Raw genomic sequence first — 221,917 nt, forward strand, 5'->3', positions numbered from 1 at the left:
CTCGACAAGGTCAAGGAGCGCATCGTCGAGTATCTCGCCGTGCAAAGCCGCCAGAAGAAGCTGAAGGGGCCGATCCTGTGCCTCGTCGGCCCTCCCGGTGTCGGCAAGACCTCGCTCGGCAAGTCGATCGCCAAGGCGACTGGACGCGAGTTCATCCGCATGGCGCTGGGCGGCGTGCGTGACGAGGCCGAGATCCGTGGCCACCGGCGCACCTATATCGGCTCGATGCCCGGCAAGGTCATCCAGTCGATGAAGAAGGCCAAGAAGTCCAACCCGCTCTTCCTGCTCGACGAGATCGACAAGATGGGCCAGGACTTCCGTGGCGATCCGTCATCGGCGTTGCTCGAGGTCCTCGATCCGGAACAGAACTCGACGTTCATGGACCACTACCTCGAGGTCGAATACGATCTGTCGAGCGTCATGTTCGTGACGACGGCGAACACGCTGAACATCCCGGCGCCCTTGATGGACCGCATGGAGATCATCCGTATCGCCGGCTACACCGAGGACGAGAAGATCGAGATCGCCAAGCGGCACCTGATGCCTAAGGTGATCCGCGATCACGCGCTGCAGCCGAAGGAGTTTTCCGTCGGTGAGGACGCGATCCGCGCCATCGTCCAGACCTACACCCGTGAAGCGGGCGTCAGAAGCCTCGAGCGCGAGCTGATGAAGCTCGGGCGCAAGGCGGTGACCGAGATCCTGAAGACGAAGAAGAAGACGGTGAACATCACGGCGGCGAACCTCGCCGATTACCTCGGTGTTGAACGCTTCCGCTTCGGTCAGGTCGAGGCTGACGATCAGGTCGGTGTCGTTACCGGACTCGCCTGGACGGAAGTCGGCGGCGAGCTGCTGACGGTCGAAGGCGTCATGATGCCCGGCAAGGGCCGCATGACGGTGACCGGCAATTTGCGCGACGTGATGAAGGAATCGATTTCGGCGGCGGCCTCCTATGTCCGCTCGCGCGCCGTCGATTTCGGCATCGAGCCGCCGCTGTTCGACAAGCGCGACATCCACGTGCACTTGCCGGAAGGCGCCACGCCGAAGGACGGCCCGTCTGCAGGTGCTGCCATGGCGACAGCCATTGTATCGGTACTGACGGGTATTCCGGTCCGGGCGGATGTGGCGATGACCGGCGAGATAACGCTTCGCGGCCGCATCCTGCCGATCGGCGGGCTCAAGGAGAAGCTGCTCGCCGCACTGCGCGGCGGCATCAAGAAGGTGCTGATCCCGGAAGACAATGCCAAGGACCTGGCGGAGATTCCGGACAATGTGAAGAACGGCATGGAGATCATTCCGGTCTCACGTGTCGGCGAGGTGTTGCGCCACGCGCTGGTGCGTATGCCGGAGCCGATCGAATGGGTCGAGCCGGTCAATCCGCCGGCTGCGACAGACAGTGCCGACGACGCTGGAAAGTCCCTGGCGCATTAGAGCGCCGGGCGTCCATCTGGACGCACAAAGGACGCTCTAACGCTTAGACTTGCGCATGGTCCTTGCCGCAAACCGGCTACGGTTTTCGGGGCCATGCGTTGGTTTTCGTCAAGGTTGCAGCGCACAAACGGAGAGCCGGGCCTGGCGCCCGGCTTTTTCATGTGAAAAACCCCGGAATTCCGGGCTTTTTCCGCTTTTTTCCTGCCTTTTCGACTTGGTTGCGGGAGCGCTTCTTTCTAAAGTCCGTTTCCTGCCGGATGAGTCGATAGTTCCGGTGTTCTCATGGAAGGGAATTTTTATGAACAAGAACGAACTGGTGTCCGCTGTCGCCGACGCCGCGAGCATTTCGAAGGGTGACGCGCAGTCGGCGGTCGATGCGGTATTTTCCGTGATCACCGGCGAACTGAAGAAGGGCGGCGATGTCCGGCTTGTCGGCTTTGGCAATTTCACCGTGTCAAAGCGTGCCGCCTCGACCGGCCGCAATCCTCAGACTGGCGCAGAAGTGAAGATCCCGGCGCGTACCGTGCCGAAGTTCTCGGCCGGCAAAGGCCTCAAGGACGCAGTCAACTAAGCGTTTTTTCTTTTCAGAGACCTCAGAAAAGCCGGGCTTGCCCGGCTTTTCATTTTGGTGCCCTACGTTGGTTCATGCGACCAGAAAAGCCGGGCTTGCCCGGCTTTTCATTTTGGTGCCCGACGCTGACGCGATGGCGGCCGGCTTATGCGGTCGGCGCATCAGTGCGCATAAGACCTTCCTCCTTGAGATCCGCCCAAAGTGCTGCGGGCAGTTTCGCATCGAGCAGCGAGCGATTGCTCTCGACCTCGCTCGGCCGTTGGCCACCGGGGATCACCGAAACGACTGAAGGATGCAGCAGCGGGAATTGCAGGGCGGCCTCGATCAGCCTGACACCATGACGCTTGCAGACGTTCTCGATCCCGGCGACCCGGTCGAGTATGTCCTTCGGCGCTTCGGAGTAGTTGTAGTAGGCTCCGGGCTTCGGCCCTGTTGCGAGGATGCCGGAGTTGTAGGGTCCGCCGAGAACGATGCCGATGCCGCGTGCCTGGCAGAGCGGCAGGAAGGACGTCAGCGCCTCCTGTTCCAAGAGCGTATAGCGCCCGGCCAGCAGGAACAGATCGAAGTCGCCGCGCTCAGCCAGCGTCTGCGCGACCTGCCACTCATTGATGCCGCCGCCGAACGCCTTGATCACGCCCTGGTCGCGCAGCGACAGCAGGCCGTAATAGCCCGAGCGCATGAACTCCTCGATGCGCCGGTCGGAGGCTTCCTTGCTGCCATGCGTGAAGATGTCGACATCGTGCACGAAGAGTATGTCGATCCGATCGACGCCGAGGCGCTCAAGCGAGGCTTCGAACGAGCGCATGACACCGTCATAGCTGTAGTCGTACACCTCGCGGCGTGATGGCGTGTCGAAGAACTTGCCGATGCCGGTGCGCTCTTCGGGCGGGCAGGCACGCATGATGCGGCCGACCTTGCTCGACAGCACATAGTCAGCGCGCTTCTTGCCGCGCAGGAACGGGTTGAGCCGCGTTTCCGAGAGGCCGAGCCCATAGAGCGGCGCGGTGTCGTAGTAGCGGCAGCCGGTCGCCCAGGCGGCCTCCAGCGTGGCGTTGGCGTCCTCGTCGGAGACGGCACGGTAGAGATTGCCGAGCGGCGCCGCGCCGAAGCCGAGCTCGGTGAAACTGATGCCGCCATTGCCGATGCGGTCGAAATGCCGTGTCTTCATATCCTGCCGTTTGCCTCGCTTGATTTGTCTGACATGACACTATCACGCCTGTGATCAGGCAAAAGCATAGCTGCGCGTTGGACACGCATTTTCACGGTTGCTAGCATAACGAAATCAAGCTGTTCGTGGCAGCAAGAGCGGCAAATACCAGGGTGATTTTTCAATGGCGGGTTTGCGGTGAGCGACAAGAGCAAAAGCCTGTTCGAGACCGCGCTTGAGGAGCTGGGTGGCGTGCTGGCACGCATCGACGAAAGCCGGATCGACGCCGCCTGCAAAACGCTAGCCGGCGCGCGACAGATCGTCGTCTATGGCTGCGGCCGCGAGGCCTTGCAGGTCAAGGGTTTTGCCATGCGGCTCTACCATTTGGGCCTGCCGGTTTCCGTGGTCGGCGACATGAACACGCCGCCTCTGGGGCAGGGCGATGTCTTCCTGGTCAGTTCCGGGCCGGGAGAAACCTCGACCGTGCTGACCCTGATGCAGGTCGCGCGCCAAGCAGGTGCAACCAATCTCCTGCTGACCGCCCAGGCCGAAGGCAGCGCGGCAAGGCTTGCCGACTTCACGCTGCTCATTCCCGCGCAGACCATGGCCAACGATCAGGGGGCGCAAAAAACATCGGTCCTGCCGATGGGCTCGGTGTTCGAAGGCGCGCTGTTCCTGCTGTTTGAGGTGATGGTGCTGAAGCTTAGGGAATTGACCGGCGTGTCGCCCGAAGCCATGCGCGCCCGCCACACCAACATGGAATAGATCATGCGCTATGAACTGATGCTGCCACACCAGATCAGCAGGGCGATCGCCGAGAATTGGCCGGTCGCTCTGCCGCTCGGCGTGCTGGAATACCATGGCGAGCACATGGCCGTCGGCATGGACACGCTGGCCGTCATCAAGACGCTGGAGCTGTTCGAAAAGGAGAAGGACGTCGTCATCCTGCCGCCCTTCTACTACGGTGCGGCAAGCTATGCGGTGGCGCCGCCGGAAGGCAGCGGCTCGGTGCAGGTCGGCGGCAATGCGCTGGCGCCGTTCGGCGAGGACTTCTACAGCCTGCTGCGCATCGGCTTCCGCAACATCCACGCCATTATCCACCACCAGACCGAGAACTTTGTCGCCGGCATGCCGACCGATCTGGCGTTCAAGGCCGCCGGCCGCCAGGCGATCTTCCGCTTCCTCGAAAAGGAGCGCGGCGAGGGCTGGTGGGGGTCGCAGGCGATGGCGGACTATTATTCAGGACACGCGGCGGGTGAAAATTTCTTCAACTGGGTGCAGGTGCATCCGCTGATGTCGGCTGACATGAACGGCAAGTACCCGTTCGACCATGCCGGCATCGGCGAGACCTCGCTGATGCTGGCGCTATGCCCGGAGGCTGTCGATGCCAATCACTTCGCCGACAATACCGGCTGGTATACGGCGAGTGCCAAGGACGCCTCGGCCGAGCTCGGGCAGAAGGGCGTGGCCATGATCATGGATCATCTGCGGATGATTCTAAGGCCCTAGCGCGGTTCTTCCTTCTCCCAAGGTAAGAGGGCGCCATGCTACTTCACCGCGCCCGCGGTCATGCCCATGATCAGATAGCGCTCCAACGCGATGCCAATGACGGCGAGCGGCGCGATGGCCGCCGTCGCTAGTGCCGCCATCGACCACCAGTTGATGCCTTGCGAGCCGGTCTGGCTCGCCACCATGACGGGAATTGTCTTGGCGTCGGTCGAGGTCAAAAGGGCGGCGAAGAAATACTCGTTCCAGCACAGCACCATCGCCAGGATGAAGGCGGCGACCATGCCCGGCAGCGCGATCGGCATGACGATGCGGAAGAACGCGCCCCAGATCGACAGCCCGTCGACAAGGGCGGCTTCCTCGAGCTCGACCGGGATCGAGTTGAACTGGTCGCGCATGATCCAGATGACGATCGGCAGCACCATCAGCGTGTAGAGCAGGATCAGCCCGATGCGCGTGTCGAGCAGGCCGACCTCGCGGTAGAGCACCAGGAAGGGCAGCGCCAGCACCACCGGCGGCAGGATCAGCTGCGACAGGAAGAAGAACGAGATGTCCTCGTTCTTGAACCAGGCGAAATGGTAGCGATAGCGGGTGAGCCCGTAGGCGGCGAGGCTGCCGATGATGATGGCGAGGCTCGACGCGCCGACCGAGGTGATCACCGAATTCATGAAGCGCTTGAGGAACTCCTCGCGCACGGTCGAGGTCTGGAAGATCGAGTCCGGCGACAGGCCGAGCGAACGCCAGCCCTTCCAGTCCGGCTGGAAGTCGACGAAGGGGATGAGATGGCCTTGCGTGACGTCGACTGCGGTCTTGAACGAGGTCGTGATCGTCCAATAGATCGGGAACAGGCAGATGAACGCCCAGAAGGCCAGCGCGCCATAGATGAAGACGCGGCTGGCGAGGAAGCTCGCCGGCGAGCGGATCTCCGAGGCGACATATTCGGTGGTCTGAACGCTCATCGGGCTCAATTCACCCCCATCTTGCTTTAATTGACATTGCGGACAAAACGGTTGGCAAATTTCAACAACCACGTGACGAACACGACGATGATCACCAGATAGGCCATCGCCAGCATGGTTCCGTAGCCGACATTCGAGCGGTCGCGGTATTCGCGGTAGATGAAGCTCGACACGGAATCGGTGGCGCCGCCGGGGCCGCCGGACGTCACGGTGATGATGATGTCGGCAAGCTTCAGCTTGAAGATGATGCGCAGGACCACCGCCGTCACCGACACCGGCAGCATCAGCGGGAAGGTGACCTGCCAGAAGGTCTGCCACGCATTGGCGCCGTCGACGCGTGCGGCTTCGAGCACCTCGCGCGACATCGCCTGCAGCCCGGCCAGCAGCATGATCATCATGAACGGAATGAAGGTCCAGGCATCCAGTATCATGATCGATATGCGCGCGATGATCGGATCGGAGAAGAAGGCGGGATTTTCCCAGCCGAGATGGCGCGCCAGCGTTGCGGCCGGTCCGAACCTGTATTCCATCAGCGATTTTCCGATCATCCACGACACCGCGACCGGCGACAGCATCAGCGGCATCAGGAAGACGACGCGGAAGAATTTTCGCGCCCGGATCTGGGCATTGAGGAGCAGCGCCAAGCCGAAGGCAATGACATATTCGACCGCCACCGCCAGCACGTAGAGCACCATGTTGAACAGCGCGTTGCGGTAGTAGGGATCGCCCAGCATCTGCCAGAAATTGTCGAGCCCGTTGAACCGGCGGCCGCTGAAGGAACTGAGGTTCCAGTCGGTGAGCGCGATGTAGAAACCGAACAGCGTCGGGAAGATCACCATGGCGATGGTGAACAGCAGCGCCGGCAGCAGAAACAGGGCACGCTGGCCGTCTTCGCCGCGCGTCAGCACCTGGCCGACACCGATCGCCACGCCCCACAGCACATAGGCATAGACGACGGGGCGCCAGGTCTCGAAGCCGATCGTATCGGGGCTGCCCTTGTAGAGGATCTCCAGCACGATCGTCGCCAGCAGGCCAAGCGTCGCAACGGCCATCAGCGCCCAGCCAAGGCGTTTACGGCCTGGAGAGATCAGATCGGAAGTGCCGGCATCTGCCGGCCACGGGTTCGCGGTCGATGTCTGGTCAGCCACAAATCTCGCCCGTTTGAAGGCTCTCGAGGAGCCGGAGCCTGTCTAAAGTGGTCCGGCGTTGCCGCCGGACCACGGTTCATAGGCCAGCCTACATGCCGAGCGAAGCTTTGTAGAGCTTGATCTGGTTGTCGCGGCCGATCTGGTCGGTCAGCTTCTCCCATGCCGCCGCGATGGCGTCGGCGCCTTCCTGCGCCTTCATCTTGCCCGCGAAAGTGTTGGCCAGGATGTCCTCGGCGGCGCTGTAGTACTGGAAGATGCCGGGGATGCGTGGCTCGATCGCCGCGTTCGGATGGTTGTAGCTGTCGGATTCCGATTTGAGGTAGGAGGTGATGAAGGCCTCGTCGTAGCCGGCCGCCACCCATTCGGGAATGTCGAAATGCGAGTTGCGGTAAGGCTGGAAGCCCGACGGATACATCGCCGTCCAGATCGACAGGTCCTTGCCGCCGAGATGGGCTGCAGCGGACCATGCCGCCTTCTTCTTCTTTTCGTCGGCATCGACGCGGGCCATGACATAGACGCCCCAACCGAGATAGGCGCAGTTGGGCGCATAGTTCGGGCCGCTGGCGAGCTTGTCCCAGGCGCCGGTCTTCGCATTGTAGACATCGTCCGAGCCCGGCAGGATCGAGAAGCCGGTGACGTCGCCGACGACGGAAGAGTCGTTGGTCTTGACGTTGGAGCCGACGTCGCCCCACCAGGTGACCATCGAGCCGGTGCCGGCCAGGAACTGCTGGAAGGCGGTCGTGTTCGGATCGGCGTTGATCTGGTCGGCGGGTTCGGAGGGCAGCGCGTCGATGACGTCCTGGATGGCGCGCACCCAGGCCGGATTGTTGACGCGCGGCTTCATCGTGTCGGCGTCGAACAGCCAGGCCTTGTCGTCGGGGTGCTTGGCATAGGCGGTGGCGCGGCTGCCAAGGAAATAGAAGCCGAAGCCGCCCCAGGGCTTCGGCGCGTCGAGATAGCCATAGACGTCCTGGTCCTTGAGCTTCTTGCCCTTCAGGAACTTGGTCACCGCCTGAACCTGCTGCCAGGTCTTCGGCACGCCCCATTCACCTTCGCCGCCGCCGTCCTTCCAGGCCTTGGCGAGGTCGGCATCGGCGAACACGTCGGTGCGGTAGTTGAAGTTGTGCGCGTCGCCGTCGACGGTCACGCGGTATTGCTTGCCGTCCCAGGTGCCGACCGGCGGCTTCAGATAGCTGACCAGATCGTCGAAATCGATCTGGGTCTTGACCCAGTCGGGCATTTCCGACGTCAGGCCCTTGCCGCAGACATCGCCTTCGAACGGCGCGCCCATTTCGATGATGTCGAAGTCGACGGTCCCGGTCGCGATCGACTGCTGCAGTCGGGCGTTGTAGTCGGCCTGCGCCAGGTCGATCCAGTTGATCTTGGCGCCGGTATAGGTCTCCCATGGCTTCAGGAAGCCGCGGAACAGCACATTGTGCAGGTTCTGGTTGTTGAGACCCATGAAGGTCAGCTCGACGCCGGCGAATTCGCCTTCCTTGACATTGGCCTTGGTGGCTTCGAGGCAGAGTTCACCGACCTTCTGGAAATCGGCGTCCGTCGGCTGGCCTTTGCCGACGCCGGGGATCTGCAGGATTTTTGTGCGCAATTCACTTGCCGCGGAGGCCGGGCGCGTCAAGGCGCCAAGTCCGGCGCCGGATGCGGCTGCGATCGCGGCCATGCTTGCCGCACCCTTCAATATGTCGCGCCTTGTGGCGCCGGCTCGAACCAGTTTGTCGTAAAGACCCGTTCTCATCGCCTATTCCTCCCAGAACATCAGTGTGAATAAATCGGCCAACTGTCGGACGCCGGAGCGCCAACGATGCTCCCGTTTCGGAAACGAATTAGGCAGGACCCCACCCTGCGTCGATTGAAGTTCCGATTGCGGATCGGGCACCGACATTTTGACCAGCGCCTGCCACTATTCTCACAACCCAACGCCGTGTCAACGAGAGCGGGTTTTTATCTATAAGGGACCGACTTGCCCTGGCAGGTCGCGTTGGTTAGCTTCTGCGCCTACGGCTAATGGAGCCGATGGGGGAGACATGGCGCAAGTCGCGATCAGCAAGGTGGCCAAGGCCTTTGGAACGGTCAAGGTTCTGCACGAAGTCAGCGTCGATATCGCAGACGGACAGTTCGTGGTGCTGGTTGGCCCTTCGGGTTGCGGCAAGTCCACGCTGCTCAGGATGGTGGCCGGGCTGGAGACCGTCTCCGCCGGCACGATCGCCATCGGCGACCGCGTCGTCAATCATCTGCCGCCGGCCAAGCGCGACATCGCCATGGTGTTCCAGAACTATGCGCTCTATCCGCACAAGACGGTCGAGCAGAACATGGCCTTCGCGCTCAAGCTCAGGAAAACCGATCCGGCCGTGGTCGCCGAGCGGGTCAAGCGCGCCGCCGACATCCTCGACCTCAACCCCTATCTGAAGCGCTATCCCCGCCAGCTTTCCGGCGGGCAGCGCCAGCGCGTGGCCATGGGCCGCGCCATCGTGCGCAATCCGCAGGTGTTCCTGTTCGACGAGCCGCTGTCCAATCTCGACGCCAAGCTGCGCGTGCAGATGCGCACCGAGATCAAGGAACTGCACCAGAGGCTGAAGACCACCACCATCTACGTCACCCACGACCAGATCGAAGCCATGACCATGGCCGACAAGATCGTCGTCATGCGCGACGGCCGCATCGAGCAGGTCGGCGCGCCGCTGGAACTGTTCGACCGCCCGGCCAACCTGTTTGTCGCCGGCTTCATCGGCTCGCCTTCGATGAACCTGCTCAAGGGCACCATGCGCAAGGGCGACAAGCCAGGGGTCGACATCGCAGGCACGCTGTTCCCGATCGGATCGGGCAATGCCGCGCAGGACGGTCAAGCGGTCGTCTATGGCGTGCGACCGGAGCACCTCGAGATCCATCCCGACGGGGTGCCGGCGAAGATTTCGGTGGTCGAGCCGACCGGCTCGGAAACGCTGGTGTTCCTGCGCTTCGGCGAAGGCGAGATGGTGGCGCTGTTTCGCGAGCGCCACGACTTCAAGCCGGGCGATACGCTGAAGCTGAAGCCAAGGCTCGACCAGATCCATCTTTTCGACGCAGAGACCGGCAAGCGTCTCTGATCTCAACTCACGAGGAATACCATGCTCAAAGGCATCAACCCGCTGCTCAATGCCGACGTGCTGCAGGCATTGCGGGCAATGGGGCATGGCGATGATCTGATCATCGCCGACACCAATTTTCCGTCCGATTCGGTGGCGCGCCAGACGGCGCTCGGCCGCGTGCTGCGCATCGATGCCTCGGCCGCGCAAGTGGTCAAGGCGGTGCTGTCGCTCTACCCGCTCGACACGTTCGTCGACGATTCGGCCGCGCGCATGGAAATCGTCGGCAAGCCGGACGAGATTCCTGCAGTGCAGAAGGAAGTGCAGAAGGAAGTCGATAAGGCCGAGGGCAAGTCGTGGCCGATGATCGCGGTCGAGCGCTACGCCTTCTACGAGCGCGCCAAACAAGCCTATTGTGTCATCCAGACCGGCGAACGCCGCTTCTATGGCTGCTTCGCCTTCCGCAAGGGCGTCGTGCCGCCGGATGCGGAGTAGCGGCATGGCTTCGGGCAAGCCGGTCGTCATATTGGGTGTGTTCGTCGCCGACACCGCCTACAGGGCGCAGCGGCAGCCGCGCATGGGCGAAACGATCCTCGGCACATCCTTCGCGCTGGGTCCCGGCGGCAAGGGCTCGAACCAGGCGGTGGCCGCCGGCAAGCTCGGCGCCGACGTCACCTTCCTCACCCGCCTCGGCGTCGATCCCTTCGCCGACATGGCCAGGCAGACCTGGGCGCAGGCGGGCGTCAAGGATGCCGTCATCGATACGCCGGAAAGCTACACCGGCGCGGCCTACATCTTCGTCGAGGAGACGACCGGCAACAACGCCATCATCGTCAGCCCCGGTGCTGCCATGCTGATCTCTCCAGCCGATATCGAAGCCAATGCCGCATTGATCAGCAATGCCGGTGTCTTTGTCACGCAGCTCGAACAGCCGATCGAAGCAGCCATGCGGGCGTTGGAGATCGCGCGTGGGGCAGGGGTGACGACGATCCTCAACCCAGCCCCTGCGGCAAAGCTTCCCGACCGCATCTACACGCTCTGCGACTACCTCACGCCCAACGAGACCGAGACGGAGGAACTGACCGGGATGAAGGTGTCCTCGGTCGACGAGGCGCGAGCCGCCGCCGACAGTCTGCTCAAAAAGGGGGTCGGCACAGTCATCGTCACGCTCGGCGACAAGGGCGCGCTTTTGCACTCGAAAGATCGCTCCGACCACGTTCCAGCCGTCAGCGCCGGCCCGGTGGTCGAAACCACGGGGGCAGGCGATGCTTTCAATGGCGGGCTTGCGGCAGCACTTTCGAGGGGCGTGGAACCGCTGCAGGCGGTGCGCTTCGCTTGCGCCGTCGCCGGAATCTCAGTGACCCGGCCAGGGACTGCGCCATCCATGCCGACGCTGCAGGAGGTCGAGGCGCTGCTGGCGAGAGGATGATCTTGCGGGGCCAGACCTAGGCGCGGGCCAAAAGAACCTGAGTTACCTCAGGTCTCTTGCAAGACAACATTTTTGACAATCAATGTCGACATTTCTCCAAAGCCAAGGGCTTGATACCCTTGAGAGAAATGGCGCGAGTGACGGGGCTCGAACCCGCGACCTCCGGCGTGACAGGCCGGCACTCTAACCAACTGAGCTACACCCGCGCATGGCGAACACGTGTCAGCCGTGTTCGTCGTTGGGGCGCTGGATAAGGGGTTCGCCACCGGGTGTCAAGCGCACCAAACCATCATAACAGCAAACAGGAGAAGGTTTTTTGACAGCCGGCGTTTTGTTGGCAGAACCGGCATCCAACCAGGGCGTCCTGCGCTCATTTGGCCTTGCGAAGCGGACCCTGACCGCTTAAAGGTCCGGCCCGGAGCGGGCGATTAGCTCAGTTGGTAGAGCGCTTCGTTTACACCGAAGATGTCGGCGGTTCGAGCCCGTCATCGCCCACCATTCACACGATCTCCGGTGCGCACGATCTCCGGTGCGGTTGTCAGCCGTTTGGCGACATAGATGCTGTGGTCCGGCAATCCCGGCTCCCGCAACACTGCGAATCCGATGGCCCTGTAGAAGCGCAGCGCGTTGTGATTGTCCGGCATCACTTCGAGGCAAAGCCCGCGAGATCCGAGCGCGGCGAGCCTTTGCTCGAGAAAAGCCATCGCTCGCCGGCCGATGCCTTTTCCACGCGCTTGCGGCAACAGGTCGATATGACCGTGCGAAGGGTAGGCAGCCAGAGCCGGCGGAATGGTGAAGTCGCGATGATGGATCTGGTGGCGAGCCCAGTCGCTGCCGCTCCAGCGCGTGCGGTCGGGTCCGGGATCGGTCACCTGCGCGCGAAGGCGCGGATACCACCTTGCTGCCAGGCCTGCATTGAAAGCCTTTGTGTCTTTTGCACCCAGCAGATAGCCCGCGGCGCCCGTTGGCCCATCGACGATGAAAGCGAGGTCGGGCTCCAGCACCTGGTAGGGGATGGTGTAGATTTGGCCCAACAGATCCGGAGCGTCTTCGCGACCGGTTGCATCCTGGCCGGCATCACCGGTCTTGAGGCAGATCATGGCAAGTGCTGGATGGTCGGCCTCGGTCGCCTGGCGCAGGAAGAAGCCATCGCCGAAATCGATGATCATGGCGGAACGAGCCGGAAATCGCTGCCTTCGGGCAGCAACTGCCCACCATCGACGACGATGGTCGTGCCGGTGATGTAACTGGCATCGTCCGAGGCGAGGAACAGGAAGGCATTGGCGACGTCGCGCGGGCTGCCGAGGCGGCCAAGCGGGATGGAATCCTCCATGTTCTTGATGAACGCCTCGCCGCGATGCAGCTCGATCGCTTCGGTCAGGATGTTGCCGGGCTCGACGCCGTTGACGGTGATGCCGTAGCCGGAGAATTCCAGTGCCGCGGCGCGGATGAAGCCGTTGATGCCGGCCTTGCTGGCCGAATAGTGGCCATGGCCCGGGCTGGTGACATGCGGACCGGTGATGGAGGAGGTGTAGAGCATGCGGCCGAAGCGTTGCGCCTTCATCGGCACCAGGGCCGCGCGGCTGGCATTGAAGGTGCCGCGCAGATTGACCGCCATGACTCGGTCCCAGTCGTCGGCGCTGGTGTTCTCGATCAGCTGCCAGGGATAGATGCCCGCATTCTGCACGATGATGTCGAGACGGCCATGCTGCTTCAGCGCCAGCGCCACGGCGGCCTTGGCGTCGCTCATTTGCGAGATGTCGGTGCGGATGAAGGGGACGCCCAACTCGCCAGCGGTCGCTTGCCCGGCTTCGACTTCGGTGTCGGCGAGCACCAGCTGCGCTCCCTCTTCGGCAAAGCGGAGCGCAATGCCCTTGCCGATGCCGCGGGCGGCGCCGACGATGAGCGCCACCTTGTCTTTTAGCCGTCCTGTCATGCGAGCCGTCCTGTCATGCGAGTCTTTGGCGAATGGTTTGCTTGAAGGCGTCGAGCAGCACCGCGGCCAGCACCAGCAGGCCATGAATCACCTGGGTGAAATTGGCCGGCAGGCCCATCAAATTGATCGCCGTGTTGATGGCCGAGAGCAAAAGCACGCCGGCATAGACGCCGGGGAGGGTGCCGACGCCGCCTTTGAGGCTGACGCCGCCGATGACGACCGCGGCGAAGGCGTTGAACAGCAAGCCGACGCCGAGATTGGCGGTGGCGCCCGACGTGCGGATCGCCAGCAGCCAGCCAGCGAGGCCGGCGATGGCGCCGGCGAGCACGAAGGCGATGATGAGATTGCGGTTCACCCGGATGCCGGCGCGGAAGGTCGCCGTCTCGTTGCCGCCGATCATCACCAGATGCCGGCCGAACGGCGTCTTGGCCATGATCAGCGAAAAGACCACGAAACAGCCAACCGCGATCCAGGCGGTGAGCGGCAGGCCGACAAGGCGCTGGATGCCGAACCAGCGGATGGCCGGCGCCAGGTCCTGCGCCGAGCGGCCGCCCGACACGACCAACACGAGGCCGCGCACCCAGATGTAGGACGCCAGCGTGATGATGAAGGCGCTCATCTTCACCTTGACCACCAGATAGCCGTTGAAGGCGCCGATGAGACCCCCGACTGCCAGCGCCAGCAGCAGCGAAACCGGAACCATCAGCCACTCGGGATGCAGCTGCACGCCCATGCCGATGCCCGACGAGCAAAACAGGATGCCGACCGCCATGGCGCTGAGCGCTGCGACGGATTCGACCGACAGATCCATGTGACCGGCGATGATCACCAGCGCCAGGCCGATCGACATGACGCCGAGCACGCTCGAAGCCTCGATGATGTTGGCGAAGATACCGAGCTGAAAGTAGTTCGGGACGAAGATGGAGAAGACCACCAGCACGAACAGCAGCATGAACCAGACGAGGTTGTCGAGTACGAACTCCAGGGCTTTGCGTGTGCGCGGGTTCATGGGCTGATCCGGTTGGCGCCCCCGCGAAATCAACTCGATTCCGTCGGGTTCAGGCGCGGATTCAAATTCGCCACGGCATCCTTTCGGACGCGGCGTTGTGAAAAAGCAGGCTCCGGGCCGCTACGGCCCGGAGCGCTTCAGATGACTATTCCACCGACTTGACGGTGTCCGTCGGCGGCTTCTGGTTGCCCCAGAAGGCCGGATTATCGACGTTTTCCTTGGTGATCGCGGCACCGGGGATCTTGATGTTCGGACCCCAGGATTCCTTGGTCACGGTCGATTTCAGGCCGAGCACGTCGTATTCGCCGGGCTTGATTTCCTGCTTCTTGACGATCTTGTCCATGAACATGGCGACAGCCGCGGCCTGCGCGTAAAGCGGCTGCTCGATTTCGGCGTTGAGCCAGCCCTTGCGGATCAGGTCGAGGCCGACCGGAGCGCCGTTCGAGCTCATCAGCATGACGTCGCCCGGCTTCTTGCCGGCCGCCTCGAGCGAGGCGACGGCGGCGACCGATAGGTGCGCGGCATGGCTGAAGATCAGGTCGATGTCGGGATTGGCCAGCATCTGGTCGGCAACGATTGTGCCGGCATTGCTGGCTTCCCATTGCATGGCCGGAAGCGAGATGATCTTGACGTCCGGAAAAGCCTTCATCTTCTCCTCAAAACCCTTCTGGATGTCGAGCGTGTAGGGATCGCCGGGGTCGCCGAGCACCTGCAGAACCTTGCCCTTCACCGAGCCGTTCTTGGCTTTCAGCAGCTTCTCGGCCTGATCCGCGGCGACGTAGCCGATCTCGACCGTTCCGGCGACAGAGGTGAAGTCGGACGGGGTCGAGGTGATCTGGCGGTCGAACTCGACCACCGGGATGCCGGCGGCGCGTGCGGCTTCGATGGACGGTTTCAGCGCATTGAAGTCGACTGCAGCCAGGATGATGGCCGCCGGCTTCAGCGCGATGACATCGTTCATCTGCGATTGCTGGGCGTCGGTCTTGTTGTCGGCGTTCAGCGTCTTCATCTCGTAGCCGGTCTGCTTCAGGAACAGTTCCAGCGCGCTCACCGAGCCGGTCTGGAACTCGTCCAGCAGGGTCGGCACCATATAGTAGACGATACCCTTGGACTGGGCGAATGCCGGCGTGAGCGTGGCAAAGGCCAGTGCAAGGATACCGAAGACAGCAAGAAGTATTCGCTTCATGTCGTTCGCTCCTCTTAAGCCGGACCCCTCTTTTGTCCCTCAGCCTGTCGGTCCGGCGCCGGCAAGCGTCTCACCGGTGATCATGTTGATCACCGCGTCGGGACTTGTTTTATTGCGTGCGACATCGCCGGCCACGACGCCTTGGCGGATCACCACGATCCGGTCGGCGACCTGAAAAGCCTGCTGCATGATATGGGTGATGATGACGACGCCGATGCCCTGGTTCGCCACCTGGCGGATCATGTCGAGACCGCGCCGCGTCTGTTCGACACCGAGGGCGGCGAATGGTTCGTCGAGCAGCACCAGCTTGCCGCCCCAGTGCACGAAGCGGTTGAGTTCGATGGCTTGCCGCTGGCCGCCCGAAAGATGCTCGACATTGGCGCGCAGCGAGGGAATGCGGGTGCCGGCATTGGCCAGCGCCTTTCCGACGACGGCTTCCATGGCGCGCTCGTCGAGCACGGGAATGCCGAGAAACTTGCGGGTGATCTCGCGGCCCATGAAGAAATTGGCGACCACGTCGACATTGGTGCACAGCGAGAGATCCTGGTAGACGGTCTCGATGCCGGCCGCCTTGGCCTCGGCCGGTGATTTGGCGAGGAATTCCTTGCCCTCGAACAGCATGCGGCCCGATGTCGGCTCCAGTCCGCCTGATATGATCTTCACCAGTGTCGATTTGCCGGCGCCGTTGTCGCCCAGCAGCGCCACGACCTCGCCCTTGCCGATCGAGAAGCTGATCCCCTTGAGCGCTTCGATCGCGCCATAGTTCTTGGTGACGTTGTCGAGCACCAGCAGGGGTTCACTCATGCCGCAATCTCCCTGCCTTTGAGAAGGTCGCGCTCGCGTTCGCGTTCGGCCGCGAACATCTGCCCGAAGCGAGGTGACAGAACCCCGGAAACCGCCAGGGCGGCGGCGCCGCGCAGCACGGAATGCTGTCCGCCGCGCGCGACCACGACCCTGGGCGTCGTGCGGTCCTTGCGGGCCGAGACGGAGTTGTGCAGGCCCGCGGCCGAACCAGCCAGCATTTCGAGCAGGTCGGTGGACGCCAGCCCGCCGAGGATGACCGTCTCCGGGTCGAACAGGTTCTCGATGACGGCGACGGCGTTGTGAAAGATCGGTGCGACTTCGGCCACCCAGTCCGCCTCGCTGCCGTTCCAGCGCCGGAGCGCCTCGAGCGACAAATATCTTTCGAGGCAGCCGCTGTTGCCGCAAGGGCAGGCTTCGCCGCCGGGAATGACGGGAATGTGTCCGATCTCGCCGGCATTTCCCCAGGCGCCGCGCAAGGCGCTGCCGTCATGAACCATGACGCCGCCAAGGCCGACGCCGAAATAGAGATAGTAGTATTCGGAAAACTGGGCGCCGAGGCCATAGAGGCGCTCGCCCATGGCGGCCGCGGCCATATCGGTTTCAAAGAAGGCCGGCAATCCGGTGGAGGCCGCCAGCCGTTCGCGCAGCGCCACATCCTTCCAGCCGGTCATGGTGGTCGGCCCCACGAAACTCATGGACTCCACGTCGAAGGGGCCGGGCAGGGCCATGCCGACGCCCAGCACCCGTCCGCCAGCCCGCAGTCTGGTCAATTCCACCACCATCGCCCCGATCAACTCGAAGGCGCGGTCCGGCGTCGCGTTCGGCGCTTCGCGGTAGATGCTCTCGATCACGTCGCCGCTCAGATTGATTAAGGCGGCGCTGATACCAAGCGGAGTGATGTGGATACCCACGGCATAGCCGCCCTCGGGGTTGATCCGGAGCGTCGCCGGCGGCAGGCCGCGCCCCCTCGGCTCTTCGCGCAGCGACAGGATGTAGTCCTGATCTTCCAGTTCGCGAACGATGGTCGATACCGTCTGGACGGTGAGGCCGACGCGCCGGGCGATCTCGCCGCGCGCGATCGGCCCGTGCAGGCGGATGGACTCAAGCACGATGCGCCGGTTGTATGGCCGCCCGAACTCCTGATTGGTCCCCCGCAGTGCCATGCCTTGCGCCCCTTAGGAGAGGATAGCTTGGCACCGCTTATTTATTCAGTCAAATGGAATTCAAAAATAAATGATAGTGAAACACAAATCTTGGGAAGGCCGGGTATGGACGTACCCGGTTCAGGACCTGCCCACACGCCGCCCTGGCCGATTGCCGCCATGGCGGAACCTCTTCAATGGTGAGCGAACCCGCGACCGTTGATGACAAAGCATGGAGCAAAGATGATCGAATTGCCGTTTGCCCGCGACGAGTACCGACAGCGGCTTCGCAAGATCCGCACCGAGATGGCCAAGCGCGGTCTCGAGCTTCTTGTCGTCAACGACGTTGCCAACCAGCATTACATCACCGGCTATGACGGCTGGTCGTTCTACACGCCGCAAATGGTGCTGGTTCCAATCGAGGAGGTCGAGCCGGTCTGGATCGGGCGCGCCATGGATGCGGCCGGCGGTCTTCTGACAGCCTGGATGAAACCGGAAAACGTGGTCGGCTTTCCGGAAGACCATGTCCAGCGAGGCGATCGCCATCCCATGGACTGGATTGCGAACTGGATTGTCGCCAAGAGCTGGGGGAGTCGCCGTATCGGCATCGAACTCGAAGCCTATTATTTCTCCCCCAAGGCGCACGCCCGGCTTGTCGCCGGACTTCCCAATGCAAAATGGCACGATGCCGACCTGCTGGTGAACTGGATCCGGGCGGTCAAATCGGCGCCGGAGATCGCCTATTTGCGCAAGGCATCGACGCTCGCCGAAGCTGCCGTCACGCGAGCCTTCGAGGTGATCGCGCCGGGCGTTCGCGAATGCGACGCCATCGCCGCCATCCAGGCGGCGCAGATCGCGGGCAGCCCGGATTTTGCCGGCGACATCACAGCGCTTCCGCCGACAATCCTCGGTGGCGAGAATGCCTCGGCGCCGCACATCATGTGGAGCGACAGGCGGTTCGGAGAAAACGAGACGATTGCGCTGGAACTTGCCGGCGTTTGCCGCCGCTATGCCGCCGGCCTCGCCAGGACCATGCAGCTTGGCAAGACGCCGACAAATGTCTCGGATACCGCCAAAGCGGTGATCGAGGGCATGGACGCGGTGCTCAACGCGGTCAGGCCGGGAACGACTGCCGAAGCGGTCGAAGCTGCCTGGCGCAAGGTCATCCAGCGTTATGGACTGAAGAAGGAATCGCGCATCGGCTACTCCATCGGCGTCGCCTATCCGCCGGATTGGGGCGAACACACGATCAGCCTCAGACCGGGCGACAAGACGGTGCTTGAACCGGGCAACGTCGTTCATTCCATCCTTGGCATGTGGATGGACGGCTGGGGCATCGAGGTCAGCGAGACCATCCTGGTCACCGAAACCGGCCACGAGACCCTGACGAAGTTCCCGCGAGAGATCCATGTCAAATCCTGAGGGTTCGGCCACGGCGGGTGGTGTTGTGAAAACCGTGACGACCGATATCGACGCCGGAATTCTCGACCGGATGATCGAGGTCCGTCGCCATCTGCACCGCAATCCCGAGCTTTCGAACCAGGAGGCCGGCACGCAGCGTTACCTCAGGCAGATGCTGGTGGATCAGGGAATCGTCGACATTCGCGACGTCGCCGGCTTTGGCCTTGCGGTCGATATTGTCGGCGCCGGCAGGCCGTCAAATCGAAAGATCGCCATTCGTGCCGACATCGATGCCTTGCCGATCGAGGAGGAGTCCGGTGTCGATTATGCATCGACGAATCCAGGTGTGATGCATGCCTGCGGTCACGACGCCCATGCATCGATGGCTTTCGCGGTGGCCGCGCATCTTCACCAGTCGCGGGACAGTTTTGGCGGTACCGTTCGCCTGATCTTCCAGCCGGCGGAGGAGGACGAACCGTCGGGCGGCAAGCGGGTGGTGGAAGAGGGGCTTCTCGACGACATCGACGCCGCCATCTGCGTCCACGTCGATCCGTACACACCGACCGGCAAGATCGCCGTCGGCTCCGGTCCCTACACTCTGGCCTGTGACACGTTCGATGTGGCCGTCATCGGCTCGGCGGCACACGCGGCAAAACCGCATGAAGGTGTCGATGCGTTGGCCGTGGCTTGCTCCCTGGTGAGCGAATTGCAGAAGATCGTTTCACGCGAGACCGATCCGTACGATCCGCTGGTGATTTCCGTCACGGCCATCAATGGCGGCAACGCATATAATGTCACCGCCGGCAGGGTCATGTTGAAAGGCACCATCCGCAGCGGCAGCGATGCAACCCGCGAGCGGGCCTGGCACCGCGTTCGTACGATAGCCGCGGGTATGGCGACGAGCCACGGCGCGCGTGTCGAGGTCGACATCCACAAGGGCGAACCCGGCGTCGTCAACGATGTCGAGATGACAGAGCTGATTGCCGCCAGCGCCAAGGCCTGCATCGGTGCCGACAGCGTCCTCAACACGCCCGGATGGACGATCGCGGACGACTTTGGCTACTACAGCGAGAAACGTCCTTCGGTCTATTTTCGGCTGGGAATCCGGAACGAGGAGATCGGATCGGTCTTTCCGCTCCATCACGCCCGGTTTCGTGTCGACGAGGCCGCGTTGAAGGTCGGCGCGACCACCTTGGTTGCGGCAGCGACGGCGTTTCTGTCGACGGGAGCGCCTGAGCAGCCATCATGACGATCATCGGCGCATGGGGCAGGAGCCTGGGATCGCTTACAGATACTGGGCGACCTTCTTGCCGACCGTGAGGAAGCGCAAGGGATCGATCGCTTCGCCATTGTGGCGGACTTCGTAGTGCAGATGCGGGCCGGTCGAGCGGCCGCTGCTACCGGTCTTGCCGATGACGGCGCCGGCGTCCAGTTTCTCGCCGACGGTCACGTCGATCTCGCTGAGATGCCCGTAACGTGTCGCAAAACCATTGCCGTGGTCGACTTCAACCATGCGGCCATAGCCGCCGTTCCAGCCGGCCTTGGTGACGGTGCCAGGCGCCGTGACTTTTGCGGCCATGCCGATCGGCGCCCTGAAATCCATGCCGGAATGCAGGGCGGCGGTGCCAAGGAGAGGGTCGGTGCGCACGCCGAACGGGCTGGTGACGGAGTGACCCGGAGCCGGATTGGTCAGCGGCAGCTGGCGCGCTTCTTTCTTGAGATGGTCGAGCGCGTCCAGCGCTTCGTCCAGCTCCTTGACCTTGCTGTCGAACATCATCGAACTGTCGAGCGGGATCAGCGGTCCGCCGACGTCGCTGTCGCCCTTGCCGAAGTCGCTGTCGACGGGCAGTCCGGCCGCCTCGAGCGCCTGGGTGATGGCATCGGCGCTCTTATAGGCATTGTCGGCAAGCGTGCTGATGCGGGTCAGTTGATCGCTCTCGATGGATTTCAACGACTGGTTGATCGAGACGAAGAGCTTGTCGGCACGATCGGCGGCTGAATCATTGGGCAGCGGATCGGAGCGGGTTGACCACAGCGAGAACGGCCTTGTGTCGCCGGCGCCGAGATCGGCGCTCAGGCTGGCGACCGCATAATTCCGCGCGGGCTCCTTGATGCTGCCGGTCGCTTCGGCGCGTTTGTCCGGCTTCGCAGCCGCTGCCGGATCTTCGGCCGGCGCTGCGCCGACTTCGCTCTCGGCGCGTTCGAGCAGCGGACCAAGGCGGCCATGACGCTGGCTCAACTGGCTCTGGCGTTCAAGCAGTTCGCTGACCTTGGTTTCCATCAGCTGCTGGTCGAGCAACTGGCGGCTGGTGATGCGGTCGACCTGGGCGCGAAGCGCCGAAATGCGATCTTCATAGGCTTGCTGCATGCGCGCCTGACGCGCCGTTGTGGCGCCGATCAAATCGTCGCGCAGCACGAGATAGGAGGTGGCCATGAGGTAGCCGACGGCAATGGCGGCCAGCGCCGAGCCGATAAAGGCCGCCAGCCACGGTCGGATCGTAAAATGCCTGATCTCGTTGCCCCGGGCGATGATGACCGTATGGGGCTCCTTACGCTTGCCGAAGACTGCGGACTGACCGGTTGCGTTCACGGGACCAAGCTTTCGTTTACGACACCACGACAGCTTGATTACACATTATTAGGGTTAACAAAGGCTTGCAGCGATAGCTTGCTCACAGCGATTGCCCGCCAGGCGTGCGTAAGGTTGCAAGGGAACCTGGGCCAGCCTCGCCGGCAAACCTCAAAGCGCTCGAACGGCCTCGAGTACCTCTTCGGCATGGCCTTTGACGCGGACCTTGCGCCAAATCCTGGCGATCCGTCCGTCGCGGCCGATCAGGAAGGTCGCGCGCTCGACGCCCATATACTTGCGGCCATACATCGATTTCTCGACCCACAGATGGTAAGCCTCGATCACTTTGCGCTCCTCGTCGGCGGCGAGGTCGATGGTGAGATTGTATTTCGACTTGAACTTGTCGTGCTTCTTGACGGGGTCGGGCGACAGGCCGATCACCACGGCGCCGGCCTTCTCGAACTCTGGCTTCAACTGCGAGAAGCTGATCGCCTCCTGCGTGCAGCTTGTTGTGTCGTCCTGCGGATAGAAATAGAGCACGATGGGCTTGCCGGACGATGCGGCAAGGCTGACCGATCCGCCGCCGTCCCGCGGCAGGTCAAATTGCGGCGCGAGATCGCCTACGTCGAGGTCAGCCATACCGATGCCCTTGTTTGAGGTTACGCGCGAAGCCACACCGATATAGTGTCGGACGGGGATTCGTCCACGATCGAGTTCGTACAACGGAAAATTGCGTGGATCAGGAGCGACCGCAGCACGAGAAGATCCGGTTCAGGCGTGATGAGATCACCGACCTGGGGACCTTTCCGTCCGCCTGCCGTGTGCCGCCGCTTGGTCAGGCGTCGATCGGACGCGGTTTTCGCATCCTGTCGCGACTGTTCGCCGGTCTGGTCGCTTTCGTGCTGCTGGCCGCCGTGCTCGTTTATCTGGTTGGCGCCTCCGGCATCGGAGCCGACCGGCTTCGCGCCGAGGCGGAAACGGCGCTTGAGAAACTGGCGGGCGTCGATGTCAATGTCGCGGTCGGGCCTGCCCGCATCACGCTCGACGGTTCGAGTTTCATCGCGCTTCAGGTCAGCGACGTCAGCTTGAAGACATCAGACGGCAAGCCGATGGCCGATGCCGGCCGCGTGCGCTTCGGCGTGCGTCTGTTCCCGCTGCTGTGGGGAGATGTGCGGCTGACCAGCGCCAGGATCTCGGATGCCCGCATCGTCGTGGCGGCGATGCCGTCAGGCGGCGACTGGACCGCCGGCCTGCGCAATGCGGACGGCCTCATCGACCCGGAGAAGCTGTCCGCCGCGGTGTTCGGAAACATCAACCACGCACTCGATGCCGTGCGGGAGGATTCGCTGCGACGCATCGATCTTCGCAATGTCGAATTCGTGCTGCCCGAAACCGGAGCGATCAAGCTCGTCAAGATCACCGACGCCACCGTCGTGCAGTCGGGACCGGGCGGCATGCAGTTTTCCTCGAAGGCAGACATCGACGGCAGGACGCTTACGGTTGCCGCTACCGCCACCCGTGATATCGCGGCGCACCGGGTCACGGCGCTGGATGCGAGCGTCGATCTGGCCGACACCGGCGCGGCCGCTGCCGGCAAGTTGGGACCCGTCGCGTTGAAGCTGACGGGATCGGAAGGGTTCGGCGTGAACGCATCGCGGCTGACGGCCGCTTTGTCATCGACGGGCTCTGTCCTCGATCTCGGCACGCGAGGATTGCTGGCGGCGGACGTCGATATCAATGCGACGCTGGTTGCTGGCAGCAACAAGGTCCAGGTCGACAGATTGCTGCTGAAGACCGGCCGCTCGACATTCGATTTCGCCGGTTCGATCGGGCCGAAGCCGGCAAGCGGAGCGGTGGGTGAAGAGCCCTCCTATCGCTACGACCTGACCAGCGACGGATCGTCGCTTGCGCCTTCGGAGTCGCCCGAGCCGGCGCTCACCTTCCTCGCCCGGATCGCCGGTGTCTACAACACGGTGAGCCACAAACTGGTCGCAGAGCAGATCGCGCTTCGGTCCGCCGGCTCCGGCGAGGTGCTTGGCACCGCCGCCGTGGCGTTCGTCGACGGCAAAGTGCCGGGGATCAATCTGGCGTTCAACATCCACGACATGCAGGTCTCTCACGTCAAGCAGCTATGGCCGTGGTTTTCGGCGCGCAATGCCCGGCTCTGGGTGCTGGCCAATCTGTTCGGCGGCCGTGTCGTCGACGCCAACCTTCAGTTCCAGGTGGTGCCGGGCCGGCTCGGCAACGGCGTGCCGCTTTCGGCCGATGAGGTGTTCGGCCGCTTCCAGATCGAGGGATCGCGATTCGACACCGCCGGCCGCATCCCGCCGATACGCGACGCGGTCGGCGTCGTCGGTTTCCACGGCAACGATGTCGATATCTCGCTCTCCTCGGGCACCGTCTACATGCCCAGCGGCCGCACCGTGGCGGCCAGCAACGGCACGCTGACGGTCAAGGCGGCGAACCGCCCGCCGGTCGTCGGCGCGCTCGACATCGATGTCGACGGCGACGCATCCGCCGTTGCCGAACTCGCATCCTACGAGCCGATCAACGCCATGCGCCATGTCGGCATTCTGCCGGAGGACCTGTCGGGCAGCGTCACCGGTCACGTCAAGGCGGATATTCCGCTGCAGTCCGGCGTCGACTCCTCGAAGCTCGATTGGCTGGTGTCGCTCGACTACACCGGCATGTCCCTGGCCAAGCCCTTCGAAGGACAGGTCGTGACGGATGCCGACGGTTCGATCACGGTCGACCCCGAGAAGGCGGTGATCTCCGCCAAGGCGTTGCTGAACGGCATTCCGGCCGAACTCGATCTGATCGAGCCGCTCAGGGATGAGGGGCCGGCGCGCAGCCGCAAGGTGGCCCTGGTGCTCGACGACAAGATCCGCGCCGCCGCCATGCCCGGCCTGAAGCCGCTGCTTGCCGGAACTGTGAAGGTGGCGATCGACAAGAACGGCAGCGGCGACCAGAACGTCTCGGCCGACCTGACCAACGCCAGGCTGGACATTCCCTGGGCGGGCTGGAGCAAGGGGGCGGGGGTGCCCGCCAACGTCACCTTCGTCATGACCAAGTCCGGCGACACCACGACGCTGTCCGATTTCAATCTCGACGGAAAGACGTTCTCCGTCGACGGCAGCATCGTGCTGGTCAATGGCGCCTTGTCGTCGGCGCGGTTCAGCAAGGTCACCTTGAACAGGGGCGACGACGTTGCCGTATCGGTGAAGCGGTCCGGCAAGGGCTATGCGGTCGACATATCGGGCAACGCGCTCGACGCCCGCTCGCTCATCAAGCAGTTCACCTCCGACGTCGACACGGCTACCAAGACCACCGGTTCCGATGCCATTTCCGTCAGCGCCGATGTCGACCGGCTGACCGGTTTCCACGACGAGCAATTGTCCAATCTGAAGCTCGACTACAGCGCGGCCGGCTCGCGGGTGAACGGGCTGAAGGTCAGCGCCACGGCCAGTTCAGGTGCGGCCATATCGATCAGCAACACGACCGGCGCCGGCCGGCGCACGCTCAACATGCAGTCCGCGGACGCCGGCGCCATCCTGAGATTCCTCAACATCTACGAACATATGGAAGGCGGCGTGATCACGCTCGCACTGGCCGGGCCGAGCGACGGATCGCTCAAGGGCAAGGTCGACACCAGCAATTTTTTCGTCGTCAACGAACCGAAGCTCGCCTCCATCGTCTCGACCACGCCGGCCGGCGACAACCGCAGCCTCAACCAGGCGGTCAAGGGCAAGCTGGACACGTCGCGGGTGAAGTTCGAACGCGGCTACGCCGAGATCGACAAGGGCAGCGGCTATCTGAAACTGGCCAATGGCGTGCTGCGCGGACCGCGCATCGGCACCACGTTCCAGGGGACGCTCTACGACCAGAACAACAACATGGACATGACCGGCACGTTCATGCCGGTCTATGGCCTCAATCGCATCTTCGGCGAATTGCCCATCGTTGGCGCGCTGCTCGGCAATGGCCGCGACCGTGGCCTGATCGGCGTCACCTACCGGCTCAAAGGCAACGCCAACAAGCCGTTGCTGGACATCAATCCGCTGTCGGTGATCGCGCCCGGAATATTCAGGTCGATTTTTGAGTATCGGTGACCGAGTTCAAATCGGCCGTATCAGAATGTGTTTTTTCTTTCCCAAGGAAAGCTTTACGACGTTCTCCGGACTCAAATCCTGAGGGGTCACCAGCCGGCGCTCGTCGCTCACCGGCTCGTCGTTCAGGCGCACGGCGCCGCCCTGCACATGCCGCCGCGCTTCGCCGTTCGACGCCGCCAGTCCGGCGGTGACCAGCAGCGACAGGATGCCGACGCCGGTTTCGAGCGCTGTCCTGTCGACCTCGACGGTCGGCAGCGACTCCGCGAGCGCGCCTTCCTCGAACGTCTTGCGCGCCGTATCGCTGGCTTGCTCGGCGGCCGCGCGGCCGTGCAGCAGGGCGGTGATCTCGGTGGCGAGGATCTTCTTGGCCTCATTGATCTCGGATCCGCCGAGCCGCTCGAGCCGCGCCACTTCGTCCAGCGGCAGCGTCGTGTAGAGCTTCAGGAAGCGGGCGACGTCGGCATCCTCGGTGTTGCGCCAGTACTGCCAGAATTCGTAGGGGCTCAGCATCTCCGCGTCGAGCCAGACCGCGCCCGAAGCCGACTTGCCCATCTTGGCGCCCGACGAGGTGGTGAGCAGCGGCGTGGTCAGTGCATAGAGCTGCGCGTCCTCCATGCGGCGGCCGAGATCGATGCCGTTGATGATGTTGCCCCACTGGTCGGAGCCGCCCATCTGCAGGCGGCAGCCGAGACGCTTGTAGAGCTCGACGAAATCATAGGCCTGCAGGATCATGTAGTTGAATTCGAGGAACGACAGCGACTGCTCGCGATCGAGCCGCAGCTTGACGGAATCGAACGCCAGCATGCGGTTGACGGAAAAGTGACGACCGACATCGCGCAGGAAATTGACGTAGTTGATCTCCATCAGCCAATCGGCGTTGTTGACCATGATGGCGTCGTTGGGACCGCTGCCGAATTTGAGGTAGGGCATGAAGTTGCGGCGGATACCGGCAAGATTGTCTTCGATGTCCTGCGGGGTCAAAAGCTTGCGCGCCTCATCCTTGAACGACGGGTCGCCGATCATCGAGGTGCCGCCGCCCATCAGCGCGATCGGCCGATGACCGGTCTGCTGCAGCCAGTGCAGCATCATGATCTGGATCAGCGAGCCGGCGTGCAGGCTCTTGGCGGTCGCGTCGAAGCCGATATAGGCTGTCACCGTCTCCTTGGCGAAGATATTGTCGAGACCGGCATCATCCGAAGTCTGGTGGATGAAACCGCGCTCGCTCATCGTGCGCAGGAAATCCGATTTGAAGGCAGGCATTTTTTCTATTCCCGAAAGCGTCCGGCCGCTGTGGCTCAGGCGTGCATGAACGCGGGCGTTTAGCATCCAAGCGCGATCAGCAAAAGTGGTTTCCGGTTTTGCGACTGATCGCGCGCCAGACAAAGGTCCAGCGATCAGCAAAAGTGGTTTCCGGTTTTGCGACTGATCGCGCCAGACAAAGGTCCAGCATCAGCAAAAGTGCTTTCCGGTTTTGCAGCCCGCGCGGATGGCGTTTGCGAATCCTTGCTTCGTCGTTTGGGCTGGCGTATTGAGGCGCCGCGCAGGGCAGGGCCTGAGGCGCCGCGACGGGGCCATCCCGCAGATCAGATCCGGAAAGCTCCGCGATGAACAGGAACTATCTCTTTCTCTTTCTGTTCAGCGTGCTGATGACGTTCAGCGGACTGGCGAGCCTTCCACCCATCGACCGCGACGAATCCCGTTTTGTCCAGGCCACCAAGCAGATGGTCGAAACCTCCGACTATGTCGACATCCGTTTTCAGGATGCCTCGCGCTACAAGAAGCCGATCGGCATCTACTGGCTGCAATCGGCGGCCGTGGCGCTGAGCGGCGAGGGGGCGGCGGCGCCGATCTGGGTCTACCGCCTCGTCTCCATGCTTGGCATTGCCTTGGCCGTCGTCGGCATCGCCTGGACGGGCACCAAGCTGTTCGGGGCCAATGCCGGTCTCGCCGCCGGTCTGATGATGGCGGCGATCTTCGCCACCGCCTTCGAGGGCCGTGACGCCAAGACCGACGCCATGCTGCTGGCCTGCTGCGTGGCGGCGCAAGGCGCGCTCGCCCAGATTTATCTGGCAGCGCGCCGCAACGAACCGGTAGCCGCCCATCTGCCGTGGATTTTCTGGGCCGCTCAAGGACTTGGAATCCTTATCAAGGGGCCGGTGGCTCCGCTGTTGTCGGTGCTCACGGTCGCCGCCCTGTTTGCCTTCGAGCGCGACTGGCGCTGGCTCCTGAAGCTGAAGCTCGTGCGCGGTGTCGCTCTGGTGGTGCTCATCGTGTTGCCCTGGGTCGCCCTCATCACCTGGAAGAGCGGCGGCGCCTTTCTCAACGATGCCGTCGGCAAGGACATGATGGCCAAGGTGGCCTCGGGCGAGGAATCGCACGGCCTGCCGCCCGGTTTCTACATGCTGACCTATTCCTTGTTCATGTGGCCGTTCGGCCTGATCGCGGTCGGCGCCGGGCTGCAGGCCCTCAACCGTCTGCGCGACGATCCCCGGCTGCGTTTCTGCCTCGCCTGGTACATTCCGTTCTGGCTGGTGTTCGAGCTGATCCCGACCAAGCTGCCGCACTATGTCCTGCCGGCCTATCCCGGCATGGCGCTGCTGATCGGCTGGCTGCTGACATTGTCGCCGCAGGAGGCCAATGCGCCGCTCAGGCGCTGGCAGGACTGGTTGTGGTGGTCGACCGCATTCGGTCTTGCCGTGGTCAGCCTTGGCCTGGCGGCGGTCTGCGTCGGAGCGCCGATCTATCTCACCGGCTCCTTTTCCTGGTGGAGCATCCCCGCCGCCGCGGCGGCGCTGGCGGCAGGGTATTTCGCTTTTTCGCGACAGCTGCAAGTGCCGCTCTCCCGCATCGGCGCCATCGCGGTCTGCGCCGGCATCACCTATGGGCTGTTGTTCGGCGTCATCGCGCCTTCGCTGAAGCCGATCTGGCTGAGCCCGGCGATCGAGGCGGCAGTCCAGGCCAACAGGCCTTGCGACACCACGGTGCTCGCCTCAGCGGAATATCACGAGCCGAGCCTGGTGTTCCTGGTCGGCACCAAGACGGTCCTGACCGATGTCGATGGCGTCGCCAAGCATCTGCTCGGCGATCCGGCCTGCGCGCTGGCGCTGGCACAAATCGGCGACGAGCAGAAGCTGAATGGCCTGTTGGAGGCGCAAGGCAAGTCGGCGAGCCGCGTTGCCGAGGTCGACGGCCTCAACTATTCGTCGGGAGACAAACTGTCGCTCGGCCTCTATCGTGTAACCCAGTGACGGCTCGCCGATGCCCATGACGGCAACAATGGGGTCGAATTTCCTATGCTGGTGAAATCACGCCCGCCCGTTTCGAGCCTGCTCCTTGGCATAGGGCGCCGGTCGCTCGACAACTTTCGCGATACGATGCAGATCGCCAAAAGCCGCCTTGCCACCCGGCCGGCCAGATACCCGAATATTTTGTGGTCGGTCTGGGTGCTGGTCTGGGTCTTGCTGACCGCGGCGGCATTTGTTCGTCTCGACACTCCGGCCGGAATGCTTCACGGCAAGTGGTCGGCGGGATTTGCCCGGACTGCCGACTTTTTCACCCAGTTCGGCCTGGGAGGCTGGTATATCATTCCCTCAGTGCTTCTGCTTGTCGCCGCGAACCTGACGGATTGGCGAAGCCTGTCGCGGCGCTCGCTGATGCTGCTCTACAACTGGACCTGCCTGGCTTTTCTGGTGCTGTGCGCCACCGGCCTGTCGGGGATCGCCGTCAATGTGCTGAAATATGCCATTGGCCGGGCTCGCCCGCTGTATTACGAGGACTTTGGCGTGCTGACCCTGCACCCCTTCGCTTTCGATGCGCGCTTCGCCGGCTTTCCGTCCGGCCATGGTACGACAATGGGCGCGGTTTTCGGGGTCGCTTTGCTGTTGTTTCCGCGGCGATGGTACATCGCCCTGGCGATCACCGCCTGCATCGCCTCGACCCGTATCTTCGTTGGCGCGCACTATCCCAGCGACACCGTCGCCGGCTTCGGCCTTGGCTGCGGTTTCGCGCTTGCCTGCGGGCTGGTCTTTGCCCGGCTCGGCTTCATCTTCCGGCCGACGCCGTCGGGACTGCCGGTCCGCAAGAGAACGTTTCGGCTGATCGGACCGACAAGGAAGGCTGCCTGAGCATTCGAAGTTCAGTTGCCGTCCAGTCCGCCATAGGATCTGACCAGGTCGGCCATGCCGGGCGATTGGTGGTCTTCGCTTTCGAGCCCCTGTGCAACGCCGACGCGATCGGCGACCGGCCGGTTCTGGCTGACCTTCCACTTGCCGTGGATTTCGCTGATCTCGATTTCCAGCCCGATAATGCCCTTGATCTGCGACTGGATGAAGGGCTCCGGCGCATCGGTCACCGCCCAGGGCGCGGCGCGGGCGCCTTCCTGGGAGACGGTCAGATCGGCGATCTGCTGCGCCAGCCAGTCCTGATCATCCATCACCTTGACGGTGCCGCGAACCTGCACGATGGCATAATTCCAGGTCGGCACCACCTTGCCGGTCTCGCGCTTGGTCTCGTACCAGGACGGCGTCACATAGGCATCGCTGCCCTGGAAGACGATCAGTACGGTTGACGCCGGATTGTCGGCCAACAGGCGCCATTGCGGGTTGGCCCGCGCCAGATGGGCGCGCAGCCTGCCGTTCGGCCCGATTTCCGCGTCGAGCAGGAACGGGATGGCGTTGGCGACCGGCCCATCGGGCCCGTTGGAAATCAACAGGCCCAGCGGATGCGTCCGGATCAGCCCGTGCAGGATTTCCGGCCGCGTTTCCCTGAAATGAGGAGGTTCGTACATCGCCGTCCCTGCTTTCTTTGCTTATCTCAGCCGCTTCGGCCGCGGATCCGACAATTCGCCGGCCAGCCGGCGGTCGAGATAGTCGGCGCATTCCTCGAGCAGCAGGTCGGCATCGTTGGAGAAGAAATGGTTGGCGCCGGGCAACGTCTTTTGGGTGATGGTGATGCCCTTCTGCGTGTGCAGCTTGTCGACCAGGCCCTGCACATCCTTCGGCGGCGCCACCTTGTCGGCATCGCCATGGATGATCAGGCCCGATGACGGGCAGGGCGCCAGGAACGAGAAATCATAGGTGTTGGGCTGCGGCGCGATCGAGATGAAGCCTTCGATCTCGGGCCGGCGCATCAGAAGCTGCATGCCGATCCAGGATCCGAACGAGTAGCCGGCGACCCAGCAGCTCTTGGAATCGGGATGCAGCGACTGCACCCAATCCAGCGCCGCAGCGGCATCCGACAACTCGCCGGTGCCGTGGTCGAATTCGCCCTGACTGCGGCCGATGCCGCGGAAATTGAAGCGAAGCGTGGTGAAATCCCGCTTCTGGAACATGTAGAAGAGGTCGTAGACGATCTTGTTGTTCATCGTGCCGCCGAATTGCGGGTGCGGGTGCAGGACGATGGCAATCGGCGCGCTCTTTTCCTTGGAAGGCTGGTAGCGACCTTCCAGGCGGCCGGCAGGACCGGTGAAAATGACCTCAGGCATAAAATACTCCACTAGGTAATACGAATGCGCGGTGCCTGGAACGTTTCCTCTGGCCTTGACGCAGGGCGAGCGTCTTCTTAGAAGCTAGTTTAGAATTGTTCAAAACTGAGTGGCAAGACATCGAGCCCGGCCACCCGCGCCGCAAGCCGCGTAAATAGGACGGCTCGCCTTGGAATTTCAAGGAAATAACGCCATACGACGGCGGAATGGCTTCTGACGGGACTTGACGGACGAAAATGGCCGCAAAACGCGCCTATCTCGACTACAATGCCAGTGCGCCGCTGCTTGCCGCGGCCCGCGAAGCTATGGTCGCGGCGCTCGATGTCGCCGCCAATCCGTCATCGGTTCACGCCGAGGGGCGGGCGGCCCGCCGTCTGATCGAGACCGCAAGGCGTGACGTGGCGGCGCTCGTCAACGCCAAGCCCGAGCACGTCGTGTTCACCTCCGGTGCCACGGAAGCAGCCTCGACGCTGCTGTCACCCGACTGGCAGATGGGGCGCGGCACGGTGCGCATGAGCCGGCTTTACGTGTCGGAGGCCGATCATCCCTGCCTGTTGAACGGCGGACATTTCCCGTCAGCGCAGGTAAACCGGATCGGCGTCGACGCCAACGGTATCGCCGATCTCGACGCTTTGGCGGCAGCGCTCAGTGGTCATGACAAGAGCGAAGGCCTGCCGCTGGTTGCCATCCACGCCGCCAACAACGAGACCGGCGTCATCCAGCCGATCGATCGCATCGCCGGGATCGTCAAGGCGGCGGGCGGCATCCTCATGGTCGACGCCGTGCAGGCCGCCGGGCGTGTTTCGATCGATATGTCAGCGGGTTACGCCGATTACCTGATTCTGTCCTCGCATAAGATCGGCGGCCCCAAGGGCGTTGGCGCCATCGTCGCCGCTTCCGACCTGATGATGCCGAAGCCTCTGATCAATGGCGGTGGCCAGGAAAAGGGCCATCGCGGCGGCACCGAAAACCTCGCGGCCATTGCCGGCTTTGGCGCCGCCGCACGCGAAGCCCTGGCCGGGTTGCCGGCCATAGATGCGGTGCGCCGGCGCCGCGACGAGATCGAGGCCATCGTGAAAACGCTGGTGCCGGACGCGGAAATCTTCGGAACCGGTGCGCCAAGGCTTGCCAATACGGCATTCTTCGCTATTGCGGGCGTCAAAGCCGAAACCGCGCAGATCGCCTTCGACCTGGCCGGTGTAGCGCTGTCGGCCGGCTCTGCCTGTTCGTCGGGCAAGGTCGGACCGAGCCATGTGCTGAAAGCCATGGGATACGGTGACAGCCTTGGCGCCTTGCGCGTGTCGATCGGTCCGGCGACGGGCGCGGAAGACATCGAGTTGTTTCGCGTTGCGCTGACGGGAATCGCCGCGCGTCGGGCGGATAGAGAAAAAGCCGCGTGAGCGGTTGGGGCATCGGACCGAAAAGCACGTAGCGATTTTCGGGAAAATCCGATGCTTGACGAAAATGATTTGGGCCATTCGGCCTGGTAGAGCCGTGCGTTTCATGCTGGCCGGGTGAATTTCCGGTCGAAGCGCACTATATGAAACTTACGCTGCCGCAAGCGCCTTTTTGGGGTTCGTTTTGGCGGTGCCATAGTTTGAAAACTGTCGGGCCTTGACCCCGGCGTGGATGGAGAACGCATATGCCTGCTGTGCAGGACACGATCGATCGGGTCCGAAAGATCGACGTCGACCAATACAAATATGGATTCCAGACCGAAATCGCGATGGATAAGGCCCCCAAAGGCCTCAGCGAAGACATTATCCGTTTCATTTCGGCCAAGAAGGACGAACCGTCCTGGATGCTGGAATGGCGTCTGGAAGCCTATCGCCGTTGGCTGACGCTTGACGAGCCGACCTGGGCGCGCGTCCACTATCCCAAGATCGATTTCCAGGACATCTACTTCTACGCGGCGCCCAAGAGCACGCCCGGCCCGACCTCGCTCAGCGATGTCGATCCCGAACTCTTGAAGGTCTACGAGAAGCTGGGTATTCCGCTGCGCGAGCAGGAAATCCTCGCCGGCGTGCAGAAGACCGACGCCTCGGAACTCGAGGAAGTCAGCGACAATGTCTACAAATCGGGCCGCGTCGCCGTCGACGCCGTGTTCGATTCCGTTTCCGTCGTCACCACCTTCAAGAAGGAGCTGGCGCAGGCCGGCGTCATCTTCTGCTCGATCTCGGAAGCCATCCGCGAGCATCCCGAACTGGTGAAGAAGTATCTCGGCTCGGTTGTGCCGACCTCCGATAATTATTACGCCACGCTGAATTCGGCCGTGTTCACCGACGGCTCGTTCGTCTTCGTGCCCAAGGGCGTGCGCTGCCCGATGGAGCTGTCGACCTATTTCCGCATGAACGAGAAGAACACCGGCCAGTTCGAGCGCACGCTGATCATCGCCGAGGAGGGGGCTTACGTCTCCTATCTCGAAGGCTGCACGGCGCCGCAGCGCGATGAGAACCAGCTGCATGCTGCCGTCGTCGAACTGGTGGCGCTCGACGATGCCGAGATCAAATATTCGACGGTGCAGAACTGGTATCCCGGCGACGCCGAGGGCAAGGGCGGTATCTACAATTTCGTCACCAAGCGCGGCGACTGCCGTGGCGATCGCTCGAAGATCTCGTGGACGCAGGTCGAGACCGGCTCGGCGATCACCTGGAAATATCCGAGCTGCATCCTGCGCGGCGACGATTCCTCGGGCGAGTTCTATTCGATCGCTGTCTCGAACGGTTATCAGCAGGTCGACAGCGGCACCAAGATGATCCACCTCGGCAAGAACACGTCGAGCCGCATCATCTCCAAGGGCATCGCCGCCGGCTTCTCGCAGAACACCTATCGCGGCCAGGTCTCGGCGCACCGCAAGGCGACCAACGCCCGCAACTTCACCAACTGCGATTCCCTGCTGATCGGCGACCAGTGCGGCGCGCACACCGTGCCCTACATGGAAGCCAAGAATTCGACGGCGCAGTTCGAGCACGAAGCGACCACGTCGAAGATTTCCGAGGACCAGAAGTTCTACGTCATGCAGCGCGGTATCCCTGAAGAGGAAGCGATCGCGCTGATCGTCAACGGCTTCGTCAAGGACGTCATCCAGCAACTGCCGATGGAATTCGCCGTCGAGGCGCAGAAGCTGATCGGTATCTCGCTTGAGGGCTCGGTCGGCTGACCGGACAGATATTCAGGAAACGAAAAAATGCTTGAAATCAGAAACCTGCACGCCCGCATCGTCGATGACGGCACCGAAATCATCCGCGGTCTGAACCTGACGGTGAAAGCCGGCGAGGTCGCCGCGATCATGGGGCCGAACGGCTCGGGCAAATCGACGCTGTCCTACATCCTCGCCGGCCGCGAGGACTATGAGGTGACCGAAGGCGACATCCTCTACAACGGCCAGTCGATCCTCGAAATGGATCCGGCCGAGCGCGCCACGTCAGGCATTTTCCTCGCCTTCCAGTATCCGATGGAGATACCGGGCGTCGCCACCATGGAATTCCTGAAGGTGGCGATGAACGAGCAACGCAAGGCGCGTGGCGAGGAGCCGCTGAAGATCCCGGAATTTTTGAAGCGCGTGAAGGAAGCCGCCGCCTCGCTCAGCATGGACATGGCGATGCTCAAGCGGCCGCTCAATGTCGGCTTCTCCGGTGGCGAGAAGAAGCGGGCAGAGATCCTGCAGATGAAGCTGCTGGAGCCGAAATTGTGCGTGCTCGACGAAACCGATTCCGGGCTCGACATCGATGCGCTGAAGATCGTTTCCGATGGCGTCAACGCGCTGCGCGCGCCGGACCGGGCGTTCCTGGTCATCACCCATTACCAGCGCCTGCTTGAGCACATCGTGCCCGACACCGTGCATGTGCTCTACAAGGGGCAGGTCATCAAGTCGGGCGACAAGTCGCTGGCGCTCGACCTGGAAGCCAACGGCTACGCCGGCGTGATCGGCGAAGCAGCGTGAGATGCCAGAGGGCAGTTTGATGAACATGCACGCACAACCGCAGCGGACACCGGCCGAGACAGCGTTGATCGACGCGTTCGGCGACCGGCTGTCGCTGCTGCCGGGTGACGGCGCGGTGATGCTGAAGCGCGACGACGCCATCGAGACGATCAAGCACGGCCTGCCGACGCGGCGCGTCGAATCCTGGCACTATACCGACCTGCGCCGGTTGCTGAATACCGTGCCGGACTTCGACCCGGCCGCCTTGGCCAAAGTCATTGCGCCGATCGTCGACGGTTCCACCGTGGTGTCGATCCTGAACGGCAAGTCCGACGCCAAAGCGCCGGTTCTTGAAGGCGTCTCTTTCCAGCGCCTGTCGGAAAAGCTGGTCGACGGCAGCGCAGCACCTGGGCTCGACCCCTATGGCAGCGACGACGCCATCGGCGCGCTGAACACGGCTTTCGTCGCCGACGGATATTTTGTCGACATCGCCGATGGCGTGGAACTCGAAAAGCCGGTCGAGCTGCAGAACCTGCAGGCCGGCGGCCAGACCCATGTGCGCCTGCCAGTGCGTGTCGGCGCCGGCGCCAAGGCCGTCATCGTCGAACGGCAGACGGGTGACGGCGCTGCCCTGGGCAGCTCGGTCAGCCAGCTCGTGCTCGGCGAAGGCGCCGAGGTAACGTGGCTGATTGTCCAGGAACAGCCGGAAACGGCGACGCATCTGGCCCAGTTCAAGGCCCATATCGGCAAGAATGCCAAGCTGACGTTGTTCGTCATGAACGCCGGCGGCAAGCTCGTGCGCCAGGAGATCATGGTCAGGACGACTGGCGAAGGCGCCGATTTCAAGCTGCGCGGCATCAACCTCTTGGCCGGCGACACCCATACCGACGTGACCATGGTTCTCGACCACGCCGTGCCGCACACGACCTCGACGGAGATCATCCGCAACGTGGTGACGGGCAAGGCGCGCGGCGTGTTTCAGGGCCGCATCAACGTCCATCAATATGCGCAGAAGACCAACGCCAAGATGGCATGCAACACGCTGTTGCTGTCGGACGATGGCGAGTTCTCGACCAAGCCGGAGCTTGAAATCTTCGCCGACGACGTGATTTGCGGCCATGGCGCGACGGTCACCGAGATCGACCACGATCATCTGTTCTACCTGATGGCGCGCGGCGTCGACGAGAAAAGCGCGCGGGGGCTGCTCGTGAAGGCCTTCGTCGCCGAGGTGATAGAGGAACTGGACGACGAGGCGATCGTCGAAGCGCTGGAAGCGCGGCTCGACGGCTGGTTCGTGACGCACGGCTAATTGGATGGGGTCCGGCAAAGCCACCCCTCATCCGTCTTGGCGCTACGCGCCAATCCACCTTCTCCCACAAGGGGAGAAGGTAAAGCGCTAGACCTTCTCCCCTTGTGGGAGAAGGTGGCCGAGCGAAGCTCGGTCGGATGAGGGGTGTTGGAAGGATCTCGGCCTTGGCCGGCAAGGACTTTGAAATGGACCAGAAACTCGAAAACATTCCCTACGACGTCGAAGCGATCCGCCGCGATTTCCCGATCCTGTCGCGGGAAGTCTATGGCAAGAAGCTGGTCTATCTCGACAATGGCGCCTCGGCACAGAAGCCGCAGGTGGTGCTCGACGCTGTCCAGCACGCCTACAGCCAGGAATATGCCAACGTCCATCGTGGCCTGCATTTCCTGTCCAATGCCGCGACCGACGCCTACGAAAAAGCGCGCGAAACGGTACGCCGTTTCCTCAACGCGCCAAGCACCGACAACATCATCTTCACCTCGAACACGACCTCGGCCATCAACACCGTGGCCTATGGCTATGGCATGCCCAACATCGGCGAGGGCGACGAGATCGTGCTGTCGATCATGGAGCACCACTCCAACATCGTTCCCTGGCATTTTATCCGCGAGCGGCAGGGCGCCAAGCTGGTCTGGGTGCCGGTCGACGATCTCGGCGTCTTCCACATCGAGGAATTCGAAAAACGGCTGACCGACCGCACCAAACTGGTCGCCGTCACGCAGATGTCGAATGCGCTGGGCACGGTGACGCCGATCAAGGAAATCGTGCGCATCGCGCATGCGCGTGGAATTCCCGTCCTCGTCGACGGCAGCCAGAGCGCCGTGCATATGCCGATCGATGTGCAGGATCTCGACTGCGACTTCTTCGTCTTAACCGGGCACAAGGTTTATGGCCCTTCGGGCATCGGCGTGCTCTACGGCAAGAAGGACATTCTCCAGGGCATGCGCCCCTTCATGGGCGGTGGCGAGATGATCGAGGAGGTGACGGAAGACATCGTCACCTACAACGAGCCGCCGCATCGTTTCGAAGCCGGCACGCCGCCGATCGTGCAGGCGATCGGACTGGGTGCCGCGCTCGACTATATGGAAACGATCGGCCGCGAGCGCATCGCCGCGCATGAGGAAGACCTCAAGACTTATGCGCATGAGCGGCTGCGCGCCATCAATTCGCTGCGCATCTTCGGCGATGCGCCCGGCAAGGGCGCCATCATCTCGTTCGAACTGCAAGGCATTCATGCGCACGACGTGTCGATGGTGATAGACAGGCAGGGCGTTGCAGTCCGCGCGGGCACCCATTGCGCCCAGCCGCTGTTGAAACGTTTCGGCGTAACCTCCACATGCAGGGCATCGTTCGGCATGTATAATACCAGGGCCGAAGTCGACGCTTTGGCCGAGGCGCTTGAAAAAGCGCGCAAATTCTTCGGATGACGATTTTTTTGGGTGACGACCATGGATGATGCAAGCATCGCTGCCGAGACCACTCCGGAAACCGCGCCCAATGCGCTGGTTTCGGGATCGGCCATCCCAGCCGACGAACTGGCGCGGTTGACCGACGACATCGTATCGGCGCTGAAGACGGTCTACGATCCGGAAATCCCGGCCGATATCTACGAGCTCGGCCTCATCTACAAGATCGACATCGAGGACAATCGCTCGGTCAAGATCGACATGACGCTGACCGCTCCCGGCTGCCCTGTCGCCGGCGAAATGCCCGGCTGGGTCGAAAATGCCGTCGGCGCCGTCGAAGGCGTGTCCGGCGTCGAGGTCAACATGACCTTCGACCCGCCCTGGTCTGCCGACCGCATGTCGGAAGAGGCGCAGGTGGCGGTGGGTTGGTACTAGCGTCAAGCCTGGAACACTTGCGCCAGGGATAAAACTTCACCATTTTAGGTGAGGAATCATTCGGCAGGCCTTGAACCTGCATGGAATGGAAGGAAAAAGAATGGGACGCTTCGCCGTCATCACCATGACCGAAAAGGCCGCCGACCGGGTGCGCGAGATCGTCGCCACCCGCGACAACGCGCATGGCATCCGCCTCGGCATCAAGAAGGGCGGCTGCGCCGGCATGGAATATACGGTCGATCTGGTGAGCGAGCCCAACACCAAGGACGACCATATCGAGCGCGACGGCGCGCATGTCTATGTCGCGCCCGAGGCCGCGCTATTCCTGTTCGGCACCGAGATGGATTTCGAGCAGACGACGCTGCGCACCGGCTTCACCTTCCACAACCCGAACCAGAGCTCGGCCTGCGGCTGCGGCGAATCCGTCGAACTGAAGCCGGCCGACCTGAAGGCACTGGCAGAGGCACGCGCTTCGGCCTGATTTTTTCCTTCGCCCCGTTTACGCGGAGAAAGTGTCACGAAGTGACGGATGAGGGGCAGCGCCAGCCTCTCCAGAGTTAGCTCCGCCCAGCTTGCCGGCGTACGTCGTTAGAAAATCCAAGCAATTGGCTTTTCGTTCGCTGCGCGGATCACTCCTCACCTCCCCGTAAACGGGGCGAAGAAACTCACTCCACCCACATGCCCGTCCGCTTGTGCCAATCGGCGATCGATTCCTCGGGATAGACGTCGAAGACCTTGTCGTGCTTGCCAACCACCGGCTCCACCCAGTTCGCTTTGTATTTCAGCATCAGGTGCACTCGGCTCGGCGGAATGGGTAAATCGCTGTCGATCGCTGAGGCGAAGGGGTGCACCAGTTCCGGCCAGGTTGGATCGTAGAGCCAAAGGGCTGAGCCGCATTTCTTGCAGAAATTGCGCTCGCCGGTTGAGATTTCGCAATGCGGATGCTCGTCGTCCTCGATCTCCGCCCGAAAGACGCCGAGGCTGCGCTTGCCCCTGATGTTCAGTGTCTCGTTGTCGGCACCGAGATTGATGGCAAACCCGCCGCCGCCCTGCTGCTTGCGGCAGATCGAGCAGTAGCACAGCATGAATGGCGCCGGCGTGTGGCTCTCCACCTCGAAACGCACGGCATTGCAGCGGCAGGACCCTTTCAGCAGGACGGGCATGGCGGGAAAACTCCGATACCTCTCTCAACCTGTCAGCATGATTTTGGTTGCGGCGATGACAAGGCCAGATGCCGGTGACATGATCTCGGCATGGACAATGAACGCATCGCCGAACTGTTCGAGGGCCTAGGCCCGGTCAGCATCCGCAAACTGTTCGGCGGCAAGGGCATCTATTTCGACGGCGTCATCGTCGCCATCGTGCTGCGCAGCGAATTGCTGTTGAAGGCCGACGAGCAAAGCGCCCCCGAGTTCGAGGCCGCCGGCTGCACGCAATGGACCTATACCGGCTCGCGCCACGGCAAGCTGGTCGCCATGCCCTACTGGAGCGTTCCCGACAGCGCGTTCGATGATCCCGAGGAGATGGCGGCCTGGGCACGCCGGGCGTATGAGGCGGGGCGGCGGGCGGGGAAGTGACGCCAGCCTTCTTGGCACAGCGGAGGGACAGCACCCCCCTCTGTCCCGCCGACCTTGGAGGCCGTGCCCTACAATGCCCTGGCTATCCTCGCCGCCAGCCGTGCATTGTTTTCCACCAGCGCGATGTTGGTCTTGAGGCTCCTGCCGCCGGTCAGTTCGAGGATTTTTCCCAGCAGGAACGGCGTCACCGCCTTGCCGGTCACGTTGAGCGCTTCGGCGGCCTTCTGCGCGGCGTCGATATAGCCCGCCATCTCCGCAGCCGGGATTTCCTGGTTTTCCGGCACAGGATTGGCAATCAGCATGCCGCCAGCAAGCCCAAGTGCTGCCCTCGTCTGGTAGAAATGCGCGATCTCTTCCGGCTCGTGCAAGGTCAGCGGCGCGCGGAACGGCGATTGCCTGGACCAGAAGGCCGGCATCGTCTCGCAGCCATGGCCGATCACCGGCACGCCGCGCGTTTCCAGCACCTCCAGCGTCTTTTCGATGTCGAGGATGGCCTTGGCACCAGCTGAGACGACAATCACCGGGGTGCGCGCCAGCTCGTCGAGATCGGCGGAAATGTCAAAGCTCTTTTCGGCGCCCTTGTGCACACCGCCGATGCCGCCGGTGGCGAACACTTTTATGCCGACAATATGCGCCGCGATCATGGTGGCGGCGACCGTGGTGCCGCCGGTGCGCCCTTGCGCCACCGCAAAACCGAGATCGGCGCGCGACAGTTTCATGGCGTCGCCCGTCATCGCCAGCGATTCGCGCTCGCCGTCCGAAAGCCCGATCTTGATGCGGCCGCCAACCACGGCGATCGTCGCCGGCACGGCGCCGCCATCGCTGATGATCTTTTCGACATCGGCCGCCATGGCGCCATTGTCGGGGTAGGGCATGCCATGGGTGATGATGGTGCTTTCCAGCGCCACCACCGGCCGGCCGTCGGCCAGGGCCTGCGCCACCGGCGCGTGGATGTCGATGAAGGGGCGGGCGGTCTCAGGGGTCATGAAGGTCTCCTATCCGGAATGCGGCGCGTCCGTCGGACGCTCGGCAACATCGCGGCACTATGAATTCGCCGGTCTCATGCCACTTCCCTGGCATCCGGCACAAGAGCCAACGCTTCCGCGAAGCTCGCCGCGGTGAACTCCGGAACGGCGGCGGCGCTTTCGATGGCAAGCGTCGCCCCGGCAATGCCTTCGCGCAGAGCTGCCCGCAGCGGCAGTCCGCGCAGCAAGGCAGCGACCGTTGCGCCCGCCAGCGCATCGCCGGCGCCGGTGACGTCGGCGACCTTTCTTGGTGGCGGCGGCAGGATAGAGAAGGCGCCGGCTTCATCGAAGCCCAGCATGGGCCCGCCGCCTGCCGTCACCACGCCGCTGACGAGGCCGCTGCATCGCAACCCGTCGACCACCTCGCGCTCCGTGGCATTCGCGGCGACGCCGGCCAGCGCCATGGCCTCGCGCCGGTTCATGAAGACCAGCGAAAGCTCCTTCAGCACCGGTAGCAACCGCACCACCTTGGCCGGCGAAATGGCAATCGCGAAAACCGGCTTGCCCGCGGCGAGCGCGACCAGCCGTTCCAGCGCCGTCGTCGGCAGATTGGCGTCGCAGAAGACGGCATCTGCGGCAGCGATCACCTCCCGCACCCTGGAGCGCCTGATCTGCTTGGGAAACGCCAGGTCGTAGAGCGCCATGTCGGCAAAGCCGACGATCAGTTCGCCTTCGCTGTCGATCAGCGCCGTGTAGCTCGGCGTCGTGCGGTCGAGGAAAACCGCCGACAGGTCGGCAATGCCTGCCCCGGCGATGGCTCGCGAAACGGTGTCGGCAGCGGCATCGCCGCCGCGAACCGACATCAGCGACGCGGAGACGCCGCGCCGCACGGCACTGCGCAAGGCGTTGAAGACGCCGCCGCCGACATCCTCGCGCATCGTGCCCGGATTGGAGGCGGCGGGCACGTAGGCGCCGGACACCTGGCCGCGCCGGTCGATATGGGCGCCGCCTACGGCCAGTATTTTCGCGGATTTCAGCATGCCGGCGATATGACCTTTGTTATTCCAGCCGCACAAGCGCTAGGCTGTGCGACCGAGCTTCGCATGCAAGGCGGCGATTCGGCAGGTCGAAACAACCGAGCCGTCTGGCCCAACGTGCGGTGCATTCCCGATCGAATCCTTGGACAAAAAAAGAACAAATCCGGATATTGCTTGTTTTTCAGTTATTTGGTCCCTCTTGCCAAATGAGAACAAAAAAGGTACAAATAGGCAGGGATTACGGATTGTCCGGCCTTCATTGACGACCAAGGGGTGATGTATCATGGCTCAGAATTCTTTGCGGCTGGTAGAGGACAAGGCAGTGGACAAATCAAAGGCTCTGGATGCGGCGCTGTCGCAGATCGAGCGGGCTTTCGGCAAGGGCTCGATCATGCGGCTCGGCGCCAACGAGCAGGTCGTCGAGATCGAAACGGTGCCGACCGGCTCGCTTGGCCTCGACATCGCGCTTGGCGTCGGTGGCCTGCCGCGCGGCCGCATCATCGAGATCTACGGGCCGGAAAGCTCGGGCAAGACGACGCTGGCCCTGCACACCGTGGCCGAAGCCCAGAAGAAGGGCGGCATCTGCGCTTTCGTCGATGCCGAGCACGCGCTTGACCCGGTCTATGCCCGCAAGCTTGGCGTCGATCTCGAAAACCTGCTGATTTCGCAGCCCGACACCGGTGAGCAGGCGCTGGAAATCTGCGACACGCTGGTGCGCTCCGGCGCCATCGACGTGCTGGTGGTCGATTCGGTCGCGGCGCTGACGCCACGTGCCGAAATCGAAGGCGAGATGGGTGATTCGCTGCCCGGCCTGCAGGCCCGCCTGATGAGCCAGGCGCTGCGCAAGCTGACCGCCTCGATCTCGCGCTCCAACACCATGGTCATCTTCATCAACCAGATCCGCATGAAGATCGGCGTCATGTTCGGTTCGCCCGAGACGACGACCGGCGGCAACGCGCTGAAATTCTACGCATCGGTGCGCCTCGACATCCGCCGCATCGGCTCGGTCAAGGACCGCGACGAAGTCGTCGGCAACCAGACCCGCGTCAAGGTGGTCAAGAACAAGCTGGCGCCGCCCTTCAAGGTGGTCGAGTTCGACATCATGTATGGTGAAGGCGTGTCCAAGACCGGCGAACTGGTCGATCTCGGCGTCAAGGCCGGCGTGGTCGAGAAGTCGGGCGCCTGGTTCTCCTACAATTCGCAGCGTCTCGGCCAAGGCCGCGAGAATGCCAAACTGTTCCTGCGCGACAATCCCGACACCGCACGCGAGATCGAGCTGGCGCTCCGACAGAATGCCGGGCTGATCGCCGAAAAGTTCCTTGAGAATGGCGGCTCCGAAGGTGGCGACGACGGGTTCGAGGAGGAATCCGGCGCGATGTGACAACTCGCGAGGTCGGCCGGAGTTCGGCCATAATCGCATTCTATTATCTCGGGCTTAAGTAATCGAGTTCCGCGTTAATGCGTTTTGAAACCGCCGGCCCAGTGCCGGCGGTTTTGCGTTTCGGCGGCGAAAACAGGCCGGTTCGAACGGCCGGCAAAGGCCGTGGATTGGACCAATTCCGTGTTTCTGGACAGGGTGAAGCGCGGCGGCTAAAAGGCCAAGTCCTAATCTTCTAAAACGCAGAGCCCATTTCCGCCGGTTTGCCGGCGGCCCTTCCGAAAAGGCAGCATTCATGAGTGGCGTGAACGAAATCCGGTCGACATTTCTCGACTACTTCCGCAAGGAGGGGCACGAGATCGTCGCGTCGAGTCCGCTGGTGCCGCGCAACGACCCGACGCTGATGTTCACCAACGCCGGCATGGTACAGTTCAAGAACGTCTTCACCGGCCTGGAGAAGCGGCCCTATTCGCGCGCCTCGACCGCCCAGAAGAGCGTTCGCGCCGGCGGCAAGCACAACGATCTCGACAATGTCGGCTACACCGCGCGTCATCTGACGTTCTTCGAGATGCTCGGCAACTTCTCCTTCGGCGACTATTTCAAGGAGCGCGCCATCGAGCTTGCCTGGAACCTGATCACCAGGGAATTCGGGCTGAGCAAGGACAAGCTGCTGGTCACCGTCTATCACACGGACGACGAGGCGGCCGGCTTCTGGAAGAAGATCGCCGGTTTTTCCGACGACCGCATCATTCGCATCGCGACCTCGGACAATTTCTGGGCGATGGGCGACACCGGACCCTGCGGGCCGTGCTCGGAGATCTTCATCGACCGCGGTGAGCACATCTGGGGCGGCCCTCCCGGCAGCCCGGAGGAAGATGGCGACCGTTTCCTGGAATTCTGGAACCTGGTGTTCATGCAGTATGAACAGGTGACGAAGGAGGAGCGCATCGACCTGCCGCGCCCCTCGATCGACACCGGCATGGGCCTGGAGCGCATGGCCTCCATCCTGCAAGGGGTGGAAAGCGTCTTCGAGACCGATCTGTTCCGTCACCTGATCGACGCGGCCTCGTCCGCGATCGGGCATGGTCCCGACAAGGAGACGGTCGCCTCCTACCGGGTCATTGCCGATCATCTGCGCTCGTCCTCCTTCCTGGTCGCCGATGGCGTGCTGCCCTCGAACGAAGGCAGGGGCTACGTCCTGCGCCGCATCATGCGCCGCGCCATGCGTCATGCGCAGTTGCTCGGTGCCAACGAACCGCTGATGTGGAAGCTGGTGCCGGCGCTGGTGCGCGAAATGGGCCAGGCCTATCCGGAACTGCTGCGCGGCGAACAATTGATCACCGAGACGCTGAAGCTCGAGGAGACCAGGTTTCGCAAGACGCTGGTGCGCGGCCTCGGCCTGCTTTCCGAGGCGACCGAAACGCTGCATGCCGGCGACATGCTGGATGGCGAGACGGCCTTCAAGCTCTACGACACCTATGGCTTCCCGCTCGACCTGACGCAGGACGCACTGCGCCAGCGCAGCATCTCGGTCGATATTGCCGGCTTCACCAACGCGATGGAGCAGCAGAAGGCCGAGGCGCGCAAGCATTGGGCCGGGTCCGGCGACGCCGCCACCGAGACCATCTGGTTCTCGGTGCGCGAGAAGGCCGGCGCCACCGAGTTCCTCGGCTATGAGACTGAAGCTGCGGAAGGCATCATCCAGGCGCTTGTCCGGGACGGCAAGGCTGTCGACGGCGCCGGCAAGGGCGACGCGGTGGCGATCGTCGTCAACCAGACGCCGTTCTATGCCGAGTCCGGCGGCCAGATGGGCGACACCGGCGTCATCTCCGGCGAGGGGTTCTCGATCGAGGTTTCGGATACGCAGAAGAAGGCCGACGGGCTGTTCGTGCATATCGGCAAGGTGGCCAGCGGCACCGTCAAGACGGGCGCGGCTGTCGAGCTGAAGGTCGATCATGCAAGGCGCTCGAGGCTGCGCGCCAACCATTCCGCGACGCATCTGATCCATGAGGCGCTGCGCGAAGTGCTGGGCAGCCATGTCGCACAGAAGGGCTCGCTGGTCGCGCCCGAGCGCCTGCGCTTTGACATCTCGCACAACAAGCCGATTTCGGCCGAAGACCTCGAAGAGGTCGAGCGCATGGCCAACGAGATCGTCGTCCAGAACGGCCCGGTGACCACGCGCCTGATGTCGGTCGACGATGCCATCGCCGAGGGCGCCATGGCGCTGTTTGGCGAAAAGTACGGCGACGAAGTGCGCGTCGTGTCGATGGGCACCGGCCTGCACGGCGCCAAGGCGAACCGGCCCTATTCGGTCGAGCTCTGCGGTGGCACCCATGTCCGGGCGACCGGCGATATCGGCCTCGTGCGTGTCGTATCGGACAGCGCGGTCGCCGCCGGCGTGCGCCGCATCGAGGCATTGACGGGCGAAGCCGCGCGCAAACATCTCGACGAGCAGGACAGGCGTTTGAAGGCGACGGCAGCCGTATTGAAGATTTCGCCGGCCGATGTACCGGCGCGCGTCGAGACGCTGCTCGAAGAGCGCAAGAAGCTCGAAAAAGAACTGACCGAAGCGCGCAAGAAGCTGGCATTGGGAGGCGGATCGTCTGCCGATGCTCCAGCCGCCAATGAGACGGTCGCCGGTGTCGGCTTCCTCGGCAAGACAGTCTCAGGTGTCTCACCGAAGGACCTGAAGCCGCTGGCCGATGCCGGCAAGAGTTCGCTCGGCTCCGGCGTCGTCGTCTTCGTCGGCGCCGGCGAAGACAACAAGGCAAGCGTCGTCGTCGCCGTCACCGACGACCTCGTCGGCCGCTTCAGCGCCGTCGACCTTGTCCGAGTGGCCTCGGCGGCGCTCGGCGGGCAGGGCGGCGGCGGACGGCCCGACATGGCCCAGGCCGGCGGCCCCGACGCTTCCAAGGCCGATGATGCGATTGCTGCGGTAAGGGCGGCACTCGAAGCGGCGTAGGCGTGGACTGAATTTAAAGCAACGGTTGGAGGGACAGCGGACGTCTCTTATCAGCCGATTTTTTCAGTCCGCACGAAGCTCGGCCGAGCCGCAATGCGCGCATACCAGTCCCGGATATCAGGGAACTCGGCCAGCAGATTTCGCCCCTCGGCGACCTTGACGAAATAGCCGATGATCGGTGCGGCATGCAGGTCGCCCAGTGTCAGCTGGTCGCCCAGCAGCCACGGTCCCGGCGCTTTCAGCGCGGACAGCGTCCGAAGCGCTTTGCTCGCCTGAGCAAGGCCGCCGGCGATCAACGCCTCATCCGGCGCTTCCTTCTCCAGCCGCTCGACGGCGACATCCCAGACCATCGACCTATAGGCGTAGGCATCGAGCAAGCCGATGATCAGGTTCATGGTTGCGCGGGTGCGCGGATCCGATGGCTGTAGGGCAGGCCCGTCGAACGCCTCGTCGACATATCTGGCAATAGCGCTCGTCTCGAAGAGCCGAAACGCGTCATGCTCGAAGGCCGGGATGCGGCCGAACGGATGATGCTCGAAATACCAGGCGGGAACGCCCTCGGCGGCAAAGACATCGACCGGCACAAGCTCGTAGTCGATGCCTTTTTCCGCGAATACGAGGCGGACGATGCGTACATAGACGCTGTAATCCGCCCCGTAGACGATGGGCTTGCCCATCTTGCTTACTTATCAGGCCATCGCCTTCTGCAGGTTCTCGTCGATCTTGTCGAGGAAACCGGTGGTCGACAGCCAAGGCTGGTCGGGGCCGATCAGCAGCGACAGGTCCTTGGTCATGAAGCCGGACTCGACCGTCTGGATGCAGACTTTTTCCAGCGTCTCGGCAAAGCGCTTCAACTCGGCATTGTCGTCGAGCTTGGCGCGATGGGTGAGGCCACGCGTCCAGGCGAAGATCGAGGCGATCGAATTGGTCGAGGTTTCCTCGCCCTTTTGATGCTGGCGGTAGTGACGGGTGACGGTCCCGTGCGCGGCTTCCGCTTCCACGGTCTTGCCGTCCGGCGTCATCAGCACCGAGGTCATCAGACCGAGTGAGCCGAAACCTTGCGCGACCGTGTCGGACTGCACGTCGCCGTCATAGTTCTTGCAGGCCCAGACATAGCCGCCCGACCATTTCAGGGCGGAGGCTACCATGTCGTCGATCAGGCGGTGCTCGTACCACAGCTTCTTCGACTTGAACTCGGTCTCGAATTCAGCCTCGTAGACCTCCTGGAAGATGTCCTTGAAGCGGCCGTCATAGGCCTTCAGGATGGTGTTCTTGGTCGACAGATAGACCGGGTAGTTGCGCAGCAAGCCGTAGTTCAGCGAGGCGCGGGCGAACTCGCGGATCGACTCATCGAGATTGTACATGGCCATGGCGACACCGGCGCCGGGCGCGTCGTACACATCGTGCTCGATCACCTGGCCGTCCTCGCCGACGAACTTGATGGTCAGCTTGCCCTTGCCGGGGAAGCGGAAATCGGTGGCGCGGTACTGGTCGCCGAAAGCATGACGGCCGACGATGATTGGCTTGGTCCAGCCGGGCACCAGGCGCGGCACGTTCTTCATGATGATCGGCTCGCGGAAGATGGTGCCGCCGAGGATGTTGCGGATGGTGCCGTTCGGCGACTTCCACATCTTCTTCAGCTTGAACTCCTCGACGCGCTGCTCGTCAGGCGTGATCGTCGCGCATTTCACGCCGACGCCGTATTTCTTGATGGCGTTGGCCGAATCGATGGTCACCTGGTCGTTGGTGGCGTCGCGATGCTCGATGCCGAGGTCGTAATATTCCAGCTTGAGGTCGAGATAAGGGTGGATCAGCTTGTCCTTGATGAACTGCCAGATGATGCGGGTCATCTCGTCGCCGTCGAGTTCGACGACCGGGTTCGCCACCTTGATCTTCGCCATGGAAAGAATGCCTCGTTGCTGGGATGTGGGACGGCCTTGCCCGCGTGGCGTTGGGCCGGGAGATGTCGCCCGTATATCAAAGCGCTTTTGGCCACGCAAACGGCGATCGGTCACGAATTGGAGGCCAGAGCCGTCGTCATTTGCGAATGCTTCATTTTCCCGGCCGAATATGGCAGGGGACGCTGAAATGCCGCAAACAGCAGTTCATTGACAATCATGCCCGTCACCAAAGATCCTGATAGCATTGCAGTCGCCGGCCCGGCGATCATCCTCGTCGAGCCTCAGCTTGGCGAGAACATCGGCATGGTCGCGCGCGCCATGGCCAATTTCGGTCTGTCGGAGCTGCGCCTCGTCAATCCGCGTGACGGTTGGCCGAGCGAGAAGGCACGTGCGGCGGCCAGCCGCGCCGATCATGTCATCGACGCCGTCACCGTCTTTGACGATCTGGCCTCGGCGCTCGCTGACCTGAACTTCGTCTTCGCCACCACGGCCAGGCAGCGCGACGGCTTCAAATCCGTGCGCGGGCCGGTGGAGGCGGGCAGATTGCTGCGGGCGCGCCACGTGATGGGCCAGCGCACCGGCATCCTGTTCGGCCGCGAGCGCTTCGGCCTCTACAATGACGAGGTCGGCCTTGCCGACGAGATCGTCACGTTCCCGGTCGATCCCGATTTCTCGTCGCTCAACATCGCCCAGGCCGCGCTTCTGATGTCCTACGAATGGATGAAGTCCGGCCTGGAAGACGAGACCAAGACCAATTTTTCCGGCCCGGACAGGAAGCCGGCAAGCAAGGAGGAATTGCACGGCCTGTTCGCCTATCTCGAAGGCGCACTGGAAGCACGCGGCTATTTCCGGCCGGCACCGAAGAAGCCGAAAATGATCGACAATCTGCGTGCGGTGCTGACGCGCGCCGGTTTTGCCGAACCGGAGCTGAAGGTGCTGCGCGGCATCATCTCGTCGCTCGACAGGTTTTCGCCGGCGATGCCGCGCGGCGACGGGTCCCCTGGCGATGATCCACGACGCTTGCCCGCGGCCGCCGCGCGGGCCCGCAAGGCGGAAGCGGCGCGCCTTGCCGGCGCCGGCAAGGACGATGACATACCGCCGCTTGGCGGAAAAGGAACCGACAATGACTGAGCGGCCGATCCTGATGTTCGATTCGGGCATCGGCGGGCTCACCGTACTGCGCGAGGCGCGCGTGCTGATGCCCGACCGCCGCTTCATCTATGTCGCCGACGACGCTGCGTTTCCCTATGGCGCCTGGGAAGAGCCGGCGCTGAGGGTGCATATCCTCGAATTGTTCGGCAAACTGCTTGAGCGGTTTGCGCCGGCCATTTCGGTCATCGCCTGCAACACCGCCTCGACGTTGGTGATCGACGCGCTGCGCGACAGATTTCCCGAGCATCCTTTTGTCGGCATGGTGCCTGCGATCAAGCCGGCGGCGGAACGCACGCGCTCAGGGCTGGTTTCGGTGCTGGCGACGCCTGGCACCGTCAAGCGCCAGTACACGCGCGACCTGATCAGCAAATGGGCGCAGAAATGCCATGTCCGCCTGGTCGGCAGCGACAGGCTGGCGGGACTGGCTGAGATCTACATGCGTGAGGGCTTCGTCGATGAGGAGGCCGTGCGCGCCGAGATCACGCCATGCTTCGTCGAACGTGATGCGCTGCGTACGGATATCGTCGTGCTCGCCTGCACACACTACCCCTTTCTGGCCAATCGTATGCGCAAGACGGCGCCTTGGCCGGTCGACTGGCTCGACCCCGCCGAAGCGATCGCGCGCCGGGCGCTGTCGCTTCTCGCCGACATCGATCCGAGCGGTCGTGGCGAGATGTTGCCTGAAGGGCCCGACCTTGCCGTCTTCACATCGAAAAGAGCCGATTTCCCCACCCGCCGCCTGATGCAGGGGTTCGGGTTGGCGATGTCGTGATTGCGAAGCGGAACATCACGGCAGTCGTTGCGTTTTTCTCCTGATGCCAACGGGAGAAAGAGCCATGCCAGCCACCTCGAAAGCCCAGCAGAAAGCCGCCGGCGCGGCTCTGTCGGCCAAGCGCGGCGAGACCAAGAAGAGCGAACTCCAGGGCGCTTCCAAGGGAATGTACGAATCGATGAGCGAAAAGCAGCTCGAGGAATTCGCCGAGACGAAGCGCAAGGGCCTGCCGGAGAAGAAGTCGAAAGGCTAGAGTGCGGTCCGCCGTTCAAGGGAAACGCCGAAGAACACGAGCCGGAATCGAAAGCCCGCGGCCAAACCGCGGGCTTTGAAGTGATGTCGGCCGCCTGAGACCGGATTGGAGCCTACCAGCGCCCTCTGCACTGCTTGATCTTGTAGCGGATGACCTTCTTGTGGCCGTGCCGCCAGATGATTTTCTTCTTGATCACGATGCGGCAAGCCTGGTGGTGCCGGTGCCCTTGCCAATGCCTGGCCTCAGCCGGCTCCGGTGTCATGACCGCCATGGATCCCACCAACACAGCGGCTCCTGTCAGGGTAAGGAAGAATTTCTTCATGCGAATGTAGCTCCTCTGCTCCGGTCCCTTCCTGATGCCGCTGGCGCAACCTCCCGCCACATCCGGCACTGTACTCAACCCAGAGACGCTATATCGTCGCCATGGCCTACGCCAGCCACAAGCTTGACACCGGTTAAATCTCCGTTTAATCAGCGCGCCAACACCGGGCCGCAATGCCCGGTGGTTTTCTTTATGTGCGCAAGATGCGTGGAAATCCAATTCTACTATCTTGTTTGAACTGACGTGTCCCGTGGGTTTTCCGCCGCGTTGCGTGGGAAAACCCTGTCAGGTCTCGAAAACGGAGGCCAGAGGAGGGCGCGTTTCCTTCACCCGGACCATGAGGTTCCGGGTGTGTTGTTTTGAAAAGGGAATGCGATGAGCAAGCGCGAATCCGCGAAGTACAAGATCGACCGCCGTCTCGGCGAAAACATCTGGGGCCGCCCGAAGTCCCCGGTCAACAAGCGTGAATACGGCCCCGGCCAGCATGGCCAGCGCCGCAAGGGCAAGCTTTCCGATTTCGGCCTGCAGCTGCGCGCCAAGCAGAAGCTGAAGGGGCACTATGGCGACGTTTCGGAAAAGCAGTTCCGCAAGGTCTATGAAGAGGCTGACCGCCGCAAGGGCGACACCTCGGAGAACTTGATCGGCCTGCTCGAGTCGCGTCTCGACGCGGTCGTCTACCGCGCCAAGTTCGTGCCGACCATTTTCGCCGCCCGTCAGTTCGTCAACCACGGCCACGTCAACGTCAACGGCAAGCGCGTCAACATCGGCTCGTACCGCTGCAAGCCGGGCGATGTCGTCGAAATCCGCGAAAAGTCCAAGCAGCTGGTCATCGTTCTGGAAGCGGTCGGTCTCGCCGAGCGCGACGTGCCGGACTACATCGAAGCCGATCACAACAAGATGGTCGCGACCTTCTCGCGCATCCCCGGCCTGGCGGATGTTCCGTTCGCCGTGCAGATGGAACCGAACCTGGTCGTCGAATTCTATTCGCGCTAAACGAGCGCGTTCTGCGACATCCTGCGAAGGCCGCCCGTCGAGGCGGCCTTTTCTTTGTCGGTCATGTCCGCTAATCCGGCGCTCTGGGCCATTGAAAGCGACATGCCATGAACATGCTTCCAGACATTGAAACGCTCGAACCGGTCGCCGACAGCGAAGGCGGTTTCCATCCGCTGTTCGCCGACGTGCCGTCCTCGGTCGAGTTCAACAAACTGCGCAAGCGGCTGCTGCGGCTGACCCGGCAGGCGATCGAGGATTTCTCGATGGTCAAGCCCGGCCAGCGCTGGCTCGTAGCGCTATCGGGCGGCAAGGATTCCTACGGCCTGCTCGCGGTGCTGCTCGACCTAAAATGGCGCGGGCTCTTGCCGGTCGATCTTCTGGCCTGCAATCTCGACCAGGGCCAGCCGAATTTCCCCAAACATATCCTGCCGGACTATCTCGACAGCAACGGCATTGCGCACCGGATCGAATATCAGGACACCTATTCCGTCGTCACCGACAAGCTGCCGGCGGGCAGCACCTATTGCTCGCTCTGCTCGCGTCTCAGGCGCGGCCATCTCTACCGCATTGCACGCGAGGAGGGGTGCTCGGCGCTGGTGCTCGGCCACCATCGCGAGGACATTCTCGAAACCTTCTTCATGAACCTCTTCCATGGCGGGCGTCTCGCCGCCATGCCGCCAAAACTGCTCAATGACGAAGGCGACGTCATGGTGCTGCGGCCCTTGAGCTATTGCGCCGAGGTCGATCTGGAAAAATTCGCTGCCGCCATGCGATTCCCGATCATTCCCTGCGATCTCTGCGGCAGCCAGGAAGGTCTTCAGCGCAATGCCATGAAGGCGATGCTCGAGGACCTGGAAAAGCGCATGCCGGGCCGCAAGGATACGATGCTGCGCGCGCTGTCGAACAGCAGGCCATCGCATCTGCTCGACAGAAAGCTGTTCGATTTCGCTGCCCTCAACGAGACCCTCACCACAAGGCAAGCCGATGACATTTGACGACACCGCGATCGACTGGCTGGCCGGCATTCTGGCCGAGGCGGCACTTGCCGAGATCATGCCGCGCTTTCGCCGGTTGGGCGATGGCGATGTCAGGCAGAAGACGTCGGCCGCCGACCTGGTGACCGAAGCCGACGTCAATGCCGAGCGGCTGATCACCGCGCGGCTGCGCGAGCGGTATCCCTCAGCGATGGTCGTCGGCGAGGAGGCCTGTTCCGACAATCCAGCGCTTTTAAACGGGTTGGGCGATGCCGATCTGGCCTTCGTCATCGACCCGGTCGACGGTACTTTCAATTTCGCCTCCGGCGTGCCGCTGTTCGGCGTCATGCTGGCGGTCGTGGTCAAGGGCGAGACCGTCGCCGGCATCATCCACGATCCCGTCGGCAAGGACTGGCTGATTGGCGCCAGGGGTGCCGGCAGCCATATCCGGCATGCGCATGGCAGCATCGAGAAGGTGCATGTAGCGGTACCCGCGCCGATCTCGGAGATGACCGGCTCTGTCTCCTGGCAATATATGGCCGAGCCGGAACGGACACGGCTGGCGCGCAACCAGACCAAGATCCTGTCGCAGTTCGCCTATCGCTGCGCCGCGCACGAATATCGCCTGCTGGCGAGCGGCCATGCCCACTTCGTCGTCTACAACAAGCTGATGCCGTGGGACCACCTGGCCGGCGTGCTGATCCATGCCGAGGCCGGCGGCCATGCGGCGCGCTTCGACGGCAGCGCCTATCTGCCCTCGCATCTCGGCGGCGGCCTGCTTGTCGCGCCAGACAAGGAAAGCTGGCACGAATTGCGCCGCGAGCTCTGGGCGCAGTAGGATCGATTGCTGCGTTAGCCGAAAGCAGTACAATCTCGCGCAAATCCGGAGGCTCTCGAATGAAACCTCGGTTTGCATTTGTCGCGGTGGCTCTTGCCGCCGGTCTGTTCGCCAGTTCCCTGGAAGCAAGGTCGCAAGAGCGCAGCTGTCGCAGTACCGATCCCGTCGACACGATAAAGGAGATGTCGGACGCGATCTATGCCTGCTGGAAGCCGCCACCCGGAACCGCGGGCATGTCCCTCACGCTGCGGTTCTCGCTTCGCCGCAACGGCACGCTGATCGGCAAACCTCGCGCCACATATTCCGATCTGGGAACCGATGCCCAGCGCAGCCGGGCCTTCGTGGCATCCATCCTCAGGGCACTCGATGACGCTCTGCCATTGCACTTTTCGGACAGCATGGGCGAAGCAATTGCGGGGCGCATGCTTGCCCCTCGGTTCACGGCAGCCCTTGAAGGTGCGTCCTAATGCAAGTCGGTGATGTGCCCTGAAACGGGCGGGTTCTGTGGCTGGAACATCTTGCCGCGCTCGGCGATGAAGATCATCAGCAGCGCGGCGACCGAGACGCTGCAGAAGCCGGCGGCCAGCGGCGTCACCGTGCCGTTGAAGGCCTGGCCGATCAGCGTGCCGAGAATGCCGCCGAGAAACGTCTGCATGAAACCGAGGATCGACGAAGCCGTGCCGGCCAGTTGGCCGAGCGGCTCCATGGCCAGCGCGTTGAAGTTCGCGCCGAGCGCACCGAATGGAAGCATGGCGCAGGCAAAGAAGGTGATGAACAGCCAGAGCGGCATCTTCATCTCCAGCGAAATCACCAGCCAGGCAAGGCTGATGACCAGGAACAGCAGCAACGCACTCTGCGACAGGCGGCGCATGCCGATGCGGCCGACAAGGCGCGAGTTCAGAAAGTTGGAGAAGGCGAGCACGCCCGCAACCCCGGCAAAGATGACCGGGAACATCTCGGCGACTTTGAAAATGTCGACATAGATCTGCTGCGCCGAAGCGATGAAGCCGAACATGGCGCCGAAAATGAAGGTGCTGGCGAAGGCATAACAGATCGCAATGCGGTTGGTGAGAACGATACGAAACCCGCCGACAATGGAGTTGAGCGTCAGCGGCCGGCGATGTTCGGGATGCAGCGTTTCAGGAAGGCGCAGCAGCGACCAGGCCGAGACGAGCAGCGCACCGACGGCCATGGTGACGAAGATCCAATGCCAGGTCGCAAACAGCATGATAAATTGGCCGATGCCGGGAGCAATGACCGGTATCGCCATGAACACCATGAAGATCAGCGACATCACCTCGGCCATGCGCCGGCCGTCGAACGTATCGCGCACGATCGAGACCGCGATGACGCGGGTGGCGGCTGCACCGATGCCTTGCACGGCCCGGCACAGCAGAAGTGTTTCAAAGCTTGGTGCAACGGCGGCGGCCGCAGCCGCGGCGACATAAATCACCAGCCCGGCGACCAGTGGTGCGCGACGTCCGAAGCGATCCGAGATCGGCCCGAAGAACAGCTGCCCGCCACCGAAGCCCAGAATGTAGGCCGTTATGACGTACTGCCGGTGGTTTTCATTTTCGACGCCGAGCGAGGCGCCGATCTGCTGCAGAGCCGGCAGCATGATATCGATGGCCAGCGAGTTCAGCGCCATCAGTGCCGCGCACAGAGCGATGAACTCCCAGCGCGGAATGGGCAGTTTGCTTGCCGATTGCGGCGCTGGTCTTGGCTGGTCCACGGCAAGTCCGATCTTTCAAACGAAAATGCGCCGGCGGGCCGGCGCATTGGCTCGTCCTGGTCCTGGGGTCAGGACATGAAAATTGCCGAGGTGAGGTTGCCCCGGTGCCTGGTGCTCGATGCCCGAAAATCAACGTCGATTTCGGGCATGCACAAAACAGAAATCAGGCGGCGCCTTTGACGCTGACGCCCTTCTCGACGAGGAACGTCTGCAACTCGCCCGCCTGGAACATCTCGCGCACGATGTCGCAACCGCCGACGAATTCTCCCTTGACGTAGAGTTGAGGGATCGTCGGCCAGTTGGAGTATTCCTTGATGCCCTGGCGCAGTTCAGCCGAGTCCAGGACGTTCACGCCTTTGTAGTCGGCGCCGATATAGTCGAGGATCTGGACGACCTGGCCGGAAAATCCGCATTGCGGGAAACCAGGTGTGCCCTTCATGAAAAGGACGACGTCGTTGCCCTTCACTTCATTGTCGATGTAGTCGTTGATGCCGCTCATGGAATATCCTTTCCCGCCTGTGGGAGTCAGGCTCGAAACATACCCTTCAAATAAACCCAACGATTGCTCGAAACAAGACGTTAGCCGCGCCGTGGCTGAAATGGCGCAAAGGATGAGCCGTGTTGGGCCAAGCGCTAAGGTCAGTCGGGAACGCTGGTCTGCAGCGCCAGTGCGTGCAACACGCCGCCCATATTGCCCTTCAGCGCGTCATAGACCATCTGGTGCTGCTGGACGCGGCTCTTGCCGCGAAAGCTCTCGGCCACCACCTCGGCCGCATAGTGGTCGCCGTCGCCGGCGAGATCGCGAATCGTCACCTTGGCGTCCGGAATGCCGTCCTTGATCAGTTTTTCGATGTCGTGGGCATCCATTGCCATGGCAAAATCCTGTTTCGAGCGGCCGGTAGCCGGCCATAAGATGAGAGTCGGGTGAGCCTAAAGCCTTTCCGGTCCGGATTGAAGCCGTTCTGTCCCGCCAACGGCCACACGGCTTCAGAGAAAGACTAGGCCGGTGGGCTTGCTTCATCCTCGGCAACGTCCTCGCGTGTCGAGAAAGCGCGGCCAAGGCTGAAGGCAAGCACATAGAGCGGCGCGTTGAGCAGCAGGCTGACAATGGGGAGATAGCTCGTCATTTGCCAAGCCGGCGAGAAGAACCCTTGGCCATGGCCGTCGCAGATGAGCGACGAGCCGTACTCCCACAACGCGCCCACGACCACCGTGCCGGCGAAAAGCTTGACGCAGGTGACGATGTGCCTTGCCCGTGCCGGATCCGGGAAAAGGCGGCCCCAGAGCACCAGGCAGATGATCGGGACCGCGTAGAGGAGGTTCTGCAGCGCCAGCATCGGGACGGCGCCGTTCGCCGCGGCAAGGAACTCCGCACGTGTTTCCAGCCGCATACAAACCTCGCTCGAGGTTGTCGACAGCAGGAAAAAGACGAACGTTCCCAGGAACCAGAAGAAGAACAGCGACGGCCAGAAAACCACTGCAAGCAGCGCCCGGGCAGCCAGTGTGGTCAACTAGCCTGATCCATGAAGCGCGGGAACCAGCCTTCGTGAGCCGAGGAGAGTTCGCTGACCGGGATTGCCCTGGCGTCGCCAAGCTTCAGCGCGCTGCCGCCTGTGGAGCCGATCCACGGCGCGAAGATGCCAAGCTCGCCCTGCTGCTTGCGAATGGCGTCCCATTCGTCACCATGCGGGTCGATCGACAGCGTCAGCAGATAACGGCCCTGATCCTCGCCGAACCAGACCGGGATCGGGTCGGTGCCGACAAGGCCGGGAACGGTGGCGCCGATGCCGGACGCCATCACCATTTCGGCTAAAGCCACCGCGATACCGCCATCGGAAACGTCATGCGCCGCCGTGACGATGCCGGAGGCGATGAGCGCGCGCACATGGTCGCCGACGCGCTTTTCATGCTCGAGGTCGACCGGCGGCGGCGGTCCATCCGTGCGGCCGTGTATGTCCCTGAAATAGACCGATTGCCCGAGATGCGTTCCCCAGGACGCCGGCGCGCCGACCAGCAGGATCATTTGGCCCTCGGCCGCAAAGCCGGCCCGCACCATCTTCGACCAATCGGCGATCAGGCCGACGCCGCCGATGGTCGGGGTTGGCAGGATGCCCTGGCCGTTGGTCTCGTTGTAGAGCGAGACATTGCCGGAGACGATCGGGAATTCGAGCGCACGACAGGCGTCGCCGATGCCCTTCACGGCACCGACCAGCTGGCCCATGATCTCGGGCCGTTCCGGGTTGCCGAAATTGAGGTTGTCGGTTGCGGCCAGCGGCAGAGCGCCGGTGGCGGTCAAGTTGCGCCAGCATTCGGCCACCGCCTGCTTGCCGCCCTCGTAAGGGTCGGCCTCGCAATAGCGCGGCGTCACGTCGGACGAGAAGGCGAGCGCCTTGGTCGCATGGCCTTCGACCCGCACCACGCCGGCATCGCCGCCTGGAAGCTGCAGCGAATTGCCCTGGATCAGCGTGTCATACTGCTCCCACACCCAGCGGCGCGAAGACAGGTCGGGACCGCCGAGCAGCTTCAGCAGCGCGTCTGCAACATCGGCTTGCGGAACGTCATTGGCGGCCAGCGGCGCCGGCTTCTTCGGTTCGATCCACGGCCGGTCATATTCCGGAGCCTTGTCGCCAAGATCCTTGATCGGCAGGTTGGCAACCTCGTCGCCCTGGTGCAGCACGCGGAAGCGCAGATCGTCGGTGGTCTTGCCGACGATGGCGAAGTCGAGCCCCCATTTGTGGAAGATCGCCTCGGCTTCCTTTTCCTTTTCCGGACGCAGCACCATCAGCATGCGCTCCTGGCTTTCCGAAAGCATCATTTCGTAGGCGCTCATGCGCTCTTCGCGCACCGGCACCTTGTCGAGATCGAGCTCGATGCCGAGGTCGCCCTTGGCGCCCATTTCGACCGCCGAGCAGGTGAGGCCGGCCGCACCCATGTCCTGGATGGCGATGACGGCGCCCGAGGCCATCAGTTCGAGGCTGGCTTCCAGCAGGCACTTTTCGGTGAAGGGATCGCCGACCTGCACTGTCGGACGCTTCTCATCGATCTTGTCGTCGAATTCGGCCGAAGCCATGGTGGCGCCGCCGACGCCGTCGCGGCCGGTCTTGGCGCCGAGATAGACGACCGGCAGGCCGACTCCCTTGGCTTCGGACAGGAAGATCGCATCGGTCTTGGCAAGGCCCGCTGCAAAGGCGTTGACCAGGATGTTGCCATTGTAGCGGGCATCGAAATTGACCTCGCCGCCGACCGTCGGCACGCCGAACGCGTTGCCATAGCCGCCGACGCCGGAAACCACGCCTGAAACGAGGTGCCTGGTCTTGGGATGGTCGGGCGCACCAAAACGCAGCGCATTCATCGCCGCGATCGGCCGCGCGCCCATGGTGAAGACGTCGCGCAATATGCCGCCGACGCCGGTCGCCGCACCCTGGTAGGGCTCGATGTAGGATGGGTGGTTGTGACTCTCCATCTTGAAGACGACGCAGTCGCCATCGCCGATGTCGACCACGCCAGCATTCTCGCCCGGCCCCTGGATGACCTGAGGTCCGGTGGTCGGCAGCGTGCGCAGCCATTTCTTCGAGGATTTGTAGGAGCAGTGCTCATTCCACATCGCCGAGAAGATGCCGAGTTCGGTGAAGCTCGGCTCGCGCCCGACGAGGTCGAGAATGCGCTGGTACTCGTCGGGCTTGAGCCCGTGTGAGGCAATGAGCTCGGGGGTGATCGGCACGGAATTGGAAATGGTCATGGGCGGCGATTTTTATCCGGGACGTTGGGATTTTGAGTCCCGTCTTATCGCAAGCCTTGCGGCCGATACACCCATGGATTGACGAAAAACGACGGAAAACCGGACAAAGCCACGCAGTGTCAGGAGAAGCTGTCGTAGCCGGCGCGGCCTTCATCGAGAAGTCGCCGGATCACCGCAACGCCTTCAGCGATATCCCCGCGCTGTCTCGGCTGCGAAACGCCGAAGCGGACGCCATGGAAAACCTGCTCGGAACGGCCGGCCTTGAATTCGTCCTCGTCGTCGATCAGCACGCCGTGCTCCAGGCAAGCGTTCTTGAAGGTGCCGGAAAGCCAGGGGTCGGGCAGGGTCAGCCAGACAAAGGGCACCCTGTCATGCGACTTGAAGGCGAAGCCGGCCAAAGTCTCGCGCACGATGGCGATGCGGGCGCTGATTTCGGCGATGCTGCGCTTTCGTATCTCATCCGCCTGACCGGACAGCACCAGCCTTGTATTCACCTCCGCCAGCAGGAAGGGCATGCCGCCGGTCATCATCTTGTGGGCGACGCGGATGCGGTGGCGGTAGGCGGGCGGGCAGGAAAGCCAGCCGCCGCGCACACCGGCTGCGACCGACTTCGACAGGCCGCCCGCGACAATGGTCCTCTCAGGAGCATATTCGGCCAGCAACGGCGTCGGATCATCGGTCAGATTGCCATAGAGGTCGTCCTCGATGAGGACGACATTGTATTCGCGTGCGACATGGGCGATCGCTTCGCGGCGCGCCGCCGACAAGGTGGCCAGCGTCGGATTCTGCGCCGTCGGCATCAGGAAGATCATTTTGGGATGCTTTTGCGCGCAGACGCGCTCAAAATCCTGCGGATCGATGCCTTCATCGTCCGATGCCACCAACGCGGTGCGCCTGCCGATCAAGCCGGCACTGCGGGAAACCTGCGAGTAGGTGAGGTGCTCGAAGGCAACATAGTCGCCAGGCATGGTGAGCGCCGCGATCGCCGCCATCACCGCCGCATGGGTGCCGAGCGTGGGAACGATGGTGTCGGCATCCGGGCGAAAGGAATTGCGCGCCAACCAGCGGGCGCCGGCTTCGTACCATCGTTCGGGGAAATCCCTGGTGTAGCTCGAAATCTCATGCGGATGGTCCTGCGCCGTGCGCGACAGGACACCGGCGACAATGTCGCCCTGGCCGATATCAGGTGCTGCGGTGCTGTCGAAACGCAGCTTGCCTTTAGGCGCATCGATATAGCGCGTGCCTTCGCCGCCGACGTCCGGAGCCGGAAAATCCGGCTTCGCGCGCTGGCCGAGCACATAGGTTCCACGCCCGACCTCGCCGCTCACCAGCCCACGCTCGCGCAGCAATTGATAGGCCCGGCCGACCGTGCCGACGGTGGTGCCGATGTCGTAGGCGAGGTCGCGCTGCGGCGGCAACTTTGCGCCGGCATCGATCACGCCCCGATCGATGTCCGTCTCGATGGAATCCGCCAGCCGCTGATACAGCGGGCCGGAGCCGGCAGTGAGATCTGGAAGCCAATTTGTCATGGTGACAATTTTCTATATTGCACCGATAGATGAGTCAATACATATCGATCGCGTGCCAAAAGGGTACAATTTAGGACTTTGGCAGAAAGAAAATGAATACAATCGCGACAATACGTCATTCGAGCGCTGCATTATCGGCCCAATCGACACGCCCGTCGGCTCAGCGCGGCTTTGTCAGCCGCCTTGTGCGCGTGCTGAGGTCGCTGGCAAGATGGATCGACAACCTGCTGGATCGCCGCCGCAGCCGGTTGGCTCTGCTGGAGATGACCGACGACCAGCTCAAGGATATCGGCGTCACGCGCTGCGACGCCCACCGCGAGGGCATCAGGCCGTTCTGGGACTGACCGTGATCCCAAAAGTGGGAACCGGTTTGGGAAAGATGATGGTCCCGGGAAATCCGGACAGAAGGTCCGCACAGTTCTAACGGACCCTCGACGCCCTTGTGCGTGCAACGGCATGGTCCGCAAGGACGGCGACCACGCACAGCACGAGGAAAAGTCCGGTGATGGCTGCAGCTGAGATGACGACGCTGGTCGCGCCGTTCTTGGCGATGTTCAGGAAAGGGTAGGGCACCTCGCCGGCAAGCGGCGCCCGCACCAGCGCATAGACCAGATAAGCGATGGGATAGATCACCCACCACGAAATGTCGCTCCAGCGTGTCCGGCCGTCGGCGCCCGATATCAGCCACCACAGCACGAACAGCACCGGCGTGACGTAGTGCAGGAGAACATCGCAGAGCAGGAACAGTCCCTGCGGCTGCCAGAGTCGTGCCAGAACCGTTGCGTAGATGATGAAGACCAGTGCGATCGAAACCGCAACGCCGGTGCGCATCCGCGCCCCTGCAAAGGCCGGCAGCCAGGCATAGAAGGTGGGTGACAGCAGCGACGTGTACACCAGCACCGCGCCGATGTTGGTCAGGATGGTGAAGAAGCTGAAGACGAAAATGACGGAGCCAAGCAGGCTGCGGCCTGCTTCCATCGATGCAGGAATGCTGATGCAGAACTGCAGGATGAGCCCGGCCAGACCGATGACCAGCCCCACAATCTGCAGGAACCGGCCCATGGGCTAGGCCGTCGCGGCGCAGGCCGGATTGCCGGCCTGCCAGCGGGAAATATCGGAGCCGATGCGGGCGCCGAGCGGATCGTTCATCAGCGGTCCGAAGACGTCGACACGGCTAGAATTGCCTTGCGCCTGCACGACCAGCAAAGGTTTGCCGCCATAGTGCTTGGCCGGAACCAGCAGGAAACGCGGCGTGCCGCTGAACGAATTCAGCTCATTGGCCATCTGATACGGTTTGAAGGCCGGGTCCTTGCTGGCGATCCAGCATTTGTGGGCGGCGATCGCCACTTGTTCCATGGCCAGCAGCGCAGCACTTTTGCCCGAGGGAACAGGCGTGCTCTTTGGCGTCGACTGGCAGGATGCCAGCACAAAGCCCGCCGCGGCGACCAGCGCGATCGTCCTCGACTTGATCAAGCGGCACCCATCTCAAGCTCGGACAGGAAGATTTTCAAGCCGTCGGTCATCTCGCCCCACACACGCGACAATGCCGGGTGTTGCGAGGCGATCTGCTGGTAGGCGTCGAATTTGGGATAGGCGTCGAGCAGGTCGTGGCGTCCTGTCATGGCGCGGAAATTGTTGAAGATGAACCGCGTCGGCGTCAGCCAGGCATCGGCGAAGCTGATGTCGTCGCCGAGTGCGAAGGGCCCTTGCGCCATACGGGCCTCGATTGCCGCCAGTCCATGATGCAGGCGGGCGAACTGAGCGTCGATCTCGGCATTGTTGCGCTTCGGCACGGAATGAAGCTCGAAAAGCTTCATCAACGGGGTCAGCACATCGAGATCGGTGATGCGGGCGAACATGCGCACCAGCGCACGGTCCTTGGAATCGGGCGGCAGCAGCGCCGGTTCCGGAAACCGTTCCTCGAGATATTCGGCGATGACCACCGATTCGACGATCGTCTCGCCCGAGCCGGTGATCAGCACCGGAATCCGGTTCATCGGCGAGATGGCGCGAAACTCTTCCGGGATGGGAAAACCGGGCGGCGGCGCGATGATCTTGAGTGGTACGTCCTTGATGTAGGCCAATGCCCGCACGATCGACGAGTAGGGCGACAACGGCCGCGAATAGAGTTTCATGACCGTCTCTCTCCCCAATGAACCAGACTTGCTCCAAAGAGACAGGAATGTCCGGCTGTTTTCAAGCTGTTCGCTTCGATATCGTCAGGCAGCGATGCCGAGGGCGCTCTCGAACAGTCCGCGGCCGTCGGTACCGCCATGGGCTGCTTCGATCAGGTTTTCCGGATGCGGCATCAGCCCGAGCACATTGCCTTGGCTGTTGACGATGCCGGCAATGTCGTTGATCGAGCCGTTGGGGTTGGTGCCCTCGGCATAGCGGAACACCACCTGGCCTTCGCCTTCGAGACGGGCAAGCGTGTCGGCGTCGGCGAAATAATTGCCGTCATGATGCGCGACCGGCGAGCGGATGATCTGGCCCGGCTGATAGCGGCGGGTGAACATGGTGTTGGCATTGGTGATCTCGAGCTTCACCTGCCGGCAGACGAATTTCAGCGAGGTGTTGCGCATCAAGGCACCCGGCAACAAGCCGGCCTCGACCAGGATCTGGAAACCGTTGCAGACGCCGATGACCGTCACGCCCGCGGCCGCTTTTTCGGCCACTGCCCGCATGACCGGCATGCGCGCGGCGATCGCGCCACAGCGCAGATAGTCGCCGAAGGAAAAACCGCCCGGAATGGCGATCAGATCGACATCGGGGATTTCGGTGTCGGTTTGCCAGACGGTGACCGGCGGTGTTCCCGAAATCTTGGTCAGCGCCGCGATCATGTCGCGGTCGCGATTGAGGCCAGGCAGGAGGACGACGGCTGATTTCATTTCGGTTCGTAAGGCCTTTGTGCTTCGGCGAGTTCGCGCAACTCGAGGCGCTGCTCAATCCGTTCAAGATGTTGATCGATACGGCCTGCTATCGCGTAGATATTGTTGACGTCCGTTGCGTGCTCAACGCCTGCAAGCCTGATCGCTACAATCTCGAGAAGCTCGTACATCAGTTCATTCGTGACTTCAGGCATCCGTGCCTCCGGCACAGCCTTAGGTAAGCGTCACACTATAATTCTCGATCACCGTATTCGCCAGCAGCTTGTCGCACATGGCCTTGAGGTCGGCTTCGGCCTTGGCCTTGTCGCTTTCCGCCAGCTCGACATCGAACACCTTGCCCTGCCGCACCGTGCCGACGCCGCCGAAGCCCAGGCCGGACAATGCGTGTTCGATCGCCTTGCCCTGCGGGTCGAGCACGCCGTTCTTGAGGGTGACGGTAATGCGGGCCTTGATCACGCTGGACATGCTCCTGTTCTGACTATCGGGTCGCAAACCGCGATCAGTGCGGCTTGCCTTTGAGGCCGTCGGTCGAGGCGACGAGCACCGGGCCGGTCGGGCGCGGCGGCTCGTTCTCGTTCATGATGCCGAGGCGGCGGGCAACTTCCTGGTAGGCCTCTACGAGGCCGCCCATGTCGCGGCGGAAACGGTCCTTGTCGAGCTTGTCCTGCGTCGCCACGTCCCACAGGCGGCAGGAGTCCGGCGAGATCTCGTCGGCGACGACGATGCGCATCATGTCGCCTTCGAACAGGCGGCCGCATTCGATCTTGAAGTCGACGAGCTGGATGCCGACGCCCATGAACAGGCCGGAGAGGAAGTCGTTGACGCGGATCGCCAGCGCCATCACGTCGTCGATCTCCTGCGGGCTCGCCCAGCCGAACGCGGTGATGTGCTCTTCCGACACCATCGGGTCCTCGAGCGCGTCGGCCTTGTAATAGAATTCGATGATCGAGCGCGGCAGAACGGTGCCTTCCTCGATGCCGAGCCGCTTGGACAGCGAGCCGGCGGCGACATTGCGCACCACCACTTCGAGCGGAATGATCTCGACTTCCTTGATCAGCTGCTCGCGCATGTTCAGACGGCGGATGAAATGGGTCGGAATGCCCATGCGGTTCAAATGGTTGAAAATATACTCGGAAATGCGGTTGTTGAGGACGCCCTTGCCGTCGATGACCTCGTGCTTCTTCTTGTTGAACGCGGTCGCATCATCCTTGAAGAACTGGATAAGCGTGCCCGGTTCGGGTCCCTCATAGAGGATCTTGGCCTTGCCTTCATAAATGCGGCGGCGATTTTTCATCTGATTTTTCTCTGGGGTTCCGGACAGGCGGTATCAGACCATTTCCTGTCCGTCTGCCTGAAATAGTGCGGCTACGGTAGGGTTCAATGCCGGGTCTATCCCAATCACATCGTTTGCTCAATCGGCAAATCCTTCCAATCAACCGCTTTCGGGACTGAAATGCCGCAGCGCAGCATGCGATGAAGCGTATTGACCGGCCCGCGACCTTTTGGTTTGTGCTTTGGCAACGCACATATTCACTGCCAACGAATCGAATTTGACCCGGAGGGACGCCATGAGCAGCATGAAAGACCGCGAAGAGGGCTTTGAGCGTAAATTCGCATTCGACGAGGAGCTTCGGTTCAAGGCCTCGGCGCGCCGCAACAAGGCGCTCGGCCTGTGGGCCGCCGAAAAGCTCGGGAAGTCCGGCGCTGATGCCGACGCCTATGCCAAGGAAGTGGTTATCTCCGACATCGAGGAGGCCGGCGACCATGACGTGTTCCGCAAGATCCGTGGGGATTTCGACGCGGCCGGCGTCGAGCAGTCGGACCACCAGATCCGCCGCACCATGGACGAACTGATGGCGCAGGCGATCGAGCAGATCAAGAACACCTGATCCGGGCCATGCGCTGATCCGGCGGCCATACGCTGGACCAATCGACCGCCCGGCCTACCCGGGCGGTTTTTCTTTGCCTTTGCCGCGGTTTCCGGCTGAAACTGCGGTCGCTAACAAGGAAAGAGTTCATGTCCCTGAAGTCCCGCCTCGCGGCCGATGAAACGTTGTTCACGGCATGGTCCGGTGTCCCGGATGCCTTGACGGTCGAGATCGTCGCCAAGCAGGGTTTCGATGCCGTCACGCTCGACATGCAGCATGGCGGCCATCACGAAGACAGCGTGCTGCGTGGCCTGGTGCCGGTGCTCGCAGCCGGCAAGCCGGCGCTGGTGCGCATTCCCGTTGGCCGTTTCGACATGGCAAGCCGCGCGCTCGATTTCGGCGCCGAGGCAGTCATCGCGCCGATGGTGAACTCGGTTGCCGACGCAAAACTGTTCGCCGCCGCCATGAAATACCCGCCGCTCGGCGAGCGCTCCTGGGGCCCGACCTACGCTTTTCCGCGCCACGGCCAAGGCGACCAGGCCGACTGGCTGCGCGACACCAACCAGCGCACCATGGCCTTCGCCATGGTCGAGACGCGTGCGGCCCTCGATGCGCTCGATGGCATTCTCGACACGCCCGGCATCGACGGCATCTTCCTCGGCCCGTCGGATTTCTCGATCGCCTGGAGCAATGGCGCCACGGTCAATTCAACGCTGGAAAGCATGATGGAGACGGTGGCATCGGTGGCCGATCGCACCCGCAAGGCGGGCAAACATGCGGCGATCTATGTTGTCGAGCCGGCAATTGCCGGCCGCGTCGTGTCGATGGGCTACCGCCTGCTGGCCATGGGCTCCGAGCATTCGCTGATCGGGCTTGGCGCAAAAACGCTGATCAAGAGCGTCCGCGATTCGATCGGCTCCTGAAGACGCTCAGGGTTTCAAATCCGTCAGGAACTTGGCGAAGGTCATCGAGCCTTCGGGCCACGGTCCGAAGCCCGAATCCGCGTTGAGATGACCAGTCTCGCCGGCATCGATGAACAGCGAACCCCAGGCGCCGGCGATATCCTCCGCGACTTCGAAAGCGCAGAACGGATCGTTGCGGCTGGCGATCACGATCGATGGAAAGGGCAGCGGCTCGCGCGGGTAGGGGCCGAAGGTCATCAGGTGCCTGGGCCTGATCTCGGGATTGGCGACATCGGGCGGCGCCACGAAGAAGGCCCCGGCGACCGGCTTGCGGAATTGCGGAATGGCTTGCACCGCCGCGGCGACGCCGAGCGAGTGCGCGACCAGGACGACCGGCCGCTCGGCCTCGTCCACTGCCTTGGCAACGCTCGCCGTCCAATCCTCGCGCACCGGCTTCGACCACTCCGCCTGTTCGACGCGGCGCGCCGTCGACAGCTTCGACTGCCAGCGGCTCTGCCAATGGTCGGGGCCGGAATTGGTGTAGCCTGGTACGATGAGAATATCTGCGTCTCTGACCTTCATGGCGCTGAGATAGCGAGCGGCATCGCTTCGTGCAACCGGCAGGAACGCCACTTTTGATCACAATAGTGAACACCATGTTCGCTTCTTCGCGTCTTGTGTGAACGATGCGGATGGACGATCTGTGGTCAGGAAAAGAAACAGCCGTGCGCGGGAACCCTGACTTTGGAACTGACACGACGTACAATGATCGGCGGAGTGGGGTTTCTCGCTTTGGGAGCTTCGTCGCAGGCCGGTCGAACGGAGCATTTGATGAGCGAGTTGCCTTTTGCCGCCACCACCCCGGTCAGCGTTGCCCGCGTCGGGCTGAAGGCGCGCGACGCGGAAAGCCTTGCCGCATATTATCGCAGCATCGTCGGTCTGCAGGAACTGAGCCGCGCCGATGGGGCGATCACGCTGGGCGCCGCCAACCGTCCGTTGCTGGTCATCGAGGCCGATCCTTCGGCCAAGCCGGATGATCCTCGCAGCGCAGGCCTGTTCCATACGGCCTTCCTGCTGCCCAGCCGTGCCGATCTCGGCCGCTGGATCAACCACGCCATATCAAACAAGATCGCCATCGAGGGCGCTTCCGACCATCTGGTCAGCGAAGCACTGTACCTGACCGATCCCGAAGGCAACGGCATCGAGATCTATGCCGACCGCCGTCCGCAGGACTGGAAGTGGAATGGCGACAAGGTGGCGATGGCGACCGAGCGGATGAACATTCCGTCCGTCGTTGCCGAAGTGCCTGCGGGTGACGCCGGCTGGCAGGGCGCGCCGGAAAACAGCGTCGTCGGCCATGTCCACCTGCGCGTCGGCAGGCCGGAAGACGCCGAAGCCTGGTGGAACCAGGAATTCGGCTTCGACACGGTGGCCAAATATGGCGGCCAGGCGGTGTTCCTGTCGTCAGGCGGCTATCACCACCACATCGGCGCCAACGCCTGGCAGAGTTCGGGCGCAGGCTGGCGCGATTCCACCCGGTCGGGCCTGGCCTGGGTCGAGATGCGTTCGGACAATGTGACCAGCCCGGTAACTCGGGAAGACCCGTGGGGCACGGTCATCAGGACTGTTCCAGGCAAGGCCTGATCCGCTTACGGGAACATCAAGGCCGGCGGAGGCGCCGGCCCGAGCTTATGCGACCGACTTTACGACAGAAACGGCGACCGTATGAATTCCGCGACGCGGTAGACGCGGTACTGGCGCGGAGTTAGTTGGCGCTTGGCCAGATGATGTCTCCAAGATCGAACAGGCTTGTCGCCCGATCTTCCCAGCCGTCGATGTCGACCTTGCGTAGATCACTTTCCGCATGGAGAAGCGTCAACGTCAGAAGGCGCCGTCTCATCGCGCCGTCGCACTCGCCATCAACCACGCCGTATCCTCTCAGAAGTGACTGGGTACGGCCGTGCAACCCCGCGCACATGAATGCGGTAGGTGCAAGAAGGTCATATTCTCCCCAACCCGTCATCACATCGCCGAAATCGATGATCCCCGCGAGTTTCCATACGCCGCGATCTTCCGAAAGGAGGATGTTCTGGGGAATCCAATCTCCTGTCAGGATGACCGGTGGTGCATCGAGCGGAATGACTGACGTTGCATCCGCGAGAAGCATGCGCAGATCAGACAGAAAGCCCGGTGACATCCCCAACTGCCGGTGATGCTCGAAGCAATTGTCGATCTGTCCTTTCATGAAGTCCCGCCATGAGGGCCTGCATGTACCCAGGTCTGCCGGAGGAAGTGCCTGCATGCTGGAGATGGCACCTCCTATCTGCTCAAGTAGACGCTCCTTCTCCTCCTCTGGCAGCAGCGGCCAAACCATCGACCCTGCGGTGCCGTCAAGCTTGGTGATGATAAGCCAGTTCCAGCCGTTGCCCTCACCTTCTGCTTTGATCGAAGGGATCGGAACGTCCATTTTTCCAGCCAGATACCGAAGCGCATTGCGCTCGCTGACGAACTGCGTCCGGTAAATCGGCGGAAAGAGCTTCAGTATCAGTTTGTCGTCGAGATCAACGACAAGGTTTGTGCTGTTCCCGAATTGCGAGAGGACGGTGGGATTGATGCCTTCTTCGCGGGCAATGTGGTGCACGAGCGGCAACCACTGATTTGGACGGGACCGCCACCCCTCAAAGTCGGCTCCATCAGCGATGTCAGGCAGTTCGGCCATGCAGATTGCTTGCTCGGTGTTCGGTTTATCTCGCGACCTTCTTCGGACCGTTGGAGGCGATTCCGGAACACTCACGCTGCAAGCGGAGCCGGCCCCAAGCTGCTTGGTTTCCACATTTCGGTTAGCGCTGGGCCGAGACGGGCCTTTGTTCCGGACGGCTCTCAGGTTTCCCCGAACACCCGCTTGAAGATCGTGTCGACATGCTTGGTGTGATAGCCCAGGTCGAATTTCTCGCGGATCTCGGCTTCCGGTAGCGCTGCGGTCACTTCCTTGTCGGCCAAAAGTTCCTCAAGAAAATCAGCGCCTTGCTCCCACACTCTCATGGCGTTGCGCTGCACCAGCCGGTAGGAGTCTTCGCGCGACAGGCCCGCTTGCGTCAGCGCCAGCATGACGCGCTGCGAATGCACGAGGCCGCGGAACTTGTTCATGTTCTTCAGCATGTTGTCGGGATAGACGAGCAGCTTGTCGATGACGCCGGTCAGCCGTGACAGTGCGAAATCGAGCGTCACCGTGGCGTCGGGGCCGATCATGCGCTCGACCGAGGAGTGCGAAATGTCGCGCTCGTGCCAGAGCGCCACATTCTCCATTGCCGGCAGCGCCATGGAACGCACCATGCGGGCAAGGCCGGTGAGATTTTCGGTCAGCACCGGGTTGCGCTTGTGCGGCATGGCCGACGAGCCTTTCTGGCCCGGCGAAAAATACTCTTCCGCCTCCAGCACTTCGGTGCGCTGCAAATGCCGGATCTCGATCGACAGCCGCTCGACCGACGAGGCGATGACGCCGAGCGTGGCGAAGAACATGGCGTGGCGGTCGCGCGGGATCACCTGCGTCGACACCGGCTCGGGCTTAAGGCCGAGCTTCGCCGCCACGTGCTCCTCGACATAGGGGTCGATGTTGGCGAAGGTGCCGACCGCGCCCGAAATGGCGCAGGTGGCAATGTCCTCCCGCGCGTGCACCAACCGCTCGCGGCAGCGCGAGAACTCGGCATAGGCCTGCGCCAGCTTGACGCCGAAGGTCGTCGGCTCGGCATGGATGCCGTGGCTGCGGCCAATGGTGACGGTGTTCTTGTGCTCGAAGGCGCGGCGCTTGAGCGCTGCAAGCAGACCATCGATATCGGCGAGCAGGATGTCGCTGGCGCGGGTCAGCTGTACGGCGAAGCAGGTGTCGAGAACGTCGGACGAGGTCATGCCCTGGTGGATGAAGCGGGCGTCCGGCCCGACGAATTCGGCAAGATGGGTCAGGAAGGCGATGACGTCATGCTTGGTGACGCGTTCGATCTCGTCGATCGCCTCGACGTCGAATTTTGCGGCACTGCCCTTTTCCCAGATGGTTTTTGCCGCTTCCCTGGGGATGACGCCGAGTTCGGCCAGCGCATCGCAGGCATAGGCTTCGATCTCGAACCAGATGCGGAACCGGGTTTCTGGCGACCAGATGGCGACCATTTCCGGCCGGGAATAGCGAGGGATCATCGGTCAGTCCTGACATATCGAGAAGTTTGCCCGCGTCCTAACAGAGGCGAGCAAAATGCTCAACGCCGCTGGCGCGCAAACCAGACGCCCGCGGCAAACAGAGCGATGAAACCAACTGGAAAATAGAGCCGGATGCCCAGCACCACGAATTGATAGAGCGCAATCAACGTCGTGAAGACGAACTGGAGGACCCAGGTGCGGGTGAAAGCAGGCGCATGCCACTCGGCGTAGTAGGAGCGGTACTGCAGGGCAAACAGCCCGCCGGTCAGGCCGATCGTCGCCGCTGCTAGGCACACGAAGGCCGCGGCGAAAGCGACTTCCCAGCGTCTTCCCTGCGAGACCAGCCGCGCCGCGAACAGGCCGATCGGGAAGGCCAGCGCAGCTCCCGCCGCAAACAGCATGGTGACAATGCGGATTTTCGCCGGCGTCTCCCAGTCGCCCAAAAACAAGGTGAGGAGCGCGCTGGCGCCCATTGTCACAGCCCACAACAAGGCGCCGACAAGTGCTGTGCGCGGCGTCGGTATCGCGCGGCGAAGGCGGTTCAGCGCACGATCGCGCGCGGCGGGTTGAGCAGGGGGTGTCACAGGCGGCCGGTCACCGCGATCCAGCGAAAGTCCGGGCCTTCAAAGCCGTATTGGCGCACCGCGATCAGCACGGCATAGGCGCTGAGGCTGTCCATGGAAAAGGTCTGCACGGCGCCGATGCGATAGCCGTTCGGGCAACCCCGGCTTTTCGGTATCGCCTTGTCCTCGTGCAGCAGCTTGGTCGTGCCGCCATCCTGCGCCTCGATGCGCAGCAGCCGGAAGCCGTTGATTTCGCCCTGGCTCTCGCAGCCATCGGCGTTGTTCATGCCCAACTCGTCGAGCCGGAACTCGAGCGGTGGGTCGACCGGAGTGAAGATCGGGCGCGGATTGACCGCCATCCGGTGCGGATCCGCCGAAAGCTCGGTCACCGGGTTGAAACCTGCGGTGATGCCCCGGTTGGCGTCCAACTCGGCCTGGCTGGCAATGGATTCGCCTTTTTGCCGGGCCTGAAGGCGCACCGCATCCAGTTTGGCATTCTCGTCCTCAAGCCGGACCCGGATCGGCGTGCCCTTCAGAAAGCTGTCGGTGCTGGTGTCGATGTAGTAGCGGTTGGCATAGGGAAAGCCCGATCCATCCTGCACGCCATATTCCTCGAAAGCGAAGACGCTGCCGTCCTTGGTGAAGCCGAGGATCTCAAGTTCAGCGACATCGCCGGCATGAGCCGTGATCGAGGTCGCAAGCTGTGCAAGCAGGCCAACGGCAAACAGAAAGAGCATTCGCATCGGTCTTCACCCCCGTGATCGTTTCAATCCCCTAGCACGACGGAATCAAAACGTCGTGCGGTGCGAAAGCCGATGCATCCAATCGGCCCGTCATTTGTTATTGTCGGCAGTCCCAATGGAGAACCACCATGACCGACACCAGCAAAATTCGTGAGCATATGGAAGTCGTCGGCGCCGATGGCGTGCATGTCGGCACTGTCGACAAGGTCGATGGCCAGCGCATCAAGCTAACCAAGGCCGATAGCGGCGAGGGCGCCCACAAGGGCCATCACCACTACATTCCCCTGAGCCTGATTGCCGAAGTCGACGGCAAGAAGGTCTGGCTGTCGGCGAATTCTGATGTCGCGGTGACGTTCGAGGAAGAAAAGTCCGATCCGGTCTGATTGATCGCTTCACTTCATGCGTGACGACCAGGCCGGAAACAGATCGTTTTCGGCAGGCGTCGCGGCATAGACGCCTCGGCTGATGGCGCGCGCCATGGTGGCGCCGGCGGCGGCGTAGAGATCGATTGCTGCATCGGCGGAGAGTTCGATACCGCTCGTGCCGGTCGCCAGCGCGAACACAAGGTCGCCATCGGCCGGCGTGTGCGTCGGCCAGATGGCGCGCACGAATCCATCATGCGCCGACATCGCCAGGCGCTTGGCGGCAGCCTTTGTGAGCACCGCATCGGTGGCAATGACGGCGATGGTGGTGTTGCCGCCGGTCTCCGTCTGCCGGCCAAAATGTTTGTCGCGGTACTTCAAAAGAATCCGTTTCGCCTCGTCAGGCATCGGCGAGGGATAGCCAAGCCCACCGAATTCGTCGCCGATTTCGAACGGTGCCGCCCAGAAATGGCGGGTTCGGCCTGTGGTCACCGAACCGGTCGGATTGACGGCGGCCAGCGCGCCGATGGTGACGCCATTGTCGAGCAGCGTCGAGGCGGAGCCGAGGCCTCCTTTCAGCCCCGAAGTGAGCGCGCCGGTGCCGGCGCCGATAGTGCCGAGTTGGAAATCGGCGGTGGCGGTTTGCGCGGCTTCATAGCCAAGCTCGCGGTAGGGCGGATAACGGCCCCAATCCTTGTCGCCGCCATTGCGCAGGTCGAACAGAATCGCCGACGGCACGATCGGAACGCAAAAACCGCCGACCTCGAGGCCGATGCCGCGTTCACGCAACGCCGCCTGCACGCCGGAAGCTGCGTCGAGGCCGAAAGCCGAGCCGCCCGAAAGCACCACGGCGTGCACCACATCGACGGAATTGTGCGGTTCGAGCAGGTCGGTCTCGCGGGTGCCCGGCGCACCGCCCAGGATCTGAACGCCGGCCACTGTGGACGCATCGCAAAGCACGGTCGTTACCCCGGATTTCAGCCTGGCGTCGGACGCATTGCCGACGCGCAGGCCGGCAACGTCGGTGATCAGGTTGCGTGGGCCGGTGCGAAACATCAGTTGCTTTCCAAGGGCGCAAAGCGCGTGCCATCGAAGCGGAAGACGCGGTAGGGGCTCCGGCTGAGATCGCCTTTCGCATCAAACCGGATCGGCCCGATCGCCGTGGTGAAATCCTGTCCGGTCAGAGCTTCGGTCAGTGGTTTGCCCGAGCTTTCTGACAAGCCCGACGCTGCCTTGGCGATTTCGACCGCCGCAAAGGCCGGCAGCGTATAGCCGTCGGGCACGACCTTTTGCGCGGCAAAGGCCGCCAGCACTTTTGGATCGGCGACATCGGCCCATTCCGGCGGTGCGATCATCAGTGTGCCCAAGGAATAGGGCACGTCGCCGGGCGGCGTGCGCAGATTCTCGCCGCCGGCAAAGACGATGCCCGCCTGAAGCTGTGCGGCATCGCGGCCCATGATGGCGATGTCGTCGCCATCGCCGCCGGCAAAGACATGCGTCGCGCCGGCCTTCTTCAGCCGACCGATCATGCCGATCTGATTGTCGAGCTGGGGCCGGAACGTGTCGACGAACACAGGTTTCAGCGCTGCCTGTTCGGCCGCTGCCCGCAACGTCTCGGCGATTTCACGGCCGTAGATGGTGCCGTCGTCGATAATGGCGAACAATTCGTTTTGCCACAGGCGGGTGAGGGCTGACGCGACCGCATTGCGCTCATCGTCGCCGCGTGGTCCGAGGCGATAGACCGGCCAGCCGGTCTTGGCGCGGCGGTCGGTCAGGCTTTCGGTTCGCACGCCAATGGTGATGACCGGAATGTTGGCGTCCTTCAGGATCGGCATCGCCGCCTCGATCGCCTCGGTGCAGAGAAAGCCGACCACGATATTGACCTTGACGGCTGCGAATTCCCTGGCCGCGGCAGCGCCGCCATCGGCGGTGCAGGCGTCATCCACGGTCTTGAGTTCGATGCCGTCCGCTTCGGCGGCCATACCGGTACCGGCCTCGATCTGCTTGCCGAGAATGGCCGATGGTCCCGACAGGGGCGCCGAGACGCCGACCAGCAGCGTCCGGGCATCCGCACCACTGGCCAGGAACAGCCAGAACAGCGCCGCTATTGTTCTTGTCTTGGGTCGCATTCGAGCGATGGGATCCTCCGGGCCGGTCCTATGCTCCCGGCACTGTTGCCGCCAAGACCTAAAGGCTGCCCGGCCTTGGTGCAACACGCGAATTTCGGGATATGGCTCAGGCACTTCGCTTGTGGCGGGCTATGTCTGGCCATATATGTCGATAGGATCCTGACAATGGAAAAAATACGGTGCTGAAGAAGAACGACATTGGGCCGCAGGCCTATCGCGACGCGATGAGCCACTTTGCCGGCCACGTCCATGTGGTCACCACCGACGGGCCGGCCGGCAAGCGCGGCGCGACGGTGATCGCGGCCTGCTCGGTTTCGGACACCCCGCCGACCATTCTGGTCTGTCTCAATCGCGAAAATCCCAAGAACGAACCGTTCGTGAAAAACGGCAGGTTTGCCTTGAACACCCTGGCTTCCCACCAGGAGCCGCTGTCAGTCGGCTTTTCCGGAATCACCGGCTTGCCGGTCGAGGAGCGCTTCGCGCTCGGCGAATGGGACGTGATCTCCACCGGCGCGCCGACGCTGAAGGGTGCGCTCGCCGTGTTCGACTGCGAATTGATCGATACCAAGGACCTGGCCACCCATCGTGTGCTTTTTGGCAAGGTGACAGGCCTGCGGATGGGCGATAATTTGCGGCCGCTGATCTATCACGCCCGCGGCTACCACGTACTGGAAAGCGGAGCGGCGGCGTTCACGGAGAAAGAATGACCGAGCTGAAACCGCGCGCCGCGCCACGGACGATCGACGAGACGCTCGATCTCCTGACCGGTGCGGACTATGTGGCGGACCGGTCGCTGGCGACCGTACTGTTCCTGTCGTTGCGTATGAAGCGGCCGCTTTTCCTTGAGGGCGAGGCCGGCGTCGGCAAGACCGAGATCGCCAAGGTGTTGGCACAGGCGCTCGGCCGCCGGCTGATCCGCCTGCAATGCTATGAAGGCCTTGACGTCTCGTCCGCCGTCTACGAGTGGAACTACGCCGCGCAGATGATCGAGATCCGCATGGAGGAGGCGGCCGGCAAGGTCGAGCGCTCCGCCATGGAGCGCAACGTCTTCTCCGAAAAATACCTGATCCGCCGCCCGGTGCTCGATGCGCTGACCGGCAAGGCGGGGGCTGCCCCGGTTTTCCTGATCGATGAGCTCGACCGCACCGACGAGGCGTTCGAGGCCTTCCTGCTCGAAATCCTGTCCGACTTCCAGGTGACGGTGCCCGAGCTCGGCACCATCAAGGCGGAAGAGCCGCCGATCGTCATCATCACCACCAACCGCACCCGTGAGATCCACGACGCGCTGAAGCGGCGCTGCCTCTATCACTGGGTCGACTATCCCAATGCCGAGCGCGAGTTGGAGATCGTGCGCCGCAAGGTGCCGCAGGCCAACCAGCGCCTTTCGGCCGAAGTGGTCTCCTTCATCCAGAAGCTGCGCCAGATCGAGCTGTTCAAGGTGCCGGGTGTCGCCGAAACCATCGACTGGGCCGGCGCGCTGACCGAGCTCGACAAGGTGGCGCTCGATCCGGAAACCGTCTCCGATACGATCGGCGTGCTGTTGAAATACCAGGACGACATTGCCCGCATCGAGCAGGGCGAAGGCCAGCGCATCCTCAACGAGGTGAAGGCCGAGCTTTCGGCGGCGGAGTAGGCGATGCCGCGCCCCGAGCCAAAAGAGGCCATGCCGCACGGGCGGATCGCCGACAACATCGTCTATTTTGCCCGCACCTTGCGCAAGGCGGGCATGCGGGTCGGGCCGGCCTCGGTCAAGGACGCCATCGAGGCGGTGCTCGCCGCGGGCATCGGTTCGCGCGACGATTTCTACTGGACGCTGCACGCCGTGCTGGTGTCGCGGCATGAGGATCACGCCATTTTCGACGAGGCCTTCCGGCTGTTCTGGAAGTCGCGCGAACTGATCGAAAAGATGCTGGCGATGTTTTCGCCGGTGGCGCCCGACACCAGGGAAAAGCAGAAGCCACGCGCCGCTGAAAACCGGGTCAGCCAGGCGATGTTCGAGGGACACCAGAAGAACCAGCCGCCACAGGAAATTCCCGAGATCGAGGTCGACGCCCGCTTCACCTTTTCCGGCAACGAGGTGCTGCGGGCCAAGGATTTTGCCCAGATGAACGCCGCCGAGATGGCCGACGCCAAGAAGGCGATCGCGCAGTTGCGGTTGCCTTTCGACATGGTGCGGACGCGGCGCTTCAAGGCCGATGCGCATGGCCGCCGCATCGATCCGCGCGCCATGATGCGTTCGGCCGCGCGCACCGGCGGCGAACTGATCCTGCCGAAATTCCGCTCAGCCCGCGAGGTTCATCCGCCGCTGGTCGTGTTGGCCGACATTTCCGGCTCGATGAGCCAGTACACGCGGATTTTCCTGCATTTCCTGCATGCGCTGACGGAAAAAAGGCGTCGCGTGCACACCTTCGTCTTCGGTACCCGGCTGACCAATCTGACGCGGCAGATGCGCCATCGCGACCCGGATGCAGCCCTTGCCGACTGTTCGGCAGCGGTCATGGACTGGTCGGGTGGCACCCGCATCGGCGACACGCTGGCCGAGTTCAACCTGATATGGTCGCGCCGCGTGCTGGGGCAGGGGGCGGTCGTGCTTCTGATCACAGATGGGCTGGAGCGCGACGATGTCGCCGGCCTGTCGGAGGAGATGGAGCGCCTGCACAAATCCTGCCGGCGGCTGATCTGGCTGAACCCGTTGCTGCGCTTCGACGGCTTCCAGGCGCGCGCCCGTGGCGTCAAGGCGATGCTGCCGCATGTCGACGAGTTCCGCTCGGTGCACAATCTCGATGCGCTCGCCGATCTCTGCGCGTCATTGGACAAGAAGTCGGCACAATCCGTCGATCCGCGCCGATGGCTGGAAGCTGGCGCGAGGCGCGCCGCATAACCATATCCTTCCCATCCGGAAAACAGATCCCGAGAAAAACAGACTTCTGGAGAAACGGTCATGGAAAACAGCATTTATCTGGATGAGGCCCGCGACCCGCTGATCATTGCGGAGGGCTGGATGAAGGACGGCAAGGACGTGGCCATCGCGACAGTGGTCGAGACCTGGGGTTCGGCGCCCCGACCTGTAGGCAGCCATCTGGTCATCGACGCAGACGGCAATTTCCACGGCTCCGTCTCGGGCGGCTGCGTCGAAGGCGCCGTGGTCAGCGAGGCCATCGACGTCATCGACAGCGGCAAGGCCAGGATGCTGGAGTTCGGTGTTGCCGATGAAACCGCATGGCAAGTGGGCTTGTCCTGTGGCGGCCGCATCAAGGTGTACGTGGAAAGACTGGGCTAGAGCATGATCCCAAAAAGTGGGACCCGGTTTTTGGACAAGATGATGCTCGGACAAGAGATTTCCTGATGGATCCCTACGCCTTAAAAACTTTGAACGCCGAACGACGCGCCCGCCGTGCGGCGATCCTTGTCACCGATCTCGGTGACGGCCGCGACCGGATCGTGCGCGAGGGCGATCACGTCGCCGGCGATCTCGGAACCGCGATCGCCAGGGCGTTTCGCACCGGTAATTCCGGTTCGGTCGAAGCCGAGGGGCGGACTTTCTTTCTCAACGCGCATCTGCCGCAGCCGCGTCTGGTCGTGATTGGCGCTGTCCATATCAGCCAGGCGCTGGCGCCGATGGCGAAGATCGCCGGCTATCCCGTGGAGATCATCGACCCCCGCACCGCTTTCGCCACGCCGGACCGCTTTCCCGATGTGGCACTTCATGCCGAATGGCCGGAGGATGTGCTGAAGCGTCAGCCGCTCGACAGCTACACCGCACTTGCCGCCGTCACCCATGATCCGAAGGTCGATGATTTCGCCCTGAAGGCAGCACTAGACGCCAACTGCTTCTATGTCGGCGCGCTCGGCAGCAGGAAGACGCATGCCAAGCGTGTCGAACGTTTGCTGGCGCTGGGCGCGAGCGCCGACCAGATCGCCCGTATTCATGCGCCGATCGGGCTCGATATTGGTGCTGCCAGCCCGGGAGAGATTGCTGTTGCGGTGTTGGCCCAGGCGATCCATGCCTTCCGCTCGCGCGGGCTGGACGCAAAAGGTGCGGCGGCGTGAAATTCGGACCGATCCCGATCGAGACGGCGGAGGGCGCGGTGCTGGCACACTCCACCACCGCTGGTGAACGCCGCTTCCGCAAGGCGCATAGGCTGAGCGCCGAAGATGTGGCGCTGCTACGGACTGCCGGTGTTTCCGAGGTCGTTGCGGCTGTTTTGGCTGAGGACGACCTCGGCGAGGATGCGGCCGCGCAAACGATTGCCGGGAGCATGGCCTTTCGCGGCATCGAAGCCAAGCCTGCCGCGACCGGGCGGGTCAACCTCCATGCCAAGGCGCCGGGCATCTTCACGGTCGATGCCGCTGCCATCGACGCCATCAATGCCATCGATCCCGCCATCACCATCGCCACGCTGGCGCAGCATGCGCCGGTCGAAAAAGGCCAGATGGTCGCGACGGTGAAGATCATTCCCTTCGCGGTCGGTTCAGCGCTGGTCGACGCTGCGACAGAAATCTGCGCCGCAGGCGAGATCTTTGCCGTCAATGCCTACCGGCCCGTGCGTGTCGGCGTCATCCAGACGGTTCTGCCGGGCATCAAGCCTTCCGTGCTCGACAAGACGCTGCGGGTCACCGAAGCACGGCTGGCGCGCACCGGCGGCAGGCTGACGGCCGAGCGCCGCACGGCGCATGAGATCGCGCCGGTGGCGGAGGCCACGGCTTCCCTGGTGCGCGACAATGACGTGGTGGTGATCTTCGGCGCCTCGGCGATGAGCGATTTCGCCGATGTCATTCCCGCGGCGATCGAGAAAGCGGGCGGTACCGTCGTCCGCGCCGGTATGCCGGTCGATCCCGGCAATCTGCTGGTGCTCGGTACGCTCGGCGGCAAGCACGTCATCGGCGCGCCCGGCTGCGCCCGCAGTCCCAAGGAGAACGGGTTCGATTGGGTGCTGGACCGATTGATCGCCGGTCTCGACGTGACCGCCAGGGATATTGCCGGCATGGGGGTCGGCGGGCTGTTGATGGAAATCCCCACACGGCCGCAGCCCCGCGAACCGCTGCCGGCCAAATCTCAACTGAAGGTCGGCATCGTGCTGCTGGCGGCCGGCCGGTCGAGCCGCATGGGTGGACCCAACAAGCTGCTGGCGCTGTTCGACGGCAAGCCGCTGGTGTACCGCACCGCCGAGCGGGCGCTTGGCTCGAAGGCGTCCAGAACTGTCGTCGTCACCGGCCACCAGCGCGAGCGGGTGCGCGCTGCGCTGGCGGGCCTCGACGTGACCTTCGCGCACAATCCTGATTTTACCGACGGCTTGTCCACGTCGCTGAAGGCCGGCATTGCCTATCTGCCGGAGGACTCCGCCGGTGTGATGATCGCGCTCGGCGACATGCCCGATATCACGTCCGACGATCTCGACAGCTTGATCGATGCGTTCCGCAAGGGCGGCGGCAATGCGGTGGTCCGCGCTTCGCATGACGGCAAGCGCGGCAATCCGGTGCTGTTGCCGCGTTCGCTGTTTCCGGCGATCGCCCATCTGGAGGGCGACACCGGTGCACGCCATCTGGTCGAGACCGAAGGGCTCGATGTCATCGATGTCGAGATCGGCGCGGCGGCGTCTGTCGATGTCGACACGCGCGAGGCGCTGGAAGGCGCCGGCGGCGTGCTGCAGGATTGACAAACCCAAGCCGAATTACGCATGCCTTGGGTATGTCTTTTCGCCGCCAAATTTTCTGTGCCTTTGCAGTCACGACCGCGTTGCTGTCTTCGGCCGCGCAAAGTCAGACGCTGTCCCTAAAACCCTTCAAGGACGATCTCTTCGCCTATCCGCCCACGCTGTCGTCCGACAGCAACGGCGCCTACACGGTCATCGACTACCGCGAGATGCGCGACATCAACCAGCGTGACCAGGTGCCCGAGCGGCGGGTGAACGCCCAATATACCGACGCCAGCGTGCGCAAGGTGCAGCAGGATCTGTTGCTGAAAACCGACGCCGGCGATATCAGGCATGTCGCCGTCGGCAAGACCGAGGGCGCCGGCATCATCGTGCTTTACCTGCACGGGCAGGGCGGCAGCCGCAAGCAAGGTGTCGACGACTTCACCTTCGGCGGCAATTTCAACCGGCTCAAGAACCTGATGGCCAGCAATGGCGGCCTCTACCTTAGCCCGGATTTTACCGATTTCGGCGACAAGGGAGCAGCGCAGGTGGCAGCGCTGATCGGTCACTATGCCGACCGGTCGCCAGGCGCGAAGATCTTCGTTGCCTGCGGATCGATGGGTGGTGCGCTGTGCTGGAAGCTTGCCGCGCGCAAGGACATGGGCGGCCGCATCAACGGCCTGCTGCTGCTCGGCTCACTCTGGGACGACAGCTTTTTCGCGAGCCCAGCATTCAAGCGCCGTGTGCCGGTCTTTTTCGGCCAGGGCAGTCACGACGTGGTCTTCCCAGTGGCAAATCAGGAGGCATTCTTTCGCTCGATCCTGGCCAAATCGAAGACTTACCCGACCCGTTTCGTTCGTTTCGAGACCGGCACCCATGGCACCCCGATCCGCATGACCGACTGGCGCGGCACGCTCAACTGGATGCTGTCGAAGGCGCCCTGATCGACACAGCCTACAAGCTCGTGTGATGCTCAAGGCGCAGTGTTGTAGTCGACGACAGTCTCGGGATTTTGCTCGCCGTCATAGGATGCATCGACGTCGTACTGGACCAGCGAGAAATTGCCGTTGCGGAACAGATACGTGCCGGCGTCGGAAGCATCGCCGACCCCGCGCCACTTGTTGAACGTGGTGATCGTCTGGGTGGCCTCGTCGTAGTCGGAATTGACCGCCCAGCCGGACGTCTGGAAACCGACGATGCTCATGCCCAGCAATTTGCCGTTGCTGTCATTGTTCTCGTAGCGGATGTCCATCTTGGGTTCGGCGAATTGCAATTGCTGCACGGCCGATGTCTCGTCGGTCATATAATAGACCGAGCTTTCATTGTAGGCGGCGGCCGAGCAGGAAAAATGGAACAGCCGCGTCTCCTTGTTGGGGTCGCCGGGCTGCGCATCCTTGTCCTTGTATTTGATTGAAAAGACCGTCGGCTCGTCGGCCAGGAACTGCTTGTCGCACTGGTCGCCATAGGTTGCCAGAAACGCCTTCTTTGCCTGCTCCAGCGCAGTGTCCTTCTTCGGTGGCGGCGGCCCGTCGCCGCAGCTTGGCGGCAGCGCCTCCTCGAAATCGGCGGTGGAGGGTTTCAGTGCCCCCTTCTCGATGTGGATCGGATCGAAGGGTGGCTCCGCCTGGATCTGGGCATTCACCTGGCGCAGCGTGTAGCAGCCGGCAAAAACCTTTTCGCCGCCGCTCTTGTCGGTGGCGCGGATGGCGACGGGCACGTTGTAGAAAATGCTGCCGGCCGCACCTTCGTCGGAAACCGCCCCGGTCAAGACCTCGACCTTGTCGGTGCCGTCATAGCCTTTGACGAAACTGTCGAAATCCTTTGCCGGTTTTGTATCGCCGAAATACCCCCAGGCGCGGGCGAATTCGTGCCGGCTGATGGCGCTGTAGAGCGAACGCACAACAGCATCGGCGCTCGACCGGTCGTCGACATAGGGCGTTTCGCGGGCATCTTCGGCTGCCAAGGTCGTTTGACCGATCGGGGCAAGGGAGAGAAAGGCAGTCGCTGCGAAAAGGGCGCATCTCATCGGGAACCTCCGCTCGATAAGAGGATTCTACGACGGCGATTGCGGCAACGTGGTGACGCGGCGTCGGCGGCCTTGAAAAATCCTGCACGAAGGCGCTACGTCGCGTCCGCCGGCGCTGGGCCGGGCAGGAGATTTGACGTGACGATATCGATGTATGAGGCATCCGTGCCGGTGTTTTCGGCCAGGCTGAAAGCGCTTTCCAATGTGCTTGCGACCGCCGAACAGAATGCGCTGGACCGCAAGATAGACCCGCAGGTTTTTCTGACGGCGCGGCTGGCGCCGGACATGTTCGCCTTGACCAGGCAGGTGCAGATCGCCACCGATCATGCCAAGGGCGCGCCGTCACGGCTCGCCGGCCGCGAAGTGCCGAAATACGAGGACAATGAGGCGAGTTTTGCCGATGTCCAGGCTCGCATCACGAAGACGCTCGACCTTCTCGCGACATTTTCGGCTGCCGAATTCGACGGCTCCGATGACAAGATCATCGAGCTGAAGCTTGGTGGACGCGAAAGCTCGATGCCCGGCCTGCAGTATCTGCTGCATGTGGCCATGCCCAACTTCTATTTCCATCTCACCACGGCTTACGACATCCTTCGCCACAATGGCGTACCGTTGGGCAAGGCGACATTCCTGGGATCGCGCTAAGGAATTGAGTTTGTTGGAGGTGTCCCGGACCGATCCGGGACATCCTGAACACCGGATGCAGCTAGCGAACGGACATTTCGCGGGCGATGCGGGGGAAGTCGGCCGGCTTGATCCCGATGTCGGCGCGGTCGGCATTGCTCATCGAATGAAGCAGCGCGAGCGCCGAGCGGTATCTCAGATGTTCCTGTGGCCGAGGCCGGGCGAACATTTCAGTGAAGAAACCCATGATTCAAGCCCCAAAATTGGTCCTCCACGGCTGCCAATATAGGTGAATCGTGACAATTGTGCAGTGCAGCATTTGCATACCTGCCATGTCTTGGCGATTTTTTTCGCCATTTTCCGCAACCGGGTGAAACTTTTGCTGACGCGCATCGTAGCCTCGAATGCTGGCTGCATGGCTGCCACGAGGCGACGGCTAAATTCATTGAGATCGGTGCCATGCATTTTTAACGAGCCGGTTCTATGCTTCGATACCCGAATGGTCGGGCGAGGGGGAGGCTGACATCGCTACTGGCGCTAAGCGGGATTTCGCTTCGTTGCTCGACGACCTCTTCATCGCCCCCGACAAGAATGGCGAGGACGTAGAGGCCGGCGCTCGTCCATCCATCCCGTTCGACTATCTTTCGGTGGCCGATGAGCTCCATTCCGGTCGCATCAAGGTTTCCGCTGCCGAATATCGCGAGGCAGGCGCGGATCTGGCGACCGAATTCGCCGCTTTGCTCGATCATGCCAAGCTGGCTCTCGCCGGCGAAGAGCCAAAGCCCGAGGAAAAACTGCCGCCGATCGATCCCGAAGCCATCGCCGTCGAACTCGGCCTCAATCAGCCCAAGCAGGTCGCCGATTTCGGCCGTATGCGCCGCAGCTTTGCCTTTGCCAACCATCCCGACCGCGTCGCCCCGCATCTGCGCCAGCGCGCCATGATCCGCATGCAAGTGGCCAACATGCTGATCGACGAGGCCAAGCGTCGTGCACTGGCCGGTGCTCGCCGCTAACCCGGCTGGTTCACGCAAAAGTCGGCCTGGCGAGGCTTGGAGAGCGGCTCTGCTTTGCCTATAGATGCGGCTCCTCCGCGCAGTCGCGCCAGCCTTCCTCCGGAGCCGAATTCCATGCACAAACGCCGTCTCGGTCGGACTGATCTTCTTGTTACCCAGATCTGCCTGGGCTCCATGACCTGGGGTCAGCAGAACACCGAGGCCGAAGGCCACGCCCAGATGGACCTGGCTTTCTCGCGCGGCGTCAATTTCATCGACACCGCCGAGCTCTATCCGATCCCGCCCAAGGCGGAGACGCAGGGGCGGACCGAAAAAATCATCGGCAGCTGGATGAAGGCCAAGGGCAACCGCGACAAGGTGATCTTGGCCTCGAAGGTCGTCGGCCGCACGGCCAACAGCTGGTTTCGCGGCGACAGGCCGTCGCAACTGGTGCGCGCCGATATCTTTGACGCCATCGACAAGTCGCTGGCCAAGCTCGGCACCGACTACATCGACCTCTATCAGATCCACTGGCCGGAGCGGGATATCCCCTGGGGCGCCAACCCGACGCGCGTCGGCGCCGTGTCGCCGCGCGCCGATTCCGTCGGCGCACCGGCCGGCGAAACGCCGATCGCCGAGACGCTTGCCGTGTTTGACGAATTGGCGAAGGCAGGAAAGATCCGGCATTTCGGCCTGTCGAACGAGAGTTCCTGGGGCGTGATGCGGTTCCTTGCCGAAGCCGACAAGGGTATCGGCCCGCGCGTCGCGTCGATCCAGAACGCCTACAATCTCGTCAACCGCACCTTCGAGGTGAATCTCGCCGAGGTCTGCGAGCGCGAGCAGGTGTCGCTGCTGCCCTATTCGCCGCTGGCGCAGGGCTATCTCACCGGCAAGTACGACCACGGCGCGCGGCCTCAGGGCTCGCGCACGCAGCTGTTCAATCGCGGCCAGCGCTACGAGACGCCAGGTGCCGCCGAGGCACAACTCGAATACAATGAGCTGGCGCGCTCCTTTGGCCTGGAGCCGGCACTGTTTGCCAACGCCTTTGTCTCGAGCCGGCCGTTCGTGACCTCGAACATCGTCGGCGCGACGACCGTTGCGCAGCTCGATATGGCGCTGTCTTCCGTCGACGTCGTCTGGACCGACGAAATGCAGAAGGCGGTGGATGCGATCCACCAGCGGGTCGGCAATCCCTGTCCTTGAACGGGGATTGCTGGCCGAATATCCAACGATTACAATGGGAGAAGGGCGGCAATGAATTTTCCGATCGAGGCTATCCGGGGGAAATTTCCCGCTCTCTCTCTGGCCGACAAGGGCCGCCGCCGCATCTATCTCGACAACCCTGCCGGCACGCAGGTGCCACAGGCAGTGGCGGATGCGGTATCGCGCTGTCTCTTGACCACCAATGCGAACCTTGGCGGCTACTTCGAAACGACGATTGCCGCGCAGGCCGTCGTCGATGAGGCACATGAGGCCATGGCCGATTTCCTCGGCGCCGCAAGCCCTGAGGAAATCGTCATCGGCGCCAACATGACGACGCTGACCTACCACATCTCGCGCACGCTCGGCCGCACGATGCAGCCCGGTGACGAGATCATTCTCACCCGCATGGACCATGAGGGCAACGTCTCGCCCTGGCTGCAACTGGCCGAGGATCACGGCCTCGTCGTGCGCTGGCTGCCGTTCGACGAAACCAGCTGGCAGGTCGAGGAGGCGACGCTGGCTGGCTTGCTTTCGGAGAAGACACGGCTGGTCGCGTTGAACTACGCCAGCAATTTGACCGGTTCGATCAACCGGGTGAAGGCGCTGACTGCGATAGCCAGGAATGCCGGTGCGCTGGTCTATGTCGATGCCGTCCAATTCGCGCCGCACGGGCTGATCGACGTGCAGGAGCTCGGCTGCGATTTCCTGATCTGCTCGGCCTACAAATTCTTCGGCCCGCATATGGGCATATTGTGGGGCCGCCGTGATGTCATCGAGACGCTGGAGCCCTACAAATGCCGCTGCTCTTCCAACGGTCTGCCGGAGCGGTTCGAACTCGGCACGCCGCAGATCGAGCTGATGGCCGGCCTCACCGCCGCGGTCGACTACTTTGCCGACCTTGGCGCGGCGGCGGGCGAGGGCGGTTCAAGAAGGCAGAAGATCGCCAAGGCGTTCGCGGCTTCGATCGCGTACGAAAACCCGCTGGCGCAACAACTGATCGACGGCCTGTCCGATATCGAGGGCCTGACCGTCCACGGCATCACCGATCCGAAGCGGCTCGGCGATCGCGTGCCGACGGTTTCCTTCACCGTCGATGGCATCGTGCCCGAGACGATCGTACGGCTGATGAACGCCGAAAAAATCTTCCTGTGGTCCGGTCACAACTACGCCTGGGAGATCGTCCACCAGCTCGGCATTCCAGCCGAGCATGGCGTCGTGCGCATCGGCATTGCTCACTACAACACGGCAGCCGAAATCGACGAAACGCTGGAAAGTGTGCATCGGGTCATCGCCATGCTCAGGCAGCAGCGCTCCTGACGCTGGCTTGAGCATTCACCGCATCTTGCCGCCGAAACCAGTGAGGAAGGCGGTGAGATTGTCGCCGAGTTCGTCGCAGAGGTAGCCGCCCTCCTGGACGATGACCGTCGGTAGGCCGAGCTTTGCGATGGCCTCGCCGATGCGCGAGAAGCCAGGCGTCGTCACCGAAAGTCCGCCGAACGGATCGCCCTCGAACGCGTCGAGGCCGAGCGCCACAACGAGCGCGTCGGGCGAAAAGGCACGGATACGCTGGAAGGCCACCTCGAGCGCTTCGAGAAACGCCGCGTCGGCGGATTTGCGCGACAGCGGCAGGTTGAAATTGTAGCCGAGGCCGGGCCCTTCGCCGCGCTCGTCGGCATGGCCCCAGAAGAACGGATAGAAGCGCACCGGATCGGCATGCAGCGAGACGGTCAGGACATCAGGCCGTGCATAGAAGATGCCTTGCGTGCCGTTGCCGTGATGCAGGTCGACATCGAGGATCGCCACCCGTGCGGCCTGTTTACGCAGAACCTGCGCGGCGACGGCCGAATTGTTGATGAAACAGAAGCCGCCGGCGACATCGGCAAAGGCATGGTGGCCGGGAGGGCGGCACAGCGCGTAGGCGGCCGGTGCGCCTGATATCACCGCCTCGGCCGCATCGACCGCGCTCCAGGCGCTCCATAGCGCGCTCTGCCATGTCTCGCCCGAGATCGGGCAGGCGGTGTCGGCCATGTGATAGCCGGCCTGGCCGACCGCCGAGGCCGGATAGGAGCCATTGCGCGCAATCGGATGGATGTTGGGGATCACTTCGGCCGAAGCGCCCTCGATGCGCTGCCAGCGCGCGTAGATATGCTCGAGGAAATCCAGATATTCCGGCGTGTGCACCGCCGCGGCCGGGCCGAGCCCATGATCCCGAGGTCGCTCGATCGTGCAACCCGCAGATAGTGCGCCGACTAACAATCTCTCGATGCGCTCCGGCTTTTCCGGATTGGGCTGTGCCGCGCCGCTCGAAAGAAAGGCCCTGGGGTCGTGGCGCTTCTGTTCCTCGGCATAGAAGGCTTTCATTCCTGATCCCCGTTTTCCGGCGCGTCGGCGAAAGCAAAGAAGGCCTCGCCGATGATTTTTTGGGTCTGTTCGTAGCTCGACCAGGCGATGCCCAGCCTCTCGTAGAAGGCCTTGGCCCCTTCATTGTCGGTGTCGACGGACAGCCGGAGATAGACGCCGCCTTCCTTCCGGCACTGCGCCGCAACACGCCGCAGCAGCCGCTCGCCGATCTTGCGGCCGCGAAAACGATCCTCGACATAGAGGTCCTGCACATAGACGCCAGGCCGCCCCATCCATGTCGAAAAGATCGGGAAATGCAGGCAAAGGCCGGCAAACTCGCCGCCCACTTCGGCGATCAGGGTGGAGAAAGCGGGCTTTTCACCAAAGCCGTAGGTGCGCAAATCATCTGCTGTCGAAATGATCTCCTCGGGCGCACCGATATGCGTGCCGAGTTTCAGGATCGCGGCGTGGATGGTTTCGACGTCTTCCACTCGGCCGGGGCGGAGGCGGATTTTGGGCGAGGCAATCATTTCAGGTTCATCTCAGATCAGCATCTCAAAACGCCACCCGGTCGCCGCCCTTGAGCGCCAGCATGTCGCGCGCTTCGGTGGGCGTTGCAACCTCCAGCGACAGCCCGTCGAGAATGCCACGGATACGGCGCACCTGATCGGCATTGGATTTCGCCAGCTGGCGGCCGTCATAGAGACTGTCCTCCAGCCCGACACGGACATTGCCGCCCATGGCTGCTGCAATTGAGATCAGCGGCATCTGCTGGCGGCCGGCGGCGAGCACCGAGAACTGGTAGCTGTCGCCGAACAATTTGTCGGCGATCCGCTTCATGTGGACGAGATTGTCCGGGTCGGCGCCGATGCCGCCCAATATGCCAAGGACGAATTGGATGAACAGCGGTCCCGACACCAACCCCCGATCGCGAAAATGCGCCAGCGAATAGAGATGGCCGACATCATAGCATTCGAATTCGAAGCGCGTGCCGCAGCCCTTTCCCAGTCTTTCCAGCACCGCTTCCATATCGGCGAAGGTGTTCTTGAAGATCGTGTCGCGGGTGGCTTCCAGCAGCTTGGGTTCCCATTCGTGCTGCCATTCCCTCGGCTTGTCGAGCATCGGGAACAGCGCGAAATTCATCGAACCCATGTTGAGCGAGCACATTTCGGGTTCGGCCCGCAAAGGGGCTGCCAGCCGCTGGTCCAGCGTCATCAGCGACGAGCCGCCGGTGGTGATGTTGATCACCGCATCGGTCGCCTGCTTGATGCGCGGCAGGAACTGCATGTAGACGTCCGGATCGGCGGTCGGGCGGCCATCTCTGGGGTCGCGGGCGTGCAGATGCAGGATCGAGGCGCCGGCTTCCGCCGCCGCGATCGCGTCTGCGGCGATCTGGTCCGGCGTCACCGGCAGATAGGGCGACATGGACGGCGTGTGCACCGAGCCGGTGACGGCGCAGGTGATGATGACTTTTCGCGGTGCCATTTCTTACCCCTGGCCTCCGACCGGCAGGTCGAGCTCGGCGGCCAGAACCTCCAGCGAGTCACCGATGATGGAGATGATCTCGCCGACCTGCTCGGCCGTGACGATCATCGGTGGCGCGACCATGAAATTGTCGCCGTCGACGCCGCCCTTGACCCTGCGGCCATAGATGATCAGCCCGCGTTCATAGGCGAGGTCGAGCAGCCGCTGCGTGGCTTTCTTGTTCTGGTCGATCGGTTTTAGGGTCTCGGGATCGGCGACCATCTGGGCGCCGGTGAGCAGGCCCTTGCCACGCACGTCGGCAAGGAACGGAAACCGCTTCGCCAGGCCTTTAAGCCCGTCCATCAGCACATCGCCCATGGCTGCCGCATTGGCGATCAGGTCGAGCCGGTCCATTTCGCCGAGCACAGCCAGGCCGGCGGCACAGGCCAGCGGATTGCCGGCATAGGTGTGGCCGTGCTGGAAGCCGCCGGAGGCGAGCAACGGCTGCACCAGCCGCATCGGTGCGGCGAGTGCGCCAAGCGGCGCATATCCGGAGCCCAGCCCCTTCGACAAGGCGACGATGTCTGGCTTGCAGTTCCAGTGATCGCCGCCGAGGAATTTGCCGGTGCGGCCGGCACCGCTCATGACTTCGTCGTGGATGAGCAGGATGCCGTAGCGGTCGCAGATCTCGCGGATGCGTGGATAATAACTGTCCGGCGCCACCAGCGCCGCGGTCGCCGCACCGCCGATCGGCTCCATGATGAAGGCAACCACGCTGTCTGGACCTTCCGCAAGAATCTTCTCCTCCAGCATGTCGGCATAGCGGATGCCGCGCTGCTCAATCGAGAGATTGTCGCGGTCGCGCCAGGCATTCGGCGCCGGCACGGTTGGCATCACCCGCATCATCGGCTCGAACGTTTCGGCCAGCGCATCGTCGCCGGTGATCGAGAGCGAACCCAGCGTGCCGCCATGATAGGAGGGGAAGCGCGTGATCACCTTCCAGCGGCCGGCCTGGCCGGTGGCGACCGCCCATTGCCGCGCCAGCTTGATGCAGGATTCCGTCGCCTCCGAGCCACCGGAGACGAAGAAGATGCGGTCCATGCCCTCCGGCAGCTTGCCGGCCAACTCCCGCGCCAACTCCTCCGCCGGCTCGTTCTCGAAATGCAGCCGATAGGCGAAGGTGGCGCGGTCCATCTGCCGCTTCATGGCGTCGAGCACATTGCGATTGGAATGGCCGATATTGGCCACCATCGGGCCGCTCGAGCCATCGATGAAGCGGCGGCCGTCCTGCGTCCACATGTAGATGCCTTCGGCGCGGTCGATCAGCGGCCGGCGCAGGCTGGACAGATAGAACAGATGCGAGTCTCGCCGGGCTTCGGTTTCTTGAACGGCGGATTGGACTTTCGACATGTCAGGACTTTCCGAGGTAACGATCGAGGACATTTTTCGTGACGCGTTCGACCATCGGGTCCTGTCTTAGCAGGCCGGCGACCCATTCGCAGCTTCCGGCATGGAACACCTCGCCCTTGCCGCGCGGGAAATTGACGATCATGCCGTTGCCGCGTTTGACCTTTTCCAGATTGGCGTCGCTCGCCTCGCCAAACAGCGTTTCGGCGGTGAAGCGGCCGTCTTCGTCGGTGAGGAACTGGTCCTCGATCGGGACATCGGCGCTTTCCTCGTCCTGGGAGGCCATGCCGACGGCGAGAACCTGCAGGCCATCTGGCGCGCCGCTGGTCGCAGTCGGGTAGGGCAGGCCGCCGCGTATCTCGAAGTCGAGCCCGTCGACCTCATAGCCATAGACATGGCTGTCGGCGCCCAGCAGGTCGCCATAGTAGATGCCGGTGCCGGCGAAGGCCCAATGCTCGGGCCGGTAGACCGGGAAACCACGCACGCCGCGCGGTGCACAGCCGCCCCAGCCGGCATAGACACCGCGCGTCGCGTTGAGCCCGAAGGTCGCCGAACCCGGCCGGCCAATTTCCGGCGCCTCCCAGGAATTGGTGGCACGGGTGACGTCGCCGTCTGGGAGATAGGCCGGATCTTCGGCACGCGAGCGATATTTGTAGCAGACCTGCCGGCGGCCCTCGTCTTCGAACCGCGTCTGCCACATGAAATTGCCGGCAAAGCGCGCCGCATGGCCGCCGCGGGTCACATAGGCGTCGACGGCATCGCGCATTTCCCAGGTCCAGTATTCGTCATGACCGACGAACACGGCGCAGTCATAGCCGTCGAGAATTTCCGGCGAAAAATGCAGATCATGCTGGCTGGCGAGATCGACTTGATAGCCGGCCCGCTCGGCGAAGCGGAAAAAATGGCTGTCGTAGCTGGCCCAGCCGGACGAAGCGTATTTCTTCGAATGGCCGGTGGCGAGCGCCCACTCCATGTGCGGATAGCGCGGCACGGTCTTCGGCGGCACAGCGACCTCCAGCGGCACACGCGGCGCATCCTTGGGCAGCACGACGAAGCCACGGCACCAGGGGCGCTGCGTCGAGACGATGGGCGAATACTGGTTGCGATCCGGCCCGGTGATGCCCTGATAGTGGTTGGAGCCGCCCCAGGTGTTGTAGGCCAGCCATGTGCCTGTCGCCGCCACCTGGAGCACGCGGCCAGGTTTGCGGCCCGGCTGCGGGCAGACGATGAAAATATGGTGGCATTGGATCGGCTTGCCGTCGAGCCCGTCGGCGGTCAGCGTGACCCGATAGGCGCCGGACGGCCAGTCGTTCTCTACACGGAATTCAAACGAGGCTTCCCAACCGCAGCCTTCAGCCGAACACTGGTCGGGTGTGTCCTGCCAGCGTGCCGCGATGCCCGATTTCTCGAATACTTTGTTTTCGCTGCCGCCATCTCGGGTGATTGTGATGCCGAACGTCGCAGCTGTCGAACTGACATGCAAAGCCACCGTTTCGCCGGCGCGATAGGAAAACCGGTCGCTGTAGCACCAGATCTCGCCGCGCTCGCCATCCATGCCAGGCCATTCGTAGTAATGGCCGCGCACCGCGTGGCGGCGCTGCTCCGGCGTCAGTCCGAAATCGGGGAATTCCGTGTTTGGGCTGTTCATGGTCATCCTCAGGCGGAAAGATATTTCTTGAGGAAGCTGCGCGTGCGGTCCTTCTGCGGCGCGCGGAACATGTCGCCGGGCGGGCCTTCCTCGACGATCACGCCGCCATCCATGAACAGCACCCTGTCGGCCACTTCGCCGGCAAAGCGCATCTCATGCGTTACGATGAGCATGGTCATGTGTTCGGCGGCAAGCTGTTTCATCACCGCATTGACCTCGTCGACCAGTTCCGGATCGAGCGCCGAGGTGGCTTCGTCGAACAGCATCACCTTGGGCTGCATCGCCAGCGCACGGGCAATGGCCACACGCTGCTTCTGGCCGCCCGAGAGCCGCGAGGGGTAGGCGTCGATCTTGTCGGCGAGTCCGACCTTGGACAAGAGGCTATGCGCCAGCGCATGCGCGTCACTTTTGGTCATGCCTTTGAGGATGATCGGTCCCATGGAAATGTTCTCGATCACGGTCAGATGCGGGAACAGATTGAAGTGCTGAAACACCATGCCCATCTGCTGGCGCACCTTGTTGATGTGCCGCTCGAAGGCATGGCCGTGCAGCTTCTGGTTGACCTGCACGCCGTCGAGCCAGACTTCACCGGAGTCCAGGGATTCCAAATGGTTGATGGAGCGCAGCAGCGTGCTCTTGCCGGAGCCACTCGGGCCGATGATGGCGACGATCTGCCCGCGATCGACCGACAGGCCTATGCCTTTGAGAACCTCGACGGCGCCAAACGATTTGCGCGCGCCGCGAACCTCGACCATTGGCCGCTGCGGGCTCATCGGGAAACCTCCACATGTCTTTCAAACCGACGCAAAGCCGCCTCGAGCACAAGATTGAGAATGTAATAAAGCGCCGCTGCGGTGATGTAGAACTCGAACGGGCGGAACGTTTCGCTGATCGCCAGCTGGGCCGAATGGACCAACTCGGCGATGCCGATGACCGAGACGATCGAGGATTCCTTCAACAGCGCGATCAGATTGCCGCCGATCGGTGGTGCCGTGTTGCGGATGGCTTGCGGTATCACGACATGGCGCAGCGTCTGCCACTTGCCGAAGCCGATGCTGCGCGCACCCTCCGTCTGGCCGACATCGACGGCGACGATGCCGGCGCGGATGATGTCGGCATTGTAGACGGCAAAGTGCAGGCCGAGCCCAACAATGCCGGCGGCAAGGGCGGGAATGTCGATGCCGATCTGCACCAGGCCGAAATAGATCAGGAACAGCTGCAACAGCAGCGGCGTGCCCATGAACACCCACATGAGGGCGCGCACGGGATAGGCAACGATCTTAGGGGCGTAGAGCACGATGACCGCGAACAGGATGCCGCCGACGAAGCTGAGTGCGCCCGCCGAGACCGTCAGCACCGCCGTCCACCAGGCACCAATCAACAGAAGGTCCCAGTAGGGCGCGACGACGGTGAAATCCAAACCTTGCATCGTGCTCTCCGGTCAGACGATGGCGAAGCGTTTGTCGAGCAGGTCGACGACCCGCGCAACCGCGTAGACCATGATCATGTAGAGCAGGGCTGCAACGCCGAATATCTCGAACGGCTTGTAGGTGGAGCCGATGAAGCGCTGGGCGGTGTAGGTCAGTTCGACGACTGAAATGGTCGACACAAGTGCTGATCCCTTCAACAAAGCAACCGTATTGACCCCGAGCGGCCGGATCATCAGCCGTGCGGCCTGCGGCAGCACGACCTTGCGCAAGGTCTGGAAACGGCTGAAGCCTATTGTGCGGGCGGCCTCCGTCTGGCCCCTGTCGACCGCGACCAGCGCACCACGGATCGATTCCGCCATATAGGCGCCGATGTTTAGACCGAGGCCGATAACGCCGGCGGCGAACGGCTCCAGATTGATGCCGATCTGCGGGCCGCCGAAATAGAGCACGAAGAGCTGGATCAGGCACGGCGTGCCGCGAAACAGGCTGACATAGAGCGTGCCGATGGTCCGCAGGATTGCCGATTTCGACATCTTGGCGGCCGCGGCCAATGAAGCAGCCGCGAGGCCCAGGATCAGGGCCAACACCGTGATCTCGATCGTCACCAAGGCGGCCTCCACGAAGAACGGGAAGACGCGCTGCATCAAGGAGAAATCCATGAAAGGGTCCAGCAGGAGTAACGCTCGGCTTCAGGCGGCTTTGGTCGCCTGAAGCCAGGAGAGATCAGCGGATGTCGCTGCCGACCCACTTCATCGAGATCTTTTCGTAGCTGCCGTCCGCCAGCATGTCGTCCAGCGCCTTCTGCATCGCAGCCTTGAGCTCCGGATTGTCCTTGCGGATGGCGATGCCGATGGCAACAGCGCCGCCTTCGATATCGGGCGTGTTGAGCTTGCGGACCTTCTCGCCCGTCTCCTTGACGGCAACCATGACCGGAATGTTGTCGACGACTATCGCGTCGACGCGGCCGGCCCTCAGTTCCAGCAGCAGTTCCGGCAGGCCCTTGTAGGTACGGATATCCCAGCCGCCCTTTTCGCGCGCCCATTTCTCATGCGTCTCGCCCAGCGTCACGCCAATGGTCTTGCCCTTGAGCTCGTCGAGGCTCTGCACTTTCGACTGCTCGCTGACGAAAACGGCGCGGCCGGCGTGGTAGTAAGGCCCGACGAAATCGACCACCTTTTCACGCTCAGGCGTGATCGTCATCGAGCCAACGACGGTGTCGTATTTGTTGGCGAGCAGGCCGGCAATGATGCCGTCCCAGGCCGTGGTGATGATGGTGCCCTTGACACCGATGCGCTCGGCGATGGCCTTGCCGATATCGGCGTCGAAACCGACGACTTCATTCTGGTCGTTGACGAAGTTGAAGGGCGGATACTGACCGCTCATGGAAATCTTCAGCTCGCCCGCCGCCTTGATCTTTTCGAGGTCGTCGGCCCTGGCCGAAACGGCAGTGAAGGTCGACGCAAGCAGCAGGGCCGCAACGGCGATGCCGGAAAATACTCTGTTCATCTGATTTCCTCTCCTCTGGATGGCGCGCAAGGTTTGTTCTTGGGAGGCGTGCAGACGCTTTCCTGTCATCAATGATTGCCTTTGCGGTATCATTGCGCAAATAGATAATGCGAATAGAGAGCATAGATATCAGGAATGGTACTTCCACGCCCCGAACGGCTGGTCTGGGATCTCGACTGGAACCTTCTGAGGACATTCGTCGTCATCGCGGAGGTGAAGGGCATCACGCGAGCTGCGGAGCGACTGAACCTCAAGCAACCCAGCGTCAGCAATGCTCTGCGGCGGCTGGAGGACCGGGTGGGCCGGCGTCTGGTCGAGCGCGACGCGACGCGCTTCGAACTGACCGAGGTCGGGCGGCTTCTCTACGAGCAGAGCGTCGAGGTGTTCGGCACCATATCGCAGTTGCCGCTGCTGATGCGCGGCATCAGCGACGATGTTACCGGCCATGTGATGATCGCGACGGCAAGCCATGTCGTCTCGCCGCTCTTTGATCAGGCGCTGTCCGAGTTCCACAGCAACTACCCGCACGCCAGCATCACCATTTCAGTCGCAGCAAGCACCGAAGTCGCCAAGCAGGTGAGGGACCGGCGTGCTTCCTTCGGCATCTGCCTGGTCAGCCAGCGCGATCCGGCGCTGGAATATGCGATGGTCTACCGCGAGTTCTTCGGCTTCTTCTGTGGGCCGCAGCACAGGCTTTACGGGCAAACCGGGCTGACGCTGACCGATCTCCGGGGCGAGCCCTCGGTATCGTTCCAGACCGACCATATCTCGGATGCGTTGCGGCCGGTCGCGCTGTTGCGCAGCGAGGCCCGGCTCAACGCCGATGTCGTCGGCGTGTCCTCGAGCCTGGAAGAGGTGCGGCGCATGATCGTCGCCGGGTTGGGCATTGGGCCGCTGCCGCTGCACGTCGCGCGGCGGGACGTGGCGGATGGAATGCTGTGGCGGCTGCCGCCCTATGACGCGCCGCCGGCCATCGACATCTTCCTGCTGGTCAATCCGGACAAGGTGATGAACCGCGCCGAGAAGGCGCTGCTGTCAGGGCTGCAGATGCTGATTGCCGACACGCCCCTCGAGGACCGCATCTACATAGGCTGACGGGCGGAGACAGGCTTATTCGATCAGGAAGGCCGAAGAGCGGTCGCGCATCGGCTCGTCCAGAGCGACCGAGGCGCGCGCGGCAAGGTCGAAGCGCACGCTTGTCGTCCGGCTCGATGCGCGGACAATGCCGTCGAGCGAGCCCAACATCACCTGTTCGAAGGTGATGGAGGTGCGGCCGATCTTCACGACATGCGAGTGGATGGTGATGAGCGCACCGGCTTTCGTTTCATGCCGATAGTCGATTTCGGTGCGCACGTCGGCCCATCCGATCTGCGACGCCTGGTTGTCGTCCTGTCCGGCGATATGGCCGAGAAGCTGGAAGCTGGCATCATCGAACATCGCCGCGTAGTGACGCACATTCACGTGCCCCATCACGTCGCACATCCAGGGATGAGCGACGCCGACAAAGGTGACGAGAGATTTGCTCATGGGGATTTGCTCCGTGGCCCTCGACGATCGCGCAGACGCAATATCGAAACGCGCGACGACAGGCAAACGATCTGCTGTCCCTGGCATCTTCGAACCGAGAATGGCCTTCGGACTTCGTATTCGTTAGCCGCACCCTTGGCCGCCTCCATCAAACGGACTATCTCAGGGTTGGCGGCGTTTCCGCCACGGGGGTCGGCATGCTCAGAGTGCAAAAGGTCAAGGTCGACGAGATCTACGTGCCGACGGCGCGCAAGAAGACGCTGCATCCCGAGACCGTCCGCCATCTCGCCGAGGACATTCTGGAAAACGGCACGAAGACGCCGATCCAGGTCCGCCATGACGGCAAGCGCCACATCCTCGTCGAAGGCCTGCACCGGCTGGAAGCGGCAAAGTGGCTCGGCGAGACCGAGATCGAGGCCTATCTGGTGCAAGCCAAGCGCCACTGAGGCTTTGGCCCATCCATCACTTTGTCATCCTCGGGTCTCCGCGACGGAGCTGCGTTCCTGCTCCGCCCGTGGATGACGAAGGTGAGTGACGCCTCGGGTCAATCGAAACGGTGTCGCAAAATTTTCGCTGGCCGATGTCGGCTTGCGGTTCATCGGCTCGTCCTTGGGACGGAAGCCAGATCAAACGCAGGACGCCATCATGACCACCAAGCTCGACATCGCCCCCACCAACGACCGCGAACTGGTTCTCGCCCGCATCATCGATGCGCCGCGCGAGAACGTCTATCGCTGCTGGACCGATCCGAAACTGATCACGCGCTGGTTCTCTCCAAAACCGTGGACGACGCCGCGCGCGGAGATGGATGTGCGCGCCGGTGGCTCGAGCCTTGTCGTCATGGCCAGCCCGGACGGCAACGAGTTCCCCAACCCAGGTGTCTTCCTCGAAGTCGTTGCCGGCAGGAAGATCGTCCTCACCGACGCCTACACTGAGGCTTGGCAGCCTTCGGAAAAGCCGTTCATGACCGTCGCGCTGACCTTCGAGGACGAGGGCAACGGCAAGACCCGCTACATCGCTCGGGTCAGGCACTGGAGCGTCGCCGACCGCGAACAGCATGAGAAGATGGGGTTCCACGAGGGCTGGGGACAGTGCGCCGACCAGCTCGAAGAACTCGCCAAAACGCTTTGATCCGCATAACGCCTTGATATCGACAGGAGAGGAGATCGATATGTTCAAAACCCTGTTTTTCGCCATTTTTGCTTCGGCCGCAGCACTGCTTGCCTGCCCGGGCATCACCAATGCAGAGGAGACAAAACCTGCCATGACGACTGAAACGAATGCACTGCCGAAGCCGGAAAAGTCCGGCCTTCTGACGATCAACGGCCTGAACTACTACTATGCGATCTATGGCAAGGGCGAGCCGCTGCTTCTGCTGCATGGTGGTCTTGGCACCACGGATATGTTCGCGCCGATCCTGCCGAAACTTGCCGAAAACCGCACCGTCATCGGCGTCGACCTGCAGGGTCACGGCCGCACCGCGCTGGGTGACCGACCATTCACCGTGGAGGCGATGGGCGACGACATGGCCGCCATCGTCAAGGCGCTCGGTTACAGCCAGGTCGATGTCATGGGCTATTCGCTAGGCGGCGGCGTCGCCTTCCGCATGGCCGTCCAGCATCCCGAAGCGGTGCACCGCCTCGTCCTGGTATCGACCGGCTACGCCACGGACGGCTTCTATGACGAGATGCGTCCGCAGCAGGCACAGGTGAGCGCAGCCGCGGCTGAGTTCATGAAGGACACGCCGATGTACAAATCCTACGTCGCGGTGGCGCCGCATCCGGAGGAGTTCCCGAAGCTCCTCGATGCGCTGGGCGGCTTCATGCGTCAGAACCGCGATTACTCGGCCGATGTCGCCAAGCTGAAGATGCCTGTCATGCTGGTCTATGGCGACAGCGATATGTATAAGCCCGAACACGAGATCAAGTTCTATCAGATGCTCGGCGGCGGACTGAAGGACGCCGGCTGGATGCGCGAGAACCTGTCGCAGAACCGCCTGGTGATCCTGCCCAACCGCACCCACTACGATGTCTTCTTCGCCCCGGAGCTGACGGCCGCCGCGCTGCCGTTCCTAAACGGCCAGACCAAGGTCAAGACCTGGGACGAGGTCGTCGGCGAAATGGAGTGAACGCCAAAACCGCCGGCTGTTGGCGGGCAGCCGGCATTCCGTGGCTCCATGACGGCTTTCGGCGTCATGGCTTCATCCCAACTCGCATCAGCACAAGCGATGACATTGCATCAAAGCTTTTCAATTGACCCAATCGGCCCCGCCGATACGTTGCGCGCCTATTCTCTCCCACCAGTGGATCCAGACAATGGCAAGATATGAGGGCGGATGCCTGTGCAAGGCGGTGCGCTACCGCGCGGACGCGGCTCCCATCAACGAACGCGTCTGCCACTGCCGGCTTTGCCAGAAGGCGATCGGCGCCGCCTTCAACGCACGCGTGCTGTTTCGCATCGAGGACGTGACGATCGATGGGCCGCTGGCGACTATAGGCTCTTCACCGGATCTCAAGCGCGGCTTTTGCCCGAGCTGCGGCACAACGCTGTTCTCCCGACGTGATTCCGCAGGCATTATCGGCATCACCACCGGTTCGCTCGACGATCCCACGGTTTTCAAGCCGCAAATGCATATTTTCACGGCCTCGAAGCAGCCTTGGCTGGTGCTTGATGACGGCCTGCCGAAATACGAAGGCGCCCCTCCGCCAGGCTAATTTTTCCCTTCTCCCCTTGTTGTGGAAGAAGGTGGATCGACGCGCAGCGCCAGGGGAAGGGAAGAGCGCAAGCATGGCCAAAATTTAATCCAAATCGACACGAGATAGCCGGCAAAGCGTCATTGGCGAGCCATCTTTGTCGTCCTATTTAAGGGTCGCGGGTACGGCATTCGAGGAGACGACGGATGAACGACAGCATCAGCACCCTGGACGAGCTTTTGAGAGATCCGATGGTCCTGCTTGTGATGGAGCGCGATCGTGTGCGTCCCGAACAGGTGCGCATGCTGCTCGAACGGGCTCGCCGGCCTTCGACCGATGAGCCCGAAGTGCCGCCGGCGCATGTGATCGCCAGGACATGCCAGAAACTCTGGCTCTGCCCGTAGTCGCTTTGCGATTTTCCCTGTGTGCCTCAAGCCGGCCCCAAGGTGGGCCGGTTTTCGAACGGCGTGCACCTCGGCGTGCCAGCTTACAAATCCGTAAATTGATTATCCGGCCCATGACGATAAGGCTTGCCCGGGATTGACCGATGGTCGGTCCACGCAACTCCGATCTCTCATGCACGGAATTCGATTTTGGCCGATATCTGCACCCAAGGCCTCGACACGGGCTTCGTCGGCCTGGGGTTCGCCAAGGTGGCGTTCCTCGGCGTGGTGCAAGGCATCACGGAACTGCTGCCAATTTCCTCGACTGCCCATATGCGCATCGTGCCGGCCGTGCTCGGCTGGCAGGATCCTGGCTCCGCCTTCTCCGCCGCCATGCAGCTTGCGGCCCTTGCCGCGGTGGTCAGCTATTTCTGGAGCGACGTCAGGGATATCCTGTTTGGATCGCTCGACGCTCTGGCGCGACGCGATTTCGCCGACCGGCATTTCAAGCTGGCGCTCTGGATCGTGCTGGCGACGATCCCCATCGTCATCGCCGGCGTTGCGCTGTCGGGCCTGCTCAACGCCTGCAATTCGCCGCTGCGTAGCCTGACGGTGATCGGCTGGGCCTGCATCGCCATGGCGATCCTGCTGGCGCTGGCCGAGATCTTTGCCCGTCACCGGCGCAGCATGGGCGATGCGTCGCTGACCGATGCGCTGCTCGTCGGTATCGCCCAGATCGGCGCGCTTGTCCCCGGCGTCTCGCGCTCGGGCTCGACCCTGACAGCGGCACTGGGGCTCGGCTTCAAACGGGCCGAAGCGGCGCGCTTCTCGTTCCTGCTCGGGCTGCCTGCCATCGCGCTCGCCGGCCTCAAGGAACTCTGGGAACTGCACAAGGTCCATCTCGACGCCCATGGCTGGTCGGTGCTTGCTGTCGGGCTGGTCGTCGCGTCGATCTCCGCCTTCTTCGCCATATGGGGGCTGATGCGCGTGCTGGAGCGTTTCTCGGCTTGGCCGTTCGTCATCTATCGCGGCCTGCTCGGCATCGTCTTGTTGTCGAGCGTCGCCATGGGATGGCTCGTCTAAGGCAGTTCCACAGTATCGCTTGAAACGGGCTATATCCGTACCGGACCTCGAACTTCGATTCCGGTACGCACATGGATTTTTTGACCCTCCTGCAATCGGTGCCACTGTTGCTGGCGATGGCCAAGGGGGCGCTGCCGTCGGTGGCGGCGCTTGGCGCGTCGTTCGGCCAGTGGGTTGTCTCGCTGCCACCATGCCGGGACTTCACCTTCGAGGCGACCAGCTATCTCGTTTGCGAGGTCGATCCGAAACGATATCAGCTCGAGCTGTTCTGGAAGGATGCGGCGGGCAAGCCGTTTCAGTCGCTGCACAATCTGCATGCCGCGCAACAGGCGATCGGGCGCACGATGCTGTTCGGCATCAATGCCGGCATGTATCACCCGAACCTCGCGCCGGTCGGTCTCTATGTCGAGCGCGGCCAGGAGATGGCGTCGGTGAAAACGGGTTCGGGAAGCGGCAACTTTTCCCTGCAGCCAAACGGCATTTTCTACATACGCGACGGCAGGGCCGCGGTCCGCGCCACCAGGGACTTCGTGAAGAGGCGCCCGACCGTCGACTATGCGACGCAATCGGGGCCGATGCTGGTGATCGACGGCAAGCTGCATCCGAAATTCCAGGCCGACGGCACTTCGCGGAAAACCCGCGACGGTGTCGGGGTGCGAAAGGATGGCGTCGCGGTCTTTGCGATTTCGAATGGCACGGTGACCTTCCATGCCTTCGCCCGGCTTTTCCGCGACGCGCTCGGTTGCGATAACGCGCTGTTCCTCGACGGCACGATATCCAGCCTGTTTGCGCCTGCCATCGGCCGCAAAGACGACTACTGGAATCTCGGGCCGATGATCGGCGTCTTCAGGAAATCCTGAGCCAGTTTCCACCGCGCTTACCCGCATGCGGTATGGCGAAAAAAACTTGATTCAAACTTTATTGGTAATTTCTCATTCATAACTGATCCGGTTTGTCCGTCGGCTGTCGTTTCGCCCTCGGTCTGTTGTGTTTTGAGTACAGGTCCAGATGCGGATTCCGGGCGTCGTCAGTTTTTTGATAGCATCGCTATGCCTTGCCGGCTGCTCGTCAACGGCCGGCGTCGATGCGCTGGATTTGCAGAAACCCTCCAACGAGACCACCAGTTCCGTGATCCGGCCGCCGGCACCGATCGCCGCTGCTCCGGCGGCAAGGGGCAACAGGGCGGCAAGGGCCGGACTGGCTCCCATGTCTGAAAACGGTCCGGGGGAAAAAACGCGCCCGTTCGGCTTGGCGGAGGAGGAAGAGACGGGGGTGTTTGCCGCACCTGATGCGCCTGATCCCCAAGTGCCTGATGTCGGCGGGCTGCCGGTCGAGCCGGCAGCCTTGGTGTCGCCGCCCAAGCTGTTGACGCGCGCGGCACCGGCCATGCTTGCCGGGCCGCTCACCCGTTACGGTTTTCGCGACGCCAAGCCGATCAATTTCGGCAAGGGTTCGCCTCGCCGCCTTGCAGTGCACGGCGTCGACGTCTCGCGTTGGCAAGGCAACGTCAACTGGGACAAGCTGCGGGCGCAGGGCGCCAACTTCGCCTACATCAAGGCGACCGACGGTGGCGACCACCTCGATCCGATGTTCATGAAAAACTGGCGCAACGCCGACGCCGCCGGCTTGAAGCGCGGCGCCTACCATTTCTTCTACTGGTGCCGCACGGCGGGCGAGCAGGCGGACTGGTTCATCCGCAACGTGCCCAGGGTCGAAGGCGCGCTGCCGCCGGTGATCGACGTCGAGTGGAACGGCGAGTCCAGCTGCAAGCGGCGGCCGTCGCGCGAAAAGGTGCTGGAAAAGATGCAGGTGTTCATGGACAAGCTGGAGCGCTATTACGGCCAGCGGCCCATCATCTACACCGCGCCCGATTTCTACCGCGACAATCTCAGGGGCGAATTCCTCGACTATCCGTTTTGGCTGCGTGCGGTCGCCCAGCATCCGTCAAAGGTCTATCCCGGCCGCAAATGGCTGTTCTGGCAGTATTCCGGCTCCGGCCTGTCGCACGGCGTCACTGGCCGCATAGACCTCAATGTCTTCCATGGCGACGAACGGCAATGGCGCGCCTGGGCCGGCGGCCGGCAGACGGTAGCCGACGCCAACTGAGACAAGCTATCAGGCTTGGCGTCGTTCGCTTTCTCGGGTGTCCGCCGATCCTCGACCTCTTCGCCGCTCCCTTCAGGACCCGCTCACGCGGCCTGCTTGACCAGCGTGCGCTGTCGGACCATTTCAAGCGCGATATCGGACTGCTCGATGGACACGCTTCCGCTGGCAGCATTCGCTGAGGAAAGTGTCTGGCTCTTTGACCAACAAGGACGCATGGGAGGAAAAGATGGGTGTGTCATCGGAGGCTCTGGCACAGAGCCGTCAAACGATCAGCGCTTACGAGGATTATGCGGAACAATATGATGCCATCGTGCGCCATGTTCCCAACGAGAGGGAGCAGGCATCGCTCAAGCGCCTGGTGGCAATCGCCGGCACAGGTGGCCGGATTTTGGAAGTCGGGTCCGGAGCCGGATACGATGCGGATTTTCTGGAAAATTTGGGCGTCAAGGTTCGGCGCACCGACGCGACCAAGCGGTTTCTCGAGCTGCAGGCCGCGCGTGGTAAGCATGGCGAGTTGCTCGATCTCATCACCGATGATCTCGGCGGCCCCTACGACGCGGTCCTTGCCCTATGCGTCCTGATCCACGTGCCTCGCGACCAGACCGACCAGGTGCTTGCCAAGATAGCCGGGTCGCTGCGCCCGGGCGGCGCCTTCCTCGTCTCGATGCGCAATGGCGATGGCGAGACATCAGGCGAATATCACATGGTCTACTGGCGCAGGGACGACTTCGCCGCCCGTCTCGAAGGCGCCGGGCTGGTCCTCATCAGGGACGATTTCAACGTCGGCCGCAATAGCGAAGAATGGAACACGTTCCTGGCCGTGAAGCCTGCATAACGCGGCGTGGGCTGTTGCCGTTTGCGCTGCTCAGCCTTTTCAGATTTGCGAAAATACAAGACATTGCCGCCGCCATGCTGTCTATGTGCGGGTTCCTGCACTCCTGGGGGGAGACGAGTTGGAACTCAAGATCATGCTTGTCGGCTTTGCCTGCGTGGTCGCGGGCGCGCTGTCGTTCATCACCTTCATGAAATGGCGAGAGGTGAAGGCACTCAGCCGCTGGCTGCCGACGCCGGGAAAGATCATCTCGTCGCGCGTCGAGGCACACGAGGTCAGAAGCTCGGGCGTTGGTTCGGACAGCACTGATACCACCGAAATGCGCAATTTTCCGGCGATCACCTTCGAATACAAGGTCGGCGGCAAGAAATTTCAAAGCTCGCGCTACAGCGTGAAGGAGAATTTGGGGAATTTCGAAGTCACCGAAACCCTTGCCCAGTTTCCCCGCGGCGCGGAGGTGACTGTCTTCTACAATCCGGCCGATCCGAGCAAAGCCGTGATCGAGCGCACCATGCCCGAAGGCGCCTTCAAGTTCATGATCCAGCTCTCGGCCGGGCTGGTGGTCGGCGCGCTGGTTCTGGTGTTTTCCGTCGGCGGCGTCCTGGAGGCGATCAGGCCGCATTTGCCCAAGCCGCAGAACCTCGGCGCGGCGGCGCTGCTGCTGTTCATGGGCCTGTTTGCCTTGCGCATGGGCTTCGTCCAGAAATCGATGGCCGAGCAGGCGGCAAAATGGCCGGTCACTGCCGGCCGCATCGATGCCTCGGGCCTGCAGGCGCTCCGAAACCATTCTGGCTATGGTCGCTGGCGCACCGTCTTCAAATCCCGCATCGTCTACTCCTATGACGTCGCCGGCCAGCGCTACAGCGCCGATCGTGTGACCTTCGGCGGAACCGTGACGGCTTCGTTGCCCGGCCTCGTCGGCGGCCAGGCACGGCAGTATGTCGAAGGCAGCAAGGTCGACGTCCACTATGACCCCGCCAACCCCGGCTCGGCGGTGCTGGAATGCCGGGTACGGGGGCTCTGGCTGTTATGGATCTGCTCGGCAGGCTTTCTCGGTGGCGCCGCCTTTCTGGTCGGCCTGGTCTGAGGCGCCGGACGCCTTCAACAGCGGACGAGCGGTCCGCTGTCGAAGCCAGGCCAGGTGAACCGCAGCGTGGCCCCATGCCTGACGATATGGATGACACGCGCGAACGGCTCCTCGATCGACGGGTCGGAACCGTAGCATTGGCTGGCATGCACCACCCAGCCGGTCGAGCTTTTGCGAAATGTCGCCTGCTCGCAGCCGAGATCGGGGAACGACAGCGACGCCTGGTCCACTGTGAACACAGTCTCGCGTTGGATGTCGGGAGCCGCGTGGCAGTTCAGCCTGTCGGTAGACCATGTCCCAACATAAGGCGGCGCCGCCAGCGCGGAGCCACCGGCGAATGCGGATATTGCCGTCGTCATCACCAAACGCCGCATCACCACTCCTTCGATCAGTGCGCTCGACCATACAGGCTGGTGGGATTTTGCGTGGACAAGTTTTGTCCAGGAGCGGACAAACGCCGCCGTTCCGGATTTTGCTATGCTTTTGCGTGAATGATGCGACTGTGCGGGCCGACTCAACGCTTTCCCAGAGACATCGGATGATCACCCGCATACTGGCCTTTTTCCTCCTGGGCCTGCTCGGCCCGATGCAGGCGGCCTTGGCAAAAGAATGCCTCCTGAGTCACGCCACCTATCAGGAGCCGCGCTCGGGTGCCGTCGTGCAATTCCGGCCGCTCGCCAACGACCCGGCGGCGCTGACGGCCGAAGTGTTTTCGCTGGCCGTGCCCAAAACCGGCACGAGCCTGCCCGCCGACATCACCTGGACCAACGGCAAGAATTCTTTCCCGCTCGGCACCATTCGCCACGCCTGCACCGACGACGACCGGGAAGGCGGCCTGCAGGACGGTAGCGGATTGTGCAGGCTATGGGAGGGCCAGGTCTATGCCTTGACCGGCGGCGGCGCCGAGCAGTTGAATTCACGCGAAGCGACACCGGCGCCGAGAGGGCTGCTCTTGCCCGGTTTCGGCGTGGCTTTCACCGAAGGAGCCGATTTCGCCAATGCCAATCCAGGCGGTTCGGCCTGGGACGCCTTCATTTTAACAGGATGCAGCGATGAATAGCGTGCGATCGACCATCTGGGCCAGTGCCCTGCTTGCATCCGCGACGATACCAGCCATGGCGGACGAGCCGGCGCCGTCGCGCCCGCCCATCGACAAATGCGCCTGGGAAAAATTGTCTGACAAAACTGTCGGGCTGGCCGCCTGGACGCAGCGCTGCGATTTCGGCTTCCGCCAGATCCATTTCGAATTCGCCGGCAAAGCGCTCGCCATCAAATACAGCGACGGCGGCGCGGCTGACCCTCTTGTCGAGGTCTTTGACATCAAGCCTGGCGAAACCGCCGAGGCTGCGTTGCAGCGCCTGTTCCTGGAAAAGACCGACAAGGCCGTCAGCGCCCGCTGTGTGCTGGCGCCTTACACCGAGGGCACGGTACCCGCCGGCGTCAAACGCTACACATTCAGCCCCGACGCCGCCTATGCGAAAGAGCTGAAAGCACTTGCCAGCTCCGACGAGATTCCCGAACCGCCCTGCGGCGACTGGGGTGAAATGCCTGACGGCATGCAGTATTTCGAGGTGCCCGCGGGTGAGGGGCACAGCCTGCTTTTTGTGCGCATCGGCCAGGACGAGCCATTGTTTGACGAGCAGACGCTACGCGTCTTGCCGAGGGGGTGAGAAGCGCTTTCTCGCCAGGTCAGGCGGATTCGGTCACCGCACCGATCCGCCGGTAGACGAATGCTTCTTCTCTCGAAGGAACTGTGGCAATGCGCCTGGCTTCGTCGATCAGCATTGCCATGCGAGCATGGATCGGCGATTTCGCGCAAGCCGGGTCCGTTGCAGCGGCATCGCCGGCGATCGCCATCGCCTGGCAGCGGCAGCCGCCCCAGTCGATCTCGCGCCGCTCACAGCCGCGGCATGGCTCCTGCATCCAGTCCGTACCGCGAAAGGCATTGAACGCCGGGGAATCGGCCCAGATCGAGGACAGCCTGCGTGGTTCGAAACGCTCGAAGCTGAGCGACGGGATCGTCTGTGCGGCATGGCAGGGCAGTACGGTGCCGTCAGGCGTCACCATGAAGGCGTCCCGCGCCCAGCCGCCCATGCACGGCTTGGGATAGATCGCGAAATAGTCCGGCGTCACAAAATCGATGTTGATGATGCCGGCCAACCGCTCCTGTGCCTCCGCGACGATCTCCGCCTGCCTATCGACCGCTTCACGCTCCGGCATCAGTTGATCGCGATTGGTTAACGCCCAGCCGGCATATTGCACATTGGCGATCTCGAGCCTCTCCGCGCCCAACGAAAGGGCGAGATCGATGAATTCCGGCACCTCCTCGATGTTATGGCGATGGATCGGCGCGTTGATGGTTAGAGGCAGACCGGCCGCGCGCGCGCGGCGTGCCGTCTCCAGCTTCTTTTCGTGGGCACCCTTGTGGTTGCCGATGCGATCCGTGGTCGCCGGCCGCGCGCCCTGAAAGCTCAGTTGCAGATGGTCTAGACCGGCTTCGGCAAATGCCTCGATACGGCCCTCGACGATGCCAACGCCTGCGGTAATCAGATTGGTGTAGACGCCGCGCCCCGCAAGCCCGGCGATCAATTGCTCGAGGTCGCGGCGCAGTGTCGGCTCGCCACCGGACAGATGCACCTGGAGCACGCCGAGATCGGCGGCCTCCGAGAACAGGGCGAGCCAGGTCTCTGTGTCGAGTTCGCGATTGGCCTTGAGCAGTTCGAGCGGATTGGAGCAATAAGGGCATTGCAGCGGGCAGCGATGCGTCAGTTCCGCCAGCATGCCGATTGGAGGGAGGAGGGGCGTGCTCATAGCCTCACCAGCAGCTTGTCCGACCATTCCTGCAGGAAGGCGATGACGTCGGTCGCCACGGCCTCCTGTTCGGCCTCATAATCGGCGGCAAGGCCGGCAATGATGTCGCCGACCGTGGACCGTCCATCGCAGCGTCGCAATATGTCGAGACTGACATCGTTCGGCCAGAATATCTTTTCCGGTGAAAGCACGGCGAATGCCTGCCGCAAGGGATCGTATTGTATGCGCACGTGCTTCGGCAGCGAAGGTACCGATCGCAACGACACCACAGCTCTTTCGCGCAGCGCCATCATAGGGCTGCCTCGGGCTGGAAGGCGCCGGGCGGTATGTTTCCCCGCTCGCCATAGGCGTGTTGAAGCGCGTCAAGCATGGCCCAGAGTATATCGCATTTGAACACCAGTGCATCGATTGCCTGCTGCTGGCGCTCCGCCGTATCGGCGTGGCTGAGCACGTAGGCAAGGGCGAAGTCGGCGTCACGCGAGGCCTGTTCGGGCCGTTGCTTGAAATAGGCAAGCGTATCCTCGGTGATGTAGTCATATTTGGCCAGCATTGCCGGCACCCGCTGGCCGATGATGAGTGGCGAGAACATCTCGGTCAGCGAGGACGCGACCGCCTCGAACAGCGTCCGGTTTGTGCAAAAGGAAAGGTAAGCGCCCACCGCGAAGCGTGTCGCCGGCAGTGCCAGCCTTTCGCTCTTCACGGCCTCGGCGTCCAGGCCGAGCGAAGTTACCAGATGCAGCCAGCGCGCGATGCCGCCGCTCCAGCCGTCCTCGCCGTCATGATCCTCGATCCGCTTGCGCCACGCGGCACGAAACGCTGGATCCTCGGCATGTACGAGTATCATGGCATCCTTGCGTGGGATGACCGCCTGATAGCAATAGCGGTTCAGCGCCCAGGCCTTCATCTCGGCCTTCGACAACGCGCCGCTGGTCATCCTGTGGTGAAAGGGATGGCGATTGTGATAGCGCTCGGCGCCAACCTGCCTCAGCACGGCTTCGAGAGCGCTCGTGGAGAGTCCGCCTTTGGCTGCATCGCGGAAGTCGCTCAAAATTCCATCTCCATACCGTCGTTTGCGATTTCCCAGCCTGCCGCCTTGACCGCCGCGTGTTCGGCGGAACTCTCGTCAAGGATGGGGTTGGTGTTGTTGATGTGGACGAAGACGCGACGGCCGACCTTCACATTGGCCAAGCCTGCAATCGAACCCAATTCTCCCGAGATCGCCAGATGCCCCATGCGCGCGCCGGTTTTCTGACCGACGCCGGCGACGATCATCTCGTCGTCGGTGTAGACCGTGCCGTCGAACAAAAGACAGGCGGCATCGGTGAGACGCGCGCGTAGCCGCGCATCGATGCGCGCGCAGCCTGGGATATAGAAGACGGAGCCGCGGCTGCCGATGCCGGCAATTCGGACTCCGATCGTGTCACCTGCGTCGGAGCTGAAATTGGCATCTGGATGGTCTCTATCCTCCAGATAGAGTGCTATCTTCCCGGGCACGGCAAAGGGCTCGATCATTACGCCGGTATCGCGGCCTTCTGCGTCGCAGATGGCCAACTCTTTCGCCGGCGGCAGGATGCGCCGCGGCACAAGCGCTGGATCGAGAACGTTGAAAATCGAATTCGCCTCCAGCGTCGCCAGAACCTGCGCCGTTGCATAGATGGCGAAAGGCTGCCGCTCGCGCAGGCTGAGCAGTCCGGCGATATGATCGACGTCGGCATTGGTCAGCACCACAGCGCGAATAGGTGTCGAGCGCAGCGGCGCATCGCCCGCAGGTTGCAATTCAGGTGTTGCAGCGATTTGCTGGCGAATGTCGGGCGAGGCATTGAAAAGAACCCAGCCCAACCCGTCCGCCGAGGCGGCGACACTTGACTGGGTTCGTGGATGCACGCTTGCCATGCCGTTGCGAGCCGCACGACTGAGACGGTAGTTGCAGTTCCATTGCGGAAAGCCGCCGCCCGCCGCCGATCCGATGATCCTCAAATGCATGAAAATGCCCGCGCGCCGGCTTCTCTGACCTGCAGGCAATTTGCAGTCACAAACAACACTCCGCGCGCTTTGCGTGCGTCAAAATCGTTCACGAAAATACCATGCGGGGAGGGGATGCGCGCCCCTGTCGCCAGGGACGCGCACCTCTGCGGCCTACTTCTTGGGAGTAATTTCAGCAGGCAGATACCGTGAAATTTCGAAGCCAGCGGCAACCTGACACATGGTCGGTTTTTTCCAGTTCTTCTTCATGACATTTCTCCTCTTATACCAGCCCGAAGGGACCGATCCTGTCGTTAGCCAACCATTGCAGGGCACCGACGCAATGGCTCGTCCATCAAGTTTCAAAATGGACAAATGAAACAATAGGTTTTGAAAAATTGAAAACAAACTATCGAGAATAATTGCAGTCCTTATTTCAATTGTTCGTTGCGTAGGGTTTCTTCTCCTCCAGTGGAAGGTTTGCATCTTCCCACCCATCGGCGCCGAGCGGATACCAGATTACTGAACTGTAGCCCCACTGGACGGCCCGTTTCGCCGCATTCCACGACATCCAGCAATTCGTCATGCAGTAGAACAGAATCGCGCGCGACTTGTCCGTCCCGGCCTTGGCCGCGAGGCCTTGGCGAAAATAGCTGGCGGTCTCCTGCGAAATAGCGCCGTATCCCACATTGGCCAGCCATATGCTGCCTGGAATGTCCTTTCTGACCTTGTCTCTCCATATCGTCCCTGCCGGCAAATTGGCCGGTTTGGGCGTGTCCGGCATCACGTCGAAGAAGATCGCCTTTTTCGTTCGCCACAGCGCTTCCGCTTCCACCGTCGTCACCACCCTCGCGCCTTGCAGCGTCCGCGGTACCGGCGCCCGATAGTCGTCCATCCGGAAACCGCTGGGTTCGGCGATGTCGCCAGCCCATGTCGGCTCGGCCAGACCCAGAAGGCTCGCGGCGACCAGCACGAAAATAGTCTCCCTTCCATTCATTGGGTAATCAGGTTGTCGTGTTCGTCGATCAGCGGGACGTTGTAGCTCAGCAGGATCCTGGTGATCTCCGCCTGGTTTTCCCTGATCACCCGGTTGAGCGTCCGCTTCCATTCCTGGTCCGATGGACGTACGCCCATGGTGATGCGGTAAGACATGCGCGAGCCGGTTTTTTCCTTCACCAGTGGAACGATCGTCACATCAGCTCCGAGTTCCTTGGCGTAGTAACCTGCCATCGGTCCCCACAGCACCGCCGCATCGATCTTGTGTGCCAGCATGTCCTTGATCATGACCTCCCCCATTGATGGGGTGACGCGCGTATCCACCGCAAGCGGATAGATCTTGGCGGTCCGCAGAAGCTTGTTGGCGGCCATGTTGGCGGTTGGCGGCGTGCTTTCAACGACGCCGATCGTTTTGCCTGTGAGTCTGGGATCCTCGATCGTTTCCACGCCTTCCATATCGTGGCTTTTCGGATGCACCAGCACATAGGCGGAGCGATAGTAGGCGTTGGTGTTCTGCACCAGCTCATCGCCTTGAGCATAGCCCATGATGATGTCGCATCGGTTGGCCCCCAACGTATTGCGCACGAAGCCGGTGATCGTGGGAAACCAGGTGTAGGAGACGGACTTGCGCCCGGTTTTCGCGGCAACCAGTTCGGCCAGCTTGTTTTCGAAGCCTTCGCCGCTCTTGTCGGTGAAGGGCATATTCGAGGGATCGGCGCAGACGCGCAGAATGTCAGGGTCGACCAGTTCTCCCGCCGCGCCAAGGCCGGCGCTTTGCGCATGCGCGTTCGACGGCAGCAAGGCGAGTGTGCCGAGGATCGGCAGAACGACGCGCAGCTTCAATGCATCGCGGCCGATCATGTCATCCACCCATGCAGGATGCTTCGGCATCCTTCGCCGCCTGGGCCTTGTCTTCGTGCTTGGGCGGCCTTCCGCGGGGCGCCGCGCCATCCGCGCGCGCGCGCAGATAGACGTAGAGATCGTCCAGGTAGCAATAGACGTTCTTGTTGTCGCCAAAGGCAGGCATGACGTTTTCCTTGCCGCCGCCGACATTCTTGCGGCCTTCGGCGACGATCGAGAGGAATGTCGCGTAATCCATGGTTTTCAGGCTGTTGACCAAAGCCGGCGCATAGCTCGAACCTGTCGCGTCCTGTCCGTGGCAGACATGGCAATCGGAATGATACCGGCGGTAGCCGCTGAACGTGTACCAATCGACGGTTCCGTTTTCGATCTTGTAGGTCGGATTTCCATCCGCATCCAAATACTTGCCGCCTTCTTCCTTTACCGCCTTGGCTTTTTCCATGCTGTCGTCGGCCCGGGCGAGGCTCGAGCTTGCCAGAGGCAGCAGAGCCAGGACGAAAGCCGAAATTACAATGCGAACGGACATTCAAACGCTTCCTTCATTTGCCAATGGACACGGTTTTGCTGTCGCGACCGGCATTGATCGGTGTTTTTGGGTGCGTAACCGAATCGAGAGCCCGGCCATGGCTTCCGGATGTCCGGGCTCTCGTTCTTCAAGCCTTTGGTCTCACAAGACCTGAGGCATGCTCAAGGTTCCCAGCGCATCAATCCGGGAGACCGAAGACGGTGAGCTGACCGCCCAGCGTCGTGTAGTCGGCAAGTGCCGCGTAGCCGCCGACGGCACCCAGGCCAGCTGTACCAACGACAGCGGCTTGGTCGCCTTGCGCGCGGCCCTGATCGACGGCGCCATGCCAGGCAGCGGCGTTGTCAGGCGAAAGCAGGCCGCCTGCCAGGCCGATACCAGCCCATCCACCGACGCCCGACAGAACGGCGATATACTGCTTGCCGCCCTGCTCGTAGGTCGTGATGTTGCCGATGATGCCGGACGGGGTCTTGAACTTGTAGAGTTCCTTACCGTCCTTATCGACCGCCTTGATGTAGCCTTCGAGTGTACCATAGAAGACGACGTCGCCATCTGTCGCCAACGCGCCCGACCACACCGAGAACTGCTCGGGCTTCGACCAGACGATCTCGCCCTTGGCCGCATCCCAGGCAATGAAGTTGCCCATGTTGCCGTCGCCGCCAGGTGCGGGATACATCGACACGGTGGCGCCAACATAAGGCTGACCGGCGGTGTAGCTCACCTTGTAAGGCTCATAGTCCATGCAGACATGGTTGGTCGGGACATAGAACAGCCCGGTCTTCGGCGAATAGGCCGCAGGCTGCTGGTCCTTCGTTCCAAGCGCCGCCGGGCAGATGCCCGTCGAGTTGGTGTCTTCGCCGTTCTGCTGGGTCGAATATTTCGCCACGACCTGCGGGCGACCATACTGTTCGCTCTTGGGGTCCATGACGACTTCGGTCGCCCAGTTCACGGCCGGATCGTATTTCTTGGCGACGAGAAGATCGCCGGTGGCGCGATCCATGGTGTAGGCAAAACCATTGCGATCGAAATGCACCAGCACGTCGTGCTTGGCGCCGTTGACCTCCATGCCATCGACGAGGATCATCTCGTTGATGCCGTCATAGTCCCATTCGTCATGCGGGGTCATCTGGTAGAGCCATTTGGCAACACCAGTATCCGCATCGCGGGCCATGATCGTCATCGACCAGCGATTGTCGCCGGGGCGTTGGACCGGGTTCCACGTCGAGGGATTGCCGGTGCCATAGTAGACCAGGTTCAGCTTGGGATCATAGGAATACCATCCCCATGTCGTGCCGCCGCCGGTCTTCCACTGCTCGCCTTCCCAGGTGTTCGTGCCGGAATCCTTGCCAACCGGCTTGCCGAGTTGCGTAGTCTTCTCGGGATCGATCAGGGTGTCTGCGTCCGGACCTTCCGAATAGGCTTTCCAGGCGAGTTTGCCATCTTTCAGATTGTAGGCGGCCAGCCAGCCGCGAACGCCGAATTCGGCGCCGGAGACGCCGATGAGCACCTTGTCCTTGACGACGACGGGGGCAGCCGTACCGGATTCGCCTTTGCCGCCATCGGTCTGGTCGCCGTTCTTGACCGACCAGACGACCTTGCCAGTCTTCGCGTCCAGGGCGACGACCGTGGTGTCGGCCTGATTGAGAATGATCTTGCCGTCACCATAGGCAACGCCACGATTGACCGTATCGCAACACATGATCGGAATGACGTTGGGATCCTGCTTGGGTTCGTACTTCCAAAGGATCTTCCCGTCATTCTTGAGATCGAGCGCAAAGACATTGTTCGGGAAAGGCGTGTGGACATACATCACATCGCCGATGATAAGCGGTCCACCCTCGTGGCCTCGTAGCACGCCGGTGGAAAAGGTCCACTTGACCTGCAGGTTCTTCACATTGTCCGCAGTAATCTGGTTGAGTTTGGAATAGCGGGTGTTGGCGTAGTCACCCGTCTGCATTGCCCAGTTCTTCGAATCCGAAGCCAGCTTTGCAAGGTCCTCATTAGCCGACGCCGTATAGGCCGCGCCGAGCGACAGAAACGCCGCAGTGGTTAGAATATAGGTAGCTTTCGTAAGTACACGCATCCGAATTCCTCCCGAGGTTCATAGTGATGAATCATTTGCTGAGCCCACAAGGGCTTGCCCAAGCGATTCACGGGGGGGAAATATTTCCGGCAGCGTGTCACGACCTAAGCCAGATGTGCAGAGGGCACCGTTACTGCCCACCTCACCTTGGCCTACGAAAGACTGTCGCCGCTCCCTAATGACGGTGACGCCCTTGAAGCCGGAAACAGGGTGAGGCTATGTCATCGTAAAAGGCTAGGCAAGCAAAAAAGCCTGCTGGTGTTTTTGCACCGCAATATCGTAAATGATGCGGTGCAATATAAGAAAATAAGCAGGACGGTATTTGTTAGATAAAGTATTTATGACCGCGAAATAACGATGGGGCGCATAAAATTTAGTTATTTTTTGATTTTTACATTTCGCCTAAGCGTTGATTTTATTTGGAGGTATTCGCTTCGATGTCTCGGCATGGTCATGCGCGTGCTCCATTGGGAATCGATAGTGGGCCAAGCATGAGATGATCGTTGGAGTCGGGGCGTGGAGCAGGCCACGGAGCCGCCATGCGGAACCACGGTCGACAAGCCCCGCATTCCTCCTTTGGTCGCATACGGAAGCCATGGGCGCTTGACTGACTCTGCTGCACGTTGCCAACTGCCACGGTGATCCCGACTGGGCGCATCGCGCTTAGGCTAACCGGAGGTTTTCCCGTGATCAGATATGTTGGATTTTCGACTTTGCCGCTGCTCCTTGCCGCGCCGCTGGCCTTCGCAAACCCCGCGGGCGCCGCGGGTGATTACCCGACAGCAACGATCGCCGACTACGTGCTCGGCTGCATGCAGACGAACGGCCAGACACGTCAGGCGCTGGAAAGCTGTTCTTGCTCGATCGACGTCATCGCCTCGATCCTTCCCTACGACCACTATGAGAGAGCCGAGACTTTCAAGAGCATGTCTTTGACCACAGGCGAAAGCGCGGGGCTGTTTCGCGAAAGCGCACCGGCGAAGGCAGCCCGTACCGAATTGAAGCGCGCGCAGTCGGAAGCCGACGTGCGCTGCTTTTAGAGCCTGCTCCATCCGGAAACCGGATGGAGCTCCGTCCTCTGCCTGGGCATGATCTTCCCGAACGAGCTCCATTTTCGGGATCAAGTGGCAAGCACCCGGCAGTCCAGCGCAAGATATCGAGACTTCAGAGTCCCGCTGTCTCGAGCGGCCACTGATTGCGAAATGTTTTGCCGTCCGTATCGATCGCTTCAACCTGGATTTCGCCGTTGCCGTGCACGGTGAAATCGAATCGGAAGTTGGGGTCTTCCGAAATCGATATTCCACCTTCCATGGAGAGGATCGGCCGGCCGGCTTGGGAGATCGACAGTTTCTGGACAAAATGCGCCGGTATAAAATATTGGGTCAGCGGATCCCGCTGCAGCCCCGAATTGTTAGGGTGCCGGATCATCAACTGCAGTTCCTCGGTCTTGGTCATCGTCTCTTTGGGCGGGAACTGGCGCAGCTTCATCTGACCCATTGTCGCGTTGGCCTCGTCCTGGTTCTTGACCGCAGGGGCGGAGCAGCCACCTGACGCCTTGACGAAGGTCTGTACCATATGGAGTTGACCACCCTGCGTCTCAGCGATGGCACGCAGATAGGAATAGTCGTTGACGCGCACGCGCGTCGACAGATGCGTCACGCCGGCATCCTTGCCGAGCTGGAACGTTGCCGCCACCGGTGCAGGGTTCGCGTCGATGATCAAGGTAACGGATTTGATGCCGTCTGGCGCCTTGGCTGGATCGAGATAGATGTCGACGGGCACGATGGCGGCATCCTGCGCCCGCTTCGGTGCTTCGATCCTGACGACGCCGGTATCGACCAGAATTGCCCGATCGCCGAACACGTCGCCCTTCAAGTCATGCCAGATTCTATCCGAAGACGCGGTTGTTTGCTGTGCGTTGGCGGCTCCCGAGGAGCCGAGCAACGTGCCGATGGTCAAGATGATCGCGGCGAAAACGGATGCGAGCGGCAAGGCGAGCTGCCGGCTCGAGTAAGCTTGATTTTGCATTTCGATGCCTCCACCAATGCAAGAGAGGTGGTGCCCAGGCTGGCGTTGAGGATAAGCCTTTGGCGACGCCTTGGCAAATCGCCGTGCTTTGCGGCCGCCTAGCGCATGTCGGCGTCGTCTATTCCCATTCGAGTTCGGCAAATGCGGCCGTTGCGTTGCGCTCGTTGTAATCGTCGAACAGGTGCCAATTGTCCCGTTCGCTTCCGCCTGCGGTTTTGACTGCTTCGCGCAGCGGCGTTCCGTCGGCGATCGCCTTGCGGATATCGCGCGCCAGAACCTCGAAATAGCGTCGCTCCCCCGCCAGTGCCTGTGGCCAGTCGGCCGTTACAGGACCATGACCTGGAACGACGCGCGCGGCGTCGATCGCGGTGAGTGCATCCATCTGGCGGAGCCATCCAAGCAGTGATCCGTCGAGCGTCGGCAAGGAGCCCATGAACACCAGATCGCCGGCAAAGAGCGTTCTGGTCGTGGTATCGAATACGGTCAGGTCGTTGTCGGTGTGCGCCGCCTTCCATGCCCGCAGTTCGATCGTGCGCCCGCCGAGGTCGAGTTGCAGGTGATCGTCGACCAGCCTGGTCGGCGACACGATCTCGACCCCCTCCATCAGCGCCTCGCCAAGCTGTTCGCGATAGTTGTGCAGATAGAACGCGCCACGCGCGTCGAGGGCGCGCGGCAGATTGCGGTGACCGACGATGGTCGCGCCGATCTCCCGGAATGCCGCATTGCCGAAGATGTGGTCGGGGTGCATGTGGGTGTTGACCAGGAAGCGAATCGGCTTTGCGGTTACCTTTCCGATCGCGGCGAGAAAGGCGTGCGCCTCGATCAGGCTGCCACCGCTGTCGATGACGGCAACCGCATCGGTACCGATGACGGCGCCCAGATTGCAGATCGCACCGTCGTTGGCGGCGGTCATCAATTCATCCGTGCCCTGGAAGGCGAAGACGCCGTCGGAGATCTGCCTGAGCGAGAATCCCAGGTTGCCAGCCGCGGCTCGTCCGAGGCAGCACGGCATCAAGGCGGCGCTGGCGGCGGTACAGGCGAAGCCACGCACAAGCCTGCGTCTTAGCCGATCGATCGACATGAAGGCCTCCGATATGCATTTCACCTGCAGGCGATCAGGTGACGTCCGGAAATCTATGATGGAACGACCGCAGAAGGTCGCTCATCACCTGCGAATTGCGATGTTGCCGTGGCAACCGTACGTCGAACACGCCGAGCACATGGGTTGGCCGCGGCGCGAGCACGATGATGCGGTCCGAGAGCATCAGTGCCTCGCGTAGATTGTGGGTCACCATCAAGGCGGTCGTGGGCCGTGCCGACCACACGGTCAAAAGCAGATGCCGAAGCCGCTCGGCGGTCTGTTCGTCGAGCGAGACAAAGGGTTCGTCCAGGAAAAGCACCGCCGGCTCCGTGGCGAAAGCCCTGGCAAGTGCTGCCCTGCGCGCAAGGCCGAGCGACAGTTCGGCAGGATAGAGCGAGCGCATGGCCGCGAGGCCGAGCGTGTCGAACAGCCCGTCGAGATTTTTCGCCCTCAAGCTTTTCGGCAACGCCAGCCTGACATTCTGCTCCACCGTTCGCCACGGCAGCAGGGTCGGTTCCTGGAATACTGCGGCGATGCGGTTCGAACCTCCTTGCGGCAACTGGAAGGAGCCGGAAAAGTCTTTGTCCAAGCCAAGCAGGATACGCAGCGTCGTGGTCTTGCCGCAGCCCGACGGTCCAAGCAAGCAGGCGAATTCGCCTTGCCGGACCTCGAAGGAAAGGTCCTGAAGCGCCGTGATCGAGACGCCTCGCGCGGACCTGAAGGTCTTTTCGGCGATGTCGACCTTAAGCGGGACGACGGCGCCAACGGGTTGCATGTCGTTCAACGGGCTGCACCAGGAGAAGTTCAATGACAAGCATCACCGCCACGAAAGCCAGCGTGTAGGCAAGAATGGCGGCGACATCGAAAAGCTGGAAATAGAGATGGATCTGGAAGCCGACACCGTTCGAGCGGCCGAGCAGTTCGACGACCAGGACGATCTTCCAGATGAGGGCGATGCCGGATCGCGACGCAGCGGCAAGATAGGGCTGCAATTGCGGCAGCAGGATATGGCGGATGCGATCAAGGCGGCCGAAGCGATAGACGGTGGCCATCTCGGCATAACTTGGATCAAGCGTCCTGGCGCCTTCACGCATCGTCACCACGACATTCGGGATCTTGTTCACCGCCACCGCGCCGATCGCCGCCGCCTCGTTGAGGCCGAACCAGATGTAGCCGAGGACGATGACCACCAGCGCCGGGATGTTGAGGAACAGAATCACCCACGGGTTGAAAAAACGATCGACGCGACGATAGCTGCCGAGCAAAACGCCGATGACGGATCCGATGATCATTGCGACGATATATGCTGCGGCGACCCGGCCGAGGGTCACGCCGAGATGGTAAAAGAGGTCGCCGCTCGCAGCCTCCCTGAGAAGCACCTGCCAGACCTGCCCAGGTCTTGGAAAGGCACGGCTTGGCCAGACGCCTGCCGCAAGGTTCCACAGCAGGCAAAGCCCGAGCAGGGAAACCGCTACGGTCAGCGCGGGCGCCAGTGCCGTCGCCAGGCTGCGTCGGCCGGACATGCTCGGCGGGGCATCACGCGTGCCGTCGGTTTCCGATGCGGTCATTTCCAGGGTTCCTGCCAGAATGTGCCGGGCGCCATCTCCGGCGCGCTGCCGACCAGCTTCGCGCCGCCGATCGCCGCCAGCACATGGTATAGCCTGCCGGCGTCAGCCGCTTCCTCGGCGACCGACCGTCTGGGAATGCCCTGACGATAGCGATCGCGCAGTTTTTCCAGTTCCTTGCCTTCCGCGCGAATGATCGGCGCCAGGCGCAGCCATTCGTCATCGGATCTGGCCAGCAAGTCCTTGGCTTGCGCGGACGCCCTCACGAACCCCCTGACGGCATCGGGGTTCTCGTTCGCCCATTGCTCATGGAAGACGTAACCGAGCGCCGACACGGGTCCCAGAGCCCCAAGCGTCTTTGCCGCGTCATTCACGCCGATCAATCGACGGAAGCCATTGGCCTCGAGACGGGCGCAAAAATGCCAGAAATTCAGCACTGCATCGAGTTCGTCCTGTATCGCCTTTTCCGAAATCAGCGGCGGCGCGCCAAAGACGATGTCGCTGGTTGCCGACAGGTCGACGCCGAGATCGCGTCTGGTCAGCGCTTGTATCAGCAGCCAACTCTTGTCGAGCGGGCCGCCGGCGACGCCGATCTTCTTGTCCTTGAGATCGGCGACCGTCCGGATCGGTGAACCCTCCTTCACCATGATCGCGCCCACGGCGGTGGAATAGGGGAACAATGTGAGGTCGCCGCCTTCGGAGCGCTGGCGCGAGACCCACAGCCAGTCGGAGACGATCATGTCGATCGCGCCAGCCTGCATCGCGACGTTGGTTGCATCCTCGCCGGCGAAGTCGATGATCTCCAGATCGATCCCGTTCGCGGCATCGAACTTGTGCTGCCGTAGCGTATCGAGTTCCCAACTCACGGTTCCAAACTTCAGCACACCGAGGCGAATCCTGGCTGCCGCAACGGCTGGCCTGGTAGCAAGAACAGCGGCTGTCCCGAGAACCGCCAGACGCAACGTCATGCGCCGTGAAACCTTCATGACACCTCCTCCCCAGGGTTCCGCGCTGCCAAATCAGATGGCTCGTTCCTTGCTCGGAAATGCGCATTTCCAGCGCATGACCTTGAGGGTCGGGTGTTCTTGAGACCATTTCGCGATTTCGCTGGGGGCAAGGAACATGCATTGGAACAGGGTGCCGCGGCTCTCGAAATAGAGATGTTCGTCTCGGCAATTGCTCGGATTAGCGCTGAGGCAAACCGTCAATATGAGATCGACCATGTCCATTCAGCACCTCTTGCGCGTTCCCAAACGCCCATCTCGGCGAGTCCAGCCCAACCAGGAGCCAGGACAAAACCGCCACTTGCCGGATTTCTCAAGGTGCCAATGGAGAAACCGGAATGAGGTCAAGCTACGCGCTCGCCCAATAGCCGTCAACAAAGACGAATGGACAGGATCCTTGAGCACCCAGGCCTCTAAACCTTTGTACGATTGACTTTCACAACATGCCGATTAGCTTCCAGGTGACGCGGCGCGGCTCCACGGGAGAAGCGGAATTTCCACGCCACCGCGTAAGGCGCATGCCGACGGATCAAAGGATCGGCATGCGCAAATCGTCCAGGGCACCCAGACGATCAATGAGGAAATACCATGCGCGCAATCGCATTTTTCGCAGTCATGTCCGTTGTGCCCTTCATCGCGAGCCAATCCCAGGCACAGGACGCGGCGGCGGGTGAGAAGGTCTTCGCCAAATGCAAGGTCTGCCATGTCGCCGACCAGGACAAGAACAAGGTCGGCCCGTCGTTGAACGGCGTCATCGGCCGAACAGCCGGCACGCATCCGGGGTTCAGCTATTCTCAGGCGATGGTCGCGGCAGGCAAGTCCGGCGTCAAATGGGATGAACCCACGCTGAAGACTTACCTTCACGATCCCAAGGCCATGGTCAAAGGAACAAAGATGGCGTTTGTCGGCCTCAAACAGGACGAAGACATCGCCAATGTCATCGCCTATCTGAAGCAATTCTCGAAATAGCGCGCCGCCGGCCGTTCGAACTTGCGTTCGGCCGGCGTTCGCCTACGCATCGGCTTGCAGCCCCTGCATTGCCGAAGGCAGATCGAAAAGGCTGTCGCAAACAAGATCGGCGCCAAGCTCTTCCACCGGAATGTGGCTGTAGCCGCCACGCAGCAGGATGACGGGCATGCCGGCGGCGCGTGCGGCGCCCAGGTCAGCGCCACTGTCTCCGACCAGCAGCGCGTCACCCGGGTCGACGCCTAGCTGTGCCAACGCCAGCAGCAGGGCATCGGGCGCCGGTTTCAGGTATGTCACCGCGTCTCCGCCGACGATCGCACCGAAATATTCCGTCAATCCGAAATGAAGCAGGATTTCGCGGGTCGCCAACTGCGGTTTGTTGGTTGCCACCCCCATGCTTACTCCGCCCAAATGAAAGTGGGTGAGGGCCTCCCTGACGCCAGGCATCAGCCTTGTCAGGCCGGTCAGATGCCGGCGGTAGATAGGCGCCATGACGCGGTTTGCCTCATCGAGAGCGTTGCCGAGCAGTGGCGCTCCCGATGCCGCGAAGGCTCGCTCGATCAGTTTCCTGACACCGCCGCCGATCATGGCCTTGACCCGGTCCAGGCGCAGCGGCGGCAGATCGCGGCTGGCCAGCAATTCGTTGACGGCGGCCGCTATGTCCGGTGCCGAGTCGACCAGCGTGCCGTCGAGGTCGAACAGGATCGCCTTCGGCGATCGAAGCGGCCTACCTGCGCCGACGTTCATGCGTCATCCTTCCACTTGATCGAGCAGCCGATCGAGGCGACCTGGTTCAGCGGCCCGTCGCCGGTTCGGGCAACCTGCTTCATCGCCTCGAACAGATCGCGTCTCAGCCCGGGCGCTCCGGCTTCTCGTCGCGAGGCGTCCAGCCGACCGCGATATTGCAATCCCAACTCGCTGTTGAACCCGAAGAAATCGGGAGTGCACACCGCCACGTAATCGCGCGCTACAGTTTGGCGCTGGTCGTGCAGGTAAGGGAAGCTGAAGCCGTTCGTCGTGGCGAAGAGCTTCATTTGGTCGAAGGAATCCTCCGGGTAGGTGTCGGCATCGTTCGAGTTGATTGCGACAAAGCCGATACCTTCGGCCTTGAGGTCGTTGGCATCGCGCACGATACGTGAAATCACCGCCTTCACATAAGGGCAGTGATTGCAGATGAAGGCCACGACCAGGCCGTTCGGGCCGGCCTGGCTGAGGATCGAATGCGACCTGCCGTCGACGCCGGGCAAAACGGCATCGATCGCGCGCCAGCCGAAATCGCAGACAGGGGGAACGGCCGCCATGCTTGCCTCCGATGAAATGGTTTACGCGGCTTTCCGGATCGCACCGTCGGCCGCCTGTCGGATGGTTCCAATGTTGGCGCGGTAGGCCGCCTCGGCGCCTCCCTTGAACACGGCCGACCCGGCGACCAGCACATTGGCGCCGGCCGCGGCGACCAGCGGGGCGGTTTCGGCCGTGACGCCGCCATCGATTTCGATGTCAATCGGGCGGTGGCCAACCAATGCCTTGATTCGCCTGATCTTCTCGATGACCGCGGAAATGAAGGCCTGGCCGCCGAAGCCTGGATTGACCGTCATCAGAAGCACCAGATCGAGCCTGTCGAGCACATACTCGATGACGCTCTCCGGCGTCGAAGGATTCAGCGATACGCCGGCCTTCTTGCCGAGATTTTTGATCGCCTGCAGGGAACGATCGAGATGCGGCCCGGCCTCTGCATGCACCGTGATGATGTCGCAACCGGCGTCGGCGAACGCGGCCAGATAGGGGTCGGCCGGCGCGATCATCAGATGGCAGTCGAAGATTTTGTCCGTTCGGTCGCGGATCGCCTTGATCACCGGCGGACCGAAGGTGATGTTGGGCACGAAGTGGCCGTCCATCACGTCGAGATGGATCCAGTCGGCACCCGCCCGCACGACAGCTTCGACCTCGTCCCCGAGCCGCGAGAAATCCGCGGAAAGCACGGAGGGTGCGATGATTGTCCCGGTGACCATGGTCGTCGTCTCCAATTCTGTCTGCGGTGTTGGTCGCTGCGCCGGCCGCTTCGTCCTGTCAGCGCATCTTCGTCTCCGGTTCGCCTTCCAGTTTCCCTTCCGCGAACACGCGGCTGCCGCGAATGTCGGATTCCTCGATGGTGATAAGATCGGCCTTGGTCAACACCCGGCTGCGCGATGCGAAAAGCCGGTTAGCCTGCCGCAGCCGCGCCCGGTCAAGCCCATTGCGAACCGAACGCGCGTTGGAGAAATGCGGCAGCCTCATGCGGATCGGAAGATACTCTTCGAGCGCCTGGGACGCCGCCTCGCTGAGGCGATAATTCTGCTCCGCGAGCATAATCTCGGCGATCGATTTCAGTTCGCTGACGCCATAGTCGGGGAAGTCGAGGTGGTGGGCGATGCGCGAACGCATGCCGGGATTGCTGTCGAAGAAGCGGTCCATCTTGTTCTTGTAGCCGGCAAGGATCACAACCAGATCGTCACGGTTGTTCTCCATGCACTGCAGCAGGATTTCGATCGATTCCTGGCCGTAGTCGCGTTCGTTCTCTGGCTTGTAGAGATAGTAGGCCTCGTCGATGAAAAGCACGCCGCCCATGGCACGCTTGATCACCTCGCGGGTCTTGGGCGCGGTGTGGCCCACATACTGGCCGACGAGATCGTCGCGAGTCACGGCGACCATGTGGCCTTCGCGGACATAACCCAGACGATGCAGGATTTCGGCCATCCTCAGCGCCACCGTGGTCTTTCCGGTGCCAGGATTTCCCGTGAAATTCATGTGCAGCGTCGGCGCGCCCGATGTCAGTCCGAACCTGCGGCGAAGCCGGTCGACCAGGAGGAGGGCGGCGATCTCGCGGATGCGGGTCTTGACCGGCTTCAGGCCAACGAGTTCTCGGTCGAGCTTGTCCATCACCTCGTCGATGTTGGACGCCTCGAACTCGGCCTGCAGATCGACCGTCGCGTCCTGTGCGGCAGCGTCCTTTGTCATCGCGTTCAGCATGGTTCGGCTAGCTCCGCTCGCCCTCGGGCCTGTCGGTCGCATAAGGCACGATCGAATAACCCTGGCTGCGGCCGTCACGCTCCTGGCGCAGCAGCCGGAACCCGGGTTCGCTGGGCGGCCGGTTGACAATGAACGACATGCGCGGCGCTTCCCAGCCCTTGGTCGAATCGAAGGCGGTTACCCGCACATACATGTTCGGACAGGCTTTCCGGCAAGCATTGACCTCGAGCAGTATGCCCGCCGGATCTTTCAAGTCGAACATCGGGTTGCCGTACATTTCCCAATAGGTATTTCGCGGATGCGGATCGTCCGTGTACTCGACGCTGACCGCCCAATGGTTCTTCAGCGCGTATTTGATCTGCGCCGAAATCTGCTCGTCGGTCAGGTCGGGCAGGAACGAGAACTGCCCCTGTGTGACCTTGTTTCCCGGATTGGTCATCATGACGACGGTTCCTTTCGTCTAGAAGCTGGGCGTTGCGGTTGGCACGAAGTCGGCCGTGTCGGTCGATTCGTAGTTGAAGGTGACGTCCTTCCAGGTCTCCAGGGCAGCCTTCAGCGGCGTGCACCATCTGGCCGCCTGTTCGAGGATCTTGGTCCCTTCGCGCAAATAATCGCGCCCCTCGTTGCGGGCCAGGATCATCGCTTCCAAGGCGACGCGATTGGCCGTCGCGCCTGCTTGGATACCGTCCGGATGGCCGATCGTGCCGCCGCCGAACTGCAGGATGACGTCCTCGCCGAGATAGTGGATCAACTGGTGCATCTGGCCGGCATGGATGCCGCCCGAGGCAACGGGCATCACCTTGTTGAGCGAGGCCCATTCCTGATCGAAGAACAGCCCGGTTTCGAGGTTCTGCGGCGTGCGCTCCTCGCGCAGCGTGTCATAAAATCCCTTGATCATGAGCGGGTCGCCTTCCAGCTTGCCGACCACCGTGCCGGCATGGATGTGGTCGACGCCGGCCATGCGCATCCATTTGCAGATGACGCGGAAATTCATGCCGTGGTTCTTCTGGCGCGAATAGGTCGAGTTGCCGGCACGGTGCAGGTGCAGGATCATGTCGTTGCGGCGTGCCCACTTGGCCATCGACTGGATCGCCGTGTAGCCGATGACCAGATCGATCATCACAATGCAGGAGCCAAGTTGCTTGGCGAATTCGGCGCGCTCGTACATCTCCTCCATCGTGCCGGCGGTGACGTTGAGATAATGGCCCTTGACCTCGCCGGTGGCGGCCGACGCCTTGTTCACGGCCTCCATGCAGTAGAGGAAGCGGTCGCGCCAATGCATGAAGGGCTGCGAGTTGATGTTCTCGTCGTCCTTGACGAAGTCGAGGCCGCCCTTCAGCGCTTCATAAACGACGCGCCCGTAATTGCGTCCCGACAGGCCGAGCTTCGGCTTCGTCGTTGCGCCGAGCAGCGGCCGGCCGAACTTGTCGAGCCGCTCACGCTCCACCACGATGCCGGTCGCCGGCCCCTGGAAGGTTTTGAGATACGCCACCGGGATACGCATGTCTTCCAGCCGCAACGCCTTGACTGCCTTGAAGCCGAACACATTGCCGATGATCGATGCGGTCAGGTTGGCGATCGAGCCCGGCTCGAACAGGTCGAGGTCGTAGGCGATGTAGGCGAAGTACTGTTGCTCGGTCTTGGTTCCGGGACCGGTGTTCGGCACCGGCTCGGATCTGAACGCCTTGGCGCGATAGAGCTCGCAAGCTGTCAGCCGGTCGGTCCACACCACGGTCCACGTCGCGGTGGAGGATTCACCGGCGATGGCGGCTGCCGCCTCCTCGTGGTCGACACCGGGTTGCGGCGTGATCCGGAACATGGCGATCAGATCGGTTTCCTTGGGCCTGTAGTCAGGCTCCCAGTAGCCCATCTTCTTGTAGGGGATGACCCCTGACTTGTAGCGCTCCTTGCCTTCCTTGAGCGTCCCCGCTGGCAGTATGTCGATCTTGTTCATGACAGGTCTCCTGTTTGTTGCTCAGGCGGCTTTCGCGGTTGCGATTTGGGGGTCGAGTTTTCCCGCGGCGTAACGTTTCGCCATCTCGTCCATGGCGATGACCTTGATCTTCGAGGCGTTGGACGCCGTGCCGAAACGCTCGAAGCGGTCCCGGCAAAGGTCGCGCAAGGCATCCATGGCGGGCTTCAGGAATTTGCGGGGATCGAACTCGCGCGGGTCTTCCGTCGCGACGCGGCGGAACTGCCCGGCCATGGCCATGCGGCAATCGGTGTCGATATTGACCTTGCGCACGCCGTAGCGGATGCCGCGCTCGATCTCCTCGACCGGGACGCCAAAAGTCTGGGGCATCTCGCCGCCGTATCTGTTGATGATGTCCTGCAACTCCTGCGGCACAGAGGAAGAGCCGTGCATGACCAGATGCGTGTTGGGCAGCTTCTCGTGGATCGCCTCGATCACCTGCATGGCCAGGATGTCGCCGTCCGGCTTGCGGGTGAATTTGTAGGCACCGTGCGAGGTGCCGCAGGCAATCGCCAGCGCGTCGACTTGGGTTGCGGTCACGAAGTCGACCGCCTGATCGGGATCGGTCAGGAGCTGGTCGTGGGAGAGCGCGCCCTCGGCGCCGTGGCCATCCTCGGCCTCGCCTTGGCCGGTTTCCAGCGAGCCGAGCACGCCCAGTTCGCCTTCGACGGAAGCGCCGACCCAATGCGCCATACGTGCGACGCGTTCGGTTATGGCGACGTTGTAGTCGTAGCTTGCCGGCGTCTTGGCGTCCGCCATCAAGGATCCGTCCATCATCACCGAGGTGAAGCCGTGGCGGATCGCGGAAAGGCAGGTGGCCTCGCTGTTGCCGTGGTCTTGATGGATGCATAGCGGGATGGTTGGGTGGATTTCGGTCAGCGCCTCCATCATCTTGGCCAGCATGATGTCGTTGGCATAGGACCGGGCGCCACGCGAAGCCTGGATGATGACAGGCGCGTCGCAGGCCTTGGCCGCTTCCATGATGGCGAGGCCCTGTTCCATGTTGTTGATGTTGAATGCCGGTACGCCGTAGCCGTGCTCGGCGGCATGGTCGAGAAGCTGGCGAAGGGTGATGCGAGCCATTGTGAATCCTCCTAGATGATGAGCTTCAGCGCCGCTGCAGCAACCGCTTCGGACGTTATGTTGAAATGCCGGTAGAGGTCGGGGGCAGGGGCGCTGGCGCCGAAGCCGGTCATGCCGACGAAAGCGCCGGTCTCGCCGATCCAGCGGTCCCAGCCCAGCCGGGCTGCCGCTTCGACCGCGACGCGCGGCGCCGAGCCGAGGACGGCCTTGCGGGTGGCGCTTTCCTGCTCCTCGAAAAGCTCCCAGCACGGCATCGACACGACGGCGGCGGCGACACCATGCTCGGTCTCCAGCCTTTCGGCGGCAGCAACCGCGATCTCGACCTCCGAGCCGGTGGCGATCAGGGTGACGGCACGGTGCTCGGCTGGTTCGCGCAGGACGTAGGCACCTTGGCGGGAGCGGTTCTCGTCACTGTGCGACCGACGCAGCATCGGCAGGTTCTGGCGCGACAGCACCAGGACGCTCGGCCGATCCTTGCTCTTCAGCGCGAGTTCCCAGCACTCCGCCGTTTCGATGACATCCGCCGGACGGAAGACGTTGAGATTAGGCGTCGCACGCAGCATCGCAAGGTGCTCGACCGGCTGGTGCGTCGGGCCGTCCTCGCCGAGGCCGATGGAATCGTGTGTCATCACATAGATGACGCGCTGGCCCATGAGCGCCGAGAGCCGCATCGCGCCGCGCGCATAATCGGCGAAGCACAGGAACGTACCGCCATAGGGCACGAAACCTCCATGCAGCGCGATGCCGTTCATGGCGGCCGCCATGCCGTGCTCACGAATGCCGTAGTGAATGTAGCGGCCGGCATAGTCACTCGGCGCAATGCGGTTCATGCCCTTGGTGATCGTCAGATTCGAGTGCGTCAGATCGGCCGAGCCGCCGACGGTCAATTCCGTTGCGCCGTTGATGGCCTCCAGCGCCATTTCGGAGGCTTTTCGCGTCGCCACCTTGGTTGCCTTCTCGACATGTTCGCGACGAAAGGCTTCGAGCGCGTCGAAGACCGTGTCGGCCAGTTCGGCGGCGACGGCGTTTTCAAAAGCCTCGCGTCGCGGCGAGGCGGCAAGCCGCTGCTCCCAGGCGCGCCGCATCGCTTCGCCGCGACCGGCAATCTCGCGCCAGGCGAAAAGGATATCATCCGGCACCTCGAACGGCGCGTGGGCCCAGCCGATGTTTTCGCGTGTCGCGGCGATCTCTGCTTCACCCAGCGGTGCGCCGTGCGTCTTTTCCGAACCGCCGAGATTGGGGGCACCCATGCCGATCACTGTGCGGCAGGCAATCAGCGATGGCCGATCCGACCGCCGCGCCGCCTCGATTGCCGCGGCGACTGCTGCCATGTCGTGCCCGGCGACACTTTGGACATCCCAGCCGGCGGCCTTGAAGCGCGCCGGCTGGTCCATCGACGTGGAGAGGGAGGTCGGCCCGTCAATGGAAATCGCATTGTCGTCCCAGAAGACGATCAGGCGGGAAAGCTTCAGGTGACCAGCGAGGTCTATCGCCTCGTGACTGATTCCCTCCTGAAGGCAGCCGTCGCCCGCAATCACATAGGTATGATGATCGACCAGATCGGCACCGTAGCGGGCGGCAAGCATGCGTTCCGCCAGCGCCATGCCGACCGCCGTGGAAATGCCCTGTCCAAGCGGTCCGGTGGTGGTCTCCACGCCAAGCGCATGGCCGTATTCCGGATGTCCGGCGGTGCGGCTGCCCAGCTGCCGAAATCGCTGCAATTCCTCGACCTGCATGTCTTCGTAGCCGAGCAGATGATGCAGCGCGTATTGCAGCATCGAGCCGTGGCCGGCTGAAAGCACGAAACGGTCACGGTCGGGCCAGTCCGGTCTCGACGGATCGATATTAATGAAGCGGTTGAACAGCACCGTTGCGACATCGGCCATGCCCATCGGCATGCCAGGGTGACCCGAATTCGCCTTTTGGACGCTGTCCATCGCCAGCGCGCGAATGGCGTTCGCCATGTCGCGCTCCGAGACGGGAGCGGTTGTGGTGACGGGCTTCAGTGCTGTTTGGCTGGTCATTGCATCCTCCTCACGACACACGGCTCTTGCGTTCAACCAATTGCAGGATGAGCGGCGTCAGGATCAGCTGCATGGCAAGATCGAGCTTGTTGCCTGGCACCACGATGGAATTTGGCCGCGACATGAACGAGTCGTGGATCATCGACAGCAGATACGGAAAATCGATGCCGCGCGGATTGGCGAAGCGGATAACCAGCATCGATTCGTCGGGTGTCGGAATCCAGCGCGCGATGAACGGGTTGGACGTATCGACGATCGGCACGCGCTGGAAGTTGATGGCGGTCTGCGAGAATTGCGGGACAATGTAGCGGACATAGTCGGGCATCCGGCGCAGGATCACGTCCATCACCGCCTCGGTGGAATAGCCGCGTGTCGAACGGTCGCGATGGATCTTCTGGATCCATTCGAGATTGATGACCGGCACGACGCCGATCTTGAGATCCGCATGCTTGGCCAGATTGATCGTGTCGGTGACGACACAGCCGTGCAGCCCCTCGTAGAAGAGCAGGTCGCTGGGAGCGAATTCGCGCCATTCGGTAAAGGTTCCCGGTGGCGTGCCGTGCTGCTTTTCCTCTTCCTCATCATGAATGTAGGTGCGGGTCTTGCCGGTTCCGCGGCGGCCATATTCCGCGAACACCTCTTCGAGAATTCCGAGTTCGTTGGCCGCGGCATTGAAATGGGTGAAGTTCGGGTTGCCGGCCTTTTCCTCCTCGGCCACCTTTGCCTTCATCGCCGCGCGGTCGTAGCGGTGAAATGCGTCGCCTTCGATGAAAGCGGCCTCGATGTTCTCGCGCCGGAAAATCAGCTCGAAGATGCGCTTGACCGAGGTCGTGCCGGCGCCCGACGACCCGGTGATGGTGATGATGGGGTGCTTGGCTGACATGGTGCTGCTCAGGCTCTGAACAGGCCGCGGCGGCTGAACAGCGGCGCACGCTCACCGATGTTGCTCGGCTCTGTGTGGTAGCGCGTGATGCGCGCGACTTCCCGCGCCGACCCGAAGATCATCGGCACGCGCTGATGCAGGCTCTCGGGCTCGATTTCCAGGATGCGGGTGATCGCGTCGGTGGCGGCACCGCCAGCCTGCTCTATGAGATAGGCGATCGGGTTGGCCTCGTAGACGAGGCGCAGCCGTCCCTGACCATAGCCCTTGCGCCGATCGCCGGGGTAGAGAAAAACGCCGCCGCGCATCAATATGCGGTAACAGTCGGCGACCAGAGAGGCGATCCAGCGCATGTTGAAATCCTTCTCGCGCGGTCCTTCGGTGCCCTCCAGGCAGTCGTCGACATAGAGCCGCACAGCCTCGTCCCAGTGCCGGTAGTTGGCGGCGTTGATGGCGAACTCCTGAGTGCGTTGCGGAATGATCCGGCTTTCATAGGCCTGGACGAAGGTGCCGAGCCTTGTCGAGAAGACGAAGACATGCGTGCCGCTGCCGAGCGACAGGACGAGTGCCAGCTGCGGCCCATAAATGAAGAAACCGGCGCCTAGCTGGTTCACGCCCGCCTGCAAGAAAGAGGCGGCCGGATCAGCGTCCGGCGCGCCAGTTGCGGTCAGGAGCGAGAAGATCGTTCCGATCGACACGTTGGTGTCGATGTTGGAAGAGCCGTCGAGCGGGTCGATCGCAATGGCGAGTGGCGCTTGCCTGTCGAGCAGGACTGGCTGCTCCAGCTCCTCGGAGGCGTAAAGCGCCACCGGCGCACGGCGCATGGCGTCGAGGAAGATGTCGTCGGAGAAGACGTCGAGATCCTTCTGGACGTCGCCGTCGGCATTGGCGCCACGGGTCTCGGCAAAGGCGGCGCCGAGCACCCCTTGGTTGATGGTGTTGCGGACCTTGATGGCGGCCTGTGTCAACTGACGAACGGTCGTCACAACGGCCGAGCGGAATTCGTCTGGCTGGCCGAGATAGGAGTTCAGAAAAGCGTCGAGCGTTGCCGCTGGCATCGTAACCTCCCCTCCGGCCGCATCTCCTCGGAGCGGCTGGACTGGAGGAATGGAAACAAACGTCGCACGATAAGTAAAATTCAATAACTTTACCTGGCCAGTAAAAATAACTTAGTATGCGACATGAGAAACCTCACGCTCAAGCATTTCAAGACCGTCCAAGCAATCATCAAGTGCGGCAAAATTGTCAGCGCAGCCAAGATGTTAGGCCTGTCTCCTCCAGCGCTGACAATCCAACTGCGACAAGTGGAGGAGGAATTCCAGCTGGCTCTGTTCGACCGAACGTCGGACGGCATGCGTCCCACTGCCGCAGGTCTGGCTTTCGTCGAGACAGCGCAGGCTATCGAGGAGCATCTCGGTTTGCTCGAAGACAAGATGGATGCCATCAAGGGCGTACGCACCGGCAGCTTGAGGCTCGGCGTCGTTTCCACAGCCAAATATTTCGCGCCGCGGCTGATGGCTGCGTTCATGAAGGACCATCCCGACATCGACATGCGGCTTGCCATCGGCAATCGTGCCCAGACGATCGACAACCTCAGGAACCACGACATCGATATCGCGCTGATGGGGCGTCCGGCGAAAGAGGTTCCGGTGCGTGCTTCGGTCTTCGGTGATCATCCGCTGGTCATCATCGCGCCGCCCGACCATCCCTTGGTGGCGGCGCGCGATATCTCCAAGGAGCGGATTGCCGAGGAGCATTTCCTTATTCGCGAGCCCGGCTCCGGAACCCGTATCTCGTTGGAAATATTCCTGAGCGACGTGCCTGGGCGCATCGACGACCTCGGTGTCGAGATGGCCTCGAACGAAACGATCAAGCAGGCGGTGATGGCTGGTCTGGGCATCGCCTTCATCTCTGCTCACACCATCGCTGCGGAAACCGAGGCAGGCCGGCTTGTCATCCTCGACGTTGTCGGCATGCCGATCCGCCGACAATGGTTCTCGGTGATGCGAACCGATCACGCAATCTCGCCGGCGATGGCCACATTCAACGATTTCCTGATGCGCAAGGGCGCAATGTACCTGCCCCTTTTCGGAAAGCTGTATCCAGACAAGGCTGGATGACACTGCACGAGCGCAACGGATGAAAGTCCGGTGGAGAACGCCCGCGCTCGTTGGTATTATATAAGCGATATGTTATGTTGCAGTGCGAAAGAGCGGGGGCCACGTCCTTTCACACCGTAAGCGATCTGTATGTGTAACCCCTGCAGACTGTTCGGAACTCTCCCAGGGATGGGTTCGGGAATTCGATGGGGAAAAGGGGTAATGCTTTACACACTCGTTATGATGGTCTGCCTGACGGATGGACCGCGGACCTGCGAACAACGCGAGGAAATGGTAGACGGTCTGGCGATGAATCCCGGGACTGCCTTCATGCAGGCGCAGCCGCTGGTGGCAAGGTGGATCGAGACGCATCCCGGTTATTTCGTGCAGCGCTGGCGTGTGCTGCCTGGCAGAGAGTCGTGAGACAGGCGGCCAAGGTCTATTTCTTCACCGCGAGCGTTTCCGAGACAGTCTTCGACAACTGGTAAAGCCGCTGCTCGATTATCGTCGGCACATCGCAGACATAAGTCAGCGACTGGACGCGTTCGTTGAAAATTCGCGTCGCGAAATTCAGTTGGTCGGTTCGCCGTTCTACTTCGTCCGGATCCGCATCGGCCTTGGCGCGCAGCGCGTCCACTTCGGATGCTTCCTTGCGCAACTGTGCCGCCATTTCCAGCTGTTTGTGGGCATAGCGGGAGATGCCGGAGATCACGTGCGAACGCTCGGCGTCCATGTGATCGAACATTCCCTGCACCAGCATCGTCATTTTGGTTGCGACCTGCTCGGGCGGCAGAGAAGCCGCGAAATCCTTGATCTCTTTCTGGGCTTCGGCAACCGGCATCCGCCGGGCCGCCACCGCCTCAACCAGCGCGGAGACGCCGGGATCCTTCGCCCAATCCTTCGCCGTCGCCGGAAGCTCCGGCCCATTCCAGATCTGGCCAAGCGAGAGCTGTGGCACCTTACGCTGCATGCAGGGCCAGTCGGGATCGGTGTTTGCCGCGCCGGCGCCCCCCATCGACGCAAGCGTGGTGACCAGAACCAGAGTGTGAACAAGTCTCATTCGCGCCATCAGGCGTTTCCTCCCATGTCCTGTTTGCGGATCACCAAACCGCGCGAAGGGTCGTATGCGATGATGGCGCCGCCCAGGAACAGCAGCGTGCAGCCGGCGACGACGCCCAGCGACAGCCATTCGATCTGCCCGTAGAAGGCAAAACGGATCAGTTCGACGGCATAGGTGAACGGGTTGCAGAGGCAGATCTTGTAGAGCAGGGGGCTCGCCTCCTGGATGCGCCACAAGGGATACAGCGCCGGAGACGCGAAATAGCCGGGAAAGATGACGAAGTTCATGATGCCGGCGAAGTTTTCAAGCTGCTTGATCAGCGAAGACAAGAGCATGCCGAGCGCGCAAAGCATCATGCCCGACAGGAACAGTGCCGGCAGAACATAGAGGTAGCCGAGTGGCGGCGCTTTGACGCCCCACAACCAGGCAACGATCAGGAACGCGTAGACCTGCACGATCGATACGGCCACACCGGCCAGCATCTTCGACACCAGCAGGAACCAGCGTGGAAACGGGCTGACCAGCAGGATGCGCATGTTGCCCATCTCGCGGTCGTAGACCATCGACAGCGAAGACTGCATGCCGGAAAACAGCAGGATCATGCCGCAAAGGCCCGGCGTGATATAGACCTCGTAGAGCACATAGGTCTTGTAGGGCGGGATGATCGACACGCCAAGCACCTGGCGAAAGCCGGCCGCGAAGATGAACAGCCAGACGAGCGGCCGGACCAGCGAGGAAATGAAGCGTTCGCGCTGGTGCAAGAAGCGCAGGCACTCGCGCAGGACGACGCCTTTCAGGCAAATGAGATAGTGGCGCAGGCCGAATGGCTCAGACCGCAACGGCATGATGCCGGCGACCTTTCCGGGCATCGCAGGAGCGCTCATGGCGACGTCTCCGTCATGCCCGCCGCATCGACGCGGCTGAGCTTCGAAAAGGTTTCGCGAATCGAACTTCCGCCGTTCGCACGGATCACATCCGACACCTTGCCGCTGGCGACCAGGTCACCCCGCCGCAGTATGACGACATGGTCGGCGTCTTCGACTTCGTCGATCAGATGCGTGGCCCAGAGCACGCCGATGCCCTCTGCTTGGACGAGCTTGCGGATGGTGGCGAGGATGCCCGCACGAGATTCGATATCCAGGCCGACGGTCGCCTCGTCAAGCAGGAGCAGGGAAGGTCGGTGCAGCAGCGCCCTGGCGATTTCGATGCGCCGCATCTGACCGCCGGAGAGGCTGCGTGCCTTGTCATGCTGGCGGCCCTGCATGTCGACCGTTTCCAGCAGCGCGGCAATGCGCTGGCGAGCTTCGCGTCCGCCAATGCCATGCAGCGAGGCATGGTAGGAGAGATTCTGGTAGACGCTGAGGTCGAGATCGAGCGTGCGTGCCTGGAACACGATGCCGACCCGCCTGAGTGCTTCGCCGGACGCGCGGCGAATGTCATGGCTGAAGATGCGGATCGATCCGTGACGCGTGTCGTAGAGGTGGCTTATCAGTGAGAACAGCGTCGTCTTGCCGGCCCCGTTGAGGCCGAGCAGAACGGTGAAAGTCGCCGGCGCGATCGAGAAGGAGACGTCGTTGAGCGCCCGCTTCTGGCCATAGGAATGGCTGACGGCTCGGACATCGAGCGCCGCCACCTCGTCTCCCGGTCCGCTTGTCCTCATATGCTGCATGCCGGATCGCTCCTTCAGGACGCGTTGGCCTATTGGCGCCCCTGATCGCCTTTTGTCTTACTTGATCGTAATCTTGCCCTTCAGTCCCTTGTCGGCAAGGTCGGGAACCGACCAGGTATATTCGCCCGGGCGAACGGTATGGAACTGCACCTGGATCGTTCCCGCGTCGTCGAATTCCAGCCAGGCCGGTCCGCCGTCCATATGCACTTCCAAATCGTTGATGACGATCTGGTCCATCCAGACATTGCGGAAGAGATCGGTCACGAACTTGTACTCGAAACCGCCCTTGGACGTGATCTTCCAGCGATAGCCCTGGCCGGCGATCAGCTCGAAGTCCTTCTGATTGACCGCATAGGTGGAATCGGCCGAACCGATAATCAATTCCGGCAGGTTCTTGCTGGCACGCGACGGTTTTGACGTCGCATCGTCGGCGTTTGCTACGATCGGAGCAAGGACAAATCCGGCGAGCGCGGCGAAGAAAAACCTACGGCAAAGTTTCATGTCTTGAGCCTCCCGATGATCAATGTCTGCTATTTGGGCGAAATGACCACACCCCAGGGCTGCTGGCCCACAGTGAGCGATTGGACCGGCTCGTCGGTGGCCGTGTCGATGAAGGTGATATCGTTGGAATTGCCATTCGTGGTGATCAGCGTTTTCTGGTCGGGCGTGAAGGCCAGATGCCAGACGCGCTGGCCGACGAGGATGTATTTTTCCACCTCATAAGTGTCGGTATTGATCACCGCGACATGGTTCGCCGGGCCGAGCGCGACATAGGCTTTCTTGCCATCGGCGCTGATGGCGATGCCTACCGGCTGGATGGTTTCGGCCCGCAGTCCCTGAATCGCGAACTGGATCTTCTTCACCACTTCGCGTTTGGCGTTGTCGATGACGCTGACGGTGCCGCCGACCTCGGCGCTGACCCAGACCTGCGAGCCGTCGGGCTTGAATTCGGCGAAGCGCGGGCGCGTGTCGACCAGCACATTGTCGGTCACCTCATGCGTGCCGGTGTCGATGAAATGCGCCATGCTGGTGGTTTCCGAGGTGTTGACCATGGTCTTGCCGTCGGGGCTGACACCCATGCCTTCCGGCTCCACGCCGACTGGTATCTCGGCCAGGACCTGCTTGCTTTCGACGTCGATGGCGGTGACGAGATTGTCGTCCTCATTGGCGGCATAAAGCGTCTTGCCGTCGGGCGAGAGGACGAACAATTCGGGATCGGGGCCGGATGGCAGCGTACCGACGATTTCAAGTGTCGCGGTGTCGATGATTTGGATCGTGTCGTCATCGCTGGCGCATAGATAGACGAATTTGCCGTCATGCGAGATGGTGATGCCGCGAGGTCTCTGGCCGACTTCGACGGTCTTCACCACCTGCATCGTCGCCGTGTCGACGACGGTCATCGTGTTGTCCTTCTCGTTGGACACGTAAGCCGTATAGGCCGATGCCGGGCTGGCCGTGAAGCCGGCCGCGAGAATAGCGAATGCGCAAGCTCGTTTCTGCACGCAAATTCCTCCCGATTGACTCTACTTGAGAGCGCATTTCGTTTCCGGCTGATCGACACCGAGAGTGTCGAGTTCGGAGACCTGGTGAAGATAGCCCTCCTGTGGCGATGTCGAGACGACCGACTTGGTATCGCCAAGCAAGATCGGCTGGCGAAGCTGGAGGTTCCATTTGCGGAAGGTCAGCTTCTGCCCCTTGAAAGCAGCAACCGAAAAATCGTCAGAGCGTATATAGTCGCTGATCCTTTTCGCATCGTCGCCCTTGGTGCGCGTGGTGGCCTCGCCGACCGCACGCACCGCGGTCCAGGCCGACATGTCTTTGGAGAGCATCCGCCGGCTCGTCGTCTTCAGGAAGCGGCTCTGCATCTGGATGCCGCCCCATTGTTCGCTGGCGGGATGCCATGACGATGCAACCAGACCGGCCGTGCCGGCGACCAGCCGCGGCGTCCAGGTGCGGTAGGGCACGTAGGTGCCGAAAACCTCGCTTTCGTCGGCGACAAGCACCACGTCATGCTCCGGCAGGTCTTGCGTAAACACTGAAATCTGCTGCTGTATCTGCGTGGCGCCGGTGTCGGTGCGCCTGGCTGTGCCGGTATCCTTGAATTCCTTCTCGGCGACGATCTGGCCGCCGAAGCGGGTTGCCGCGCGGCGCAGCGCATCGGCGTAGAGATGATCCTGCTCATGCGATCCATAGAGCAGCACCCAATTCGGCCACTTCTTCACCATGAGATACTGCGCCAGCGCGTCGGCCAGCATGCTGCGCGTCGGCGCGATATGGAAAACGTTGATGCGGCAGTCCTCCTCGCGAAGGCTGTCGTCGGTGGCGCCGACGTTGAAGATCAGCACGCCTTTGTCGCGGGCGATGTCGGCGATCGACAGCAATTGTTTGGCTGAAAGATCGGCGACCACATAGCGGTCGCCCTTGGCGATCATGCCTTCGAATGCCTGAACCGCGTCGCCGTCGGGCTTGACCTCGGTCACGTCGAGGCTGAATTTCTGGTTGGTGAACTTTCCCGTCGTGTTGTTGTCGCCGATCGCCACCTCGGCACCGGCGACACCTTCGTCACGTGGCGGCAGGTCGAGCATGGAAAGCGTCAATTGCGGTGCGTAGGCCCGCAAATAGCCTATCTTGATTTCAGTTATCTTTTTTTCCGGCTTCGCCACCGTTTCCTGGCCTGTCGCGTCGGAAACGTTGACGGTCAGGGAAAAAAAGCACAAAAAGGCAGCGAGAGTGCCTGGCACCGCGCTCGTCATCGATAGTAATTACCCATTCTTGCGCAGAGGTTCGACGGTTGCCGGACCCGCGCCAAGTCAAGGTGCCCATGATCAACTTAGCCGACCCGCAAAATTTATCAAACCCTGTAGGACGACTTTTCGCGCCTGCCAGAACGGTGCGGAAGGTCGCCAGCGTCGATTCGCATGGCAACACCGGCGAGACGTGGCGCAGGGGGATCGACCGCCTCTATAAAAGCGTCTTGTCCTCCAAACTGGAGAAACTGTTCAAATGACCAGAATGCTGGCAAGCGTCACCGGCATCGAAGAGGCGGAGATCGCTCTTTCTGGAGGCGTCGATATCGTCGACCTGAAGGACCCGAAGGCGGGAGCCCTGGGCGCGGTGTCCATGGAAACCATGCTCCGAACGATCTCTTTCATCGCGGGTCGGGCTCCGGTCAGCGCTGTCTGCGGCGACCTGCCGATGGAACCCGAAACGATCCGCATCAAGGCCGAAGAGATCGCGGCGACCGGCGTCGACTATGTGAAGATCGGATTTTTTCCTTCGGCAAGTATCTCTGCCTGCGCACAGGCGCTTGAACCGCTCGCCGCACGAACGAAGCTGATTGCCGTACTGTTTGCCGATCTGGCGCCGGACTTCGAGCTTCTGCCGATGTTCGCCAGGCATCGCTTCCACGGCGTGATGGTTGATACCGCGCAAAAGGGGAAGGGCCGGCTGCTCGATCATCTGCCGCCGGAGCGTATTCCGGGATTCGTCGATCGAACGAAATCGCTCGGTCTGATGGTCGGCCTGAGTGGATCGCTGGAAGCTCCGGATATTCCGCGCCTATTGCCTTTCGCTCCCGATTTTCTCGGCTTTCGGGGGGCGCTGTGTGGCCATTCCGGTCGCACGAGTTCGATCAGCGCCGAGGCGGTCTCGCAGATTCGCGAGTTGATTCCAGCGGAATCCGGGACCGGCGATCAATCGAGTATCGACTATCGCCTGTTGGCAGCGAGAGGCTATTCGCCGGACACCGACCCGACACTGGGCACGGACAGGATTTTTGTGCGGGATTTTGTTCTGCCGGTCCAGATCGGTGCCTACAGCTTCGAGCATGGCCATACTCAAAAAGTGCGCTTTGATGTGATCGCCGACGTGCTGCAAATCACCGACCATCCCGAGGACATGCGCCATGTGTTCTCCTACGACATCATCATGGACGGCATTCGCACCATCATCGCGCGGGGCCATATCCAGCTCAGCGAGGCTTTGGCCGAGCAGGTGGCAGCGCACGTGCTGGAGAACCAGCGTGTCGTGCGCGTCACGGTTAGGGTGGAAAAGCTCGAGCTCGGCCCTGGCGGCGTCGGCGTTGAGATCGAACGCAAGCGCCAATCGGCGGGACGCGGTGCTGCCTCCGGCATTGCTGGCCGAAAAGACCGAAGCGTTGTTTTCCGGCCGCGCCAGGAGCGCCCCGAAATGCTTCGACGGGCCATCGTCAAGCTTGGCGGCAGCACGGCCCATGCGGCGGAGATGAAGAGCTGGATCGCAGCGCTGGCGGGTTCCAGGCTGCCGATCGTCATCGTGCCCGGCGGCGGGCTCTTTGCCGATCATGTGCGCGAGACGCAGACCAGCATGGATTTTTCCGACACCGCCGCTCATGCCATGGCGATCCTGGCCATGGAGCAGTTCGGCCATGTCATCCTCGACCGGGACGAAAGGCTGGCGCCGGCACGGTCGCTGGACGAGATCGGGCGAGTGTTGGAGGCGGGGAAGGTTCCGGTGTGGCTGCCGTCGTCACTGGCACTGGCGGCGCTGGATGTTCCGGCCTCCTGGGACATTACCTCCGATTCTCTGGCTGCCTGGCTTGCCGGCAAGCTTGGCGCAAACGCGCTGTTGCTTGTCAAGCAGACCGGTGCATTCTTCGACAGCGATACCGCTGACAGCCTGAGGGCCCGAGGCATTGTCGACCCAGGCTTTGCCGCCATGCTGCCCGACGGCATCGATTTCCATCTCGCCGGTCCGAAGGATGCTGCCGGGGCCGGCGCGATGCTCGCGTCGGGCAAGCTGCCCGGCATCCGGATAGTGGCTTCAACAGGGTCGTCGGCAAAGAAGGCGGGATAGCCGATGGTGAAGCTGCATGTGCCGCGCTGGGCGTGGGTTTTGACGGGTTCCGGGCATTTTTTTACGGAGAGCTTCGCACTTGTTCGCCAGCTCGAACATTGCGATGTCTTCGTGTCTAAGGCCGCCAACGAAGTGCTGCGCATGTACAAGCTTAAACTTGATTTCCCGGAGACGACGCGCGTGCTGCACGACAAGACCGCAAGCGCGATCCCGGTCGGCGAATTCTACCACGGTGTCTATCACACGGTCGTGGTGGCGCCGGCCACGTCCAACACGGTCGCCAAATGCGTGCATGGCATTTCCGACACGCTCGCCACCAATGTCTTTGCCCAAGCGGGAAAGTGCCGTGTGCCAGCCATCGTCTTTGCTTGCGACACTGCGCCGGAACTCGAAACCCAGGCACCGCACGGACTGGTCAAGGTCTATCCGCGCAGGATCGACCTGGAAAATACCAAACAGTTGAAGAGTTTCGAGCGGACCCTGGTGGTCGAGTCGCTCGCTGATCTGGAAGCCTCGCTCACACGGCGCCAGGCCGAACTCGCAAGCGATGGCTGAGCGGCTGGTTTTTCTTACCGGCCATCTGGCCAAGGCGCGGCTGGAACGGCTGCTGACCGGGCTGGGCAGAACCGAATTCGCGTGGGAAATCGTCGACGTCGGCGTCAAGGTCGCCGCGCTGATGAGCGAGGACATCGTGAAGCGTCGGCTCACTCTGACAGGAGACGTCGACCGCGTCATCCTGCCCGGACGCTATCGGGGAAACATCGAACACCTGTCGGAGCATTTCGGCGTGCCCTTTGTGCGCGGCCCCGACGAGATCGCCGACCTTCCGGCCTTCCTTGGCCGGGCGGGCAAACCGCCGGATCTGACGCGTCACGATATGCGCATCTTCGCCGAGATCGTCGATGCGCCGATGCTGTCGGTCGAGGCCCTGATGGCGAGGGCCTCGATGCTGGCTGCGGCCGGCGCGGATGTCATCGATCTGGGCTGCCTGCCGGAGACGCCGTTTCCGTTGCTGGCTGAGGCAGTGCGGGCACTCAAGGCACAGGGGTTTGTGGTCAGCGTCGATTCGGCCAGCGCAGACGAACTGTCGATCGGTGCGCACGCCGGCGCGGACTATCTTCTCAGCCTCGATGAGAACACGCTGCCGTTGATCTTCGACCATCGGGCTACGGCAGTGTTGATACCCTCCATCCCCGGCGATCTGGATTCGCTCGGCCGGGCGATTACCGCAGCACAAAAGGCCGGCGTCGCCTTCATTGCCGATCCCGTGCTCGACCCGATCCATTTCGGCTTCGCCGTTTCACTCGGGCGCTTCATCGAGGCGCGGCGCCGTTGGCCGGACGTCGAATTGCTGATGGGCACCGGCAATCTCACCGAATTGACCGACGCCGACAGTTCCGGCGTTACAGCCGTTCTAGCGGGGCTCTGCTCGGAACTCCGGATCCGGAACGTGCTGGCGGTGCATGTCAGCCCACACACGGTGCGGACGATCGAGGAGCACGATATCGCCCGCCGCGTCATGTTGGCTGCTTGCACGGACGGCGCGTTGCCGCGCGGCTATCACCCAGGCCTGTTGCAGATCCACGATCGCAAGCCTTTCACAGCCTCAACCGACGATATCGAGGCATTGGCGGCCCAGGTGCGCGACGCCAACTTCCGGATCGCGGTAGCCGAGGACGGCATCCATGTTTTCAATAGCAAAGGGCATGCGGTTGCCACGGATGCGTTCGAACTTTTTGCCGGGCTGGACGTCAACGCCGATGGCGCACACGCTTTTTACCTCGGCGCGGAACTGATGAAGGCGGAGATCGCGTGGCGCCTCGGCAAGCGTTATGTGCAGGACGAGCCGCTCGCATGGGGCGTTGCCGCGCCGGCACCCGAAACCGACCGTACCCGTCTTGCCGAGCCGGGCAAGACGCTCCGCGCAAGGAAAGAGCACTAGGACCATGCCCTATATTCGCGAATCGATCATCACGACGGTCAACAAGGCAGGCAACGTCCACATCGCGCCGATCGGCATCATTGCCGAGAATGACGGTTGGGTTATCGCGCCGTTCCGGCCGTCGGTCACGCTCGACAATCTCGCCGAAGTGCCGTTCGCCATCGCCAATTATACTGACGACGTGCGTGTCTTTGCCGGCTGCCTGACAGGCCGCAAGCATTGGCCAACCGTTCCGGTTGACGGGTTCCCGGTGCCGAGGCTCGAGGCGGCGCTGGCGTATTCGGGCCTCGAAGTCCAGGCGGTCGATGACAATGGTGTGCGCCCCCGCCATTTCTGCCGCGTGGTGCGGGAGGAAACGCTCGCGCCGTTCACCGGCCTCAACCGAGCCAAGGCGGCGGTGCTTGAGCTGGCCATCCTGGTCAGCCGGCTCGGCATGCTGCCGCGCAACAAGATCGAGGCGGAAATTGCCTACCTTTCAATTGCCATCGAAAAGACCGCAGGCGAGGGCGAAAAGGAAGCCTGGGGCTGGCTGATGCAGCGTGTCAGCGATCACTTGACCGCCAAAGGTTCGGGTAGCGAGGACCCGCGAGCATAGGCGCGAGCGCCGCAACCTGCTTACGAAGGATATCCCGCCAAAAGCGCTACCGCAGACGCGGGTGCCGCGCTGCTCGCTTGCCCGCGAACAGTGTCATCGGCGGGGATGATGTCGGCGAAATCGACGTAACTGCGTTCCATGCGTTCGGCCAGCCGCCTGATCTGCCAGCGACCGCTTCCGGCGCCGACGATCGGGACATCCCGAGACAGGGTTCCGGCAACCAGCGCCGCTGCATCGTGCACTTTGCGCAGTTGCTGCTCGCTGAACCAGCGCGCGACTTCACCCCATTCCGGCGGGGTGAGGTCGGTGGCGTCGCGCCCCACCATGCGCGCCAGCCGCGCGATCGAGCCGTCCACAGTCTTTTCCTTGCCGTCGGCGGGAGGGTGCCTGTCGTCGTCCTCGTCGAGCACGCCCAGGATGCGGTGAGCGTCGGCGATCGAGGCGAAATATTCGTTCATCAGCGGCGTTAGCCTGCCATGGACGGGAGCCGACGAGGCTACGCCGAACAGGAATGTCCTGGTAAAGCCGGTATAGACCAATTCGCCGGTTAGAAGCCGTCCGGCATCGGTGTAGCCGTCATTGGCCACGGCGCCGTTCTTGATGGCAATAATATCGGTGGTGGTGGAGCCCATGTCGACGAACAGGGCATCGCCGGCGAGTTTTGCCACCAACAAGGCTGTCGCGTGCCAATTGGCGGAAGCCACATCGGCGGTCAGCTGCGCTGCCCGCTCGACTCCGACGAAACCGGACGGTCCGGCATAGACCAGCTTTTTGTCTGCGGGGAAATGGGTGGAAATCTGACCCAGCAGAGCCGCCACGCCGGCATCGCGGGACGGAAAGATGTCCGACAGTTCGCCCGTCATGGTGAATGCGTTGAGATCCGCACCCGCGTAGATCGGAGCCGTTTCGTCGAGGGCTGAAGCCAGCTTGTCCAGCCCTTGCCAGAGCGGCGTTGCGATCGTTACCGCCTCGACGATGCGACCGTCTTGTGCGCGGGTCACCTTCAGATGCGCGCCGCCAATGTCGAAACCGGCAATGATGCCCTTTCTTTTTTCCACGCTTCAAGCTTTCATGACGGGGGCAATTGGTCGGTGAAAAAGCGTTGCGTATCATTCCGGTTCTCGACCTGAAAGACGGCGTGGTGGTTCGCGCCCAGCAGGGAAAACGCGATCGCTACAGGCCGATCGTTACGCCGCTCAGCCGAAGCCCTGATGTGGTCGCGGTCGCTGAAGGACTGCGTGGGCTTTATCCTTTTTCCACCTTCTACATCGCAGATCTGGACGCTATCGAAGGCGGAGCGCCAAACAGCGACGCACTCGCCCGGCTGAGGACGATGGCGGAGCCGCCGAAACTTTGGGTCGATGCCGGCGTGGCCGACGAAAAGACACTTTTGGCGGCGCTTGCCGAACGCTCGCTGTCTCCTGTTCTGGGCTCTGAATCGCAGCGAGACGACATGTTGCTGCGGCGTTTTCGCGATCATCCCGATCTCATCCTGTCCCTTGATTTCGTCGGCGATAGTTTTTGCGGGCCGCGTTCTCTTCTCGATGAGCCCGAGCTTTGGCCGCAAAAGGTGATTGTCATGACGCTGGCCAAGGTCGGTGCGGCCGCCGGTCCCGACTTCGGGCGGTTGCAGGAGGTCAAGGCCAAGGCCGGAAATCGCGCTGTCATTGCGGCCGGCGGTGTCCGCGACGAGAACGACATCAGGGCCTTGTCCGCCATGGGCGTCGCCGCGGCACTGGTCGCAACCTCATTGCACAACGCTACGCTCACGCCCGGCCGCCTCGCGTCACTCGGCGCCTGATCATCGTTGCTCGTCAGCTCCCGAAGGGCGTGCGCCCTTCGGGAGCTGACGTTTCAAAAGCCCAGAACCTTTTTCAGCCGGCGCAACAGACCATCCGTCTCAGAAGAGGGTTTTTCCTGTGCGGGGCTGTCTCTTGTCTAGGCTGCGAACGGATGCTTGACCTTGTCGCGCTGGGCCGTTGCTTCGGCGGCGGTCGGGGTTCCTGCAACGGCGCGCTGGATAGCTTCCTTTGTCGCCTCGTAATTGTATTTCTGGATCTTGGCGTCGTCCGCCGCGTCCCAATGGATGAATACCCCGACGCAGATGAACACGTCGTCTGCTTCGTTGGCCGGAATGGTCCCGTCCGCAACGCTGTCCTGCACGGCCTTTGCCACGGCGTGCTGCGCCGGGCCGAACATCTGGACCGCCTGTTTGGCACCCTTGATCGTGACCTTGTTGAACATCACGGTGTTGGGTTTGCATTGAAGATTGGGCGCGATCACCGCCAAAAGCGAAGTAAACCCGTCCTTGTTGTTGGTAAGCGCGTTGCAAAATGCCGTTTCGACCGCGCTCCCCCGCGGGCCGATGAGCAGGTCGACATGCGCGACTTCGTTGCCGTCTCCCACCAGCGATTCACCGACCATAACCTTTGAGATTTTTGCCATGCCAATTTCCTCCAAGACACAATTATGATGTCCACGGACGCTGCAACCGAGCAGGCGCTCGATGGACAGCTATCCTTGTTGGCAGCGTCCGGATTTGCCCGGACCGGTTGGCTAGATAGCCGCGGAAGCACAGCTTCCGCTTTTGGAAGTCAAGCACCAACGCCGCGATTATGCAAGGTGAGGGCGAGGGTGTGGACTAAAAGAGTAGCCACGGTGAGGTCGGCCGAGGTGCCGGGGTTGATGTTGTCGGCCTTCAGCCGGCGGTCGAACTCCATGAGCAGACGAATGCGCGACGGTTCGTCGCCCTCGGCATGGAGCGCCGCCTGAACGGCAACGGCTTCCTGCCGCGCCTGATTTGCGACGTGAACGCCGTGCTTGCGCATCACATGGCTGTCGGGGAAGCCGGCGAGAAACGCCATGTAGACGAACACCGTCGGCCACATGCCGTCTTCTTCACGTGCCAACGCTCCATCCAGCGCGGCGTGCCCGACCCCGAACACGTCGCCGAAACAGTTGCTGTACTGGCGAGCGATCATGTCGCGGTCGGCAGCCTCCCTCATCGCGTCCAGCAAATGGACCTTCGGCTCCTGCCGCACATCGTTGGCGGCTTCTCCGAGGCCGCCTGGCGCGGCCGTGACGATCGCCTCGAATACCGCCTTGGTATCCTGCACGCTCAAAGCCCGAAGCAGCGAATCGAGATTGTCGCGCAGTCTGTCACCGCCCATTTCGGCGGCGCATATCAGAGGCCCTGCCAGAAGGATGATTCCGAGATTGGTATTGGTTGCGACCGCCAGTCGTGTCGCGCGCACCGCCTCCAGCATCCGCTGCCCGACCGGCAGACGAGGATCGGTCAGCGGCCCGGAGGAAACCTCCGCACTTGTCATGAACTGGGCGGCGGACATGCCGTGTCCGTCGGCGAACAGATGGACGTTGCCCGGCTTTAGGGCTTCGATCTCCATCCTGCAGGCATTCTTATAGCTGGCCCGGAGGCGTTCACGCGAAAGCGCCAACTTGCCCGCCCTCACGAATTCGCAGGCGCGGCAAAACGGTAGGGCCGCGGTGCGGCGGCCGCCTCGGCGCGATCGGCCAGAAGTTTCAGCAAGGCATCGGCGATTGCTTCGGCGATGTTCACGGCGACCACCGACTGCAATCCCGACCATGCGGGCATGCTGTTCACTTCGAGTATGAACAGATTGCCGTCGTCAGCCCGCACGATGTCCACGCCGGCAAAATCCGCGCCGACCGCGGCTGACGCAGCGACGGCCAGCGATGCCAGTTCCGCCTTGCCATGTTCGGAAACCTGTTCCGGCACGCCACCCCGGTTGACGTTCGTGATCCAGTCGTCGCTGATGCGGCTCATCATCGCCACGGTCTCTCCGGCGCAGACAAACACGCGGAAATCCCGGAAAGGCGGACCGGCACGCGACACATATTGCTGAAGGTAGTAGACGCTGTTCACCTCTTCTGCGGCCGGCAGGTCCGAGAGCGTGCGGATCAGCTTTATGCCGCGGCCTTGCGCCCCGAACAATGGTTTCAGCACCAGCGGGCCCCGCGGAAGCTCTTGCGCCGCGACCTCCTCGGCGACGGCAAGTCCTTCTACGGCAAAGGTGCGTGGCGTAGGCAGGCCGGCATTTTTCAGGAGGAATGTCGTCATCGACTTGTCGACGCAGCGCTCGATCGCCTGCGCGGAATTCCATACGGGAACCGATAGTCTGCTTAACGCGTGCAGCACGCCGAGGCGCCGGGTTACCGCTTCGAACGATCCGGCGGCGATCGAACGGACAAGCACGGCGTCGGGCAGCGTGCCGCCGAAGCCGGGGATCGCAAGTCCGCTCGGGCTGCTGGTATCGAATGCGATCGCCGCCAGCGGCACGGCTGTAACGGCGGCGCCCCCCCGACCAAGTCCTGCCGCCAGGCCGTTGGAGCCGGTGTCCACTTTGTCGCTGACGATCAGGATGCGAGGGAGCATGTGGCCTCTCGGGTGCGGGAATGTCGGCGGCGCGAGCGATTCCACGCCCTCATGGCCGCGTCCGCGGCAGGGCTGCACGAACGGCAGTCGCCGGGCGGGCGAATGACAGACGAATCCCTTTGCACCGCCATGCCCTAGCCGAGACTCCGTTCGAGCATCTTCAGATCACGCCGACCGGCGCGAAACGTATCGCCGGTTTCGATCGCTGTCACGATCACTTCAGCCGGGCTGAACAGCAGCGGGTCGATGGCATAGAAATCGCCCTTGAACCGCGTGAAGATCTCGGCGAAGGGTTGGCCGTAGTCCCGTGAGGCGCTGCTGGGGAGTTTTTCCGCGAGTTTGCCAGCCTCCTTCGCCGATCCTTTGACGAAGAGCTGGACGCTGCCGCCATAGATGATGGCATCGTTGGTTCGGCCCATAGCGGTCAGGAAATCCGGATGGGGGGCGGGGATCGGCGCCGTTCCGATGCCGTCGACAACGTTCTCCAGCGGGAATTTGAGATCGTTGATCTTGTGCAGGGCAACCTCGAGCGCGCGCGCCACGATCTGCACGCCGCCGGCAAGGCTTTGTGTCGGCGCGTAGAGGAAGGTGAGCTTTTCCGTCGCCAGTCCAGTTGCCTTGCCCACTTTCTCAACGATCGCGCGGGGAGGCGGTTCGGCCGTCTCAAGGATAAGCACCGCGGAAGATGCGATGTCGCGATAGGAAAGTGTCTCGAACAGCGGTTCGACCCGGGCGAGGGCCCGCGCCGGCCCAGATCCCATCGCGAAATAGTCCTGGCCAGACAGGTTCCAGCCCGCATACTGGCTGCCCAGGCAGGCCAGCACCGGCTGCGAAGATCGCGCTTCGACGGTGAACGGCCATTGCTGTGACGCGCGATCCATGAATACCGAAACGCTGCCGAGACCGCCCATCGCAGCCTCAGCCATGCGCATCCCGGCCTCGACGCTGCCGACGGTCTTGGCGCCGGCATCGATCAGGCGCTCGCCCAATGGTCCCTTGGAAACGACGATACGCAGGCGTTCGGCGTCGCCGATCATGCCGTCAACGATGCGCTGTGCATTGTCGTTCAGGAATGCCGAACCGTCTTTCATGTCCGGTCTCCTTCCCATTGGAGTTGCAATTGGCTGGCTTGTCCCTTGATGAGCCGCTTGGTCGATTGGGCGCTCGGACCGCGCGCGAAGACCGTGCAGACAGGGTCGCCGGCAATCAGACGGGTGCCAGCCGACTGTTGGTCCGCTGTCCATTCAGGCCAGGCAATCGACGGAAAGTGAGTGATTGGCGTCGCGGCGTAGGTCACCATCGACGCCATCGAATCGACGAAGCGCGGCAAGCGGAAGACCTGACCCGTCGCGGCGCGCAGATGCGCTTCGATCAATGGCGCGTCAACATCGTCGAAAATGTCGAGGGTGGCGCCCGGCCTCGGATTGATCTCGATGAACGTGTAGCCATCCGGTCCGCGGATCAGATCGGCGCTGCACAATCCAAGCAGGCCGGCGCGCCGCGTCAGACTTGAGAGCCAGCCGCCGATGACCGCCGCCTGTCTGCGATCGAATCGTCTCAACCGTACGGCGCCGCCGTAGCGATAGGGCGCTGTGGGGGCGGGAGACGTCCATTGTTGGCTGAAACCCACGAGGTGCGCGGTTTGACCATTGCCGACGAACAGGGCCGAGATGCTGCGACCGGCAACGAAGCGCTGGAAGTAGCGGCCGGCGGTCGGGCTTTCTCCGGCTGCTCGTCTGACGTGTCCGCCGCCGGCGCCGCCCGCGGTCTTGACCACCCAGTTCTCCGGGTCAGGCGGCTGGTCCCATCGCAGTTGCGGATGCGGGATGCCGAGTTCGGCACAATCATCGGCCAGCAACTGCGGATCCTTGATCCTGCGGATCGCGGCGCCGCCATTGCCGGCGAGCCGAAAGTGTCGCGCGATTTTGTCCACGGTCTCAGGCATCCGCTCAAACCCTGAGCCCAGGACAATGGCGGCCGGCAGGTCGTCGCCAGCCAATCGCCGAAGCGTGTCGATGATGCGCTCGCCGTCGATGCCTCCTTGCAGGTCGCCTGGCAGCATTGTCGCGCGTTCTGCGAGCGCGACGGTGTCCGTATCGCAAAAGAAATCGGCGACCAGCGGACGATAGCCGGCGCGACGCGCGGCGGCGGCCAGCGCCCGGCCTGAAATTGCCGCGATCAAGAGAGATCCGGCGTTACTTGGCAATCTCGCGTGCAAGGGAAAACGCTTCCTGAAAACCGAGCGTGATCGTCTTTTCGGATTCGATCATTCTTTTGAAGAGACCGAATTCGACCTTATATTTGACATTGCCGATGGCAAGCGGACCAATGCCGACAGCTTTTGCCGCATCGAGTGGATCACCATTGGCATTGACGGCCAATCCTTCGATGCCGGCCGGGGGAACGGCATTGACGTCGGCCGCAATAAGCAGGTCATTGCCTTTCAATTGGGCTTTGGAGACCACCTGGACGCCAGCTTTGGCGCAAGCCAGGATAATTTCGTTGGCTTCGACCAGCTTTGTCTTGCGGGCGTCGCTCGATCCGTCAGCCGCATCGACGGTGAGGTGGAACCTGCTTTCGATCTCGGCCGCGATCTGCTTGACCCGTTCGATGCCGTCATGGCCGACAAGTGTGACCCGGGCACCTTCCCCTGCCGCGATGACGGCGGTGCAGAAGCCGACGACGCCGGTGGCGCCGAAAACAGCCACCCTCGTATCCCTGAGCGCACGCTGGAATTTCTTCTCCAGCGCCTTCTCGACCTTGGCCACCATCGCCGCGGCCGTGGTGAACGAGCCGGCTGGATCGGCAAATACCGAAACCTGGAAAGGCGGCACCATCGCCTTCTTCGCGGCGTCGAACATGTCGAGCGCCAACGAGGCATCCTTCCCGGCGATGAAGATGCCGGTGTCGACACCCGCATCCGGCGGGCGCGAAAAGATCGCGTCCTGGACCAGTCCTGTCACTTCGGCCAGGCCCACATCGACATAGGGGACGACGGCGTCGAAACCTGCGTCGAGCGCCATGTTCACGTCGAAGGGGCTCATCTGCTTCAACGGTGTCAGCATGTGCAGGATGTGTTTGCGGGCCATTTCTTGCCTTTCTGCCTGAAACTGAAGCGTCAGCTGCCGACGAGATCCAGCCTGGTTGAACTGATCTTCGCGCCGGAGTTCCTGCCCTTGACGATCTTGACCTCAAGGCCGCCCTCAACTGTCGTCTTCCGAACCGCGTCGACGAACTTGAGTGCGGCGTCCTGCGATGGCGCGAAGGCAAAGCCTGTCGGCCCCCAGGAACTCTGGCCGATGCCGACGGCGCCTGCTTCATTGAGACAGTGGGCCACCATCTCGACCCGCTTCGAGGTGAACACGCCGCCCTGGGCCGGGGCGAAATGGCTGCCGATCAGCATCTGTATCGCGGTGACGGCGGCGCCGAATGCCGGAAGGTCCCGCTCGACCAAAGCCGGCATTATGCCCATCAGCACCCTCCGGCAGATCTCCCCACTGCCTGCCGTTGGGAATGGCGGCAGCGAGCGAAACGCCGTAACCTCGGCTGCTCCATGCAGTCCATGCCCGGAATGGTCGAGGATGAGGAGGACGCGCCACTCTTCCGGAAACGGCAGCCGCGCGACGACCGGAGGCGTTCCGCCGCGGTCGTTCTTGCCGGCGTCGACTATGACGCCGCCGTCTTCGAAACTTGCGATGCCGATGCCGGATCGGCCGCCCCGCTCGAGCAGGTTAGCGTCGCCGGCGATGTCCAGAGGCAGATTGTGGAGCGTGCGCAACGCCGAGGCGACGGCAAGGGCGATCTGCGTGCCGGAGCCCAGACCCGCATGACTGGGGATCGACTGCTCGACCACCAGATGGTGCTGGCCGCGAATGCCGAGATGCTTGCAGAGCGTCGACAGATGCTCGCTGGCGCGGGTGCTCTCGGAGCCTTCGACGATGGTCTCGCTGGACCGCGACAGGGTGACGACGGTTTCGGGTTCGCTCAATGGAAGCCCGACGCTGCCGAACCGCCGTCCAGCATCGCCATTGAGATCAAGGAAGCCAAGGTGCAGGCGAGCGGGCACTCGTATGGTAACAGAATTCGACATCTGCCCCCCGATGGGTGCATCATGGATGCATCATGGAAGTTTAGGTGCCCGGTACCATGATAACTGTTTTCGTCGATGGGGCAAGCCAAAGAGAACGCATACGTGTTTGCCGGCTCCGGCGTGTGACAGACCGAGCAATTCGCGGAGGTCGAGATGAACGAGACAGTCAAGGAAAAGGTCTATTCGGAAGCCGAGATCGCCGACCGGCTTGAGAAGGAGCTGCCGAAATGGCGTTATGAAAACGGCTGGATCCGGCGCAAATACAAGACCCACAGCTGGAAATCGACGCTCATGGTCATCAACACGGTTGGTCATCTCGCCGAGGCGGCGTGGCACCATCCTGATATCACCGCCTCCTATGCCTGGGTCGAGGTGCGCCTGACGAATCACGCGGCGAAAGGCATTACCGACAAGGATTTCGAGTTGGCGAAAAAGATCGAGGATGTTGTCCAGTGGCAGCCGGCCAAGGAAGGCGGGGCACTGGAGGGCACTCCACTGACCGATCAACGCTTCGCTTACGTCAAATATGACTAAGCAGGGTCGGAATTTGTTGACGCGTATGAAAACATTCGCTGATCCGCTGCAGGGTGGGGTTCACGGCCAATCCAGTTTCGTCTAGGATCGAGCCGGCACCAGAAAGTAGTTTAGCGAATGGCGGTTGCTTGGATCGGCAACCGGGAAGCGCTGATTGAGCACGCGGCTGCGCATGCCGCGTCGCTATTGTCGTCAAGTCGGTGCCCGGTTTTCAGCTTTGATACGGATATAGATGGCACGAGGGCGGCGATCGCGCTGGCTGAGCGGGCTGGCGCGGCATACGACCATGCCGATGGTGCGGCACTTGCCCGAGAGACCGCGCTTTTTACCGACAAGGGGGCAATGACCGTCGCCCCCGGAGAGACGCGCCGGCGTGCCGATGTCGTGGTGATCGTGGGCGAGCTCCCGCGGATCCATCATGGTCTTGTTGGCGAACTTGCCGGGACGGTTCCCGACCTCTCGACCGGCAACCAGCGCGCGTTCTTCGTGGTAGGCCCAAACGGGATGTCTGTGCCGCCGCTGAACGGCGGACGCAAGGCAACGCAACTTTCCTGTGGCCAAGCTAGCCTCACCGCCACGCTGGCGGCACTGAGGGCACAGTACAAAGGGCGGCGTACATCGCAACCGGTGTCGAATTTCAATGATTTTGCCAAAGCTCTGGCGGCCGCGCATTTTCCCGTGTTCCTGTTTTCAGGCCACGCCGCCGAAGGCTTGGCATTGGAGATGCTGCAAGGACTGATCGCCGATCTCAATCGCAAATCGCGCGCATCCGGCCTTTATCTGCCGGCGAGCGAAAACGGGTGGGGAAGCGCGCTCGCCTCGGCCTGGATGACAGGTTTTCCGCTGCGCACCGGCTTTGCGCGCGGCCTCCCTGAATTCGATCCCTGGCGCTGCGATGTGGAGCGCATGATCGCTGCCGGCGAAGCTGACCTGCACCTGCGGATCTCCGCCGCAACGGCCCAACTACAGAAAAAAAGGGCACGCATGGCGCTGATTGTGCTGACGAAAACGGAAAAGCCGGTTGCCGGCGCCGCAGTCACCATGGCCATCGGCGAGGCTGGGGTCGATCACGATGCGGTTGTCTACTCCAGCCGCACGGGCTCGCTCAGGTCGATCGATGCGCAAGCGGCCTCGCAATTGCCCTCCGCCGCGACGATCATCCGCCTGATCGCTACCCACGCCTTCGCCGAGCCACTGCCATGCTGACGAAAATCGCCGGCGGCGACATCATCGATCCCGTCAACGGCCGTCTCGGCAAAGGCGACCTCTGGATCAAGGACGACAAGATCGTTCCGGCGCCGGCGGGAGGGGCGGCCGACCGGACCATCGAAGCCAGCGGCTGCATCGTGATGGCTGGCGCCATCGACATCCACTCCCACATCGGTGGCGGCAATGTGAACACCGCGCGGCTGCTCTTGCCCGAACAGCATGCCGCCCATCAGCTGCGGCCAGCAATGACGCCGCTCTCCAATGCCGGCTGGTCGACGTTCCAGACCGGCTGCCTCTACGCAAAAATGGGCTTTACAACGGTCGTCGAGCCGGCGATGTCGCCGGGAGCGGCGCTGCACACGCATCTCGAACTGGCTGACATCCCGATTATCGACAAAGCGACCCTTGCCATTCTCGGCAACGACGATTTCCTGTTGTCGATGATCCGCGACGACGCCCCCCGGACGATGATCGAGGACTATGTCGCCTGGACGGTCGCTTCGACGCGAGCGCTTGGGGTCAAGGTGATCAACGCCGGTGCGGCGGCCGCCTTCAAGGAGAACGTCCGCACCTTCTCGCTGGATGATGTCGTGCCTTCCTATGGCGTCAGTTCGCGCAAGATCGTCAAGACGCTGCAGGCCGCCGTCGACAGTCTTGGCTTGCCGCATCCCTTGCATGTCCATTGCAACAATCTGGGCAGCCCCGGATCGGCGGATACGGCGGCTGCGACGATTGCAGCGGCGGATGGACTGCCGCTTCATCTCGCCCACCTCCAGTTCTATGGCTATGGCACGGAAGGAAAACGCGGGTTTTCCTCTGCCGCCGCACGGCTTGCCGAACTGGTCAACGCGACGCCGGAAGTCACCATCGATATCGGCCAGGTGATGTTCGGCCAGACGGTCACGGTCTCCTCCGACGTCATGCGGCAGTTTTCGGCGCGTGGCAGCGCACACCCGAAAAAGACCGTCATTCATGACGGTGACGGCAATGGCGGCGGCATCGTGCCCTACAGCTATGGCAAGGACTTCTACGGCACGATGCAGTGGGCGATCGGGCTCGAGCTTTTTCTCCTGATCGACGATCCCTGGCGTGTGTTCTTCACCACCGATCATCCCAACGGTGCACCTTTTACCGCCTATCCGGCGCTGTTCGAACTGCTGATGAGCCGGGAAGCGCGCACCGAAATGGCCGCCGGACTTTCCCTATCCGCCCTGGCGCTCTCTACCCTGGCCGCAATCGACCGCGAATACACGTTCGAGGAAATCGCCATCATGACGCGCGCGGCGCCGGCCAAGCTGCTCGGCTTGACGGATCGAGGCCATCTCGGCGCCGGCGCAACAGCCGACGTCGCTGTCTATCGCAGGGACCGCAGTATCGCCAAAATGCTCGGAGAGGCGGCGTATGTTTTCAAGGATGGCGATCTCGTCGTGCAAGACGGGGAAATCATCCATTACCGCTGGGGCAAGGCATTGAGGCTCAAGCCGCCTGTCGACAAGGCAATGGTGCGACGGCTCGAGGACTATCACCAGCAGCGCTACGGCCTGTCGCTGGACTGGTTCAATTTCCCGGATTCCGCAATTGCGCGCGAACAGCCATTCGGCGAGGTGCCATGCCGAACATGAGCATCAATGGCGTAACGATCGACGATACCTTCGCGGAAGCCTTCGGCATGCGCGCAACCGCCATCGTCATCACCGCGCCGAGCCGGAAATGGGCTCGCCAGGCGGCGATCACAATGACCGGCTTCGCCACCTCCGTGATCGGTTGCGGCTGCGAAGCGGCAATCGATCTCGACCTGCCGCCATCGGCCACACCGGATGGCCGGCCGGGCTGCCGCGTCATGATTTTCGCGATGGGAACGGACGAATTGCAGAAACAACTGCTCAATCGTGTCGGCCAGTGCGTTTTGACCTCGCCGGGTTCCGCCTGCTTTGCCGGGCTGCAGGGCAGCGCCGAGCTCAAGCTCGGTTCGGCACTGCGTTATTTCGGCGACGGCTGGCAAATCTCCAAGAAGATCGGCGACAGGCATTTCTGGCGTATTCCCGTCATGGATGGCGAGTTCCTGTGCGAAGCAACGACCGGACTGACGAAGGAAGCTGTCGGTGGCGGCAATTTCTTTGTCATGGCGCAAAGCAGCGCCAACGCTTTGGCCGCTGCCGAGGCCGCCGTCGGTGCGATCGGCATGGTGCCTGGCGCCATCGTGCCGTTTCCGGGCGGCATTGCCCGTTCGGGTTCCAAGATTGGTGGCAAATACAAAGGCATGATCGCCTCGGCCAACGAAGCCTACGCGCCGACACTGCGCGGCGTCGTCGCGAGTGAACTCGGTCCCGACATCAACGCCGTCCTGGAAATCGTCATCGATGGTGAGACCAATGATGCAGTTGCCGCCGCGATGAAGGCCGGCATTAAGGCTGTCATAGAGCTCGGCCCGAAAAGAGGCGCGGTTCGGATCAGCGCCGGCAATTACGGCGGCAAGCTCGGAAAATTCATCTACTCGCTGAAGGATATGCTGCCATGAAGGCGCTGACCTTCACCCTGGTTGCCGAGCCGCCGGAGCGCCTTGACCTGTCGCCGCTGACGCCGGAGCGGCTGGCCGGGATCGACAGGCGCGACGTTGAAAGAATCCAGATCGGCATGACGAAGCACGGCTCGAAGGTGGGCGACATTTTTCGCGTCGCCGGCAGCGATCCGACAAACATCGTGTTCGAGGGCGGAAGCACGCGCCTCGACCTTGTGGCGCAAGGCATGCGGGGTGGGTCGGTTCGCCTCGTTGGCAATGCCGGCGCCCAGGCCGGGCGCGCTATGCGCGGTGGCAAGCTCACGATCGAAGGCAATGCGGGTCCACACGCCGGCTCCGGCATGCGCGGCGGCAGGCTTGAGATAACGGGCAATGCCGGCGACCACCTCGGTGCGCCGCTCGTCGGGGAACTGGCCGGCATGAACGGCGGTGTTTTGATCGTCAGGGGCAAAGCGGGCGCCTTCGCCGCGGACCGCATGCGGCGCGGCCTGATCGCGGTGCTGAAAGGCTCCGGTGACCATGCAGGCAGCCGTATGATCGCCGGCACCCTGGTGGTGGCCGGTGGCACCGGTGAGATGCCCGGCTATCTGATGCGTCGCGGTTCGATCCTTCTCGATCGCGCGCCGGCACGCATGTCGCCGAGCTTCGTCGAATGCGGCGCACCCGAAAGCGTCTTCGCCGCCATCATCGATCGTTATCTGATCGCCGAGGGCATTTTGAAACGGCCGCTTCTGGGGAGCGCACCGCGCAAATATGGCGGGGATAACGCAGTGCTCGGAATGGGCGAGGTTCTTTTTCCGCGCTGAGATCCGTCGACACAGGAACCATACGATGGCAGGACGCAAGTGCTTGCCGCTGGGGTAGTGGTGGGCCGACCGTCATTCGACCTGCAACGTGGAGAACACATGAAAATCATCTCTCAAACGAAAGCCCATGGCGGCGTGCAGGGCGTCTATTCCCATTTGTCGACGAGTTGCCGTTGCGACATGACTTTTGCCGTTTTCATACCTCCGCAGGCGCGGGAGGCGCCTTGTCCCGTTGTGTGGTATCTCTCAGGCCTGACGTGTACCCACGCCAATGTAATGGACAAGGGCGAGTACAGGCGCATGGCCGCCGAGCTCGGCCTGATCGTCGTTTGTCCCGACACCAGCCCGCGCGGGGCCGACATTCCGGATGAAAAAGACAACCGGCAGTTCGGCTCCGGCGCCGGCTTCTATCTCGATGCGACGCAAGAGCCTTATGCGAAGAACTATCGTATGTATTCCTATGTCGCCGAGGAGTTGCCGGCCCTCATCGCGGCTGAATTTCCAGCCGATATGGCACGCCAGGCAATCTTTGGCCATTCGATGGGCGGGCATGGCGCGCTGACGATTGCCTTGAAGAATCCGCAGCGGTTCAAGAGCTGCTCGGCGTTCGCCCCGATCGCCCAGCCAAGCACCGCCGGCTGGTCGAGACCGGCTTTTGAGAAGTATCTCGGCAAGGATGAGGCCTCGTGGCGAAGCTGCGACGCGACGTCGCTCATCGACGACGGATACCGTTTCCCCGAATTTTTGGTGGATCAGGGAACGTCGGACGGATTTCTTGACGACGGGCTGAGGCCTTGGCTGCTTGAAGCGGCCTGCGCCAAAGCAGGTATTCCGCTAAAGCTGCGGATGCAGGATGGATACGATCACTCGTATCTTTTCATCTCCAGCTTCATGGACGACCATCTGAGATGGCATGCTGAGAGGCTTTGATCTGGGCAGGCCGAAGGCATGGCCAGATGCAAACAAGTTATTGCGACGCCTTACACTGAGAGCGCCGCGCTTGCCGCCGTCAAACGCTACACATCCCTGGATTGCGAAAATACTGAAAGCACTGGCCAGCCCCGATGAGGTTCCCGACCCACCCTGCGGCTGCTGGGGCGAAATGCCTGATGGCATCCAGTATTTCGAAGTGCCCTTGGGCGAGGGTCGGAAGCTGCTGTTCGTCCGCATCGGCCAGGACGAGCCGCTGTTTGACAAGCAGACGCTAAGGGTGTTGCCGGCGAGTTAGACGCCCGGACCAGAGCCTGATCCGGATCGAGTGGAGGCCTGCCTCTATGCCTCTACGTATTCCGCGAGGCTGACACCCTTGGGCACATCCAGCCCATCGGCTCGCAAACCTTCGATGTGAAAGCGTATTGCATCGCGAATCTCGGTTTCCACTTCAGCCACAGTGGCACCTGTCGCGATGCAGCCGGGTAGGTCCGGCACATAGGCGGAGAAATTATTTCCTGCTTTTTCAATCACCACCGCGTAACGCATGTCATCATTCCTTCAAACCTGACTGCTTGAGGATGCTGTTCAGTGTTCCTGGCGCAACCTCTTCAGACGGCTTGCCAGCCACGGTGACGCGGCCGGCTTTGACTTCATGCTTATATTGGCGATGGCTGCCCTTGGTTGCAACCAGATACCAGCCATCGGCCTCCAGCAGGCGAATGATCTCGCGAACTGTAAGCCGAGGTGGCACTAGATCTCAGCTGCACCCGCTCGTCGAGCCGCACGTGTCGCACTTCTCGCAGGTCCCGTTCCGCACCATGGTAAAATTCTGGCACTCGGAGCAGGAATTGCCAGTGTAGCCCTGGAGCAGCGATTTGGCGCGGCGGTCGTTGGCGAGTTTTTTTGCTTCGGCCGCCTCGACGGCCGCCGCGTCGGTGAACAATCCTGCCGTGGCGTCGGAGGCAGCACCCGCCGCTTCCTCGAAGGCGATGTCCTCGGCCAATTCCTTTGCCCGCTCCTCATAGTCGCGCTTGTAGGCGACCGCTTCGTCGCTGGCGGGTTTCAGCGCCAGCACGTTGGAGCCGGAGAAGGCGGTCGGTGCCGAGCGGGCAGGGGCGCCCGAGGGGGCCGCAAAGCCTTTCGGATCGTTGCCGCTGACGCGCGACACCAGCTTCACCGGCGAGGCGCCACGGGTCAGGCCCTTGGAGACCGCATCGGTCTTGCCTTCGCTGATGCCACGGCCAAGTGCGGTGTTGGAAAAGTCCGACTGGTCGACATGGGCGAGATCGTTGCGGCCGAGGTAGGAGATCGCCAGCTCGCGGAACACGTAGTCGAGGATCGACGTCGCGCTCTTGATGGCGTCATTGCCCTGCACCATGCCGGCCGGCTCGAACTTGGTGAAGGTGAAGGCGTGCACATATTCGTCGAGTGGCACGCCATATTGCAGGCCCAGCGAGATGGCGATGGCGAAGTTGTTGAGAAGGCCACGCAAGGTAGCGCCTTCCTTGTTCATGTCGATGAAGATCTCGCCGAGACGGCCATCGTCATATTCGCCGGTGCGCAGGAAGATGGTGTTGCCACCGATCTTGGCTTTCTGCGTGTAACCCTTGCGGCGGCCGGGCAGCTTTTCCTGCTCGCGCGACACGCGCTCGATGATGCGCTCGACGATCCGCTCGGTGATCTGTGCGGCACGCGCTGCCGCAGGTGCGGCGAGCAGCTGCTCGACGGCTTCATCCTCGTCGTCCTCGCCATCGGCGAGCAGCGAGGAATTGAGCGGCTGCGACAGTTTCGAGCCGTCGCGGTAGAGCGCGTTGGCCTTCAGCGCCAGCTTCCACGACAGCATGTAGGCGCCCTTGGCATCTTCCACCGTCGCATCGTTGGGCATGTTGATGGTCTTCGAGATGGCGCCGGAAATGAAGGGCTGTGCAGCCGCCATCATCTGAATGTGGCTGTTGATCGAAAGCGAGCGCTTGCCGATCTTGCCGCACGGGCTGGCGCAATCGAACACGGCGAGGTGTTCGGCCTTGAGGAAGGGCGCGCCTTCCAGCGTCATCGCACCGCAGACATGGATGTTGGCGGCCTCGATGTCCTTGCGGGAGAAGCCGAGCGCCGGCAGCATCTCGAACGAGAAATCGTTGAGCTGCTCGTCGGTGAAGCCGAACGTCTCCTTCACCCAGTCGGCGCCGAGCGTCCACTGGTTGAAGACGAACTTGATGTCGAAGGCCGACTTCAAGGCTGCGTTGAGCGCCGCGATCTTCTCGTCGGTGAAGCCCTTGGCCTTGAGCGCGCCGGGGTTGATGGCCGGCGCCTGGTTGAGGTTGCCGTGGCCGACCGCATAGGCTTCCATTTCGGCGATCTGGGCTTCGGAATAGCCGAGCGTGCGCAGCGCTTCCGGCACGGCGCGATTGATGATCTTGAAATAGCCGCCGCCGGCCAGCTTCTTGAACTTCACCAGCGCGAAGTCGGGCTCGATGCCGGTGGTGTCGCAATCCATGACCAGGCCGATCGTGCCGGTCGGCGCGATGACGGTCGCCTGCGCGTTGCGGTAGCCATGCTCCTCGCCGAGCTCGATGGCGCGGTCCCAGGCGGCCTTGGCGTGGGTTGCAAGGTCCTGCTGCTTCAGGTCGGAAGCGACGAGCGGCACCGGGTTGACGGCGAGCTTCTCGTAGCCCTGCTTCTCGCCATAGGCGGCACGGCGATGGTTGCGCATGACGCGCAGCATGTTCTGGGCATTGCGGTCGTAGTCGGCGAAGGCGCCGAGTTCGCCGGCCATCTCGGCCGAGGTGGCATAGGCCATGCCGGTCATGATCGCGGTGAGTGCGGCGCAGATCGCGCGGCCTTCGTCGGAGTCGTAGGGAATGCCCGACGTCATCAGCAGGCCGCCGATATTGGCATAGCCGAGGCCGAGCGTGCGGTATTCGTAGGACTGCTTGGCGATCTCCTTCGACGGGAACTGCGCCATCATGACCGAGATTTCGAGCACGATGGTCCACAGCCGCACCGTGTGCTCGTAGGCTGCGATGTCGATCGTGCCGTCGGCGTTGCGGTAGGGCAGCAGATTGATCGAGGCGAGATTGCAGGCCGTGTCGTCGAGGAACATGTATTCGGAGCACGGGTTGGACGCCCGGATCGCACCGGCCGAAGCGCAGGTGTGCCAGTCGTTCATCGTCGTGTTGAAATGCAGGCCGGGATCCGCGGACGCCCAGGCGGCGTAACCGATCTTTTCCCAGAGATCCCTGGCCTTCAGCGTCTTCAGCACCTTGCCGTCCTTGCGGGCGGTCAGGTGCCAGTCGGCATCGTCCTCGACGGCGCGCAGGAAATTGTCCTTCAGCGACACCGAATTGTTGGAATTCTGGCCCGAAACCGTCAGGTAGGCGTCCGAATCCCAGTCGGTATCGTAGGTCTTGAACGACATCGAGCTATAGCCCTGCTTGGCGAACTGGATGACGCGGTAGATGTAGTTCTCCGGCACGGCCGACTTCTTGGCCGCCTTGATCTCGCGCTTCAGCGCGGAGTTGATCGACGGATCGAAGCAGTCGTCGCCATTGCCTTCGCAGTTGACGCAGGCCTTCATGATCGCTTCGAGATGCTTCTTGACGATCTTGGAGCCGGTCACCAGCGAGGCGACCTTCTGCTCTTCATTGACCTTCCAGTCGATGAATTCCTCGATATCGGGATGGTCGGCGTCGACAATGACCATTTTGGCGGCGCGGCGCGTCGTGCCGCCCGACTTGATGGCGCCCGCCGCGCGGTCGCCGATCTTGAGGAAGCTCATCAGGCCCGACGAGCGGCCGCCACCGGACAGTTTTTCGCCTTCGCCGCGCAGCAGCGAGAAGTTGGAGCCGGTACCGGAGCCGTATTTGAACAGGCGCGCTTCACGCACCCACAGATCCATGATGCCGCCCTCGTTGACGAGGTCGTCCTGTACGCCCTGGATGAAGCAGGCATGCGGCTGCGGATGCTCGTAGGAGGATTTCGACTTGGTCAGCTTGCCGGTGAAGGGGTCGACATAGAAGTGGCCCTGGCTCGGCCCGTCGATGCCATAGGCCCAGTGCAGGCCGGTGTTGAACCATTGCGGCGAGTTCGGCGCGACGCGCTGGGTGGCCAGCATGTAGGCAAGCTCGTCACGGAAGGCGCGTGCGTCTTCTTCCGACGCCTTGAAGTAGCCGCCCTTCCAGCCCCAATAGGTCCAGGTGCCGGCAAGGCGGTCGAAGACCTGGCGGGCGTCGATCTCGGAACCGTAGCGCTCGGCTTCCGGCAGCTTGGCGAGTTCCGCCTCATCGGCGACGGAGCGCCACAGGAAGGAGGGGACGTCGTTCTCTTCGATCTTCTTCAGGCGTGCCGGAACACCGGCCTTGCGGAAATATTTCTGTGCCAGGATATCGGCTGCGACCTGGGAGAACTGCGCCGGCACGTCGATATTGTCCAAGCGGAACACCACCGAGCCATCCGGATTCTTGATCTCCGAAAGCGCCTTGCGGAATTCGATCTCCGCATAGGCGGACTGTCCTGGCTTGGTGAAACGACGCTCGATGCGCATTGGTCCGGTCCCTTTTGTCTACATGTAGCGCTTTTCCCCAGGGATTTCTGCCCCCGATGCGAAACGCGCATGTCCGCCGTCTGCCGGCGTTCGAAAACGGCCGGCTCTCCATTTCGCAGCCTCCGCCGGCCCTGCTGGTCAAACTCCTTGCGAAGTGCCTGTCCAACGCGCCGACGAACCCACGGGTCCCTCAAAACTGATTTTTTTCCGATTCCCTCGGTCGAGGGAAATTCACACTATCTAGCGTCGAACCTACCTGCAAACACTAAATATAGTATTAACAGACAATTTATTCAAGCCCGACAATTGTCCCTATCGACCCCAACCGCCCCACAATTCCAACGCTTCCGCCGGCCTCGTAACCAGGCGGAAATGCGAGCAAAACGCACATAATCCGGGAAAAAGACCGGGCTCAGAACTTTCCGGTCGCACTCTCAACAGGAGCGCATGGCCTATAAAAGGCGACTCGTTTTGCGCCGTCAAGGATTCGTTTGCGTAGCTTTTGTGACCCCAACATCTTGTGTGTCACATATGTGGATAACGGGGATAGAATGCGGTGCGGCGATCGCAATTTTGCCGTCACCAGGCAATCCGGACGCGGCAACGATCCAAAGCGTCGTGCCTCAATGGATCAGCCGTAGTGCAGCCTGGGTTTTGGCTCGGTGCCGGTGAACTGCACCCCGATACGGTCATTGCGACGCCAGCGGACCTCACACCGATAGGCAATGCCGTCGAGCGGCACATAGAGAAGGAAGCGATCGGGAACCCGGGCTTCCAGCGGTATCTTCAGTTCGGCTCCGCCTTCGTGTTGATTGCGCAGCGTGCAGCCGACTTCCGAATTCGAAATTCCGGTGATGATCGACCCGCCCTTAAGCACGCGCGGACGATGCTCGCGCTCAGGCTCGTCGGACTCGTTTGGAATTGGATTTGCGGGATTCGCCATCGATCAAAAAATACCAGAGCTGCCGAATCCTACCTTTGATTCCTTAGCAAAGCATTCATGTCGATGCGCGGCAACGCGTGTCCAGCCTTTGCAAGCCAGTCCCGTTTGCAAAGAGCGCGGTGTGGCCGCCCGTCAGGAGAAGCTGTGCGGGTCGGCGCAGAAATAGGCGATGATCTGGCAAAGGTCGGGTTCGTTGACCATGCGCACCGCTTCGCTTGCACGGACCCATTTGCGGGTGCGTGAGCGTTTTTCCTTCCAGCGGTCCGCGACTTTGTCGACATGCAGCGGAAACACCAGGACCTCGCACGGGACTTCTTCGCCGGAAGCCAGCGCCTTGGCGTAGAAGTAACGGCCGGCTTCAAGATGAGAGACACGGCCGCGCAGCCCGGCCTCCTCGCCGGCTTCGCGCGCCGCGGCCTCGCAGAGCGGCTCCCTGGCCTCTGGCCAACCCTTGGGCAAAACCCAACGGCCGGTATCGCGGCTGGTGATCAGCATGATTTCGACGCCGTCTCCCGTGTCGCGCCAGGGCAGGGCGGCAACCTGCAGGCGGCACGGCGCGGTGCCGAAGAGCCGTCGGACCCTTTCGGCCAGATGATTGTGTGTCGTTGGCCTCGTCAACATCGAAGAAGCTAGCCCCAGCCTCCGGAATCGTTTGCCGTCTCACGAATCTTACGGCTAATTGTCGGCAATAAAAGTAAAAAATTTCATTCGCCTGGCCAATTTCCGCCAATAGACGTCGATTTCGCGAAATATCCGGCTCTGCCGGACGTGTTTGCGAAAGCAAATCCATCCCCGGTGCAAGCTGCTGGTCTGTAACAGGCAGGTAGTTGCGAATCAGCCGGCGTGGTCGTCGGCGATCGGCTTCTGGTAGGTGAAGCCCATATCCCACGGGAAATAGATCCAGGTGTCCTGGCTGACTTCGGTGACGAAAGTATCGACCAGCGGCCTGCCTTTCGGCTTGGCATAGACAGTGGCGAAATGCGCCCTGGGCATCATCGCGCGCACGATGCCCGCCGTCTTGCCGGTGTCGGTCAGGTCGTCGATGATCAGCACGCCGGCGCCGTCTTCGGCGAGCAGGGCAGGGGTGATCTCCTTGAGGACCTGCAGCTGCCCCTGGCTGGTATAATCGTGATAGGAGGCGACGCAGACGGTTTCGATGACGCGGATGCCAAGTTCACGCGAGATGATCGCCGCCGGCACCAACCCGCCTCGCGTGATGCAGACGATCGCTTTCCATTGCCCCTTGTTGGCGCCGGCAAGCCGCCAGGCGAGTGCGCGAGCGTCGCGATGGAACTGGTCCCAGGAGACCGGAAAGGCTTTTTCGGGAAGGGACATGTCGCGCACTCCACAGCACGCGGGGATCGCGCGCAAGAAAACAGGGGAATGCGCGCGGAATTAGCTGGAAAGCCCCCATCTTGGCAAGAGCAGGGGCCTTGGCAAGGCAAGGGCCAGCGATCGCTGTGGGCTTACCGCGAGAGGAAGGCTGCCACCGGCGCGGTGCGCAGCACGCTGCGCGTCACGCCGCCGAACAGAAGCTGGCGCAGCCATGAATGGCTGTAGGCGCCGAGCACCAGCAGATCGGCGCCGGTTTCCGCGATTCTGGTCTGGATGATGTCATCGACCGAACTGCCGCCCGACTGCTGCACCGAGACGCTGACGGTGGCGCCGTGGCGCGACAGCGCCGCCGCGATTTCGGCGCCGGCGGCCTCCGGGCTGTCGTCGAGCGTTTCAGGAGGGTCGATAACCAATATGTCGGTCTTCTCGGCTTCGATGATGAAGGGCAGCGCGTCGAAGGCGGCGCGCGCCGCTTCCTTGCTGCCGTTCCAGGCGAGCAAGACGCGTTTGAAGGTGGTGATCAGCGGACCCTCGTGCGGCACCACCAATACCGGCCGGCCGGCATCGTAGACCAGCGTGTCTACGTCCGCGCTGGAATCGCCGCCCGTTTCGCGCTGCGCTGCTATGATCAGGTCGGCGGCCCGCACGCTCGAAATCCCGGTCAGCGCGCTGTCACCCGAAAAGCTCTCCAGGCTTCGCCATTCGAGGAAAGACCGGAATCCTCGATATGCCTGAGAAACAGCGTCCTCAATTTCTCGGCCCGTTCCCGGTTCATGTCTGCCGAAACCTGCAGGAATTCGGTGTCGGGAAAGCCTGTGGCAGAGGTGTAGGGCACGGGAAGCGTTTCGGCGTGGATGCCGACCAGATGGCTCTGGAACCGGTTGGCGAGCGGAATGGCGCAGTCGAGCACGCGCTCGGCGTCCTGCTCGTTCTGCAGAATGGCGACGATGGTTTTGAATCGCATGACAATCCCTCAGTTCACGAGCTGGCGAACTCGTGCCGGGGAAACGTTGCAGCGTCGTGCTTTGTTCCGGTCTGGACCAGATCAGCCGGGATTGCTGGCGAAGCCGGCGACCATCGCCTCGACATCGGCGCGGGCAGCGTCCAGCGCCTCCTGGCTGCGGGCACGCACGACCAGTTCGGTCCAGAACTTGCCATCGCCATATTTCGGATAGGAGCCGATGATCGTATCGGGATGCGCTTTCTGGATATCACCCAGCGGCCCCCCGATGAGGCCTTCGCCGAACGGGCAGGGCACGGTCGCCGACAGCATCTTTGTGCCGGCCTTCAGCGTCGGCACGACATTGTCGAGCATGGCCTGGAAAATCGACGGCACGCCAGCCATGACGTGGACGTTGCCGATGCGGAAGCCAGGCGCGACCGACACCGGATTGTCGATGAGATCGGCGCCGCGCGGCATCCGTGCCATGCGCTTGCGGGCCTCGGTATATTCGATGCCGCGCGCGGCATAGCTTGCTTCCAGCATCGCATAGGCCCGGGCATCGTATTCGCAAGGCACGCCAAAGGCCTTGGAGATGGAATCGGCCGTGATGTCGTCATGCGTCGGCCCGATGCCGCCGGTAGTGAACACATAAGTGTAGCGCGCGCGCACGGCGTTCACCGCCGCGATGATCTCGTCTTCCTCGTCCGGGACGATGCGCACTTCCTTCAGGTCGATGCCGATCGCCGTCATGACGTCGGCGAGATGGCCGATGTTCTTGTCCTTGGTGCGGCCGGACAGAATCTCATCGCCGATGACGAGCATGGCGGCGGTCACGATTTCAGGCATGGGAAGCTCCGGCAAGCGAGTGGCCCGGGAAGGCGAGTGGTCTGAGATAGCGCGGCGCAGCGGTGGCCGCAATGTCATCTCCGCGGCGCCGGCTTCCCTGCCCGACTACATGACCGCCGGAGGTGGATGGCTCGGTCGAAGCCAACTCGTTTCCACACCATGTTCTGCGATGACGTGGCGGTCGAGCAAGATCTCGGTCACATCGACGGGTGCTATGACAAGGGGCACTTGCCGGAATTCATGGCCCCGGAGCAAACCGCCGCATCCATCGAGCGCATCGCCGGCCGGGCTGATCGGGGCCTCACCTCAGCTTCACGACAATTTCAAGGAACCATTCGGCTGACTACCGGGTTTTATGAGTGTCGCACCAAGGCGGCTAAGATACGGAGTGATTCAATGGTTACAAAACTTCTCGCAGCATCCGTCCTGACGATTGGTCTCGCCACATCGGCGATGGCGCAGTCACTGGACGACAGGTACTCAAACAATCATGACTGGTGGCTGTTCGGTAACAACGACCAGACAACTGTCGACCCCTACACCACGGGAAGCATCAGTGACGGCTCCGGGTTGAACACCCAAGGCAACACCGGCGCTATTGGCCCATGTGCCCACAACACACCAGGCCCGGACGCTAACGCAGGGCAAAATGTCAACGATCAGTATTGCGGCAAATAGCCAGAACGTGATTTCCGAAAAGCGCACGCCGATTTTCTGGAAATCCATGTTCGAGGGCTAGTCCGCAAGGACAGCCGCTGGCCGCTGGCGCGTCCCCTCTCCGGACGGCGCTGCGGTCGGCGCTCCGCCGAACCGCTCCACATCAATCCGAGACTTCTGTCTGCGGCCGGTCGCGGCCGTCGGCCAGTTCCTCATGCCATTTTCCCTCGGCGTCCTCATACTGGATGCCGTCCGTCGCTCCGGCGACCTGCTGCTCGGCCGAGGCGATTTCGGCGGCGCGCAACGCGTCCTGATGCGTCGGAAACGTCTCGGAAAAGGTCGCTCCGACCTTGTAGGCCCAGCCGCCGTCATGTTCGACGATCTTGTAAGTCAGCTTCGCCATGAAAAACCTCCGGTTGAAAGGTCCGTCTGCTCAATGCAGTCGGTCGTCGGGCAGTCTGTCGTCGGGCACCAGCACTTCCGATTCCTTGGCGGCTTCAATCAGCGCCCGGCGCGCATCTGCTGTCGAACGATAACCTTCCAGCACTTTGAGGCAAGTGTCGAGGGCATCACGATGGCGCGGGCCGCGATTGAGCGGCCACACCGTCATCAGGCACTCCGCGGCTTCCTGGGCGCTGCGGATGTGGCGATATTTGCCGACGTGGCCAAGTTCGACGACGACCGGCACTTCAAAAGGTTTGTTGTCCATCATGGCCGCAACGCAAAGCAGCCAATTTGGTTGCAACCATGGCCGTCAGCCTGCGCCCAAACGTCTCAGAGGCTGTTTGAAGGCTCTACAGCGCCGTGTCGGGAGCGCGAACCGTTCAGCCCGCCGCCTTCATCCAATGCTGCATCGTGGTCACCGAACGGGCAAGTTGTGGCGCCGGGTGGATTGTCTCGCTGAATGTCGCCGCCGCACGCCACCCCCAGCGCGGATCAGCCAGGAAGGCCCGCGCCAGCGCCACCATGTCGGCGCGGCCCTCGGTGACGATCGCTTCGGCCTGTTTGGGGTCGTCGATCAGGCCGACGGCGCGGGTCGGAATATCAGCGCCCTTGCGCACCGCCTCCGCCAGATGCACCTGATAGCCGGGGCCGGTGGGCAATTTCTGCAACGGCGAATTGCCGCCGCTCGAACAGCAGAGATAGGCAACGCCCTCGTCCTTCAGCGCTTTGGCCACTTCGATCGCGTCCGCCACGTCGAAGCCGCCGTCGACCCAATCCTTCACGGACAGCCTTGCGCCGAGCATCAGCTTTGGCACCGCCTTGCGCACCGCCTTGGTGATTTCGACGGCAAAACGCATGCGGTTTTCCAGCGAGCCACCCCAGCGGTCCGTGCGCTGGTTGGACAAGGGCGACAGGAACTGGAAGATCAAATAGCCATGCGCGGCGTGCAGTTCGAGGAAATCGAAGCCGGCGCGTTCGGCTCGCCTTGCCGCCTCGGCGAAGCGCTCGATCAGCTGTAGGATCTCCTCGTCCTCCAGAGCGTGCGGCACGTTCCAGCCGGTGTCGTAGGGGATGGCCGAGGCGGAGACGGTCTGCCAGGGATCCTCGTTTGGCTGCAGTGGTCCGCCGCCCTCCCACGGCTTGCGGTTCGAAGCCTTGCGGCCGGCATGGGCGAGTTGGGAGCCGAATTTCGTGCCGGGTGCGGCGACGCGTCGTGCAGCGTCCAGCGCGCGGCGGGCGGCCGCTTCATTGTCTTCGGAGTAAAGGCCGAGGCAGCCATGGGTGATACGCCCGCGCCGCTCGACATCGGTCATCTCGACCGTGACCATGCCGGCGCCGGACATTGCGAGGTTCATCCAGTGATGGAGATGCCAGTCGCTGGCCGAGCCGTCCTCGGCGGAATACTGGCACATCGGCGCGACGGCGATGCGGTTGGGGAAGGTGAGGCCGTCGAGAGTGATCGACTGGAAAAGCGACGCTGTCATGAGAAACTCCGGGAGGGTTCGCAGCTATTTAGGCGACCGATGGCGCCTGCGCCAGACACGAGGCGGTGAAAGGGCTTCTGGACCAATCACGGGCGGGATTGCCGAAATGCCGGTTCGCGGCTACGCCTCGGCCAGGCATGTCTCCCAAAAGTGGCTCCGGTTTTGGGAGAACGACAGGCATAAACAGGAGCATGAAGTGCGACGCGCTTTAGCATGGAGACCGGGATGGAAGATCGTATTCGCGTCCGTTCGGAGGAAATCCTCTCCGACGACTGGGCCATCCTGAAGAAGACCGTCCTCGACTACCGCCGGCGCGACGGTCAGTGGGAGACGCAAATCCGCCAGACCTATGATCGCGGCGATGGTGCGGTGATCCTGCCTTACGACCCCTTGCGTTCGACCGTGCTTCTGGTGCGCCAGTTCCGCTATCCCGCTTACGTCACCGGCCACCGCGAGCCGCTGATCGAGGCCTGTGCCGGCCTGTTGGACGAAAACGATCCGGAGACCGCCATCCGCAAGGAAGCCGAGGAAGAGCTGGGTTATCGCTTGAAGGATATCGAGCGGCTGTTTTCGCCCTATATGAGCCCCGGCAGCGTCACCGAACGGCTCTGGTTTTTCATCGGCCGCTATTCACCCGCCGACCGCATCTCGGCCGGCGGCGGCGCGCAAGAAGAGGGCGAGGACATCGAGGTTCTGGAAATGCCGCTCGACGAGGCGCTGGCCGGCATCGCCGATGGCCGTATCGTCGACGCCAAGACCATCATCCTGATCCAGCATCTGAAGCTCAATCCGATGCCTGCCTGAACGGCGCCGGTCCTCCTTCGCCAGGGCTTTCGGGTGGCCCGCCACCCGAAGCTCGAAGGGTGGTGCGGATGAAGGGACTCGAACCCCCACGCCTTTCGGCACTGGAACCTAAATCCAGGGCGTCTACCAGTTCCGCCACATCCGCATGGACCGGCAATCCCATGTGGCCATCATTCTGTCAATGTCAGAGACAAGATGTGGCCCAGCGACAAGATGTGGGGCAGGCCCCGAATGCTGGTTATTCGCTGGGATGCGAAGACTGTTGAAAATTGGCCTCGCCTGTGACAAAAGGCGTGTCAAATGTGACGGGACGCGACGATCCGCTTCTGCAGAATGTGATAAGAAGTAGGAAAAACAAGAACTTATTCACATTTTGGAACGCAGTTTGGGAGAGTTTGAGCCGGGTTTTCGGTCAAATCGCCAGGTTCCGTACCAAAAGCCATTCCCGGCAAGAATATACCGGCAGGCTGTGAACGGCAGAGGCCGTGGCAGTCTCATTGGTGAAAACAAAGGTTTTACGATGCAGGTCACCGAAACGCTCAACTCCGGTCTCAAGCGAGAGATCAAGATCACCGTGCCGGCCGGTGACATGGAAGCCAAGCTGATGGCGCGGCTTTCGGATGCCCGCAACAAGGTCCGCATCAACGGCTTCCGTCCTGGCAAGGTGCCGGTGCAGCACCTGCGCAAGGTCTACGGCAAGTCGTTCATGGCCGAAGTGGTCAACGAAATCCTCAACGATTCGACCCGTTCGATCATTACCGGGCGTGGTGAAAAGGCTGCCATGCAGCCCGAAGTCATCATGACCGAGGACGAGAAGGAAGCCGAGAAGATCCTGGCCGGTGGCGCCGACTTCGAATTCCGCCTCAACTACGAGATCATCCCGGCGATCGAGATCAAGGACTTTTCCGACATCAAGGTGACGCGCCAGGTGTTCGACGTGCCTGATGCCGAGATCGACGAGCAGGTCCAGCGCGTTGCCGAATCGGCGCGCAGCTACGAGCCGAAGACCGGCAAGGCCGCCAATGGCGACCGTGTCACCATCGACTATGTCGGCAAGATCGACGGCGAGGCCTTCAATGGCGGCGCCGGCACCGATCAGCCGCTGGTGCTAGGCTCGAAGGAATTCATCCCCGGCTTCGAGGATCAGCTTGTCGGCGCCAAGGCCGGTGACGAAAAGCAGGTCACCGTGACTTTCCCGGAAAACTACCAGGCGGCGCATCTGGCCGGCAAGGAAGCGACCTTCGATGTCACCGTCAAGGAAGTGTCCCAGCCCGGCGCGCTGGAAATCAACGACGAGACCGCCAAGAACCTCGGCCTGGAGTCGCTGGAGCGCCTGCGCGACGTCGTGCGCGGCCAGATCGAGAACCAGTTCGGCGCCATGACGCGCCAGAAGGTCAAGCGCCAGCTGCTCGACCAGCTCGACGCGGCTTATTCGTTCGAGGCGCCGTCGAAGCTCGTCGACGCCGAGTTCAACAACATCTGGGCGCAGGTCAATCGTGATCTGGAAGCAGCCGGACGCACCTTCGCCGACGAAGAGACGACGGAAGAAGAGGCGCGCGCCGAGTATCTGCGGCTTGCCGAGCGCCGCGTGCGCCTCGGGCTGGTGCTGGCTGAAATCGGCGAGAAGGCCGGCGTGACCGTATCGGACGAAGAGCTGCAGCGCGGCCTGTTCGAGCAGGTGCGGCGCTATCCAGGAAACCAGCAGCAGGAAGTCTTCGAATTCTACCGCAACAACCCGGAAGCGTTGAACACGCTGCGGGCGCCGATGTTCGAGGAAAAGGTGGTCGACCATCTGCTCGGTCAGATTTCGGTCACCGACGTCAAGGTCAGCAAGGAAGAGCTGATGGCCGATGACGAAGAGGACGAGACCGCCGTCAAGGCGAAGCCGGCGAAGAAAGCCGCCGCCAAGAAGGCCGACGCCAAGACGGCCGACGACGCGGAAGAGCCCAAGAAGAAGGCCGCGCCGAAGAAGAAGGCCGCCGAATAACACCAGCGCTCCGCTGAAACAGGAAGGCCGCCCTCGAGGCGGCCTTTTTCGTTGCCAAACTGCAACAGCCGCCATGCTTCGCGAGCGACGGCCTGTGGCGACCAAGCTTTGATCATTATCTGCGCTTCTATTGCAAGCCGCTTGGTTGTTGGAGGGCGTGTTGAGACTGTTCGTCGAATTGGGACACGCTTCGGCAATCGCGCTGATCCTTATCTCGGTCTGCGGCATTGCCCAGGCCGGCACGGTGCCTGACAACTGGCGCTTCGGCACGAGTGAAGACGGCCTCGTGACGGCCTCGCTCTACGCCACCAACAAACTGATCACCGGCGGCGGTGCCTTGAGCTACAGCCCGATCCTGACGATTGCCTGCCGGGCAAACGGCGAGCCGCATTGGACTGAATGGCTGCAACTGAACGACGCTGTTTCGGCCAGCCGCAAGATCACCATGTCGATTACGGTCGATCAGGAGAGCAAGTTCGACGAAAGCTGGTCGGTCGGGCCGCGCGGCCGGATGCTGGTGCGCGATGGCGCCGATGGCATCAGGCGCCTTGTCGCCGCGAACCGGCTCCAGCTTTCGTGGCGGTTCGGGCTGCTGGCGGGGCGCGGCGAGGCCGATTTCGACCTCGCCGGGTTCGGCGAAGCGGTCAGCCAGGTTGCCGGAAACTGCAACACCGATCCGCCGTGAACGACCGTGAGGCGAAGGCGGCAACGGCCGAGCTCGCGGTTCCCGGTGATGCTGATCGGCTTCAAACCTTTGTTCTCATACATGTCGTTGCCCCAAAAACGCACTTTGGGGCGACATCTTCAAACGGCGTTGCTGACCCAGCGGAGCACGTTGGTCCAAAGCCGTGCATAGCCGGGCCATTCGACAAAACTGTTCGGCAGCCAGTGCGGTCCGATGTCCGACGTCCAGACCAGCGTGCGCCCTTCGCCGTGACGCCCGGTGACCAGCAGGGGATGGCCGCCCTGGTCCTGCGGCAGCCGCGCCAGAACCTCGACATCGTCGCGATCGCGGGCGACGACCTCGTTGGCACCGAGCAGCAGCGGCCATTCGCCCTCAATGCCGGCAAAAAGCGGATGGTCTCTTGAGCCAGTGATCTCGGGACGAAAGCCCTCCGGAATTTCGAGACGGTCATCATTGGGAAGGCAGGTCACCGGCAGCGCCTCCTCGACCGCCGTGCGATGCCAGCGCGCCTTGCCGTCAATGCCTTGGAAGCTGAAGTAACCGCCGATCATGATCAGGCCGCCGCCGGCCAGCGTCCAGTCGCGCAGGAGCTTGAGCCGGTTCGGCACTGTCTTGCCGTGCAGCCAGACATCGGGATGAAGCAGCAGCGAGTTTGCGCCAATGTCGGACAGGATGATCGTCCTGTATTGCGACAGCCCTTCCATGGTGAAAGGCAGCTTCTCGACGGCCTCATGAGCGGGCATGTAGTCGAGATCGAATTCGCTGTCCTTCAAGGCGTCGACCAGGGGCGTTGCCCCGAGATGGAAGGTGACGCTGCCGAATTGGTCGAACCCCTTGTAGTGGGTCGCCGAACTCACCCAGCTTTCGCCGACAAGAAGGACTTTTGTATTCGCCATGATCATACTCTCCTGATTCCGCCAGTCGCTTGTTCCAGCCGGCTTCGCCCGCCCCGATCTCTGGGATCGCGTGGTCGGGGTCGGCCGGCGTTGGCGCCGGCCCTGCCATCTCAGATCAGCAGCAGGCCCTTCATGCTGGCATATCCCTTCCGCCCGATGATGATGTGGTCGTGCACCGCGATGCCCAGCCGCTTGCCCGCGTCGATGATCTCCTTCGTCATCTCGATGTCGGCGCGCGATGGCGTCGGGTCGCCTGACGGGTGATTGTGGACCAGGATAATGGCAGTCGCCGAGAGTTCGAGCGCCCGCTTGATCACTTCTCGCGGGTAGACAGGCGTGTGGTCGACAGTACCCGTCTGCTGCACCTCGTCGGCGATCAGCGCGTTCTTTTTGTCGAGGAACAGGATGCGGAACTGCTCGCGCGCCTCGAAGGCCATTGCTGAGCGGCAATAGTCGAGGAGCTGCTGCCAGGACGAGAGGATCTCGCGGCCGTGGACCTCGCCGCGGGCCATGCGCTGCGCCGTTGCGGCGACGATTTTCAGGTCGAGTGCTACCGCAGGGCCGATGCCCTTGACCTCCTGCAGCAGGCCCACCGGGGCGCCAATCACTTCGGCCAGCGTGCCGAAGCGTGCCAGCAGCGCCTTGGCCGCCGGTTTGGTGTCGGCACGAGGGATCAGGCGAAAGAGCAGAAGTTCCAGAAGTTCGTAATCGGGCAGGGCATCTGGACCCGCCAGGGCAAAGCGCTCGCGCAAGCGGTCGCGATGGCCGAGGTAATGCGGCTTTTCGTCGAGCGTCGCCTTGGCTTTCGCAGCAGGCCGCATCGGCGCTTCGGAGAAGAAACTCCGCTCGTCATCGTCGCTTGTGTTCCCCATACCCCGCCCACATTGCTCCGGCACAGACATTAGAGCTGTTCTGGCCTGGATTGAAACAGTTCCGTTCTCCGATCGCGAGACGATCCACGGCAGATCGTGGCAACCCGCTGTCAGCCTATGGCCTCCCTATACGGCAAGATGAAACCACGATTGCGCAACAAAACTTAACATCACTTAACGCATGCGGCCACTTTCACCTGACATGGTGACGCCATCGGAGGCTCTTTGCCTCGCTATACTGGAGCACGCATGTTCGCCAAAATTGACTCTGGACTATTTGCCGGCCGGGCATCTCTTGCGGTCATGGCAATCCTGCTTTCAGCCCATTCGGACGGCGCGCTGGCGGCAGACGCCATTGCGGTGAATTCCGATGATTTTACCCTGCCGCCCGAGCCTTCCCGTTTCGGGCGCTTCGAACAGAAACTGTCCGACTGGCACGTCGTGCTCGGCGGCGGCGCCATCATCGTCCCCAAATACGAGGGCAGCAATGAATTCAAGATCATGCCGGTGCCTTTCGTCACGGCGACATTCCTCGACACGGTGACGATCGATCCGACTGGTGCCAACATCGCCGTTTATGAACAAGGACCGTTCGCCTTCAGCGCGCGGCTTGGCTATGAGATGGGCCGCAAGGAAGACGACTCCGACCATCTGCGCGGCTTGGGGGATGTCGACATGGGCGCGACGGTCGGCGTGAAGGCAGCGGCGAAGTTCGGTCCGGTCGAAATATCCGCGCAGCTGGACAAGACCATCGGCGGCAGCGATGGCCTGGAGGGCAGGGTGGGGATCGAGGTGACCCGGCCTCTGTCTCAATCGTTGATGATCGGCGCCAGCGCGTCCGCCGTGTTCGCCGACGAAAATTACATGCAGGCCTATTTTGGTGTCACGCCCGAGCAATCGGCTCGCTCGGGGCTGGCGCGCTATGATGCCGGCGCCGGTTTGAAGCGCGCCGATTTTTCGGTTTCCGCCACATATATGCTCGACGAGAACTGGATGGTGCGCGGCGAAGCGGGGGTCGGCGTTCTCTTGGGTGACGCTGCCGACAGCCCCGTCGTCGTCGAAAAGATCCAGCCTTCAGGGATGCTTCTCGTCGGATATCGGTTCTGACGCCTACCCAGGGCACCAAATGCAAGCTGGACAAGCTCCGGAATGGCACAGCAACGGCACCAAAGCGATTTGAGCGCCGAATCCACGTCGGCAAGGCAAGGTTCGCGCATCCTCATTGTCGAAGACGATCTGGAGATCGCACGCATGCTGGGCGACACGCTCACCGACAACGGCATGACTGTGGAAATTGCCGAGAGCGGCGTCCAGATGAATGCCGCGCTTCGCACCCAGAAATTCGATCTCATCGTGCTCGATGTCATGTTGCCGGGCGAAAACGGTCTCAACATCTGCCGCCGTCTTCGTGCCGCAACCAACATTCCGATCCTGATGCTGACCGCGCTCGGCGAGGAAATCGACCGCATCTTCGGGCTGGAAATCGGCGCGGACGACTATGTGACGAAACCGTTCAGCGCGCGTGAACTGACGGCCAGGATACGGGCGCTGCTGCGCCGTACATCCTATGATCCCGACGAGCGGGACTGGTCGAAGGTGCTTCGTTTCAACGGCTGGCGCCTTGATCCCATACGCCGGCAATTGCATGACCCCAACAATGCGCGGGTGACGACCACGACGCATGAATTCGACCTGTTGCTTGCGTTTTGTCGCAACGCAGGCCGGGTTCTCTCCCGTGAGGAACTTCTGGGCGTAACCCATGCCGGGCTCGCGGGGCCGATCGAGCGTAGCGTCGATGTCCATATCAGTCGAATCCGCAGGAAGATCGAAAAGGATGCGCGCGATCCGGTGCTTTTGAGGACCGTTCGGTTGGGTGGCTACATCTTCACCGCGACGGTGGAGGAAGCATGAGGGATTTCATCCGCCGTTTCTTGCCACAGTCCGTGCGTGGGCAGTTTGTGGCAATCATTTTCATCGCGGTGATCGTGATCATGTTCGTCGGTTCGGTCGTCGAGAGTTTCATAGAGAACGCCGATCTTCCCGCCGCGGAAGATAACGCCGGGCGTGCGGCCGTTGTTGCTGCCTTGTTGCAAGAAACCCCGGCGCAGGCGCGTGGCGCAATTCTGGCGACAGCAAAGCGGGCCGGCTTTGATTTCGAGATATTGCCCAAGGACCAGATACGCGGCATTGCCCAATCCTATCTGCAATGGCGAAGTGTCGAATGGCTTTTGCGTATCGACAGGGGGACGGTTGAGGGACGCTGGATAAGGGTCGGCGGCCGATACGCGTTTGTCATCGACCTCGACCAGCAGGACGTCCTGGCCCATTTCGGCATGCCCGATTCCTGGCTGACATCGGGCCTCGTCCGTGCCTCGTTCTACAGGTTCATGGCTTTCGTCGCCTTGCCCGTGCTGATCTGGCTGTTTGCGGTTTGGGCCGTGACGGATCCGTTGAAGCGCATCTCGGCGGCAGTCGGTTCGGCCGAGATCGAGAATGGCGACCAGCTCTTCGTCGAACACGGCTCCATTGAAATGGTGGGGTTGGCGCGCGCCCTGAACAGGATGAGGACGCGTATCCGCACGATGATCGAAAACCGCACGCGCATGTTGCGCAGCGTCAGTCATGATCTGCGCACGCCTTTGACGCGGCTGCGGCTTCGCGCCGAGCGCATGGATGATGGCCCAATCCGAACCGCAATCCTGTCCGATGTCCAGCACATCGAAATCTTGATCGACGAGACCCTTACCTACCTGCGCAACGATGTTTCGACGGAGAAGCTGCAGCGCGCCGATATTGCCAGCGTTCTGCAAACCGTCTGCGCCGAATTCTCCGATGTCGGATTTCCTGTCTCATATTCCGGGCCGGACCGGCTTCTGGGCTGGTGCAAGCCCAATGCATTGGCGCGTGCGATCGCCAATCTTTGCGACAACGGGGTCAAATTCGCCGGCAATGTCACGGTCGCCTTGACGGCGACCGGCACGGCGGCGCGCATCACGGTAGGGGACGACGGGCCGGGTATTCCGATGACGGCACGTGCCCGTGTTTTCGAACCATTCTTCAAGGAAGATGCGTCGCGCGGCATTGCGTCGAAGCATGGCTTCGGTCTGGGCCTCTCGATCGTTGCCGACATCGTCCAGGGGCACGGCGGCAGGATCGAATTGGAGGACAACCAGCCCAGCGGACTGGTCGTTACCATCGACCTGCCGAATGCCGCGGATGTGCAGTCGGCATAGACGGCCTCCCGCCGGGTAAGGTGCGCTCTAAGCCGGCAGGCCGGGGCGATCGAGCTTTTTGGGCGACAGCGTGAAAATCTCGCACCCTGTGTCGGTCACGCCGATCGTGTGCTCGTACTGCGCCGACAGCGAGCGGTCGCGCGTTACCGCGGTCCAGCCATCCGACAGAACCTTCACGTGCGGCCTGCCCAGATTGATCATCGGCTCGATGGTGAAGATCATGCCTGGCCGCATCTCGACGCCTTCATTGGCGCTGCCGTAATGCAGGATGTTCGGCGCGTCATGGAACAACTGGCCGACGCCGTGGCCGCAGAAGTCGCGCACCACCGAGCAGCGCTCGCCTTCGGCAAAGGTCTGGATGGCGGCGCCGATGGCGCCGGTGCGGGCGCCCGGCCTGACCGCCGCAATGCCGCGCATCAGGCATTCATGCGTGACTTCGAGCAGCCGCTCGGCGGCGCGCTTGATCGTGCCGACCGGATACATGCGCGAAGAATCGCCGTGCCAGCCGTCGAGGATGTAGGTGACGTCGATGTTGACGATGTCGCCATCCTTGAGCGGCTTGTTGTCGGGAATGCCATGGCAGACGACATGGTTGATCGAGGTGCAGGATGATTTCGTGTAGCCGCGATAGTTGAGCGTCGCCGGCAGCGCGCCGTGGTCCATGCCGAATTCGAAGACGAAGCGGTCTATTGCTTCGGTGGTGACCCCGGGCTGGACCATCGGCACCAGCTCGTCGAGGCAGCGCGCGGTGAGATCGCATGCCTTGCGCATGCCGGCAAAGCCGTCCTCGCCATAGAGGCGGATCTGGCCGGTATTTCTGAGCGGGGCCGTGGCAGCGTCGAGATAGGTGACCATTTTGTCCGTGTAGCGGGTAGGGCCCTGCAAGAGAGCCGACGTGAAGATCTCCCCAGATTTGGCACTTGAGGGCAAAAGGTTCAAGGAAGAACTGCCCGATGCACCCGCACAGTTCGAGATATTCGCCTTGCATGGGCGGTTCAGCGACCCAAGTGACGACACATTTCTGGGCCAAAAGCCGGTCAAAGCAACTTTTGACGACGAACGGCGTTGCTGCGGTGGCGCCAGTTCGGGAGACAGGAAATGGACAGACTGCAATTCGAGGTGCCGGTGCGCATAGCGCCCGCGCCCGGCCTGCCGGTCGAGGAGATCTACGGCGTCGAACAGGCGCTCGATTTTCTCCAGGACTGGCCTGCGCGCCGTCAGGGCCCGATCTACCAGAAAGCCTTCAACGCCTGCTTTGGGGCCACGGTAGACGTGGTCAAGACCGAGGATGCTTGCCGGGCGTTCATGGCGTTTTGCCGGGCCAGCGGACTGATGGCCAGGGATATGATGACGCCGCGCAAGCGCGGCGGTGAGGCGAGGGCGCTCCAGGCCTAAGGGCCGCCGCCGTTTCGCCTGCCCCCCACTGCAACCAATGAAGCGCGTTTGACGCACAGGCGATGTCGCGAGCGTATCGTTGCGTCCCCGCACCCACGTCAGCGCCGTTAAGCTTCCGTTTCCACCTTCCCGGCTACGCCATTGCTTGTTGGCAATGGTTGATTCGTTGCGTCAGTCTCATGGTTCGGAAGATGTCCCCAGAAAAAATCCGTGCATTCCCGATCGACCGTCAGGTATTCTTGGTCAGAGAGGTTGCTGCCAAGCTCGGCAACCTGCATGGCGAGACCGCCACCTCGTTCTGGAGGGCCAAGGCGTCGGAGTTGCTCGATCTTGTGGTCGGCTCCGGCAGGGACAGAACAGCAGCCAGCGATGAAGTGCGCAGGTTTTTCCAAGCCGTGCAAAGAGAGATGTCGGCCGGGGTGGTTGCGGAGCCGATGCCGATTCTTTCCGCTTGAAGAAAATCCTGCACAGCTTTGGCTTCCCACTGCATTCTCCAACAGTGCGAGCAGCAACACATCGGTGTTTGCTGCCTTCGACGGCAAGTTCGCTGATCGGGTGCGAACCCATGGCTGCCTATCGCAGGCGGATGCTCTAGGACATCGATGCTCTCTCTCGCCGCCTCCCGCTGGCCCTAGCCCTTCTCGCTTGCCAGGAAGTGCGCTCGCGCGTTGATCAGCCAGCGAAGCACTTCTTTTTTGAAGCCAATGGACCACTGCTCAAAAATGCACCGAACTTTTTAGCCATTCGTTCATTTATGCGTGCTTTCTAATCTAAGCCATGGCCTTGAATAGCTTCACCCGTGTTCGGCTTGTAATGGACGCCATGCGCCGGAGCACGGGCGCAAATGTCGCCACCATTTTTGCCCTCACCTTGCCGGTCGTTGTCGGCGCTGCGGGCTTCGGCGTCGAGACCTCCTATTGGTACTACAACAGCCTGAGATTGCAGGCGACGGCCGATGCAGCCGCCTATGCCGGAGCGCTCGAACAGATTTCGGGTTCCGACAAGCCGACGATCGTCGCGGCTGCGACCCAGTCCGCGGCGTCGAACGGGCTGGGCTCGGGCACGATCGTCGTCAATACGCCGCCCGCGTCCGGACCGAATACGGCGAAAAAAGCGGTCGAGGTGATCGTCGGCCAGAAGCTCGACCGGATGTTCACCCTGATCTTCACACAGGAAAAGGTTCCCGAACAGGCGAGGGCGGTGGCCGTCATTACCGATGCCTCGAGTGCTTGCATGCTCGCGCTCGATCCGTCCGCGTCGCAGGCGGTGCTGTTTTCCGGCAGCACCAGCGTTAAGCTCACCGGCTGCTCGGTCATGTCCAATTCCATCGCCTCCGACGCCATCAAGCTTCAGGGCGCGGCCGGTCTGCAGGCCGATTGCCTGATATCGGCGGGCGGTGTCTCTCTCAGCAATCCCGTCACCACCGTCTGCGCGGCCCCGATCACCCAGGCACTGCCCGCCGGCGATCCCTTTGTCGACCTGCCGGCCCCGGTGGCCGCGACCCCCTGCCTGAACGACAACAAGGCGACGCTCGGTCCAGGCACCTATTGCAGCGGCATGAACCTGAAGGGCAATGTCACGCTTTCGCCCGGCGTTTATGTCGTTCAGGGCAATCTCAAGATAAACGCCAACGCGGCCATCACCGGCGCCGGGGTGACCATCTTCATGTCGGGCAGCTCGACCGTCAGCATGAATGGCAATGCGTCCGTGAAGCTCAGCGCGGCGACTTCGGGCACCTACTCAGGCGTTCTGTTCTACGGCGACAGGACCGGCATGAGTGCATCCAGCACATTCAACGGCACAGCGGACTCGCTTTTGACCGGGGCCATCTATTTCCCCAAGCAGCAAGTGAGCTATCTTGGCAACTTCTCGGGCAATGGCGGCTGCACCAGGGTCGTCGCAGATACGATTCAATGGTCCGGTAACTCAACCATCAATCAGGATTGCTCGAGCCTCGGAGTGCCCAACATTCCAGCCGCGCGGTCCGTGGCACTGTCCGAGTAGCTCCGTGGGGCGCCGGTCGATGCCGATCCTTGGCGATGATTCGGGCGTTGCGGCGGTCGAGTTCGCGATGGTGCTGCCCATTCTGTGCCTGGTGCTGCTTGGTATTCTGGACGGCTGGTCCTACATAACGAGTTCACTGTCGATGCGCGCCGGTGTGAAGACGGCCGCGAACCTGGTCATGAGCGGATCGACCGATGATGCGGCGACCCAGGCCATTGCCATTGCGAGCTGGGAAAATCGGCCGGAAGACGGCCAGGTCACTCTAAGCCACATCCGTATGTGCGGGACGACCGTGGTCGACGCTTCCACCATGTGCAGTGGGCCCAAGGTGCCGTCGATCTATGTCCAGATACAGGCATCGGGCACCTGGGTGCCGCCAATTGCCTTCGGCGCCTTTGCCGCTCCCACCGTCATCGGTCACCAGGAGGTGATCCGTGTCCGCTAGGGTAAGCGCGTTGCGGCGGGATCGATCGGGCGGGGCCGGGCTGGAGTTCGCGCTGATCGCCCCCTTCCTTGTCATGCTGCTGTTCGGAATATTCGCCTTTGGCTGGTCGATGCACTCGGTCTCCAGTGTTCGCTATACGCTGGAGACGTCAGCGCGCTCGCTGCAGCTTAAGAACACGCTGACCCAAGCCGACATTCAATCGATCGCCACGCAGAAATTGCAGGCCTTGGGGTTCAAGGACGTGAACGTCACGATCGCCATCGACCCGGTGAGCGGCGGCTTCCGCATGGCGCATCTGACCGCCGCCTATGCCTTCGTCATCGACTTCCCCTACTTCAGTTCCTTCCCGATCAACTACGCGACAACCGTTACCGTGCCGCTGCTTGGCAGCGGCTAGGCTGTGGCCTGATAACCTCGCGCGCCGGGGCTCTGCCAATGCACCGGTTTGGCGGTCGTGGCGCAAGCTTGGCACTCGGCCTGCTTTTTATGGCACGGGGCTAGCTAATATATTCGTTAGTGCTAATATTAAGATTACGTTACGTCATGTCCGACCATCTGTCGGGTGCAATGTGGGGGTTCCAATGAGAGTGGCTGTATTGTGCGCGGCTGTTGTTTTCGCTGCGACCGGTGTCGCTGTTGCCAAGGAAAAGAAGGCGGCGGTCAGTGACGCTGCCGCCTTGTGTTCCACAAAACCGTCGACCAAGAAGCCCGTTGCAAATCTGGACTGCGGTTTCACCGGAACCGCCAAATCGGAAGATAGCGGGGCAAAGGCAGAGCCGCGTCTCGGATACGACTCCAATCCGTGGATCATAACAGGCTTTTGACTTTGCACTGTCGGATGCCGGTTGAAGCGCTGAAGAGGGTCGTCTTGAGCGGCGCGCGACCCGTTCTCATGTAGGCTCCCGCACGCAAACCAGGCAAATAAATACGGACTTGCCACTCGGGGCTTCGCCCCGTTGTCGCAATGCCGTGAAAGCCCAACTCGACCGTGCAATAAAAAGCCCGCCACGGGGGCGACCTGCGGCGGGCTCTTGGAGCGGCTACATCCCTTAGGAATCGACCACTTTGTAGCAGGATTATGACCCGTGTGGCCGCGTTGGCCTATGGTGTGATCGCGGAAGACTGCGCGTCAGTTGAAGAGAGCAGCAGAGAGCCAAGCGAAATTGCCGACATTGGGAGGGAGGTTTGCGCCAAACGCAAATTTTTCTGGTACGCCCAAGGGGAATCGAACCCCTGTTACCGCCGTGAAAGGGCGGTGTCCTAACCGCTAGACGATGGGCGCGCTCAGACGAAGCGGCTTATACTGGCGTTGTGCGCAACCGGCAACCCGTCAGGTACCACCTTGGACAACTTTTTTCCAGGCCTGCCAAATCAACGGTTTGCCGAGGGTTGGCAGGCTTGACGATTAGCGGCGACACCCATCGTTTCGTCATCCACGGGCGGAGCAAGGAGCGCTCCGTCGCGAAGACCCGAGGATGACGAAGTTGGGGACGCTTCGGCCTATCTCGAATGTTCAGGAGGCTGGAACGATATTGCCGGAACGGCCTTGGCGGCTGACAGGCGTAGGCCGTCAAATAGCGCTGCTAGCCGTCACCGCCGCTGCGCCGGCGGCAGCGCCAGTTCCAGTCGCGCTCGGGGCCGACGTCGACGTGAACCGATTCTGTGTGGCAGTATGTGCCGACACCGCCGCGACCGGGCATGCTTCTGATGTAGCTCGCCAGTTCCCATTTCGAAACGCCGGGAACCTGGATGTCTGCGGCGGCGCAATACATGTGCAGCGAATTCTTGGCGCCGTTGGCGCGCCGGTTGCGGGCCGGGTCGCGATAGCCTGACGTCACCGTCATCTTGCGGCCGTAGTGGCCTTCGATCGTCTTCAGCACGCGCACCAGCGACGGTTTCAGGCAGGCCACATCGACGCTCTCGTTCTGCTTGAGCAGCCCGTTGGGCGCCAGCCGGGCCATGCCGGCGGCGGACGCAACCTGATAGGAGCCGCCCACTGGCCCCTCATCCTCGTTGAGGTCGACGTCGCTTTCGTCATCGAGGCCGGACTTGCGCTTGATCTCGAACAGGGCCGTCTGGCGCACGCCGGGCAGGGCATCGCTGCCGGTGATGTGACCGCTATCGCCACCGAGCGAAGCCAGCTGTACCGGCTTGGCCGTGGAATTGGCCGAGGCAAGCGTGATGATCGGCTTTGCCGCTGCTGGTGTCGCTTTTGCCTGCGCCGGGGGCTGCTCGCCCGTCCGGGCGTTGCTGATGAGGGGGGCTGGTGTCGCCGAGGCTGGCGTTGCGCCAAACATCGAGGCGAGGAAGCCTTTCTTCTTTGGTGCTTCGGCCTGCGGCATCTCGCCAGCCGTCACATAGACCGGGTTGTTCATGGCCGGAGCGGCAGTGGGCTTCGGCGCCGCCACGTCGCCGTCGGCCGCGGCGATCTGCTGGGCGACCGCATCGGTCTGCTGCGCGGTCTGTGCCTGCTGCGTCAGCGACTGCGGCGTGTTTCCAACGATGGTTTCGGCGCCCGCCGGCATGGTCAGCGGAAAGGCAGCTCCCGGTTTGGACACAGGCACATAGGCGACCTTTTCAGGCAGCGCCGTGTCGCTTGCCGTCATCACGGTCGTCTGCTCCGTCGTGACATCAGACGAATCGGAGGCGGCGATCGCCTTGCCGCTGGAGGCCGCGTTTACATCCGATGCGGTGGCATTGTAGCCGGGCATTCCGACCGACATTGCCGGGTCGCCAGCCGAAGTGCAGGAGGCCAGAAGCAAGGAGCAGAGCGCTGCCACAATGGCGCGGCGTTCTCCCTTTGCGAGGCTCCATCCTGCTGATTTCAAAGTCAAATTCCCCCTCGATGTCCGGTCGGCATATCTTGGCGCGGCATGCATGCGTCGCTGCCAAGGTGACCTTTGTCTCCGATCCGGAAACGAGACCTGTGTCAAATCCGCAAGCCTGGAAGTATTTTTGCAGTGATTGCCGAATTACGGCCGCTTGATGGTTGACGACACCATTTCGCCCGCTTTTGGCGGCCCGTCAACTCACCACACATTACAGTCCGTTACACACGGACCTTCACATAGGTGCCCGGAGCATCACCCAAGGTTTTCATATGCTTGCCCGGTTTGCGGGCAGGCACACGGGTGTTGTCCTTGGCCTCTATCCAGCCTTGCCAGTGCGGCCACCAGGATCCTGGATGGTCGGTGGCATTGGCTATCCACTGGCTGAAGTCGCCCGTCGGCGTACCCCCGGTCCAATACTGGTATTTGTTGGATGCCGGCGGATTGACGACACCGGCGATATGGCCCGACCCCGCCATCACATACTCGACCGTGCCGCCGAAATATTTCGAGCCGAGGAACACCGAAAGCGCCGGCGCGATGTGATCTTCCTTGGAGGCAAGGTTGTAGACCGGGATCGTGATGTCGCCGAGCGAGACCGTGCGGCCCGCCAGTTCCATCGTGCCTTGCGAAAGGTTGTTCTCGAGATAGCAGTTGCGCAGGTAGAAAGAGTGGTTGGCTGCGGCCATGCGGGTGGAATCGGCATTCCAGTAGAGCAGGTCGAAGGGCAGGGGATCCTTGCCGCGCATGTAGTTGTTGACGACATAGGGCCAGATCAGGTCGCCTGAGCGCAGCATGTTGAAGGCGGTCGCCATCTTGGTGCCGTCGAGATAGCCCTTTTCGCTCATCGACTTTTCCACTGCCGCGACCTGTTCTTCGTCGACGAATACCTTCAGGTCGCCGGCATAGGTGAAGTCGACCTGCGTGGTGAAGAAGGTCGCCGACTTGATGCGGTCGTCGCCCTCTTGCGCCATCAGCGCCAGTGCCGCCGCCAAAAGCGTGCCGCCGACGCAATAGCCGATCGCGTTGACGTCGCGTTCGCCGGTGGCCTTCTCGACCGTGTCGAGGCCGTATTGCAGACCCTCGCGGATATAGGCTTCCCAGCTCTTGGTGCCGTGGCGCTCGTCCGGATTGACCCAGGAGATGACGAACACGGTGTGGCCCTGTTCAACCGCCCAGCGAATGAAGGATTTCTGCGGGTTCAGATCGAGGATGTAGAATTTATTGATCCATGGCGGGCAGATCAGCAGGGGCCGCTTGAGCACAGTCTCGGTCGCCGGTTCGTACTGGATGATTTCGGCGACGTCGCTGCGACCGACCACCTTGCCGGGAGTGGTGGCGATGTTCCTGCCGATCTCGAAGGGCGAGTAGTCGGCCTGCCGCAGCTTCAGGTCGCCCTTGCCGGCGGCGATGTCCTCGGCCAGCATCTTCATGCCGCGCACCAGGTTTTCGCCGTTCGAGGCGACGGTTTCGCGGAACAGTTCCGGATTGGTCAGGATGAAATTCGACGGCGAGATGGCGTTGGACACCTGCTTGACGTAAAAGCCGGCCTTGTGGCGGGTGTGCTCGTCAAGACCTTCGGCGTGCTCGACCAGATCGGCCGCCCAGCGCGAGGTGACGAGATAGGCCTGCTTGAGGAAATCGAAGAAGGCGTTGCGGCCCCATTCCGGGTCGAGGAAGCGCTTGTCGCCGCGCTCCGGCTTGACCGCGTCTTCGGTGTCTTGCGCGGCGTTGCTGGTGCGCTGAATGGCGTTGGCCCAGACCGTCATATAGCCGGAGAACAGCCGCGTCTGCGCTTCCAGCGCGCGCTGCGGATCGGCAAGCCAGTATTCGCTGAGCTTGGAAAAGGTCTTCACCATATCGACGACGGGCTCGGCCACATGGTCGCGCACGTCGCCTTTTTCACGCGGCTCGGCCCAGGCGGAAGCGGCCTTGCCGGCCTGCTCGATCATGCGCGCCATGTTCAGGGCGAAGCGTTCCGGGTCCTTCACCAGATATTGCTCGACGGTCGAAGGCTGGTCATCTTCCGCTTTGCCCGAATCGGGTGTTTTGGACATGGTTGGCGGGGTTCCTCCCGAGGCCTTTTGTTGACATATTAACATGGGACATCCGACCGGGCCAATCTCGCTCTACCTCGGCTGCCAAGGAAACAATATGACGATTAATATTGGCGAGACTGTTTTTTTCGGTGCCGGACGTTTTTGCCGCATCGGCGCGGCGATCGTCCTCATCGGCATTGCCGGGTGCTCGAGCACCAACACGAATGGCCCGACGCCTGTCGCTGTGGGTGCGGGACCGAAGGATACCGGCACCTTCCCGAACCTGAACATCAAGCCGCAAGTGGCGGCGCCGCAGTTCACCGAAGCCGAGAAGAACGCCAAGCTCGCGCAATTGAAGGCGGATGAGAATGCGCAGGCGGCAAAGGGCGGCGGCCCCAAGGTCGCCAACCAGGCGGCGCTGACGGATCTGGCCAAGAAGCATGGCGACGAAACGCTGAAGCAGATCGAAGCCAAATGCGACCCCGCCCTCGACCCTACCTGCAAATAAGTATATAGCGCGCGCCCAACACCCCTTCGCTGTCTGGAACTGCCATGGAAGAATTTCACAAGGTTCGCCGGCTTCCGCCTTACGTGTTCGAGCAGGTCAACCGGCTCAAGGCCAGCGCCCGATCGCGTGGCGCCGACATCATCGACCTCGGCATGGGCAATCCGGACCTGCCGACGCCCAAGGCTATCGTCGACAAATTGTGCGAGGTCGTGCGCGACCCGCGCACGCATCGCTATTCCTCGTCGCGCGGCATTCCGGGCCTGCGCCGCGCCCAGGCCGCCTACTATGGCAGGCGCTTCGGCGTGAAGCTCAACCCCGACACGCAAGTGGTGGCCACGCTCGGTTCGAAGGAAGGCTTCGCCAACATGGCGCAGGCGATCACCGCGCCCGGCGACGTCATCCTGTGCCCGAACCCGACCTATCCGATCCATGCCTTCGGCTTTATCATGTCGGGCGGCGTCATCCGCTCGCTGCAGGTGGAGCCGGACGACGGTTTCATCCCGGCGCTCGAGCGCGGTGTCAAGCATTCGATCCCGAAGCCGCTGGCGCTGATCCTCAACTATCCGTCGAACCCGACAGCGCTGGTCGCCTCGCTCGATTTCTACAAGGATGTGGTCGCCTTCGCCAAGAAGAACGACATCATCATCCTGTCCGACCTTGCCTATTCGGAGATCTATTTCGACGGCAATCCGCCGCCTTCGGTGCTGCAGGTGCCTGGCGCGATCGACGTTTGCGTCGAATTCACCTCCATGTCGAAGACCTTCTCCATGCCCGGTTGGCGCATGGGCTTTGCCGTCGGCAACGAGCGGCTGATCTCGGCGCTGACGCGGGTGAAGTCCTACCTCGATTACGGCGCCTTCACGCCGATCCAGGTGGCGGCGGCACACGCGCTCAACGGCGACGGCGCCGACATCGCCGAGGTGCGCGACATCTACCACAAGCGCCGCGACGTGATGGTCGACGCCTTCGGCCGCGCCGGCTGGACCATTCCGGCACCGGCGGCATCGATGTTCGCCTGGGCGCCGATCCCGGAGCCGTTCAAGCATCTCGGCTCGCTCGAATTCTCCAAGCTGCTCATCGAACATGCCGACGTGGCCGTGGCGCCCGGTGTCGGCTTCGGCGAGCATGGCGACGAATTCGTGCGCGTTGCTCTGGTCGAGAACGAGCACAGGATCCGGCAGGCGGCGCGCAACATCAAGCGCTTCCTGTCAACCAGCGCCAAGCAGCCCAACAATGTCGTGCCGCTCTCCGCTCACCGGTAAGCTTGCCGCACGCAAATTCGATCTGACTTTGAGGGACGTCGCCGGACATGGCTGAAGCATTGCGTGTTGGAATTGCCGGCCTCGGCACGGTCGGTGCATCGGTGGGGCGCGTGCTGCGCGACAAAGCGGTGGAACTGACCCGCCAGTGCGGCCGTGACGTGATCGTCACCGCCGTCTCGGCGCGCGACCACAAGCGCGATCGGGGCGTCGATCTGAGCTCTGCAAAGTGGTTCGACGATCCGGTCAAGATGGCCCAGACCGCAGAAATCGACGTGTTCGTCGAACTGATCGGCGGCGACGAGGGCCCGGCGCGCTCATCGGTGAAGACGGCACTCGAAGCCGGCCGTCACGTCGTCACCGCCAACAAGGCGCTGCTGGCCAAGCATGGCGTGGCGCTGGCCGAGATCGCCGAGAAGAAGGGCGTGCTTCTCAACTACGAGGCGGCGGTGGCGGGCGGCATTCCCGTCATCAAGACGATGCGTGAGGCGATGGCCGGCAATTCGGTCACCCGCGTGTTCGGCATCCTCAACGGCACCTGTAACTACATCCTGACCCGCATGGAGGCCGAGGGCATCTCGTTCGATGCTTGCTTGAAGGACGCGCAGCGGCTGGGCTATGCCGAGGCTGATCCGACCTTCGACATCGAGGGCCACGACACTGCGCACAAGCTGTCGATCCTGACCAGCCTTGCCTTTGGCACCAGGATCGCCGCCAACGACATCTACATGGAAGGCATTTCCAACATCACCCAGGCCGACATCCGCGCGGCCGCCGATCTTGGCTACCGGATCAAGCTGCTGGGTGTCGCCCAGCGCACCGAGAGCGGTATCGAGCAGCGCGTGCATCCGACGATGGTGCCGACCGCATCGGTCATCGCGCAGGTGCATGGCGTCACCAATGCGGTGGCGATCGAGACCGACATTCTGGGCGAGCTGCTGCTGTCCGGCCCCGGTGCGGGCGGCAACGCCACCGCATCGGCCGTCATCGGCGACATCGCCGACATCGCCAAGAGCCGGCCAGGCTTCCAGCATGGTCCGGTCTTCGGCCGGCCGGCCAAGGAGCTGAAACCCTACAAGAAGGCGCAGATGCGCAGCCATGCCGGCGGTTATTTCATCCGGCTGACCGTGCACGACCGCATCGGCGTGTTCGCGGCAATCGCCAAGCGCATGGCCGACAATGACATCTCGCTGGAATCGATCGTCCAGCACGCAGTCAACGGCGAGGCGGCGGCACAGAAGACGGTGATCCTTGTCACCCACGAGACGACGGAGGCCGCCGTGCGCAAGGCGGTAGACGGCATCACCAAGGACGGACATCTGACCGACAAACCGCAGGTCATCCGCATCGAACGGGCAGGGTAGCTCTGTCCGACAGTCGCGCGGGACAAAAATTCCGCAGGCATTGAGGTCCGGTCTGAAGGCAGGCAGCCGCCACAGACCGGAACGAATTCGCGTCGACGCCGTTCTCTTGGTCACCAACCAGAGGAACCGCTTCATGGCTGACACCAACAAATCCGACACCCCCGATATCGACGACATCCAGAAGACGCTGGAAAAGCAGATTGCCGAACTGCGCAGGGAGATCACCAAGATCAACAAGAGCATCTCGGCGCGAGGCGCGGAGATGCTCGATGACGCCAGCGAACAGGCGTCCGAGTTGTACGACACCGCGGCGAACCGCGCTTCGCGTACGGCGCAACAACTGCGCAGCCAGGCCCAGGCTGTTTCGGAAGTCGCGCGCGACAATCCTGGTACGACGACAGCTTTGGTCGGCGTGATCGGCCTGCTCGGCTTTCTGGCCGGCTTCGCCATTGCTCAATCGACGAACGATACCTCCCGCCGCTGGTATTGACCGCAGCGCAATAGGGCCGGGCTTCCGGCCTTTTCTATTGTTTTCAGCAAATCACTTTTAAGGAGGACACCATGGCTTCATCAGCGTTGATCGGCATCCTGATCACATTCCTCGTCATCATCCTCGTTCTCTATCTGGTTCAACGCCTGCCGCTCGATGGCCGGATGAGACAGATAGTTCAGGTCATCGTCATCATCATCGGCATCATTTCGCTGCTCAAATACCTCGCGGTTTTTTAGGCCGCGAAGGCCGCCATTCTCACCGTTTTAAGACTGGCCCGGCGCGTGGCGATCGGGCCGGTCGTGTTTCAAGACGCAGTTTAATCGATTGATATTGTTGGATATTCGATAATATTCGTGGCAGGTCTTGCCGTTGTCATGCTCGTTTGACAAAACAGGCCCGCCTCCGGCGGGAGGCCGCATTGCCAACGAGGAAATCACCAGATGAATGTGGCCCAGAACATCGTCGCCGGCCTTGACCGGATACTCACCATGGAACTGGTGCGCGTCACCGAACGGGCCGCCGTCGCGGCCGCCAGGCTGCGTGGGCGCGGCGACGAAAAGGCGGCCGACCAGGTCGCCGTGGATGCCATGCGCCAGGAACTCAACCGGCTTTCCATCAGGGGCACGGTGGTGATCGGCGAGGGCGAGCGCGATGAAGCGCCGATGCTCTATATCGGCGAGGAAGTCGGCTCCGGCAAAGGTCCGGCGGTCGATATCGCGCTCGATCCGCTCGAAGGCACGACGATCTGCGCCAAGAACCTGCCCAATGCGCTCGCCGTCATCGCCATCGCCGAAAAGGGCAGCCTGCTGTTTGCGCCCGATGTCTACATGGACAAGATCGCCATCGGTCCGGGCTATGCGGACGGCGTCATCGATATCGATGCCTCACCGGCCGAAAACATCGCCAGCCTCGCCCGCGCCAAGGGCGTGGCTATTTCGGACATCACCACCTGTATCCTCGACCGGCCACGTCATGCCAAGCTGATCGATGCCGTGCGCGCCACGGGTGCCGCGATCCGGCTGATCGGCGACGGCGATGTCGCCGGCGTCATCCACACCACGGATCCGGAAGAAACCGGCATCGATATCTATCTCGGCACTGGCGGAGCACCCGAGGGCGTGCTGGCCGCCGCCGCGCTGCGCTGCACCGGCGGCCAGATGCAGGGCAGGCTGATCCTCGACACACCGGAAAAGGTTGCTCGCGCGGCAAAGATGGGTATTTCCAATCCGAAACGGGTCTATCGGACGGAGGACATGGCGCGCGGCGATGTGCTGTTTGCGGCCACCGGTGTCACCGACGGCAACATGCTGGCTGGCGTCAAGTTCGGCCACAATTACATCACCACCCACACGATCGTGCTGCGCTCGTCGTCGCGGACGGTGCGCGAGATCAAGGCACGCCATCAGGATCTGGATAAGTTCTGACGCTTGCTTGCGAAGCCACCTTGCAATTGTTAGCCATTCGGGCGCACCCGATATTGGCTGCAAGGATTTGACGATGAAACCGTTCGACTGGCACGCGGATTCGATTTCGCGCGCCACCGCCATCACGCAGTCTTATCGCAACACCCAGAATGTGCGTCGCTTTCTCATCCGGGAATGCAGCGACGCATTCAGCTTCGACCGGCCTTTCATGGCCTGGCTCAAGGACGGTGTGGAAAAGACGATGGGCGATGCGGCCGACGAATGGCTTCGGCGCCAGGCTGAAAAGCGGAAAGCGCAGTTTTCTTGACACTTCCCGGACGGCGCACACCGTGAATCGCTTGGTTTTGCCTGCCTTTGGCCTATAGAGCGTCGCATGAACGTGACACGATTTAAATCGTTGCCAATGCAGGTCGTCGCCCCAAAACCGCTGCGCACTTTTGGGCGACATGCACTATCGTGCGGCCAACGATGAGTTGGCAAAGCGTATGACCGGCGAAAAGCGCCTCTTCCTCGATGTCAGGCAGTCGGTATCAGGGGTTTCCTGGGAGCACCGGCTGACCGAGCGGCAGGACATGATCGCGCTCGCCATCGCGCAAGGCTACGGGGTACCCGATATCGTAGCACGGGTGCTTGCCGGCCGCGGCGTCACCGCCGAGCAGACCGAGCGGTTTCTCGATCCGACGATCCGCGATCTTCTGCCGGATCCGGCATCGCTGACCGACATGGACAGGGCGGCGGCCCGGATCGCCGCCGCGGTGATGGCCAGGGAAAAGGTGGCGATCTTCGGCGACTATGATGTCGATGGCGCCGCCTCGTCGGCCTTGCTGAAGCGGTTCCTCACGCATTTCTCGGTGCCGTCGGAAATCTACATCCCGGATCGTATTTTCGAGGGCTATGGCCCCAACCCCGACGCCATGCGCGAACTTGTTTCGCGTGGCGCGACACTGATCGTCACCGTCGATTGCGGCACCAACAGCGCCGCTTCCATCGATGCCGCCAATGAGGCCGGGGCCGATGTCGTGGTGCTCGACCACCACCAGGTCGGCGGTGCCTTGCCGGCGGCAATCGCTGTCGTCAATCCCAATCGCGACGACGACCTTTCCGGGCAGGGCCATCTCTGTGCCGCCGGCGTGGTCTTCCTCGCCCTTGTGCAGACGGCCAGGATCCTGCGTAGCCGCATGGCCGATGCTACGCCGCCGGACCTGCTTTCGCTGCTCGATATCGTGGCATTGGCCACCGTTTGTGACGTGGTGCCGCTGACCGGCGTCAACCGTGCCTTCGTGGTCAAGGGGCTGCAGATGGCGCGCCAGCAGAAGAACGAAGGGCTCGCGGCACTGGCACGGGTGTCGCGCATCGGCGAGCCGATCAGCACCTTCCATCTGGCCTATCTGATCGGCCCGCGCATCAATGCCGGCGGACGCATCGGCGATGCCGCACTTGGCAGCCGGTTGCTTGCGACCGACGACCCGGTCGAGGCGCGCACCATTGCCGAGACGCTCGACCGGCTCAACCAGGAACGGCAGCTGATGGAGCAGGAGATGCTCGCGGCGGCGCGCGCCGAGGCCGATGCAGAGCTCGCCGGCGGTAGTGGCCCGGCGATCGTCGTCACCGCCAGCAACAGCTGGCATCCGGGCATCGTCGGTTTGCTCGCCTCACGGCTGAAGGATCATGCCCGCCGGCCCGCCTTCGCCATCGCCTTCAACGCCAACGGCATCGGCACCGGCTCGGGCCGCTCGGTCTCGGGTTTCGACCTCGGCCGGCTGGTGCGCGAGGCGGCCATTGCCGGTCTGATCGTCAAGGGTGGCGGGCATGGCATGGCGGCGGGCATCACCGTCGAGCGGGCGAGGCTTGGTGAGCTCAGGGCGTTTTTCGAAGAGCGGGCGGCAGCCGACGTGTTTCGCCTGCAGGGCGAGGAAAGCCTGGCCATAGACGGTGCGCTTGCCGCTGAAGGCGCGACACTCAGCCTGCTCGACGCGCTGGAACAAGCCGGACCTTTCGGTGCCGGGCACGTGGCCCCTGTTTTCGCGTTGCCGCGCCACCGGTTGGCCGATGCGCGGCCGGTCGGCACCAATCACATCCGCGTCGAGCTGCAATCGGAAAGCGGCGGCCGCATCCAGGCGATCGCCTTTCGCGCCGTCGATACCGCGCTTGGCGAATTCCTGTTCAAGAACCGGGGCAAGACAATCCACGTCGCCGGTTCGCTCTCAGGAAATTACTGGAACGGCAACCGCACCGTTCAGTTTCGTATCACCGATGCGGCTCGTGCGTAGGTTTTGATCAGGCGAGAACTGTCTGCAGCCGGGTCAGTTCGCCGATCTGCGCCATCGTCGCCTGATAGCCGAGCTTGATCGCCTCGTCGGCGCGGTGGAACTCGGTCAGGCCGATATGGCTGAGCTTCGGCTGCAGCGACATGTCGGGCGGGTCGCCGGCAAGCCTGGCGCGCGAAATGCGGTCCTGAATGATGTTGAAGGCCTCGACCATGACGCCGGTGATGCCGAGCCGCGTCTGATGCGACTGGCGCTCGGCGTCGATCTGGCCAGGCCGCGGCGCGTCCTTTTCGACGACCAGTTCGCCAGCGCTGTGCTTGATGACGGCGGCACGGCCGAACAGGTCATAGTGAAGGTTGACCGCCACGACGAGCGGCTGCTCGTAGGCGCGGCAGACCGAAACCGGTACGGGGTTGACCAGAGCGCCGTCGACCAGCACGCGGCCGTTGCAATTCACCGGCTCGAACACGCCGGGAAGCGCATAAGAGGCGCGCATGGCGGTGATCAATGAGCCGCTCGACAGCCAGATTTCGTGGCCGGTGCGGATTTCGGAGGTGACCGCGACGAACGGCTTGGCAAGGTCCTCGAAACGAATGCCGGCCATGTGCTCGCGCAGCCTTGCATCGAGTTTCATGCCGCCGAACAGGCCGCTGCCGCGTAAATTGAGATCGAGCAGGCCGAAAATGCGGCGCTTGGTCAGGCTGCGGGCGAATTCTTCGAGCTCGTCCAGTTTGCCGGCGAGATAGCAGCCGCCGACCAGCGCGCCGATCGAGGTGCCGGCGATCATCGATACTTCGATGCCGGCTTCATCCAGCGCGCGCAGCACGCCGATATGCGCCCAGCCGCGGGCGCACCCGCCACCCAAGGCGAGCGAAATGCCTGTTTTCTTTTGGGAGTTCGTTTCGGACGCGCCGCCTGACGAGGACAGGCCGTTGGCCTCCCTGACATCTGGTCTGTTACGCAATGACGCCCACTCGAGCATCATAATCTCCCTTGTCCCACGGCTACTATACGAGCGGGGCGTATCGAAATGATGAATCTGTGTCGTTGGTGTCAGGCAGAAGGTTCAAGCTGTTGGTTTCCGATACGTGTTTTCCGCATCGAACAGCGGCTTGCTGCCGTCGATGGCAAGCGTCCCTTTGCCGTCGACCAGCCCCACCGTCCGATAAAAGCATGAACGCCGGCCAGTGTGACAGGTTGCGTCGTGGCCCAACACTTTGACGCGCAACCATATGGCATCCTGGTCACAATCCGTGAGCATCTCGACGACATGCTGAAAATTGCCTGATGTTTCGCCCTTTTTCCAAAGCGCGCTGCGCGAGCGCGACCAGTAGTGGGCGATGCCGGTCTCAAGCGTCAGCGCCAGTGCTTGCGCGTTCATATGCGCAACCATCAACAGCATGCCGTCCGCGGCGTCTGTCACGACGACCGTGACCAGCCCGGCTGCATCGAAGCGCGGCGAAAACACCGCGCCTTCCTCGAGAGCCTTCTTGTCCGACGGAGCTTTTGGAAATTCCAGTGCCGACATCGCCGGTCCTTGTTTTGATGGCCGGCGAGGGCCGATCAGACCCCGCCGCCGCGCACCATGGTGACGAAACGGACCTGCTCTTCGGGCGTGTCCTTGAAAACGCCGGTGAAGGTCGAGGTCAGCGTGGTTGATCCCTGCTTGCGGATGCCGCGCATGGCCATGCACATGTGCTCGGCCTCGATCATGACGGCGACGCCGCGCGGATTGAGCACGTCCTGGATGACGCCGGCGATCTGCGCCGTCAGCGCCTCCTGGGTTTGCAGGCGGTGGGCGAAGATATCGACGACGCGTGCGATCTTGGACAGGCCGACGACCTTGCCGTCCGGAAGATATCCGACATGCGCCTTGCCGATGATCGGCACCATATGGTGCTCGCAATGCGAATGGAATGTGATGTCCTTGACGATCACCAGGTCATCGTAGCCGGCGACCTCCTCGAAGGTGCGGCCGAGCTCGTCGGCCGGGCACATGTCGTAACCACCGAACATTTCGCGAAAGGCCTTTGCCACCCGCTTCGGCGTGTCGACCAACCCTTCGCGGTCCGGATTGTCGCCGGTCCAGCGCAAAAGCGTGCGCACGGCGGCTTCGACTTCGGCTTCGCTTGGCCGGTCGGTGACCGGCTTTTCCATATAGGCTGACTGTGGCATGAGCTTCTTGATGACGGCATCCATAAAGGCGTCTCCCGTAGTCCCTCTCGGCGGAGGAACGAGTTGAACGGACCACGACCTTTCGGTGTCGGAAACTCGCCCCGTTTCCAGCCCCGTAAGCGGCGTGAACTTCCCGGCAAGGACATTGGCTTTCGTCGTTCTTGTCGATACCGGACTGCCAGCATTATATAAGGTCATAGCGAGCGAAAGGAAGACACGACAGCGGCAATCGCTGTTCGCTTGGCGGCGACGGATTGGAAAATTATGATAAACGACGTCTACAACGCGAAAATTCTCGGTTTTGCCGGAAACATCGCCCGCATCGGCCGTCTCGATCATCCTGACGCGACCGCCAAGGCGCACTCCAAGCTATGCGGTTCGACCGTCACCGTCGACCTCAAGATGCAGGACGGCGTCGTCACGGATTTTGCCCATGACGTGAAGGCCTGCGCGCTCGGCCAGGCGTCGTCATCGATCATGGCGCAGCATGTCGTCGGCGCGAGTGCCGAGGAATTGCGCGCGGTGCGCGACACCATGCTGAAGATGCTCAAGGAAAATGGCGCCCCGCCGGACGGCCGCTTTGCGGATCTCAGATATTTGGAGCCGGTGCGCGACTACAAGGCGCGGCACGCTTCGACCATGCTGACTTTCGATGCCGTGGTCGACGCGATCGGCCAGATCGAGAAGAAGCGCGCCGAAGAAGCGGCCTGACCTTGGGATTCGGCCGTCCACGGTACGCAGGCTTCGCGCAGGCGCCCAAAATCTTTGCTGCCACGGCTGGCATTTGGCTGGACAGGAACCGGGCCAGAAGGGTTTAAGCCTGCGCTTCCAGCGCCCGCCTGCTTTCGGCAAATTCACTTCTGAGCCAGTCGGCGAACGCGGCGGCCGGCTCCGAGAGGTCGTGCAGGTTTCTGGCCACCAGCCAATAGGCGCCGGATGCGACGTCGATGTCGAACGGCTTGACCAGCGCGCCGGATGCGATTTCCCCGCCGATCTGCAACAGATCGCCCAATGCCACGCCATGTCCGAGCAAGGCGGCCTGCTTTGAAAGCGACGCATCCGCCAGCATCGGCCCGCGCGCGGGCACGGCGTCGGCGGGCACGCCGGCCGCTTCGAACCAGCGCACCCAGCCCTGGCGATTCTCCTCGTGCAAAAGCGTGTAGCGGCCAAGATCGATTGGCTTCCTGAGGGCAGGGCCAGAAGCAAGCAGCGCCGGCGACAGGACCGGCGAATCGACCGTCGAGGCAAGCCGCTCGGCCTGGCTGCGCGGCCACGAGTCGGCATGCGCACTGAAGCGCAAGGCAAGCTCCGGCTGATCGCTGCGGAACTCGATCAGCCTTGGATCGACCTCGAGAGAGACGTCGATGTCGGGCCGCAATTGGCGAAACCGGTTGAGCCGGGGAACCAGCCACACGGAGGCAAGCGACGGCTCGACACTGACGCGGACCACGGACTGCGCCGGTGTCGCCACCAGATCGCCAAGCAAGGTATCGATGGCGTCGAAACTTCTGACAAGCTGATCCAGCAGACGCCGGCCGGTGTCGGTCAGTTCGACTCGTCGATGGTGACGTTCGAACAAGGGTCGATGCAGGAAGATTTCGAGCTCGCGGATCTGCCGGCTGATCGCCGCCTGCGAGACGAAAAGCTCCTCGGCCGCCCGGCTGAAGCTCAGATGCCGGCCCGCCGCCTCGAAGCTCCTCAATGCCGTCAGCGGCAGGCGCCCACGCTTCATTTCGCATAACCCAGGATTATCCGAAGTGGAAATTATACTCGTTTGAAGGCGAAGGCCAGCGGCGGTCTAATCCATGTCAAAGGAGACCGACCATGATCCAGTTGCTGAGCATTTTTGGCGATGTCATGCGGATCGCGACGTTTCAATGGCGTGACGAAAAGCAGCATTCAAAGCGCCGCGAGGGGCCGGCCAGTCGTGGCCGCTGGGCGCCGTCGGCTGACAGGCAGCCGTTTCGCCGTTCCCGTCCGTGATGGCGGGGGCGCGCAAGGAGCGGGGATTGCGTTCTCCGGCGGAAGTCCACATCTATCGCCTGGGAAACGCGATACGGAGACTGTGGTGCGCGACCAGCATGGGCATGCGCATATAGACGGGTCGCAAAAACGCGGCCGCAACTGGCCCGGCCCCTGGCGCAAGACGCCAGGCCGTCTCCTCGGCACGTCGTTCGTGCGCCTCTACCAGCTGACGCTGTCGGGCTTTGTCGGCAATTCCTGCCGGCATCTGCCGACCTGTTCGGAATATGCGCATGAGGCGATCGCCCGCCATGGCCTGTGGGCCGGCGGCTGGATGGGATTCTTCCGCGTGCTGCGCTGCGGGCCATTCGGCACGCATGGCATAGACCTGGTGCCGGAGGCGCTTGCGGATCGCTATCTCTGGTTCATGCCCTGGCGGTACTGGCGGATCGGCAGCAAGCGCGGCAAAGCGCAGGAATGATGGCCGGGGGAGAGCAGGTTTACGATCCGGTAGGGTTAACAACAGCCTGCACAAAGACTGCGCATTTGAGACAAAATCGAGACAAGAGACCCCGCTAAGCCGCTCGCGAACCCCCTTCTGGAGCGAGCAGAAAATGCGAAATTTCGATCGTCTTCCCTTCATCTTTGCCGGGATTCTGTTCCTGCTCGCCTGGCTGCTGGGATTTCCGTTGCGCGCGCAATCGGCGCCGCTGGGGGATTTGCAGTGCACGGTGATCGCCGATGCGGCGAGCGGCAAGACGCTTTACCAGGACGGAGTGTGCGACCAGCGGTTCAGCCCGGCCTCGACGTTCAAGGTGCCGCTGTCGCTGATCGGCTATGACAGCGGGATACTGAGCGACGAGCATACGCCGGCGTGGGACTACAAGCCGGAGTTCAAGGCGGTGAAGCGGGACCAGAAGACCGTCGATCCGGTGATCTGGGAACGGGATTCGATCGTCTGGTTCTCCCGTGAAATCACCAGTCGGCTCGGGCCGGAAAAATTGGCTGGCTATGTCTCCAAATTCGGCTACGGCAATGCCGATGTTTCCGGCAATCCCGGCAAGAATGATGGTTTGACCCAATCCTGGATAAACTCCTCGCTCAAGATCACGCCGGTCGAGCAGGTCGATTTCCTGCGCAAGCTGCTGGCCCGCAAGCTGCCTGTCTCGGCCAGGGCCTACGACATGACATCAGCCATCATCCCGACCTTCCAGGCCGGAGGCTGGACGGTGCAAGGCAAGACCGGAAGCACCAAGCTGCGCAACGATGCCGACAAGGTTCAGGACAAGCGCTCGCTTGGGTGGTTCGTCGGCTGGGCGAACAAGGATGGCCGCCAGATCGTCTTTGCGCGCCTTGTCGTCGACACCGATCGGACCGATATGCCCAAAGGCCTCAAGACCCGAGCCGCGTTCCTGAAGGACCTGCCGCTGCTCATCAAATGAAGTCTGACATTTGAGCCGGGCTTTACGGCGGCGGAATCTGTCCATAAAAGACAGCCGCTGCCGGACGCATCCGGCCTACTCTTTGCATGTCGTAACCCCAAAACCGTCCACACATTTTTGGGCGACATGCATTTCAACCACCCGCGCTCGTTTGCGGGACTGGATAGGAGATATACATGCTGAATTCCGTTTCCCTGACATTTCCCGATGGCTCCGTCCGCGAATACGACGCGGCGATGACCGGTGCGGGCCTCGCCGAATCGATCTCAAAATCGCTGGCCAAGAAGGCGGTCGCCTATGCGATCGACGGCACCGTCCGCGATCTCAGCGATCCGCTTGGCAAATCCGGCAAGGTCGAGATCGTCACCCGCGACGACCCGCGCGCACTCGAACTGATCCGTCACGACGCCGCACATGTGTTGGCGGAAGCCGTGCAGGAATTGTGGCCGGGAACGCAGGTGACCATCGGGCCGGTGATCGAGAACGGGTTTTACTACGACTTCGCCCGCAACGAGCCGTTCACGCCTGACGATTTTCCCGTGATCGAGAAGAAGATGCGCGAGATCATTTCGCGCAACAAGCCGTTCACCAAGGAAGTCTGGTCGCGCGACAAGGCGAAGAAAGTGTTTGCCGACAAGGGCGAACGCTACAAGCTGGAGCTGATCGACGCCATTCCCGAGGATCAGGATCTCAAGATCTACGCGCAGGGCGACTGGTTCGATCTTTGCCGTGGCCCGCACATGGCCTCGACGGGGCAGATCGGCAACGCTTTCAAACTGATGAAGGTGGCCGGCGCCTATTGGCGCGGCGATTCGAACAATCCGATGCTGACCCGCATCTACGGCACGGCCTGGGCTGATCAGGCGCAGCTCGAAGCCTATCAGACGATGCTGGAGGAGGCCGAGAAGCGCGACCACAGGAAGATCGGCCGCGAGATGGACCTGTTCCATTTCCAGGAAGAGGGGCCTGGCGTCGTCTTTTGGCACGCCAAGGGCTGGAAGATGTTCCAGAACCTGGTCAACTACATGCGCCGCCGCCTCGACGAGCAGGGCTATCAGGAGGTCAACGCGCCGCAGGTTCTCGACAAGAGCCTGTGGGAGACGTCAGGCCATTGGGGATGGTATCGCGACGCCATGTTCAAGGTGACGGTGGCCGGCGACGATACCGATGACGACCGGGTTTTCGCTCTGAAGCCGATGAACTGCCCGGGCCATGTGCAGATTTTCAAGCATGGGTTGAAGTCTTATCGCGATCTGCCTGTCAAACTTGCGGAATTCGGCAACGTCCACCGTTACGAACCATCCGGCGCGCTGCACGGGCTGATGCGCGTGCGCGGTTTTACGCAAGACGATGCGCACATCTTCTGCACCGAAGAGCAGCTGGCGGCGGAATGCCTGCGCATCAACGATCTGATCCTGTCGACCTATGCTGATTTCGGTTTCGACGAAATCAGCGTCAAGCTGTCGACGCGGCCGGACAAACGCGTCGGTACCGACGAGGCGTGGGATCACGCCGAGGCGATCATGGGCGGCGTGCTGGAGACGATCAGGACACGGTCCGGCAATCGCATCAAGACCTCGATCAATCCGGGTGAGGGCGCCTTCTACGGGCCGAAATTCGAATATGTGCTGAAGGATGCCATCGGCCGCGAATGGCAGTGCGGCACGACGCAGGTCGATTTCAACCTGCCGGAGCGGTTTGGCGCCTTCTACATCGGCTCGGATTCCGAGAAGAAGCAGCCTGTCATGGTTCACCGCGCCATCTGCGGCTCGATGGAGCGCTTCCTCGGCATCCTGATCGAGAACTATTCCGGCCATTTCCCGCTGTGGTTCGCGCCGCTGCAGGTGGTGGTGGCGACGATCACGTCGGATGCCGACGACTATGCGACCGAGGTGGTGGCAAAGCTGAAGGCCGCTGGGCTGTTGGCGGAAGCGGATCTGCGCAACGAGAAGATCAACTACAAGGTCCGCGAGCACAGCCTGGCCAAGGTTCCGGTCATCCTCGTCTGCGGCAAGCGCGAAGCGGAAGAGCAGACGGTCAACATGCGCCGACTGGGCTCGCGCGACCAGGAATCGCTTGGCCTTGACCAGGCGATCGCGCAACTGACCGAGGAAGCCGTCACACCCGACCGCCGGCGCAAACGCGCGGCCTGATTGGCATAGTTTCGACCAAATGGCGGTGGAGCGATCCACCGCCATTTTCATATCCCTGTCACGCCGACCTTGTAACGAGCCCCTATGCTCAAGTTGAAATTGCGCGAACGACCCTTTCCCGAGCTTTCCTATGCCAATCCGCGCCAGCCGGCGCTGACGCGCTGGTTCATACATTCGGTCGAAGGCTTGTCGGGCCGCGACCGCTACACAGCACTCTATGATTTCTGGCGCCGCCAGATCGTGCCGACCGGCGAACGCGTGTTCAGCCGCATGCTCGACCTGATCGACGTGCGGGTGCGGACCGCTGATCAGTGGCCGCCCGCGCAATTGCCAGAGACGCCGCTGGTGATCGTCGCCAATCATCCGTTCGGCATCGGTGACGGTATCGCCGTGCTGTCGCTGGCCGAGCAGCTCGGCCGTCCGTTCCGGGTGATGATCCACAAGGATCTGCTCAAGATCCGCGAGATGGAGCCTTATTCGCTGCCGATCGACTTTTCGGAGACCAAGGATGCGCTGAAGAACAACATGGCCGTGCGCCATGAAGCGGTGCGACTGTTGAAAGAGGGCGTCACCATCGTGGTATTTCCGGCCGGCGGTGTCGCCACCGCGCCAAAGGGTTTTGGCCGGGCGCGCGATCTGCCGTGGAAGATGTTTCCGGCCCGCCTCGTCCAGGACGCCAGGGCGTCGGTCATCCCGATGCATTTTTCCGGGCAGAACGGCAGGCTGTTCCATCTTGTCAGCGGGCCGATGAACATGGCCGAGCGCGACGGCCGGGTGGCCAAGTTCGTCGGCAAGGCCTCGCTGACGCTGCGCACATCGCTGCTCATCCACGAATTCGCGCGGCTGTCGGGCAAGGCGATCGACGTGCGCGTCGGCGATGTGCTGAGCTGGAGCGAACTGGAGCCGTTGCGCGACCGCAAGGCCTTGCTCGACCGCCTCCATCGCGGCGTGTTCGACCTGGCGCCAGCTTTGCCACGCCGCCGGATCCCGTTCCTGCCGGCGCGGACCGAGCTGGCGGCTTGATCCTTAAAACGAAGGTTAATCCGCGCCTTCTTCAGGGTCCATCGCCGCGGCCTCGGTGGCCAGAACCTCGATTTCCTGGTTCTGCCCGGCCACGACCGTAAAATCCTTCTGGTAGATGCGGTCGCGGTTCTTGGCGATGATGGTGTAGTCGCCCTCGGCCAGCACCATCGAGGCGAAAGCGCCGACGGTTTCCTTGATCGGATCGCCGGACTCGTTGAGCAGTGACCAGGACGTGTCGGCGATCGCCTCGCCACCGGTTTCGCGCACCAGCTTCATCGTGATCTCGGCGGCGTGATGCTCGACGGTGGCTTCGGTCAGCTTGCCGGCCTCGACGCGGATGTCGGAGCGAATGACTGCATTGACCGCGCCATAGGTCGAGACGACATGGTAGATGCCGGCGTTGAGCCGCACGACGCTGTTGGGCTCGACATCGGGAATGATCAGCGCGCGGTCGCCATTGGCCTCGGCAGTGCCCTCGTAGATCGAAAAGCGCAGCTTCTTCGGTGGAATGCGCACGCCGCCGGACAGCACGGCGTCGAGCTTGAGGCCGCCGGCATCGAGCACGAGGCTTTCGCGCTTAGCGTCCTTGCCGACAGTGATACGTTTGGTGGCGCCGGCCCGGCCGTAGGAGGCGTGAACCAGATAGCTGCCGGGCTCGAGCTGGAAGACGGCGGTGCCGCCATGCGAGGAGGCGACCATCGGCAATTTGCCGTTGACGGCTTCCGGCTTGAAGACCCGCCAGACGATGCCGCGCGTGATGTCGGAACCCTTGTCGGTCAACTGGGCAGAGAGTGTGATGGCACCGCCGCCGCTCAGCGCCAGTGACGTCTCGCCTTTCGGCGTCGCGTAGCTCGAAATTCCCGGAAGCTTCAGGTCGCTGACACCGTCGACATTCTGCGCCATGGCGAACGAAACCGGCGCCATGAACAGCAGGGCGCCGAGCCAGATCAGGAAAAGACGGACAGTCCCCTCAAACATGCCTTGCGTTGAAGCCCATGGCGGTGGCAATTTCAAGGCTTAAGAGTCCGACCGATACGACTCTTCCGTCCGGCGTATCCCGCGCCAATGCCCGAGCCGCCCGAATCCCCGATGGTGCGCTTCAGCTCAAAACAGAATGTCCAGGAGACTTGCGCCCATGGCGTCGCCGATCATCGACTTCCTGCTGACCCGAAACTCCGCACCGATTCCAGATCTGAAGGAGCCGGCGCCGAGCGATGCGGAGATCGCGACAATGATCACTGCTGCCTCCCGGGTGCCCGATCATGGCCGGTTGGAGCCCTGGCGCTTCATCCTCTACCGTGGCGACGCCCGCGTCGAGATCGGCAGGCAACTGGCAGCACTTGCCGAGCAGCGGGAGGGCCCATTGACGGAGGGCCGCCGCAATCAGGAACTGGCGCGGTTCTCGCGCGCACCGCTGGTGATCGGCGTCGTATCTGTCCCCAGGGAGAATCCAAAAATCCCGCAATGGGAAATGTTCCTGTCGGGCGGCATGGCGGCGATGAACCTGATGATATCAGCCAACGCGCTGGGCTTTGGCACCAACATGATCAGCAACTGGTATTCGGATGTGCCGGAGGGCAGGACACTGCTGGGGCTGGCGCCGCAGGAGCGGGTCATCGGCTTCATCCATATCGGCTCCTATGCCGGCCCGGCGCCGGAGCGGCCCCGGCCCGATCCGGCAAAGCTGTACAGTGACTATTCGGGGCCGTGGGTTGGCTGAATGTTCTACGAGCCTTCAAAGGGCCACGGCCTGCCGCACGACCCTTCGAAGGCGATCGTGGCGCCGCGTCCGATCGGCTGGATTTCGACACTGAACAGGGCTGGTGAGATCAACCTCGCGCCATATTCCTTCTTCAATGCCGTTTCGACGCGGCCTTTCATCGTCTGGTTCTCCTCCGAAGGCGAGAAGGACAGCGCCTCCTTCGCCCAGGAAACCGGCGAGTTCGTCGCCAATCTGGTCAGCCGCGATCTCGCGGAGAAGATGAACCGCACGTCGGTCAATGCTCCGCGCGGCGTCAATGAGTTCGTCTATGCCGATCTTGCCATGGCGCCGTCGCGCCTGGTCGCCCCGCCGCGCGTGGCGGCAGCGCCGGCCGCGCTCGAATGCCGGGTGACTGAAGTTTTTCGGCCAAAGGCCCTGGACGGGTCGCCGACAAGTGCCGTCATCGTCGCCGGTGAAGTGGTCGGCGTGCATATCGACGACGCCTTCCTGACGGACGGCCTGTTCGACATCACCAAGGCCGGCAATGTCGCTCGTCTCGGCTATATGGACTATGCCAGCGTCGACGAGGTGTTTTCGATGCGCCGGCCACGCTGGGAGAAGGACTAGATATCAGGCTCGGCCAGCTATCGCGCCTTGCCGGCACTCGTTCGCCGCCTGGCAGTCATGACGGTGCGCACATAGCCGGGCTCGCCGATCCGAATGCTTCCATCGGGCAGGCCCAGTATGCGGTCGAGGGCGATCTCGTAGAGCCTGACGCGTTTCTCCAGGACTTCGATCGCGGCCTCCATGTCGGCGTCGCTGCCGCCGGCAATGGCCTTGGCCACGACATCACGCGTGGCCATGCCGAATTGCATGACGATGTCGGCGACACCTTCCGGATCGAAGGTCCTGAAAGTGCCGTCTTCGATTCCTTGCCTGATGACCTTGACCAGCAGCGGTGAAAACGACGCGCTGGCGGCCAGATTGATACGGTGGAAAAGCACCAGATTCTCAGGCCGGAACATCGTCTCGAAAAGAGCCCAAGCTTCCGGCGCGGTTTCGATCTTGGCCCGCCGCGACTGGCTGAGCAGGCCATTCAGGCGGCCAAGCGGGTCGAGGCCGGGATCGTGGAGTATGTCCTGGACCCCAGCCAGTGCCTGTCTTGCAAAGCGATCGGCCAATGCCTCCAGGAGAGCCTCCTTGGAGGGGAAGTAATGATAGAAAGCACCCTTCGAGATGCCGGCGGACGCAATCACGTCATTGAGGCTCGCTTTGTCATAGCCCTGGGTCAGGAACAGGGCCTGGGCATGGTCCAGAAGTTCTTCTCGCCTGAGTTCTGGATGCTTGATGACACGGGGCATGACGAACTTTCTGCACGTGATGGCTGCTCCCGTCCAGTCCCGACGTCGGCAGCCAGGGCAACGAATTTCGGGTTAACGGGTCCCTTCGGAGCCTCCGCTTGCGCGTTGGCTGACGGAGCATCAAACGAAAAACCCGCCTGTGCGGCGGGCCACTGGCGCAAATCAGCACCATGGGCAAAAATGTACCATAGCTGAGATCACCGAGTCAAGAAAAAATTCCTAACACGGAGGCTGCCCGGCAAAAGCGGCCAACACAACCGACTGCTGCAAGCCTTTTGTTAAGCTGGAGTTCGGAGCCTCGGGTCGAAGGTTCGCTTGAACTATAGACCAGTGGTCTGTATGGTAGACCAATGGTCTAAAATACCAATCATCAGCGGATATCAAGGCAGGTCGATCATGATCGCGAAATTGGTTCTTCAGACATTCGTCTGGTTCGTCGCTATGGGCGCCTTGCTCTTCCTGTCGGCCGGCACGCTGCATTGGCCGGGGGCCTGGGTCTATCTGGTGGGGATGGTGGGCCTCAGTCTCACCTTGGGCGTGGCGCTGGCGAGGCGCGATCCCGGTCTGATGAATGAGCGGCTGAGCTCTCCCATCCAGAAGAATCAGGACGTGGCCGACAAGGTGCTGCTGTCCATACTTCTGCTCGCCATCTTTGGTTCTCAGATATTCATGGGATTCGACGTTCGTTTCGGCTGGTCGGCGGTTCCCGTCTGGGTGCAGGTGGTTGGCGCATTGGTCCTGCTGCTCGGAATCTGGATCTGCTATCTGACGATGCTGGAGAACAGTTTTGCGGCGCCCGTGGTCAAGATCCAGGACGAACGCGGACAACGTGTGATCTCCACCGGGCCTTACAGCTACGTCCGCCATCCTATGTATGCCGGCGCCATCCTCTTCTTCGCCGGCACGGCACTTCTGCTTGGTTCCTGGTGGGGGCTGGCGTCGGTGCTCGTGCTCGTCGTTCTCTTGGCCATCCGCACCTTCATCGAAGAGAAAACGCTTCGCGCCGGTCTGCGCGGCTATGACGACTATGTGGCCCGGGTCCGTTACTGCCTGATTCCATTGGTTTGGTAGCAGGCGCTCAGGCGGAAACACCTGCCGCCTTTGCCCGCGCCAGAAGCCGCTCGGCCAGCCGCAGGTGCGGGCGGTCGAACATCTTGCCGTCGATAGCGACGACGCCGGGGCTTCCCGCTGCCGCGAACGCAGCAACGATTGCCGCCGATTGTCTCACCGCCTCGGCCGACGGCGTGAAGGCTGCGTTGATGACCGGCACCTGATCGGGGTGGATCGCCATCTTGCCGGTGAAGCCATCGCGTTCGGCCTCGGCGCACTCCGCGGCGAAGGCCGCCATGTCGCGAAAATTCGGGAAGACGGTGTCGATCGCCGCGACCTCCGCCGCACCGGCGGCGAGTATGGTCATGGTGCGAGCGTGACGGAACACGTCCGTGTAGCGGCCATGCTCGTCGCGGGCGCTGCGCGCGCCGAGCGCCGCCGACAGGTCTTCCGCGCCCCAGGTGAGCCCGGCAAGCCGCGCGCTGGTCCCGGCATAGGTTGCCGCCGCCAGCACGCCTGCCGGCGTTTCGGTGATGATCGGCAGGATCTTGATCGCGCCGTCGGCCAGGCCGTTTTCGGCCTCGCGCACCCTGAGTTTTGCCGACAGGTGCTGCACATCCTGGCCGCCGTTCGACTTGGGCAGCATGATGCCGTCGGGTTTCGCCGGAACCAGCGCCGCCAGATCGTCATCCGTCAGCCCGGTCGCGAGGTCATTGACCCTGACATAGATGGCGGAAGTCGTTTGTGCCCTGCGTTCCAGGATGAAGCGCGCCGCTACGCCGCGCGCCAGCGCCTTGTTGTGCGGCGCCACGGAATCCTCGAGGTCGACGATGACCACGTCGGCGCCGGCACCAAAACCCCTTTCCAGCTTCCTCTCGGAGTCACCGGGGACGAACAGCAGCGAGCGCATGATCAGGCCGCCTTCTTCAGCATCATGGCTTGCCTGGTGCATTTGGCGACGAGATCGCCATGCTGGTTGTAGGCGCGATGCTCGAATTCGACGATGCCGCGATCGGGCTTCGACCTGGACTCGCGCACCGAGATGACTGTCGTTTCGACGCGAACGGTATCGCCATGGAAGACCGGATGCGGAAACACGGTTTCCTTCATGCCGAGATTGGCCACCGTGGTGCCGACGGTGATGTCATTGACCGAAATGCCGATCATCAGCCCGAGCGTGAACAGCGAATTGACCAGCGGCTTGCCCCATTCGCTCTTGGTGGCGAAATCGAAGTCGATGTGCAGCGGCTGCGGGTTCAGCGTCATCACCGAAAACAGCATGTTGTCGCTTTCGGTAACGGTCTTGCGCAGCGTGTGCTGGAAGACATGGCCGACGACGAACTCTTCGAGATAAAGTCCGGCCATTTCTTTCTCCTCAGGTGCTTGACGGTTGATAGGCGCTGCAAATCAGCCTCGCAAGCCAGTTAATGAACATGGTGAACGGTTCGTAAACCAATTCTGCCTACGGTCGTCAGTGGGGTCGGAACCTTCCGGCAAGGGGCGTAAGCAGGCGGGCATGGTTGTTGTTTCGCATTTCCTGAAATGGATCTACACGGCCAAGGTGTCGGAGCGCGCCGCGGCGGCGAGCGCTCTGGCCCGAGCCTACATCAATTCCGAATTGCCCTTCGAGGACCGCTGCGCCGCAGAGGCGGCGCTGACACTGTTGCTCGACGATGCCTCGTCAAAGGTGCGGCTGGCGATGGCCGAGGCGCTGTCGATGAGCCAACACGCGCCAATGCAGATCATCAGCGTGCTGGCCTCCGACCAGCCGGAAGTCGCCGGCGTGGTGCTGGCGCGCTCGCCGCTGCTCACCGACGCCGACCTGATCAACCGCGTGGCTTCGAGTCCGAAGGCGACGCAAAAACTGATCGCAGACCGGCCGCTCGTCTCGATGGCGCTGTCGGCGGCCATCGCCGAGATCGGCGAGGCGGACGCCTGCGCCGTGCTGCTCGCCAACAGCGGCGCCGACATCGCCTCGCTCAGCTTCCGCCGCATGGCCGAACGGCATGGGCACCTGCCGCTGGTGCGCGAGGCGCTGATATCGGATGTCAGGCTGCCGGCCGACTGCCGGCATATGCTGCTCGTCAAGCTTGGCGAAATGCTGAAAACGTCGCCACTGGTGATGGCGATGATGGGCGCGGCGCGAGCCGACCGCGTCATGCGCGACGCCTGCGTCAAGGCTTCGGTGACGCTGATCGAAGGCATGCGCACGGAAGAACATGCGGCCCTGATCGAGCATCTCAGGCTGCGTGGCGACCTCACCGCGAGCTTCCTCATCCGCACCATCGCGCATGGCAAGGTCGATTTCTTCGGCTCGGCACTGGTTGCGCTCAGCCAGCAGTCCGAACAACGTGTGAGGGCGCTGCTGGCCGGCGGGCACGACGTGGCCTTGCAGGCATTGTTCCGCAGCGCCGGGCTCGCCGGCGCCACGCACGCCATCATCCTGCGTGCGCTGAAGATCTGGCGCGAGGTCGCCAACGGCAAGCGCGTCGCCGGTGTGCAGGAGGTCAGCTGGCTGATGCTCAAGGAAGCGGGCGGTCAATCCGCCGAGGGTGATCTCGCCGCCTTGGTCAAATCGATCCATCTCGACGCGCTGCGCGAGAACGCGCGCGGCCACGCGCTGGCGATAGCGGCCGCCTAGCCTTTATCCCTGGCGAAAAAATCCGGAAAATCCTCCATCGCGGCGGCGATGATGCGCAGCGATGCCGCGATCTGCAGCAATTCCCCGGTACCGTTTCGCTGCGCAATGCTCGCCGAATATTGCCGGGCGACGGTGACGGTTGATGTCTGCGGATCGCCGGGGGCGCGGAAGAGCAGTTCGCGCGCCAGCCCTCTCAGGAAGTTGGCGATCGAAAGCGCGGTCTCGGATGGGATGGCATGGCTTTGGCTCGCATCGCGCAGCCGAAGGACCTCCAGGCCGACGGTGACGGCGGCGACGCCGCCGCCCAGAACCGCATCGCCCTTTTGACCGGCATTCTGCACCAGCGGCATCAATTGGTTGATGCGGTCGTAGGCGAGGCTCTCGAAGGCCGACCGCCTCGGCACCCGCTCATGCAGGCAAAGCCGCGCCAGATCCTCGCGCATGGCGCGCACGATGCGGTTGGCCGCGAGCCATGGATCGGCCGGCAGCACGACGATGAAGACACCGATCGCCAGCAGGATGCCGACCAGGATCGACGCCGAACCGGCAAAGAAGGGCCCGGGATCGTAGATCATCGCCTGGTGCGGACTGAGGAAGGCGAGGAAGTTGATGGCGAAAGCCGTCGCCACGCCGACATAGCGTGGATTGGCCATGGCCAGCGCCGTCGGCACCAGGATCGGCACGACAAACAGCATGAACCAGCCGAAGCCGGGCAAGGCAGGCAATGCGATCTGGCCGACGAGAAAAGCAAAGGGCAGCGCCAGCAGGGTTCCCTTGAAGAAGCCCCAGGCGACCTGCACTGGGTCGGGGCGAGCAGCAAACAGGCTCGATACGACGGCAACGAGAATGACCGTGCCGGCGGCTTCCGACCATTTCGTCGTCAACCAGAAGGCCGCGACCAGCAGCGTCGCAAGGGCAGCGCGCACCGCGTTGCGCGATGCGCCGGCGTAATCGCGATGCACCACCAGCGCAGGCTGCCTGCTGCCCCTGGTCGGGCGCGTGGCAGGCGCACGCAGGGCGTCGAGGCCGCGCAGCACCTGCTTGAGCGCATCGGCGAAATCGGCGGCAATGGTCAGGCGGGTGATCGTGCCGACCCTGTCGTCGCCTTGGTCGGTCGAGGCATCGGGCATTTGCCGGGCCTTGGCCGAGATGGTGTCGAGCCGCGCCACCCAAGGCGTGGTGTCGTCCAGCGCGCCGGGCTTCGCGGCCATTTCACCGACAAGGGCCTGCAACTCCGAACGCACCGGAATGAGCGCCGCATTCTTCGGAGCGGCATGCGAATGCAACGCACGTGCCGCCGACAACGCCGAGAGCAGTTGTCCGATGGTGCGCCGGACCGGATGCGCGCGCGGCGCGAAGCTCGGCGCCTCGAGCCTGGCATAGGCGCGCATCTCGCCGAGCGTCTGGGTATCCGTGACCAGCTTTCGGTGCAGCGCGGACAGCGTTGCCGGGTCGCCGCCGGAGAACGCACCGCCGGCATAGGTGGCAAGATCGAGGATGCAGCGTTTCAGGCGCGAGACGATGGCGTCGCTGGCCAGTTTTGGCAGGATCAGCCGGCTGGTCAGGCCGGCGCAGACGATGCCGAGCACGATCTCGGCACAGCGCGCGACAGCGAGGTCGACGACGAGATGCGGCTGTCCGAAAGCGGGCAGGCCGATGATCATTGCGGTGTAGCCGGCCAGGGCGGCGCCATAGGCTTCCGGATTGCGCAGCAGCGACGAGACGAAGGTGCAGATGCCGATCCAGACGGCAAGCACAGTCACCAGCACCCAGGGGTTGGTGCCGAAAACGGTGGTGATGCCGATCGCGGCGATGCCGCCGACCAGCGTGCCGAGCAGCCGGTAGAAGCCCTTCGCCAGCACCATGCCGGCAACCGGCTGGGCGACGATGAACACCGTCATCATGGCCCATTGCGGATGGTCGAGCTTCAGCGCATAGGCTGCCAGCAGCGCGATCAAGCCGGCTGAAACGGTGCGCAAGGCAAAGATCCAGTCGGAGCGCGTCGGCTGCGTCAACCCGGCTAAACTCGTCTCGAAATAGCCTTTCAGCCGCGTCCTGGTCACATGCTCGTCTCCGCAACTGGAGCCTTGTTATGGACCGGCTGGCGGCTAGATATCCAGCACTTCCGTCTCGGCGAATTCGGCGCGTTCCTGGATGAACCGGAAGCGGGCCTCCGGCTTCGTGCCCATCAACGCATCGACGGCGTCCTTGGTCGCCGTCTCGGCGTCGATTACATCGATCCTGAGCAGCGTTCGCTTCCTCGGATCCATGGTGGTTTCCTTGAGCTGGGCGGCCATCATCTCGCCCAGACCCTTGAAGCGGCCCAGTTCCACCTTGCCGCGCCCGGTGAATTCGGTGCGCAGGAGCTCGTCCTTGTGGGCGTCGTCTCGGGCATAGGCGACCTTGCCGCCTTGCCTGATCGAGTAAAGCGGCGGCACGGCGAGATAGAGATGGCCGCCACGCACCAGCGCCGGCATCTCCTGGTAGAAGAAGGTGATCAGCAGCGAGGCGATATGGGCGCCGTCGACATCGGCGTCGGTCATGATGATCACGCGGTCGTAGCGCAGATCCTCATCGCGGTACTTCGAACGCGTACCGCAGCCGAGCGCCTGGATCAGGTCCGAAATCTGTTGGTTGGCCGCCAGCTTATCGTTGCCGGCGCTGGCGACGTTGAGGATTTTGCCGCGCAATGGCAGCACGGCCTGGCTGGCGCGGTCGCGCGCCTGCTTGGCCGAGCCGCCGGCCGAGTCGCCTTCGACGATGAACAGTTCTGCACCGGCCGCGGCATTCTGCGTGCAATCGGCGAGCTTGCCCGGCAGCCGCAGCTTGCGCACCGCGCTTTTGCGCGACACCTCTTTTTCCTGGCGCCGGCGCACCCGCTCGTCGGCGCGTGCGATCACCCATTCGAGCAGCTTCGAGGCTTCCTGCGGATTGTCGGCCAGCCAATGGTCGAACGGATCGCGGATCGCGGTCTCGACAATTCGAATTGCCTCGATCGTCGCCAGCCTGTCCTTGGTCTGGCCGACGAATTCCGGCTCGCGGATGAACACCGACAGCATGCCCGCTGCCGAGATCATGACGTCTTCCGAGGTGACGATCGAGGCGCGTTTGTTGCCGACGAGGTCGGCATAGGCGCGCAGGCCCCGCGTCAGAACGTTCCGGAAGCCGGCCTCGTGGGTGCCGCCTTCGCCGGTCGGGATGGTGTTGCAGTAGGAATTGATGAAGCCGTCGCCGCCGAACCAGGTCACCGCCCATTCGAGCGAGCCATGGCCGCCCTGTTTCTCGCTCTTGCCGGCGAAAATCTCGCGCGTCACCTGGAAGTCGTCGCCGAGCGATGCCTTGAGATAGTCCTTCAGGCCGCCGGGAAAATGGAATTCCGCCTTGGCCGGTGTCTGGTCTTTTTCCTTGATCAGCGACGGATCGCAGGTCCAGCGGATCTCGACGCCGCCGAACAGATAGGCTTTCGAGCGCGTCATACGGTAGAGCCGCGCCGGTTCGAACGCCGCGCCCTTGCCGAAAATCTGCTCGTCGGGGTGGAAGCGGATCTTTGTGCCGCGCCGGTTGTGGACCTCGCCCAACTGTTCCAGGCCGGTCACGGGAACGCCGCGCGAGAATTTTTGCCGATAGAGTTGCCGTCCCCGCGCGACCTCGACCTCGAGATGGTCCGACAGCGCGTTGACCACGGATACGCCGACGCCATGCAGGCCGCCTGATGTCTCGTAAACCTTGGAGTCGAACTTGCCGCCCGAATGCAGCGTCGTCATGATCACTTCAAGCGCCGGCTTCTTGAACTTCGGGTGCGGATCGATCGGGATGCCGCGGCCATTGTCGGTCACGGCGAGATAGCCGTCGGCCGAAAGCTCGACATCGATGAAGGTGGCGTGGCCGGCAACCGCTTCGTCCATCGAATTGTCGATGACCTCGGCGAACAGATGGTGCATCGCCTTGTCGTCCGTGCCGCCGATATACATGCCTGGCCGGCGGCGCACCGGCTCCAGCCCTTCCAGCACCTCGATGTCGGCGGCGCTATAGCCCTCGCTGCCGTCCTTGGTCGAGGCAGGACGCTTGGTGGCTTGCACCACCAGTGGATCCGCCGGGCGCGCAGCGGTACGCACCGGCTGCGGCTGCTTGTCCATATTGCCGAAGAGATCGTTGCTGTCGTCCATGCCTGCCATAGGTTCCGGTGCTGCGAATCACCTCGCGATACTGCCACGCTTTTCAGCGCCAAGCGACCGAGGTTCCTGTTCCGTTCGGGGATCTGGGCCCTCTTACCCCAAAACCATTCGATAACCAAGCCGGCGGAAATAGATCCGATACCAACGCCCGGGATTCCTGATTCTTTAACAATGCCGCCTAACGTGAGCCCAACTAAATAAGAAACTGCTGATATCAGGGGTTTAGGCGTGAGGGGCAAGGCCATATCGATGATCGGCATCGCCGCCGTTTTCGGCGCGATCTCGATCTTTGCCGCGGATTTCTGGGTCAAAAGCCAGGCCAAGGCCGATTCCGAAGAGAAGACGTCGTCGATTCCGGCACCTGTCGTGCCGAAGGTCGAATTCAAGACCATTGTGGTGGCGAATGCCCCGTTGCGCTACGGCATGGAGCTCGACCGCGCGCAGCTCAGCGAAATCCCGTGGTCGCAAGAGTCCGTGCCGCAGGGCGCCTTCACCACCATCAATGCGTTGCTCGCCGACAGCACTCGCGTGGTGCTGTCGCCGATCGAGGTCAACGAACCGGTGCTGCTGACCAAGCTGTCCGGCCCGAATGGCCGCGCGACGCTCTCCAACATGATGACGCCCGGAATGCGGGCGGTCACCATCCGCACCGACGAGATCGCCGGAGTCGGCGGCTTCGTCACGCCCGGTGACCGCGTTGACGTGGTGCTGACGCGCGATGCCGGCGAAATTCAGGAAGTGGCCAAGAATGCGCAAGGCGCTGCCGGTTCCACCATCACCTCCGAGATCGTTGTCGCCGATGCCAAGGTGCTGAGCGTCGGGCAGGGCGCCGACGAGCGCCAGACGACGCCGCAGATTTCCAATTCGGTGACCATCGAGGTGACGACGGACGGCGCGCAGAAAGTAGCGCTGGCCCGCACCGTCGGCACGCTCTCGCTGTCGCTTCGGTCCGCCAGCGAAGGCGCTGACGGCAAGAGCGGCGTCACCACCATCTCCTCCTTCGGCGGATCGGTCGCCTCGAATGTGCAGGCCGCGGCCGGCTCGGTGTTCGACGCCGTCACCAAGGAGCCGGAGAAACCGAAGTTCAAGACGGTCATCGTAACGCGCGGCACGAAGGCCGAGGAATACCAGGTTCCTTCGCGGGACCAGAAATAAACCAGTGGGGACTGGGTGAGGGACGGGACAATGTTCGGGCTGTTCATATATCGGGTCATGACGCGGTTGCGCGTTTTGCGTGCCGTGGCTGTCGCGTCTTCGCTGGCCGCTGCGGCGATGCTGGCCTTGGGCGCCTCGGCGGCGAGAGCTGACAACGACGTCGTCTACGTGTCGTCGACCAAGAATGCGTCAATCAAGGTTGCCAAGGGCAAGCCGAAGACGATCATCACCAGTGCTGCCTTCTACCAGATCGTCATCGGCGATCCGGAGATCGCCAACGTCAATCCGCTGACCGACAAATCCTTCTATGTGCTCGGCAACAATCTCGGCACCACCGGGATTGCGCTGTTCGATGAGAAAAAGCAGCTTGTCGGCACCGTCGACATCGAGGTGACGCTCGACACCGACCAACTGGCCAGCACCATTCGCGCCAGCGTGCCGGATGCCAGGATCAAGGTCGGATCGGCCAATGGCCGTGTCGTGCTGTCGGGCGAGGCCGACGATGCCGTCGCCGCCGAAAAGGCAAACAAGATCGCGACGCGCTTTTCCGGTGCCGAGGAGGTGATCAACTCGGTCAACATCTCATCTTCGCAGCAGGTCCAGCTCAACGTCCGCTTTGTCGAGATCAACCGCCAGGCGGGCCAGGATCTGGGTGCCAAATACGCCGCCAATTTCGCCTATGGCCTTGGCGGCCGCGACGTCTCGATCGATCCGGGCACAGTGCCGACGGCCGGTACTGGCGAGATCATCGGTCGTCTCCTATCGAACGGCGTATCGATCGATATTGCCATCAAGGCGCTGGAGGAGCGCGGCTTGGCGCGGCGACTGGCCGAGCCGAACCTGATCGCCCGGTCCGGCCAGACGGCGAGCTTCCTCGCCGGCGGCGAGTTCCCGATCCCGGTTTCGGAGGACAACGGCAAGATCTCGGTCAGCTACAAGAAATACGGCGTCAGCCTGGATTTCACGCCGACGGTTCTGAAAGACGGGCTGGTCAGCCTTGATATCGCGCCGGAAGTCTCCTCGATCGATGCGTCGGCCTCCTACAATATCGGGACGATCTCGGTTCCTGGCTTCATCGTGCGGCGTGCCAGGACGTCAGTCGACCTGAAGAACGGCCAGAGCTTCATGATCGCTGGACTGCTGCAGTCGCAAAACGACATCACCACGTCGCGCATTCCGGGCCTCGGCAAGATGCCGGTGCTTGGGGCGCTGTTCTCGTCGAAATCCTATCAGCGGCGCGAGACCGACCTCGTCATCATCGTAACGCCCTATCTGGTCAAGCCGGTCGATCCGTCGAAGAAGCTCGTCGAGCCGACAGATGGCACGCAGCCGGCCAGCAATGCCGACTATTTTCTCAACAACACCGAGGAAGTGAAGGATTCCGATGCCGGTCGCACCGTGGCGCTGGCAGACGGCCGCGTCACTCAACCTGCAGCGGCCGCTTCGGCTGGGCATTTCCTCGACCTGCCGAAGGATTGAAGCCATGCGTCTGGTCTTTGGATCGAGCGTCGCCTTGCTGCTGGCCGGCTTTGCCGCTGGCTGCACCAGCGACGACTATGTGCGCAGCGAAGGGCCAACGGCCGGCGCCGGCAATGCGCAGGCCGCCAACACCGTCATGCAGATGGTCGATCCCTGGAAATACGGGGTCCAGAACACCAGGCTCCTGGTGCCGGCCCAACGAGGCAGTGCCGCGGCTGTCACACCCGATCAGGCGGCCGGTGCCAAGGCGTCGCAGTCGACCACAGGCAACTGATTCAACGGGCAACTGGTCAACGGGCGACCTGACAGGCTGACAGAATGGCAAACGGCATCAAGACCAGGAAGATCCTGCTCGTATCGACCGACAGGACGTTTGCGCAGGACACGCGCACCGCATTTTCCGCCTCCGAGATCATACAGCTCTCGACGGTGGAGAAGAACGTTACCGAGTTGCGCGGCGAGATCCAGGAAGCCGACTTCGGCGCCATCATCGTCGACATGGATGCGGCAAGGCTGGAGGAGGTCGAGTCGCTGCAGCGCATCATGCGCCGGCTGGAGGACAAGGTTCCGGTCGTCGTCGTCACCCAGGAGTTCAACGCGGCCGCGGTGCGTATTCTCGTGCAGCTCAAGGTCGCGGATTTCCTGGTCAAGCCGATCACCACGGCCGATCTGGTGCGCTCCGTGGTACGGGCGCTGCAAGGGCCCGGGCGCGAGGAAAACACCGAGTCGCAAATCTATACCTTCATGCCTGCGGCGGGCGGCGTCGGCACCACGACGCTGGCGCTGCAGACCGCCTTCCAGCTGCATCACTCGGTGACGCGCGGAGCCTCGACCTGCGTCGTCGATCTCAACTTCCAGCAGGGCGCCTGTGCCGAATATCTCGACCTCGAACCGCGTTTCGACATCACCGAGATCGAGAACCAGCCCGAGCGTCTCGACCGCCAACTGCTCGACGTGATGCTGTCCAAGCATGCCAGTGGGCTTTGCGTGCTGGCGGCACCGGCGCATCCAGCCGAGATGCGCTCGTTCAAGACCGATGTCGTGGTGCGCATGCTGGATCTCGTTTCGGCCTATTTCGACAATGTCGTCATCGACATGCCCCGCACCTGGTTTCCATGGACGGAGACCGTGCTGCTCGGTTCCAACAAGCTCTACATCGTCGCGGAAATGACGGTGCCGTGCCTGCGCCACACCCAGCGGCTGATCCAGGCGGTCTACGAGACGGCCGGCAAGGAAGTGAAGCCGAACGTCATCGTCAACCGTTTCGAACAGAAGATGTTCGATAACGGCATCAAGCAGGCGGACGTCCAGGAAATCCTTGGCGAGCATTTCGTCGGCGGCATCGCCAACAACTACCGGCTGGTGCGCGAAGCAGTCGATCGCGGCGTACCGCTGCACGAGATCGATCCCAACGCCAATGTCGTCAACGATCTGAAGAAGATCATCCTGCCGGAAGAAGCGGTCCCGACCCGGGCGAAATCGCGCTCGCTGTTTGGCATGGGCCGTGGATTGCTGAAGAGGAAAGCCGGATGACCAGCCGCTTCTCCACCCTGCAGAACCGCGATGCGCGTCCGCAGCGCGCGCATGAGACGACGCCGGTCGCCCATCATGCCGTCGTCATACCAACCAGCCGAAAGGCTTTGCCGGCAAAGCCGGAAGCAGCGCTGGCAAAGAATGCCAACAAGGTGCTCGATGCGCGCGTGCGTATCCACCGGCTGCTGCTCGAAGAGATCAATCTTGTCGCGCTGGAGCGTTTGCCGAAGGATGAGATGCGCCGGCAAGTGCATGACTTCGTTTCGGAAAAGACCAAGCAGGAGCGGATGGCGATCAACACCGTCGAGCTTGACGCGCTGGTCGACGACATCGTCGACGAGATGGTCGGCCTCGGTCCGCTCGAGCCGCTGCTCAAGGATCCCGACATCAACGATATCCTGATCAACGGCCACATGAACTGCTTTGTCGAAAAGAAGGGCAAGCTGCAGCCGGTCCACATTCCGTTCAAGGACGAGGCGCATCTCCTGCGCATCGTCAACAAGATCGTCGCCGCGGTCGGTCGCCGCGTCGACGAATCGCAGCCGATGGTCGATGCCCGCATGCTGGACGGCTCGCGCTTCAACGCGGCCATCCGCCCGGTTGCGGTCGACGGCCCGCTGGTGTCGATCCGCAAATTCTCCAAGAACAAGCTCGGCCTGCATAAACTGGTCGAATTCGGCGCCATCACCCAGAACATGGCCGAAGTGCTGGCGGCGGCCGTGCATGCCCGCAAGACGACGATCATTTCGGGCGGCACCGGCACCGGCAAGACGACCATGCTCAATGCACTGTCGGCCTTCATTCCGGAAGACGAGCGGCTGATCACCATCGAGGACGCGGCCGAGCTCCAGCTGCAGCAGCCGCATGTCGCGCGCATGGAAACGCGGCCGGCCAACATCGAAGGCCATGGCGAGCTGAAGCAGCGCGACCTGGTCAAGAACGCACTGCGCATGCGCCCCGACCGCGTCATCCTCGGCGAGTGCCGCGGCGAGGAGGCTTTCGACATGCTGCAGGCAATGAACACCGGCCACGAAGGGTCGATGGCGACCATCCATGCCAACACGCCGCGCGACGCCATTTCGCGGCTCGAGCAGATGCTTGGCATGACCGGCATGCCGATGACGGTGCAGTCGATCCGCAGCCAGATCGCCAGCGCGCTCGACCTGATCGTCCAACTGACGCGCCTGTCCGACGGCAAGCGCAAGGTGACCAGTGTCGCCGAAGTGACCGGCATGGAAGGCGATGTCATCCAGATGCAGGAGATCTTCCGCTTCGTGCGCACCGGCATGGAGGCCGACGGCAAGATTCTGGGCCACTACGAGGCGACCGGCATCCGGCCGCGCTTCCTCGAGGACCTGCGCGCCATGGGCATCGAGTTTCCCGGACGATATTTCGAACCCGGCCGGCCGCAGGAGTAGCCAAGTGTTCGATGGAATGAGCGCGATCTATGTCGTCTATACCGCGGCCGCGCTGACCGGCATCCTGATCGCCGAGGCCTGTTACCTGCTTTATGCCGGCCGCAGCGACAAGCGCACCGCCATCAACCGGCGCATGAAGCTGCAGGAAAACAAGATCAGCCAGGAGCAGGTGCTCGTCCAACTGCGCAAGGAGCGCGGCCTCGACGCGGGCACGCCGCTGTTTTCGGCGGACCGGTTTCGCGCTCTGCGAACCCAGTCGGGCATGATCATGCCGCTGTCGAAATTCCTGATGATCACCTGCGGCGTGGCGATGGCGATGGCCCTGGTCGCCATCTGGTACGGCTTGCCGCCGCTGATGGGGTTCGTCCTGTTCGTGGTGCTCATGCCGCTATTGCCGGTGCTGACGCTGCGTTTCAAGCGCAAGCGCCGGCTGAAGCGGTTCGGCATGCAGTTGCCGGAGGCGCTGGAACTGATCACGCGTGGCCTGAAGGCCGGCCACCCGGTGCCGGTGGCGATCGCCATGGTGGCGCGCGAGATGCCCGACCCGATCGGCAGCGAGTTCGGCGTCATCGCCGACGAAGTGACCTACGGATCCGATCTGGTTTCGGCGTTGAACTCGCTGTTCGACCGGGTCGGCCAGGAGGATCTGCCGTTGTTCGTCACCGCCGTCTCGATCCAGACCAGTTCGGGCGGCAATCTGCGCGAGATCCTCGACGGCCTGGCGACGACGATTCGCGAGCGTGGCAAGCTGCGCCGCAAGGTGCGCGCCATTGCGACAGAAGGCCGGATGTCGGCCTACATTCTGACGGCCGTGCCGGCGTTGCTGTTTGCCGCCATCATGGCACTGATGCCGGGCTTCTACAGCGACGTCTGGGGCGAGCCAAAGACCTGGTATCTGCTTGGCGCGTCGATCACCTGGCTGATGCTGGGCAATCTGATGATGTTCAAGATGTCGAATTTCAAGTTCTGACATGCAGGGTTTCATCGAATTCCTCGCCTCGCTTGCGCCGACCTCATTGATGCCGGTGGCCATACTGCTGCTGGCGGTGGGTGCTGCCGCTGTTGCCTGGCCTGTTGTCATGGCGAAGGGCGATCGCAACGAGGTCATGCGCCGGCTCAGGGTCGACAACGGTCCCGTGGCCGCTAAACCGGAGCCGGTGCAAAAGAAGAATACCGGCATCGTGCGCGAGAAGGCGGTGAAGCGGGCGCAGGAATTCTACGCCAGGAGCGATCCGGAAAATGTCGCGCGGCTGCGCATGAAGCTTATCCAGGCGGGCTACATGGAGCCGCGCGCTGTCGGCACGTTCTTCCTGATCCGGTTCACTGCGATGATCGGCACGGCAATAGGCGTGTTTGTGCTCAACCGCTGGATGGCCAGTCCGGACGCAACGATGGCCAGCCGCTGGACATTCGTCATCCTGTCGGGCGCGGCCGGTTATTTCCTGCCCGGCCTGGTGCTGAGCCAGAAAGTGCGGGAACGCAGGCGTGAGTACCGCAACGGGTTTCCCGATTTCATGGACCTGATGATTGTCTGCTCGGATGCCGGCATGAGCATGGAGGCAGGCATAGAGCGCGTCTCCAAGGAACTCGCCAAGACTTATCCCGCGCTCAGCCAGAACCTGCAGCTGGTGTCGCTGGAGCTGAGGGCCGGGCGCAGCCTCGACGATGCGCTGAAGGCGCTCGCCGATCGCCTCAGCCTGGACGAGGTGCGTTCCTTCGCCACGCTGCTGCAAGCAGTCCAAGGAACTCGGCACCAGCCTGTCGGGGGCGCTGCGCGTCTTCTCCGACGACATGCGCCATAAGCGTATGTCGTTGGCCGAGGAAAAGGCGCACGCTCTGCCTGCCAAGATGTCGGTGCCCGTGGTTGTGTGCATCCTGCCGGTGGTGCTGATGATCGCGGCCATTCCAGTCATCGTCAAAATGACGGCGCACTAGCGAGCGCTCCACAAAAGCCCTAGCAAGGGGCTGACAAACCATTGTTCTGACCGAACCCGGCTTTGCAGGTGAGAAAGTCCATGCTGCTGCGCACCCTCTTCCTTGGCCTTGCCGCGGCCAGCCTGTCGCCCGCCTGGGCCGTGGCCGACGATTGCGGCGATGCCGCCGCCTTGGTGCAGCAGGCCTATCCCAAAGCTCGAAAGAGCGCCGACGGCACCTCGTTCACGCTCGAACCCCACACCAGCATTGCCCTGACATTCGCGTATGGCGATCCGCCAGGGCTGGTTTGCAAGATCTGGCCCGCCCATGACGACCTGCTGTTGGTCGCAGTGCCGCTGATGGACGGGTCCCAACCCAGCGACTACGCGCATGCCGGCGATATCGAGCTTTTGATTGTCGACAGGAAGAGCCGGCAGGTGCGCCAGCGCCTGCTCCAGCCTGGGCTGATGAATGATGATGCCATCGCCATCCGCCAGGTGGAGCTTGATACCGGCCGCTATGCGCTGGCGCCCGATGTTACTGCCTTTGGCCTGCGCATCGAAATGGCAAACAATTCGCTGCCTAATCCGTTCAGTGAAACCGACCTGCGGCTCTATGCCGTCGATGGCGATTCCCTGAGGATGGTGCTCGATGGCCTGGTCGTGGCCGGCAATGGCGGCGAGGGTGATACCAATTGCGCCGGATCCTTCCATACCAGTCGGGTTAGCCTGGCGATGAGCCCGGCCAAACATCATGGCTACCACGACATAACGGTGGTCGAGCGAATGGATACCGACAATCCGTTGCCCGACAAGGATGGCGAGTGCCAGTCCCATCCCGGCAAGTCCGTGAGCCAAACCTACCGGCTGCGCTATGACGGCAGCCGGTATACGGCTCCTGCGGGGCTCAAAGCCCTGGAGCCGTGAGGACGCCGCTGGCTGCGACTGAAGCACCGCGGCCTGGTGGTTAATGGCTGGTGTGCCCGAAGCCGAATTTTGGCGGCGTTTCGGCACCGAAGTTTAATCGCCGCTGATATATTGTGTTTCCTGAAGAACGACCCGGCAAATCGGGCGATGAGGCAGGGGCATGCGTCACAATAATTTCCCGGCAATGGCCATGATGGCGGCCGTCTTGATGATGTCTGGCTGTTCGACGAGTGGCGTCGACACCACCAAGACCACCGCCATCCAACCGGCGGCTAAAGACACCGAAACCTCCGATCTGGCGCAAGGCAAGGCGCAGTTTCGCGACGCTAATTACGGCCTCGCCGAAAAGCACTTCCGCAAGGCCGTCGAGTTGAAGGCCGACAATGCGGAGGCCTGGATGGGGCTCGCGGCTTCCTATGATGAACTCGGCCGCTTCGACTTCGCCGACCGTGCCTACGGCCAGCTTCTGAAAGTCGCCGGTCGCAGGCCGCAGATCGTCAACAATATGGGTTATTCGCAACTGTTGCGCGGCAATCGCAAGAAGGCCAAGGCGCTGCTGCTCGAAGCGAAGGCCGGCATGGCCGATCCCACCGTCGTCAACGCCAATCTCGCTCTCCTGAACAAGGGTTGATCTCGCGTCCAATGGTCCGGTTTCGGGACACGTGCCATCGACGCTTTGTAAACCCTATCTGCAGGTTGCATCGATGGATCGCCTGAAAACCCGTATCTGGGGGCAGCCGCTGACCTAGAATGCAGCGCAACCGCCGACGCTCGAGAGGCCCTTGCCCGATATGCTGGACTTCAGTTCGCTCCTGCTCGCAGCCGCGCTGTCGGGCATATGCCTCAGCGTCACCATGTTTGCGATCTGGTTCACCGCACCCAAGGCAGGTTTCGTGCTGACGGTGGCGTGCGGAATTCTGGTGCTCGTCGCGCATGTGATCCTGTTCTGGCGGTACACCAAGGATCCCGATCCACTGCTTTGCCAGATCGTGCTTGCGCTGCTCAGCCTGGGGTTCCTGATCCTCTGCTTGTCGGCCATGCAATATCTCGGCGTGCCCGGCTACAGGCGCGCCGTTGCACCGGCGCTTGCTGCCATGACTATCTGTGCTGCTGTCACTTTCCTTGGCTTTGACGGCGTTGGTTTCATCATCACCTACACCACGGTGACGGCGCTGCTGTCGGCGATCGGCGCCATGTTCTGGATCAACGGCAGTCACGATCGCCGCATCCTTCTGGTGGTTTCGTTTCTGAGCGGCACCTGCGCGATGTCGTTTGCGTTTTGCGGCGTGGTTCTGCTGACCAAGGGGCAATGGACGCTCGCGGTTGCGCCCGACAATTGGGCCGAACGATTGAATTCCGTCGTGGCGGTGGCCTGCATGACCGGGCTCGGAGCATTGACGCTCTCCCTCCATCATCTGCAGGCGCAGATCGAGCTCAAGGCCGAGACCATGACCGACCCGCTGACAGGGTTGCTGAACCGCCGGGCATTGACGTCGCTTTACGGCGAGCGGAGTTTCGGTCCATTCATGTCCATCGTCATGTTCGACCTCGACCACTTCAAGCGGACGAACGATGTCTACGGTCACCCGGTTGGGGATCAGGTCTTGTGCCGTTTTGCCGCCGTCATCAAGAAATATGCCCGGCCCGGCGTCGACGCTTTTCGCCTTGGCGGCGAGGAGTTCGCAGTCGTCATGTCGCGGATGACGGACGAAAAGGCCTACGATCTCGCCAGCAAGATCGGCGTGGCTTTCGGCGCCGAAATCGTCCCCACCCAGCTCGGCAAATTGCGCAGCACGGTCAGCGGCGGCATCGGCTTTGGCGAGGCAAGCGGCAGCAGCCTCGACAACGTGCTCACCGAGGCAGACGCAGCGCTCTATGCCGCCAAACGCGCCGGACGAAATTGCGTCATCAGCCGCAAGAGGATGGGCAAGGCCGAGCCGATCAAGCCGGCCTTGCGCTCAGCGTAAATTACTCCGCGGCCCCCAGATAGTCGGACAGCGGCGGGCACGAGCAGACCAGGTTGCGGTCGCCGGCGACATTGTCGATGCGTGACACCGGAGGCCAGTACTTGGCTGCCGTGTCGGCGTCGCCGGCCGGATAGGCCGCTTCCAGGCGCGAGTAGGGATGGTTCCACTGGCCGGCCAGCGCCTCGGCGGCGGTGTGCGGCGCGTTGACCAGCGGATTGTCGGCCAAAGGCCATTCGCCCCTGGCGACTTTTGCTGCCTCTGCCGATATCGCGATCATGGCCTCGCAGAAGCGGTCGATTTCCCGCTTAGGCTCGGACTCGGTCGGCTCCACCATCAGCGTGCCGGCGACCGGGAAGGACATGGTCGGCGCGTGAAAACCATAATCGATCAGCCGCTTGGCGACATCGTCGACACTGATGCCTGCACTCTCCTTGAGCACACGGGTGTCGAGGATGCATTCATGCGCGACGCGTCCCTGCCTGCCCTTGTAGAGCACCGGGAAATGCGCACCGAGCCGCGTTGCGATGTAGTTGGCGGAAAGGATCGCTGTTTCGGTCGCCTGCTTCAGGCCCGAGGCGCCCATCATGCGGATATACATCCAGGTGATCGGCAGGATCGAGGCGCTGCCGAAGGGGGCGGCGGAGACGGCGTGCGCCGAGCCTTCGGTGACATGGCCGGGCAAATACGGCTTCAAATGCGCCTTGACGCCGATCGGCCCGATGCCGGGTCCGCCGCCGCCATGCGGAATGCAGAAGGTCTTGTGCAGGTTCATATGGCAGACATCGGCGCCGATGTCGCCGGGACGGGCAAGCCCGACCAGCGCGTTGAGGTTGGCACCGTCGAAATAGACCTGGCCGCCATGCTCAT

At 62.4% G+C, this 221,917-nt stretch carries 231 protein-coding genes, 4 tRNA genes and 2 pseudogenes (2 of these 237 cut by a window edge); 115 read left to right on the forward strand and 122 right to left on the reverse strand.

Annotation, left to right across the window (positions count from 1 at the left end):
- On the forward strand, positions 1-1,428 hold the 3' portion of the coding sequence (gene lon / locus A4R29_RS11380) for an endopeptidase La (protein ID WP_013532189.1). It extends 984 nt beyond the left edge of the window; 1,428 of the gene's 2,412 nt are visible here — the last part of the coding sequence; its start codon lies off the left edge, out of view; its stop codon occupies positions 1,426-1,428.
- Positions 1,429-1,726: 298 nt separating this feature from the next.
- Positions 1,727-1,999 (forward strand): HU family DNA-binding protein, encoded by a 273-nt coding sequence (locus tag A4R29_RS11385; protein ID WP_006201846.1) that lies wholly within the window; start codon positions 1,727-1,729, stop codon positions 1,997-1,999.
- A 145-nt stretch (positions 2,000-2,144) separates the two neighbouring features.
- Here A4R29_RS11385 and A4R29_RS11390 read toward each other — a convergent pair whose 3' ends face one another.
- On the reverse strand, positions 2,145-3,167 hold the full coding sequence (locus A4R29_RS11390; protein ID WP_013532188.1) for an aldo/keto reductase: 1,023 nt from the start codon (positions 3,165-3,167) through the stop codon (positions 2,145-2,147).
- A gap of 177 nt (positions 3,168-3,344) precedes the next feature.
- Between A4R29_RS11390 and A4R29_RS11395 the strand changes: the two genes are divergently transcribed.
- Both A4R29_RS11395 and A4R29_RS11400 read left to right on the forward strand, forming a co-directional pair.
- A complete protein-coding gene (locus tag A4R29_RS11395; RefSeq protein ID WP_063171947.1) occupies positions 3,345-3,911 on the forward strand; it encodes an SIS domain-containing protein in 567 nt (188 codons plus the stop codon).
- Positions 3,912-3,914: 3 nt separating this feature from the next.
- Positions 3,915-4,655: a creatininase family protein gene (locus A4R29_RS11400; RefSeq protein WP_063171948.1), complete on the forward strand. Its 741-nt coding sequence runs from the start codon at positions 3,915-3,917 to the stop codon at positions 4,653-4,655.
- Between the two features lie 38 nt (positions 4,656-4,693).
- Here A4R29_RS11400 and A4R29_RS11405 read toward each other — a convergent pair whose 3' ends face one another.
- The 3 genes from A4R29_RS11405 to A4R29_RS11415 form a co-directional block, all read right to left on the reverse strand.
- Positions 4,694-5,611: a carbohydrate ABC transporter permease gene (locus tag A4R29_RS11405; protein ID WP_013532185.1), complete on the reverse strand. Its 918-nt coding sequence runs from the start codon at positions 5,609-5,611 to the stop codon at positions 4,694-4,696.
- A gap of 26 nt (positions 5,612-5,637) precedes the next feature.
- Positions 5,638-6,759: a carbohydrate ABC transporter permease gene (locus tag A4R29_RS11410; RefSeq protein ID WP_024504588.1), complete on the reverse strand. Its 1,122-nt coding sequence runs from the start codon at positions 6,757-6,759 to the stop codon at positions 5,638-5,640.
- A gap of 88 nt (positions 6,760-6,847) precedes the next feature.
- Positions 6,848-8,512: an ABC transporter substrate-binding protein gene (locus tag A4R29_RS11415; protein WP_013532183.1), complete on the reverse strand. Its 1,665-nt coding sequence runs from the start codon at positions 8,510-8,512 to the stop codon at positions 6,848-6,850.
- A 289-nt stretch (positions 8,513-8,801) separates the two neighbouring features.
- On the opposite strand from A4R29_RS11415, the gene A4R29_RS11420 reads away from it, so the two are divergent.
- Genes A4R29_RS11420 through rbsK form a run of 3 tightly spaced genes read left to right on the forward strand, consistent with a single transcriptional unit; the run spans position 8,802 to position 11,268 of the window.
- Positions 8,802-9,860: an ABC transporter ATP-binding protein gene (locus A4R29_RS11420; protein ID WP_024504587.1), complete on the forward strand. Its 1,059-nt coding sequence runs from the start codon at positions 8,802-8,804 to the stop codon at positions 9,858-9,860.
- 21 nt (positions 9,861-9,881) lie between these two features.
- A complete protein-coding gene (locus tag A4R29_RS11425; RefSeq protein WP_027162392.1) occupies positions 9,882-10,334 on the forward strand; it encodes an RbsD/FucU family protein in 453 nt (150 codons plus the stop codon).
- A 4-nt stretch (positions 10,335-10,338) separates the two neighbouring features.
- On the forward strand, positions 10,339-11,268 hold the full coding sequence (rbsK, locus tag A4R29_RS11430) for a ribokinase (RefSeq protein ID WP_063171949.1): 930 nt from the start codon (positions 10,339-10,341) through the stop codon (positions 11,266-11,268).
- 129 nt (positions 11,269-11,397) lie between these two features.
- Here the strand turns inward: rbsK and A4R29_RS11435 are convergent.
- A tRNA-Asp gene (locus tag A4R29_RS11435) sits at positions 11,398-11,474 on the reverse strand.
- Between the two features lie 216 nt (positions 11,475-11,690).
- On the opposite strand from A4R29_RS11435, the gene A4R29_RS11440 reads away from it, so the two are divergent.
- Positions 11,691-11,766, forward strand: a tRNA-Val gene (locus A4R29_RS11440).
- Here the strand turns inward: A4R29_RS11440 and A4R29_RS11445 are convergent.
- The 6 genes from A4R29_RS11445 to A4R29_RS11470 all read right to left on the reverse strand — a co-directional run bounded on the left by A4R29_RS11445 (position 11,754) and on the right by A4R29_RS11470 (position 17,366).
- Positions 11,754-12,437, reverse strand: coding sequence for a GNAT family N-acetyltransferase (locus tag A4R29_RS11445; protein WP_063171950.1), 684 nt, complete (start codon positions 12,435-12,437; stop codon positions 11,754-11,756). The genes A4R29_RS11440 and A4R29_RS11445 overlap by 13 nt on opposite strands.
- The gene (locus tag A4R29_RS11450; RefSeq protein WP_063171951.1) at positions 12,434-13,204 is read right to left on the reverse strand and encodes an SDR family NAD(P)-dependent oxidoreductase; all 771 of its coding nucleotides are present in this window, start codon (positions 13,202-13,204) and stop codon (positions 12,434-12,436) included. Before A4R29_RS11450 ends, A4R29_RS11445 begins: the two co-directional genes overlap by 4 nt.
- A 13-nt stretch (positions 13,205-13,217) precedes the next feature.
- Positions 13,218-14,213, reverse strand: a complete 996-nt coding sequence (locus A4R29_RS11455) for an ABC transporter permease (protein WP_013532177.1) — start codon at positions 14,211-14,213, stop codon at positions 13,218-13,220.
- Positions 14,214-14,358: 145 nt separating this feature from the next.
- On the reverse strand, positions 14,359-15,399 hold the full coding sequence (locus tag A4R29_RS11460) for a sugar ABC transporter substrate-binding protein (RefSeq protein ID WP_027162389.1): 1,041 nt from the start codon (positions 15,397-15,399) through the stop codon (positions 14,359-14,361).
- A 39-nt stretch (positions 15,400-15,438) separates the two neighbouring features.
- Positions 15,439-16,203 (reverse strand): ATP-binding cassette domain-containing protein, encoded by a 765-nt coding sequence (locus A4R29_RS11465; protein WP_013532175.1) that lies wholly within the window; start codon positions 16,201-16,203, stop codon positions 15,439-15,441.
- Complete coding sequence (locus tag A4R29_RS11470) at positions 16,200-17,366, reverse strand: ROK family transcriptional regulator (RefSeq protein ID WP_063167798.1); 1,167 nt, start codon at positions 17,364-17,366, stop codon at positions 16,200-16,202. The genes A4R29_RS11465 and A4R29_RS11470 overlap by 4 nt, the downstream gene beginning before the upstream one ends.
- Positions 17,367-17,588: 222 nt before the next feature.
- On the opposite strand from A4R29_RS11470, the gene A4R29_RS11475 reads away from it, so the two are divergent.
- The gene (locus A4R29_RS11475; RefSeq protein WP_024504582.1) at positions 17,589-18,767 is read left to right on the forward strand and encodes a M24 family metallopeptidase; all 1,179 of its coding nucleotides are present in this window, start codon (positions 17,589-17,591) and stop codon (positions 18,765-18,767) included.
- Positions 18,754-19,995, forward strand: a complete 1,242-nt coding sequence (locus A4R29_RS11480) for a M20 metallopeptidase family protein (protein WP_063171952.1) — start codon at positions 18,754-18,756, stop codon at positions 19,993-19,995. The genes A4R29_RS11475 and A4R29_RS11480 overlap by 14 nt, the downstream gene beginning before the upstream one ends.
- A gap of 36 nt (positions 19,996-20,031) precedes the next feature.
- Here A4R29_RS11480 and A4R29_RS11485 read toward each other — a convergent pair whose 3' ends face one another.
- Positions 20,032-21,336, reverse strand: a complete 1,305-nt coding sequence (locus A4R29_RS11485) for a M23 family metallopeptidase (protein WP_063171953.1) — start codon at positions 21,334-21,336, stop codon at positions 20,032-20,034.
- A 150-nt stretch (positions 21,337-21,486) separates the two neighbouring features.
- The gene (locus tag A4R29_RS11490; RefSeq protein ID WP_023810305.1) at positions 21,487-21,954 is read right to left on the reverse strand and encodes a peroxiredoxin; all 468 of its coding nucleotides are present in this window, start codon (positions 21,952-21,954) and stop codon (positions 21,487-21,489) included.
- A 95-nt stretch (positions 21,955-22,049) separates the two neighbouring features.
- Between A4R29_RS11490 and A4R29_RS11495 the strand changes: the two genes are divergently transcribed.
- Positions 22,050-25,424, forward strand: coding sequence for a DUF3971 domain-containing protein (locus A4R29_RS11495; RefSeq protein ID WP_027162384.1), 3,375 nt, complete (start codon positions 22,050-22,052; stop codon positions 25,422-25,424).
- 6 nt (positions 25,425-25,430) lie between these two features.
- Here A4R29_RS11495 and tyrS read toward each other — a convergent pair whose 3' ends face one another.
- Entirely contained in the window at positions 25,431-26,684 is a 1,254-nt protein-coding gene (tyrS, locus tag A4R29_RS11500) for a tyrosine--tRNA ligase (RefSeq protein ID WP_063171954.1), read from the reverse strand.
- A gap of 344 nt (positions 26,685-27,028) precedes the next feature.
- On the opposite strand from tyrS, the gene A4R29_RS11505 reads away from it, so the two are divergent.
- Complete coding sequence (locus tag A4R29_RS11505; protein WP_063171955.1) at positions 27,029-28,672, forward strand: ArnT family glycosyltransferase; 1,644 nt, start codon at positions 27,029-27,031, stop codon at positions 28,670-28,672.
- Positions 28,673-28,717: 45 nt separating this feature from the next.
- Positions 28,718-29,548 (forward strand): phosphatase PAP2 family protein, encoded by an 831-nt coding sequence (locus tag A4R29_RS11510; protein WP_063171956.1) that lies wholly within the window; start codon positions 28,718-28,720, stop codon positions 29,546-29,548.
- 11 nt (positions 29,549-29,559) lie between these two features.
- Here A4R29_RS11510 and A4R29_RS11515 read toward each other — a convergent pair whose 3' ends face one another.
- Entirely contained in the window at positions 29,560-30,210 is a 651-nt protein-coding gene (locus A4R29_RS11515; protein WP_013532164.1) for an FMN-binding negative transcriptional regulator, read from the reverse strand.
- A gap of 21 nt (positions 30,211-30,231) precedes the next feature.
- Complete coding sequence (locus tag A4R29_RS11520; protein WP_013532163.1) at positions 30,232-30,906, reverse strand: alpha/beta hydrolase; 675 nt, start codon at positions 30,904-30,906, stop codon at positions 30,232-30,234.
- 236 nt (positions 30,907-31,142) lie between these two features.
- On the opposite strand from A4R29_RS11520, the gene A4R29_RS11525 reads away from it, so the two are divergent.
- From A4R29_RS11525 to sufA, 7 genes are all read left to right on the forward strand, one after another.
- Positions 31,143-32,306 carry a cysteine desulfurase family protein gene (locus A4R29_RS11525; RefSeq protein ID WP_063171957.1) on the forward strand — a complete coding sequence of 388 codons (1,164 nt, stop codon included), beginning with the start codon at positions 31,143-31,145 and terminating at the stop codon, positions 32,304-32,306.
- Positions 32,307-32,548: 242 nt separating this feature from the next.
- Positions 32,549-34,066, forward strand: coding sequence for a Fe-S cluster assembly protein SufB (gene sufB / locus A4R29_RS11530; RefSeq protein ID WP_013532161.1), 1,518 nt, complete (start codon positions 32,549-32,551; stop codon positions 34,064-34,066).
- Between the two features lie 27 nt (positions 34,067-34,093).
- A complete protein-coding gene (gene sufC / locus A4R29_RS11535; RefSeq protein ID WP_023810312.1) occupies positions 34,094-34,849 on the forward strand; it encodes a Fe-S cluster assembly ATPase SufC in 756 nt (251 codons plus the stop codon).
- Positions 34,850-34,868: 19 nt separating this feature from the next.
- Positions 34,869-36,137: a Fe-S cluster assembly protein SufD gene (sufD, locus tag A4R29_RS11540; RefSeq protein WP_063171958.1), complete on the forward strand. Its 1,269-nt coding sequence runs from the start codon at positions 34,869-34,871 to the stop codon at positions 36,135-36,137.
- A 185-nt stretch (positions 36,138-36,322) separates the two neighbouring features.
- Entirely contained in the window at positions 36,323-37,564 is a 1,242-nt protein-coding gene (locus A4R29_RS11545) for a cysteine desulfurase (RefSeq protein ID WP_063171959.1), read from the forward strand.
- A 21-nt stretch (positions 37,565-37,585) separates the two neighbouring features.
- Positions 37,586-37,978: an SUF system Fe-S cluster assembly protein gene (locus tag A4R29_RS11550; RefSeq protein ID WP_013532157.1), complete on the forward strand. Its 393-nt coding sequence runs from the start codon at positions 37,586-37,588 to the stop codon at positions 37,976-37,978.
- A gap of 100 nt (positions 37,979-38,078) precedes the next feature.
- Positions 38,079-38,459 (forward strand): Fe-S cluster assembly scaffold SufA, encoded by a 381-nt coding sequence (sufA, locus tag A4R29_RS11555; RefSeq protein WP_063173650.1) that lies wholly within the window; start codon positions 38,079-38,081, stop codon positions 38,457-38,459.
- A gap of 184 nt (positions 38,460-38,643) precedes the next feature.
- Here the strand turns inward: sufA and A4R29_RS11560 are convergent, their stop codons facing one another.
- On the reverse strand, positions 38,644-39,141 hold the full coding sequence (locus A4R29_RS11560; protein ID WP_063171960.1) for a GFA family protein: 498 nt from the start codon (positions 39,139-39,141) through the stop codon (positions 38,644-38,646).
- A 90-nt stretch (positions 39,142-39,231) separates the two neighbouring features.
- Between A4R29_RS11560 and A4R29_RS11565 the strand changes: the two genes are divergently transcribed.
- Positions 39,232-39,555 (forward strand): TfoX/Sxy family protein, encoded by a 324-nt coding sequence (locus A4R29_RS11565; protein WP_063171961.1) that lies wholly within the window; start codon positions 39,232-39,234, stop codon positions 39,553-39,555.
- Positions 39,556-39,623: 68 nt separating this feature from the next.
- On the opposite strand, the gene A4R29_RS11570 is transcribed toward A4R29_RS11565, so the two are convergent.
- Together A4R29_RS11570 and A4R29_RS11575 are read right to left on the reverse strand one after the other, a co-directional pair.
- Positions 39,624-40,541 (reverse strand): pseudouridine-5'-phosphate glycosidase, encoded by a 918-nt coding sequence (locus tag A4R29_RS11570; protein WP_063171962.1) that lies wholly within the window; start codon positions 40,539-40,541, stop codon positions 39,624-39,626.
- A 74-nt stretch (positions 40,542-40,615) separates the two neighbouring features.
- A complete protein-coding gene (locus tag A4R29_RS11575) occupies positions 40,616-41,560 on the reverse strand; it encodes a carbohydrate kinase family protein (RefSeq protein WP_063173651.1) in 945 nt (314 codons plus the stop codon).
- A gap of 280 nt (positions 41,561-41,840) precedes the next feature.
- Between A4R29_RS11575 and recA the strand changes: the two genes are divergently transcribed.
- Entirely contained in the window at positions 41,841-42,938 is a 1,098-nt protein-coding gene (gene recA / locus A4R29_RS11580; RefSeq protein WP_013532151.1) for a recombinase RecA, read from the forward strand.
- A 292-nt stretch (positions 42,939-43,230) separates the two neighbouring features.
- A complete protein-coding gene (alaS, locus tag A4R29_RS11585) occupies positions 43,231-45,897 on the forward strand; it encodes an alanine--tRNA ligase (protein ID WP_063171963.1) in 2,667 nt (888 codons plus the stop codon).
- Positions 45,898-45,947: 50 nt separating this feature from the next.
- Here the strand turns inward: alaS and A4R29_RS11590 are convergent, their stop codons facing one another.
- Positions 45,948-46,574 (reverse strand): glutathione S-transferase family protein, encoded by a 627-nt coding sequence (locus tag A4R29_RS11590; protein WP_063171964.1) that lies wholly within the window; start codon positions 46,572-46,574, stop codon positions 45,948-45,950.
- Between the two features lie 12 nt (positions 46,575-46,586).
- Positions 46,587-47,798, reverse strand: coding sequence for an NADP-dependent isocitrate dehydrogenase (locus A4R29_RS11595; protein ID WP_063171965.1), 1,212 nt, complete (start codon positions 47,796-47,798; stop codon positions 46,587-46,589).
- A 216-nt stretch (positions 47,799-48,014) separates the two neighbouring features.
- On the opposite strand from A4R29_RS11595, the gene A4R29_RS11600 reads away from it, so the two are divergent.
- From A4R29_RS11600 to A4R29_RS11610, 3 genes are all read left to right on the forward strand, one after another.
- The gene (locus tag A4R29_RS11600) at positions 48,015-48,929 is read left to right on the forward strand and encodes an RNA methyltransferase (protein ID WP_063171966.1); all 915 of its coding nucleotides are present in this window, start codon (positions 48,015-48,017) and stop codon (positions 48,927-48,929) included.
- Positions 48,922-49,722 carry a glutamate racemase gene (gene murI, locus A4R29_RS11605; RefSeq protein ID WP_013532145.1) on the forward strand — a complete coding sequence of 267 codons (801 nt, stop codon included), beginning with the start codon at positions 48,922-48,924 and terminating at the stop codon, positions 49,720-49,722. The genes A4R29_RS11600 and murI overlap by 8 nt, the downstream gene beginning before the upstream one ends.
- 64 nt (positions 49,723-49,786) lie before the next feature.
- Complete coding sequence (locus A4R29_RS11610) at positions 49,787-49,975, forward strand: DUF3008 family protein (protein WP_013532144.1); 189 nt, start codon at positions 49,787-49,789, stop codon at positions 49,973-49,975.
- A 112-nt stretch (positions 49,976-50,087) separates the two neighbouring features.
- Here the strand turns inward: A4R29_RS11610 and A4R29_RS11615 are convergent, their stop codons facing one another.
- The gene (locus A4R29_RS11615; protein WP_063171967.1) at positions 50,088-50,297 is read right to left on the reverse strand and encodes a hypothetical protein; all 210 of its coding nucleotides are present in this window, start codon (positions 50,295-50,297) and stop codon (positions 50,088-50,090) included.
- A gap of 375 nt (positions 50,298-50,672) precedes the next feature.
- On the opposite strand from A4R29_RS11615, the gene rpsD reads away from it, so the two are divergent.
- The 4 genes from rpsD to A4R29_RS11635 all read left to right on the forward strand — a co-directional run bounded on the left by rpsD (position 50,673) and on the right by A4R29_RS11635 (position 53,569).
- Positions 50,673-51,290 carry a 30S ribosomal protein S4 gene (rpsD, locus tag A4R29_RS11620; protein WP_013532142.1) on the forward strand — a complete coding sequence of 206 codons (618 nt, stop codon included), beginning with the start codon at positions 50,673-50,675 and terminating at the stop codon, positions 51,288-51,290.
- Positions 51,291-51,397: 107 nt separating this feature from the next.
- A complete protein-coding gene (gene ttcA / locus A4R29_RS11625; RefSeq protein ID WP_027162370.1) occupies positions 51,398-52,285 on the forward strand; it encodes a tRNA 2-thiocytidine(32) synthetase TtcA in 888 nt (295 codons plus the stop codon).
- Entirely contained in the window at positions 52,275-53,102 is an 828-nt protein-coding gene (locus A4R29_RS11630; RefSeq protein ID WP_013532140.1) for an inositol monophosphatase family protein, read from the forward strand. The genes ttcA and A4R29_RS11630 overlap by 11 nt, the downstream gene beginning before the upstream one ends.
- A 59-nt stretch (positions 53,103-53,161) precedes the next feature.
- Positions 53,162-53,569, forward strand: a complete 408-nt coding sequence (locus A4R29_RS11635) for a hypothetical protein (protein ID WP_013532139.1) — start codon at positions 53,162-53,164, stop codon at positions 53,567-53,569.
- Here the strand turns inward: A4R29_RS11635 and A4R29_RS11640 are convergent.
- From A4R29_RS11640 to A4R29_RS11665, 6 genes are all read right to left on the reverse strand, one after another.
- Complete coding sequence (locus A4R29_RS11640) at positions 53,566-54,834, reverse strand: multidrug effflux MFS transporter (protein WP_082827378.1); 1,269 nt, start codon at positions 54,832-54,834, stop codon at positions 53,566-53,568. The two genes, A4R29_RS11635 and A4R29_RS11640, sit on opposite strands and share 4 nt — an antisense overlap.
- A 163-nt stretch (positions 54,835-54,997) precedes the next feature.
- Positions 54,998-55,333, reverse strand: coding sequence for a Grx4 family monothiol glutaredoxin (gene grxD / locus A4R29_RS11645; protein ID WP_013532137.1), 336 nt, complete (start codon positions 55,331-55,333; stop codon positions 54,998-55,000).
- Positions 55,334-55,473: 140 nt separating this feature from the next.
- Positions 55,474-55,707, reverse strand: a complete 234-nt coding sequence (locus A4R29_RS11650; RefSeq protein ID WP_010909092.1) for a BolA/IbaG family iron-sulfur metabolism protein — start codon at positions 55,705-55,707, stop codon at positions 55,474-55,476.
- Positions 55,708-55,832: 125 nt separating this feature from the next.
- On the reverse strand, positions 55,833-56,345 hold the full coding sequence (locus A4R29_RS11655) for a hypothetical protein (RefSeq protein ID WP_063171968.1): 513 nt from the start codon (positions 56,343-56,345) through the stop codon (positions 55,833-55,835).
- Positions 56,342-58,573 (reverse strand): phosphoribosylformylglycinamidine synthase subunit PurL, encoded by a 2,232-nt coding sequence (gene purL, locus A4R29_RS11660; protein WP_013532135.1) that lies wholly within the window; start codon positions 58,571-58,573, stop codon positions 56,342-56,344. Before purL ends, A4R29_RS11655 begins: the two co-directional genes overlap by 4 nt.
- Positions 58,574-58,692: 119 nt before the next feature.
- Complete coding sequence (locus A4R29_RS11665; RefSeq protein ID WP_013532134.1) at positions 58,693-60,102, reverse strand: aminotransferase-like domain-containing protein; 1,410 nt, start codon at positions 60,100-60,102, stop codon at positions 58,693-58,695.
- Between the two features lie 92 nt (positions 60,103-60,194).
- Between A4R29_RS11665 and A4R29_RS11670 the strand changes: the two genes are divergently transcribed.
- Positions 60,195-60,446, forward strand: a complete 252-nt coding sequence (locus A4R29_RS11670) for a DUF1127 domain-containing protein (RefSeq protein WP_013532133.1) — start codon at positions 60,195-60,197, stop codon at positions 60,444-60,446.
- Positions 60,447-60,522: 76 nt separating this feature from the next.
- Here the strand turns inward: A4R29_RS11670 and A4R29_RS11675 are convergent, their stop codons facing one another.
- The 7 genes from A4R29_RS11675 to purC all read right to left on the reverse strand — a co-directional run bounded on the left by A4R29_RS11675 (position 60,523) and on the right by purC (position 64,284).
- Positions 60,523-61,164 carry a Pr6Pr family membrane protein gene (locus A4R29_RS11675; RefSeq protein ID WP_013532132.1) on the reverse strand — a complete coding sequence of 214 codons (642 nt, stop codon included), beginning with the start codon at positions 61,162-61,164 and terminating at the stop codon, positions 60,523-60,525.
- A gap of 3 nt (positions 61,165-61,167) precedes the next feature.
- A complete protein-coding gene (locus A4R29_RS11680; RefSeq protein ID WP_013532131.1) occupies positions 61,168-61,575 on the reverse strand; it encodes a hypothetical protein in 408 nt (135 codons plus the stop codon).
- Entirely contained in the window at positions 61,572-62,237 is a 666-nt protein-coding gene (locus A4R29_RS11685; RefSeq protein WP_013532130.1) for a glutathione S-transferase family protein, read from the reverse strand. The genes A4R29_RS11680 and A4R29_RS11685 overlap by 4 nt, the downstream gene beginning before the upstream one ends.
- 84 nt (positions 62,238-62,321) lie before the next feature.
- Positions 62,322-62,990, reverse strand: coding sequence for a phosphoribosylformylglycinamidine synthase subunit PurQ (gene purQ / locus A4R29_RS11690; protein ID WP_024504558.1), 669 nt, complete (start codon positions 62,988-62,990; stop codon positions 62,322-62,324).
- Entirely contained in the window at positions 62,987-63,184 is a 198-nt protein-coding gene (locus A4R29_RS11695; RefSeq protein WP_063173653.1) for a hypothetical protein, read from the reverse strand. Before A4R29_RS11695 ends, purQ begins: the two co-directional genes overlap by 4 nt.
- A gap of 19 nt (positions 63,185-63,203) precedes the next feature.
- Complete coding sequence (purS, locus tag A4R29_RS11700; RefSeq protein WP_013532128.1) at positions 63,204-63,446, reverse strand: phosphoribosylformylglycinamidine synthase subunit PurS; 243 nt, start codon at positions 63,444-63,446, stop codon at positions 63,204-63,206.
- A gap of 43 nt (positions 63,447-63,489) precedes the next feature.
- Entirely contained in the window at positions 63,490-64,284 is a 795-nt protein-coding gene (gene purC, locus A4R29_RS11705; RefSeq protein WP_063171969.1) for a phosphoribosylaminoimidazolesuccinocarboxamide synthase, read from the reverse strand.
- Between the two features lie 274 nt (positions 64,285-64,558).
- Between purC and A4R29_RS11710 the strand changes: the two genes are divergently transcribed.
- Together A4R29_RS11710 and A4R29_RS11715 are read left to right on the forward strand one after the other, a co-directional pair.
- Complete coding sequence (locus tag A4R29_RS11710) at positions 64,559-64,879, forward strand: DUF1476 domain-containing protein (protein WP_013532126.1); 321 nt, start codon at positions 64,559-64,561, stop codon at positions 64,877-64,879.
- Positions 64,880-65,007: 128 nt separating this feature from the next.
- On the forward strand, positions 65,008-65,781 hold the full coding sequence (locus tag A4R29_RS11715; protein WP_063171970.1) for an HpcH/HpaI aldolase family protein: 774 nt from the start codon (positions 65,008-65,010) through the stop codon (positions 65,779-65,781).
- A 6-nt stretch (positions 65,782-65,787) separates the two neighbouring features.
- Here A4R29_RS11715 and A4R29_RS11720 read toward each other — a convergent pair whose 3' ends face one another.
- A complete protein-coding gene (locus tag A4R29_RS11720; RefSeq protein WP_063173654.1) occupies positions 65,788-66,342 on the reverse strand; it encodes an RBBP9/YdeN family alpha/beta hydrolase in 555 nt (184 codons plus the stop codon).
- A 249-nt stretch (positions 66,343-66,591) separates the two neighbouring features.
- Between A4R29_RS11720 and A4R29_RS11725 the strand changes: the two genes are divergently transcribed.
- Positions 66,592-67,404, forward strand: coding sequence for a VOC family protein (locus A4R29_RS11725; RefSeq protein ID WP_063171971.1), 813 nt, complete (start codon positions 66,592-66,594; stop codon positions 67,402-67,404).
- Between the two features lie 121 nt (positions 67,405-67,525).
- On the opposite strand, the gene A4R29_RS11730 is transcribed toward A4R29_RS11725, so the two are convergent.
- The 4 genes from A4R29_RS11730 to A4R29_RS11745 form a co-directional block, all read right to left on the reverse strand.
- Positions 67,526-68,479, reverse strand: a complete 954-nt coding sequence (locus A4R29_RS11730; RefSeq protein ID WP_063171972.1) for an aminoglycoside phosphotransferase family protein — start codon at positions 68,477-68,479, stop codon at positions 67,526-67,528.
- A gap of 161 nt (positions 68,480-68,640) precedes the next feature.
- Positions 68,641-69,948: an adenylosuccinate lyase gene (gene purB, locus A4R29_RS11735; protein WP_063171973.1), complete on the reverse strand. Its 1,308-nt coding sequence runs from the start codon at positions 69,946-69,948 to the stop codon at positions 68,641-68,643.
- A gap of 59 nt (positions 69,949-70,007) precedes the next feature.
- Positions 70,008-70,421, reverse strand: coding sequence for a hypothetical protein (locus A4R29_RS11740; RefSeq protein ID WP_082826442.1), 414 nt, complete (start codon positions 70,419-70,421; stop codon positions 70,008-70,010).
- 107 nt (positions 70,422-70,528) lie between these two features.
- A complete protein-coding gene (locus tag A4R29_RS11745) occupies positions 70,529-71,254 on the reverse strand; it encodes a DUF2259 domain-containing protein (RefSeq protein ID WP_063171974.1) in 726 nt (241 codons plus the stop codon).
- A 128-nt stretch (positions 71,255-71,382) separates the two neighbouring features.
- Between A4R29_RS11745 and A4R29_RS11750 the strand changes: the two genes are divergently transcribed.
- Complete coding sequence (locus A4R29_RS11750; protein ID WP_013532118.1) at positions 71,383-71,637, forward strand: DUF2171 domain-containing protein; 255 nt, start codon at positions 71,383-71,385, stop codon at positions 71,635-71,637.
- 9 nt (positions 71,638-71,646) lie between these two features.
- Here the strand turns inward: A4R29_RS11750 and A4R29_RS11755 are convergent, their stop codons facing one another.
- Together A4R29_RS11755 and A4R29_RS11760 are read right to left on the reverse strand one after the other, a co-directional pair.
- Entirely contained in the window at positions 71,647-72,672 is a 1,026-nt protein-coding gene (locus A4R29_RS11755; RefSeq protein WP_063171975.1) for a P1 family peptidase, read from the reverse strand.
- The gene (locus A4R29_RS11760; protein ID WP_063171976.1) at positions 72,672-73,745 is read right to left on the reverse strand and encodes a branched-chain amino acid ABC transporter substrate-binding protein; all 1,074 of its coding nucleotides are present in this window, start codon (positions 73,743-73,745) and stop codon (positions 72,672-72,674) included. The genes A4R29_RS11755 and A4R29_RS11760 overlap by 1 nt, the downstream gene beginning before the upstream one ends.
- Before the next feature lie 179 nt (positions 73,746-73,924).
- Here A4R29_RS11760 and A4R29_RS11765 point away from each other — a divergent pair, with 179 nt between their 5' ends.
- The 7 genes from A4R29_RS11765 (at position 73,925) to A4R29_RS11795 (ending at position 80,325) form a co-directional block, all read left to right on the forward strand.
- The gene (locus A4R29_RS11765) at positions 73,925-74,452 is read left to right on the forward strand and encodes a flavin reductase (protein WP_013532115.1); all 528 of its coding nucleotides are present in this window, start codon (positions 73,925-73,927) and stop codon (positions 74,450-74,452) included.
- Positions 74,449-75,378 carry an AAA family ATPase gene (locus tag A4R29_RS11770; RefSeq protein WP_063171977.1) on the forward strand — a complete coding sequence of 310 codons (930 nt, stop codon included), beginning with the start codon at positions 74,449-74,451 and terminating at the stop codon, positions 75,376-75,378. The genes A4R29_RS11765 and A4R29_RS11770 overlap by 4 nt, the downstream gene beginning before the upstream one ends.
- Positions 75,379-75,381: 3 nt before the next feature.
- Positions 75,382-76,626, forward strand: a complete 1,245-nt coding sequence (locus A4R29_RS11775) for a vWA domain-containing protein (protein WP_024504342.1) — start codon at positions 75,382-75,384, stop codon at positions 76,624-76,626.
- A gap of 60 nt (positions 76,627-76,686) precedes the next feature.
- Positions 76,687-77,025, forward strand: coding sequence for an XdhC family protein (locus A4R29_RS11780; protein ID WP_013532112.1), 339 nt, complete (start codon positions 76,687-76,689; stop codon positions 77,023-77,025).
- 65 nt (positions 77,026-77,090) lie between these two features.
- A complete protein-coding gene (locus A4R29_RS11785) occupies positions 77,091-77,795 on the forward strand; it encodes an XdhC family protein (RefSeq protein ID WP_013532111.1) in 705 nt (234 codons plus the stop codon).
- Positions 77,792-79,402: an NTP transferase domain-containing protein gene (locus A4R29_RS11790; protein WP_063171978.1), complete on the forward strand. Its 1,611-nt coding sequence runs from the start codon at positions 77,792-77,794 to the stop codon at positions 79,400-79,402. The genes A4R29_RS11785 and A4R29_RS11790 overlap by 4 nt, the downstream gene beginning before the upstream one ends.
- 32 nt (positions 79,403-79,434) lie before the next feature.
- On the forward strand, positions 79,435-80,325 hold the full coding sequence (locus A4R29_RS11795) for an alpha/beta hydrolase family protein (protein WP_063171979.1): 891 nt from the start codon (positions 79,435-79,437) through the stop codon (positions 80,323-80,325).
- A gap of 29 nt (positions 80,326-80,354) precedes the next feature.
- Here the strand turns inward: A4R29_RS11795 and A4R29_RS11800 are convergent, their stop codons facing one another.
- Positions 80,355-81,407, reverse strand: coding sequence for a DUF1176 domain-containing protein (locus A4R29_RS11800; RefSeq protein ID WP_063171980.1), 1,053 nt, complete (start codon positions 81,405-81,407; stop codon positions 80,355-80,357).
- Between the two features lie 138 nt (positions 81,408-81,545).
- Here A4R29_RS11800 and A4R29_RS11805 point away from each other — a divergent pair, with 138 nt between their 5' ends.
- Entirely contained in the window at positions 81,546-82,052 is a 507-nt protein-coding gene (locus A4R29_RS11805; RefSeq protein ID WP_063167831.1) for a DUF1993 domain-containing protein, read from the forward strand.
- A gap of 61 nt (positions 82,053-82,113) precedes the next feature.
- Here A4R29_RS11805 and A4R29_RS33020 read toward each other — a convergent pair whose 3' ends face one another.
- A complete protein-coding gene (locus A4R29_RS33020) occupies positions 82,114-82,278 on the reverse strand; it encodes a hypothetical protein (RefSeq protein WP_023706483.1) in 165 nt (54 codons plus the stop codon).
- 310 nt (positions 82,279-82,588) lie between these two features.
- Here A4R29_RS33020 and A4R29_RS11810 point away from each other — a divergent pair, with 310 nt between their 5' ends.
- The 3 genes from A4R29_RS11810 (at position 82,589) to A4R29_RS11820 (ending at position 85,543) form a co-directional block, all read left to right on the forward strand.
- Positions 82,589-83,044 (forward strand): hypothetical protein, encoded by a 456-nt coding sequence (locus tag A4R29_RS11810; protein ID WP_082827379.1) that lies wholly within the window; start codon positions 82,589-82,591, stop codon positions 83,042-83,044.
- A gap of 114 nt (positions 83,045-83,158) precedes the next feature.
- Positions 83,159-84,226, forward strand: a complete 1,068-nt coding sequence (locus tag A4R29_RS11815) for an aldo/keto reductase (protein ID WP_063171982.1) — start codon at positions 83,159-83,161, stop codon at positions 84,224-84,226.
- Between the two features lie 51 nt (positions 84,227-84,277).
- Positions 84,278-85,543: a cysteine desulfurase-like protein gene (locus tag A4R29_RS11820; RefSeq protein ID WP_063171983.1), complete on the forward strand. Its 1,266-nt coding sequence runs from the start codon at positions 84,278-84,280 to the stop codon at positions 85,541-85,543.
- 15 nt (positions 85,544-85,558) lie between these two features.
- Here A4R29_RS11820 and A4R29_RS11825 read toward each other — a convergent pair whose 3' ends face one another.
- The 9 genes from A4R29_RS11825 to A4R29_RS11865 form a co-directional block, all read right to left on the reverse strand.
- Positions 85,559-86,587: a histone deacetylase family protein gene (locus A4R29_RS11825; protein ID WP_063171984.1), complete on the reverse strand. Its 1,029-nt coding sequence runs from the start codon at positions 86,585-86,587 to the stop codon at positions 85,559-85,561.
- Positions 86,584-87,096: a GNAT family N-acetyltransferase gene (locus A4R29_RS11830; protein ID WP_013532101.1), complete on the reverse strand. Its 513-nt coding sequence runs from the start codon at positions 87,094-87,096 to the stop codon at positions 86,584-86,586. The genes A4R29_RS11825 and A4R29_RS11830 overlap by 4 nt, the downstream gene beginning before the upstream one ends.
- A gap of 25 nt (positions 87,097-87,121) precedes the next feature.
- The gene (kce, locus tag A4R29_RS11835) at positions 87,122-88,051 is read right to left on the reverse strand and encodes a 3,5-dioxohexanoate:acetyl-CoA acetone transferase (protein ID WP_013532100.1); all 930 of its coding nucleotides are present in this window, start codon (positions 88,049-88,051) and stop codon (positions 87,122-87,124) included.
- Between the two features lie 3 nt (positions 88,052-88,054).
- Complete coding sequence (locus A4R29_RS11840; protein WP_063171985.1) at positions 88,055-89,440, reverse strand: aminotransferase family protein; 1,386 nt, start codon at positions 89,438-89,440, stop codon at positions 88,055-88,057.
- 1 nt (position 89,441) lies between these two features.
- Complete coding sequence (locus A4R29_RS11845; protein WP_082827559.1) at positions 89,442-91,085, reverse strand: N,N-dimethylformamidase beta subunit family domain-containing protein; 1,644 nt, start codon at positions 91,083-91,085, stop codon at positions 89,442-89,444.
- An 8-nt stretch (positions 91,086-91,093) separates the two neighbouring features.
- The gene (locus A4R29_RS11850; RefSeq protein ID WP_063171987.1) at positions 91,094-91,858 is read right to left on the reverse strand and encodes an amino acid ABC transporter ATP-binding protein; all 765 of its coding nucleotides are present in this window, start codon (positions 91,856-91,858) and stop codon (positions 91,094-91,096) included.
- Entirely contained in the window at positions 91,855-92,514 is a 660-nt protein-coding gene (locus A4R29_RS11855; protein WP_013532096.1) for an amino acid ABC transporter permease, read from the reverse strand. The genes A4R29_RS11850 and A4R29_RS11855 overlap by 4 nt, the downstream gene beginning before the upstream one ends.
- A gap of 12 nt (positions 92,515-92,526) precedes the next feature.
- The gene (locus tag A4R29_RS11860; RefSeq protein ID WP_063171988.1) at positions 92,527-93,174 is read right to left on the reverse strand and encodes an amino acid ABC transporter permease; all 648 of its coding nucleotides are present in this window, start codon (positions 93,172-93,174) and stop codon (positions 92,527-92,529) included.
- Between the two features lie 64 nt (positions 93,175-93,238).
- Positions 93,239-94,021 carry an ABC transporter substrate-binding protein gene (locus A4R29_RS11865; RefSeq protein WP_063171989.1) on the reverse strand — a complete coding sequence of 261 codons (783 nt, stop codon included), beginning with the start codon at positions 94,019-94,021 and terminating at the stop codon, positions 93,239-93,241.
- A gap of 135 nt (positions 94,022-94,156) precedes the next feature.
- Here A4R29_RS11865 and A4R29_RS11870 point away from each other — a divergent pair, with 135 nt between their 5' ends.
- The gene (locus tag A4R29_RS11870; RefSeq protein ID WP_063171990.1) at positions 94,157-95,116 is read left to right on the forward strand and encodes a LysR family transcriptional regulator; all 960 of its coding nucleotides are present in this window, start codon (positions 94,157-94,159) and stop codon (positions 95,114-95,116) included.
- A gap of 15 nt (positions 95,117-95,131) precedes the next feature.
- On the opposite strand, the gene A4R29_RS11875 is transcribed toward A4R29_RS11870, so the two are convergent.
- Positions 95,132-95,548 (reverse strand): acyl-CoA thioesterase, encoded by a 417-nt coding sequence (locus A4R29_RS11875; RefSeq protein ID WP_027162634.1) that lies wholly within the window; start codon positions 95,546-95,548, stop codon positions 95,132-95,134.
- Between the two features lie 197 nt (positions 95,549-95,745).
- On the opposite strand from A4R29_RS11875, the gene A4R29_RS11880 reads away from it, so the two are divergent.
- The 10 genes from A4R29_RS11880 to A4R29_RS11925 all read left to right on the forward strand — a co-directional run bounded on the left by A4R29_RS11880 (position 95,746) and on the right by A4R29_RS11925 (position 103,732).
- Positions 95,746-95,994, forward strand: coding sequence for a ParB N-terminal domain-containing protein (locus A4R29_RS11880; RefSeq protein ID WP_063171991.1), 249 nt, complete (start codon positions 95,746-95,748; stop codon positions 95,992-95,994).
- A gap of 199 nt (positions 95,995-96,193) precedes the next feature.
- Positions 96,194-96,679 carry an SRPBCC family protein gene (locus tag A4R29_RS11885; RefSeq protein ID WP_024504356.1) on the forward strand — a complete coding sequence of 162 codons (486 nt, stop codon included), beginning with the start codon at positions 96,194-96,196 and terminating at the stop codon, positions 96,677-96,679.
- A gap of 40 nt (positions 96,680-96,719) precedes the next feature.
- A complete protein-coding gene (locus A4R29_RS11890; RefSeq protein WP_027162633.1) occupies positions 96,720-97,676 on the forward strand; it encodes an alpha/beta fold hydrolase in 957 nt (318 codons plus the stop codon).
- Positions 97,677-97,863: 187 nt separating this feature from the next.
- Positions 97,864-98,262, forward strand: a complete 399-nt coding sequence (locus A4R29_RS11895) for a GFA family protein (RefSeq protein WP_013532088.1) — start codon at positions 97,864-97,866, stop codon at positions 98,260-98,262.
- A 185-nt stretch (positions 98,263-98,447) separates the two neighbouring features.
- Positions 98,448-98,645 carry a hypothetical protein gene (locus A4R29_RS11900; protein ID WP_027162632.1) on the forward strand — a complete coding sequence of 66 codons (198 nt, stop codon included), beginning with the start codon at positions 98,448-98,450 and terminating at the stop codon, positions 98,643-98,645.
- A 189-nt stretch (positions 98,646-98,834) separates the two neighbouring features.
- Positions 98,835-99,707: an undecaprenyl-diphosphate phosphatase gene (locus tag A4R29_RS11905; protein ID WP_013532086.1), complete on the forward strand. Its 873-nt coding sequence runs from the start codon at positions 98,835-98,837 to the stop codon at positions 99,705-99,707.
- A 71-nt stretch (positions 99,708-99,778) separates the two neighbouring features.
- On the forward strand, positions 99,779-100,567 hold the full coding sequence (locus tag A4R29_RS11910) for a phosphodiester glycosidase family protein (protein WP_013532085.1): 789 nt from the start codon (positions 99,779-99,781) through the stop codon (positions 100,565-100,567).
- Between the two features lie 148 nt (positions 100,568-100,715).
- The gene (locus tag A4R29_RS11915) at positions 100,716-101,813 is read left to right on the forward strand and encodes a glycoside hydrolase family 25 protein (protein WP_063171992.1); all 1,098 of its coding nucleotides are present in this window, start codon (positions 100,716-100,718) and stop codon (positions 101,811-101,813) included.
- 226 nt (positions 101,814-102,039) lie between these two features.
- Positions 102,040-102,648 carry a class I SAM-dependent DNA methyltransferase gene (locus tag A4R29_RS11920; protein WP_013532083.1) on the forward strand — a complete coding sequence of 203 codons (609 nt, stop codon included), beginning with the start codon at positions 102,040-102,042 and terminating at the stop codon, positions 102,646-102,648.
- Positions 102,649-102,766: 118 nt separating this feature from the next.
- Positions 102,767-103,732 (forward strand): DUF3592 domain-containing protein, encoded by a 966-nt coding sequence (locus A4R29_RS11925; RefSeq protein ID WP_244506947.1) that lies wholly within the window; start codon positions 102,767-102,769, stop codon positions 103,730-103,732.
- A gap of 14 nt (positions 103,733-103,746) precedes the next feature.
- Here A4R29_RS11925 and A4R29_RS11930 read toward each other — a convergent pair whose 3' ends face one another.
- A complete protein-coding gene (locus A4R29_RS11930) occupies positions 103,747-104,106 on the reverse strand; it encodes a hypothetical protein (RefSeq protein ID WP_063171993.1) in 360 nt (119 codons plus the stop codon).
- A gap of 164 nt (positions 104,107-104,270) precedes the next feature.
- On the opposite strand from A4R29_RS11930, the gene A4R29_RS11935 reads away from it, so the two are divergent.
- Positions 104,271-104,792 carry a hypothetical protein gene (locus A4R29_RS11935; protein WP_063171994.1) on the forward strand — a complete coding sequence of 174 codons (522 nt, stop codon included), beginning with the start codon at positions 104,271-104,273 and terminating at the stop codon, positions 104,790-104,792.
- Positions 104,785-105,402, forward strand: coding sequence for a hypothetical protein (locus A4R29_RS11940; protein WP_063171995.1), 618 nt, complete (start codon positions 104,785-104,787; stop codon positions 105,400-105,402). Before A4R29_RS11935 ends, A4R29_RS11940 begins: the two co-directional genes overlap by 8 nt.
- A 19-nt stretch (positions 105,403-105,421) precedes the next feature.
- Here the strand turns inward: A4R29_RS11940 and pqqE are convergent, their stop codons facing one another.
- The 8 genes from pqqE to A4R29_RS11980 all read right to left on the reverse strand — a co-directional run bounded on the left by pqqE (position 105,422) and on the right by A4R29_RS11980 (position 112,842).
- Positions 105,422-106,543: a pyrroloquinoline quinone biosynthesis protein PqqE gene (pqqE, locus tag A4R29_RS11945; protein WP_063171996.1), complete on the reverse strand. Its 1,122-nt coding sequence runs from the start codon at positions 106,541-106,543 to the stop codon at positions 105,422-105,424.
- Positions 106,540-106,836 carry a pyrroloquinoline quinone biosynthesis peptide chaperone PqqD gene (pqqD, locus tag A4R29_RS11950; RefSeq protein ID WP_013532077.1) on the reverse strand — a complete coding sequence of 99 codons (297 nt, stop codon included), beginning with the start codon at positions 106,834-106,836 and terminating at the stop codon, positions 106,540-106,542. The genes pqqE and pqqD overlap by 4 nt, the downstream gene beginning before the upstream one ends.
- Positions 106,833-107,591: a pyrroloquinoline-quinone synthase PqqC gene (pqqC, locus tag A4R29_RS11955; RefSeq protein WP_063171997.1), complete on the reverse strand. Its 759-nt coding sequence runs from the start codon at positions 107,589-107,591 to the stop codon at positions 106,833-106,835. The genes pqqD and pqqC overlap by 4 nt, the downstream gene beginning before the upstream one ends.
- Positions 107,588-108,526: a pyrroloquinoline quinone biosynthesis protein PqqB gene (gene pqqB / locus A4R29_RS11960; RefSeq protein WP_013532075.1), complete on the reverse strand. Its 939-nt coding sequence runs from the start codon at positions 108,524-108,526 to the stop codon at positions 107,588-107,590. The genes pqqC and pqqB overlap by 4 nt, the downstream gene beginning before the upstream one ends.
- Positions 108,527-108,941: 415 nt before the next feature.
- Complete coding sequence (locus A4R29_RS11965) at positions 108,942-109,502, reverse strand: PQQ-dependent catabolism-associated CXXCW motif protein (protein WP_063171998.1); 561 nt, start codon at positions 109,500-109,502, stop codon at positions 108,942-108,944.
- A complete protein-coding gene (locus A4R29_RS11970) occupies positions 109,499-110,392 on the reverse strand; it encodes a quinoprotein dehydrogenase-associated putative ABC transporter substrate-binding protein (RefSeq protein ID WP_013532072.1) in 894 nt (297 codons plus the stop codon). Before A4R29_RS11970 ends, A4R29_RS11965 begins: the two co-directional genes overlap by 4 nt.
- Positions 110,364-110,888, reverse strand: a complete 525-nt coding sequence (locus A4R29_RS11975; RefSeq protein ID WP_013532071.1) for a c-type cytochrome, methanol metabolism-related — start codon at positions 110,886-110,888, stop codon at positions 110,364-110,366. The genes A4R29_RS11970 and A4R29_RS11975 overlap by 29 nt, the downstream gene beginning before the upstream one ends.
- 178 nt (positions 110,889-111,066) lie before the next feature.
- On the reverse strand, positions 111,067-112,842 hold the full coding sequence (locus A4R29_RS11980) for a methanol/ethanol family PQQ-dependent dehydrogenase (RefSeq protein ID WP_128278335.1): 1,776 nt from the start codon (positions 112,840-112,842) through the stop codon (positions 111,067-111,069).
- A gap of 812 nt (positions 112,843-113,654) precedes the next feature.
- Here A4R29_RS11980 and A4R29_RS11985 point away from each other — a divergent pair.
- Positions 113,655-114,008, forward strand: a complete 354-nt coding sequence (locus tag A4R29_RS11985) for a hypothetical protein (RefSeq protein ID WP_024504369.1) — start codon at positions 113,655-113,657, stop codon at positions 114,006-114,008.
- Between the two features lie 124 nt (positions 114,009-114,132).
- Here the strand turns inward: A4R29_RS11985 and A4R29_RS11990 are convergent, their stop codons facing one another.
- The 6 genes from A4R29_RS11990 to A4R29_RS12015 all read right to left on the reverse strand — a co-directional run bounded on the left by A4R29_RS11990 (position 114,133) and on the right by A4R29_RS12015 (position 118,871).
- Positions 114,133-114,996 carry a quinoprotein dehydrogenase-associated SoxYZ-like carrier gene (locus A4R29_RS11990; protein ID WP_063171999.1) on the reverse strand — a complete coding sequence of 288 codons (864 nt, stop codon included), beginning with the start codon at positions 114,994-114,996 and terminating at the stop codon, positions 114,133-114,135.
- 118 nt (positions 114,997-115,114) lie between these two features.
- The gene (locus A4R29_RS11995; RefSeq protein ID WP_063172000.1) at positions 115,115-116,077 is read right to left on the reverse strand and encodes a quinoprotein relay system zinc metallohydrolase 2; all 963 of its coding nucleotides are present in this window, start codon (positions 116,075-116,077) and stop codon (positions 115,115-115,117) included.
- 34 nt (positions 116,078-116,111) lie between these two features.
- Positions 116,112-116,852: an ABC transporter ATP-binding protein gene (locus A4R29_RS12000; RefSeq protein ID WP_013532066.1), complete on the reverse strand. Its 741-nt coding sequence runs from the start codon at positions 116,850-116,852 to the stop codon at positions 116,112-116,114.
- Positions 116,821-117,600 (reverse strand): ABC transporter permease, encoded by a 780-nt coding sequence (locus A4R29_RS12005; protein ID WP_063173656.1) that lies wholly within the window; start codon positions 117,598-117,600, stop codon positions 116,821-116,823. The genes A4R29_RS12000 and A4R29_RS12005 overlap by 32 nt, the downstream gene beginning before the upstream one ends.
- A gap of 41 nt (positions 117,601-117,641) precedes the next feature.
- Positions 117,642-118,628, reverse strand: coding sequence for an ABC transporter substrate-binding protein (locus tag A4R29_RS12010; RefSeq protein WP_063172001.1), 987 nt, complete (start codon positions 118,626-118,628; stop codon positions 117,642-117,644).
- A gap of 33 nt (positions 118,629-118,661) precedes the next feature.
- Positions 118,662-118,871, reverse strand: coding sequence for a hypothetical protein (locus tag A4R29_RS12015; RefSeq protein WP_013532063.1), 210 nt, complete (start codon positions 118,869-118,871; stop codon positions 118,662-118,664).
- Positions 118,872-119,234: 363 nt separating this feature from the next.
- Here A4R29_RS12015 and A4R29_RS12020 point away from each other — a divergent pair, with 363 nt between their 5' ends.
- A complete protein-coding gene (locus tag A4R29_RS12020) occupies positions 119,235-119,615 on the forward strand; it encodes a c-type cytochrome (RefSeq protein WP_024504374.1) in 381 nt (126 codons plus the stop codon).
- A gap of 42 nt (positions 119,616-119,657) precedes the next feature.
- On the opposite strand, the gene gph is transcribed toward A4R29_RS12020, so the two are convergent.
- From gph to A4R29_RS12070, 10 genes are read right to left on the reverse strand one after another with little or no spacing between them, the layout of a single operon-like run.
- A complete protein-coding gene (gph, locus tag A4R29_RS12025; RefSeq protein WP_013532061.1) occupies positions 119,658-120,359 on the reverse strand; it encodes a phosphoglycolate phosphatase in 702 nt (233 codons plus the stop codon).
- A complete protein-coding gene (locus A4R29_RS12030) occupies positions 120,356-120,913 on the reverse strand; it encodes a thioredoxin family protein (RefSeq protein ID WP_027162618.1) in 558 nt (185 codons plus the stop codon). The genes gph and A4R29_RS12030 overlap by 4 nt, the downstream gene beginning before the upstream one ends.
- A gap of 21 nt (positions 120,914-120,934) precedes the next feature.
- Positions 120,935-121,621 carry a ribulose-phosphate 3-epimerase gene (gene rpe, locus A4R29_RS12035; RefSeq protein WP_013532059.1) on the reverse strand — a complete coding sequence of 229 codons (687 nt, stop codon included), beginning with the start codon at positions 121,619-121,621 and terminating at the stop codon, positions 120,935-120,937.
- A 58-nt stretch (positions 121,622-121,679) separates the two neighbouring features.
- Positions 121,680-122,618, reverse strand: coding sequence for a CbbX protein (cbbX, locus tag A4R29_RS12040; protein WP_013532058.1), 939 nt, complete (start codon positions 122,616-122,618; stop codon positions 121,680-121,682).
- A 7-nt stretch (positions 122,619-122,625) separates the two neighbouring features.
- Entirely contained in the window at positions 122,626-123,060 is a 435-nt protein-coding gene (locus tag A4R29_RS12045; protein ID WP_013532057.1) for a ribulose bisphosphate carboxylase small subunit, read from the reverse strand.
- Positions 123,061-123,078: 18 nt separating this feature from the next.
- Complete coding sequence (locus A4R29_RS12050) at positions 123,079-124,572, reverse strand: ribulose-bisphosphate carboxylase large subunit (protein ID WP_013532056.1); 1,494 nt, start codon at positions 124,570-124,572, stop codon at positions 123,079-123,081.
- A gap of 21 nt (positions 124,573-124,593) precedes the next feature.
- Complete coding sequence (gene fba / locus A4R29_RS12055; protein WP_013532055.1) at positions 124,594-125,673, reverse strand: class II fructose-bisphosphate aldolase; 1,080 nt, start codon at positions 125,671-125,673, stop codon at positions 124,594-124,596.
- A gap of 11 nt (positions 125,674-125,684) precedes the next feature.
- Positions 125,685-127,697, reverse strand: coding sequence for a transketolase (gene tkt, locus A4R29_RS12060; RefSeq protein WP_063172002.1), 2,013 nt, complete (start codon positions 127,695-127,697; stop codon positions 125,685-125,687).
- Positions 127,698-127,707: 10 nt separating this feature from the next.
- Positions 127,708-128,580 (reverse strand): phosphoribulokinase, encoded by an 873-nt coding sequence (locus A4R29_RS12065; protein ID WP_013532053.1) that lies wholly within the window; start codon positions 128,578-128,580, stop codon positions 127,708-127,710.
- Positions 128,581-128,588: 8 nt separating this feature from the next.
- Positions 128,589-129,635: a class 1 fructose-bisphosphatase gene (locus A4R29_RS12070; protein ID WP_013532052.1), complete on the reverse strand. Its 1,047-nt coding sequence runs from the start codon at positions 129,633-129,635 to the stop codon at positions 128,589-128,591.
- A 123-nt stretch (positions 129,636-129,758) separates the two neighbouring features.
- On the opposite strand from A4R29_RS12070, the gene A4R29_RS12075 reads away from it, so the two are divergent.
- A complete protein-coding gene (locus A4R29_RS12075) occupies positions 129,759-130,697 on the forward strand; it encodes a LysR family transcriptional regulator (protein WP_063172003.1) in 939 nt (312 codons plus the stop codon).
- Between the two features lie 201 nt (positions 130,698-130,898).
- A complete protein-coding gene (locus tag A4R29_RS12080; RefSeq protein WP_013532050.1) occupies positions 130,899-131,099 on the forward strand; it encodes a hypothetical protein in 201 nt (66 codons plus the stop codon).
- A 16-nt stretch (positions 131,100-131,115) separates the two neighbouring features.
- Here A4R29_RS12080 and A4R29_RS12085 read toward each other — a convergent pair whose 3' ends face one another.
- From A4R29_RS12085 to A4R29_RS12110, 6 genes are read right to left on the reverse strand one after another with little or no spacing between them, the layout of a single operon-like run.
- The gene (locus A4R29_RS12085; RefSeq protein WP_167355173.1) at positions 131,116-131,691 is read right to left on the reverse strand and encodes a hypothetical protein; all 576 of its coding nucleotides are present in this window, start codon (positions 131,689-131,691) and stop codon (positions 131,116-131,118) included.
- Positions 131,692-131,744: 53 nt separating this feature from the next.
- A complete protein-coding gene (locus A4R29_RS12090) occupies positions 131,745-132,581 on the reverse strand; it encodes an ABC transporter permease (protein WP_063173657.1) in 837 nt (278 codons plus the stop codon).
- Positions 132,582-132,616: 35 nt separating this feature from the next.
- The gene (locus A4R29_RS12095) at positions 132,617-133,405 is read right to left on the reverse strand and encodes an ATP-binding cassette domain-containing protein (RefSeq protein WP_024504382.1); all 789 of its coding nucleotides are present in this window, start codon (positions 133,403-133,405) and stop codon (positions 132,617-132,619) included.
- 57 nt (positions 133,406-133,462) lie between these two features.
- Positions 133,463-133,906 (reverse strand): hypothetical protein, encoded by a 444-nt coding sequence (locus A4R29_RS12100; RefSeq protein WP_013532046.1) that lies wholly within the window; start codon positions 133,904-133,906, stop codon positions 133,463-133,465.
- A gap of 29 nt (positions 133,907-133,935) precedes the next feature.
- A complete protein-coding gene (locus tag A4R29_RS12105; RefSeq protein WP_063172005.1) occupies positions 133,936-134,907 on the reverse strand; it encodes a YVTN family beta-propeller repeat protein in 972 nt (323 codons plus the stop codon).
- A gap of 21 nt (positions 134,908-134,928) precedes the next feature.
- Positions 134,929-136,158 carry an ABC transporter substrate-binding protein gene (locus tag A4R29_RS12110; protein ID WP_063172006.1) on the reverse strand — a complete coding sequence of 410 codons (1,230 nt, stop codon included), beginning with the start codon at positions 136,156-136,158 and terminating at the stop codon, positions 134,929-134,931.
- Positions 136,159-136,408: 250 nt separating this feature from the next.
- On the opposite strand from A4R29_RS12110, the gene A4R29_RS35035 reads away from it, so the two are divergent.
- From A4R29_RS35035 to A4R29_RS12130, 4 genes are read left to right on the forward strand one after another with little or no spacing between them, the layout of a single operon-like run.
- The gene (locus tag A4R29_RS35035; protein ID WP_082827383.1) at positions 136,409-138,238 is read left to right on the forward strand and encodes a (5-formylfuran-3-yl)methyl phosphate synthase; all 1,830 of its coding nucleotides are present in this window, start codon (positions 136,409-136,411) and stop codon (positions 138,236-138,238) included.
- Between the two features lie 3 nt (positions 138,239-138,241).
- Positions 138,242-138,793, forward strand: a complete 552-nt coding sequence (locus A4R29_RS12120; RefSeq protein WP_013532041.1) for a flavoprotein — start codon at positions 138,242-138,244, stop codon at positions 138,791-138,793.
- The gene (locus tag A4R29_RS12125) at positions 138,786-140,180 is read left to right on the forward strand and encodes a DUF6513 domain-containing protein (RefSeq protein ID WP_063172007.1); all 1,395 of its coding nucleotides are present in this window, start codon (positions 138,786-138,788) and stop codon (positions 140,178-140,180) included. The genes A4R29_RS12120 and A4R29_RS12125 overlap by 8 nt, the downstream gene beginning before the upstream one ends.
- A gap of 4 nt (positions 140,181-140,184) precedes the next feature.
- Complete coding sequence (locus tag A4R29_RS12130; protein ID WP_063172008.1) at positions 140,185-140,775, forward strand: DUF447 domain-containing protein; 591 nt, start codon at positions 140,185-140,187, stop codon at positions 140,773-140,775.
- 20 nt (positions 140,776-140,795) lie between these two features.
- On the opposite strand, the gene A4R29_RS12135 is transcribed toward A4R29_RS12130, so the two are convergent.
- Entirely contained in the window at positions 140,796-141,833 is a 1,038-nt protein-coding gene (locus tag A4R29_RS12135) for a hydantoinase/oxoprolinase family protein (protein WP_024504387.1), read from the reverse strand.
- 44 nt (positions 141,834-141,877) lie between these two features.
- Between A4R29_RS12135 and A4R29_RS12140 the strand changes: the two genes are divergently transcribed.
- Complete coding sequence (locus A4R29_RS12140; protein WP_063173658.1) at positions 141,878-142,576, forward strand: HisA/HisF-related TIM barrel protein; 699 nt, start codon at positions 141,878-141,880, stop codon at positions 142,574-142,576.
- Between the two features lie 137 nt (positions 142,577-142,713).
- Here the strand turns inward: A4R29_RS12140 and fae are convergent, their stop codons facing one another.
- The 7 genes from fae to A4R29_RS12175 all read right to left on the reverse strand — a co-directional run bounded on the left by fae (position 142,714) and on the right by A4R29_RS12175 (position 149,279).
- Positions 142,714-143,220: a formaldehyde-activating enzyme gene (gene fae / locus A4R29_RS12145; RefSeq protein ID WP_013532036.1), complete on the reverse strand. Its 507-nt coding sequence runs from the start codon at positions 143,218-143,220 to the stop codon at positions 142,714-142,716.
- Between the two features lie 149 nt (positions 143,221-143,369).
- Entirely contained in the window at positions 143,370-144,245 is an 876-nt protein-coding gene (locus A4R29_RS12150; protein WP_338039876.1) for a triphosphoribosyl-dephospho-CoA synthase, read from the reverse strand.
- Positions 144,242-145,189, reverse strand: a complete 948-nt coding sequence (locus A4R29_RS12155) for an ATP-grasp domain-containing protein (protein WP_013532034.1) — start codon at positions 145,187-145,189, stop codon at positions 144,242-144,244. The genes A4R29_RS12150 and A4R29_RS12155 overlap by 4 nt, the downstream gene beginning before the upstream one ends.
- A gap of 134 nt (positions 145,190-145,323) precedes the next feature.
- Positions 145,324-146,280, reverse strand: a complete 957-nt coding sequence (gene mch / locus A4R29_RS12160) for a methenyltetrahydromethanopterin cyclohydrolase (RefSeq protein WP_082827385.1) — start codon at positions 146,278-146,280, stop codon at positions 145,324-145,326.
- On the reverse strand, positions 146,277-147,188 hold the full coding sequence (locus tag A4R29_RS12165) for an ATP-grasp domain-containing protein (protein WP_244506948.1): 912 nt from the start codon (positions 147,186-147,188) through the stop codon (positions 146,277-146,279). Before A4R29_RS12165 ends, mch begins: the two co-directional genes overlap by 4 nt.
- 196 nt (positions 147,189-147,384) lie before the next feature.
- A complete protein-coding gene (locus tag A4R29_RS12170) occupies positions 147,385-148,278 on the reverse strand; it encodes an NAD(P)-dependent methylenetetrahydromethanopterin dehydrogenase (protein WP_013532031.1) in 894 nt (297 codons plus the stop codon).
- A gap of 29 nt (positions 148,279-148,307) precedes the next feature.
- On the reverse strand, positions 148,308-149,279 hold the full coding sequence (locus A4R29_RS12175; RefSeq protein ID WP_063172011.1) for a beta-ribofuranosylaminobenzene 5'-phosphate synthase family protein: 972 nt from the start codon (positions 149,277-149,279) through the stop codon (positions 148,308-148,310).
- Between the two features lie 153 nt (positions 149,280-149,432).
- On the opposite strand from A4R29_RS12175, the gene A4R29_RS12180 reads away from it, so the two are divergent.
- The 7 genes from A4R29_RS12180 to A4R29_RS12210 all read left to right on the forward strand — a co-directional run bounded on the left by A4R29_RS12180 (position 149,433) and on the right by A4R29_RS12210 (position 155,574).
- Positions 149,433-149,813 (forward strand): 4a-hydroxytetrahydrobiopterin dehydratase, encoded by a 381-nt coding sequence (locus A4R29_RS12180; protein ID WP_013532029.1) that lies wholly within the window; start codon positions 149,433-149,435, stop codon positions 149,811-149,813.
- A 117-nt stretch (positions 149,814-149,930) separates the two neighbouring features.
- Positions 149,931-151,019: a molybdopterin-binding domain-containing protein gene (locus A4R29_RS12185; protein ID WP_063172012.1), complete on the forward strand. Its 1,089-nt coding sequence runs from the start codon at positions 149,931-149,933 to the stop codon at positions 151,017-151,019.
- The gene (locus A4R29_RS12190) at positions 151,013-152,644 is read left to right on the forward strand and encodes a formylmethanofuran dehydrogenase subunit A (RefSeq protein ID WP_063172013.1); all 1,632 of its coding nucleotides are present in this window, start codon (positions 151,013-151,015) and stop codon (positions 152,642-152,644) included. Before A4R29_RS12185 ends, A4R29_RS12190 begins: the two co-directional genes overlap by 7 nt.
- Positions 152,632-153,540 carry a formylmethanofuran--tetrahydromethanopterin N-formyltransferase gene (gene fhcD, locus A4R29_RS12195; RefSeq protein ID WP_063172014.1) on the forward strand — a complete coding sequence of 303 codons (909 nt, stop codon included), beginning with the start codon at positions 152,632-152,634 and terminating at the stop codon, positions 153,538-153,540. The genes A4R29_RS12190 and fhcD overlap by 13 nt, the downstream gene beginning before the upstream one ends.
- Positions 153,537-154,346 carry a formylmethanofuran dehydrogenase subunit C gene (locus A4R29_RS12200; protein WP_027162602.1) on the forward strand — a complete coding sequence of 270 codons (810 nt, stop codon included), beginning with the start codon at positions 153,537-153,539 and terminating at the stop codon, positions 154,344-154,346. The genes fhcD and A4R29_RS12200 overlap by 4 nt, the downstream gene beginning before the upstream one ends.
- 99 nt (positions 154,347-154,445) lie before the next feature.
- On the forward strand, positions 154,446-155,276 hold the full coding sequence (gene fghA, locus A4R29_RS12205; protein WP_063172015.1) for an S-formylglutathione hydrolase: 831 nt from the start codon (positions 154,446-154,448) through the stop codon (positions 155,274-155,276).
- 70 nt (positions 155,277-155,346) lie between these two features.
- The gene (locus A4R29_RS12210) at positions 155,347-155,574 is read left to right on the forward strand and encodes a hypothetical protein (RefSeq protein ID WP_244506949.1); all 228 of its coding nucleotides are present in this window, start codon (positions 155,347-155,349) and stop codon (positions 155,572-155,574) included.
- Positions 155,575-155,618: 44 nt separating this feature from the next.
- On the opposite strand, the gene A4R29_RS12215 is transcribed toward A4R29_RS12210, so the two are convergent.
- The 8 genes and pseudogenes from A4R29_RS12215 to A4R29_RS12250 all read right to left on the reverse strand — a co-directional run bounded on the left by A4R29_RS12215 (position 155,619) and on the right by A4R29_RS12250 (position 163,886).
- Positions 155,619-155,825 (reverse strand): type II toxin-antitoxin system HicB family antitoxin, encoded by a 207-nt coding sequence (locus A4R29_RS12215; RefSeq protein WP_013532022.1) that lies wholly within the window; start codon positions 155,823-155,825, stop codon positions 155,619-155,621.
- A 4-nt stretch (positions 155,826-155,829) separates the two neighbouring features.
- The gene (locus A4R29_RS12220) at positions 155,830-156,030 is read right to left on the reverse strand and encodes a type II toxin-antitoxin system HicA family toxin (protein ID WP_013532021.1); all 201 of its coding nucleotides are present in this window, start codon (positions 156,028-156,030) and stop codon (positions 155,830-155,832) included.
- 6 nt (positions 156,031-156,036) lie between these two features.
- Positions 156,037-159,819: a vitamin B12-dependent ribonucleotide reductase gene (locus A4R29_RS12225; RefSeq protein ID WP_063172016.1), complete on the reverse strand. Its 3,783-nt coding sequence runs from the start codon at positions 159,817-159,819 to the stop codon at positions 156,037-156,039.
- A 631-nt stretch (positions 159,820-160,450) separates the two neighbouring features.
- A complete protein-coding gene (locus tag A4R29_RS12230; RefSeq protein WP_013532019.1) occupies positions 160,451-160,762 on the reverse strand; it encodes a PilZ domain-containing protein in 312 nt (103 codons plus the stop codon).
- Between the two features lie 132 nt (positions 160,763-160,894).
- Positions 160,895-161,383 (reverse strand): NUDIX hydrolase, encoded by a 489-nt coding sequence (locus tag A4R29_RS12235; RefSeq protein ID WP_013532018.1) that lies wholly within the window; start codon positions 161,381-161,383, stop codon positions 160,895-160,897.
- A 213-nt stretch (positions 161,384-161,596) separates the two neighbouring features.
- The gene (gene gpt, locus A4R29_RS12240) at positions 161,597-162,097 is read right to left on the reverse strand and encodes a xanthine phosphoribosyltransferase (protein WP_013532017.1); all 501 of its coding nucleotides are present in this window, start codon (positions 162,095-162,097) and stop codon (positions 161,597-161,599) included.
- Positions 162,098-162,228: 131 nt separating this feature from the next.
- Positions 162,229-163,061 (reverse strand): annotated as a pseudogene (locus A4R29_RS35465) (universal stress protein).
- Between the two features lie 81 nt (positions 163,062-163,142).
- Positions 163,143-163,886 (reverse strand): competence/damage-inducible protein A, encoded by a 744-nt coding sequence (locus tag A4R29_RS12250; protein ID WP_027162596.1) that lies wholly within the window; start codon positions 163,884-163,886, stop codon positions 163,143-163,145.
- Between the two features lie 126 nt (positions 163,887-164,012).
- On the opposite strand from A4R29_RS12250, the gene A4R29_RS35050 reads away from it, so the two are divergent.
- The gene (locus A4R29_RS35050) at positions 164,013-164,564 is read left to right on the forward strand and encodes a hypothetical protein (protein ID WP_244506952.1); all 552 of its coding nucleotides are present in this window, start codon (positions 164,013-164,015) and stop codon (positions 164,562-164,564) included.
- A 142-nt stretch (positions 164,565-164,706) separates the two neighbouring features.
- Here A4R29_RS35050 and A4R29_RS12260 read toward each other — a convergent pair whose 3' ends face one another.
- From A4R29_RS12260 to A4R29_RS12270, 3 genes are all read right to left on the reverse strand, one after another.
- The gene (locus A4R29_RS12260) at positions 164,707-164,946 is read right to left on the reverse strand and encodes a DUF2188 domain-containing protein (protein ID WP_013532013.1); all 240 of its coding nucleotides are present in this window, start codon (positions 164,944-164,946) and stop codon (positions 164,707-164,709) included.
- Between the two features lie 30 nt (positions 164,947-164,976).
- A complete protein-coding gene (locus A4R29_RS12265) occupies positions 164,977-165,255 on the reverse strand; it encodes a DUF982 domain-containing protein (protein WP_013532012.1) in 279 nt (92 codons plus the stop codon).
- 112 nt (positions 165,256-165,367) lie between these two features.
- Positions 165,368-166,471: an NADH:flavin oxidoreductase/NADH oxidase gene (locus tag A4R29_RS12270; protein ID WP_027162595.1), complete on the reverse strand. Its 1,104-nt coding sequence runs from the start codon at positions 166,469-166,471 to the stop codon at positions 165,368-165,370.
- A gap of 225 nt (positions 166,472-166,696) precedes the next feature.
- Here A4R29_RS12270 and A4R29_RS12275 point away from each other — a divergent pair, with 225 nt between their 5' ends.
- On the forward strand, positions 166,697-167,275 hold the full coding sequence (locus A4R29_RS12275) for an NUDIX domain-containing protein (RefSeq protein WP_024504405.1): 579 nt from the start codon (positions 166,697-166,699) through the stop codon (positions 167,273-167,275).
- A 60-nt stretch (positions 167,276-167,335) separates the two neighbouring features.
- Here the strand turns inward: A4R29_RS12275 and A4R29_RS12280 are convergent.
- Positions 167,336-167,420: transfer RNA gene (locus A4R29_RS12280), tRNA-Leu, on the reverse strand.
- Between the two features lie 375 nt (positions 167,421-167,795).
- On the opposite strand from A4R29_RS12280, the gene tig reads away from it, so the two are divergent.
- Positions 167,796-169,262, forward strand: coding sequence for a trigger factor (gene tig, locus A4R29_RS12285; protein ID WP_013532009.1), 1,467 nt, complete (start codon positions 167,796-167,798; stop codon positions 169,260-169,262).
- A 160-nt stretch (positions 169,263-169,422) separates the two neighbouring features.
- The gene (locus A4R29_RS12290) at positions 169,423-169,947 is read left to right on the forward strand and encodes a hypothetical protein (RefSeq protein WP_013532008.1); all 525 of its coding nucleotides are present in this window, start codon (positions 169,423-169,425) and stop codon (positions 169,945-169,947) included.
- Between the two features lie 119 nt (positions 169,948-170,066).
- Here A4R29_RS12290 and A4R29_RS12295 read toward each other — a convergent pair whose 3' ends face one another.
- Both A4R29_RS12295 and radC read right to left on the reverse strand, forming a co-directional pair.
- Positions 170,067-170,843, reverse strand: a complete 777-nt coding sequence (locus tag A4R29_RS12295) for a glutamine amidotransferase (protein WP_063173660.1) — start codon at positions 170,841-170,843, stop codon at positions 170,067-170,069.
- Positions 170,844-170,953: 110 nt separating this feature from the next.
- Complete coding sequence (radC, locus tag A4R29_RS12300) at positions 170,954-171,715, reverse strand: RadC family protein (RefSeq protein ID WP_063172017.1); 762 nt, start codon at positions 171,713-171,715, stop codon at positions 170,954-170,956.
- 249 nt (positions 171,716-171,964) lie between these two features.
- Between radC and A4R29_RS12305 the strand changes: the two genes are divergently transcribed.
- From A4R29_RS12305 to A4R29_RS12315, 3 genes are read left to right on the forward strand one after another with little or no spacing between them, the layout of a single operon-like run.
- Positions 171,965-172,822: a MipA/OmpV family protein gene (locus A4R29_RS12305; RefSeq protein ID WP_063172018.1), complete on the forward strand. Its 858-nt coding sequence runs from the start codon at positions 171,965-171,967 to the stop codon at positions 172,820-172,822.
- Between the two features lie 42 nt (positions 172,823-172,864).
- A complete protein-coding gene (locus tag A4R29_RS12310) occupies positions 172,865-173,626 on the forward strand; it encodes a response regulator (protein ID WP_063172019.1) in 762 nt (253 codons plus the stop codon).
- Entirely contained in the window at positions 173,623-174,948 is a 1,326-nt protein-coding gene (locus tag A4R29_RS12315; RefSeq protein WP_063172020.1) for a HAMP domain-containing sensor histidine kinase, read from the forward strand. Before A4R29_RS12310 ends, A4R29_RS12315 begins: the two co-directional genes overlap by 4 nt.
- A gap of 27 nt (positions 174,949-174,975) precedes the next feature.
- Here the strand turns inward: A4R29_RS12315 and map are convergent, their stop codons facing one another.
- The gene (map, locus tag A4R29_RS12320) at positions 174,976-175,803 is read right to left on the reverse strand and encodes a type I methionyl aminopeptidase (RefSeq protein ID WP_013532002.1); all 828 of its coding nucleotides are present in this window, start codon (positions 175,801-175,803) and stop codon (positions 174,976-174,978) included.
- Between the two features lie 243 nt (positions 175,804-176,046).
- Here map and A4R29_RS12325 point away from each other — a divergent pair, with 243 nt between their 5' ends.
- The 5 genes from A4R29_RS12325 (at position 176,047) to A4R29_RS12345 (ending at position 179,189) form a co-directional block, all read left to right on the forward strand.
- Positions 176,047-176,343, forward strand: a complete 297-nt coding sequence (locus A4R29_RS12325; protein WP_013532001.1) for a DUF982 domain-containing protein — start codon at positions 176,047-176,049, stop codon at positions 176,341-176,343.
- Positions 176,344-176,534: 191 nt separating this feature from the next.
- Positions 176,535-176,798 (forward strand): DUF6074 family protein, encoded by a 264-nt coding sequence (locus A4R29_RS12330; RefSeq protein WP_013532000.1) that lies wholly within the window; start codon positions 176,535-176,537, stop codon positions 176,796-176,798.
- Positions 176,799-177,120: 322 nt separating this feature from the next.
- Entirely contained in the window at positions 177,121-178,347 is a 1,227-nt protein-coding gene (locus A4R29_RS12335) for a pilus assembly protein TadG-related protein (RefSeq protein WP_063172021.1), read from the forward strand.
- Positions 178,348-178,366: 19 nt separating this feature from the next.
- Entirely contained in the window at positions 178,367-178,792 is a 426-nt protein-coding gene (locus A4R29_RS12340) for a TadE/TadG family type IV pilus assembly protein (RefSeq protein ID WP_063172022.1), read from the forward strand.
- Positions 178,782-179,189: a TadE/TadG family type IV pilus assembly protein gene (locus A4R29_RS12345; protein WP_013531997.1), complete on the forward strand. Its 408-nt coding sequence runs from the start codon at positions 178,782-178,784 to the stop codon at positions 179,187-179,189. Before A4R29_RS12340 ends, A4R29_RS12345 begins: the two co-directional genes overlap by 11 nt.
- Before the next feature lie 810 nt (positions 179,190-179,999).
- Here the strand turns inward: A4R29_RS12345 and A4R29_RS12355 are convergent.
- The 3 genes from A4R29_RS12355 to phaC all read right to left on the reverse strand — a co-directional run bounded on the left by A4R29_RS12355 (position 180,000) and on the right by phaC (position 183,677).
- Positions 180,000-180,074 (reverse strand) — tRNA-Glu (locus tag A4R29_RS12355).
- 301 nt (positions 180,075-180,375) lie between these two features.
- The gene (locus A4R29_RS12360) at positions 180,376-181,626 is read right to left on the reverse strand and encodes a YcbK family protein (protein WP_082827387.1); all 1,251 of its coding nucleotides are present in this window, start codon (positions 181,624-181,626) and stop codon (positions 180,376-180,378) included.
- A gap of 215 nt (positions 181,627-181,841) precedes the next feature.
- Entirely contained in the window at positions 181,842-183,677 is a 1,836-nt protein-coding gene (gene phaC, locus A4R29_RS12365; protein ID WP_013531993.1) for a class I poly(R)-hydroxyalkanoic acid synthase, read from the reverse strand.
- A 97-nt stretch (positions 183,678-183,774) separates the two neighbouring features.
- On the opposite strand from phaC, the gene A4R29_RS12370 reads away from it, so the two are divergent.
- The 8 genes from A4R29_RS12370 (at position 183,775) to recJ (ending at position 190,977) form a co-directional block, all read left to right on the forward strand.
- Positions 183,775-184,167 (forward strand): hypothetical protein, encoded by a 393-nt coding sequence (locus A4R29_RS12370; protein WP_027162587.1) that lies wholly within the window; start codon positions 183,775-183,777, stop codon positions 184,165-184,167.
- A gap of 44 nt (positions 184,168-184,211) precedes the next feature.
- Entirely contained in the window at positions 184,212-185,429 is a 1,218-nt protein-coding gene (locus A4R29_RS12375) for an LL-diaminopimelate aminotransferase (RefSeq protein WP_013531991.1), read from the forward strand.
- Positions 185,430-185,476: 47 nt separating this feature from the next.
- Positions 185,477-186,790: a homoserine dehydrogenase gene (locus tag A4R29_RS12380; RefSeq protein ID WP_024505707.1), complete on the forward strand. Its 1,314-nt coding sequence runs from the start codon at positions 185,477-185,479 to the stop codon at positions 186,788-186,790.
- Between the two features lie 133 nt (positions 186,791-186,923).
- A complete protein-coding gene (locus tag A4R29_RS12385; RefSeq protein ID WP_027162586.1) occupies positions 186,924-187,280 on the forward strand; it encodes a hypothetical protein in 357 nt (118 codons plus the stop codon).
- A 71-nt stretch (positions 187,281-187,351) separates the two neighbouring features.
- Complete coding sequence (locus A4R29_RS33045; RefSeq protein WP_013531988.1) at positions 187,352-187,519, forward strand: Thivi_2564 family membrane protein; 168 nt, start codon at positions 187,352-187,354, stop codon at positions 187,517-187,519.
- A gap of 204 nt (positions 187,520-187,723) precedes the next feature.
- Positions 187,724-188,707, forward strand: a complete 984-nt coding sequence (gene glpX / locus A4R29_RS12390) for a class II fructose-bisphosphatase (RefSeq protein ID WP_013531987.1) — start codon at positions 187,724-187,726, stop codon at positions 188,705-188,707.
- A gap of 73 nt (positions 188,708-188,780) precedes the next feature.
- On the forward strand, positions 188,781-189,014 hold the full coding sequence (locus tag A4R29_RS12395; protein WP_027162585.1) for a DUF6434 domain-containing protein: 234 nt from the start codon (positions 188,781-188,783) through the stop codon (positions 189,012-189,014).
- Positions 189,015-189,192: 178 nt separating this feature from the next.
- Positions 189,193-190,977: a single-stranded-DNA-specific exonuclease RecJ gene (gene recJ / locus A4R29_RS12400; protein WP_063173661.1), complete on the forward strand. Its 1,785-nt coding sequence runs from the start codon at positions 189,193-189,195 to the stop codon at positions 190,975-190,977.
- 7 nt (positions 190,978-190,984) lie between these two features.
- On the opposite strand, the gene A4R29_RS12405 is transcribed toward recJ, so the two are convergent.
- The 3 genes from A4R29_RS12405 to folE form a co-directional block, all read right to left on the reverse strand.
- On the reverse strand, positions 190,985-191,956 hold the full coding sequence (locus A4R29_RS12405; protein ID WP_063173662.1) for a patatin family protein: 972 nt from the start codon (positions 191,954-191,956) through the stop codon (positions 190,985-190,987).
- An 84-nt stretch (positions 191,957-192,040) separates the two neighbouring features.
- Entirely contained in the window at positions 192,041-192,502 is a 462-nt protein-coding gene (hisI, locus tag A4R29_RS12410) for a phosphoribosyl-AMP cyclohydrolase (RefSeq protein WP_013531983.1), read from the reverse strand.
- 35 nt (positions 192,503-192,537) lie between these two features.
- Positions 192,538-193,173, reverse strand: coding sequence for a GTP cyclohydrolase I FolE (folE, locus tag A4R29_RS12415; protein WP_013531982.1), 636 nt, complete (start codon positions 193,171-193,173; stop codon positions 192,538-192,540).
- Positions 193,174-193,413: 240 nt separating this feature from the next.
- Here folE and A4R29_RS12420 point away from each other — a divergent pair, with 240 nt between their 5' ends.
- The gene (locus A4R29_RS12420; RefSeq protein WP_013531981.1) at positions 193,414-193,860 is read left to right on the forward strand and encodes an iron-sulfur cluster assembly scaffold protein; all 447 of its coding nucleotides are present in this window, start codon (positions 193,414-193,416) and stop codon (positions 193,858-193,860) included.
- Between the two features lie 103 nt (positions 193,861-193,963).
- On the opposite strand, the gene A4R29_RS12425 is transcribed toward A4R29_RS12420, so the two are convergent.
- Complete coding sequence (locus A4R29_RS12425) at positions 193,964-194,881, reverse strand: LysR substrate-binding domain-containing protein (protein ID WP_013531980.1); 918 nt, start codon at positions 194,879-194,881, stop codon at positions 193,964-193,966.
- Between the two features lie 92 nt (positions 194,882-194,973).
- Between A4R29_RS12425 and A4R29_RS33050 the strand changes: the two genes are divergently transcribed.
- The 5 genes from A4R29_RS33050 to A4R29_RS12445 all read left to right on the forward strand — a co-directional run bounded on the left by A4R29_RS33050 (position 194,974) and on the right by A4R29_RS12445 (position 199,729).
- Positions 194,974-195,132: a hypothetical protein gene (locus tag A4R29_RS33050; RefSeq protein ID WP_082827388.1), complete on the forward strand. Its 159-nt coding sequence runs from the start codon at positions 194,974-194,976 to the stop codon at positions 195,130-195,132.
- 85 nt (positions 195,133-195,217) lie between these two features.
- A complete protein-coding gene (gene yidD, locus A4R29_RS12430) occupies positions 195,218-195,592 on the forward strand; it encodes a membrane protein insertion efficiency factor YidD (RefSeq protein ID WP_063173663.1) in 375 nt (124 codons plus the stop codon).
- 133 nt (positions 195,593-195,725) lie between these two features.
- Positions 195,726-196,553 carry a class D beta-lactamase gene (gene blaOXA, locus A4R29_RS12435; RefSeq protein WP_063172024.1) on the forward strand — a complete coding sequence of 276 codons (828 nt, stop codon included), beginning with the start codon at positions 195,726-195,728 and terminating at the stop codon, positions 196,551-196,553.
- Positions 196,554-196,729: 176 nt separating this feature from the next.
- Positions 196,730-198,706, forward strand: a complete 1,977-nt coding sequence (thrS, locus tag A4R29_RS12440) for a threonine--tRNA ligase (protein ID WP_063172025.1) — start codon at positions 196,730-196,732, stop codon at positions 198,704-198,706.
- An 84-nt stretch (positions 198,707-198,790) separates the two neighbouring features.
- Complete coding sequence (locus tag A4R29_RS12445; RefSeq protein ID WP_063172026.1) at positions 198,791-199,729, forward strand: lysophospholipid acyltransferase family protein; 939 nt, start codon at positions 198,791-198,793, stop codon at positions 199,727-199,729.
- A 15-nt stretch (positions 199,730-199,744) separates the two neighbouring features.
- Here the strand turns inward: A4R29_RS12445 and A4R29_RS12450 are convergent, their stop codons facing one another.
- Positions 199,745-200,707, reverse strand: a complete 963-nt coding sequence (locus A4R29_RS12450; RefSeq protein WP_024505356.1) for a hypothetical protein — start codon at positions 200,705-200,707, stop codon at positions 199,745-199,747.
- Positions 200,708-200,864: 157 nt separating this feature from the next.
- Between A4R29_RS12450 and A4R29_RS12455 the strand changes: the two genes are divergently transcribed.
- On the forward strand, positions 200,865-201,449 hold the full coding sequence (locus A4R29_RS12455; protein ID WP_063172027.1) for a nitroreductase family protein: 585 nt from the start codon (positions 200,865-200,867) through the stop codon (positions 201,447-201,449).
- Positions 201,450-202,058, forward strand: coding sequence for a flavin reductase family protein (locus tag A4R29_RS12460; RefSeq protein ID WP_027162578.1), 609 nt, complete (start codon positions 201,450-201,452; stop codon positions 202,056-202,058).
- 17 nt (positions 202,059-202,075) lie between these two features.
- Here A4R29_RS12460 and A4R29_RS12465 read toward each other — a convergent pair whose 3' ends face one another.
- On the reverse strand, positions 202,076-202,792 hold the full coding sequence (locus A4R29_RS12465) for a TetR/AcrR family transcriptional regulator (protein WP_024505353.1): 717 nt from the start codon (positions 202,790-202,792) through the stop codon (positions 202,076-202,078).
- A gap of 396 nt (positions 202,793-203,188) precedes the next feature.
- Here A4R29_RS12465 and A4R29_RS12470 point away from each other — a divergent pair, with 396 nt between their 5' ends.
- Entirely contained in the window at positions 203,189-203,863 is a 675-nt protein-coding gene (locus A4R29_RS12470; protein ID WP_063172028.1) for a methyltransferase family protein, read from the forward strand.
- 7 nt (positions 203,864-203,870) lie between these two features.
- Here A4R29_RS12470 and A4R29_RS12475 read toward each other — a convergent pair whose 3' ends face one another.
- Positions 203,871-204,752 (reverse strand): HpcH/HpaI aldolase/citrate lyase family protein, encoded by an 882-nt coding sequence (locus A4R29_RS12475; RefSeq protein WP_063173664.1) that lies wholly within the window; start codon positions 204,750-204,752, stop codon positions 203,871-203,873.
- 2 nt (positions 204,753-204,754) lie between these two features.
- Positions 204,755-205,237, reverse strand: coding sequence for a MaoC family dehydratase (locus tag A4R29_RS12480; RefSeq protein ID WP_435891332.1), 483 nt, complete (start codon positions 205,235-205,237; stop codon positions 204,755-204,757).
- Between the two features lie 121 nt (positions 205,238-205,358).
- Here A4R29_RS12480 and A4R29_RS12485 point away from each other — a divergent pair, with 121 nt between their 5' ends.
- Positions 205,359-206,483, forward strand: a complete 1,125-nt coding sequence (locus tag A4R29_RS12485) for a DUF2336 domain-containing protein (protein ID WP_063172029.1) — start codon at positions 205,359-205,361, stop codon at positions 206,481-206,483.
- On the opposite strand, the gene A4R29_RS12490 is transcribed toward A4R29_RS12485, so the two are convergent.
- On the reverse strand, positions 206,480-208,546 hold the full coding sequence (locus tag A4R29_RS12490; protein ID WP_063172030.1) for an FUSC family protein: 2,067 nt from the start codon (positions 208,544-208,546) through the stop codon (positions 206,480-206,482). The genes A4R29_RS12485 and A4R29_RS12490 overlap by 4 nt on opposite strands.
- A gap of 45 nt (positions 208,547-208,591) precedes the next feature.
- Positions 208,592-210,649 (reverse strand): DNA topoisomerase IV subunit B, encoded by a 2,058-nt coding sequence (gene parE / locus A4R29_RS12495; RefSeq protein WP_013531965.1) that lies wholly within the window; start codon positions 210,647-210,649, stop codon positions 208,592-208,594.
- Positions 210,650-210,886: 237 nt separating this feature from the next.
- Between parE and cpaB the strand changes: the two genes are divergently transcribed.
- The 10 genes and pseudogenes from cpaB to A4R29_RS12545 all read left to right on the forward strand — a co-directional run bounded on the left by cpaB (position 210,887) and on the right by A4R29_RS12545 (position 221,050).
- Positions 210,887-211,813 (forward strand): Flp pilus assembly protein CpaB, encoded by a 927-nt coding sequence (gene cpaB, locus A4R29_RS12500; protein WP_244506954.1) that lies wholly within the window; start codon positions 210,887-210,889, stop codon positions 211,811-211,813.
- Between the two features lie 30 nt (positions 211,814-211,843).
- Positions 211,844-213,292 carry a type II and III secretion system protein family protein gene (locus tag A4R29_RS12505; RefSeq protein WP_013531963.1) on the forward strand — a complete coding sequence of 483 codons (1,449 nt, stop codon included), beginning with the start codon at positions 211,844-211,846 and terminating at the stop codon, positions 213,290-213,292.
- Between the two features lie 4 nt (positions 213,293-213,296).
- The gene (locus A4R29_RS12510) at positions 213,297-213,566 is read left to right on the forward strand and encodes a hypothetical protein (RefSeq protein ID WP_013531962.1); all 270 of its coding nucleotides are present in this window, start codon (positions 213,297-213,299) and stop codon (positions 213,564-213,566) included.
- Between the two features lie 44 nt (positions 213,567-213,610).
- Positions 213,611-214,825 (forward strand): CpaE/TadZ family protein, encoded by a 1,215-nt coding sequence (locus tag A4R29_RS12515; protein WP_013531961.1) that lies wholly within the window; start codon positions 213,611-213,613, stop codon positions 214,823-214,825.
- A complete protein-coding gene (locus A4R29_RS12520) occupies positions 214,822-216,243 on the forward strand; it encodes a TadA family conjugal transfer-associated ATPase (protein WP_024505345.1) in 1,422 nt (473 codons plus the stop codon). Before A4R29_RS12515 ends, A4R29_RS12520 begins: the two co-directional genes overlap by 4 nt.
- A 4-nt stretch (positions 216,244-216,247) precedes the next feature.
- Complete coding sequence (locus A4R29_RS12525) at positions 216,248-217,213, forward strand: type II secretion system F family protein (protein ID WP_063172032.1); 966 nt, start codon at positions 216,248-216,250, stop codon at positions 217,211-217,213.
- Position 217,214: 1 nt separating this feature from the next.
- Positions 217,215-218,178: pseudogene (locus tag A4R29_RS12530) on the forward strand (type II secretion system F family protein).
- Between the two features lie 80 nt (positions 218,179-218,258).
- The gene (locus tag A4R29_RS12535) at positions 218,259-219,083 is read left to right on the forward strand and encodes a PA3715 family protein (protein ID WP_063172033.1); all 825 of its coding nucleotides are present in this window, start codon (positions 218,259-218,261) and stop codon (positions 219,081-219,083) included.
- 160 nt (positions 219,084-219,243) lie between these two features.
- A complete protein-coding gene (locus tag A4R29_RS12540; protein WP_027162567.1) occupies positions 219,244-219,714 on the forward strand; it encodes a hypothetical protein in 471 nt (156 codons plus the stop codon).
- A 160-nt stretch (positions 219,715-219,874) separates the two neighbouring features.
- Complete coding sequence (locus A4R29_RS12545; protein ID WP_063172034.1) at positions 219,875-221,050, forward strand: GGDEF domain-containing protein; 1,176 nt, start codon at positions 219,875-219,877, stop codon at positions 221,048-221,050.
- A 1-nt stretch (position 221,051) separates the two neighbouring features.
- On the opposite strand, the gene gcvP is transcribed toward A4R29_RS12545, so the two are convergent.
- Positions 221,052-221,917, reverse strand: partial view of an aminomethyl-transferring glycine dehydrogenase gene (gene gcvP / locus A4R29_RS12550; RefSeq protein ID WP_063172035.1) — the final stretch only. Its footprint extends 1,945 nt past the window's final position; only the last 866 of its 2,811 coding nucleotides appear in the window; its start codon lies beyond the right edge, outside the window; the stop codon is at positions 221,052-221,054.

The organism is Mesorhizobium ciceri biovar biserrulae, assembly GCF_001618845.1.
Taxonomy (GTDB): domain Bacteria; phylum Pseudomonadota; class Alphaproteobacteria; order Rhizobiales; family Rhizobiaceae; genus Mesorhizobium; species Mesorhizobium ciceri.

What these genes read in the sequence shown, in the direction of transcription:
- A4R29_RS11385 (WP_006201846.1), top strand. Translation starts at nt 1,727, where the DNA reads ATGAACAAGAACGAACTGGTGTCCGCTGTCGCCGACGCCGCGAGCATT.
- A4R29_RS11390 (WP_013532188.1), bottom strand. Translation starts at nt 3,167, where the DNA reads ATGAAGACACGGCATTTCGACCGCATCGGCAATGGCGGCATCAGTTTC.
- A4R29_RS11400 (WP_063171948.1), top strand. Translation starts at nt 3,915, where the DNA reads ATGCGCTATGAACTGATGCTGCCACACCAGATCAGCAGGGCGATCGCC.
- A4R29_RS11405 (WP_013532185.1), bottom strand. Translation starts at nt 5,611, where the DNA reads ATGAGCGTTCAGACCACCGAATATGTCGCCTCGGAGATCCGCTCGCCG.
- A4R29_RS11415 (WP_013532183.1), bottom strand. Translation starts at nt 8,512, where the DNA reads ATGAGAACGGGTCTTTACGACAAACTGGTTCGAGCCGGCGCCACAAGG.
- A4R29_RS11420 (WP_024504587.1), top strand. Translation starts at nt 8,802, where the DNA reads ATGGCGCAAGTCGCGATCAGCAAGGTGGCCAAGGCCTTTGGAACGGTC.
- A4R29_RS11425 (WP_027162392.1), top strand. Translation starts at nt 9,882, where the DNA reads ATGCTCAAAGGCATCAACCCGCTGCTCAATGCCGACGTGCTGCAGGCA.
- rbsK (WP_063171949.1), top strand. Translation starts at nt 10,339, where the DNA reads ATGGCTTCGGGCAAGCCGGTCGTCATATTGGGTGTGTTCGTCGCCGAC.
- A4R29_RS11445 (WP_063171950.1), bottom strand. Translation starts at nt 12,437, where the DNA reads ATGATCATCGATTTCGGCGATGGCTTCTTCCTGCGCCAGGCGACCGAG.
- A4R29_RS11450 (WP_063171951.1), bottom strand. Translation starts at nt 13,204, where the DNA reads ATGACAGGACGGCTAAAAGACAAGGTGGCGCTCATCGTCGGCGCCGCC.
- A4R29_RS11455 (WP_013532177.1), bottom strand. Translation starts at nt 14,213, where the DNA reads ATGAACCCGCGCACACGCAAAGCCCTGGAGTTCGTACTCGACAACCTC.
- A4R29_RS11460 (WP_027162389.1), bottom strand. Translation starts at nt 15,399, where the DNA reads ATGAAGCGAATACTTCTTGCTGTCTTCGGTATCCTTGCACTGGCCTTT.
- A4R29_RS11465 (WP_013532175.1), bottom strand. Translation starts at nt 16,203, where the DNA reads ATGAGTGAACCCCTGCTGGTGCTCGACAACGTCACCAAGAACTATGGC.
- A4R29_RS11470 (WP_063167798.1), bottom strand. Translation starts at nt 17,366, where the DNA reads ATGGCACTGCGGGGGACCAATCAGGAGTTCGGGCGGCCATACAACCGG.
- A4R29_RS11475 (WP_024504582.1), top strand. Translation starts at nt 17,589, where the DNA reads ATGATCGAATTGCCGTTTGCCCGCGACGAGTACCGACAGCGGCTTCGC.
- A4R29_RS11480 (WP_063171952.1), top strand. Translation starts at nt 18,754, where the DNA reads ATGTCAAATCCTGAGGGTTCGGCCACGGCGGGTGGTGTTGTGAAAACC.
- A4R29_RS11490 (WP_023810305.1), bottom strand. Translation starts at nt 21,954, where the DNA reads ATGGCTGACCTCGACGTAGGCGATCTCGCGCCGCAATTTGACCTGCCG.
- tyrS (WP_063171954.1), bottom strand. Translation starts at nt 26,684, where the DNA reads ATGCCTGCCTTCAAATCGGATTTCCTGCGCACGATGAGCGAGCGCGGT.
- A4R29_RS11505 (WP_063171955.1), top strand. Translation starts at nt 27,029, where the DNA reads ATGAACAGGAACTATCTCTTTCTCTTTCTGTTCAGCGTGCTGATGACG.
- A4R29_RS11510 (WP_063171956.1), top strand. Translation starts at nt 28,718, where the DNA reads ATGCTGGTGAAATCACGCCCGCCCGTTTCGAGCCTGCTCCTTGGCATA.
- A4R29_RS11515 (WP_013532164.1), bottom strand. Translation starts at nt 30,210, where the DNA reads ATGTACGAACCTCCTCATTTCAGGGAAACGCGGCCGGAAATCCTGCAC.
- A4R29_RS11520 (WP_013532163.1), bottom strand. Translation starts at nt 30,906, where the DNA reads ATGCCTGAGGTCATTTTCACCGGTCCTGCCGGCCGCCTGGAAGGTCGC.
- A4R29_RS11525 (WP_063171957.1), top strand. Translation starts at nt 31,143, where the DNA reads ATGGCCGCAAAACGCGCCTATCTCGACTACAATGCCAGTGCGCCGCTG.
- sufB (WP_013532161.1), top strand. Translation starts at nt 32,549, where the DNA reads ATGCCTGCTGTGCAGGACACGATCGATCGGGTCCGAAAGATCGACGTC.
- sufC (WP_023810312.1), top strand. Translation starts at nt 34,094, where the DNA reads ATGCTTGAAATCAGAAACCTGCACGCCCGCATCGTCGATGACGGCACC.
- sufD (WP_063171958.1), top strand. Translation starts at nt 34,869, where the DNA reads ATGAACATGCACGCACAACCGCAGCGGACACCGGCCGAGACAGCGTTG.
- A4R29_RS11545 (WP_063171959.1), top strand. Translation starts at nt 36,323, where the DNA reads ATGGACCAGAAACTCGAAAACATTCCCTACGACGTCGAAGCGATCCGC.
- A4R29_RS11550 (WP_013532157.1), top strand. Translation starts at nt 37,586, where the DNA reads ATGGATGATGCAAGCATCGCTGCCGAGACCACTCCGGAAACCGCGCCC.
- sufA (WP_063173650.1), top strand. Translation starts at nt 38,079, where the DNA reads ATGGGACGCTTCGCCGTCATCACCATGACCGAAAAGGCCGCCGACCGG.
- A4R29_RS11560 (WP_063171960.1), bottom strand. Translation starts at nt 39,141, where the DNA reads ATGCCCGTCCTGCTGAAAGGGTCCTGCCGCTGCAATGCCGTGCGTTTC.
- A4R29_RS11565 (WP_063171961.1), top strand. Translation starts at nt 39,232, where the DNA reads ATGGACAATGAACGCATCGCCGAACTGTTCGAGGGCCTAGGCCCGGTC.
- A4R29_RS11570 (WP_063171962.1), bottom strand. Translation starts at nt 40,541, where the DNA reads ATGACCCCTGAGACCGCCCGCCCCTTCATCGACATCCACGCGCCGGTG.
- A4R29_RS11575 (WP_063173651.1), bottom strand. Translation starts at nt 41,560, where the DNA reads ATGCTGAAATCCGCGAAAATACTGGCCGTAGGCGGCGCCCATATCGAC.
- recA (WP_013532151.1), top strand. Translation starts at nt 41,841, where the DNA reads ATGGCTCAGAATTCTTTGCGGCTGGTAGAGGACAAGGCAGTGGACAAA.
- alaS (WP_063171963.1), top strand. Translation starts at nt 43,231, where the DNA reads ATGAGTGGCGTGAACGAAATCCGGTCGACATTTCTCGACTACTTCCGC.
- A4R29_RS11590 (WP_063171964.1), bottom strand. Translation starts at nt 46,574, where the DNA reads ATGGGCAAGCCCATCGTCTACGGGGCGGATTACAGCGTCTATGTACGC.
- A4R29_RS11595 (WP_063171965.1), bottom strand. Translation starts at nt 47,798, where the DNA reads ATGGCGAAGATCAAGGTGGCGAACCCGGTCGTCGAACTCGACGGCGAC.
- A4R29_RS11600 (WP_063171966.1), top strand. Translation starts at nt 48,015, where the DNA reads ATGCCCGTCACCAAAGATCCTGATAGCATTGCAGTCGCCGGCCCGGCG.
- murI (WP_013532145.1), top strand. Translation starts at nt 48,922, where the DNA reads ATGACTGAGCGGCCGATCCTGATGTTCGATTCGGGCATCGGCGGGCTC.
- A4R29_RS11610 (WP_013532144.1), top strand. Translation starts at nt 49,787, where the DNA reads ATGCCAGCCACCTCGAAAGCCCAGCAGAAAGCCGCCGGCGCGGCTCTG.
- A4R29_RS11615 (WP_063171967.1), bottom strand. Translation starts at nt 50,297, where the DNA reads ATGAAGAAATTCTTCCTTACCCTGACAGGAGCCGCTGTGTTGGTGGGA.
- rpsD (WP_013532142.1), top strand. Translation starts at nt 50,673, where the DNA reads ATGAGCAAGCGCGAATCCGCGAAGTACAAGATCGACCGCCGTCTCGGC.
- ttcA (WP_027162370.1), top strand. Translation starts at nt 51,398, where the DNA reads ATGAACATGCTTCCAGACATTGAAACGCTCGAACCGGTCGCCGACAGC.
- A4R29_RS11630 (WP_013532140.1), top strand. Translation starts at nt 52,275, where the DNA reads ATGACATTTGACGACACCGCGATCGACTGGCTGGCCGGCATTCTGGCC.
- A4R29_RS11635 (WP_013532139.1), top strand. Translation starts at nt 53,162, where the DNA reads ATGAAACCTCGGTTTGCATTTGTCGCGGTGGCTCTTGCCGCCGGTCTG.
- grxD (WP_013532137.1), bottom strand. Translation starts at nt 55,333, where the DNA reads ATGAGCGGCATCAACGACTACATCGACAATGAAGTGAAGGGCAACGAC.
- A4R29_RS11650 (WP_010909092.1), bottom strand. Translation starts at nt 55,707, where the DNA reads ATGGCAATGGATGCCCACGACATCGAAAAACTGATCAAGGACGGCATT.
- purL (WP_013532135.1), bottom strand. Translation starts at nt 58,573, where the DNA reads ATGACCATTTCCAATTCCGTGCCGATCACCCCCGAGCTCATTGCCTCA.
- A4R29_RS11665 (WP_013532134.1), bottom strand. Translation starts at nt 60,102, where the DNA reads ATGACAAATTGGCTTCCAGATCTCACTGCCGGCTCCGGCCCGCTGTAT.
- A4R29_RS11670 (WP_013532133.1), top strand. Translation starts at nt 60,195, where the DNA reads ATGAATACAATCGCGACAATACGTCATTCGAGCGCTGCATTATCGGCC.
- A4R29_RS11675 (WP_013532132.1), bottom strand. Translation starts at nt 61,164, where the DNA reads ATGGGCCGGTTCCTGCAGATTGTGGGGCTGGTCATCGGTCTGGCCGGG.
- A4R29_RS11685 (WP_013532130.1), bottom strand. Translation starts at nt 62,237, where the DNA reads ATGAAACTCTATTCGCGGCCGTTGTCGCCCTACTCGTCGATCGTGCGG.
- purQ (WP_024504558.1), bottom strand. Translation starts at nt 62,990, where the DNA reads ATGAAATCAGCCGTCGTCCTCCTGCCTGGCCTCAATCGCGACCGCGAC.
- A4R29_RS11695 (WP_063173653.1), bottom strand. Translation starts at nt 63,184, where the DNA reads ATGCCTGAAGTCACGAATGAACTGATGTACGAGCTTCTCGAGATTGTA.
- purC (WP_063171969.1), bottom strand. Translation starts at nt 64,284, where the DNA reads ATGAAAAATCGCCGCCGCATTTATGAAGGCAAGGCCAAGATCCTCTAT.
- A4R29_RS11710 (WP_013532126.1), top strand. Translation starts at nt 64,559, where the DNA reads ATGAGCAGCATGAAAGACCGCGAAGAGGGCTTTGAGCGTAAATTCGCA.
- A4R29_RS11715 (WP_063171970.1), top strand. Translation starts at nt 65,008, where the DNA reads ATGTCCCTGAAGTCCCGCCTCGCGGCCGATGAAACGTTGTTCACGGCA.
- A4R29_RS11720 (WP_063173654.1), bottom strand. Translation starts at nt 66,342, where the DNA reads ATGAAGGTCAGAGACGCAGATATTCTCATCGTACCAGGCTACACCAAT.
- A4R29_RS11725 (WP_063171971.1), top strand. Translation starts at nt 66,592, where the DNA reads ATGAGCGAGTTGCCTTTTGCCGCCACCACCCCGGTCAGCGTTGCCCGC.
- A4R29_RS11730 (WP_063171972.1), bottom strand. Translation starts at nt 68,479, where the DNA reads ATGGCCGAACTGCCTGACATCGCTGATGGAGCCGACTTTGAGGGGTGG.
- purB (WP_063171973.1), bottom strand. Translation starts at nt 69,948, where the DNA reads ATGATCCCTCGCTATTCCCGGCCGGAAATGGTCGCCATCTGGTCGCCA.
- A4R29_RS11740 (WP_082826442.1), bottom strand. Translation starts at nt 70,421, where the DNA reads ATGGGCGCCAGCGCGCTCCTCACCTTGTTTTTGGGCGACTGGGAGACG.
- A4R29_RS11745 (WP_063171974.1), bottom strand. Translation starts at nt 71,254, where the DNA reads ATGCGAATGCTCTTTCTGTTTGCCGTTGGCCTGCTTGCACAGCTTGCG.
- A4R29_RS11750 (WP_013532118.1), top strand. Translation starts at nt 71,383, where the DNA reads ATGACCGACACCAGCAAAATTCGTGAGCATATGGAAGTCGTCGGCGCC.
- A4R29_RS11755 (WP_063171975.1), bottom strand. Translation starts at nt 72,672, where the DNA reads ATGTTTCGCACCGGCCCACGCAACCTGATCACCGACGTTGCCGGCCTG.
- A4R29_RS11760 (WP_063171976.1), bottom strand. Translation starts at nt 73,745, where the DNA reads ATGCGACCCAAGACAAGAACAATAGCGGCGCTGTTCTGGCTGTTCCTG.
- A4R29_RS11770 (WP_063171977.1), top strand. Translation starts at nt 74,449, where the DNA reads ATGACCGAGCTGAAACCGCGCGCCGCGCCACGGACGATCGACGAGACG.
- A4R29_RS11775 (WP_024504342.1), top strand. Translation starts at nt 75,382, where the DNA reads ATGCCGCGCCCCGAGCCAAAAGAGGCCATGCCGCACGGGCGGATCGCC.
- A4R29_RS11780 (WP_013532112.1), top strand. Translation starts at nt 76,687, where the DNA reads ATGGAAAACAGCATTTATCTGGATGAGGCCCGCGACCCGCTGATCATT.
- A4R29_RS11785 (WP_013532111.1), top strand. Translation starts at nt 77,091, where the DNA reads ATGGATCCCTACGCCTTAAAAACTTTGAACGCCGAACGACGCGCCCGC.
- A4R29_RS11795 (WP_063171979.1), top strand. Translation starts at nt 79,435, where the DNA reads ATGTCTTTTCGCCGCCAAATTTTCTGTGCCTTTGCAGTCACGACCGCG.
- A4R29_RS11800 (WP_063171980.1), bottom strand. Translation starts at nt 81,407, where the DNA reads ATGAGATGCGCCCTTTTCGCAGCGACTGCCTTTCTCTCCCTTGCCCCG.
- A4R29_RS33020 (WP_023706483.1), bottom strand. Translation starts at nt 82,278, where the DNA reads ATGGGTTTCTTCACTGAAATGTTCGCCCGGCCTCGGCCACAGGAACAT.
- A4R29_RS11815 (WP_063171982.1), top strand. Translation starts at nt 83,159, where the DNA reads ATGCACAAACGCCGTCTCGGTCGGACTGATCTTCTTGTTACCCAGATC.
- A4R29_RS11820 (WP_063171983.1), top strand. Translation starts at nt 84,278, where the DNA reads ATGAATTTTCCGATCGAGGCTATCCGGGGGAAATTTCCCGCTCTCTCT.
- A4R29_RS11825 (WP_063171984.1), bottom strand. Translation starts at nt 86,587, where the DNA reads ATGAAAGCCTTCTATGCCGAGGAACAGAAGCGCCACGACCCCAGGGCC.
- A4R29_RS11830 (WP_013532101.1), bottom strand. Translation starts at nt 87,096, where the DNA reads ATGATTGCCTCGCCCAAAATCCGCCTCCGCCCCGGCCGAGTGGAAGAC.
- kce (WP_013532100.1), bottom strand. Translation starts at nt 88,051, where the DNA reads ATGGCACCGCGAAAAGTCATCATCACCTGCGCCGTCACCGGCTCGGTG.
- A4R29_RS11840 (WP_063171985.1), bottom strand. Translation starts at nt 89,440, where the DNA reads ATGTCGAAAGTCCAATCCGCCGTTCAAGAAACCGAAGCCCGGCGAGAC.
- A4R29_RS11845 (WP_082827559.1), bottom strand. Translation starts at nt 91,085, where the DNA reads ATGAACAGCCCAAACACGGAATTCCCCGATTTCGGACTGACGCCGGAG.
- A4R29_RS11850 (WP_063171987.1), bottom strand. Translation starts at nt 91,858, where the DNA reads ATGAGCCCGCAGCGGCCAATGGTCGAGGTTCGCGGCGCGCGCAAATCG.
- A4R29_RS11855 (WP_013532096.1), bottom strand. Translation starts at nt 92,514, where the DNA reads ATGCAAGGTTTGGATTTCACCGTCGTCGCGCCCTACTGGGACCTTCTG.
- A4R29_RS11860 (WP_063171988.1), bottom strand. Translation starts at nt 93,174, where the DNA reads ATGGATTTCTCCTTGATGCAGCGCGTCTTCCCGTTCTTCGTGGAGGCC.
- A4R29_RS11865 (WP_063171989.1), bottom strand. Translation starts at nt 94,021, where the DNA reads ATGAACAGAGTATTTTCCGGCATCGCCGTTGCGGCCCTGCTGCTTGCG.
- A4R29_RS11870 (WP_063171990.1), top strand. Translation starts at nt 94,157, where the DNA reads ATGGTACTTCCACGCCCCGAACGGCTGGTCTGGGATCTCGACTGGAAC.
- A4R29_RS11875 (WP_027162634.1), bottom strand. Translation starts at nt 95,548, where the DNA reads ATGAGCAAATCTCTCGTCACCTTTGTCGGCGTCGCTCATCCCTGGATG.
- A4R29_RS11880 (WP_063171991.1), top strand. Translation starts at nt 95,746, where the DNA reads ATGCTCAGAGTGCAAAAGGTCAAGGTCGACGAGATCTACGTGCCGACG.
- A4R29_RS11885 (WP_024504356.1), top strand. Translation starts at nt 96,194, where the DNA reads ATGACCACCAAGCTCGACATCGCCCCCACCAACGACCGCGAACTGGTT.
- A4R29_RS11890 (WP_027162633.1), top strand. Translation starts at nt 96,720, where the DNA reads ATGTTCAAAACCCTGTTTTTCGCCATTTTTGCTTCGGCCGCAGCACTG.
- A4R29_RS11895 (WP_013532088.1), top strand. Translation starts at nt 97,864, where the DNA reads ATGGCAAGATATGAGGGCGGATGCCTGTGCAAGGCGGTGCGCTACCGC.
- A4R29_RS11900 (WP_027162632.1), top strand. Translation starts at nt 98,448, where the DNA reads ATGAACGACAGCATCAGCACCCTGGACGAGCTTTTGAGAGATCCGATG.
- A4R29_RS11910 (WP_013532085.1), top strand. Translation starts at nt 99,779, where the DNA reads ATGGATTTTTTGACCCTCCTGCAATCGGTGCCACTGTTGCTGGCGATG.
- A4R29_RS11915 (WP_063171992.1), top strand. Translation starts at nt 100,716, where the DNA reads ATGCGGATTCCGGGCGTCGTCAGTTTTTTGATAGCATCGCTATGCCTT.
- A4R29_RS11920 (WP_013532083.1), top strand. Translation starts at nt 102,040, where the DNA reads ATGGGTGTGTCATCGGAGGCTCTGGCACAGAGCCGTCAAACGATCAGC.
- A4R29_RS11930 (WP_063171993.1), bottom strand. Translation starts at nt 104,106, where the DNA reads ATGCGGCGTTTGGTGATGACGACGGCAATATCCGCATTCGCCGGTGGC.
- A4R29_RS11935 (WP_063171994.1), top strand. Translation starts at nt 104,271, where the DNA reads ATGATCACCCGCATACTGGCCTTTTTCCTCCTGGGCCTGCTCGGCCCG.
- A4R29_RS11940 (WP_063171995.1), top strand. Translation starts at nt 104,785, where the DNA reads ATGAATAGCGTGCGATCGACCATCTGGGCCAGTGCCCTGCTTGCATCC.
- pqqE (WP_063171996.1), bottom strand. Translation starts at nt 106,543, where the DNA reads ATGAGCACGCCCCTCCTCCCTCCAATCGGCATGCTGGCGGAACTGACG.
- pqqD (WP_013532077.1), bottom strand. Translation starts at nt 106,836, where the DNA reads ATGATGGCGCTGCGCGAAAGAGCTGTGGTGTCGTTGCGATCGGTACCT.
- pqqB (WP_013532075.1), bottom strand. Translation starts at nt 108,526, where the DNA reads ATGCATTTGAGGATCATCGGATCGGCGGCGGGCGGCGGCTTTCCGCAA.
- A4R29_RS11965 (WP_063171998.1), bottom strand. Translation starts at nt 109,502, where the DNA reads ATGAATGGAAGGGAGACTATTTTCGTGCTGGTCGCCGCGAGCCTTCTG.
- A4R29_RS11970 (WP_013532072.1), bottom strand. Translation starts at nt 110,392, where the DNA reads ATGCCGAAGCATCCTGCATGGGTGGATGACATGATCGGCCGCGATGCA.
- A4R29_RS11975 (WP_013532071.1), bottom strand. Translation starts at nt 110,888, where the DNA reads ATGTCCGTTCGCATTGTAATTTCGGCTTTCGTCCTGGCTCTGCTGCCT.
- A4R29_RS11980 (WP_128278335.1), bottom strand. Translation starts at nt 112,842, where the DNA reads ATGCAGACGGGTGACTACGCCAACACCCGCTATTCCAAACTCAACCAG.
- A4R29_RS11990 (WP_063171999.1), bottom strand. Translation starts at nt 114,996, where the DNA reads ATGCAAAATCAAGCTTACTCGAGCCGGCAGCTCGCCTTGCCGCTCGCA.
- A4R29_RS11995 (WP_063172000.1), bottom strand. Translation starts at nt 116,077, where the DNA reads ATGTCGATCGATCGGCTAAGACGCAGGCTTGTGCGTGGCTTCGCCTGT.
- A4R29_RS12000 (WP_013532066.1), bottom strand. Translation starts at nt 116,852, where the DNA reads ATGCAACCCGTTGGCGCCGTCGTCCCGCTTAAGGTCGACATCGCCGAA.
- A4R29_RS12005 (WP_063173656.1), bottom strand. Translation starts at nt 117,600, where the DNA reads ATGTCCGGCCGACGCAGCCTGGCGACGGCACTGGCGCCCGCGCTGACC.
- A4R29_RS12010 (WP_063172001.1), bottom strand. Translation starts at nt 118,628, where the DNA reads ATGAAGGTTTCACGGCGCATGACGTTGCGTCTGGCGGTTCTCGGGACA.
- A4R29_RS12015 (WP_013532063.1), bottom strand. Translation starts at nt 118,871, where the DNA reads ATGGACATGGTCGATCTCATATTGACGGTTTGCCTCAGCGCTAATCCG.
- A4R29_RS12020 (WP_024504374.1), top strand. Translation starts at nt 119,235, where the DNA reads ATGCGCGCAATCGCATTTTTCGCAGTCATGTCCGTTGTGCCCTTCATC.
- gph (WP_013532061.1), bottom strand. Translation starts at nt 120,359, where the DNA reads ATGAACGTCGGCGCAGGTAGGCCGCTTCGATCGCCGAAGGCGATCCTG.
- A4R29_RS12030 (WP_027162618.1), bottom strand. Translation starts at nt 120,913, where the DNA reads ATGGCGGCCGTTCCCCCTGTCTGCGATTTCGGCTGGCGCGCGATCGAT.
- rpe (WP_013532059.1), bottom strand. Translation starts at nt 121,621, where the DNA reads ATGGTCACCGGGACAATCATCGCACCCTCCGTGCTTTCCGCGGATTTC.
- cbbX (WP_013532058.1), bottom strand. Translation starts at nt 122,618, where the DNA reads ATGCTGAACGCGATGACAAAGGACGCTGCCGCACAGGACGCGACGGTC.
- A4R29_RS12045 (WP_013532057.1), bottom strand. Translation starts at nt 123,060, where the DNA reads ATGATGACCAATCCGGGAAACAAGGTCACACAGGGGCAGTTCTCGTTC.
- A4R29_RS12050 (WP_013532056.1), bottom strand. Translation starts at nt 124,572, where the DNA reads ATGAACAAGATCGACATACTGCCAGCGGGGACGCTCAAGGAAGGCAAG.
- fba (WP_013532055.1), bottom strand. Translation starts at nt 125,673, where the DNA reads ATGGCTCGCATCACCCTTCGCCAGCTTCTCGACCATGCCGCCGAGCAC.
- tkt (WP_063172002.1), bottom strand. Translation starts at nt 127,697, where the DNA reads ATGACCAGCCAAACAGCACTGAAGCCCGTCACCACAACCGCTCCCGTC.
- A4R29_RS12065 (WP_013532053.1), bottom strand. Translation starts at nt 128,580, where the DNA reads ATGTCAGCCAAGCACCCCATCATCACCATCACCGGGTCGTCGGGCGCC.
- A4R29_RS12070 (WP_013532052.1), bottom strand. Translation starts at nt 129,635, where the DNA reads ATGCCAGCGGCAACGCTCGACGCTTTTCTGAACTCCTATCTCGGCCAG.
- A4R29_RS12075 (WP_063172003.1), top strand. Translation starts at nt 129,759, where the DNA reads ATGAGAAACCTCACGCTCAAGCATTTCAAGACCGTCCAAGCAATCATC.
- A4R29_RS12080 (WP_013532050.1), top strand. Translation starts at nt 130,899, where the DNA reads ATGCTTTACACACTCGTTATGATGGTCTGCCTGACGGATGGACCGCGG.
- A4R29_RS12085 (WP_167355173.1), bottom strand. Translation starts at nt 131,691, where the DNA reads ATGGGGGGCGCCGGCGCGGCAAACACCGATCCCGACTGGCCCTGCATG.
- A4R29_RS12090 (WP_063173657.1), bottom strand. Translation starts at nt 132,581, where the DNA reads ATGCCGTTGCGGTCTGAGCCATTCGGCCTGCGCCACTATCTCATTTGC.
- A4R29_RS12095 (WP_024504382.1), bottom strand. Translation starts at nt 133,405, where the DNA reads ATGCAGCATATGAGGACAAGCGGACCGGGAGACGAGGTGGCGGCGCTC.
- A4R29_RS12100 (WP_013532046.1), bottom strand. Translation starts at nt 133,906, where the DNA reads ATGAAACTTTGCCGTAGGTTTTTCTTCGCCGCGCTCGCCGGATTTGTC.
- A4R29_RS12110 (WP_063172006.1), bottom strand. Translation starts at nt 136,158, where the DNA reads ATGACGAGCGCGGTGCCAGGCACTCTCGCTGCCTTTTTGTGCTTTTTT.
- A4R29_RS35035 (WP_082827383.1), top strand. Translation starts at nt 136,409, where the DNA reads ATGACCAGAATGCTGGCAAGCGTCACCGGCATCGAAGAGGCGGAGATC.
- A4R29_RS12120 (WP_013532041.1), top strand. Translation starts at nt 138,242, where the DNA reads ATGGTGAAGCTGCATGTGCCGCGCTGGGCGTGGGTTTTGACGGGTTCC.
- A4R29_RS12125 (WP_063172007.1), top strand. Translation starts at nt 138,786, where the DNA reads ATGGCTGAGCGGCTGGTTTTTCTTACCGGCCATCTGGCCAAGGCGCGG.
- A4R29_RS12130 (WP_063172008.1), top strand. Translation starts at nt 140,185, where the DNA reads ATGCCCTATATTCGCGAATCGATCATCACGACGGTCAACAAGGCAGGC.
- fae (WP_013532036.1), bottom strand. Translation starts at nt 143,220, where the DNA reads ATGGCAAAAATCTCAAAGGTTATGGTCGGTGAATCGCTGGTGGGAGAC.
- A4R29_RS12155 (WP_013532034.1), bottom strand. Translation starts at nt 145,189, where the DNA reads ATGCTCCCTCGCATCCTGATCGTCAGCGACAAAGTGGACACCGGCTCC.
- mch (WP_082827385.1), bottom strand. Translation starts at nt 146,280, where the DNA reads ATGAAAGACGGTTCGGCATTCCTGAACGACAATGCACAGCGCATCGTT.
- A4R29_RS12170 (WP_013532031.1), bottom strand. Translation starts at nt 148,278, where the DNA reads ATGGCCCGCAAACACATCCTGCACATGCTGACACCGTTGAAGCAGATG.
- A4R29_RS12175 (WP_063172011.1), bottom strand. Translation starts at nt 149,279, where the DNA reads ATGTCGAATTCTGTTACCATACGAGTGCCCGCTCGCCTGCACCTTGGC.
- A4R29_RS12180 (WP_013532029.1), top strand. Translation starts at nt 149,433, where the DNA reads ATGAACGAGACAGTCAAGGAAAAGGTCTATTCGGAAGCCGAGATCGCC.
- A4R29_RS12185 (WP_063172012.1), top strand. Translation starts at nt 149,931, where the DNA reads ATGGCGGTTGCTTGGATCGGCAACCGGGAAGCGCTGATTGAGCACGCG.
- A4R29_RS12190 (WP_063172013.1), top strand. Translation starts at nt 151,013, where the DNA reads ATGCTGACGAAAATCGCCGGCGGCGACATCATCGATCCCGTCAACGGC.
- fhcD (WP_063172014.1), top strand. Translation starts at nt 152,632, where the DNA reads ATGCCGAACATGAGCATCAATGGCGTAACGATCGACGATACCTTCGCG.
- A4R29_RS12200 (WP_027162602.1), top strand. Translation starts at nt 153,537, where the DNA reads ATGAAGGCGCTGACCTTCACCCTGGTTGCCGAGCCGCCGGAGCGCCTT.
- fghA (WP_063172015.1), top strand. Translation starts at nt 154,446, where the DNA reads ATGAAAATCATCTCTCAAACGAAAGCCCATGGCGGCGTGCAGGGCGTC.
- A4R29_RS12215 (WP_013532022.1), bottom strand. Translation starts at nt 155,825, where the DNA reads ATGCGTTACGCGGTGGTGATTGAAAAAGCAGGAAATAATTTCTCCGCC.
- A4R29_RS12225 (WP_063172016.1), bottom strand. Translation starts at nt 159,819, where the DNA reads ATGCGCATCGAGCGTCGTTTCACCAAGCCAGGACAGTCCGCCTATGCG.
- A4R29_RS12230 (WP_013532019.1), bottom strand. Translation starts at nt 160,762, where the DNA reads ATGGCGAATCCCGCAAATCCAATTCCAAACGAGTCCGACGAGCCTGAG.
- A4R29_RS12235 (WP_013532018.1), bottom strand. Translation starts at nt 161,383, where the DNA reads ATGTTGACGAGGCCAACGACACACAATCATCTGGCCGAAAGGGTCCGA.
- gpt (WP_013532017.1), bottom strand. Translation starts at nt 162,097, where the DNA reads ATGTCCCTTCCCGAAAAAGCCTTTCCGGTCTCCTGGGACCAGTTCCAT.
- A4R29_RS12250 (WP_027162596.1), bottom strand. Translation starts at nt 163,886, where the DNA reads ATGCCTGAAATCGTGACCGCCGCCATGCTCGTCATCGGCGATGAGATT.
- A4R29_RS35050 (WP_244506952.1), top strand. Translation starts at nt 164,013, where the DNA reads ATGGCTCGGTCGAAGCCAACTCGTTTCCACACCATGTTCTGCGATGAC.
- A4R29_RS12260 (WP_013532013.1), bottom strand. Translation starts at nt 164,946, where the DNA reads ATGGCGAAGCTGACTTACAAGATCGTCGAACATGACGGCGGCTGGGCC.
- A4R29_RS12265 (WP_013532012.1), bottom strand. Translation starts at nt 165,255, where the DNA reads ATGATGGACAACAAACCTTTTGAAGTGCCGGTCGTCGTCGAACTTGGC.
- A4R29_RS12270 (WP_027162595.1), bottom strand. Translation starts at nt 166,471, where the DNA reads ATGACAGCGTCGCTTTTCCAGTCGATCACTCTCGACGGCCTCACCTTC.
- A4R29_RS12275 (WP_024504405.1), top strand. Translation starts at nt 166,697, where the DNA reads ATGGAAGATCGTATTCGCGTCCGTTCGGAGGAAATCCTCTCCGACGAC.
- tig (WP_013532009.1), top strand. Translation starts at nt 167,796, where the DNA reads ATGCAGGTCACCGAAACGCTCAACTCCGGTCTCAAGCGAGAGATCAAG.
- A4R29_RS12295 (WP_063173660.1), bottom strand. Translation starts at nt 170,843, where the DNA reads ATGGCGAATACAAAAGTCCTTCTTGTCGGCGAAAGCTGGGTGAGTTCG.
- radC (WP_063172017.1), bottom strand. Translation starts at nt 171,715, where the DNA reads ATGGGGAACACAAGCGACGATGACGAGCGGAGTTTCTTCTCCGAAGCG.
- A4R29_RS12305 (WP_063172018.1), top strand. Translation starts at nt 171,965, where the DNA reads ATGTTCGCCAAAATTGACTCTGGACTATTTGCCGGCCGGGCATCTCTT.
- A4R29_RS12310 (WP_063172019.1), top strand. Translation starts at nt 172,865, where the DNA reads ATGGCACAGCAACGGCACCAAAGCGATTTGAGCGCCGAATCCACGTCG.
- A4R29_RS12315 (WP_063172020.1), top strand. Translation starts at nt 173,623, where the DNA reads ATGAGGGATTTCATCCGCCGTTTCTTGCCACAGTCCGTGCGTGGGCAG.
- map (WP_013532002.1), bottom strand. Translation starts at nt 175,803, where the DNA reads ATGGTCACCTATCTCGACGCTGCCACGGCCCCGCTCAGAAATACCGGC.
- A4R29_RS12325 (WP_013532001.1), top strand. Translation starts at nt 176,047, where the DNA reads ATGGACAGACTGCAATTCGAGGTGCCGGTGCGCATAGCGCCCGCGCCC.
- A4R29_RS12330 (WP_013532000.1), top strand. Translation starts at nt 176,535, where the DNA reads ATGTCCCCAGAAAAAATCCGTGCATTCCCGATCGACCGTCAGGTATTC.
- A4R29_RS12335 (WP_063172021.1), top strand. Translation starts at nt 177,121, where the DNA reads ATGGCCTTGAATAGCTTCACCCGTGTTCGGCTTGTAATGGACGCCATG.
- A4R29_RS12340 (WP_063172022.1), top strand. Translation starts at nt 178,367, where the DNA reads ATGCCGATCCTTGGCGATGATTCGGGCGTTGCGGCGGTCGAGTTCGCG.
- phaC (WP_013531993.1), bottom strand. Translation starts at nt 183,677, where the DNA reads ATGTCCAAAACACCCGATTCGGGCAAAGCGGAAGATGACCAGCCTTCG.
- A4R29_RS12370 (WP_027162587.1), top strand. Translation starts at nt 183,775, where the DNA reads ATGACGATTAATATTGGCGAGACTGTTTTTTTCGGTGCCGGACGTTTT.
- A4R29_RS12375 (WP_013531991.1), top strand. Translation starts at nt 184,212, where the DNA reads ATGGAAGAATTTCACAAGGTTCGCCGGCTTCCGCCTTACGTGTTCGAG.
- A4R29_RS12380 (WP_024505707.1), top strand. Translation starts at nt 185,477, where the DNA reads ATGGCTGAAGCATTGCGTGTTGGAATTGCCGGCCTCGGCACGGTCGGT.
- A4R29_RS12385 (WP_027162586.1), top strand. Translation starts at nt 186,924, where the DNA reads ATGGCTGACACCAACAAATCCGACACCCCCGATATCGACGACATCCAG.
- A4R29_RS33045 (WP_013531988.1), top strand. Translation starts at nt 187,352, where the DNA reads ATGGCTTCATCAGCGTTGATCGGCATCCTGATCACATTCCTCGTCATC.
- glpX (WP_013531987.1), top strand. Translation starts at nt 187,724, where the DNA reads ATGAATGTGGCCCAGAACATCGTCGCCGGCCTTGACCGGATACTCACC.
- A4R29_RS12395 (WP_027162585.1), top strand. Translation starts at nt 188,781, where the DNA reads ATGAAACCGTTCGACTGGCACGCGGATTCGATTTCGCGCGCCACCGCC.
- recJ (WP_063173661.1), top strand. Translation starts at nt 189,193, where the DNA reads ATGACCGGCGAAAAGCGCCTCTTCCTCGATGTCAGGCAGTCGGTATCA.
- A4R29_RS12405 (WP_063173662.1), bottom strand. Translation starts at nt 191,956, where the DNA reads ATGCTCGAGTGGGCGTCATTGCGTAACAGACCAGATGTCAGGGAGGCC.
- hisI (WP_013531983.1), bottom strand. Translation starts at nt 192,502, where the DNA reads ATGTCGGCACTGGAATTTCCAAAAGCTCCGTCGGACAAGAAGGCTCTC.
- folE (WP_013531982.1), bottom strand. Translation starts at nt 193,173, where the DNA reads ATGGATGCCGTCATCAAGAAGCTCATGCCACAGTCAGCCTATATGGAA.
- A4R29_RS12420 (WP_013531981.1), top strand. Translation starts at nt 193,414, where the DNA reads ATGATAAACGACGTCTACAACGCGAAAATTCTCGGTTTTGCCGGAAAC.
- A4R29_RS12425 (WP_013531980.1), bottom strand. Translation starts at nt 194,881, where the DNA reads ATGAAGCGTGGGCGCCTGCCGCTGACGGCATTGAGGAGCTTCGAGGCG.
- A4R29_RS33050 (WP_082827388.1), top strand. Translation starts at nt 194,974, where the DNA reads ATGATCCAGTTGCTGAGCATTTTTGGCGATGTCATGCGGATCGCGACG.
- blaOXA (WP_063172024.1), top strand. Translation starts at nt 195,726, where the DNA reads ATGCGAAATTTCGATCGTCTTCCCTTCATCTTTGCCGGGATTCTGTTC.
- thrS (WP_063172025.1), top strand. Translation starts at nt 196,730, where the DNA reads ATGCTGAATTCCGTTTCCCTGACATTTCCCGATGGCTCCGTCCGCGAA.
- A4R29_RS12445 (WP_063172026.1), top strand. Translation starts at nt 198,791, where the DNA reads ATGCTCAAGTTGAAATTGCGCGAACGACCCTTTCCCGAGCTTTCCTAT.
- A4R29_RS12450 (WP_024505356.1), bottom strand. Translation starts at nt 200,707, where the DNA reads ATGTTTGAGGGGACTGTCCGTCTTTTCCTGATCTGGCTCGGCGCCCTG.
- A4R29_RS12455 (WP_063172027.1), top strand. Translation starts at nt 200,865, where the DNA reads ATGGCGTCGCCGATCATCGACTTCCTGCTGACCCGAAACTCCGCACCG.
- A4R29_RS12460 (WP_027162578.1), top strand. Translation starts at nt 201,450, where the DNA reads ATGTTCTACGAGCCTTCAAAGGGCCACGGCCTGCCGCACGACCCTTCG.
- A4R29_RS12465 (WP_024505353.1), bottom strand. Translation starts at nt 202,792, where the DNA reads ATGCCCCGTGTCATCAAGCATCCAGAACTCAGGCGAGAAGAACTTCTG.
- A4R29_RS12470 (WP_063172028.1), top strand. Translation starts at nt 203,189, where the DNA reads ATGATCGCGAAATTGGTTCTTCAGACATTCGTCTGGTTCGTCGCTATG.
- A4R29_RS12475 (WP_063173664.1), bottom strand. Translation starts at nt 204,752, where the DNA reads ATGCGCTCGCTGCTGTTCGTCCCCGGTGACTCCGAGAGGAAGCTGGAA.
- A4R29_RS12485 (WP_063172029.1), top strand. Translation starts at nt 205,359, where the DNA reads ATGGTTGTTGTTTCGCATTTCCTGAAATGGATCTACACGGCCAAGGTG.
- parE (WP_013531965.1), bottom strand. Translation starts at nt 210,649, where the DNA reads ATGGACGACAGCAACGATCTCTTCGGCAATATGGACAAGCAGCCGCAG.
- A4R29_RS12505 (WP_013531963.1), top strand. Translation starts at nt 211,844, where the DNA reads ATGTTCGGGCTGTTCATATATCGGGTCATGACGCGGTTGCGCGTTTTG.
- A4R29_RS12510 (WP_013531962.1), top strand. Translation starts at nt 213,297, where the DNA reads ATGCGTCTGGTCTTTGGATCGAGCGTCGCCTTGCTGCTGGCCGGCTTT.
- A4R29_RS12515 (WP_013531961.1), top strand. Translation starts at nt 213,611, where the DNA reads ATGGCAAACGGCATCAAGACCAGGAAGATCCTGCTCGTATCGACCGAC.
- A4R29_RS12520 (WP_024505345.1), top strand. Translation starts at nt 214,822, where the DNA reads ATGACCAGCCGCTTCTCCACCCTGCAGAACCGCGATGCGCGTCCGCAG.
- A4R29_RS12535 (WP_063172033.1), top strand. Translation starts at nt 218,259, where the DNA reads ATGCTGCTGCGCACCCTCTTCCTTGGCCTTGCCGCGGCCAGCCTGTCG.
- A4R29_RS12540 (WP_027162567.1), top strand. Translation starts at nt 219,244, where the DNA reads ATGCGTCACAATAATTTCCCGGCAATGGCCATGATGGCGGCCGTCTTG.
- A4R29_RS12545 (WP_063172034.1), top strand. Translation starts at nt 219,875, where the DNA reads ATGCTGGACTTCAGTTCGCTCCTGCTCGCAGCCGCGCTGTCGGGCATA.